The following is a 230,686-nucleotide window of genomic DNA, read 5'->3' as shown; positions in this document are numbered from 1 at the left end:
TCGCAGCAACTATGCGCTCCCCGGAAAAAGAAACAGAGCTTATCAACCATAACAATGTCTTTGTTACTCGTATGGACGTTCAACAGCCTGAAACAATCCAACGAGCAGTAAATGAAGCCATAGAGCGTTTTGGGCAAATCAATGTACTTATGAACAATGCCGGCTATGGAGCTGTGGGGGTATTTGAGGCTGCTACCGAACAACAGATTCATAACCAGTTTGACGTTAATGTTTTCGGGCTCATGCGCGTAACACAAGCGGTGCTGCCGCATTTCAGGGCATACCGGAACGGATTGATCATAAATATTTCCTCTCAAGGCGGAAGAATCACATTCCCTCTGACCTCTTTATACCATGCAACTAAATTTGCCGTGGAGGGATTCTCCGAATCGTTGTCCTATGAGCTGGCTTCCCAGAATATCCGGGTTAAATTGATCGAGCCCGGTATTGTGAATACTCCTTGGTACAGTTCAGCCGTACGTTTGGATCATGAGGCATTGTCAGACTATAATAGTTTCACGGATTTGTTTAACAAGCAATTTGAGAAATTCGTTCAAAATAATGCCCATCTTCAGGCCACACCGGAAATGGTTGCCGAAACGATATATAAAGCTGCGACGGATGAAAGCGATCAATTAAGATATCCTGCGGGTAAAGATGCCGAAGAAATATTGAAGAAGCGGGAACAATGGAGTGACGATGAATTTATGGCTTTCATGAAAAGCCAGGTTCTTGGCTAAAGGAGGAGGTTCTTATAAGTTATTCAATCGGCCAGGTAGCAGAAAAAACGGGATTGTCCATTCATACCTTGCGATATTATGAAAAAGAAGGGATTTTCCCCCCTATTAAACGAGATGAATTCGGTGCACGAGTCTTTGACGAGGAGGCCATAGAGTGGCTGAGATTCGCGTGCTGTTTGCGGGATACCGGGATGACCATTGAAGAAATGAAGGGATTTGCCCAATTAACCCTTCAAGGAGACCAAACAATCCCGGAACGTGTGGGGCTTTTGAACCGGCAGAAGGAACGGGTGGCGAATCAGATCAAGCAGCTAATGAACAATATGTCTATGATTGAACATAAGCTTGAAATGTACAAAGAGAAGCTTTGAAAGAACCTCTTGTGAAGTTTGCTTTTTTTCAGGTATGCGGCAGAAGAAGTGACCTTACAGTTGACAACCATAGAGGGTCTTTTATCGACCAATTGCTTGCGAGCCGTACACGCCTATTTCATATCAATCAGTCTCTTTATCCATTTCAACGTTAATTCGTCTTTCACCTCTGAATTCGTACCTGACACATTTTGATGAGGTACGTCATTGTCAGAAGGGGTATTTTGATATTCCGCAAGCAATTATCTCGAACCCTGCCTGCGATAAAGGCACAGGCTTGCCTGTATTTTATAGACTCAGAGGATTGAATTTCTTGTATGAGAAGGGGGTTACCCTTTCGATGCAGCAAAATCTCGGATCAATTTGTTGCGAAGATTAGCAAGCGACATGGTTGCGAGTATAGGAGAAGCGAACTTTTGAGTGTTCTGTTTGAAAAGATCAATAGTGACTCTTTTAACTCTTCAACGATTCGTTTCGCACCTCCGATTGGAAGAGTGGAGAGTTTAAGGGAACACGTAGGATTCAAATTGAATCAGGTATGTTTTTTCTTGTGCTGAAAGGGCGTTTCAAAAAGGCGTTTTCGTTCGGCGTAATTCGCTTGGCGCTGGATGAATTGCTGCAATGGGTGCTTGGCTATGGAGCGGGCGTAAAGTGTTGGAACCGAATCATTCCGAAATCGAATTCGTGAGGAAGCCCAAAGAATTCTAAAACGCTACTGACATAACGTTGTCAGTAGCGTTTTTTTATAATTGGACATGAAAATGTAAAGGAGATAGATGAGTAAAAAGTATGTTTTACAACGGCTGTGGGACACGGCAAAACCTATTATTAGGAAGGATGATATCTTGTGAATTTCGCTTCTGTACGCATCATTACTGACGACGTGGATCGTCTCGTCGAGTTCTATGAGAAAGTCATGGGGGTTTCGGCGGAGCGACCCGCGCCCGTATTTGCCGAACTCATTGTGCCATCATGCACCCTTGCCATCGGCCACTCCCAGACGACGCAGCTATTCGGCGCCGATTCCGTAGTAGGGGCCAATAATCGCACTGTCATTATTGAGTTCCGGGTCGACGATGTCGAAGCCGAATATGTACGCTTGAAGCCATTTGTCGATAATTGGGTAATGGAACCGACCACGATGCCGTGGGGGAACCGTTCTATGCTGTTCCGCGATCCCGATGGCAACCTTCTTAACCTCTTCGAGCCGGTGACCGAGGATGCGATTAAACGGTTTAGAGGTAGACATTGATGGAATACTGATATTCTTATAATTTGCTATTCAAGTAAAAAGTATAGGAGGACAGGGCACCCGCCCTGTCCCTTCTTTTTAGATGAGGATAAGCGCGTAAGTTTCGGTTTAATCAAGGTATTTACAGATCGACTTTCCAGTTGCCCATCATCTTGGCGACTTCCGGTTCGTGGTACGTATCGGGTATATACTTCAGACATCATTCATCATTTGAACGTGGTTAAATATTGTTTGGCAGTTGGCTTTTCGATTCGGGATATCCGATCCATGATCTCGAAGAACGGAATACCGAAGGATGAGCCATGTAAACCTGATACAAAAAAATTGCGGAGATTGAAGCCGCTCAACAAAAATTAGATGAATCCAAGCAAAAGCTGTATGACATTCTCGCGTCGGATATTATATGCGAAAAAAGGTTTGGAAAATATTAATGTAAGGATACGATAGTGGAGTGAACGATATGGTAAAATTGGCATGACTGATTTTCTGCTTGTACGAGTCTATTTTCAGGAGCTGAATGCCTATGGTACCAACAAGTGAATGGCTGTCCCAGTGGGAGCAGCAGCGTGACAAATTGAAATGCCCTGTAGATTTAAATGACTATTTTGCTTTGCCTGAAATTGCAGGTAAGCAGCTGGAAATTATAGATATCGGTCCTACCTCTATTCCTACCGGCCAAATTCTTGTCCGCGATCCGCTATGTTATTTGGGGCATATTGAGGAGCAGCCTTATTTTCAAACGGCGCCCGTTGGAACCTACTCAACCGAAGTCTGTGTGGTGAAGCCGGACGAGGATGGTGACTGTGCTCGCTATGCCGCCGTTCGTCTGCGATTTTCCGATGTTCCTGCCGTCCGGTTCGAGGAAGCGCTAATTGGACATGAAGATATTTCGGGGATGGAGGACGGAGAGTTTTTTGGCTTTAATGTAGATGCCGGTCTGGCATGTATTTGCGATAAGCAGGCGCATCAAGCTTTTTGCGACTTTACAAGTCGGTGGCATAAAGAACATCCTGATGGCAATCTTTACGATGATTATTTTGCTGCCCTGTTTGCCAAGAGTTTTCGTGAAAATCCGCAGTATCAGCGCGAGGGAGGCGATTGGGTGAACTGGCGGATTCCTGATACCGAGTACCATGTACCCTTGTTTCAGTCCGGTTTTGGTGATGGCGCTTATCCAGTTTATTGGGGCTACGACCAAGCGGGTGAAATTTGCCAAATCGTCGTTCAGTTTATTGACATTCAATTGGCATACACGTAAGTTCAACTTACCCATCCGCTCCATCACAGCCCTACACGTTTCACCAAGCCAATACAAAGGAGAACGTCCATCACAGGCGTTCTGCTTTGATAGGCGTCAGGCGGTGATGATCGTTCGGATTCGGGAAGGGCTGTATGTTCCATAGATCCGACTTTGGAATCAATTTCCTGGTGCGACTTGCGTGAACCGTGCGCCAATCTCTATAGTAGAAGGAACGACAGACGAACGGAGTGGTAGGGGAGAAATGGAGAGCAAACGCGTACTTCAGCAAAATTTAGACGAAAAAAGTGAGTTTCAGCGGTTGTTTCAAATGTATCTGCTGTTTGAGGAGAAAGCGGAACGGCCGAATGCGGAAGCCGTCCGAAACGCGTTAGAAACCCGTTGCGGGAAAACGGATATCGTGTCGGCAGCCGACGCATTGTCGGCGTTTGCCGTAGAGGCTTATAAAGTAGCCTACAAGGAAGGGGAGCTGCCGGCTCAGGTGATGATGGCGGACGTTACTCCTTTTCAACAGGAGACGATCACCGACTTGGAGCGCACCCAGTTTTGGACGATGCCGGATGGGGAGGACGTTCTGCAAAAATGCCGCTATAAGCTGCTGATCAGCGACTTCATGGCGGCGGGGCTGGACTATAAATCGCGCAGCGCCTTGCTGGCGGATTGGCTGGAGGCTGCCGTAAGCCTGTTCCCGACCTGCAAAGCGATCTGGATTCCATCGAGCGGGAAATTGCTGCATCCGGCCGAAATTGCGGATAATCCGTACGAAGGAGCCGCGAGGTTCTTGCAATTCGGCATGAATATCCGCTATTTTACCATTCATGGGACCGAAGACAGCTTGATCGATTCGCTTGGCCTCTTTGCGCTTGGCCTTCCGGATGTCCAGTACCACTTTCATACATTGGATCCGAACGACGTGTCACGGCATGCATTCAACGTCGCAGCCTACTTGTTTGAAGCGGATGTGTCGGTGAGTGACGGCGAGACGATCGCCGGCTTGCTGAACGGGGAGATGGCGCCGGACGTGCATTGGCCTTGCAGGTTTGAAATGGCGCTGATCCAGCCTTCCAGAGAAGTGATGGACGTCTGTCCAGGTGAATACGCGGCAGGAGAACGAGAATAAATCTGGCCAACGTATGACCGAGCGCCTCGCGCCTGGAGTCGCGAGAGGTGTCGCGATCCAGCTAACCGAGCCGTCATCTTTGTACTAAACATGCATGCAATATGATATGGCACGAAAATGAGCTGGCGGTACGTTTCCGCCAGCTCATTTTTAATGCCTTTATTTCCCCGGACACGGCCGCCGCCCTGGCATAAACGCCCCCGCTCCCGGCCGAAAAGGCCGTATCTTTTCATTGACGTGTAATTAATCGTTCCGCGGTCGTGCAGAAGACTCGAGCGCCTTGGGCCGGATGCCCTTTGGGGCTTCAGATGGAATTCTTACTGATAGATGATTTCACGTTCGTTCTGCTTTTCATACATATCCCAATACGCTTGGGCGATTCGATCAGGGGCGAATTTTGTGTTCACCGCAACTGTGCCGGCAATTGTGATGGTGCCCACATGAATGCCATGAGGCGCCAATTCTTCTCCTAAAGTATAGACTAAGCTGCGTAGAGCGGCCTTTCCGATAGACAAAGAAGCCAATTCATAAGAAGGAGTTAAGGCAAATCCGCCACCTGTGAACAAAATCGTTCCACTCCTCCGTTCAATGAAGTCGGGAATGACTTGTAGAGCACTGCTTAAAGCCCCAACCACATTGACATTCAGATCGTCCAATAGCTCGGCCTCCGTTAGACTCGATGCAGTCCCCAGTTTAATAACTGCTGCATTATAGACTAGCGCTTCCGGGATTCCATGATTTCTTTTGATCTGCTCGAACGCGGTTTGAAGAGCGGCTGGATCCGCAGCGTTCGCTGTTGCTCCATAGGCCTCAACGCCCTGGGCCTCCAGGTTTCTCACAAGCTCCGCCAACGCTTGTTCATTCCTGGCAACAAGGATAACCTTGAACCCTTTCGAACCGAATATTCTGGCTACGCTAGAACTCACGCCGGGACCTCCCCCAACAATTACAATTAATTTTTTGTCCATATGGACTCGCTCCTTTAATTTGGTTTCCAATGTACTCCACAAATTATATTTGATAGTATTAGAATGTTACATGAGGCAACTAAGGTGTTTATCATCATTCGCTAAGGAAATTAAAAAATATAGCTTCATATGCTTATAGAATAAAAGGGGTGGTCACTTGGATCAGGTTGATAAGAATATCCTGTTAGCTTTGCAGGACAATGCAAGGATCTCAATGACGGAACTAGGCAAGATGGTTGGGTTAACCCAGCCTGCTGTAACGGAGAGAGTTCGGCGGATGGAGGAAAGGGGAATTATCAAAGACTATCGGACGGTCGTCGCAAGAGAGAAGATCGGTAAACATACGATGGCGGTTATTTGGCTGCGGGCAACGAATTGCGAATCGTTCCATGCTTTCTGCCAATCCGCCCAGGAAGTGATTGAATGCCATAGAATAAGCGGGGGAGAGTATAATCACTTGTTGAAAGTAGTAACCGAGTCACTGCCGGATTTAGAGATGTTTGAGAATGAAATCGTAAAGTACGGGAAATTCGCAACGTCTATCGTACTTTCTTCCCCTATTGAAAATAAATCCCTGACTGCGATTGTTCCTGAGTCTAGTATTCGGTAAAAGTTAAGAACCATTTTGGATTATCGGCAATGATTTCAGATTAAGTCACTTTGCACGATTATCCCTTTGGTTCAGAAAGCCAAGGCACAATGATCAAACAGGATAATCGTGCAAAGCTTCCGCTTAGCGAGTCTCGCTCCAGGCCACGGTCTGTTGTCGGTTTGGCTGTCAAGCATTGATGATTAGGTTGAACCTATTTTCATTGTATAATTTACGTTCAATGCTGTAAATCACGTCATCATTCCTTAAAACACACAGATTAGACACGCACGCAAGTTAATGAATCAGAGTACTGATTTATCAGTCATATGTTATTGTAAAGAAGAATCTCAATCATCCGAGTTCACCCTAAATACCGACACGGTGAACCGTATCATAAATAAGCGAAAAGCGTTATTTTCAGGGGGTAAATCAGACATTTCACAAATGATATAGAGCTACCCCCTACATTGCTATTCTGGACAAGAGTTCTTTTACTGTATCCCTTTCATATACCCCTGAATTTTCGAGGAGAACGAAAAGAGCAGAATACTGAGGAGGATTGCCGCTCCTCCAATGACTCCAAAGTATACCATCTCGTTGGCAGGCGAATAAAATCTAACAATCTGCGCATTAATCGCTTGGGCAGCCGCATTGGATAAGAACCATAAGCTCATGGTCTGGGCCGAGAAGGCCGAGGGCGCTAATTTTGTCGTTGCCGATAGTCCTACAGGAGACAGGCATAATTCCCCCAGCACAACGATGAAATAGCTGAGAACGAGCCATAAAGGATTAACCAAGGAATGCTCACCGCCAAAGTAAGTCGGCAAGAGGATCACAAGAAAGGATAATCCGGCAAACAATAAGCCTAAGGCGAATTTCTTCGGTATCGTGGGCTGCCGTTTTCCAAGCTTTATCCATAACCAGGCAAACAGGGGAGCTAAAGCAATAATAAATAAAGGATTTAAAGACTGAAACCAGGCTGGCGATATATGAAGTCCGGCAAAATCCAATTGCGTACGTTTATCTGCATAATTGGCAAGGATGGTTGATCCTTGTTCTTGAATAGCCCAGAACATTATCGCTGCAATAAACATCGGAATATAAGCAATGAGTCTTGAGCGTTCAACGCTTGTCGTTCGTGGACTACGGAACATGACAATAAAATATAGGGTTGGAATCAAAATTCCCAGAATACCTACGATCGCGATAAAGGATTTAAACGTTAACAGACCTAACGGAATCGTAATAGCGACGATACCAGCGAGAAGCACTGCGCCGAGACCGACTATAGGGAACACTTTTTTCCGTTCCGCCTGTGATAACGGGCTTGCCACTAAAGTGCCTGCAAGGCCGAGGTTTTTCTTCTTGGTAAAGATAAAAATGATTAATCCCAGAAACATACCGACGGCTGCAATGCTAAAGCCCAGGTGGAAGTTGTAATTCATGCCGACGGTTCCTACAATAAGCGGAGCTATGAATCCTCCCAGGTTGATGCCCATATAGAATATACTGAATCCTGCATCCCGGCGTTGGTCACTTTCACTGTAAATTTCCCCCACAACACTGGATACATTAGGCTTCAGCAAGCCTGTACCCAGCACGATCAGAACCATGGAAACAAAAAATAATGAAATACTTCCCGGGATGGCCAAGGCGATATGCCCCAGCATGATTAATATGCCGCCATAGAATACAGCTTTTGACGCACCGAATATTCGATCCGCTAACCAGCCGCCAATAATCCCAGACATATAGACAAGTGAACCATAGATAGACATAATGGCAAGAGCTGTACTCTCATCCATGCCGAGTCCGCCTTGACTCAGTTCATAATACATGTAATAAACAAGGATAGCTTTCATCCCATAGTAGGAAAAGCGCTCCCAAAACTCTGTAAAGAACAGAGTAAATAACCCTTTGGGATGTCCAAAAAATCCCCGTTGCGGAACACTCTCAACAATTCTTTGTTTGTTTAAATCAGCCATGCTGGTACTTCCTCCCTTGGTGTAATAGAAATTTTTTCAAAAGCATCACAAAATAAGGTGGTTCTGATATTTATCTGGCTAAGAGGGCCATTAAGCTTTTTTCTTTTACTTGTATGTCAAAGTTAATTGTACAACTATTTCTTTGGGTATTCAGTGATGCATATTGCCCCCGAAAAAATGGTAGATTCGCGGGATTCCGGTAGTACATTTTCTGAGCACACCAATGCTCTACCGGTTGCCACAAGCGCTATTTGTTCCAATACCGTTGATTTCAAATTGTAACGGTTGCCATGGAGCTTATTTCGCTGAAAACCGGTAATTTTTGCTTGGATTCAGGCAAATAACCGCGCTGGCAACCGTTAGAATTTCGAAAAGGTCGCGGGTTACCTTTGAGCGAAATACGTGCGCTCTTGCAAATAATTCCTAGTCTTAATATTGTTGACTAGGCCACGTGAATATGGACCTGTTTACCAATTCAGAGTTGATCTTATGAATTTAGAGAAGTCAGAATATCAATCCTCTTTTTGTTATGCTCCATTCCTTGATTTGAAAGTTTCATAAAAATGACTCTCTCCTTTTCGAGTTACACATTTTATTATTTGTAACTTGCTAGTGAGCTAAGCATAGGATGTCGAGTTACAAAAGTCAATAGTTGTAACCGGCCTCGCCAATCTGTATAATAAGACCATGAAAACTTTAAGCAGAGAACTCATTTTGCAAACCGCACATCGAATGGTCGTCGAACACGGGATGGAGAAAGTTAATCTGTCCAAAGTCGGCTCTGAGCTGGGGACAACTCACGCTGCGATCTACAAGTATTTTTCGGGCAAAGAAGAGTTGTGGACCGAGCTTGCGTTGTCGTGGCTGGACCATGAACTGGCGGGGATTTTTCCATTTGATACGGACAAGTACTCGTCTACGAAGGACATCGTGCACGACTGGTTATGGATATTAAGTCAATCGAAATATGAAGCCTATGTGCGTGAGCCGGAAATGTTTAAGCTGTATACGGCCTATATTGATAGGAATCCGGCGGTACTCGCTCGGCACATCGGCGATTTGGTAGGCAGCTTGAAGGCAGCGAGCGGCATTGAGGACATAAAGCGTCTGCATGCCATTTTGCTGGCTTTTTCTTATTTTTCCGCGCCGGCTTATGCAGACAATTGGCTGCGGGTTGATTTCAAAGCAGAGTTCGAAGCGGTTTGGAAGCTGATCGAAGCGGGGATTGTGGGGTAGCTCCGTTAAGCTGAACGGCTACCATAAGCAGTGAATTTACTCTAACGTAAGGATGATCTGCCTATGAAAATTTTATTAGTCGAAGATGATAAGACGATCGCGTCGGGACTGGAATATTCGCTGCAGCAAGATGGTTATCGGGCCGTTCTCTGCCATGATGCCGCTTCGGCCAAAAAGGTGCTCGCCGAAGACATCGATCAGTTCGCTTTATGCTTGTTCGATTTACAGCTTCCGGACGGAAACGGCTATGAATTGTGCAAGATGGTGAAGGAGCGGCGAGACATTCCGGTCATCTTTTTAACGGTGATCGACGATGAGGTCAATGTCGTGATGGGACTCGACATGGGAGCCGATGATTACATTACCAAACCTTTTCGGGTTCGCGAGCTTCTCTCCCGGATCAAGTCCGTCTTGCGGAGATACCAGAAGCCGTCCCACGCCGGATCGATCATCGACATCGGCCATGTTCGAATCAATACGCTGGAAGGCAAAGTGCATAAAAACAGCGCCGAAATTCCGCTAACCGCCTTGGAATATCGCTTATTGCTGATCTTCGCCAACCACGTTGGGCAGGTTCTCACAAGGAGTCAGCTCCTAGAGCAAATCTGGGACGTGGCCGGCGAATTCGTGAACGACAATACGTTAACGGTGTATATCAAAAGGCTGAGGGAAAAGCTGGAGGATGATCCAGGGCATCCGGCTTTAATCAAAACGGTACGCGGCTTAGGCTATAAGGTCGGTGATTAGATGCTGCGCAATCGGGAAAATCAAATGTTATTGTTCGTCATGGGTTCGATCGGCATAACGGCGACCGTGGTTGCTGTTTTCTTTTCATCCGTGGCGGCGATATTCGTTTTTATTGTATCCCTGCTGCTTATTGGCACGAGTTTGTTGTTCACGAGCTGGAGATACCGCGAGTTAGCGAAGCTTTCCGTCTATTTGCGGGAAATAAGCAACGGCAATGATTCCCTTGGCGTTCGCGATAACCAGGAAGGCGAGCTAAGTATTTTAAAGAATGATATTTACAAAGTAACGCTCATGCTATCGGAGCACCGGTCGCTATTGCAGCGGGACAAAATTCAACTGACGGATGCCGTCTCCGATATTTCACATCAGCTCAAAACGCCGCTCACCTCCATGACGGTGATGGCTGATTTGTTAAGCGCCCCTAACCTGCCTCCGGCCAAAAGAGCGGAGTTCACCCATCATATTCGCGTCCAGCTTGAACGCATCGATTGGCTAGTTTCTTCCTTGCTTAAGCTATCGAAAATTGACGCGAAGACCATCCCATTCAAAAAAGATCGAATACTCATGAAAAACCTGATCCAAAAGGCATTAGAGCCGGTTATGATTCCGATGGATATTAAGGGGCAGACGGTTTCCATCGCGGGCGATGACAATGTCACTTTTGTCGGCGATTTCAATTGGACTGCCGAAGCGGTCATCAATATTTTGAAAAACGGCGTGGAGCATACGCCTGAAGGCGGAGCGATCGCCATCGCATTTTCCGAAAACGCGCTCTTTACGGAACTCGTCATTGCTGACAACGGAAAAGGCATTCCGAAAGAAGATTTGCCTTATATTTTCAAACGTTTTTACAAAGGAAAGAACGCTAGCGAAGGAAGCATCGGCATAGGGCTTGCGATGGCTCACAGCATCATTGCCAGCCAGAGCGGCGTGATCGATGTGACGAGCGACAGCGGGAAGGGTACGCAGTTTCGGATTAAATTTTATAAGCATGTGATTTAACGGCACTCCGTAAGTGACTGAATTGTCACCTCCATCGTCACGGGAAAGTCATTTTAGACAGTTAAAATGATATTCATCAGATGAACGATGGAGGTAAGACCATGCATTTGAAGCAACAGCGTAAGATTATTTTGGAATCACTATATTCTGTACCCTTTTGATTCTTTATAACCGAGAACACCTTTATTTTTTTGCCGGACACTTTTTTTAGGCTGCCAGGTCTATCCGATCTTCTGCATCCTGCGCTGATGGAATTTGTGGATTTCGGGAACATCAAATGGGCCCCTTTGTGGCAATAAACGAGTTGAAGGGTAGTGCCGGGAACACATTAACGGGAAGCAAACCGTCCAGTCTTAAGGTTGGCGGTCAAGACGTGGAACCCCAATATAATGTGTACAGCATCGCAGGTAAAAAGAAGGAAACGTACACGTATACGTTGGGCAATAAGGAGGAGTTGTATCTTTTCTTTAATTATGGAATTCCCGATCACAAGGATTTCCAGGGCAGCATCAAGCTTACCGTTGATGGACATGAGTTCCTCTCCGTATCTGCAAAAGATCAACGTCATGAGCCGGAAATGAACAAAATTTTCCTCCCCCAGGCAAATGAGCTTACGATAACCGTTGAGGGGAATGAAACTCTATGGGATTTTGGATTTAGAGAGATGGTATATATCTGGAATGAGCATCAAGGGGAGCCCATGCTTCCGAAGTGAGTTTTGTACGAAGTCGATTCAAGAAGCAACGCTCACAAAACTTTTTGGAGGTATGGCCATGGAAATTTTAAAAATTGAGCATCTGTCTAAAGTATACGGCACAGGCGAATCGGCGGTGAGGGCGCTTGACGATGTTTCCTTTTCGGTCGAAAAAGGCGAATTTGTCGCGATTATCGGCCCGTCCGGATCGGGGAAATCGACGCTCCTTCATATGCTGGGCGGGGTGGATCGGCCGACTGGCGGGAAAGTTTATGTTCAGGATACGGACATGTATGCCTTGAACGAAACGCAGCTGGCCATCTTCAGGCGCAGGCAAATTGGCATGATCTACCAGTTTTTCAACCTGATACCCGTCCTGACGGTGGAAGAGAATATTACGCTGCCGCTCTTGCTGGATCAACAAAAAGTAGATCAAAAGCAATTAGCTGGCCTTGTGAATACGTTGAATTTGCAGCATCGATTAAACCACCTGCCGAATCAGCTATCCGGCGGACAACAGCAGCGGGTCTCGATCGGCCGAGCGCTCATCGGCAATCCTGCGATCATGCTGGCCGACGAACCGACCGGAAATCTGGACAGCAAGAATAGCAGCGAGATCATCGACTTATTAAAAATGCTGAATAAGACCTATCATCAGACGCTGATCGTGATCACGCACGACGAACGGATCGCCTTGCAAGCCGACAGGATCATTTCGATTGAAGACGGGAGGATTGCCAAAGACGAGGTGATCAGGCGATGAATATTGTCAATACGTTAACCATCCGGCATCTGAAGCAGAACAAGAGACGAACGCTTGTAACCATCGTCGGCGTCATCATTTCGGTTGCCATGGTGACCGCTGTCGCTACGCTTGTTTGCTCATTTTCGGATTTAATGATTAGGCAGACCATTGCCGATACAGGGGAGTGGCATGTCCAATATCAAGATGTAACCAAAGAACAGCTGGCGGCGATACAGGGCGATGACAGAGCCAAAACCGTGGCGATCTCAAGAGACCTTGGCTATGCCCCATTAGAAGGAGGACAAAATCCCAATAAGCCGTATTTGTTCATCAAGGAATATGATGCGCAAGGGTTCGCACAATTCCAGGTTGAACTAAGCAAGGGGCGTCTTCCGCGTACGGACAAGGAAGTTGTGATCTCCGAGCCCGTTGCCATGAACGCCAAAGTGAAGTACGAAATCGGCGATCGTCTAACCCTTCGCGTCGGCGAACGATTCGAACAAGGGGGCGATCATCCCCTGGATCAGACCGAATCGCTGCGCAGGGAAGACGGCACATTGACCGAAACGTTGCAGCATATCAAGATAAGGGAATATACGGTAGTAGGCTTCATCAAGCGTCCCGCATGGGAACCGGCGTGGGCCCCGGGTTATACGATCATTAGCTATGTCGATGATCATATGATCGGGGAAAACGATCGGGTCGATGCGTCGGTGGTCTTACAGCGTGTTAATCCGTCCTTGTTCGCTCATGCGGAGGATTTGGCTAAGCAAAACCAAATTGAAACCGTCCAATATAATAACGATTTGCTTCATTATTACGGCTTGTCCAAAAGCAAAGCCTCGTACAGCATGATGTTCTCCTTATCGGCGATCCTTATGGCGGTGATTATGATCGGCTCGGTTTCGCTCATCTATAACGCTTTTGCGATCTCCGTCTCGGAACGTTCCCGCCATTTAGGGATGCTCGCGAGCGTGGGCGCTACGAAAAGGCAAAAGCGAAATTCAGTGCTGTTTGAAGGTGCCGTCATTGGCTTGATCAGCATTCCCATTGGCATCCTATGCGGTCTTGCGGGGATCGGGATCACCTTTTGGTTCATGAACGCGATGATTGAAGAGGCATTAGGGACCAGTGAAAAGCTGAGGCTCATCGTCACGCCGTTATCGCTCTTGATGGCTTGTCTTGTTTCGATGCTGACGATTTTCGTTTCGGCGTATCTCCCGGCGCTGAAAGCATCCAAGGTTTCTGCTATGGACGCGATTCGCCAAGCTGCCGACATAAAGCTTACAGCCAAAGCTGTGAAAACGTCGAAGTACATCCGCAAGCTCTTCGGGATCGAAGCGGAAATCGGGCTGAAAAACTTAAAAAGGAACAAACGGAGATACCATGCTATTCTTTTTTCGCTGGTCATCAGCATCGTTTTGTTTTTGACGGTATCGTTTTTTACGGCCGGCATGAGACAATCCCTGGAACTTTCGCGGGAAGGCGTCAATTACGATATTGAAGTATCGTACAGCGATGGCAAAAGAATAGATGACCGGTTGCTGCGATCGATTGTATCCCTGGATGGCGTCACGGAATACAACGTGATTCACGAGTTATATGGGAACGCTTGGGTCGATGCGGCGATCATCGCCGACGAATTGCAAGAGCGTATTAAGAAGGATAAGAGTTTGCTGCAAGACGGGAAATACCCCTACGATATTAAGATTCTTGCCTTAAACGATTCGAGTCTGCAAGCCTATGCCAAAGCGGTTGGAGCAGACTACGAACAGCTTACGGATCCGGATCATCCCGCCGCGATCGTGATGGATACGATTCATTACAAAGATATGGGCACGGGGAAATATGTGCAGACGAAGGCCGTGTATACGAAGGCCGGTCAAAGTATCGAGCTAACGAACTTTTATAAAGAGAATGGGGAAGAAACGAAGGCAAACAAAGTGATTGTTGCCGCATTGACGGATCAAGCCCCGATGGGGATGAATCCGCTAGGCTTAGGCGGGTTAAATATGATCGTGTCGGAACGCGTCATGAATCGGATGGCAGACGGCGAGAATCTAGCTAACGCTTCGACGTACCTCCATTTGCAAAGCACGGAACCGATGAGAACGCAGCAGGAAATTGAAGAGATGGAGAAGACCAATCTGAATGTCTACAATGTGTATCAATCCAGAAAAAGCGAAGAACGGCAGATTCTCTTGATGTCCGTCTTTTCTTACGGTTTTATCGTATTAATCTCTGCGATTTCCATTGCGAACATTTTTAATACGATCTCGACGGGGTGGTCGCTTCGCAAACGAGAATTTGCGATGCTGAAATCCGTAGGCATGACGCCAAAAGGCTTTGCGAAAATGCTGAACTATGAAAGTATTTTTTACGGGGTCAAGTCGCTATTGTTCGGGCTTCCCGTTAGTTTCGCCGCGATGTATCTGATCTATAGGGCATTTGCGAACAAATTCAGCTACGGGTTCACCCTCCCTTGGATGAGCATTTTGTCTGTCATTATCGCCGTATTTGTCATTGCCGGTTCAGCGATTGTTTATTCCGGCGCGAAAGTACGAAAGGAAAATATTATTGATGCATTAAAGCAAGAGAATATATGATAGCCATCGGCCCTGACTTGGTTGAAGTCGGGGCCTGCTTCGTTCTGGGGAGCCTAAACGGGCCACATTGTTGATATCTATGACAAAAAAGTATCCCAACATTATAATTGTTATATATATCCCACGCGGCACTGACCTGGAGGACGGCATGCAATTTAAACCAATCTATTATAATGGGAAGCTATTCCTGCCGGAGATCGAATTAAATATGACATCGAACCAAGCGGTTGGCATTATAACGGACTTGAAGCGAAAACAGCTTTTATTGAATCAATTAGCGGATTATTCCCAATATTATTTATTCCGAGCTGGGCAAAGCGAGTATATGCGTTTAACGGTGGAAGAGCTGATCACTTTTCTAATCAAAGTAACGGAGCGGAATGAGCGTGCCGCTTTGTTAATGGATTATTTTGCTTTACAAGAAGAACGAAAGGTAAAAATCAAGGATCTAAGCCCCTCAAAAAGGATGTATGTGACCTTGCTGCGTGCCTTTTTTGCGTATCAGCCTACCTTAGTATTGGAGGAACCCTATTTTTACTTGGAAGAAGAAGATCGTCGTCATTTTAAACGGATTTTGGATGACCTTTCGAAAGAGAAGCAGCTTCTAATTTTAACTTCGAATTTAGAGGATGCCATGATTTCCTGTGATGCCATTTATCGATTGAACGAATCCGGATTTCATCCACTGGATATTCGGGACTCGGAAGAGGATAAGCAGGAAGTGCCGGAACAAGATCGGGCCAATATCACCTTGCAGAAGATTTATACGAAAAGAAATGACAAAGTGATTTTATTTGATCCGCCTGAAATCGATTATATAGAAAGTTTGGATGGTTCGATCCTAGTTCATGTGGGTGGAGAAAATTATGTCTGTGCTTTGACGCTAACCGAGCTCGAGCAGAGATTGTTGAATTTCGGATTTTTTAGGTGTCATCGATCCTACATCGTTAACTTGCAAAAAGTAAGAGAGATTATTACATGGACGAAGAATAGCTACAGTTTGCGATTAAATACGGGTAAAGATGCCGTGGTTCCGTTATCTCGTTCAAAATTGCATGAATTAAAAGCACTTCTTAACATTTAAAATGTTTGCGAAGCAAACATACTTCGTAAGCGTATGCCATTTCCGGGGCAATATCAAACAGGTCAAGCATTCCAGGGTACCATTCAGGCGATAACAGCTACATTTCGGCGGGTTTTGATGGCTGGAAGCAGGCAATCTTTATATGCTTAAGGCATCAACGCTAAGGAAGTGGTGCTCATGGATGTGATCCAAGTAGAACATATTCGAAAAAGGTTTGGAAATAAGGATGCGTTATCAGACGTGTCCTTTTCCATTCCGAAAGGGGAAATTTTTGGTTTCCTGGGTCCGAGCGGTTCGGGAAAAACGACATTAATCAAGATTTTAACGGCGCAGTTAAATCCGACAAGCGGACAGGCCAGTGTATTTAACCAGCCGGCGGAGATGATGCATCAGTCTGCCCAGAAGATGCGCTTTGGCATTTTGACGGATAACAGCGGAATATATGAGAGATTAACGATTGAGGAAAATCTGGAGCTGTATCGTAAGTTATATGATCTTCCTAAATCTTCGATCGATAAGGTGCTGCAGTTTGTAAACTTAAGCGGAGAGCGCAAAAAGAAAGTCCATCGCTTATCGAAAGGGATGCGTCAGCGTGTCATGATGGCATGCGCGATTATCCATGAGCCGGAATTATTATTTTTGGATGAGCCTACTTCGGCTTTAGATCCAGTAAACTCAGCGCATATTTACAAGGGCTTACGCTATTTAAATGATAAAGGGACAACGATTTTTTTAACTACGCATGATATGGCTGAGGCGGAATTGCTATGTAACCGTGTAGCGATATTGTATCAAGGGCAAATCCAAGCTATCGGCTCCCCCAAGGAACTAAAAAAACAGCATCGGGAAAACGTAGTTTGTGTTGACTTAATCAATGGGGAAACCTACGAGCTCCCGATCGATGAGGGGACGGCCGATCAAATCGCCGATTGGATGAAACGAGGGTTCATTGAGCGATTAGAAACGAAAGAGCCAAGTCTGGGTGATATCTTTATTAAAATGACAGGAAGTGAGTTGCTATGAGTATCTCATTAAAACGTGCCGGGGCAATATTTGTGAAGGATTACAAAGAGTTTTCACGTAATTATGCGATCTCCATTATTCTGATTTTTCCCATTCTCTTCGCATTTCTTTTTCGAAGTGCAGGCCCGTCCTTGCCTGGAGCAATCGGTTTTCTCCTAAATATTTCGTTTGTGATTCTAACGAGTTTAGCACAAGCCTGCTTGATTGCGGAAGAGAAGGAGCGTAACACTTTACGATCATTAATGATGACCCCGGCTACGACTATGGATGTTTTAATCGGTAAAAGTGCTTTAGTCTTTGTAATGTCTGCTGTTGTTGTGGCAATTTCTACATATATATTGGGCTATGAGCCAGCAAGTATAGGGGCGTTTGTGGCAGCAATCATTTTTTCGATTATTCTATACACCGCAGTCGGGACGATATGTGGTTTATACTCCAAGACATTGCTTGACGCAACATTATCTATAATGCCTGTGGCGCTCGTATTCACTGGGGCACCATGGGGAGTGTTGCTAGCGGATGATTTTCCAATCTTCAAAGTACTGGAGTATGCACCAAGCGTTCAACTTGTGTATTTGCTAAATATACGAAATATAGGCTTTACGACGGGAGATTTATTAAAACCCCTCCTCATTATTTTGGCCTGGACGGTTGTATTGACGATTGTATCCGTCGTTTTGTATCAACGGCGGTTAAAGGATGAGTAGGGAAAAATTTTATTAACCGCATCATTTCAAACTCGCGTAAATTATAACTCAACATTCGCAGCAAAAAGTCGGTAGACAAGCCTTGATGTAGCCGGGTAAAGCAAGCAATCCATGAGGCATCACGATCCGGCGGGGGTGGTGTATCTACCTTTTGCACCGTGGCCGTTTCGAAAAGTGTCACATATCGACGCCAGGTGAGGGGCTGTCTAAAGGGGTTGCCTAAAGGGTTCGTGTCTGGGTGTTACTGCCTGCTGTTTGCTTTGCACGATTATTCCTTTCGTTCAGGGAGCAGGGGGTGGGGTTAGAGCAAGGATTCAAAAAAAGAGAGAAGAAAAAAACAAAAAAGATAAGGAAAAAGTGAGGCGGTTCAGGTGAGATTTTTGGCTTGATAGGAGAACGTATGTTTGGTATAATGAAATAAATGGAACTTATGTTCGTGTATTCTTGATTCGGGAGGTAAGCGGATATGGAAGCCAATGCGGGAACGGAACTTCAATCATTCAGCAGCCGTTTTAACAGTGAGCAGGACTGCATGGAGGCGCTGATCGCGATGAAGTGGCCAAGCGGCTTTGTCTGCCCGCGCTGCGCTTACACCCGGTGCAGCCGTCTGGCCTCCCGGCATATCCCCTTGTTCGAGTGCGGAAAGTGCAAGCATCAAACATCGCCTTTGGTCGGCACGATTTTTGAAGGAACGCATCTGCCCCTGGTGAAGTGGTTCCAGGCGCTGGAGTTGTTCCTGCTCCCTGACGGCATCTCGGCGATGCGGCTGCGCCAGGTGATCCGGGTCGCCTACAAGACCGCGTGGTCGATGCTGCAAAAAATACGTCATGCCGTGGGGGAGTTCGATGCCCGGGAGCTGCTCTCCGGAGACGTGAAGGTGAACAGCGATCAGTATGGGCGTAATCCGTCCCGGTGTCAGCTTACGCATCCGTACGCCTCGGCGGTCGTAGCCGGCTGCACGGTCACGGAGTCGGGCGAACCGGAGCACGTCAAAATCCGCCTGGTGCCGCATAAGCGGGGAGGCGAAAAAAGGGCAGACCGTCACGATCTAACCGAGTTTATTGGCGGGCATGTGGATATCCAGACATCGGCGGTACAGTTGTTCCCTCTGGCCTTTCGGCTGTATACGCCCTTGCGGAGAGTGGTGAGGGAGGCGTGGGAATCGCTGAAGAGTACGTATGGAGCCTTGGGGCTTAAGCATCTGCAGGCGTATCTGAACGAATACACTGGACGCCGTCGGCTGCGCCTGCCCGGAGGACTGCCCGGAGTGGAAGAAACGATGCGGCAGAAGTTGCTGCAAATGTGTGTGGCGATTCCGGCGCTCCCTTACCGTCGGCTAATCGCGCGCCAACCGAACCAGCCCCTTGCGGCCGCGGCTTGATCGTGACGCTTGAACGGTAGGGGTTACTTGTTGCAGATCAACTTAATGGGTGGGATTAGCATGAACAGTACGGGCGTTGCTGCAGATGGAAGGGTTCAGGCTACAGCAAAATCACGGGTCTTTCGTTTCGCGTCTTGTCCTTGATCTACTGTCTTGATCTCTTGTCGGTCTGTTTCGCCTCCCCTAAACCTGATCCCTTCTCCTAAGCCCGTCTAAATTATCTCGAACCTATTTGCTTGTCCACCAAATATTTTCTTCTCTCGAGTTTGTCTTTCTCTCTGCTACCTGATCAAACGGGATAATCGTGCAAAGACTCCGGACAGTGAGTGTTGATCTGCCGCCCCCCCACTTCCCTGTTCTCAAGCTTTCGGGCGCCCTTCCGCGTTTCTTGCCGCGATCGGTTTTCGACTTGACTGGCAAGCAAGGATTATAAGGTTGAGCCAGACCCCTGTTATAAAAGGGCACCCGGAAGGGTGCCCATCCGAGCATGATGGCTTTTGCTGCTCTTCATAGCCGATCATGTCCTAGACTGCTGCGGTTTCAAGGTACTCTTCTCTTAAGCGACCAAACTAATGAGATTGCCGTCGGGATCCTTGACGATCGCATAGCCCTCTCCCGCCCCAGACATCTTCCAGGTAGAACGGGTGTTTCCTAAACGCCGAGAGGGGGAACTTCAATAATGTTCGGGCTGCTTCCGAATACATCCGAATGCCGAATATCGAACGAGCCTGGGCGAAATGCAAAACTTCGGTTCGCGTCGCCAGCCCTTTGATCCGGGCAGCTTTTCAACTTTAGGACAGCAAAATCAAAGTGTTTTCCAAAATTGTTCTAACGGAGCAGGATAGCCGGATTATATCGCGAATCATGGTTAAGAATATCAACGTTTATGATTACAGGAGGCTGCGCTATGTTGAAACTTTTTGAGTATAACTGGCAAGTTCGTAAAGATTGGTTTGACTGGTGCGATACGGTGAGTGAAGAAGAGTTGCTGAAAAGACGTACCGGAGGCGTTGGGAGCATTCTTCACACGCTGTATCACATCGTGGCAGTCGAGTATGGTTGGATATGCGGAGGAATTCAAGAAAAAGCGATTAATATCCCTCCATTCGAGGAAGTGGGCAGCCTGCAGCATATAAAAGATTTCTCCAACCGGTTTCACCTGGAACTCGCTCCATTTGTCTATAATTGGGATGACAGCTTGGAAAATCGCATTATGATTGATATCACGGATGAAGGGGAACGGGAAGCCCATAAATACGGCGAAGTGATGCGGCACGTGATCGCCCACGAGATCCATCACATCGGTCAATTGGCTATATGGTCAAGAGAAATCGGAAAGAAGCCGGTTACTGCAAACTTGATTGGTAGAGGGTTATTCGATATTTAACATTTATGGTGTGCCCGTCAGGCGTTTTTCTTATTTCCTTTTCTCCAATTCCGCCTTTAATCTTGCATTCTCATCCAATAGCTGTTGAACGTCCGGAATATCCTTGCCGGATACCCAGCCGTACAAATCGTCTCTTGCTGCATACACCGGCAATTGGTCACGAAGTACCATTTTAATGTGCCGTACATCTTCAACATAATAAAAAGGGACTTGTTCCATGACCGATTGCTTAAACTCTTGAAACTCCTGATAGTATTCAATTGCTGTGAAGTCGTAGGGCTTATGTCTTAATGCTTCATCCGTGACAACAAAAGCAAATCTGGGTTTGCCCGCTTCTCCGGCATACTCGTATTCCCACTGCGTATAGCTCTTGGATTCATCATCAGGAAGCGTTAAACCATAGAATCCTCCGAGAAACAGGATATATACATCGGATTCGTCGATCCATCTCTTCCTAATTTTCATTGGACTTTCCTTGAAAGATTGCTCGATTCCAGCAGGGATATGACCGGCTTGAAGTATGGCTTCAACAGCGGTATGCCTTTCCTCAATAAGATCGTAGTAAGTAGACGATATGTAAATTTGTAATTTTTTTCTCATGGGCCCACCCAAATCAAAGAATTTTAGTATAAATAGAATCTACCACTCCCTCACTTTAATTGTCAAAATTTACTGTTCTACTGTACTAAACTTTCCAAATCCGGCTGCAATTTATTCCGCAGCGCATACAGCATGATGGCTCCAACAAGGAACGCTACTACATCGGCAATGACGAGCGACCAGACCACCCCGTGGAAGCCGTTCATTTGATTGGCAATAAACAACACAGGAATCAGAACAATTCCCTGAATAACGGACATCATGAACGCGGCGGTTCCTTGCGCTGTAGCTTGGAAGATCCCCGTAAACAACGTGGTCATTCCTGTAATGAACAAGGATAAGAACGTCACATGCAGAATGTAGCTGCCCATTTCAATTAATTGCGGGTCATTTGTAAATAAACCAATTAAGTGGCCGGAAATCAGATAGACGATGACGCCGAACAAGAAGGCTAATGTTGTAATCGTTTTGATCGTAAATCCAATGGTGTGCTTCATACGTAATTTATTTGCTGTAAAAGAGAAGGCAATGAGCGGTACGACTCCCTCGCATAAGCCCATTAGAATAAACTCGGGAAACTGCAATAAACGCGATGAAATTCCGTAAGCCGCTACAGCCTGATCTCCGTATTCGACAAGAAAATGGTTAAAGATCAGCGACATTGCGCCCAAAAAGATACTCATAATAAAGACGGGAACTCCGATTTTGAATACATTGCTTAGAATGTCCTTGGTAGCCTTGAACCATTTTATGGAGGCAGTTAAGAATTGGCTCTTATATCCCATATGGAAGGCGTAGAATGCACTTGCGACCAGGTTAGAAATGACCGTAGCGGACGCAACGCCGATAATGCCCCAATGGAAAACAAAGATGGCCAGCGCATCAAGAATAATATTCACAACAACACTCACCATCATACCGATCATCGACGTGACAGCCGCACCCTCCGAACGAACGATATTTTCCAGCGTGAAGAACAATACGACGAATGGTGAACCCATAAGCATAATTGTGACATAGTCCTTCGTGAAGCCAAAGGAGTCAGGCGTTGCCCCCAGGCCATGGACAATTGGGTCGATCAACGGGAGGCCAACGGCAATTAAGATAAGACCGAGGACTAAACTGCTGTAAAAGGCGAATGAAGACACATGCTTTACATCATCATATTTTTTCTCACCCAGCAAACGGGAGATGAAGGTACCGCTGCCCATGCCAATCAAGTTGCCCAGCGCCATGATGATCGCGAATAAAGGCAAGGTAAGTGCGAGTGCGGTTAATACGGCAGTATTGCCCAGCGTACCAAGGAAATAGGCATTCAAGATGGAATAGATGACACTCATTGACGTACCCAGCATCATAGGTACAGCGAAGTGAGCTACGGCTTTAGCGATTGGTGCTTTTTCAAAATAATGAAGGTTTTCTGCATCCATGCGAGTCACCACTTTCATTGATATATTTCGTTCTGGTCTAACAGTGTTAGTTTGAACCTTACAGTGTTAGATGATATCATGAACCTATAGACCTGTAAAGTATAAACTTACACTGTTAGATAAAAGGGCGGATAACGATGAAAAAGCAGCAGCCTCAGATTTCGGAGGATAAGATTTTGGAAGCTTCTTGGGAGCTTCTGGGGGAGGGGGGGATCGAGAAATTCAGCATGAGACGACTGGCCGACCGGCTGGGGATTCAGGCTCCCTCTCTGTACTGGTACTTCAAGAGCAAGCAGAATCTCTATCAGCGTCTGGCCAATCAGGTATCGAAAATCATTCTGGAGGAGTTTCACTCCGCGGGAGACTGGAAGGAGCAGTTGACAGAGCTTGCGGGAACGGTACGAAGCGTGCTCAGCCGGTATCCCTGCTCCACGCAGCTCATGATGATGACGCTCCCCCATGAACCGGACATTATCCGGTTTACCAACCGGATGATGCTCTGCGTAGAATCGACACCGCTTGAGCAAGAGCAGAAAATGCAAGTCATTACTACGTTTGTCAACTATGTCTACTTCTTCGTTCTGGAAGCTTATGAACATCAGCGCAATGTCTCGGCGATTATTAAGGAGCATGGAGCAGAAGCGCTTCCGGGCGAGGAGATGGTCCGCCTTCTGGACTCCATGAGCGAGACGGAAGCGGGACTGTTCCGGAGGATGTTCAAAAGCGGGCTGTTCAAGTTGATGGGGACCGATAGGGCGTTCGAGTTCGGCTTGAAGCTGATTCTGCTGGGGATTGAGCAGGTGATCAAGGAGCGGGAGAAGTAGAATGTAACCGCAAAATGAAAACCGCCCAAGTCCGAGCCGCCTAACGCGGTCAGGATTCGGGCGGTTTTTGCATTGCTCGGCACTTCTTCTACGAGTGGCCTTTCGAGGGCAAGGACCTTGATGTAGGAAGTTGCGGCAACAAAAAATGTTGTTTAGGATCATGAACTTACTTTAGCTATTCTTCCAACCGTTCGTCGGTCCCCGAGTTTTCAAGTGGCGTGAACACCCTCATTGCAAAAGCGCTGCTCTCAGAGATTGTAAACGTATGGTAACGGAAAGTCAGCAGACCTGCTTCGGGGAGACGGATGATTTGTTCCCCTTCCAAAGTACCGGAAACATCATGCCGTTCCCATAGCGTCCGGAACTCCTCACTCCTGTCACATAACTTGTCGACCAGTTCTTGATACCACGAATCGTTCATGTACAAGGCAAACCGGCTTCTGAAATGGGCCACCATCGCAGAGGCGACATGCTCCCAATTCACGATGCGAGACTTGCTTTCCTCCACCGCGAAGACGCGCCAAAGCATATTTTTTCCGAGCTCCGGTTCTCGACTGATGTCTTTGCACAACTTACCCGATATTTGGTTCCATGCGAGAACGTTCCAGCGTTTGTCGATAATGTAGGCCGGATAGGTTCCCATCCTGTCCAGAATCTGCTGCAGGGAAGAAGGAACGGAATCGTCCGCTTTTGGTTGAGGAAGCGAGGAATGATTGGCCAATACAAGAAGATGGTGGCGTTCGTCGCTGCTAAGCCGTAATGTTCGTACCAGGCTTTCCAAGACTTGCTCGGAGACATGAATGTCCCGGCCTTGCTCCAGCGCAGTATACCACGGCAAAGAAATACCTGATAAGCTTGCCACTTCCTCCCGTCTCAAGCCCGTTGTGCGACGGCGCGATGTTTCAACCGCCAAACCCGCCTCTCTCGGGGATAGACGCAAGCGGCGTGACCGGAGAAAGTCGGCCAATTGTTTACGTCTTCTTTCATCATTCATAAAGATGTTACCTCTCCATATGGTGAAAGAATTTATATTAGTATTCGTGCCAATAGTATCCGGAACAGTACTATAAATGCAGACCTGTTTGAAGGTTCTATGACTCATTATAATCTTATTATCATCCGTCGTGAAGGAGAGTCGGAGATTAAACAAGCTGTACCGAAACTCGCATGGATTAGCTGTTCGCGGCTGATGGAAACCGGATGGCAAGCCGTCGAATTGAGTCCGCTTCGCGTCAACGCCGTTTGCTTCGGCATAATGCGTACCGAGCTATGGGACGGCGTTCCTGAAGAACACCGGAACGCGATGTATGAAAATGCCGCGAGATCACTGCCGGTTGGGCGAATCGGCGAACCGGAGGATGGTGCCGAGGCGTTTCTCTACTTAATGCGCGAGAAATATTCCACCGGTCAGATCGTTGTCGTGGACGGCGGTTCTACTCTGGTTTAAGTTTCTTGTAGAATAAACGGTGCACGTAAGCCTCTTTCACCAAAACCTAAGCGGAAGAGGCTTTCCCTCAACAAGCATCTCCGCTTTAGGCATCCTACCCCAAATGACGCGAAATTTTGGTATTAACCGCTCACAGGGTACGGAAAGTTCGGATATTATTATAACGGTTAACCTCAGCCCTACCGGTTTCCTGAGAAAAGGCCATCCTGCAAGAGGATGGCCCTAAAACTTGCCGTTACAGGCAACGCGGTAAACTATATCGTAAGCAGGGGCGACATTAAGCAATCGGGTAATCCATGACTACGATCCCTTCGGCAAATGGGCCAATGGATTGCAAAAAATTTTGATGCAGGGGATGCTGAATATAATCGCGGCAAGCTTGCTGATTCTCAAAAGTGACTCTGATCCCCAGCGAAAAGCCCTGCATGTGCCCTGTTTCCTCCGTAACGTTAACCCCGGCGCTCAGATCGACAATACCCGGGATATTCCCCCTAAAGGCATGCACGCGCTTCACCGCATCCTCCTGCTGGTCAATGGAAACATTGGACTTGAGTTTCAATAGTACAATATGCTCGAACATCTTTTTTTCCTCCAAGGTTCCTGATTATATTTCGCTTTGCAGCTGCTTCAATCTGGATGGTATCTCCATCCATTTCACGAAATTTTCGCCTACAAGATCAAGGTGCTTTATGGCAGGTTCGTCCGTCAGCTCGCCCTGATCATTGATCTTTTCATGAACCAGGCCGATTCTTGCTATTCTCCCTAAGGAGAACATAGACTAGTGTATATGGACCTAACGAGGCTAGGAAGAGATCTGGTTATCGTAGGATCGCGAATCCTACGTTCATCAATGAATAGGAGGCATGGAGATCATGGCGGGCAGATTGGATCGTTACGAGGAGTTGTCCCGTTTTTTGCGCACGCGCCGGGAACGAATAACCCCTAATCAAGCAGGATTGCCGGAGTCCGGACGCAGACGCCGTACACCCGGGCTTCGCCGCAGCGAGGTCGCTCTGTTGGCGGATGTAGGATTGGATTGGTATACCTACCTGGAACAAGGGCGTCATATCAACGTATCCGCCGAGGTCCTCGATCGAATAGCGGGAGCGCTTCAGTTGGATGAGTCGGAACGCAGGCACTTGTTTCATCTAAAGAGTTCCCCTTGATCGAAACCGAGAAACCCTCTAAGGTAACACCTGCGCTTCAGCATTTTTTGGACAGCCAAAACCTGTCCCCGTCGAATGTCATGGATGCGCGAATGAACATTATTGCCTGGAATGCAGCCTATTGCGCGTTGAACGGGGATCTCACGGCGATGTCTGAAAGGGAGCGGAATTTTGTCTGGATGACGTTTACATCACCCCGCTTCCGCTACATCAAGGGGGACCAATGGGAACTGCATGCGCGGCGGATTGCCGCAAAATTCCATGCCGGGTATGCACGTCACGTTGACGACCCTTGGTGGTCTGAACAGTTCGAGGCGCTGTGCCAAGTTAGCAGCGAATTTCGGGAATTTTGGGACTCCCATGAGGTTCTCGATGCCATCGATGCACCCAAGGCGCTGCAGTGTCCGAATCTCGGGACCTTGAATTTTGATCTTGTTTCGTTTCAGTATTTGGACGATTCAAACCTGACGGTTTCCATCCATGTCCCCCATCAAGACGGCACGGTGGAAAAAATGCAGCGGCTGGTAAGCGATTATCAGAGCATTTTTCCCCTTTATGCTGTCACCCGAGATCAATTGTGAAGCCCGACTTGATTTTACATAAACAAGGAACGATTGTTGAACAAAGATAGTCATGAAATTATAAAATACACCATAGACGTATTGGCCTATCGGGCGCTACACTAGGGAAGGTTGCAAAGAATAGATACAGTAGGAGCTTGTAAAACGTGACATTAGCAGATCGTGTTCCATCATGGAAGAAACTTAGTCTTTTTGCCGTGACTTGGCCCATTTTCGTCGATTCCGTACTGCGGATGCTGCTGGGCACGGTGGACGTGTTTATGTTAAGCCGCATCTCCGATAAGGCGACCGGGGCAGTAGGTTTAGCCAACGAGATTATCTACTTCTGCATTCTGATGTTCGGCTTTGTCGGCATCGGCACCAGCGTTGCGGTCTCCCAGTATATCGGCGCCGGGCGGGAGAAAGAGGCAAGCCGCATCTCGGCGCTCGCCATTACGATGAACCTGGTTTTCGGGATTCTCGTCAGCTTGGTTCTCGTTTTTTATGGGGAGCCTCTTCTGCATCTGTTGAAATTAGATCCCGAACAAATCGGAATCGCAAGCCATTATTTAAAAATCATCGGCGGTTTTATGTGGATTGAGGCGCTCTCTTACGCGGTGTCGTCGGTCATCCGTTCGAGCGGACACACCAAAAGTGTTATGTTCGTAACTTTAGGCGTTAATATCATTCATGTGACAGGAAATTATTTGCTCATTTTCGGGAACCTGGGCTTTCCGGAGTGGGGTGTGACGGGGGCGGCTATATCAACGGTCGTTAGCCGTTTGCTCGGCATCGTCGTTCTTTTTATCATTTTGTATCGGCGGGTTCCTGCACCGATTCGCGGAAAGGACTATATTACCTGGAACGGTTCCTACTTGAAACAGATTTTGAGCGTCGGCTTGCCTGCCGCGGGTGAGCATCTTTCCTGGCAGTCGCAGTACCTGATGATTATCAGTTTTGTCAATATGATCGGCATTACGGCGCTAAACACCCATGTTTACGTCATGAACGTATCAAACTATTTTATGGCGCTAGCGATGGCGATCGGAGCGGGTACGGAAATCATTGTCGGTCAAATGGTCGGTGCGGGGGAAATGAATGCAGCCTACAAGCGGCTCATGAAAAGCGTGCGGATCAGCTTTGTATTAACTTTAGCTATCGTCAGTGCGGCAGCGATATTTCGGCATGGGCTGATCGGCATGTTCACGAAGGACCCCGAGATCATTGCCGCCGGAGCGAGTATTTTTTTGCTTTCCATCGTACTCGAACCCGGCCGGACCTTCAACATGGTCATCATCAATTCGCTGCGCGCCGCCGGGGATGCGCGGTTTCCCGTCTTGATGGGCGTGCTCTCGATGTGGGGCGTCTCAGTGCCGCTTGCTTATGCGTTGGGCGTTCACTTCGGGATGGGGCTGCTTGGCATCTGGATTGCTTTTGTGGTGGACGAATGGCTGCGCGGGGTCATCATGCTGCTTCGCTGGAGAAGCCGGGCCTGGGAGAAGAAAGCGCTCGTGAAGCCTGTCTCCGTTCCGGAAAACGGCATGGGGGCGTGAGATATTATGGAGAGTAAAAGATAATGAAATAAGTCACGGCAGCAGCTAATCAGAAATGATCAGCTGCTTTTTTTTACCTTATATTTATAAAATTTCGGAAACGGTAGAAGGAGAAGCGCAGGTAGAGAGGGGAGGAGAAGAGGAATGCATACCATAAGCGGTCACGCTCAGCGCGTCTTCCCTGACGAGGCGTACCATTCGTTCACCTCGTCGGTCATCTTGTCGCCGCCCAGCGCGTGCCATCTGGCGACGACGCGATCGAAGTAGGGCAGCGGCTCCTGGCCGTAGACGATCTTGAGCATGGCGTCGTGGAGCAACTCATCCAAGGCGTCGCCGTTTTTTTCCATCGTCGGCGTCGGCGCGCCGGTGAAGGCGTCCGTCTTGTAGATGTCGGGATTGCTCAGGGCGATTTTCCAACCCTTCAGTTCCTGCGGCGTTCGCAGCAGCTTGTTTTTGATGTCGTAAGGCGTCAGGTCGGACGCTCCGCTGTTGATGCGGGCGATCGATTCACTGAGCAGGTTCGGAACCGAGGGGAGCGACAGGCTCAGCAGATACTTCTGGGGGTCCGCCAGACCGCCCGGTACCTGGCTCTTCCGAAATGTCACCTTTCCCCCCGAATAGCCGTAGTCATAGCCCTCAGCGATGCCCCAGCGATACGGTGAGCCGGCAGGCGGATCGATGAAATTGTCGTAGACAAAGTTCATATAGGTGAAAAAAATCTCGGGATTCGCCATGTCCGCGTTGATGGCGATCGCGCCGTATTCCGGAGGCGTGCCGCGCGTACCGGACAGTCCGCCCGGCCCGACGGGGATCGGGTAAGCGTCGAACCTGGCATCCGGTACGCTCGCGGTTACGTCCCCGAGCGGCCAGCCGGCCGCCCACAGCGGTGCCACGATCATGCCGGTCTTGCCCTGCTTCCATAACTCCGTTGCCTGGACCTCGTCCAGGATTTCGGCATCCTTCGGCACGTAGCCCCGCTCCATCCAGCGCTTCAGCGTCATCAGTCCCTGCCGGATGTTTGGCTGTACCGAGCCGTATGACAGCTTCCCGTCCGGGCCTACCCTCCAGATGTCCGGCATCTCCCCGTAAGCCCCAAACACGAAGCCCGCGTCCGACATCCAGGTAAAAAATGAATTTTTCAGGCTGATGCTGAGCCCGTAGGTGTCGTCCATACCATTGCCGTCCGGATCCCGATGGACAAACGCATCCAAGACAGACTCCATCTCATCGAGGGTAGAGGGCGCCTTCAGGCCAAGCTTGTCGAGCCAATCCTGGCGGATGTACAATACCTCGTTCGAGTTCATCTTGCCGTCGAGGATCGGCAACGCCATCTTTTTGCCGTTGATCGTATAACGGTCCCACGCCTCGGGCGCCTGCGCCATGGCCGCCTTCCACTTGGGCGATGCGTACTGCTCGAACAGCGGTCCGACGTCGCGGAAGGCGCCGGAGCGCAGCAGCGGATACAGATTTTGTCCGCCTTTGAACGAGACGATGTCGGGGAGCGGCTGTCCGGTCGCAATCGAGGTGTTCAACTTGTTGATGTAGACATCCTCGTCCCCGGTCGTTGTCCACAGGTAATTCACCTTGATGCCGAGCTTGTCCTCGAACAGCCGGTTCAGTATGTTGTTCTGCAGATCCTCGCCGTTTTTGAACTCGATGTCCGGGTACAGATGCCCAACGGTCGTCAGGACGGCGGGAGGCTCGTATTTTCCCCCGACGAACAATGGGGGCTGTATGGACGGGGACCCCGCTTTTGGCAGGCCGGGGCGTCCCGTCTGATCCTCCCAATAGATAAAGGAAAATGTCATGACGACGACGAAAAAGACGACCGCGAGGCCGAACAGCCCCGTCTGCTTTAGCCATTTCCAGCCTTTCATGGCTCCGTTCCCCCCTGTTCGCGCACGATTTTCCACCGCATCGTCACCTTGAGTCCGCCCAGTTCTCCGTTCGCCAGATCCATATGGGCGCTTGGGCCGAAGAGCGCGCACATCCGCTCGTACACATTTTGCAGCGCCCACGCGGTATTTGCGTCCGCGCCATAGCGGATCGCGCCCTGGAGCGCGGCGAGCCGGCCGGGCTCGACGCCGCGGCCGTTGTCCGCCACGCTCAGCACGCAGTATTCTCCGTCGGCATGGCCGGCGATCCGAATGTCCCCGACCTTGCGCAGCGGCTCGATGCCGTGCAGGATGGCGTTTTCCGCGAGCGGCTGCAGCAGCAGCCGCGGCACCTGCAGATCGAGCAGCCGCTCCTCGACGTCGATGGCGAAGACGAAGCGGTCCATCTGCAGGCTCTGGATCGTCAGGTACAACCGGACAAGCTCGAGTTCCTCCCGCAGCGTCGTGAACGTATTCTCAAACTTGACGGACTGCCGGAAATAGCGGCTCAAGTTCATGGACATATCAATGACGGCCTGCTTTTCGTCGAGCTCGGCCATGCTCTTGATGAACGCGAGCGAGTTGTACAGGAAGTGCGGCTGGATCTGGGAGTGAAGCTGCCGCAGCTTCGCCTCCTTGGAGCGGATTTGCTCCATGTACACTTTTTCGATCAATTCCTTGATTTCTTGGGACATCTCATTGAAGCGCTCGAACAAATAGGCGAATTCGTCGTTGCTCTCCTGGCGCAGCGTGATCGTGTACTGGCCGGATGTGATCTTCCTGACGCCCCAGATCAGCTTGCGGATCGGGATCTGCACGTCCCGGTAAAGCAGCAGGGCGAGCAGGATGCTGAACAGCAGCAGGAAGACGCTGGAGAAATAGTAGAGGCGCTGGTTGGCGTAGATCGGACCCAGCACCTCGCCTATCGGCGTATAGTCCGCGACATACCAATCCTTAAAGTTGCCCAGCGCGGAGAAATTGACGAGGTACTGTTCACCGTTCATTTTGATAAGCCGGTTGCCGCTCGCCTCCTTTCCGGCTTGAAGCCGCCGGATCAGCTCGCGGATGAACGGGAGCTGATCCGTATCGCTGGCCAGCACGTCCCCGGCCGCCGAGAACAAGATAGGGCCGTTGTCGTTCGTCCCCTTGGCGCGGTCCAAGTAGTCGAGCACGTTTTTGGTGTCGATCCTGGCCCTGACGACATAGGACACCTCGTCCGGATCGAAGCGGAACGTATACGGATGCGCCAGATAATACGTCAAATACGCACCGCTGTCCGTCTGCTCATATTGCCAGAATGGGCGGAAGTGTGTCTCCAGGTACAGGCCGCTCAGCGTAGGCGGCGAGGACAGCGAGGAGAAAGCGGAGCTGTCCTCCGCGTAGATCACGGTGAATTCGGCGTTCCAGTTGTTCAGGGCGTGCAACAGGTTCAGTTTGTCCGACACCCGCAGCTTCAGTTTGTTCAGCTCGAAGTCCCCTTCCAGAAAGGAAGGAGTCGCGAGCAGCCGAACATCCTTGTCGAGCACGAGAAAATCGCTGAAGGACGATATTTTGGACAGATTGTTGTCGATGTCGCCGGCCAGGAAGGTGAGCTCGTTCAGCTTCACGCGTTGAATTTCCTGCTTGATGAGCCGCACGCTGGAGCGGTTGGTCAGATAGTATAGCAACAGGGTCGAGACGAGCAGCAGGAAGATGACGAGCACAATTTTCGTAAAAATCGTAAGCCTCATGTCAGCGTCTCCGTTCGGTCAGGTGGATTTATGGCGGAAGTCTTGCGGCGTCAGTCCGTAATGTTCCTTGAACAGCTTGATAAAGTATTGCGGCTTGTGGTAGCCGATCGCCTCCGCGATGTCGCCCACCTTGAGCACGGGTTGCTCGATAAGCATTTCTCGTGCTCGCTGCATGCGCACCCTGTATAAATATTCGCTGAAATTCTCGGTTGTTTTGCTCTTGAACAGGGCCGACAGGTATGCCGGATGCAGGCCAACGTGATCCGCCGCCGTCTGCAGCGTGGCATCCGCCAGCCGGTCTTGGATGTATTGCTGAACCTTGCGGATGAGCGCCGCCTGCTCGTTGTCCCATTCGCTTTTGGTCATATCCTGGAACCGCTTAAGCGTGTGGGCGATCCAGTCCTGCAGCTGGCGCATATGGCGAAAGCGGCTCGCGTCGCCGGCCTTGTCCGGCTCGGGCGGGATGATATCATGCAGGCTGAGCCCGTTTTTGTGGGCAAAAAAGCTGAAGGCGCCCATCGCGTGATAATAAAGCTCAAGCAGCGTCTCCCACGACTCCATCCGCTTGTCCGTCACCTCCTGGAAGATAACGTCCCACTTGGCGGAAATCGCCTCCCACTGGCTGATCTCGAACAGTTGGATGAGCGTGGGCGACTCGTACAGGCTGTAGACGCGGTAGGGCATCTCGGGCACGGCGGCGTCCTGCAGGCGGATGTACAGATCCGTTTCGCCGCCGAGATGACGGGCGAATACAGCCAGCGAGGCCTGGTACGTCCCGCGCAGGCCGTCCGTCATCATCTGCCAATGGCTCACGACGATCGAGATGCTGATTTTGAGAAAGTGCCTGACGCGGTGCTGCAGCCTGGACGCCAAATGCTCCAGCGACTGTTGTCGGGCCCGCTCCGGATGCGTCTCTCGCTTAAACCAGGACTCATCCCGGGCCTTGAGGATGAAGACTTCATGCTCGAACGGATCACGCCCGTGCCAGACGTGGAACAAATCCGAGAACGTCTCCTCTGCGATATTGACGACGGCCGAGGCGAGCAGCGATTGGTCCTGCCATTTCAGTTCTTCCGCGGACGATTCGATGCGGAGGAGGCACATCGCCGTCTCGTCGTTTGGGCGGAACGGTAGCTGATAATAAGCCAGCTTCTCCTCAAGCAGCTCGGGGAGGAGCCTCCGCCCTTGCAGCAGATCCATGAGCAGCTTCTCTCGGAACAACGGCATATGCTGGCGCAGCATGTTTACGGCCTTCTCCTGCTTGCCCCGCTCGTCCCATTCGAGGCGAAGGGCTTCCGTCAGCCGGCGCAGCATGCCGGCCAGCTCCCCATGGTCGACCGGCTTGAGCAGGTAGCCGTCCACCTGATGTCTGATCGCCTCCTGCGCGTAGTCCCATTCACCGTAGCCGGACAGCAGGATGCTTTTGAAGTGCTTGTCGTATTTTTTGATATGCCCGATCAGCTCGAGTCCGGAGATGCCGGGCATGCGAATGTCGGTAATGATAATATCGACGGGATAGCTTTTGCAAAATTCAAGTGCTTCCTCGCCGGAGAAAGCCTTGTGAACCTTGCCGATGCCGAGCGCTTCCCAAGGCATGTTGCGTTCGAGACTATCCACAAGGTGAGTATGATCATCGACGATTAGCAGCTCATACATGGTTGACTCCCCCGATCGGTTGACAATCTATTGAATTTTGCGATACCAGGGCAAACGCGAGAGGGGAGCCGCGACTTCCAGCTCGGCCGGGCCGCTGACGACGCTCCCGTCATCCCCCTGCCATCGGCCCTCGGGGAAGACGACGCGCCGCGACGTTTGTCCTTTTGCGACGACCGGTGCGACCAGCAAGTTCGAGCCGAGCAGAAACTGATCCTGTACAAGCGCGTAGCCGCGGCCGGGATATTCGAACTCCAGGCTGCGCAGCATCGGCAGACCGTCTTTCGCGGCCTGGCGGGCGAGCGCGAGCAGCTCGGAGCCAAGCTCGGATCTAAGCCGCACGGCGTTCAGGCACCAGGTTAGTTCGTCGCCGCGCAGTACGCGCCAGGGCGCCATGGAAAACTGCATGACGGGGAACAGCGCGGCGCACTGGGTGTACCGGACGAACAGCTCGCTGTCGAAGCGGAAGTCCGGGGAGTTGATGTCGCCGTCCATGCCGCCGCCGATCATGTCCGGGCAGTTGAAGGCATAGCCAAGCAGCCCCTGTGCGATCGCGTTCGGGATGAGGCCGCCGAGCCCGTCGTCGTCCCACGTATGTTTCTTGTCCCGCTGACGCTGGATCAGTCCCTGCCCGCCGAGCTTCCAGCACATGCGCAGTTCGATGAGCGGGTAGCCGACCCCGAGGGCGGCATAGGCTTCGCAATCCTCGAGCAGGCGCAGCGGGCGTGTCCAGGCGACAAGCTGCGTCGTATCCTTCCCCCCCGGCAGGATCGGCTCGCCGGCGTCGAGCTTGAAGCCGTCGACGCCGTAATCCGCGATCAGCCGGTCCATCTGCCGCCTGAACCAAGCCGCGCCCTCCTCCTTCGTATAGTCCACGACGGCGCTGTAGCCGTTCCACCAATGCCGGAGCACGGGCGCGCCGTCCGCGCCCTTCATGAGCAGATCGCCGCCGTGCAATTCCTTGAACAGCGTGCAGTCCGCGCTCACGTACGGGCACATCCAGAGCATCACCTTGAAGCCCATGCCGTGCAGCGTATCGATCATCGCCCGGGGATCGGGGAAGCGGTGCTTGTCAAAGTCCCACATACCATAGTCCTTCATCCAGTTGTCGTCGATGATGAGGATGCCGGGCGGCAGTCCGTTCGCTAGGATCGCCTCGGCGTAGCGGAGGATCTTGTCCTGTGCGGGCGCATAGAACATCTCGATCCAGGTGCAGTACTGCGGGGCCGTAAACGCGAGCGCGTCGGGGAGCAGCCCGGACGGCGGGAAGTGCCTGCGGGCGGCATGGCGATAGGCCCCCTGCAGTGAGTTATGCCCTTCTTCGACGACGACTTCGCCGGCGCTGTCAAAGACGGACAGCCCGTTCTCATCCACGCGGAAAGCGAACGGCTCCTCGCTCCAAATGTACCGGCCCTTGCTGGAGAGCAGCAACGGCGAGGCCTGGTTGTCGTCCGTCACACGCAAATCCCGCGTATGGGCCGTCCGTCCGAACGGCATGGCGCTGCCTTCGTTAATCGCGCCGCCCCACCAGTATTCGCCGGGCAGCCGGGCGATTGAGATATTGGTCATGGCAGAGTTCTCCTTTTCGATAGCGGGTCCAACCTTGCGGAGTGTACACCCAAAATCGTCTGATTTTGATTCTGATTTTATTATGCAGACAACGTTCTCGACTGGGAAGGGGATCTTAAGAATGGGGCTTGAATCTTAAAATCGGGGCATTCAAACTCGGATCTGGCGTGACTTATAATGAGAGCGTCAAAAAATAGCCGAGGGGGTATCACGATGAATATGAGAAAAAAATTGGCGGCCGCGGTCGCCGGTGCGCTGCTTGTCTCATCGCTGGCGCTGGCCGGCTGCGGCAATTCGAACGATGGAGACAAGGCTGCAGGCAGCGCGTCTGCCGGCGGCGGCGCCCAAAAGAACGTGACGATCTCCTACACGATCTGGGACAAAAACCAGCAGCCGGCGATGGAGGCGATCGCCAGGGCGTTCACCGAGCAGCACCCGAACATTGAGGTCAAGGTCGACGCCATTCCATGGGGCGAGTATTGGACGAAGATGTCCGCTGCCGCGCAGGCGGGCACGCTGCCCGATGTGTTCTGGATGCACGCCGGCCAGTTCAACAAGTACGCGGCCGGCCGGTTCCTCGAGCCGATCACGGACAAGGTGCAGGCCGGCGAGATCGATCTGAACAACTACGCGTCGGGACTAGGTTCGATCTATACGCTGGACGGGGAAAACTACGGCGTTCCGAAGGACTTTGACACGATCGGCCTCGCCTACAACAAGGAACTGTTCGACCAGGCGGGCATTCCGTATCCGGACGATACGTGGGACTACGCCAAGCTGGCGGAGGTCGCGGGGCAGCTCAGCCAGCCGGACAAGGGCATTTACGGCTTCGGCGCCAAGATGGACACTCAGGCCGGCTACTGGAACGACATGCTGGCGAACGGCGGCCGCATTTTAAATGAAGACATGACCAAGTCCGGCTACGATGAGCCGGCCTCGATCGAGGCGCTGAAGGCCCGCTACCGGATGATTCTCGACAAGGCTTCACCGACGCACCAGCAGATGACCGACACGGATTCGGTCGAGATGTTCAAATCGGGCAAGCTTGCGATGATTTTCGACGGTTCCTGGGATAACGGCAACCTGGCCAGCAGCGACATCATCAAGGACAAGTACGATTGGGCGCCGCTGCCGAAGGGCAAGGCGGGGCGCGGCAACATCATCAACGGACTCGGCAACGTGATGTCCGCGAAAGGCAAGCACAAAGAGGAGTCGTGGCAGTTCCTGAAGTTCCTCGGCTCGAAGGAGGCGGCCGAAATCACGGCCCGAATGGGCGCGGCGATCCCGGCGTTCAAGGACACGCAGGACGCCTGGGTGAAGAGCAAACCGGACCTGAACCTGCAGGTGTTCATCGACCAGGCGGCGGACGCGACGCCGTACCCGAGCGGCTCGAAGTCGTATCCGGTCTGGTTTGCAAAAGAGTCGGAGATCATGTCCCAGGCATGGGGCGGTGCGATCTCGATCGAGGAAGGCGCCAAGAAAGTGGCGGACATGATGAACCAGGCGATCGCGGACGCCAAGTAAGCGCCGCAGGCCGGGCAAAATCGCCAAAGGCGTTCCGGTATCCGGGACGCCTTTGGCAAATATGAGGTGAGGGCAATGAATTCGAAAAGCAGGTACGCATGGGCTTATACGATGATCGCTCCGACGTTGATCGGGACGTTGGTGTTCTGGTTCTGGCCGGCCGTCTACTCCATCTACCTGGGCTTCCTGAAGTCCGAAAACTTCGGCCTCGTAAACCATTGGGTCGGCTGGGCCAACTACGAGAGATTGTTTAATGACGGAGAGTTCTGGCAAAATCTCCGCAATACGATGGTTTATGCCGCGTTGTTCGTGCCTGCGACGATTGTGCTTTCCACGTTTTTCGCCGTGTTGCTGAACGCCAAGATTAAGGGCCGGTCCGCCTATCGGGTCATTTATTTTCTGCCGCAAGTCACGATGGCGGCCGCATCCGCCATGGTGTGGGTCATTATATTCGCGCAGGATTACGGACTGCTGAATTCCGTGCTCGGCACCCATATCGCGTGGATCTCGGACAAGCGGTTCGCCATGTATGCCCTTGTTATGGTCGGCGTATGGGGTTCGATCGGCTTCAACATGCTGCTGATCCTTGCCGGGCTTCAAGGGATTCCGCGTCCTCTGTACGAGGCGGCCGAGATCGACGGGGCCGTCGGCTTCCGCAAGTTCCGCTCCATCACGCTGCCGCTGCTTACTCCGACGCTGTTTTTCACGTCCATCGTGCTCGTGATCGGCGCCACGCAAATCTTCGACAGCATCTATCTGATCATCGGCAAGACGAACGTTGCGCTTCCCGCCGTGCGCTCACTCGTATACGCTTATTACCAGAATACGTTCATCTACTACGACCAGAACTATGGAGCGGCCATCGTCAACATCCTGCTGCTGATTAACCTGATTTTGACGGGTATTCAATTCCTGCTGCAAAAAAAATGGGTGATTTATGACTAGCCAATGCTTCCGAAGCAAGTTTTGTACATGTCATACCAAGGAAACCTTGCTCACAAAACTTTAAGGAGGTGCAAAAATGAGTAGAGATGTCTCTGCCAAGCGTAGAAGCAACCTTGTCATTCATCTGATTCTAATCGCGGGGTCCGTCGTCATGGTGCTCCCGTTCCTGTGGATGATCCTTACGTCGCTTAAAACGACGACGGAAGCAACTCAGATTCCGATCACCCTATTCCCTGCCGAACCGAGCCTGCGAGGCTATACGGACGCGCTTAGACAGTCGCCTTTCATGCATTACTATGCGAACACGCTGATCTCGGCGTTTATGAAGACGGTGTTCCCTGTCATCTTCAGCGCGATGGCGGCCTTCGCGTTTGCGCGCATTCGCTTTCCGGGCAGTGGGCTGTGTTTTTTTCTGATTATCTCGGTCATGATGATTCCGAACCCAGTGTTCTATACGCCGCAATACTTGATGATGAGCAAGCTCGGACTGGTGAATACGGTGACCGCGCTCTGGATCGCTTCACTCGTCAGCCCGTTCGCCACCTTTTTGCTGCGGCAATTTTTCCTGGGCATCCCCAAGGAGTTGGAGGAAGCGGCGGTGTTGGACGGGTGCAATCCGTTCCAGATCTTCAGCCGTATCATGCTGCCGCTCGTCAAGTCGGCGCTTGTCGCGGTCGTCATCATCCAACTGCTCTGGTCGTGGAATGAGTTGCAGTGGCCGCTCATCATCAACAGCTCGCCGGAGAAGCTGACGCTGTCGGCAGGCCTCGCCACGCTTGTCTCCATGTTCGGCACAGATTATCCGGTATTGATGGCCGGCGCGTTCATGGCCGTGATTCCGATGCTCGTCCTGTTTTTCATGTTCCAGCGGCGGTTCATCGAGGGCGTCGCCTTCAGCGCTAGCAAGGGCTGACCGAGACGCGCCGGAGAGGAGGTGAGGAGCAAGGGCGGCGAGCGGTCTCGCCGCTAGCTTCAACAGTCAATCCCATGTGGACAGGAGTGAACGATGTAATGTTGAATGCAAGACTCGCAAGGCTAGGAGTAATGATGCTCGTCTTTGTTCTGCTCGGCTCGATGCTGTTCATGAACTTCAAGCTCCCGCATGCCGCCGCCTCCGGCGAGTGGCAGGCCCAGACGTACGACCCGAACAAGCCGGGGCTGGAGCTGAACCCGCTGAAGGGCTTTTTGCCTTTCGCCAAGCAGCCCACGGACAGCACCGATCCGAACAACAGCTTTCCGCACAGCATGGAATGGTTCTACGTCTCGCTGCGCGACGTGATGACCGACTGGAATACGTACAACTGGGCGCCGCTGGACGCCTATCTGAACGATATCGCGAGCCGGGGCAACCAGGCAGCCTTCCGCGTCTATGTCGACTATCCGGGACGTACGACCGGCATACCGCAGTTTCTGCTCGACGGCGGGCTGCAGACCCGCGATTACGATCAGAACGGCAACCACGACACGGCGACGCACAGCCTGGCCCCCGACTGGAACGACGCAAATCTTAATCTGGCGTTACGCCAATTCGTTGCCGCGCTCGGAGCCCGTTACGACGGCGATCCTCGGATAGGCTTCGTAACGGCGGGACTGTACGGCTTTTGGGGAGAGTGGCATACATGGCCCTACAATACCGACCCGACGAACTGGGAAATGAACCAGAGCAACCGGGACGCGTTGCTGTCCGCGTTCAAGAACGCGTTCCACACGACCCATGTGCTGGCACGGTATCCTTATTCCGCGAGTACGGCTGAGTTAAAAAGCGCTTTCGGCTATCATGACGATTCCTTCTCGTACGAGACGCTGTTCCAGCATGACTGGGACTTCTGGAATCTCATCACCCAGAACGGCCTGCAGGACATTTGGCGGACGCATCCGATCGGGGGCGAGTTCTATCCGCCGCTCCAGCAGGATACGAGCTTCTGGCAATACTGGCCGAACCGGAATGGCCAAGACTTTCAGACCTCCGTCGAGACGACGCACGCCTCCTGGCTCATGTACGACCGGCTGTACAAATCTTCTCTCCCGGGCGAGACCGCCTCGGCTAACGCGCTGCGGGCGCACAAGATGTTGGGCTACACCTTATACAACTCCGCCGTGCAATTGGTTGATTCGCCGGCATCCTCGCTACAGGTGGGCGTCAAGCTGCAGAACAAGGGCGTGGCCCCGTTTTACTACAATTGGCCAGTCGAATTCGGCGTGCTTGACGCCGCCGGCGCCTGGATCAAGTCGCTCGGTACAGCCGACTGGAATCTGAGAAGCGTGCTGCCTGACGGCACGGACTACACCTTCTCGTTCAGCGCGAATCACAACCTGGACCCGGGCCAATACAAGCTGGTCATGCGGGTGGTCAATCCGCTAGCCGGCGGCAAGACGCTTCGCTTCGCGAACACGCGGCAGGATGCGGATCAGAGCGGCTGGCTGACGCTGTCGGGCTTCCGCGTGTCCGCGAGCGCCACCACTTCTACGGTACTGTCAGACCCGCCCGTGACGCCGGGCACGCCGCCGCAGTCCGGCTCCGGCGCAACTGCCTATGAGGCGGAGGCAACAGGCAACACGCTTGGGGGCTCCGCGGTCATTGCGAGCTGCGATGCCTGCTCCGGCGGGAGCAAGGTCGGCTACCTGGGCAACGGCAGCGGCACGCTGCAGTTCAACGGAATTACGGTCTCGTCCGCCGGTGACTATACGTTGACGATCCACTATTTGAACGGCGAGGCGAGCCGCCCGGCTGTGTTAAGCGTGAACGGCGGTACGGGCATGCCGCTCAGCTTCCCGAGCTCCGGCGGCTGGGACACGGTCTCCTTGCTGGAAACGACCGTGCATCTGCAGGCTGGTTCCAATACGCTGCTGCTTTCCCAGCCGACAGGCTACGCGCCGGATATCGACCGTATCCTCGTGAGCGCAAGTCCATTGCCCCGGTGATACATGGTTGACCACATGCCGCAGGATGTCGTAGAAATCTAGAATACGCCGTAAAATAAGATGCCGACTATCGCGTGCCGGCCCTTAAGGGAGGGCTTCTGCTTGCGGAAAGCAAAAGCCCTCCGCTCATTTTATTCCTCGACGGCGATGCCGGCCGCTTTCCAATGCCCGTAGGCGACGATTCTGCTAAACTGGGATGAAACTTCACCCGCAGGAAGAGGCTGCTCGTTTTTAAGCCACCAAATGACAATCCCCATGAAAGACGATACGAGGAATTCGAGCAGCAATTCCTTGGATATCGCTAAAGGCGAATTTCCCTGAGCGGGATTCCACCCCTCATTCAGTTTATCTTTAATAATTTTTTCCATTTTATCTCGAAACTGATAAATTCTATTTTCATCAACCAACATGGCATAGTAAAAAGAAGTGTTGCGCGAAATATGTTCCAATACGGCTTGCATGACTGTCTCGAGTTTGGAGGTGCTGAAAGGACTCGCGCTGATTGGACATTGAACGGCTACATCTTTTAATTCGCTCAGCAGTTCATTCATACATATATCCAATAAATCAGGTTTATTTTGATAGTGGAGATAAAAAGTGTTTCGATTGATCATAGCCCGATCGGCAATATCCTGGATCGTTATCGCTTCATACCCTTTTTCCTGAATAAGCTCATAAAACGCCTTTCGAATCGATTTGTTCGTACGCAGTATTCTTAGATCGGTTTTTTTGTTCACTTTTTCGTTCCCCCAGCATTAAATTTTAACCGTTAAGCGACAAAGGTCTTATGAATTGTCTGTTATCCTTCAAAATTAAAAATATTAAATATTGAGCGCTGTATTAACCTTCATTATAATGAGCAGCAGGTAAATAAACAACGTAGTGTTCATTATTTATCTAAATGACTATAGACTCAAGGAGGATATTCTAATGACATTCAACCATCAAAATGAGCTTGTCCGTAAGGCCATCGCTGTGCTGGAAAGTTTTGAGAGCGGCAATCCCGAGGCGATTACGGCTTACGTAAATCCCGATAAATATATTCAGCACAACCAGGCCTTGCCCGATGGCCGCGGGGCCATGCTTGGCGCGCTTGATCATTTGAAGGAAATAGGTACAAAGGTAAGCGTTAAACGCGCTTTAGTCGACGGAGATTATGTGGCTCTTCATTCTGTATATGATTTTCATGGCCCTAAAATCGCCTTTGATATTTTCCGTTTTGAGAATGGACTAATCGTTGAGCATTGGGACAACTTGCAAGAGATGGAGGACAAGACGCCAAGCCATCATACGATGATTGACGGGCCGGTTGAGATTAAGGATATCGACAAGACGGATGTCAACAAAGCATTTGTCAAAAGCTATGTTGAAAACATTTTGCTTGGGAAGAATCCCGGCCTGCTCGCCTCTTATTTTGATGGGGATAACTACATTCAGCATAGTCCGCATATTGCGGACGGCCTTTCCGGTCTTCATGCCGCTTTGCAGGCGCTGGAGGAGAAAAACATTGAATTTCAATATACTCATGTCCATCAAGTCATCGGACAAGGCGATTTTGTGCTCGCGGTGAGTGAAGGGCTCTTCAATGGTCAGCCTACCGCTTTCTACGATTTGTTCCGCGTGGAGGATGGGAAGATCGCCGAACATTGGGACGTTATCGAGTCCATATTGCCGGCGGAAAAACGAAAAAATTCGAACAGCAGATTTTAAGGCTGGTGCAGCTTAATCGCAAGGAAAGACAGAGGAAAACGTATGGGCTTATTTAAAAATAGATTAATTGCGGCCTTACCCCTTATCGTCATTGCTGTCATCTTCATCTTTAGCCTTGCCATGATTCCCAGCATTAATCCTGCTCCTCATAACCTGCCCATTGCCATTGTGAATAAGGATCAAGGCTTGACGGCCTCAAACGCCAATATGGGTGAGACGGTTGTGTCTGAGATTCAGTCGGCAACCTTCGCGAATTCGGATGGAGAGCCGGCGATGAAATGGAGCGAAGTTGATAGTGAACAGGAAGTAAAAGCAGGACTTGATAACCAAGAATACTATGCCGCATTGGTGATTCCCCGGGATTTTAGCGAGAAGCAGGCATCGCTGATGACGCCGGATCCGTCTGCACCCCGGGTGCGGATTTATGTCAACCAAGGCATGAATGCATCGGCATCGAGTATGGCTGGGGAAATGCTAAGTCAAGCGATTAGTGGGATAAATGAGGAAATGCGTACTGAGCTATTAACGGCTTTCGAACGGCAAGGCGCTGCGATTTCAACGAAACAAGCCGCCGCATTAGCTTCGCCAATCGTTAGCGAAGTCACCCGTGTGAATGCAGTCGGTACGCATAGTGCGAACGGGAATTCACCGGTTTTGATGTTCCAACCTTTGTGGATGGCCAGTCTGATCGGAAACGTGATTTTCTTGCTTGTAAGAAACAAAACAAATTACGCGAATCGCAATGAACGGTTTCGGGCGAATATAGTCCAAGTCTTATGGGGAGCGGTCATGGCTTTGGCGAGCGGATTTAGCCTCGCCTGGTTCGCCGAGCGTTGGGGGTTGCACATTCCTCATTTCACGGATACGGCTTTATTCTTGGCCATTGCTTATTTAGTATTTTTTCTCATGATAGCTGCTGTTTTCTCTTGGGTTGGATTTAAAGGCATGATTATTTTTGTATTGTTCTTATTTATCGGTGCGCCGCTCCTTAGTTTCGCTCCCGAGTTGTTATCTTCGTTTTACCGGGATTGGATATTATCATGGCTGCCGATGCGTTTCATGATTGATGGGCTGCGTGAGCTGTTCTTCTTTGGGCAAGGCCTGCGCATGAATCATTCCACATTCGCTTTAATTTGGATCGGCGCCTGTGGCCTTTTGGTCTTGCTTGCATCGGCCTTTAAACGTTCCCGTAAGCCAGAACAGAAAAAAGAGGTTGAAATTGCGCATAACCCCTAATAGAATCATCTCATTAGGCACCCTAACGGGTGCCTCTGCGTATCTGGCTAAAAGTGCTTTTCTGAAATGTGAATTTGTGCAGTACTCTGATCAGTTTCATTTTCACGGGGAAAAGAGGAGGGCTAGGGTGGCGAAATGGGATAACATGCTGTCCATGCTGTGGATGCTGCGCTCCGGAAGGAAGCTCACCGCCGCGCAGATCGCGGACAGTTTGGAGATCAGCGTCCGCACCGTGTACCGGTATATCGACGCATTATGCGCCAGCGGCGTGCCGGTCGTCGCGGAATCGGGCCATGACGGCGGCATTCGCATACTGGAAAGCTTCAAGGAGACGCCGTTGTTCTTCAACTCCATAGAGCTGAAGGCGCTTGTGGACGCGTATAAATTTGCGCAAGGCGCCGGCTATCCGTACACGGAGGAGCTGGAAAGCGCGCTTGCGAAGGTGGAGAACGGGTTGCACGAAGAGCAGCGCGACGATCTGTCCCGTCAGACGAGCGGCTTGGATGTGATCTCTCCGGCGCGCCCGCCTTCCGTCGTTGCGTTGCTCAGGGACCTGGAGCAGGCGGTGATGGACGGGCGAACGGTCCGCATCGCCTATCGCAAAGCGCAAGCGGAGCGGGCTGATGAACGTGAAGTCGATCCGTACGGGCTCGCTTACGACCGCAACGAATGGTACGCTGTCGCGTTCTGCCATCGGTCGCGGGCGGTGCGGACGTTCCGCGTGGACCGCATCGCGCGGCTCGAGCCGACCGAAGCGCGGTTCGAAAAGCCGGAGCACTTTTCCGCGTCCGCCTATTTCCGCGACCAGTCCGAGCAGGAGCGGGAGGCGGACGGACCGCTGACGGTCATCCGCATTGAGGGAGAACCCGATACGCTGAACGCGGTTTGCGGCCACTGGCATATGCGCCACTATTTGACGGAACGGACCGATCGGGAGGCGCGTTTTTTGCTCGATGTCCCGACGATGGACAAGTACCTTCCGAGGTATCTGATCACATTCGGCACGGCCATTCGCATTCGGGAGCCGCTGGAACTTAAGCGCCGGATCCGGGAAATGGCCTGCGAAATCGCCAAACATTACGAAGATGATCCCGGTTGAACTTCGCTGACAGCAGTTGTCAGCGAACCCGGTATACGATAGAGACAAGGCTGCGGCGGCCAAACGACGACGAATAAAGGAAAGGTGAATCCATCCATGTCCATGCGAGAGCACTCACATCAATTGTACGAATATCATGTTTGGGCGAACGAGCGGCTGTTCGCCCACCTGGAGCAGCTTCCGAAGGAAGTGTTCGATGCGGAAGTGACAAGCGTGTTCCCGTCCGTATCGCAAACGCTCGGACACATGTACTTGTTTGAACAGCTTTATATGTCCGTACTCGCGGAAGTTCCAAACGAGGAGATTTTTCCGAAGATCCCGGACTGGACGAAGGAAGCGCAGGGCAAAACCGTGGAAGAGATGCGGCGGCTGTTCGCCGAAGTCGCCGAACAGTTCCGCGATTTGCTGCGGCGTACGCCCGACCCGGACAAGGCGATGACGATCGAGCATCCAAAGTACGGCCGTCTTGATACGCATTTCTCCGACATCCTGCGGCATGTGGTCAACCACGGGACGTATCACCGGGGCAATGTGACCGCGATGCTGAGACAGCAAGGGTATGCCGGCGTCCCGACCGACTACATGTTTTATTTGCTGGAACGGCAGGCGGAAGAATAGAAGCCGCTCGCAGAGAAAGGGATTTTTAAACTTCTAACCGCTGCTAAAAATGGCACCCCAAATGGGTGCCATTTGATTTAGCTTCATGCTCATACGGTGAACCGTGTTGCAAGTAGCGGAATGGTGTAGTTATTCAATAAACTTTTTCGTAGCTTGATACAGTTTTTCTGTGTATACGTCTATTTCGTCTCGGGACATGCGCAAGCGGGCCACAGAAGAACCATACCCGATCTCCGTTTTACCCTCCGCCAAATCGTTGAAAATTCCATCCGCAAAGGCATCTAACGGTTCCCCTTGCGTATGCAGTCCTGCTCCTCCCAAATCCGTATTCACCGCTGGCGGGGCAATCTCAATAACTTCCACAGACGTATCGGAGAGCTGGTGTCTTAAGCTTATGGAGAAGGAATGAAGCGCCGCTTTGCTTGCTGAATAAATGGGGGCAATCGCGAACGGTGTAAAAGCCAGCCCGGATGTGACGTTAATGATCGCCGCCGTTTCTTTTGCCGCAAAAAAAGACGCGAACAGCATGGACAGATGGAAAGGAGCCTCGATATTCGTTGTGATTTCCTTCCTGAAATCATTCCAATGGTCTCTCGCATCCGCCTTTAGCACATTATAGCGCAACTGAATGCCGGCATTATTCACCAATACGTTCACTTCCGGATAGTTTGCGGTTACCCAATCAAACAACGCTAAACGTTCCGATTCCATATCCAAATCACATACACGGGTGATCAGACCGGGAACTTTTTCTTCCGCGTCTTGAAGTGCACTTTCACGCCGGCCGCAAACAATGACTGTATTCCCGGCTTTCATAAATCGCTCAGCAAATGCCAACCCTATTCCGGTGCTTCCGCCTGTAATCAGTATTGTATTTCCTGAAAGCTTCATGAACGTTCCTCCTCGATCTTTTTTATATAGCGTTCAATCTTTTCATCAATTCCCGGTAAGTACTGGGTCAGCAATGCAATCTCATCCAGCACTCTTTGCTTATGCTTCTTCATCATGTCAAGCCGGCGTTCGAGGGTAGTGTCTCCTTCTACGATCCATGCCATATACTCTCTAATGCTGTTTATTGGCATATGCGTGTTTTTTAAGCAAATGACGGCTTCAAGGAGCGCCATTTGATGTTCTGAAAATAAGCGCCGGCCCGCTTCATCACGCTCGATTAGCGGCAGCAGTCCCCTTTTTTCATAATACCGCAAGGTTGATTCCGGAATATTGAATTTGGTTGAAGCTTCGCCGATGGAATAATATTTCATTTGGAGGCCTCCGATTTCTTGCATTTCATTGTCGACATGAAAATGATACGACTTAAACCATAGTTTAAGTCAATAGTGGGTTTAAAGAAATGTTGCTCTCCAAAATCGATAAAATGCAAGAACCCTCCGCGTCTGGAGGGTTCATTTTTAAGATTATAGAATTTATAACTCAACTTTCGGTGCGACCAGGGCGAAAACCAACTTAAAAGCGGATAGAGTATGGCTTTGACAGGCTGGAATGCGGGGCTTGAAAAAAGGAAGGGGGAAATCCCATGAAATGCAAAAGTGCATGCGATATTCGTCGAAACGCCTCGAAACGGGGGGTTCAACTGCAAATATGCAGTTCATTTCCGATCATAAGCTACTTTTTTATCCAATCACCGCAAATGAGATGTATTTTTGCACTTCAACCGCTCAAACGCAGAAATTTACCGAAATTCAAATGTACTTTTGCATTTGATCCCATCAAACCGTCCTACTTCCCATAAAATAACGAACAACTGCTGAAACTGATTCATGAAGTCGCTCCCAAAGTCAGGAAGCTTTTCGCTCTGATTCAGCGTCTACTCTACCGGTAGATAGACGTTTTTCTTATGAGTACCGATCATCTTATCTGCTTCATGAACAACATCAAAAACGCGGTCAAGGCGCAGGGGTTTAACAAGACGCTGAAGGTCCCGATTTTGTACTTTGCGCCAGCTTAGCAATCAACTCAATGTCTTGATCGGTTAATCGATCAAGGAAATGTTTGCGTATTGACTTTGCGACTATAGGCCGGGCATCATCGAGCGCTGACTGTCCGGCGGAAGTGATGATGACTTGAACACCGCGATTCGTATCTAATGATTTCCTCATCACAAGTCCGCGTTTTTCCATCCGCGTCAGATGGTGTGACAATCGGCTCTTATCCCAGTTCATCGAGTCGGCCAATTCCTGTTGGCGAAGGCTGCCGTTCCCCAGAAGGGCTAACCGGTCCAATACCCCGTAATCACCCTCCGATAGTCCTGTGTGCTCGGACATCTCTTTGACAACGCGGCCGAAGATGCTCTGAAAGGTGCCTTTCCACATATGCCATATTCGCATTTCCTCTTCATTCAGCTCGTTTTTATCCATAAGAACATAATATCATGGTTGACACATCAACCACAACATGATACAGTAAGTCCGGGTTGACGTATCAACCAATATTAATAATGCAAAGCACGCTTGACCGCTTCCTCCATAAACGGTTTAGCCAATCTCCCGTAAAGAAAGGAACATTTATTATGGATATTAAAGTTAGTGCACCCGCTCCAGTCGTCTCGGTGAAACCGGTAGTGCTATCCGCTCCGGGCCGCGGTGAGAATTTGCAAGTGCAAGTGTCTGCGCCTGCGATTGGAAGCGAATTGCCTATTATTGTTTTCTCGCACGGTTATGGCTGGTCGTTGGACGGCTACAGCCCGTTGGCCGACTTCTGGGCTGCTCACGGCTTCGTGGTCGTTCAGCCCACCCATCTCGACTCGAGGACGCTGAACCTTCCTCCTGACGATCCGCGTACACCGCTGATCTGGCGGTTCCGGGTGGAGGACATGAAACGCATCCTCGACCAGTTTGATCTCATTGAAGCTTCCGTTCCCGGTCTCAGCGGGCGCCTTGACCGAAGCCGCATCGCTGTTGCCGGACACTCCTGGGGCGGCCAGACGGCGAGCATGTTGCTCGGCGCGCGAGTCCTCGACGCCCGCGGCGAACCGGGAGAGGACATGTCCGACTCACGGATCAAGGCAGGCGTATTGCTTGCCACAACCGGCAAGGGTGGAGCTGATTTGACTCCGTTCGCGGCCGAGCACTTTCCCTTCATGAGTCCGAGCTTCGCGAATATGAGCACGCCAGCCCTTGTGGTTGCAGGGGACCATGACCAGTCCCATCTGTCCACTCGGGGGCCGGATTGGTTCACTGACCCGTATTTCCTAAGCCCGGGCAGTAAGAGCTTGCTTACCCTCTTCGGGGCCGAACACTCGCTTGGCGGAATTCCCGGATACAACGTTACGGAAACAACGGATGAGAACCCCGAACGAGTCGCCCTAATCCAGCGGCTGACGCGGGCTTACCTCCTCACCGCGCTCGATCTCGACGATTCCAGCTGGCCGGCAGCCCGCGCGGCTCTGGAAGCGAGCGCCCACCCGCTGGGGCGCATCGAGTCCAAATAAGGGACTAGGGGAGTATCGAACTACAGTCGCGGGCAGGAATGGTATCAGATTATAATTGACATCATCGTTTTGCTGATATAACATTATCTCTAATATTTGAAATACGTTGAGAAGGAATAGTACGGTTTTCCGAGCGAACAGAGAGCTGTTGGGCGGTGTGAAACAGCCGCGGGGGAAATCGGAACTCGCCTTGGAGTTGCCCGCTGAACCCCAAAGACGGTTTTTGCACAACCTCTTTAAGTAGGCGGAGCCGGAGCCTGACCGTTATCATCAGGAGGATGCCAGGTTTGTCCGTTTTGGCAAACCCGTATCCGTAGAGGGCATGCCAAAGGGTGGCGTGAATTCGGAGTGGTACCGCGTAAGATGTCAAAGTCTTTCGTCTCTGTTAATGGAGATGGAAGGCTTTTTTTCGCATCCGATCTTTGTTAGATAAGTACGGAAAATTGATGAAGGGAAGGATCGCCATGAAAAATGTTGAAAAATACGCCAGAGGATATTTTATGCCGCCGGAGACGAGCTTGAATTGGACCAAGAAGGAATACATTACAGAGGCGCCGATTTGGTGCAGCGTCGATCTTCGCGACGGGAATCAGGCCTTAATCGTTCCGATGAATTTGGAGGAAAAGCTGGAGTACTTCAAAATGCTTGTGAAGATCGGGTTCAAGGAGATCGAGGTTGGATTTCCCGCAGCGTCCGAAACGGAGTTTACCTTCCTGCGCACATTGATCGAGCAGAATTTGATCCCGGACGACGTTACGATCCAAGTGTTGACCCAGTCGAGAGAGCACATCATCCGCAAAACGTTCGAATCGCTGAAAGGCGCGAAAAAAGCCGTAGTCCATTTGTACAACTCGACCTCCGTGGCGCAGCGGGAACAGGTATTCCGCAAATCCAAACAAGAAATTATCGACATCGCTTTAAGCGGCGCCAAGCTGCTCAAGCAGTGCGCGGAGGAAACGGAGGGGAATTTTCAGTTCCAGTATTCGCCGGAAAGCTTTACGGGTACAGAGATTGATTTTGCCCTGGACATCTGCAACAGCGTGCTGGGTGTATGGCGGCCGACTGCGGAGAACCCGGTCATCATCAACCTGCCGGCAACGGTGTCCATGTCGATGCCTCACGTTTACGCCAGCCAGATCGAGTATATGAGCAATCACCTGAACTTCCGGGAGCATGTGATTTTGTCGGTGCATCCTCATAACGACAGGGGAACGGGGGTAGCGGACGCGGAGCTGGGGATGCTGGCCGGCGCCCAGCGCGTCGAAGGCACTTTGTTCGGCAACGGGGAAAGAACGGGAAACGTAGACATTGTGACGCTGGCTCTCAACATGTATTCCCACGGGGTGGACCCGAGGCTGAATTTTGAGAACATCCCTGCCATCGCCTCCGTTTATGAACGGCTGACCAAAATGAAAGTCAGCGAAAGACATCCTTACGGAGGCGAGCTGGTATTCACCGCTTTCTCCGGCTCGCATCAGGATGCGATTGCCAAAGGCATGAAATGGCGCGAGGAACAAGAACCCCGGCATTGGTCGGTCCCTTATCTGCTGATTGATCCCAAGGACATCGGCAGGGAGTACGAAGGCGATATTATCCGCATCAACAGCCAGTCCGGCAAAGGCGGGATCGGATACGTGCTGCAGTTGAAGTACGGACTCGATCTTCCGGCAAAAATGCGCGAAAACTTCGGATATTTCGTTAAAAACGTATCGGATCAGCAGCAAAAAGAACTGCTGCCCGAGGAAATCTACGATATTTTCTTGAAGGAATATGTGAACATTAAAACGCCTGTCGAGTTTATCAAATACCGTATTACGGACAATGAAGATTTTCAAACCATCGTCACGATCCGGACCGGCGATGAAGTCAAGGAAATCGAAGGCACCGGAAACGGCAGACTCGATGCGATCAGCAATGCGCTGCAAGCCTATCTGGGGTTGGCATACAGCGATCTGGTCTATACGGAGCACGCTCTGGAAACCGGCTCTAAATCGCAAGCCGTCTCTTATATCGGCATCACGGCATCCGACGGCAGCGTATATTGGGGTTGCGGCGTTGACGTTGATATTATGACCTCCTCCGTGAAAGCCCTGTTTAGCGCCGTGAACCGGTTTAGCCGCAATACCGCAAACTGGGGGAATATATGATTCAATAACTAAGGAGCTGCTTGGCAGCTCCTTTTATGTTTTTGTCTTCTTATTTTAATGTCAGATTGGTTATAAAGGACCTGTTATCCCCTGTTGGCCCGGCATTTACGAACATGGATGGACGGAAAAGATCGAGAGGTGTTTCAGGAGGAAGTAGCGATGTTATTCTCATCGTAAAAAAATGAACTCTATCGGGGGGGTATTTCGTATAACATCTCGTATACCCATTGCTGTACAAGTCAATATTATTTACGTGCGGCATTGTCGGGTTGATACAACTTACTTTACAAAGGGAGATGGAGCAAATGTGGTTGGAGTATGCCTGGGCACTACTCATTCTTATCGGTTTGGAAGGATTGTTATCGGCCGACAATGCGCTCGTTCTTGCGGTTATCGCGAAACATTTGCCGGACGAACAGAAGAAACGAGCGATTAACTATGGAATCATGATGGCCTTTGTCTTTCGTTTTGCCGCGTTATTTGCGATTTCCTTTATTGCTAACGTCTGGCAGGTGCAGGCGATTGGTGCGGCGTATCTCCTATACTTGGGCTTGAAGCACATCATCCAAGCGCGGTTCGGCAAGAAGAATGAGGATGTGCACAAGGACACGAAACAAGAGTCGGCAGGGAAAAGTTTTTGGCCTACAGTAGGAAAAATTGCGCTGGCAGACCTTGCCTTTGCGATCGATTCCATCCTGGCTGCGGTGGCGCTTGCGCTAGGGCTGCCGGACTCGCCGCTTGGCGAATTCGGGGGGATGGACGCAGGCCAGTTTATGGTCGTATTGCTCGGCGGAATTGCGGGCCTGATCTTAATTAAATTTGCGGCGACTTGGTTTGTAAAACTTTTAGCCCAACGTCCGGCGCTTGAGACGACGGCTTATGCGATCGTTGCATGGGTTGGAGTAAAGCTCGCCGTCATCACCCTTGCCCATGAGGATATTGGGGTTTTGGATCCTCATTTTCCCCATAGCACGGTCTGGACGATTGTCTTCTACGCTGTCCTGGTGGCGATCGCCCTAATCGGGTGGTTTGCACCCAGCAACAAACCATCCAAGGCGGGTAATGCCTAACGGACATTCGCCGTAGGATTTTAAGTCCTACGGCTTTTCTCATGTCTTAAACCCTACCCACAAAGTTGAAATATACATCACATAAATACACGGGCTTATTTCGTCCAGCTCTCAATCACTTTCACGCTGTCGCCGTCCTCCGCGAAGTGCAGGAACTGCATCACGTCACCGGCAGTCTTTTCGCCGGTCGTTGCGTCCTGATTGGTGATTCTGTAATGAATGGCCGCCCAATCTCCGCTGATTAGCATATTATCGAAGCTAATACGCTTTACATCGGTCGATTCAGCAGCGTTCTTTACGGAAGCCTTGTATTCCTCAAGGGTCATGGTTTCATCATTCGTATGGTACTGCAGGTTGCTGTCATAAAAGGTATCTGCCCCTACCGACCAAGCATCAAAGCCCTGATTCCAATTTTCAAAATCGTTCAATATGGCATTTTGAATCTTCTTAGCCATATCGTTTTCGATCGGCGTGGGATAGGTAACAGGATACTTGGCTTCAAGATCCGTTGTATCAGGGATCTTCGCATTGACGATGGCATCCAATGCAGCCTGCTGTGCCGCTTTCGCCTGGTCGGTCTGGAAACTTGTCAAACCGTCAAAATCTGCGCCCTTTGTTCCGGCCCAGCCTTCCACAACCCGAGTGCCCAGTTCATCTCCATAGTCCTTGAAGTGGACAAACTCCATCACGCTTCCGTCCGAAGTTTTTTTGGTCTGTCTGTTGGTCGTTGAAATGTCGTATCGAATCGCAGCCCAGTCACCGGAGATGATCATATTATTGAAGTTGCCCATCTGAATATCGCTGGACTGCAGCGTCGCATTCATGGAATCCTGATATTCCTTCAAGGTGAGCTTCACACCGTGTACGTTATAAAGGGAATCCTCAGTATACAGAATATCGCCCCAGGTTTCCCAGGCATCATAGCCTCTGTTCCAGTTTTCAAACCCGTTCAGCAGTCTATTCTGAATGTTCTTCCCCATTTCCGTGTCGATGGGGGTGGGATTGATGATTGGGAAAACAGCCGCAAGTTCTTCCGTGTTATCGTAGGAATCAGAAATACTGACTACGGGTTCAACCGAGCTGGAATTTGCTGTATCTTCAGCATGGCCTGAATCCGTAGTGGCTCCACACCCCGCAGCAATCATCCCGATGGCCAAGGCTGTCATGCTCGCCATCAACATCTTTTTCATATTCTTTTTCATGTTCTCAATCTCCTTCTGTGTTATCGTTGTTAGGATTACTGTGTGTATGAGCATATCTTAATGGGCGAAGGTTGAGCGAAAGTAAAAAGAAGTCATAATTCATATGAAAGCAAAAAAGAAGCGCAAACCGCACCGGAGTCCGATTTGCGCTTTTTATTGTATTTCATACGTTAGACGGGTAACGTGATAATAAAGGTGCTACCTTCTTGAGGTTTACTTTCCACGCAAATTTCACCGCCACACAGGGAAATGATGCGGAAAACAATGGAAAGGCCGATGCCGTTGCCCCGTACAGCGGAGGTCGTGTCGTGCTGATAATATTTCTCAAAGATATGCGCGGCGGTTTCTTCGTCCATGCCCACACCGCTGTCGGAAAATTTAAGCGTAAGCTGATCTGAGGTGCATTTGGCGGAAATTTTGATTTCTCCGTGTTCAGGGGTGAATTTGATGGCGTTGCTAAGCAGATTGATCCATACCTGTTCCATCAGTTCCGCATTGCCCACATAAGATATATCGTCAACATCCAGCTCCAGCTCAATCTTCTTCTGTTCGATTTTCGGAAGCAGCAGGATTGCACACCGTTTTATTTGCTCGGATAAATCGTATGCTTCTTTTTCGGTGATGATTTCACAGGCTTCGACCTTGGAAAGCAGAAGCGTGTTCTGCGATAGTGTGGACAAACGAAGGGATTCATCGGCAATGACCCGAAGATACTGAATCCGTTCCGGGCTCTCAATGCCGTCTCCTGTGTCAATAAGGTATTGGGCAAACCCGGAGATTGAAGTAATCGGCGTTTTGAATTCATGGGAAAACTCGTTGACAAAGTTTTGCATCTCTGCCTTCGTGTTTTTCAGTTCTGCCGTCATGCGATTAAATCCATCATAGATGGGTGCATATTCTTCCGCCTTTCTGCTGTCTAACCGCACCTCCAGATTGCCGTCGGATACTTCTTTTATTCCAATCAACAGATCACCCATTTTCCGGCGGACGGATCGTAGCGTAAAAAGTGTTCCCAAACCGACAACAATAATCATAAGCGGAATGATAGCCAGCATGGAAAGAGCGTTCTCCCTGTTCATGCCCAGCCAGTATGTAGCGATAAGCCCATAGGCCATCACTGCGCCGATAACTACGATTGCGTCTGCAATGAAAACCCACCGGAATTGAACCAGCTTAAAGATCGCGTCTTGATTATATCGTTTCATGGCCGCCTCCCATCTTATGGATGACCGCTTTATATCCAAGTCCCCGAATGGATATCAGGTCGAATTCTTTGCACATCGAAAACTTGTTGCGCAGACGGCTGATGTAGGTTTTGATGGTATCGTACTCTGTCTCGGAGTCGTAACCCCAAATCTCGTCCATCAACTGCTGCTTGGTGAATACGACATTGGGATAGGAGAGAAACTTGTACAGCAGGTCAAATTCCTTGTTTGTCAGCGGAATTGTTTCTTCGTTATATTGGGCGGAAAAGGTGTTCTGCTCCATGGAGAAGCCGCCGATCACAATGCGCTTTTCGTTGGCAATCTGTGCTCGCCGCAGCAGTGCCTCAATACGCCAAATCAGTTCCTCATAGTCGATGGGCTTTGTCATGTAATCATCCACGCCCGAGGCAAATCCCTCCTTTTTGTGGGAAAAGGCGTTCATGGCCGTCAGCATGATGACAGGCGTCATATCGTCGCTATCCCGCAGGGTGCGCACCAGTTCATAACCGTTCATGTTCGGCATTTGAATATCCACCACGAGCAGATCCATATGTTCGCGATCGAGAACTTCCAACGCTTCTTGGCCATCAGCAGCTTCTTTGATTTTATATAGTGGGCTGAGTTTCGCTTTCGTCAAAAGACGCAACATCTGGTCATCTTCAACGATAAGAATGGTGACCATACATTCCCTCCTTTCAGAGTTATTTTAAAGTATATCTGCGAAGGGTTGAACGGAAGTAAATAGAGTAAATCATCAATGAGTGTGATGATTTGTGAGCTATGGTTTTAAACGTTTGAGGTATATTTGTCCGCATTTTATTATACCGTATTTTGCACTATCTAAACTGATAAGGCCCTCGTATGATTTGTGTTCGGGATAACCCTTCGCTCGGTTAAATGAATAAAGTTATCCGTTACGTTTACCGTTACAGACAGCCCGGGGAAACACTGCCGTAATCAAACCTGGGCGAATGGGAATTATCTCGTTGACAAAATTTTTCACTGCGAGTAATATTGAAAAATATTTAAATGGGTTGTTACAATAAAAATTAAATAGTTGGCAAGCTATGATTGCTATGGATCGTACTATAGCAGGAGCAGCTTCTGGAGAGACCGCGGGATTCCGCGGCGCCGAAGGGTTCACAATCTCAGGCAAAAGGACAGAAGAGTACTGAATATCTATTTGTTATTTCGAAAATAGTTAATAACAAGTCTATTTAGTTATTCTTATGACCGGGAGATTGGAGCGCATCCAGTCTCTTTTTTTATTGGATTTAATCCATTGTTCAACTTTTCACGTTAAGGAGGAGTTTGGTTTGGCACAACAAGAATTAAAGAGGGATTTAGAAAATCGGCATGTTCAACTGATTGCCATTGGCGGCACCATTGGTACCGGATTGTTTCTCGGATCGGGCAAAGCCATTCAACTGGCGGGTCCGTCCATTATCTTTGCTTATTTCATCGTGGGGATCGCCGTGTTTTTTGTGATGAGGGCGCTGGGAGAACTCCTGTTGTCCAAAGCCGGATATCAATCTTTTACGGACATTGCCGAAGACTATCTTGGACCGCGGGCCGCGTTTATAACCGGATGGACCTATTGGTTTTGCTGGATCATGACGGCTATGGCCGATGTGATCGCGGTTGGGGTGTATGTACAATATTGGTTTGATATCCCGCAATGGGTGCCTGAAATTATCTGCTTAGTTGTTTTATTAGGACTTAATCTGTTAACCGTAAAAAATTTTGGCGAATTGGAGTTTTGGTTTGCCTTAATTAAGGTAGTGACGATTCTCGCATTAATTGCCATTGGGGTCGTCTTGCTGGTGATTGGATTCAAAACGGATACGGGAATGGTTACGGTCAAAAATATTTGGGGACATGGCGGCATATTTCCAAACGGAGTTCCCGGGTTCTTGCTTTCCTTCCAAATGGTTGTGTTTGCCTTTGTTGGTGTGGAGTTGGTGGGGGTATCGGCCGCGGAAACATCCAACCCGGAAAAAAATATCCCCTCGGCGATTAATAAAATTCCGCTTAGAATTTTATTCTTCTACGTCGGCGCGATTATTGCCCTATTGTGCATCAATCCCTGGACGGAGCTAAGCCCGTCAGAAAGCCCTTTTGTTAAAACGTTTAGTTTGGTCGGGATTCCGATTGCCGCGGGAATTATTAACTTTGTCGTATTAACTTCAGCCGCTTCCGCTTGTAATAGCGGGATGTTTTCAACCAGCCGAATTTTATACAATTTGAGTAAGAATAACCAGGCTTCATCCCATTTTGCCAAGCTGAATAAAAACCATGTGCCCAGAAACGGGTTATTGATCTCCACGCTTGTCCTATCCGGGGGAGCTCTTTTGAGCAAGCTTATTCCGGAGCAAGCGTTTGGCGTCGTCACCACCATTAGCGCCATTTGTTTTATTTGGGTCTGGGGTGTGGTTCTTGTTTGTCACATCAAGTATAAAAAGACGCAGCCAGAGTTGCAGGCAAAATCGAAATTTAAAGCTCCGTTTACCCCCTTTGTTAATTATGCAGTTCTGACGTTGTTTGCTATAATTCTTATAATTATGCTGGTTGCCAAAGAAACACGCATGGCCTTATTATTGACGCCGCTGTGGTTTATTCTGCTGTTTGCTTTGTATTATTCGAATCGAAGAAAAGCGGGTAAATAATCTTAAACAGTGTCATTCCAGAATCATTAATCATTGGGGAGAACAACATGAAGACGATCACGGTGCAAAGTCTTGCGAATATGTTTCATATGGAAGTGCTTGCCGGGGCGGGCCGTATGGACCGTGTGATTACCCGTCCGCGGGCGCACAGACCCGGGCTGGAGTTTGTGGGGTATTTTGATTTTTTCCCCATGGAGCGGGTGCAAGTGCTTGGCCGTAAGGAAGTTAACTATCTACTGACATTATCTATTGAGGAACGCAAGCTGCATATCGGCAACATCGTCAAATATCATCCGCCCTGCTTTATTGTGACGTCAGGACAGCAGGAGATCCCGTATCTGACCTTGTTCTGCGATCAGGAGGGGATTCCGCTGCTAAGGACGGAGGAGACGACAACGGAGTTTATCGCCAAGCTGGACAGCTATTTGGTCAAAGCGCTTGCGCCGGAGATATCGATCCATGGGGTATGCGTGAATGTATCGGGCATTGGCGTCTTGCTCCGCGGCAAATCCGGGATCGGCAAAAGCGAAACCGCCCACACGCTCATCAGAAGGGGCCACCGGTTCGTTGCGGACGATATTGTGGTGCTGAAGAAGCTGGGGCCAACGACTTTGCTCGGAACGCATAACGAAACCACGCGCGAATTCCTTGCGCTGCGCAGCATCGGCCTGATTAATGTCGTACGCCAATACGGGCGTAGGGCTTTTCAGGACGAGACGCGGATTGTACTCGACATTGAATTGGCTTCATGGCGGGAGAATGCTCTGAACAATGAGCTGGAACGGGAACCTCAATTCACGGAATATCTCGGCGTCAAGATTCCGCATATCGAGGTCCAGCTCCAGCCGGGACGAGATGTGGCCGGTCTGATTGAGGCGGCGGCCAACAATTGGTATCTCAAGCAGCTCGGCTATAGTGCCGCCGAAGAGTTCATGCAGCGGATCGAAAACAAAATGCAGTAAGTGCGGTTGGATTACAAATAGATACTTCTTGTGCTCAGTATCGTCCCCATAAAATAGAGAAACTTTAGGGTCCTATTTTCCGAATTTGAGCCTATTCATCACGATAGGGGAACTATTGGGTCTTATTTTTCGATGAACACGTCGAAAGGCGGCCTTTCGCTACTAAATCGTGGGAATAGCGCCATAAAATTCCTTTATTATACGCAACATGGGGGATATCGGCTGAAATAACGCCTTTTTTTTTCCTTTATGTTGTCACCCGAGATCGGCCGTCTCTATTCATTACCATGATACCGCCCTTTGGGCACTACCAACGGAGAGCCCGAAATGGGATCTTGTATCACCGTGCAATCGAGCCCAAAAATGTCTTTTACCAATGTGGTTGTAATCACCTGAGACGGCTCGCCCTCCGCCACAAGCTTTCCTTGCTGAAGCGCAAAAATATGGTCCGCATAACGCGCGGATAAGTTGATATCGTGAAGAACCATGACAATCGTAGTTCCGTGTTTACGGTTAAGGTCCGTGAGCAGGTCAAGAATTTCGACTTGATAGGTGATATCCAAAAAGGTTGTCGGTTCATCGAGAAATAAAATGTCGGTTTGTTGCGCCAGAGCCATGGCAATCCAGACGCGCTGCCGTTGACCGCCGGAAAGCTCGTCAATATTGTGATTGGCAAACTCCGTTATATCCATAATTCGCATCGCTTCGGCAACGGCTTCATAATCTTTTTTAGTCCATCCGCCGAACAACGATTGGTGCGGAAACCTTCCCCGTCCAACCAAATCCGCTACCGAAATGCCTTCCGGAACAATAGGGGATTGCGGCAGCAGTCCAACCACGCGCGCCAGCTGTCTTGGCGGCATTTTGCCGATGGGCTTTCCGTCAATCGAGATTTTGCCGGATTTAGGCTTTATCAGCCTTGCCAGTGTTTTCAGCAGCGTGGACTTTCCGCAGCCGTTGGCTCCAATAATAACGCTTATTTTATGACTGGGGATAACAAGGTCTACACCTTGGATAATCGTTTTATGATCATAGCCGGCCACGAGCTGTTCGGCTTGAAATAGATGCGTTGGTTTCATTATAACTCGCCCTTTCGATTCATTCGGATGAGCAGGAAGATCAGATACGGCGCTCCGAGTATTCCGGTCATGATGCCCACAGGGAATCTGTACTCGAAAGCAAATTGTCCGATTAAATCTGCCGCCAACACTAAATTTACGCCAACAAGACCAGCCGGGATTATGTTCGAGAAGCCGGCTCCGGCCAGTCTTTTCGCGATCGGCCCCGAAAGGAAGGAGACAAAAGCGATTGGCCCGGTGGTAGCGGTAGCCAGAGCAATCATGCACACAGAACTCAAAATAAGCGCTATTCTTGTCTTGTCCGTGTTCACTCCAAGCGAAGTGGCCGATTGTTCTCCAAGTTCCAATAGACTTAGATGTTTTCCCAGCACGATAGCAATAGGCGTAAAGATCAATACCGTTAGGACAAGAGGCGGAAGTTCGTGCATTTGCGAGCCATTCAGACTGCCGCTGAGCCATCTGATCGCTGCGGGAATATCTTGTTGAGCGCCAACCAGCAGCAGGTAGGAAATCAGGGCGTCAAGCATGGCCTGTATGCCGATTCCGACGAGGATCAACCGCCCGACCGAAAATGTCTTCCCCCTGGACAGTACATAAATAATGATAACCGTAACAAGACCGGCAATCACCGAAGCAACGGAAACAACCGCCCGGTTTGAATGAAGTAGGGTGATGCAAAAAACAGCCGCCGCGCTTGAGCCGGAGGTAATCCCGATGACATTCGGGTTCGCAAGGGGGTTGCGCAGCATAGTCTGGAAGATGTATCCGGCAACACCAAAAGCAAATCCGGCGAAAAGACCTGCCAGCATTCTCGGTAGACGTATCGAATTCACCGCAAAAGACACGCCTTTGAGCTGCTCTCCCGAAAGCGCCCGGATGACATCTTGAACCGGATAAATGGTGTTTCCCAGTAACAGCATAGCGCAGCAAAGCAAGCATGCAAGTACTGCAAGGAAGCCGGTGATCAGTATCCACCGGCGGCGTCTTTGACGCCGGCCCGCCATGATAAATTCAACAGAATGATTTTTCATAATGAACGCACTTTCGATCTCATCGCTAATATGATTAGGATTGGAGCTCCTATAAACGCTGTAACCACACCGACTTCAAGTTCTCCCGGGCTGCCGATGAGCCTGCCGCACACATCCGCTATTGTCAAAATGATGGCTCCCGCAATAGCTGACATGGGGATTACCAAACGCAGATCGGGCCCAAGCATGAGACGGATGACGTGCGTGGCCAAAAGCCCGATAAAACCAATCGGGCCTGCGAGGGCCGTAGTCGCCCCGCATAGAACAACACCTGCAAAAGCCGCGACAAACCGCAGTAATCCTGTGCGAACGCCGAGTCCGGTCGCGGCATCATCCCCCAATGCCAGCGCATTTAGCGCCGGTGCAGTCATTACGGCGATCAGTATGCCAACGATCAGAAACGGGGTGAATGTGGCTATAGCGCTCCAGGTTGCCGAGCCGACGCTGCCCACTTGCCAGAACCGGAATTGATCCATGACATAGGAGCGTGGAATCATGATGGCGGTGACCAGAGAAGAAAGCGCGGCGCTTGTGGCGGCTCCGGCCAAAACAAGCTTAATGGGCGTGGCGCCGCCACGCCCCATAGAGCCGATTCCAAATACGAACACCGCAGTAATCGCGGCTCCGGCTAAAGCTAGCCATATATATTCATTTGCGGTGCTTATATTCAAAAATGCAATTCCGCAAACCACAAACAAGGACGCGCCTGTGTTCACTCCCAGTATACTCGGGTCCGCAATCGGGTTGCGCGTGACCGATTGCATAAGCGCTCCAGAGACTCCAAGCGCCGCACCGCAAAATAAACTGAACACGGTTCGGGCAATTCTTTTGCGAACCACGTTAGCCCCGAAGGATTGGACATCTTGATGAAATAAACCTTCTATCAGTTCAGGAAACCTTACCATCCGAGACCCTAAGACCAGAGATGCAATTACGCACACGCCGAGCAAGACTGCACAAATCACCAGAACTGTCGGAAAATGCTTCGGCATATGTAAGCTTGGTTGTTTGTCTTTTGACACCGAAGAACTATTCATTGATCTTGTCAATAGCTCCTCCTATTAATGCTAGATATTCATCAATGGTATAAGCTATCGAAAGCGGGTTAGGAGTTCCGGCAGCTACTAAAGGTGTATCGCTGTCGATAAAGGCGACAGAACCTCTTTGGATCGCAGGAATTTTACCAAGTAGTGAATCGGCTTGGAGCGTCTTCAGCAATTCGTCATTCCCATATCCGACGATGAGATCGGCATCGTAAAGGGCCTCGACATTCTCAGCGCTTAAATTCAAGGAGTAGCTGTTAGGGTCCGTAATCTGTTTCGTAACACTTTCAGGATAAACCATTCCCAGCTCATACAAGAAAGCAACGCGAGAGTCTACAGGCGTATAAATATGCAATTGCGACAAATCTTCAGCCGAGAAGTTAACCCAAACCACTTTTTTGCCTTTCATTTGCGGATATTGGCTTAGTTTTTCGTTTACCATGTCCTCGGTGTCCTTGATGAGTTGTTCCCCTTCCGCTTTCATGCCCATGCCTTCTGCATTCAGCAGGACTTGCTCTCGCCATGTGGTGGACCAAGGAGCGGTCGGATAGGCCACAACCGGAGCGATTTGGCTAAGAAGATCGTAGTCCTCCTGAGTTATCCCGGAGTAAGCGGCAAGAATGACATCCGGGTCCGCATCGGAAATCGCCTCAAAATCAAGGCCGTCCGTATCCTGAAAAACGTTAGGATCGCTTACGCCAAGTTCTTTGAGTTTTTCCGCTGTCCAAGGCAAAAGCCCGCTGCCATCCTGAACGCCGAAGTTCGCCGCCGAGAAGCCTACGGGAACAACTCCGAGAGCGAGAGCAACATCATGATTCGCCCATTGAACGGTAACTACCCGTTCAGGCTTGCTTTCAATGACAGTTTCACCGAAAGCGTGTTTGATCACGATCGGATATGCGGAATTCGTATCTGGCGAAGCGGGCGCTTCAGTTTTAGACGTTTCGGCCGAAGTTGGTGCGGATGTTGAACTTGATTGCTGGGCTGAGCAACCAACTAGCGAGAATAAAAGCACAATCGAAACAAGTAATGTTCCTAATGAGGCATTTCGTTTTGCATTCATTGGCAGACCCTTTCGTATCAAGAACTGTATTTTTAAATAGTGCTTTTAATTGATAATGATTATCAAAGTCAATATACAGTCCCCTTGCCGGGTTGTCAATGAAAAATTTGTAAGAGCGTTTTTCAAATTAAACCTGAGTTTATGTCCAGCAAAATTCTTCCGCGTCCATGTCTTGCCTCGCTTTTCTCCAGTGCTTTGTCAGCTTGGTTTAGCGGGAATATGGAATCGATCTCTGCTTTAATCGTACCATCGGCAATCGACGACCAGATCCACTTCTTTGACGACGTCTTCGAAAGCCGCCCGGGTATAATCGATGACTTGGTCAGCACCCAAAGACTTAACGAAGTCCAGGTTAGGGGTTGATGCCGTAGCGATCACGGTTGCTCCCTTCCACTTGGCCAGCTGAACGGCGAATTGTCCAACACCGCCTGCCGCCGCATGAATTAGCACGGTTTGGCCAGGCTGGAGTTCGCCTTCGGTGAACAGCGCTTTCCAGGCCGTTTCAACTCTGCCTTAATCGTTGCCGCATCTTCAAAGGTAAGATTACCTGGCATCTTGACTAATTCTTGGGCTTTCGCAATGCCATATTCTGCATAGGCCCCTTTGACACTACCAAAAATGCGATCACCTGGCTTGAACTCCGTTACACCTTGCCCCACCTCCTCGACAACTCCGGAAGCATAGAATCCCGGGATGTAGGGGAACATTACGGGAAAAACTTCTTGAACGAATTTTATAGTCAAGTGGAATGACTGCAGCATACACGATGCGAACGAGCACTTCATCCGTTTGCGGCTGAGGGCATTCAACTTTTTCTATTTTTATCTCTCTTTCTTTATTTATGTGGTCGTCAACATAAAATATAATAGGTCTTTTTCCCAAATAAATATTTTGGTTGAACCTTACGCAACGTTATCTTTTATACTTAAGCTACCGGTAAACAAGTTAGCGCTAACGAAGGGGTTCCTATGAAACGACATTGGAAGGTCGGGGATCTTGCCAAACTGGCGGGACTCACCGTGCGAACTTTGCGATATTACGATCAAATCGGCTTGTTCTCACCATCCGGCCAGACGGAGTCCGGTCACAGGCTGTACAATGAATCCGATCTGTCGCGCCTGCAGCAGATTTTATCACTTAAGGAATTGGGCTTGTCTCTGGAGGAGGTCAGGTCCGTCTTAAACGGCGGGCAGATCAGCCCGCTGGAAATCGTCAACCTGCAAATGGCGCGAATCAAGGAACAAATCAAACAGCAGCAAACGCTCCTTGACCAGCTTCAGCATGTATCCAAAGCGATGCAGGGGAAGGCGCCCTTAGCGGTTGAAGACTTCACGGAACTCTTGCGAGCGATGAAAAAGAGCCATGAGAAGCTGGTCGTCGAGCGCCGGGCAAGCTGGGAGCGCCGTCTGGATTTACTGGGCGATTTTCTTGCCGAAACAGAGGAACAATCGAAATCTAAGGAGGACTGACCGTGACCGAACGATTTGTCAAACACGCCACCTTCGTCGTGGAGCGGACTTATGCCGCACCGCCTGCGAGGGTCTACCGGGCCTGGGCCGATCCGGCCGCCAAAGCAAAGTGGTTTTCAAAAGCCGATATTTTCGAATTCCGCGTCGGAGGACGCGAATACAGCAGCGGAGGTCCGCCGGAGGGGCCCGTCTTTACCTTTGATGCTTGCTACCAGGAGATTGTACCGGAACAGCGCATCGTCTATAGCTACACTTTGGATTCGGGCGACGATCGAATCTCCGTTTCGCTCACCACGGTCGAGCTTATCCCGATCGAAGGCGGCACGAAGCTGGTCTTCACCGAGCAAGGAGCCTTTTTCGATGGACACGATACGCCGGAAGTACGTGAGCAGGGCACAAATGAGATGCTTGATACCCTTGGCAACACGCTCGAACAGGAGGTATAACCATGGCCGCTATCATTGGTGATAATGAAATTATCTCCTCGCGCGAATTCCATTTGCCGCGTGAGCGGGTTTTTGAAGCGTGGACGAACCCCGATCAATTGGCACGTTGGTGGGGACCGAACGGTTTCACCAATACGTTCCATGAATTCGATTTACGCCCGGGCGGAGCGTGGCGTTATGTCATGCACGGGCCGGATGGCGTGGACTATCCCAACATTTGCGTTTTTGAGGAAATCGTGGCTTTGGAACGAATCGTACTCAGACATTTGTCCGGCCATGAATTTCTGGTAACGGCTACTTTCGAGGAGCTTGACGGCGGAACAAAGGTCGTTTTTCGCCAGCTATTTATGAAAACGGAGGAGTTCGAAGAAGCCAAGAGCTACTGCGCCGAGGGCAATGAACAAAACTTGGACCGGCTGGAAGCTTTGTTGGAGCAAATCAAGGGGCGTCCTTCGGAATAAAGGCATTTGTTGTCTTCAAAATAGAGGCACTTTATGTGCTTATTATCCGAATCCAGGTCAGTTCATCCCCATTAGCGGCATTTTTTGTGCTTATATTCCTATGAAAGGCCCAGAACGTGGGCACTTCCTTGCGACGAGGGGGAATAGCGGCATAAATTGCCGCTATTTCTCTCAAATGGACGGAAACCGCCGGATTAACGACATATTTTGTCCTTATGTGTTGCGCTGGAGTTTCTTTCTGCCGCGGGGAAACCGGCAATTAAAGCAAGTTTTCGTCTGGGATGGGCATAATGGTGTCATTGCGTGCTAAGGGAAAGAAGAAAGGAGCCGCATGACACGGAAATGGATCATCCCTTTGTAATTCTGCCTGAAGAACAAGCGCCAGCAGGTATTCAGCATTGTGTATGCTGCGAACTGTCCAAGCAGCGGAATCGCGTTGTCTGGGGGGAAGGAAATCCGCAAGCCCCGCTGATGATGATCCTGGATAATCCGGGAGCCCGGGAGGACCGGGAAGGAAATCCGTTTTTGTGCGGTACCCGGGAGACCCTCCAACTCGGCATGAGGGAAGCGGGGATCGATATGAGTTCGGTTTATGTCACTTATTTGCTGAAATGCCGGCCGCTGCGCGCTTACAATAAGCCCGAGGCCAGAGCGGCATGTTTGCCTCATCTGCAGTTGCAGCTGCTTCAGAAGCAGCCGTTGGTATTGTTCGGTTTTGGCAATGCCGTGGCGGAAGCTCTATTCCCGCAAAAGGAGAACGCCAGTGTCAAGGAATTGCGGGGGAGCTGGCACGATTTTCAAGGCTTGCCTATCGGCTTTACCTATCACCCGCTTGCCGTAAGAAGAAGGCCCAATTTGCTAAAGTTCTTCATAGGGGACTTGAAAGCTTTGAAAGAGAAGTGGAAGGAAAGATCAACCTCATCATAGCAACAGGAAAAACGAGAGGGAAGTCATCTATCTTCCCTCTCGCCTTGTTTGAGGCAACATTCTATTTTTTCCAGTTCAACAGGTTACCCGGTTTACTCCGGAGTTCCTTGCGTTACCCCATGGACATAAGTTTGCCAAGGGGTATCCAGCGCTCCTTGCCCGGGGTTATAGGTAAAGAAGTACTCGACGGTATCCCCCTGTTTGAGATTATTGACCGCATAGGTATAGTTGCCGTTCCCCGCCCCGGTCATGGCCACGTTCAGCTGTACGCCGTTATTGACCTTGTAGTGCAAGTCGGCGAAGGTTGCGCCGTTTACATAGAACAATAAGTCATCGCCTGTTTTCTTCAGGCCCTTCACCTCATCGCCGATGACGATCGTGGAAGGGGGCGCCGGTTCTTCAGGATTCTGCTGGCCGCCGCCGTTGTCTTTGTAAACACGCACATAATCTACTTGCAACGTTGCAGGGATATCGCCGGGATTCGGAGTTACACCGCCGTCAAAGTTCCCGCCGATCGCCAGATTCATAATCAGGTAGAAAGGCTGGTCGAAAGGGGCGTTCGGATTGTTCGGCGCAGCTGTGGAATACCATTGATCCCTGTTAGCTTTAAAGAAGAACTTGCCATCCACATACCATTTAATGTTGTCTTCTTCCCAGACTACGGAATATACGTGAAAGTCATTGGCGATGGTTTGCCCTTCCGGGAAATGATATTCGCCGGAGACATGGGTATTCGCCGGCCATTGTCCGCCAAAGTGGATAGCGCCGCTGGACGTGCCGGGCAACCGTCCTCTCGCTTCCATCACATCAATTTCGCCGGATGCGGCCCACGAACCGTAGACATTATCTTGCGGAAGCATCCAGAAGGCCGGCCAGATGCCATTTCCTGTAGGCAGCTTGGCGCGAAAATCCACTCTGCCGTATTTGAGCGAAAAATGATCTTTGGTATTGATTTTCCCGGAGGAGTATTGTGCATACCGGCTTGGATCCTGCGGGAAGGATTTGGGCTCGTTTAAGGCCCGGATGTTTAACTTTCCGTCCTGGATAAATACATTTTGCGTACTGTTTGTATAGTGCTGCAGTTCCGCATTGCCCCAACCCCAGGTACCGGGATCGTCATTGAGATAGTAACCCAGTTCATAGTTCCATTTGCCCGTGTCCAGCCCGGTTCCGTTAAATTCATCCTGCCAGATCAGCTCCATGCCCTCAATGGCCGGGTTGCTTGGCGTTCCGACAGGAATATCCTCGCCATCGGTTACATCCGGACGGGGAGCGTTCGGGTTTCCGATAAAGGTGTAGTAGACGAAATTATCACCGACATTTCCGCCCGCCTGCCCGTTTAATGGATAGCCGATGCGGATCTGCAGATCTTCCTGGATGGGCTGGAACCATAGCCCGTAGATGTGGTCGACCCAATACCCCCACTGATTGGCGGCGGACATGTTATTGTAGCCGTTGGCGGAGTATGCAAATCCGCTCTGGCCGGAATCGCCCAAATTTACCCATTGCCCACCGATGTTGATCTGGTATACGAAATTTCCAAGCTCATCGGCTACTGGCGCGCTTCCGTCAATCTTAGGCAGCGGCAACCCTATCGCACCGCTCTCATTGGCCGTGAAGGTCGTTCCATCATAGGGAGCAATGACATATGAGTTTCTTACGGGTTCATTAAAGATGATGGTATAAACAACGTTAACCAAAGAGGTTTTCGATTCCAGTTTGACGTTGATCGACTCCGTGACGTTAAACCAGTAGCCGCCGCCTCCATCGGTGAAATGGCCGAAGTTTTTATCATAGATCCAGCCGCTGGCCGCATTATTGTCAATATCGATCCATTCGCTGCTGTTGACGGGTTTAACGTACACTTTCAAATCATCGGCCACAGCTGCAAAGGGGATCGCCGGATCATTGTTGAAAACCGGATAGGTAAAGCCGGCGCCGCCCGTAGTATCCGCCGTAATTTGCGGCCCTTGTGTAGGCGTCATCGCCGTAATGGTGGTTTTGTTGATGTTTTGAAACACAAGAGTGTAATCCAGCGTAACCCCATTCGCTTTGGAGTACAGTTGAATTTCGGTTGTCGCGGAAAGCGTGAACCAATAACCGTTAAAGCCGCTGTCGCTCCAGTGGCCCCAGTTTTGGTTGTAGACAAAGCTGCCGGCACTGTCAATATCGACCCAACTGCCGCCCACCTTCACATTGACGCCCAAGTCTTGGACCACATCATTCCAGGTGGCGGAGCCTCCATTGAATTTAGGCATCACAAATCCGTAACTGGCTTGTCCAACCCCTGATTTTGTGATGACAGGTCCGTCCGACGCTGAAAAATAATCCATAGAGGTGATAGTGGTCGTTCCCGCTCCTTCAGCGGCCCGAACCGGCGAAGTTGATAGCAGGCCGACGCTGGCCATCATAACTAGCGCCAGGAACAAACTGAAAACTTTTTGCTTCATAAATACCCTCCCTTAATTAATAGTGGATTCTCCTATCCCATGCACGGTTAGGAAAATACTAACATTATAGTACATTTTTATTCTATCGAATGTGATCACCGGATGAATAGGTGCTATTTTTTTGGTGGGGTCCTATTTTTTCGGGTGAGTTCGAGTGAGTTCGGGGGAAGAATGATAGTTCGACAAAATTCCAAATTTTCTCTTGATGGTATTCCATATATTTGATATGATAGATTCACAAAAGTTGATCACGATAACGGCAAACTTGTCGAAAGACAAGGACGCAAAGCTACAGGGCCTTCTTGACGGACGTCAATGGCAGCCAGCTACCGAACGAAGATGCTTTTTTGTTTTTTTGGAGAAGATGTATCAGTATCTGTGAAACTCTATTACGAAAATAGCAAACTTGTCGAAAGACAGGGACGCAAAGCCACAGGGCCTTCTTGACGAAACGTCAATGGCAGCCTGGCCGCCGAAGGGAGTTTGCAGTATGCGCAACATTGTGTTCGCTATTGTAGGGCTTTTTGCGTTATTGATGTGGGCTCCGGATGTACAAGCTGCCCCGTCCGAAGATTGGTTGGGTTTGGAGCAGTTGGACCGTGGCGCCGTCGTCATTCGTTATGATGCGGAAGCCGGGGCCAAAACGAAGCTCATGATCGCAAAAGGTAGTGACAAATATACCTATGTCCTTTCGCCGGACAAGCGGCAGGAAGTATTTCCGCTCCAGATGGGCAATGGTGAATATAAGGTTACCGTTCTGGAACAAGTCAGCGGTACCAAATACAAAATCGTTCAGGAAGCGGCCGTTACACTTCAACTGGCGGATGACAGCAAAGTGTTTTTGAACTCTGTGCAAAATGTCGATTGGAGCGAAAGGGATCAGGCAGCCCAGCTTGCGAAGAAGCTTGCCCAATCCGCTCCGTCCGACGAGAAGAAAGTGCACGCTATTTATGAATATATTGTCGGGACGATCCGGTACGATCATACTCTGGCAGCCAGCGAATTGACGGACTACCTTCCCGATAGCAACCGTACGTTGGCAGGGCGGAAAGGGATGTGTTACGACTATGCCTCCTTGTTCGCTTCCATGTTGCGGAGTATCGGAATTCCGGCCAAGCTTGTTATGGGAACTTCGGAATACGTTGATGTTTACCACGCTTGGAATGAAGTTTATTTGAATGGACAATGGGTAACCATTGATACAACTGTCGATGCGGGCTGGAAGAGCAGTGAGACCGGGGTCAACATGATTAAAGACGCCTCGCGTTATTCCCCGGCTAAATACTATTGATTTTTACGAAATAAACATAGGCTTTGGACGATATGTCCAAGGCTTATTTGGCGTTGTTGAGAAATTGTATAGTATTGGCATATATAATGGCGGAAGCCCATTTGGTTCTGAAGAAAATACAGGCACAATTAATCGTGCGCCAATAAAGATCAGCGGAGGTGATGGACTGAAAATTACCCTATCGACATGTTGTCCGATGGATGCATGGCCCGAATTGCGCACGGAAGGCGGATCGGAACCGAATATAATGAGGGTGATGTAGAGACAGAGGGAGAGATTATGAGGAAAAAGGTTTGTGGAATCGTTGTGGCATTGCTGTTGCTGATGCAGACGCTGTACGGCGCATCCGTTTGGACGGCGAACGCAGCGGCCGGCGTGCAGGAATCGACGGGCAGCGCGCAAGAATCCGTGACGGATAGCGTATATGACCGGCCGGCGCCAGTCGCCAGGCCAGTCGCCAGTGCGGAGAGTATTTTAACCAAAGTCGTGTTAACCGATTTAAACGGTACCGTGATTGATGCGGTGTATAATCCCGACAGCAGTTTGGACGTCGGCGCGGCCGTCAACCTCAGCTATGAGTGGGAGCTTCCAAACGGACACGGCTACAAGAATGGGGATACATTCAGCTTCGAGCTGCCGCGGCAGTTTGAAATTTTTACGGATATTGATGCCCCGCTTCTTGCCGATCAAGGGAAAGTTGGCCGGTTTACGGTCGATTTGAACGGGAAAGTTGTGATGACCTTCAATGATTACGTGGAGAGTCATTCCAACATCGCCGGCAAGCTGGAAATTCGTACGGAATTTAAGAAAGAAGTCCTTAAAGGCAGTACGGAAGTCGTTATTGCCATTCCAGTAAAAAGCGGAGTGCAGACCGCTATCGTGAATCTGAAGCCGAAGGGCGGAAAGCTGATCGAAAAGCAAGGGAAAGCGATTGGCAAAGATCGGATCGATTGGACGGTTCAAGTTAACAAGTCGCTGGAAAAAATCAAGCACGCGGTGCTCACCGACGCACTGCCTGAAGGTTTGGAGCTTATTGCCGACTCTGTGGAGGTTTACCGTTTGCAAGTTAACGGTGACGGATCGGCGGCCCTTGGCGACAAGGTAGATGCCGGCAAATATAAGGTCGAAACGAACGGCGGGGCGAAACTGGAGCTTGCGTTCCAGGATGAGACGATCAGCAAGGCTTATGAGATTCGCTTTTCGACGAAGCTTACCGGCGAGCAGTCGCGCTTTGAAAACACCGCTGTCCTGTCCGGCGACGGAACGGAAGATGCCAAATCGACCGCTACGGTAACGGTAAACCGCGGCCAATTTTTGGATAAATCGTTTAGCGTGGATAACAGCACCGGAATCATCACTTGGACTGTGAAGTACAATTTCAATGAAAAGAAGATTCCAAAAGAGAAAGCGGTCATCACGGACGAATTCAGTGAAATTCATACATGGATTGCCGATTCGCTGAAGGTGTACAACGGGGATTCGAAGGCTGATAAAGATCTGGTTGCAAAGGGCGAATACACCGCCGAACCGGCGGGAAAGAACGGATTCAGCCTTCAATTCAATAAGGATATCGATTCGCCTTATACGATCGTTTATCAGACGAAGCCGGTCGACCGGACGATCGCCGAGGGGAAGCAGGTGAAGAACGAAGTCGTGTCGGGTGATGCGTCCAAGGAAGTGACCACCCCGGCCCAAGGAAGCCGCGCTCTGGTGAAAGGCGTACAGAACATCGATTTTGCCGGGAAAACGGCGAAATGGCTGATTACGGTCAACGGCGATAAAAGGCCGGACGGCGGCAAGTACAGCATGCAGGATGTAGTCATTACGGATACGTTCCCGCAGGGCGGTCTTGAATTCGTTCCGGATTCCATGATCGTAAAAGCGGATGGGAAGCTCGTTCCTAAAAGCGATTATAAGGTCGAGTACGACAATGTACGCAGCGGCTTTGTCATCAAGTTCCTGAAGACCATTGACACCACGTATACGATCGAGTATGAAACGAAGTTTAACATCGGCTGGCTGAAGGAGCGAAAGTTCGATTTTAAGAACAGAGCTGTCATGACGTGGACCGAGGACGGCGAGAAGAAAGGGCCGATCCAACGGGAAGCCGCCTTCTCCTCCGACGATTATACGAAAAACAATGGCGGTAAAGACGGCAGCTACGATCCTGTCAACAAAGAGATCACGTGGAACATCAAGATGAACTACAATCTCGATCCGCTTGACAAAGCCATCGTAACGGATGTTCTGAAGCAGGAGCAGAAGTTTGTTCCGAATTCGGTAAAGGTGTATGCGATGGAGCTGACGGGGGGACGCAATGGCGTTAAGAAGGGCGCTGAAGTTCCGGCTGCTCAATACGAGGTAACGGAACCGTCCGAAGCAAACGGAAACAAACTGACCGTTCAATTTAAGAACAAGATCGTATCCGCCTACTGGATCGAGTTCAAAACATCGCTGCAGGGCACGTTGATTGTCAAGACGATGGATAATACCGCTGAGCTGTGGAACGGCAGCGATAAAGCGGCGATATGGAACGCCAGCGTGACGATTCCGCACGGCGGCGAGTACGTGACGAAGAAAGGCGCCCAAAATGGAAATAAAATCGATTGGACGATTCGCATCAATGAAGGCCAGTCACATATTTCCAACGCCAAAATTATTGACTATCCAAGCGCGAATCAGGTTTTGATCGAGGATTCGTTCCGCCTCTACAAAGCCAAGGTCAATGCAAACGGTGAAGCGGTCAAAGCGGAAGAATTGACCAAAGGGAAAGACTACACGTTAACCATCACAAGGCTTGACGGGGATCAAGAGACGTTTGAATTAAAGTTCACGGACGCCATCTCCACGGCTTATATTTTGGAATACCAGTCGTTCATTGCCGCTGGAGATAAAGAAGCTGTGCAAAATAAGGTGGCCCTCGAAGGAGATCAGCTGAAGACCGAGCTTAGGGAAACGACGGAAGAGGTCATTGTCCGCACTTCCTCCGGTTCAGGTTCGGGCGGCGGCGTGACGGGCAGCCTGGAAGTGACGAAGGTGGACCGCGACGACAACACGAAGCCGCTGGCGGGAGCGAAGTTCGCGCTTTACGATGCAGCGGGCAAACGGACGCCGATTGTAATAACTACGGATGCGGAAGGCAAAGCCCTGTTTACGAAACTGTTGTATGACGATTATATTTTGGAGGAGTTAGCCGCTCCGGAAGGATATAAGATCGATCAGGCAACTTGGAACGTAACGATCGACTCCAGTATTACGAGCCAAGGCAATGTGCTGAAAATGACCGTAACGAACAGCAAGGTACCCGTTAAACCTGGCGAGCCGTCGAATCCGTCCGATCCGTCCGATCCATCCGATCCATCCGATCCGTCCGATCCGGGGAATCCCGGGAACCCAACGAGACCGGACCGTCCATCGACTCCGGTAACGCCGGGCGATCCTTCGACTCCGTCAAATCCGGAGACGCCGCCGACCGGCGAAGTAGAAGTGCCGGATGAAGATATCCCGAGAGGCGAACCGGCAACACCTCAAACGCCTTCGACGGATGATTCGGAAACGCCTACCGTTGATATCGGAGAAGAGGATATTCCACGCGGCGAGCCGAAACCGGAGAAGCCGAAGCCGCAAACTCCGGCATCGGAGAAGCCGGTGTCCATGCTTCCGAAGACCGGTGAAGGAAGCCGTTATCCGTACTATTTGACGGGTCTCGGACTGATCGTTCTCGGTGTATGGTTAAGCCGCAGACGACTAACCAAGTAGCAATATTTCCGGGTGCTTCGGCTCCCCTTGTCCTGGTAGCAGGCAGGGGGAGCCGTTGTTTTTGCTGAAACCCAGGAAGAGGTTAAGATTTCTAAAATTGAAGTTGGCATCGAAAATTGGGGGGAGTTGGCTTTCGGGGGTTATGAGCCTGATTTATAGATTCACATGCCACCCAATGATAACGCATACTTCCTGTGTTACCGCCCCGCGTACATAGCGGACATTAAATTTCCGTAAATGTTGGTGAATTCTGTGCCATTCGTCAAATGAAATGGTGATTTGATCAAAATATCGGCGCTAACTTCTTTCGGTATGAACGTCATTTCATGATGCGCTTATCAGATAATCTGACTATTCTTAGTTTTATAGATATCGGTACAAACTATCCGCTGAATTTTTCATATTCTATACTAGATTAAGCAGAAGGGAGGCGCTGTATATTATGGCTAAATATTACATCCTTTCGCCTGCAAGCAAAGCTAAAGGAATTTCTAAAAACAGAAATAAGAACAAATCCAAAAACATTGCCGCTAACAAAGCGAAAATCATTCAACGTACAACAGTTAAAGTAAATGTGCCCGGCCATGAAAAAAACATTGAGAAACACAATTATTATTAGAACAAACAGAAGGGAGTAATGTTTTTATGCCTAGATCGAGATCAAGATATTACGTTCTTTCGCCCGCAAGCAAAGCTAAGGGAGTTTCTAAAAACAAAAATAAGAACAAATCAAGAAACATTGCCGCTAACAAAGTAAAGGCGATTCAACGCACAACCGTTAAAGTGGTTTTGCCTGAAAATGAAAGAAAGCATAGATGCTGGTATTAAAATTAGCTATTATCCCGCAGTTATTGCGGGATTTTTTTAATTATTATAATCAGGAAATAAGTGCCCATAATCATCTATGTTCCGAGGACTGAGAACGCCGATTCCGGAATATTATCCATTAAAAAAAGCCCTTTCCGCTGTTCATTCAGCAGAAGGGGCTTTACTTAAGGTGCTACTGATCCTCAGAAATATAGAAATTGTTTTTCCCGATTTGGATATTCTTGAGCGAATCTTTGCCGCCGGGAGCGTGATCGAAGAAAAGGCTGCGGACGACGGTCCCGTCCGCATAGGTAAGGACGAGCGTATTGCCCGAGATTTTATAGGTGCCTTTGCCGCTCTTCGATTCGCTCGAATCGGTCGTAGAGACCGTTGCGTCGAGTGAGGCCAAGATCAGGTCCGTGCTCTTGAACGTGCCGTCGCTTGATACTCCGCTGGTTTTATCCCACTTCACTTCCAGTCTCATCGCTTCAAAAAGCGGACGGACCTGCACAAGGGTCGTACCCTCGACCATAATCGGCTGTACCTGATTCCCCCTGATCTTATCTTGGATAAACTAAGCATAGACTACCCACTTTTCCTGTGTCCTCCAAGGTGCAAAAGTCGCCTTTTTGACACAATTATCCTGCGGAATTAGTAATATCGAACAGTTATTGATGATGAAATTCCTTGCCTTACAACAATATTACTGGTAAAGAAGTAGTATTCGCAGGTTCCAAGAAAAATGGCGATGCGAGGATAACCGATACTAACTTGCTGGCAGCTATTGCAACGACAATCCGGCGGCTGAACCTTCAAAATAGCGGCATTTTCTGTCCTTATGTTTTGCTGATCGTGCCATTGACTTTGACGTCGCGGCGTCCTATAGACTTCATGTTGAAGGGGAGGAGGGTTTTTATGGAACTTGCAACCATTAGCGAAGTATCGAGGTTTTTTTAAGTAACGACTCGAACGCTTCGGTACTATGAAGAGCTCGGGCTGATCGCCAGTACGAAAAAGGAAGGCTATGCATACCGGACATATGACAAAGCCTCTCTTAGGCGTCTCGAACAAATCATGATTTTAAGGAAATTAAGTATTCCCTTAAAACAGATCGCGATTATCCTTGAACATGAAGACGCGGCAGCGGCTGTGGACATTTTTAAAGAACGAGTGAAGGAGCTGACGAGCACTATAGAGTCGTTGGCCACGATCAAAGAAATCATAACGAGGCTGATCGAAGAGTTGGAAAGAAACCATGCGCTTGAAATAAACCGCGATCTTTTGTGTGATGAAAGCATGCTTCATGAAATTGACTCTTTATCCTATCTCATTTCGATCCAAGGGAGGAAAAGTAAATGAATGATCTAAACGCGGCAGCGGCGAAACTGCAAAAGCTTGAAAATGTGAGAATGATCCACGTCCCCCCCTGTACAGTCGCGGCGAGTCACTATGTGGGGGAGAACCCTGAGGAGAATGCCGGAGAGCAGCTCGCGGAATTCCTAAAGAAGAGCCGACTTTATAACGTGAAACCAGACGCTCGCGTATTTGGGTTTAATCATCCGAACCCTTCCGATGAGAAACCGTATTACGGGTACGAGTTTTGGGTGACGATCCCTGCCGAAATGGAAGTTCCGGCGCCGCTGGTGAAGAAGCGGTTTGCCGGCGGTATGTATGCGGCGCATACCATAACATTGGGGAACTTCCATGAATGGAAGTGGCTGTCCGATTGGGTTCATAATCATCCGAAATATGAAGCCAATATGTTGAATGACCATGGAGAGTTTATGGGCGGATTGTTGGAGGAACATTTGAATTACGTTTATCATTGCCATCTCAATTGGCCGGAGAGCGATGAGCATCAATTGGATTTGCTGTTCCCGGTCAAGTTGAAAAACTCCTAATAAAGTGACGACAGGTTGCCGGAACGAACCGGCAGCCAGCTTCCGCTGCCAGCATGTCTATTTATTGTTCAGATGCAGTTGTTAAACTGGTATATTAGGGTGCGCTGCTTTATTTAACAGTGAGAGGTGGACACAAATGATGAACAAACCGGCGGTAACGGACGAATTGGTCTTCAGAGCGATGGAGAAGAATTTGGCCATGATCCGTTTTGACATCGATCGTAAGGTGACCTATGTCAATGAGGTATTCGCTAAGACGATGGGATATCAAATTGAGGATATAATGAAAATGCAGCATCGGGACTTCTGCTTTGAATCATTTGCTAATTCACCGGTTTATGAGCAGTTCTGGACGGCGCTGTTGTCCGGGCAAAGCTTTCAGGATAAGATTGAACGGAAAAATGCCCGTGGTGAAACGGTGTGGCTGGAGGCCACTTATATGCCGATCTATGATGAACAGGAAGCCGAGGTTATCGGCGTCTCCAAAATTGCAACGGATATTACCCAACGCCAATTCAGCCTGTCCATGGTGGTTAAAGAATTGGAGGCGGCCTCTCAAGACTTAAATCAGCATGCGGAAGCGGGAATCGGAAGGAGCCGGGAGCTGCTGCTCAGCGTGGACCGGATTGCTGAGTTTTCGGAAGATAACACCCTTACCCTTGAGGGGCTGCAGGAGCAAGCCAAGTCAATCCAGGGGATTGTGCAGACGATCCGTGATATTGCCTCTCAGACCAACCTGCTCGCCCTAAATGCAGCCATCGAGGCGGCCCATGCGGGGCCGTACGGCAGAGGGTTTGATGTAGTGGCTTCGGAGGTGCGCAAGCTGTCGGGCGAGGTGTCGGAATCCATCGTCAAGGTGCAAAATGCCATTAGCGGCATTACAAAGGAGATCACCGAGATATCGGACGGTATCAACCGCGTCCAATCTTCCATCGAGGAGAGCCAGCAACAGATACGCGTAACCATGGAAGACTTCAACAATATCGCCGCCTCCGCCCAAAAATTGGACGAGCAGGCACGGAACGTTGCGGCAAATATTTAAAATACGGCCTAGACATTCGGTCATAAGAAGGCAGAACAATGACATCCTCCTTTGCGGCCTCTGCCCATACCCAGTGCTTTCCCTTAACCCCGTATTTCAACGAAGCATCTTCTTCCGGGTCGGGATTGGCGCTGACATAATCAAGAATCTGCAGGATCGTCTCCAGCTTGCCCGGCTCTTTGGCGGCGTCCCGCGCCGATCGCGGTGAAGCTCATCAGCATGTCATAGGCTTTGGAACCCCGTTTGCCGCCCGGTCCGCTAAAGGGCTGACCGAACACAATCCGGGCCTGCGGATTTTTGGCGGTTAATTCCTTCGCATTATAGGCGGCTTCTACCGGAGTCTCTTTGCCCTCGAATGGTCGTCGTAAGTCCATGCCGAGTAATCGCCGTCTTGAATCCAGTGATAGTAGTTGCCCATTGAGGTTATGCCGATTCTTCCATTAATAAAAGCATGGGACAGATGTTTGTAGCCCCCTTTATTCTCCCCGGTAATAAATTCCTGATCGATGATGCCGTCAAGGTACCATTTGCGAAGGTACTGCAAGGCCTCCTTCATTTCCGGCTCCAAAGCGCCCACCAGATTCCCGTCTTTCCTTCCGAAGTAGATCTGGTCCGCGAAAACGATCTGCCCGAAGGCGCCGAACACCTGAAGCAGAGCGGTACGGCCGAAAAGAGCGGAATTTACCGCCATGATCGTCCGTGCTTTCGGGCTGACCTCAAGTGCTGATGCGGCGGTATTCAAGGATACGGGCTCGCATTGGGCTGCCGGTTACATCGGCGCATTGGCGGAGAAGGGGATCGTGAACGGTTATGCGGACGGCAGCTTTAAGCCGAATGCAACCATTACCCATGCCGAGATGGTGACGATGATTTCGCGTGTTATGAATCTTAGCGTGCTTTCCACAGGCGTGCGGGCCAGCTATAGTGATGTAAGCAGCGGACACTGGGCGGCGGATGCGATTGAGCAGGCCTCGTACGCTGACGTGTCACCGGGAGAGCAAATTAATGGTTACCGATTAATTGCATACCGCAGTTGAACCACGCCGCCGCCGAGGGGCTTGCAGTCCAGCAATTCCACATGTTTGCAGCGGTAGTGGTCTTTGTCGATTAAAAGATTCAATCCTTTACCCTCCAACACAGGCGCCACATTGAAAATCACTTCGTCTATCAGTTCTTGGCCGAGAAACGAATTGTGGATATCCGCACCGCCGCTGATGAGCGCGGTTTGATGGCCTTTTTGCTGTAAGTAGTCCAAGGCTTCTTGCGGAGATCCTACAACCGTGACCCCCGGGATGCTAGGGATGCTGTTGGAAATGACAACGATATCGAGATCGGCAAAGGGACCTCCGCCACCACCGTTTTCGGCCATGCTTTCGAAAGTGCGGCGTCCAACGATGAAATTTCCCGCAGCTTTAGCTTGTGCCGCGAAGTCGGCCAGAGCTTCTGTTGTCGGCGGGTTATCGGGACCTGATTGCGCATAATTGCCGTTGGCGGCTAACGTTGCCCATAAAATAGTTTTCATAGTAATATTCCTCCTTAGGATTTGTTCCTGCCTTCGATTCACATCGTAATTCATCTATGGTACATTTGAAAAGTAGTTACATTTAAGTGCAATAGTTTCAAAAAATGAACTATGGAGTGATAATTCATGATGGATCAATCCTGTCCCGGCACTGTTGAACCTATCTTGGAGATTTTGGATAGCAAATGGATGCTTCTTCTTTTGTTTGAACTATTTAACGGGACCCGCCGGTTTGGGGAATTACGCCGCAAGCTGCAGCCGATTAGTCCGAAAACGTTGACAGATCGCTTGCGGCTGTTAGAGGAGAAGGGGATTGTTACGCGGACGATTTTCCCCGGTGTACCGCTGCATGTCGAATACGAACTCACCGCGGCCGGGCAAGGTCTGCAGCCGATTTTTGCAGCTATGTGGACGTGGACTCAAGAGTATGGCGGATATCTAAAGAAAGGGACGAACGAGATGAATGAAGAAGGAGAAAAGGTTAGCCGGTAAATCAAAAAAAGAGGGCAACTCCTAAGTCATCTTCAGTGACTTTGGGGCAGCCCCTCAAGTTAGCCATTTTTACGCTTGCTTCCCCCTGCGGCTGCTGTTCAGCCACTGATATACGGCAACGGCCAGTACCGAGCCGGCAAGCGGTGCGATAAGAAACACCCAAACTTGGGATAAAGCCGTTCCGCCAACCAGCAGCGCCGGCGCCAGGCTTCTTGCAGGATTGACGGACGTTCCCGTTAAGGCGATGCCTAAAATATGTACGAAAGCAAGCGTGAGTCCGATGACCAGGCCGGTTACGTTCCCGTTGCTTTCAGTGGAGGTCACGCCAAGAATGGTATAGATAAAAACGAAAGTTAACACGATTTCGACAATGACCGCCATCTGGGCTGAAATCCCGATCCCATAGCCGGGGCCGAAGCCATTTTGGCCAAGCCCTGTTGTTGGCATGCCCGCGGAGACGAGGATGGCGTACAGAATGGCAGATCCTGCAATAGCACCGGCGATTTGCGCCACAACGTATCCGATGAAATCGGTACCGGTTAGCTTACGTTTAAGAAGCATGGCGAGAGAAACCGCCGGATTAATATGACACCCCGAAATCGGACCGATAACGTAGGCCATCGCCACAATTGACAGCCCGAATGCCAAGGCGATTCCCAAATTTCCGAGCTCTCCTCCCGCCGTAGCGGCACTGCCGCAGCCGAACAGAACAAGCACTAATGTTCCAATGAATTCGGCCGCATACTTTTTGAATGAAGCGTTCATAACTACCTCCTAAAAATATAAGTGAATCCCATTGTAAATCAGGCAGATTGACAAAAACTGAACATACAGTGGGATTGGCGCTTCAGGAGGTTTACGGAGCGTGGTTACGAACTTGATCTTACCGTTAGCATGAACGTACGGCCTTTGAATCGTTGTCATAATATAGTCCTAGATGATAAGCTCGCATCAGGAGACTTTCGAAAATTTCCGGCCTTGAATCCAGGGTGTCATAAAGGATCTCAACCTTGCTGTTAGAAATTCCGCAGTATTCGGCAATTGCGGTGTTTAGAAGCTGGGAGAGCATTTTATCGTACTGTCTCTTCTCAAAGTCTTCTTGCGGAGCTCCTCCCAGGCCGAGCCATAGCACTCGTTTATGATGCAATTTATTGGAGCCGTACGCAAAACCATCGTTCCATACCCGGTCGATGTATCCTTTCAGCATAGCGGGCAGATTGTACCACCATATCGGGAAAATAAAGGCGAGCGCGTCGTGATTTTTCATTCGTTCCATCTCGGCTTCCACCTCTGGTGAATAGATCTTGCGATTCGATGACCAATCCGGTTCGTCCGCTTCCCACATGACAGGATTGAAGCCGCTGCGGTGCAGATCCAGCAATTCTGTCTCATGTCCCGCATCAGTAAGCCCCTGTATGAATCTGTCCGCGACGGCAAACGTTAGGGAATTCACTCTTGGGTGCGACACAACGGTCAAAATTTTCATAAATGTCACCTTCCAGATCTAAAATTTTTACCTCGAATAAGCTACGATAAAATTATCTAATAAGCAGTAAGAAATAGGAAGTACTTACTTTAATGTGATATAATCACTCGAAAGTGATATAGTCACTTATTAGTAACTGTTCACCCTGATTGGCGAGAGGATGGTTATCCCATGGAAAAGCAGACCACAAGGACGTATAACATCCCTGCGGAAGCGACGCTGGAGGTCATAGGCGGGAAGTGGAAATTATTGATTTTATGCCATTTGAACTGCGGACCCGGCCCCATGAGAACGAGCGAATTAAAAAAGGCTATTCCCGAAATTACGCAAAAAATGTTAGTTCAGCAGCTTCGGGAGCTGGAGGAAGACGGCATCATCACGAGAACGGTATATAATCAGGTGCCGCCGAAGGTCGTCTATGAAATCAGTGAACTTGGATTGTCGCTGAAATCGATATTGGACCAATTGGACGAGTGGGGCGAGCAATATATCCGTCAGCGGCAATGCAAATCCTCCTGCTCCGGATGACGGTAAAATACTGCTTGCTCCTTCAATTCGCATAAATCATCGCCTTCTATGGAATGCTATGGCATAAAATGCTGTTGCTTAATATAGGAGGTGGTTAAGTGAAATCGCTGAGAATGTTGGCTGTCTGTCTGCTTGTAGTGACGATGTGCCAAGGATGCGCGCAGAACCCGGGAAAAGGCAACAACCAACCCGAGGCCAAAACGCAAAAGATTTCACAGGCAGGCCCGATACAGCGGGATCGACTGCCCAACGGCACGCCTGAACTCCAAGGCGGCCCGGAGGGCCATGTCCGTAAGCCTCATCCGATGTCGCTTGCCGATTTGCACCATAAGTATCCAACCTATTACGTGCTGAACGGGCCTCAAAGCAAACGGCAGGTTGCGCTTACGTTCGACGATGCGCCGGATGCCGTATTCACGCCGCAAGTGCTCGATGCGTTAAAGCAGGCCGGGGTAAAGGCCACCTTTTTTGTGGTCGGCAACCGGGCCGAGGCACACCCCGACATCATGGCCAGGATCGTTAGAGAAGGGCACGTAGTCGGAAACCATTCCTACAGCCATTCGAACTTGCCGAAGCTTAGCGATCTTAAGTTCCGCAGCGAGGTGACCCGGACGGACGAGATCATCCGCAATTACACCGGTTACTTGCCTACCCTATTTCGGCCGCCCTACGGCAATACGGATGAGAATCAGATTCTCTGGCTTGCGAGCAGAGATAAAAGAATCGTCGGATGGAACGTTGATTCACTTGACTGGAAAGGGCTTAATGCGGATCAGGTGAGTACCAATGTGCTTGGCCATATTCTGCCGGGCGCGATTATTCTGCAGCATGCCGCCGGTGGACAAGGCGAGGATTTGAGCGGTACTGTCGCTGCGATCCCCCGGATCGTAAAATCTCTGAAAAGCGATGGCGTTGAGTTCGTTACGGTTGAAGACCTGCTGAACCTGAACAAGAATGCGAAAGAAAATATTCGGGCCGGGTCAAAACAGTGATCCGGTCTAGGGTACGAAAAAATACCCCTACAGGAGGATTGGTGTCCTGCAGGGGCATACAGGCGAAAATTAATTGGCGATGCTGACGCTGCCGGGGCGGGATTTACAAATTTTTTTATCCGGGCAGCCTCTTCGAATCAAAACGGGATTCGTTTTGAATGTATCACATACCCATGCTTGGCCCCCCAATTCACGAGTCCGCTCCAGAAGTTTTCACAAGCAGAAACGATTTTTGCGGGTTCCGCCAACGTCCCGGACATCACCATGCCCGCAACACGGTCGAATCCTTGCGGACGATCCGGCAGTTTCAGGGCTTCCGGCAAAACCATTGCTCCGGTCGAGTAAAGTTTCCGGTTGTGCAGCCCGGCCAACATAGCTCCGTATTGCGCGAACTGCACCGCCAAGTACGGCAAGTAGGTGCGTGGGCCGTTTAGACTGGCATTTCTGAGCTTGCCAACAAATTCGTCCATTTCCCCGACAAGCACCTCGTTGATTGCACGCGTGAAGTCCTCCTTTGTTGGCGACTCGGCCGCTTCCTTTAATCTAGGAAAAAATGCTTCAAGTGCAACGAATTCAATGAAACTTCTACTATATATAAGAATATATAAAATAAACATACAGGGATGATTGGTAGAAGGAGAATAACGAATGGAAGACCAAGGAATAGTCCGCCTATACTTACAGCGCTCACAGCAAGCTATTTTAGAGACAAAGAATAAATATTGGGAGTTGCAATAGTAACATGCTCTAATAAAAGTGAATTCGTTGAAATCATTAATGTTGAAGAGAGAAGGTCAAGCCCGGAGTTAGTGGAATCAGCAAGAGTCAAATATGGTGTACAAAAAAAATTAGATACATGGGTCCGCGTAGATCATGAGAATTATAGCTATGCAAATAACATAGTGTGGAAAGACAATGATACGTTAGAGTTTGAAGGTTCCTTTTCATACCAGGATAATGAGATTGTAGAGGATGTTGCTGTAGCGTATCAGTTTAGTAAAAAGGTAATAGAAGTCAAAGAAAACGGTTCCTCTAAGTGAGGAACCGAAGTGTGACGAAGAACTGTCCTATCTCATTATAGCGGTGAGGTAACGCCTAATCTAATTGTTTACCGCTTCGTCGGGCCTCTAAAGGCAAACGGCCTCCGCTTTGAATGGAGTCGCGGCTATCTTTGCCAATCGCGGGCCGCTGCTCTTTGACTTGCTTCAATGCGGCGACGATCAGAAAGCTGATGATGACGAGGAGAAGCCAGGAACTGATCTTGCCGACATGGACAAGATGCCAGGCGTCGGATTGATTCGGGTATTTCCACGCGCTAAAGAAGGTGGCGACATTCTCCGCAATCCAAATAAAGAAGCCGATCAGCACGAAGGCGAGGGCTAGCGGCATCCGGTAGCGATGGCGCCCAACCTCATAGGTCACCCAGGTTCGCCAAAATACGATCAGCACCAACGCGGACAACCACCAGCGAACGTCGATCCAATAATGGTGGGTGAAGAAATTCAAATAGATGGAAGCGGCGAGCGGGATGACCAGCCAGAGCGGCGGAAAGCGAACCAGTTCAACCTTCAGACGCCGCCAGGCCTGACACAAGTAGCTGGCCACGCTGGCATACATAAATCCGCTGTAGAGGGGGACCCCGTTCACCTTCGTCCAGCCTTCTTCCGGGTAAGACCAGGACCCCATGTGAACCTTGAACATTTCCAGAGCCAAACCGATCAGGTGGAAGACGGTGATCACCTTCAGTTCGTCGCGGGTTTCAAGTCCGGAACGCAGCATCCATACTTGCATGGTTAGGCAGATGATCAGCAGCCAATCGTAACGGTGCAGCCAGGGAAGAGGGATGAACCGGGTCAGAGCCAGCGAAGCAAAGATGGCCACGGGAAATACGCAGGACAAAGCTTGCTGCCAGCCGAAGCGAACCAACTGCTGCAGGGCATGCCATAAGCGGTTTTTCATAAGTGTCTCCCCCATCTATCCATTTGATCCCTGAGTCTCTTCATCGTTTCTGTATTCCAAAATATCTCCAGGCTGACAATCCAAAGCCTTGCAAATCGCCTCTAACGTGGAAAATCGAATCGCTTTGGCTTTCCCATTTTTCAATACGGAAAGATTCGCCATCGTGATGCCGACCTTCTCCGAAAGTTCCGTGACGCTCATTTTCCTTTTCGCCAGCATCACGTCAATATTGATGATCACGGCCACGTTATTCACCTCAGATCGTTAAGTCGTTCTCGGATTTTATGTCGATGGCATTTCTTAATAGCTTTTGAAGCACAGCCGCAAAGACGGCGATCACGATGGACGCAAAAGCAATGACCAATCCGAGCGCGGCGAGCCCCGGGGCGTCGTCTTTCTCCGCGATGATATAAAGAACCGGCAGAATTGCCGCATACAAGATGCTGATGGCGATTGCACAATTTTTAATATTTTTTAAAGCCGTCACCGACGATTCCGAGAAAGCGGTGTTCTTGTCGATATAACTTAAAAGCTTCAACGTCTGATGCAACGCAAAGAAAAACGGGATCGCCGCTCCATACATACCAATTAGAATAGGCAAGTAAATCATCGCGGGGTAATTTTCAATCAATTCATTGACGATCCCGGGCACCCCAAACAGACACAAAGCCAATACCACAATGCCCATCAGGAAAACAACACCCTTTAAGAACAGCGTTGAACCTTGTTCACGTTTCATCAAAAACACCTCACGTAGTTAATGTCGACTTAAACTTAACATGTAATTTATCGTTTTACAATAAATTTTTATCAATTTTTATGATATAAATATCGTTTTGCGCTGGCTGAATGACCGTGCTTTATATTGTCTTGGTGGCTATAGCTCTAAAGGGGATTGGATTAGTTGATTTTAATCTAAGTTTAATAACAATACGCGATCATAGGCAGCCCAAGGGTTTGCTCTCCTCTTGGCAAGTGTTGGGTTCAAAAATATATGTTATGGTTTTCGTGGGGCCCCAATCCCACTCATAAGGAGGACATTATGAACTTCCATAACGAACTCAAGACAAGTCGGATTGGCAAAAAATTGTTGGGTGCCGGTCTTTGCCTTTCGATCATTTTTTCCGGGAGCGTGGCGTTTACGAGCCAACCTGCCCAAGCCGCGGCGGCTTCGTCCAACACATCCATTGCGGATCATATTGCCGCCACCGGCGAACAATTTATGGGCGTTCCTTATCGCTTTGGTGCCAAATCGGGAAGAACCGATGCGTTTGATTGTTCCTCTTTTGTTCAATATGTGTACAAGCAAAACGGCATCAATCTTCCGCGTTCGTCGCGGCAACAGGCGACGGTAGGCACCCCGGTGTCCAAAGATCAATTGCAGCCGGGCGATTTGGTCTTCTCGGATACGAATCGGGACGGCGTTATTAATCACGTAAGTATTTACATCGGGAACGGCCAATTGCTGCACACGTATCGGGTTGGCATCGGCGTCACGATTTCCGACTTTGCGGGCAGCGCCTGGGATCGGACGTTTGTGACGGCTCGCCGTGTACTTTAAGGCAATGGATAAGAACACTAAAAACTAAACAAAGCAAAACAGAGCAGAGCCTCTTGGACTCTGCTTTGTTTTGCTTGACAGAATAAATCATTTTATGCAATGTTACTGATGTCGAATAGACTAAAAGAACGCGAAAAGCGAGAAAAGGTGAACCCTCTGAAAGCGAACCGGATGGAAGCGTTTAGCGATGGCGTGCTGGCGATTATCATTACAATTATGGTGCTGGAATTCAAAGTTCCTGAAGGCCATGATTGGTATGCGCTAATCGGTCTTGGCCCGAAACTTCTTAGTTATATCTTCAGCTTTGTCTATGTCGGCATCTATTGGAACAATCATCATCATCTGCTGCACATGGTGCGAACGATGAACGGCCGGTTGATGTGGCTTAATTTGCTGCTTCTCTTTTGGTTATCCCTTGTGCCGTTCACGACAGCTTGGATGGGAGAAAGCCATTTCGCGGCTACGCCAACGGCGTTGTACGGGATTATTCTGCTGTTAGCGGCGTTCTCGTACCGGCTGCTTCAGCGTGCGATTATTAGCCAGCATTCCGGTGATTCTTCCTTCGTCTTAGCGATGGGAAAAGACTGGAAGGTGAAGTTATCTCCTTTGCTCTACTTGGCCGCAGTTTTGACTGCATATGTGAGTACTTGGATATCCGGCTTCTTTTTCGTGCTCGTTGCCGTGATCTGGTTCTTGCCGGATAAGCGAATCGAACATGCCCTGAGAAGCCGCTAAGAAAAGCTCTTCGATTGTCGTGTGCAGGCAGGTTCGAAGAGCTTTTTTGGCTATAGGAAATTATAGGAAATCCTCTAAGATCGCTCTTAACCCGTCCGGGTCCTTTATCATGGGTAGATGTCCGGTTTCCAGGCTGCGAACCGATTGCGGGGAAAGGTTTGAGATCATTTGCTCCTGCAAGGACGGACTGAGTTCTTTATCCTGGGTTAGTTTTACATATAGTTTTGGTACATCCGGAACGGACACGTGGATTCGATCAGTATATACGCGTACGGCCTCGGGGGTAAATCCTCGGGCGATTTCCGCGGCTTGATCCGGCGTGAGATCGTTGCATAACCCCGTCCGGATGGCGGACTCCGGCGGTTTCGTACCTATGGTTCGCAGGATCGCGGGCATGATTATTTTTTGGGGAAATGGCATTACGGACAAAAATGAACCGCCATTTTTGGGAATTACCGCCCCAACAGCGATAAAGCCCGCCAAACGATCGTTCAGTTCGGAAGCAAGTTTGAGAGCAAGAACTCCCCCAAGTGAATGCGCCACGATCACGAATTTGCGAACCCCCCATTCATCCACTTGTTTTTTCATATACGTCACATAATCTTCCATCGAAAGCCGGCGCCTTGAATCAAACGAACTATCCCGGAAAGGGTACTCGACGAGTAAGTAAGGATGTTCCATCCCTTTCACAACTCTACTCCAAATTCGGCTGCCCAAGCCTGCTCCATGGACGAATACCACGCCGATCTTTTCCTGCGGATTGTTTTGCATTTTATTTATGCTCCCCTCGTAAGGTTGTCAGTTCGGATAACTTATGGGATGATAATATCATTTAAACAAGACAAGTCATGTCTTATTTACGGAATTGAGGGGGAGCCAATGCAAAAGTCACAGCGTCTCATTCAATTGATTATGCGGATCAACGCCAAACGATCCTTTACCGTCAGGGAGCTGGCCGATGAATTCGGGCTGTCCACGCGAACGATTACGCGGGATTTGCAAGAACTCAGCGAACTCGGCATTCCCATTTATTCCGTTCAAGGAAGGGGAGGAGGGTACAAGCTTCTTCAAGAAAGACTTTTGCCGCCCATCAGCTTTACCGAAGGTGAAGCGCTCGCCATGTTTTTTGCCGCTCAAACTTTGGATTATTTCGGTTCCGTTCCTTTTGGCGAGGGGGCCGATTCTGCGCTCCATAAGTTTTATCATTACTTGCCTGCCGATATTAGAGAACAGATCGACCGGCTCAAGAACCGGATCATGTTCTGGAGCCCTTATCGCCCGATGTCTGCGGAGATTCTTCAAACTCTGCTGCAAGCCATTATGATTCGTAGTGTAGTTACCGTAAAATATAAATCCAGCGGCGGAGTATCAGAGCGGAATATTCAGCCCATCGGCCTCTATGCCAGTTCCGGCTATTGGTATTGTCCCGCGTATTGTTTCCATAGAGAAGACATCAGGCAGTTCAGAGCCGACCGGATTCTCTCCGCTGCGCTGAACGAAACGATTCCTTGCCGAGAAGATATAAGCCCCATGATTTTATTGGATAAGCCCAATAAAGACCATCTGGAACAGACGACCCTTCAACTGGAGATGACGAAAAAAGGAGTGTGGCTGCTGGAATCCAATCCCCGGTTTGCTCCTTTTATACAGCAGAACGAAGACGGCAGCGGAATGGCAACCGTTAAAATTGCGGCGGAGGACTTGAATTTTTACGTGGACTTGATCTGGCAGCTGGGGGGAGAAGTCAAAATCGCAGCGCCTGCGGAGGGAATTGCCTACATGAACCAAAAAATCGAATCCATGCGATTACTTTATCAAACGGGCCCAGCAGAAAAATTACTGTCCGGCGCATTAGCAAAGTAATTACTCTTTGCGTATATACTTACAACTCAGAATTAACACTTTGTAAATCACTTGCATTGAGCGTTGTCGTATCCGACGGTTTTGATATCTCTAAGCTCATTGTCATTTTTATCCCATTAACATTGATAGTAATCATCAAAACCCTTGAGCCATCTGCTTTAACTACTACTTTAGAGTCAGTAGTTGACTCAGTTTTAGTTGCCTGCTGCTCACTGTCCTTATCTAATATCTGAAATATTCCTTGCCAAAATTGTTCTTTTTCCAATTCTTTAGAGTTTCCGTTCTTTAATATGTTTTTACAGGCATCCTCATTGACTTCTCTATTATCCACTCCGCTATTATCCATTCCGTATAATTTCTCTTCAGGTATGTATGTATCAAACTTCGGGGCATTTTTTATTACAGTATCTAAATTGTCTTTAAAATTAGACATTTCCCTCTTTTTATATTTTCCCCCAATTGCATTGCCTACTGTATTGCTAATACTATTGATATTCATAGTGTCTCCTCCTAAAGAAACAAAAATATTTACAAAAATAAAAAAGAGAATGGTGGAGATATACCCTATAAAAATTACTTAAAAATTTCAAATAATGATACAAAATTTCCTTATTTACCCTTTTTTCATTCAAAACTAGCACTTAATCATACTTCTTGCAAGCACATATTTAACAATTAGTTTAAAGCAAAAAAACCACGTCTCCGTTGTGATTCGTGCTTAACACAACGGAGACGCGGTTCATTTCAAGCCTCTAAAATTCTCTCTTATGCGGATTAATCCTCTTTCGAGTGCTTACTCCGCCAACTCCAGATTATAGAACTGCCCTTTGGTATTGTACTGACCTTTTATGGAAGGGGCGTTCTTTTTGCTAAAGACGGCAGTTCCCGGATTTTTCTCGTCTTTGGCTGCGGTATAGCCGGTCAGATCGATATTCAGGAAATGCTGGGCCGAAGATTTCGCATTTTCGCTCAATTGCTTAACGGTATAGTTTTTCAGTTGGCTGTAGCCCTGCGTATATTCGGTTACCGAATCTTCAAGGGGGGAGATATACGCTTTGGAGATCCGGCCGGTCGCTTCTTTGACATTTATGAATATAGGCGATTTAGGATCCTGGCTGGCAAACATCAATTCATATGTTTTTTCCCCTTTTCCATCGATGGCGGCCGACGCTTTCGTCAATTCGCCCTTTTGTACGTTTCCTAAACCTTCTTTGATCGCGTTCGCCGCTTGCATGACCGCTTCAGGGACATCCTCCGGATTGAGAGAGGTCATGATCCGCTCTATTTTTCCATCCAAAAGAGTCAGCAATTGATCATCGACTTGCGTAAACAATTCCAGCTTGCCTGCATTCATATATACGTCGGGATAACCGATCGTAAGGGTCACGGTCTCAGGAACCGAGGTTGAACCCGGAGCGGATTTTTGCAAGGCGTCCTTAATCTGCCGCTTGTATTCTTCCTTCAGATCGGACCATTTCTGATCCAGCATGATCCGGTCCACTTGACCGTTTACGCCGATGCTGACATAACTGTGGGCCGCTTCTTTGATTTGCAGATCCCACCCGGTGTTATTGTCCGCGCTCCATTTCTCCGCTTTATTGAAGGTGTAGGTTTTTCCCGTAACTTCCTGCAGTTTCTTTTGCGCCGCAGTAATGAGTTTGGCGTCTACTCCTTTTAAAGAAGCCTGCGTGCTCGTGCTGGCTTTCGTTGCAGCTGCGGCAGCATGACCCGCCAGAGGGGACGCTGTGCCTAACAGAACGCCGGCGACCGTCAATAGAGCGATTGCTTTTTGGTAGTTCTTCATCAAAATAACCTCCTAAAAAATGGGGATCGTCATTTCCAACTCTTTAATATACTCCTTGATCCAATGGCCCTGGCTGTCTATTTTCGGAATCCGGTTGGCGGGCGGGTCCTCGTATACATACAAAAAGGGTTTGATCGTCACCGTCTTGGCATCCGCAGGCAATGGCTCGAAGAAGTAATCGCGCTGACTGCTGCCATCCGGTAATCCTTGTATGTTTGAAACGAGCCGTCCTGCAGTATTCCCTTGGGCGTCCGCCACATCGAAAAGCAGTTCCCGCCCGTCCGCAGCCTTATATTCGGACAGCAAAGACATTCGGGTAGAAATGGGGGACAATTCCAGCTCCTGCAGTTTCCAGCTCAGATTCCCAAGCGACTTGCCGGCATCCGGGGAAAGCAGGAGATTCCGGGTGTTTTTGCGAATCGGGATATTAAACCTGAACGGTTCGCGAACGCCTGTCAAGGTGACTTCCAGAGATAAGTCGAACTGTTCGGGCAAAACGGCACGGCGGGTTTGATCATCGGAAACAGCGATAATGGTGATGATGGCGGACGACGTATCCACCCCTGGGCCGATGTCCCAGGTAACCATTGCTTCGGCCCCGTCAATACGCGCCTTTAAGAGTTTAAAGTAGCCCTGACTCTGTTGAAGCTGCTTGAGGGCGCGGCTATTTCCCCAAAGTACAGCCGGCTCCCCTGCTTTATCCAGCTGCAAGGCGATGTTCACACGCGTACCGTCATATACGACTTGCAGCGCTGTTAAAGTAAAGTCGTCATGTGAATCGCTGAAATGAACCTCATTCACCAAGTCCTGCTGCGCTGCGTTTTGTAACCCCATATCCCCGGCAAGTTTAAAGATGTTTTGAACCCATGGGATGCGTTTGAGCGCCTCGGCCATTGCGGGGGATACGAATCCGGAGGCAAGCACGCCGGCTGTCAGAACAACGGCTGCCGCGCAGGCCATGACGGCCTTCCGGGCGAAATTCCGCCGGTCGGGAACGGTCCGTGAACGTTTGGACGAAGTCCCTTCGATATAGCGTTTGTTGGATTTCCATACGCGCTCGTAAAGGTCGTCCGGACAGCTCATCTCCCCGGCGGCGCGCTGAATTCGCTCCCTAAGCTGATCTTCAATGGACAAAGCAATCACCGCCTTTATCTTCGCTGAGCAATAAGGAATATTTACGCAATTCTTTAAGCGCCAGATGGTGCCGGGATTTCACGGTCCCCTCCGGAAGGTTAAGCAGTTGGGCAATTTCAGCGATACTGTACTCATGATAGTACCTGAGCACAATCACGATTCGTAACTTGTAAGACAGTCGTTGAAGGATTTTCCTCATTTCCTCGCCGGTTTCGTTCATCAAGGCGTAGCGATCGGTCCCGGGAGCCTCCTCCTTGACTTCCAGCAAGGTGTGCCGTTCAAATAAACGGAACTTGCGCCACATTTTCCGCTTCCAATCCTGCACCTGCCGGACAACGATGCCGTGCAGCCAATATCTAAAAGGACGCTCGGGGTCGTAATTGGCTATGGAGGTCCACAATTGGATATACACTTCATTCATAATGTCTTCGATGTCCTGCCCGCGGGGGATCAGCAGCGCGACAATGCGGTACACATCCTGGACCGTGGCGTCGTACACATACCGGAACGCTTCCTCGTCACCCTCTCTTAATTTTTGCAGCCATGGTATAAGGTCTATGCCCTGCAAGTCCGTTCCTCCTTCAGTGTGACCTCACCCGTATATTCGCTCCGAGTTTAAAAAAGGTTCAGTAAAATATCTGCTTCTCCTGAATTTATCTTCTTCTCTGCTTCCTGATCGAATGGGATAATCGTGCAAAGCGTCCGACAACGGATGTTGATCCTGCCGACCAACCCACTGGCCTTGCCTGTCCTCAAGCTTTCAACTCCCTTGCGGCATTTCTTGCCACGATCGGTTGCCGGCTTGACGGTCAAGCACCGATTAATCCCTTGTACAGTTTTTGTTCAGAAATAAATGATACAATGCGCGGGGGGGGGGAGGGATCAGCAGAATGGGGGTCAACAGCTTGGAATGGAGAAACAGGCGTAGAACATTGCGGGCGGCGATCGTTATCCTTTTGGTTGCATCCATGGGGATCGGGGGATGCCGTTCCCTTGCTGCAGGAAAAGAATCGACGAAACGGTTTGTTCAAATGAATCTGACCAACCCAAACGGCACACTGGCCACCTATTTGCAGGGGGCGGAACCGGTCAGTCCTGAATTGGCGGCAGGGCGGGAGACTCTCTCCGAGTCACTTGGGTTTTGGATGCAGGCGGCGTTGGAAAGCCGTGATCTTGCCGCATTTGAAAAAAGTTATGAAACGTTAACCCGCTATTTCATAGCGGATCGAAATTATATTGCGTGGAAGTTAAACCCCGAAGGCGGTACGGAAGTCAGCACGAACGCGCTTGGCGACGATTTGCGGATTATCGGGGCTCTGTTGAAGGGGGCTCGAACTTGGAAAAGTCACCCCGAGTGGAAGACGACGGCCAAGACTTTAACGGAAACGTTATTAAGCGGGTCGCAAAAAAACGGGTTCCTGACGGATTTCTACGATTTCTCCAGGCAGGAAGCTCCCGATACTTTGTCTCTCGCCTATGTGGATCTGCCGGCACTGAAAGAGCTTGAGCAAGAAGGGATGCTGGACGAGGAAACGTACGGCCGGTATTATGGCCTGCTGCAGGATATGCCGGATGACGGCGTGTTTTACCCCAAGTCTTTTAACGTGGCAACCGGGGACTATACGTATGAGACAACCGTCAATTTAATCGACCAGCTGCTGGTGGCGATTCATGCCGGGGAAACGGAAAGGAATCAAGATCCGCTGCTTCAATTCCTGAAACGAAAATTCAAGCAAACGGGGAAACTGTCCGGACAGTACGTGCGCGCCGACCGAACGGCCGCGGTAAATTATGAGTCCCCTGCGGTTTACGGCCTTGCCATTAAGTTTGCTGTCAAACGTGGGGACAGGCCGTTCGCGAAGGCCTTGTACAAGCATATGCTGACCCTCAAAGGGCGCGATGCAAGGTATCCCGGCGGATACGTGTTTGCCGGCAATACTCATATTTTTGATAACCTGCTTCCATTGTTAGGGGAATATGCTTTAGAAAACAAATGAGAAACATCAATGAGGTAAACATGAGGAATAAAAGATTGGTCCAGCGCATGGTCTGGGGGTACGTGCTGCTGATCGGGTTGGCGATCTTGCAGGAACTGCTGGTGTATATTCATGTCTTTAGAGAACAATCGTTAGCCATCGTCGATCTGGGGTTCAGTATCGGCTGCCTGGCCGCGCTGCTGCTGGGCTTTCTGGCCCCGGCCGGGGCCTCGGCCGTTTTTATTTTTGTTTATATGGTTGCATATTTCGTATGGTTTTCGGCTTATGCCGAAGCGGGAGTGCTGTCGTTTTCCTGGTGGTGGCTGCTTCCGGCCAATGCGGCCGCAGCGTCGTTTATCAAGGCCGGGTTGATCCGCAATAAGCGGTTTATGGAGCGGCTTGAGGAACTGCAGCGCAGAAATCCGGAAGTGGATCCGGATACCTCTCTCGGCAATAAGGAGGCCTTTGCGGAAACGCTGGTGAAGCAGTCCAACCTGGCTCATCGTTATTCGGACGTATACAACTTTTGCCTGGCCATGTTTAAAATCGATTTTCTGCCGATGGTGCAGGAATCCCTCGGTTCGCCAGGGTATGCCCGGCTGCTCGCTTCTTTGTCGGAAGCCATCCAGCAACAAATCCGTTACGAGGATTACAAGTTTGCGTTAGACCGGGGAAGGTTTATCGTTCTGCTCCCGATGACCAACCAGGCGTATTTAAAGGCGCTGACGGAACGGATGAAAAATACGCTGACGGACATTCCGCTTGAGGACCGGAAAGGCCGCAAGCTGAATCTGGTAATCCGGGCCGGGGCGCTTGTTTTTAACAAGGAGCAGTTCAGCAAGTATGAAAATGCGGACGCGGTCATTGCCGCGCTCGAACGCAATACCGAAACGGATTTGATCGGGGAATACATTTGAACCCATCGCGAGTTCGTTTTGGATGATTGGCAGCAGGAGGAGAAGGAGATGTCTTATACCGCATGGTTCATCCCGTTATGCACTGCGGTCAGCCTGATTTTCGCCCTCGCGGTTCTGGGACTGTTTATCGCGACACTGGTCTTTCGGTCCCGCGTAACTCGAAAATACGACCGGAGGAAAGTCAGTGGCTGATCTATTATTGGTGTTTTCCATTATAAGCATTTGGGCGGCCGTCTTTGAGGCGATTTTGATTATGTGCGGGGCGGTCCGGTTTATTTTCAGGCAGAGCCGTCAGGAATGGACCGTTCCCGATCCGGAGGGAATGAAGCACTTTCCCAGGGTCACCGTCATGGTGCCCGCGCATAATGAAGAGTTGGTGATCGCCGCCACGGCAGAAAATATCTTGCGGTTGAATTATCCCCAGGACAAAGTCCAGCTTATCGTCATTGCCGATAACTGCAGCGACGATACCGCGGGCAAACTGCAGGCGCTCAAGCATAAGGAAGCGTTCCGGAACCGGGATTTTATGATCTTCGAACGGACGGGAACGGGCGGCAAATCGGGAGCGCTTAATGATGCGCTGCAGTATGTCAAAAACGAGTGGATCTGTATTTTTGACGCCGACGCGGCGCCTGAACGGAATGCGTTATACTTTTTGGTCGAAAAAGCGCTGGAAGACCCCGAGACCTACGGAGCGGTCTTCGGGCGGAATAAGGCGAGGAACCGCGGGCAAAATTTTTTGACCAAATGCATCAATCTCGAGTTGGTGACGGCCCAGCGGATTTATCATACCGGATTGTGGGAGCTGTTCAAGCTGGGGACGATCCCGGGGACGAATTTCATCATCAAAACGGAGCTGATCCGCGAAATCGGCGGCTGGGATACGGAGGCGATAACGGAGGATACAGCTATTTCGTTCGAGATTATGGCGAGGGGACAGCTTATTGCGCTGGCGCCCCAGGCGGAAGCCTATCAGCAGGAACCGGAGCAGCTCGGCGTGTATCTGAAGCAGCGGACACGGTGGGCGAAGGGGAATTTCTCCGTGGTGATGGAGAATGTCCATCATTTGTTTCACCGGTCAAGCTGGCGCATTAAGCTGCATGTGCTCTATTTTGCGGCAAGTTATTTCTGGTTTTTGCTTGCCTTGATCGTCGCCGATATCATCTTCCTTGTCAATCTGGCTTACGGGGCGATCGCTTTGTTCAACCCGGGGGTGGTTTCGCCGTTTCAATTTGCGGGGGATGTGTATGTGCACCTGGTGATTGCGTCCGGGTTGATGTACTACCTTTTTGTGCTGCAGATCAACCTGGCGCTGTCCACCGATATTGGACAAAGCACGAAAGAGAACTTTATTTTATCCTGCGTATCCTATTTCACTTATTCCCAGCTGTTTCTGGTGATTTCCCTGCGCGCTTGCTATTCCATGATCATCGACAAAATAACGGGCAGAAAAACCAAATGGTACAAAACGCAGCGGTTTGGGTGAGCGGGACGGCTTTAATATCCAACGAGGCAGCCAAACCAAAAGCGTACAGTAAAAAAGAGGGGAAGCCCCCTCTTTTTTGTGCCTTCTGTACCTCTGTTTTATTTAATTATCTTTCGAGTGCCGCTCGCCAACCTGGAATTCATCGGCATGTTCGAACATATATTTCACGGTCACTGGCGCTTGGCCCGTCAGTTTCCGGAAGTCGTCCGTGAATGCATCCATTTTTCCCAGGCGGATCGCTTGTCCGAAAGTAACCATGCCATCGGAGGAGTATGGCGCTTCGGAATCTTTTTTAAATTCGCCGTCCGTTGTTCTCGGAACGCCCATGGCATCAAAGACAGCGTAATTTTCTTCATCCGTGATCTGTTTGTAGGTGACGTGATTCCCCGTTACTTCATTTCCGATTTCGATAAAGTCGGAAATCGTCATTAACTCGGGACCGTTGATATTTAGAATCGCTTCATGATAATCGCCCGAGGCCAGTGCGTAAGCGACCGCTTTTGCGCAATCTTTGCGTGAGATATAGGCCATCTTGCCGTCGCCTTGGTTGTTTTTTAACACCCCGTCTCCCTTCACATAAGTGAAGTAATTGGTAATCATGGCCTCGGCATATTGCGAATTACGAAGGAAAATATAGTCCAACCCGACACTTTTAATATAGTTTTCGGTATAAACATGGTCCAGTTTCTCAACGCTTGGATTGGAATCATCGGCGGCATTGACCAGCGAAGTATAGATGATTTGTTGCACGCCGGCTGCTTTTGCGGCATCGACCACGTTTTTGTGGGCGTTTTGACGTTTCGCACCGACAAAAGGCATGGAGATCAAAGCAAGTTTGTCGGCGTGAGCAAAAGCTTCCGCAAGGCCGTCCGGTTGATTAAAATTGGTCATATGCGTTTCAATCCCTCGTTCCGCGTACTCTTGTAAAGATACCGGATCATAGGCGCAAAAAATAATTTGATCTTTATCCACCAGTTCCAATAAATATTTGGCCGCTTGTTTCCCCAGATTTCCGTCCACGCCGGTCAACAACAATTTACCCATGATCGTCGTCACTCCTTGCTGAAATGATTTTTACACTTATATAGTATGTGAAAAAAATAACAATATCTAACACAAAAAACTTATGGGCTATTGGGAAAACGAATGCCGGATCTGCTGCAGAAAGGCTTGTAATGCCGGGTTCGTATTGTTTTTCAGATAACCGGCTTCGATCTTAAAGGTATGGTGTGAATCTTCGAGCGGGATTAACCGGACTTCTTCCTTCAGGTAAGCGAGATGGTAGTTATCCGGGAAAAAGCCGATTAAATTCTCCGTGATAATATAAAACAGCTCTGTTTCGACATCGTCGGCGGTACGTTGGATGTTGGGATGATAGCCGTCTGCAATCGCATGCCGGATCATCAAATAATAGGAGTTTCCAATAGCCGTGGGACTCAGCATGACAAGCGGATATTCATATATCTTATCTTTCGAGATCGATTCATAATGGAAAAGGGGATGCTGTTTACTAACGGCCGCGCAATACCGGCCGCTGTACAGGGGATAGGTGCGAATATCCTTTTTTCCTTCAAACTCCGAGTCGAAGGCAACCGCCACGTCATATACTCCTTTTTGCAGAAGTTCGGCGATATCCTTAAGCAACACTTTATGGAGTTCAAGTTTGATATTCGGATGCTTTTCTTTGAACGAGGGAATCAACTTCAACAAACTTTGGACATCCGTAATCGCGGCGTATTCAATGCTCAACAACTGGATGTTGTATTTTTGAAAGTTTTCCATATTCATTTTCATACGGTTATATTGCTTCCAGAGCACAACGGCCTCGCCATAAAAAAGCCATCCCGCTTTCGTCGGCTCAATCGGAATTTGCTTTCTATCGATTAATTGGGTGTTGAACTCGTCTTCAAGCGCGGCAATTTGCTGGCTGACCGTCGTCTGCGACACAAAATTTTTCTTGGCCGTTTCCGTAAAATTTCGGCATTCCACGAGATCGATGAAATATTTGATCCTTTTGATATTCATTTTATCCTCCGGCAGTCGTTTCTTTTTAATTTAAATGATATTGAAAATTTTTAACAGGTAAATGACTCAGTTGATTTACTTTAACAAACCAATGTTGTGATCTTATGACGATCCTTTGCGATTGCTGTTGCTTCTAACTGGCTCCGGAAATTTCCGGGTATAATGACAGGGAGGGCATAGAGGAGGGAGTCTCGCGTCATGGCTGAAACGATCTTGCTGGTGGACGATGAAGAGAAAGTGCTTGAATTCATGAGTTCATTTTTGAAAATCGAAGGTTACCATATTGTCATGGCTCGTACGGGAACGGAGGCGCTGGCCAAAGCGGAGGAAGCGAATCCGGCGGTCGTCGTGCTGGACTGGATGATGCCGCAGATGAGCGGGCTCGATAATTGCCGTGAATTGCGCAAGACTCCGGCGCAGTGCCGCGTTTGGAAAAGAGGTGTTGAGGTCAGCATGACGCCTACTGAATTTCCCGGGTTGGGCCTGGCGATTAGGTGTCCAGAGGTCCGTTAGCCTTGCCTTCCTTACGGCAAGAGGAGGATGAGCAGGAACGCAGTGACCGGAATGGCGATTCCAACCAGTATGGCAACATACGGATAAGGAGTTTTTAGGTAATCTTTGAATTCGCGAGTCTCGGATTTCTTGATATAATGGAAATTCACTTTCTCAGCAAATTCATTAACCAATCTTTTGGCCTCACTTACTTCACAATGCAAAATATTGTTCCAAATTTGGTCGTACTTTAATTTGAGTTCATCCATGGCTTCACTTTCCTTCAACAGGGCCATGTTCTTCACCTCATGAAAAAAGATATTTGGGCAACTAGAAGATCCACCTCATTTTACCATATTCATGTTCTCATGTTCTATGGAATCTTCATTATATTTTCGATAATTGAAATAATTTGCTTGCCTTACGAACCGGGAAACATTTATATTTTAAGAAATATTGTTGTCGCAATAAGAAAGTTTGGAGAGTAACTGAGGATTGAAGCCAAAAACGGCGTTTGACGAATCGGTAAGGTGCAGCCCTTAAAGCGAGCTGTTATTCTAACGGTTGTCAGCCTCGTTATTTCGGCAAAATGTAGGGGAAAACTAATTTAACGATTGCGGTAGAGCTTATTTTGCTTTTTTCCTGCGGTATCCTTTTTCACCACAATAAGCGCGGCTGCATTCGTTGAACTCCGTCTTTTCGGTTAAATAAGCGTGTGTACAACCGTTAGCGAAAGATTGGGAACCCGGAAACTTCCGCGTTAACCAAACGAATGGTTTGGCTAACTGACCTTGAAGTCAGGCGCCGATTTCGAGATTGAGCTTAACAAAAATACATCCTTTATGAATGGAATCGAAAGGAGCAAGCGCATGAAACTGAGAGTATCCGCCATTCAGTATCATCTTCATACGATAAACTCGTTCGCGGAATTCGCCCGGCAGGTCGAGCATTATATCAAAACCGCCGAGGAGTTCGGCGCGGATTTTGTGTTGTTTCCGGAGTTTTTTACGACCCAGCTGATGTCCATCGGGAACAGTGAAGGCAGGGCGCTAACGATTCAGGAGCTGCCTGGCTTTACGGAGCAGTACCGGTCTTTGTTTTCCGGATTGGCCAAGCAGACCAAGATGCATATTATCGGCGGCACGCATGTAACCCGGGATGGAGACCGGCTGTATAACGTGGCCCACCTGTTTTATCCGGACGGAAAAATCGCCGAGCAGCCCAAGCTGCACATTACGCCGACCGAGGTGAACGAATGGAAAATGACCCCCGGCGACGGCCTTCAGGTGTTCGAAACCGAGAAGGGGACGGTCGCGATGCTGACCTGTTATGACATCGAATTTCCGGAGATTGTCCGGATGGCCAAGGCCAAAGGGGCGGATGTGATTTTCTGCCCTTCGTGCACGGATGACCGACACGGATTTCACCGGGTCCGTTATACCAGCCACGCCAGAGCGGTCGAAAACCAGGTTTACGTCGTCACGACCGGTACGGTCGGCTCGCTGCCGACGGTGGACTTCATGCGGGCCAATTTCGGGCAGGCGGCGGTGATTACGCCGAACGATATTCCGTTCCCGCCGCGCGGCATCCTGGCGGAAGGCGAGATCAACGACGACATGATCGTCACTGCGGATCTGGACTTGGAGCTGTTGTACCAGGTCCGGGAAAAAGGCTCTGTCACCACTTGGCGCGACCGGCGGACGGATCTTTACACCGACTGGAAATAAGCGGAGGACCACTTCAGCGTATGGAGGCGCAAGCGATGTATCGGAAAGAGCTGTTTGTGTTTGACGGGGACCGGCCGGTTCCGGCGGTTATCCGAAATTACGAGGAGAAGGATTTCCCGGGCTTGATCCGCATCCAGCAGGAAAGTTTTCCGCCGCCGTTTCCTGCGGAATTATGGTGGAACACCGAGCAGCTAAGCAAACATGTTGAGCTGTTTCCGGAGGGGGCTTTATGCGTCGAGGTGGACGGGGAAATCGCCGGGTCGATGACCGGCCTGCTGGTCGATTTCGATCCGGCCGCACCGTACCATTCCTGGGCGGAGATTACCGACAACGGCTACATCCGCAATCATAATCCCAAAGGGAACACGCTGTACGTCGTCGATATCAGCGTACGGCCGTCCTACCGCAAGCTGGGACTTGGCAAATGGCTGATGTTGTCCATGTATGACCTCGTCGTGCATAAAGGGCTGGAACGCTTGCTGGGCGGGGGAAGAGTGCCCGGCTACCATAAAAAAGCGGGGGAAATGACGGCGGAGCAGTATCTGGAGACGGTGCTCAAAGGCGAGTTAAAGGACCCCGTCATTACCTTCCTCCTTCGCTGCGGCCGGACTCCCGTCACCGTGGTGGCGGATTATTTGGAAGATGAGGAATCGTGCAACTACGCCGCGCTGATGGAATGGAAAAATCCTTTTTATCCCGCAACACCCGAATAGGAGGAGGCCTAAACTTATGGAATATATGCGAATTACGAACATTCAGGACCCTTTATTTAAGCAAATGCATCAGCTGATGCAAAACATATTTCCGCCGGAAGAAGTACTGGAATTCGATCTTTGGAAAGAACCGCTGGAAGACCCGGGCATCCGTGTGTTTGTCGCGGTGCATGAAGGTCAAGTGGTCGGCGCTACGGAATACCGGTATTACGAAGACTTCAACGTCGCGATGACGGATTTTACCATCATCGGCCAAGCGGGGCTGGGAATCGGGCGGTTTTTGGCGGACAAAAGATTAAAGGACTTGCACGCCTTGGCCGAAGCGAACGGGAAACAACTGCTCGGCATGTTTGCGGAAATTTACGATCCGTATCGGGTGGAGGACCATGGATTCGGCGGCGTTAAGCCGATGGACCCTTATGTGCGCCGCGAGGTTTTGTCGCATCTCGGATATAAGCGCCTCGATTTCCCTTATGTGCATCCGTCCTGGAATAACGACGGGGAGGCGGTTACCGGGCTTGACCTTTGTTTCCTGCCGATGGGGGAGAACGAGGAGAATCTGCAAACGGATCTGGTCGTGAAGTTTCTGCAGCGCTACTATACCGTATTGCCGAACAAACCGCAGTCCTGGTTCGACATGATTGAAAGCTTAAAAGCGAAAGAAACCGTAAAGCTGCTGCCGATCTAACGGAATATAAAGGCGTTTAAACTCGGGTAGTCCCTCGTCTGTTCATCAACAGGAGGGACTTTTCCCTGTTTTCGGGCACAGTTGCAAAAGGTCAGGACGGAATGTTCAGAGCGGTTTGGATGTTCTGCAGGTCCCGCCCGATTTGCTCGTCCATCGCGTAAGGCTTGTAAAATCCGCGTCTCATCATGTAGTCGACGATCATCTCATGCGTGTTGACCGCTTCCTCCAGCTGTTTGGTCAAAATGGCTTTGATTTCCGGAGTGGCGCATTCCGTCACGGCCATGGCATAGTTTCTGACCCCGGTCTTGGCGCTGAGGAGAAAATCCATGGCGACGATTTCGTCGGTTAACGCGTCCATCCCCATCATCCGTTCCAGGATCGGGATCATTGGCTCACCTCCCCTAAACCCGAATTGGTTAAAATTCCGCTGAGTTCCTGAAGCTGCTGCGTGGATACCAAAACGTCTTGCTGCAAAATTTGCTTTAGTTCCGGATCGGAGACCAGAATTTGCATCGTTTTGGATTTGGTCATGCAGAGCGTTTTGAACGCGGCCAGTTCATGGACCTCCAAGGTTTCGTGCAGGCCGTATGTCGTGTGCAGGCCGTATGCCGCCGGATTCATTTGGCTTTTTCCTCCTATGATTGATTTTTGGTCTAAGGCTTCAGGATGACTTTGATGCAATCGTCCGTTTTCGTATCGAACACTTCATATCCGTGTTTTGCTTCGCTGAGTGGAAGAACGTGCGTGACGATATCGCCGGGATTGACTTTGCCCGTGGTGATCAATTCGTACATATACGGCATATAATGAATCACCGGGGCTTGTCCCGAACGGAGATTGATATTGCGCTGCATAATGTCGCCGAGCGGAAAGCCGTTATAACGTCCGCCGTATACCCCGGTGACTTGGATCGTTCCGCCCTTGCGGACCGCCTGGACGGCCATGACCAAAGCGCTCATCGTTCCGCCTTGCAGCTTCAGCCCGCTGGCCAAAAACTCCAGATCGCTCATTTTCCCGTCCATGCCGACCGCATCGATGACGACGTCCGCGCCGCCTTTGGTCAGTTCTTTGAGATAGTTTCCAACGTTCTCATGCTGCTCAAAATTGACGATTTCCACGTTGTTCGTGCGTTTGGCATGCTGCAGACGGTAGTCGACGTAATCGACGGCGATCACCCGCCCGGCCCCTTTCAACCAGGCGAACTTCTGCGCCAGCAGCCCAATCGGACCGCAGCCGAATACGACCACGGTATCTCCGTCTTTAACTCCGGCATTATCGACGCTCCAGAACGCTGTCGGCATTGCGTCGGCGATCAGACACAGCTTTTCATCCGGTTCTTCGCAGTTTTCCGGGATTTTGAAATGGGTAAAATTCGCGAAGGGAACGCGCAAATATTCGGCTTGTCCGCCGGGGTAGCCGCCCGTGTTTTCGGAGTAGCCGAAGTAACCTCCCATATCCCCGTGTTCATTGGCATTGTCGCATTGGCTTTCCAGATGGTTTTTGCAATAGAAACATTCTCCGCAGGCGATCGTAAAGGGGATGATGACCCGGTCGCCTTTCCTCAGCTTCGTCACCGCGGGTCCGGCCTCTTCCACAATCCCCATCGGTTCGTGTCCGATGATATAATTCTCCCGAAGATTGGGGATCATCCCGTGAAGCAGGTGGAGGTCGGAGCCGCAGATGGCCGAACTGCTGATTTTGATGATCATATCGTCGGGTTTCTCGATTTTGGGGGCGGGCACCTCTTTGACGGCAATATTTTTGATTCCTTGATAGGTGACGGCTTTCATGCTTGATGCCCTCCCAGGTGTTCGTCCGGCGTCCGATCGAACATGCCCTTGCGGCGCGTATCCGCAGGGAATAAATTCATCTGCCCGATCATGACCGTGTTTTTGGCCGAAAGCTGATCCAACTGATATTGTTCTTGCAGCTCGTAAGGGTGAAACCATTTTTTCCGCATCATCAGTTCGGAGATTTCCTGGTGCAGCGCGATTCCTTGCCGGAGTTGATGGCGGAGCAGGACGCGGGCTTCCGGGGACGCCGTTTCCGTGAGCGCGATCGCCGTATTTCTTACCCCTTCCTTCGCCCGCATCAGAAAGTCCATAGCCAAGGTCATGTCCGCCATTTCCGGCATATTCAGCGCGTTGATCGGATCCAAATAATCGTTGTTCATCGCTGGTTCCCCTCTAGTGTAAGATCGGCTCGGGGCGGCTTTCGGGGACAGGCGCCCGGAAAGGAGCTCTGGCGTAGATGGCCTGCAGATCTTGGATCGCTTGCATGGACTGGACGACGTCTTTTTGCATCAAGTCCTTGAGCTCCTGATCAAACACGAGACCTTGCATCAGTTTGGATTTGGCCAGACAGAGCGTCTTGAAGTTAAGCATTTCATGAAGGTCCATGGATTCATGGGGCGCCAAAGTTTGCGTATTCATGGGACAGCATACCTCCCGATTTTTTAGGGTTAGCATTCCCTTGGGCTTGAGAGTTATGCTTTGGGCTATCCGCTATTAAACGAGGCGAAGGGGTTTGAAATGAAGGCTGGGCGAATGACTTAGGTGGAAAGAGCGATATGACCTGGTATGGCGATTGGAGGGGCAGCGGGATGTAATCTTGAAGATTCCCGCTGCCGCGCTCCGCAAGAATGGCTACGGAGTTCTACACAACGCTTGACTTCGACGTATTGGAATCGAGCAGATCGGCGTCCATAATGTTCGTAAAGGTCAGATAAAACGGGGATAAGTCGCCCATAGACTCCACGCCTTGGCTTCGCTTCGTTGACACGAGCACATCCTCCATCAGAGTGGATCCAAGGCTAAGGGACGATGCTCTGTCTAGCGTGTTCACCTTAAAAGCGAATACATTCACAAACATCGGGCTAAAATTTCTATTCATGCCATTTCCTCCTTAGCTGCAGCAATTTAATTCCTTACCCTTATTGAAGAAGGACGGGGCATCGATCAAATCCCGATCGTCGATAGCCGATCGCAAGCCGAAGAAACCGCTGTCGTCACCGTAATTATTGCCGAAGCCATGGGTATGTTTGGACGAATTGTTCCAATCGATCAAATAATTCTCGCCTATATTCACGGCAGACGTGTTTTCAATGGAATTAATTTTAAGGATGTAGATATTGTTGGTGATGATGGAAGGCCTCCCGTACATTCCCGATCCCTCCTTTTCGACATGTATATGAGGATATTTTCTGAATATGTATTTTAGTAAGGGGGGAGCATCAATGGACATGGATAGGCTCAAAAAATGGTTCGAAATCGCCCAGCAGTTTCATGGCAAGGAATTTTGGGATGATGTCTTCCGCGAACAAATGCAGCCCTTTAAAACTTCCTCCGAAGCCTATACTTCAAATTTAAATGAGAACTTTTCCGGTATGGAGCAGCAGCCCGATTCTCACCAAACGGAATATCCTCCGATCGATGTTCTGAAAAGCGATCATGAGATGCTGATCGTTGTTGATGTGCCCGGTTATAACAAGGAGCAAATCGAGGTGTATATCGAGGGCAGGCAATTAAGGATACAAGGAGAACCGGACATGAATTACAACGGATATACATTCATTAAATCAGAAAGGCACAACGGTGCTTTCCAGCGAGTTATCGGCTTGCCCGGCCGCGTCGACACGAAGGAGGTTACTTCCTTCATGGATAAGGGACTGCTGCTTATCCGGTTTCCGATTAAACCCGTACAAGGGAGGAAGGTCATCATTGATTAGCTTTCGTCTGACATGCGGGTCGGACTATCGAATAGATCCCGGTCATCGATATTCATGACGGAATGGAAGGCCGCCGATCGGTCCGCCTGTTGGCGAATCAACTGACTGATCTTCATGGCGTTATGGAAGCTTTGCTTTTGATTGACGCCGCCTATGGAGAGCTGGGAAACATAATCGATGGAATTGACTTTGATTAAGCCCAAATTGATTTTCCTTACTTTCTTCATGGCAATCCCTCTTTCATCGCTGGATTTACTAAAAAAGTATGCAACCGGATCTAGCCACATACATAACCGGATAAGAAAAAGGTGATCGCACAAATGGCGGGGCAATTTTGGAGAAAGTGGTTTGGCGCAAACGATCAAGTAAATGACCAAGTAAACGGTCAAGTAAATGTTCAAGTAAATGCTCAAGTAGATGATCGGGCAAATAACCAAGTAAATGATCGAGTAAACGAAGTGGACGATCGGCTGAGGAAGCTGGAATTAGAGCTGGAAAAGCTGAAAGTTCAGGATATCGGCCGCAGCATTATCGAAGAGCTCCAAAAGCTTCGCCGCACGATGGATAAACTGGCGGAGGCGGAGGAGCAAAGGCAAAAACAGCCCCCCATTCACATCGAAACGCTGGATATCGAGAAGGTGTTGATCGACCGGGTGGTGACCAACAACAATATCGGGGCCTTGGGCGTTAAAGAGCTGGCCGGAAGACTGAACATCGGCGCCAATTATGGACAAGGAGCGGAAACGGCGGCAATGCCGAATAAAGAAAAGGTTGCCGCCCTTTTGCAGAGCTATGGGGAGAAGCCCCTGACAAACGGCAAATCAAACGAACCGCCCGCCGTTAATATAAAGGGGCGGTCAAAGAGGGCCTGAAATTTTCCCTGTCAACGAAATGCAATGAACTCCGGCCTAAGTGGATGAACTAAAACGAACTGACGCCAATATGCGACGTCAGTTCAATCTGAAGTGATTTCCTAATCAACAGATAAAGGAAGGGAGGTGTACTCGTTACTTAAATCCAGGATACACTAATAATTACCAAGAGAATAAACAGTACCAGGATTACTCCTGTACTAGTCCCGAGTCCGCCAAATCCTGCGCAGCTAAGTCCTGCGCCCGCTCCTAATCCGAATCCCATATTTTTTCACTCCATTCGTCATTTTTTCAACCCGCATTTTTCCGTCATAAAGGCAAGCTAAATCCCCTAAGAGCTATTTTTCTTTATCTCCCCTCGCTTCAATCTAGTCTAGTGTATGGTCTTTCCGGATTAACGGTTTGGACTAGTGCCTTATTTTAAATAAGGAATTTTCCGGGCGGGTTCACCAGGTTCAAATTCTTCAATATAATATCCATGGCCAAGGCGGTTTCCTTTTTTGCCTTAATCAGACATAATGGAGGAAAAGTGGCTTGGCAAGGCTGCCCATCATGAACAGTTGGAGGGGAACGATGAGAAAGCGGAGGTTTTGGACCGGGGGGGTTATACTCCTGTCATTGCTGGCCGGATGCGGCAGCACGGACGTTGAGAGCTTGGCCAAGCCGTCATCGGCGGTTGAAAAAAATACGATGGTGGAGTTTGCTCGTCTCGAAAGTGTGTTTGGGTTTGCGGATGAGTCGGGGGAGAAGCTGATCACCCTTCCGGACGACAGCGGTGCCGGCTTGGAAAATCCTGAACAATTTAACGCCGCCATAGGAAATAACGGGGACTGGGTTGAGATTGAATTTGTCCGCCGGCAGGAGGCCAACGAACAGGATAACAACAGGCAAACGATGTATAATTTCAACAATATGGCCGGGTACGTATATAAGGCGAAGAACGGGAAGTTCATCCAAAACAAATCCTATTTGCTGACGAGAGACGGCGCTATCGGCAAAGACTCGTTAATGGCTTTGAACAGCACCGTGGACGGCCAGTCGCCATCGGGAGACTATCTGCCGGCGGATGCCGAAACGATTGCGCAAATCGAAGCGATCAAAAAAAGAAAAGTTACGGCAAGCAGCTTGCTGTCCGCATCGGCGGAAAATGAGAAAATAGCCCTGTTTGTGTTTGAGCGCAAAGGGGACGATATGCTGGCCAGCATCGCGTACATCAAAGGGGACGAAGTGCTGTTCAAAGATTATCCCGCAACATATAATGAGTACGGCACCTGGAGGGTCGAGGACGGAGGAGATCACCCCGGACGGTTTGAGGTGCTGTTTCTGGCCCGTTCGGATGAAGGCCTGCTGCTGGGACTTTCATGGGGAGCGCCTGAAGGCGAAAACCTGGTTGTTTTAAAAGAAACGAACGGCGCCCTTCAGGAAACCGGTTTGCATGGCGGAAGATACTGGGCCCCTATATAATAAAATTAACCAAAAACGCCAGTGCCCGAGGGTTGCCCCTGAGCTCCTGGCGTTTTTGCATCCTTATGAACGGGGATTTCAAATTTATTGCGGGTTGGTTGTCCAGATACCGGCGGATTTGATGAACACGCGCTGCGGCAGCTTCAGGGTGGCGGTAATCAATTCGGCCACGTCTTCCGGCTGCATCATCCGGTCTTCGTCGCCGATTTTCAGGCCGGCTTTGACAGCCAATTCCGTATTGACGGTGCTCGGAGTCAAGGCGGTGACGCGGATGTTGAATTTCCGCACTTCCTGCAGCAGGGACTCCGTCAATCCAAGCACCCCGAATTTGGAAGCGCAGTAGGCGGAGCCGGTGGCAAAGCCTTTTTCCCCTGCGGTGGAGGCCACATTGATAATGGTTCCCTGGTTTTGCTTCATCATCGCCGGAAGTACGGCGCGGGAAACATAATACGTCCCCATAAGATTTACTTGAATGATCCGTTCCCACTCGGCGGGGTCCATCTCGAGCAAGGTGCCGAACTGGGCGATCCCCGCGTTATTGATGAGAATATCGGCCGAACCCAGCTGTTCAATCAACTGACCAACCGCCGAGTTAACTTCCTCTTGATTGGAGACGTCGGCCACGGCGTAGTAAGAGTCCACGCCATATGTGCGCTTTAACTCGCCTTGCAGGGCTTCGAGATCGGCGCCGGTTCTGGCGAGCAGGCCGAGCTTAACCCCTTCCTTCGCCAAGTCCAACGCGGCCGCTTTTCCGATTCCTTTGCCCGCTCCGGTAATAATTGCCGTTTTGTTTTGTAAATCCATCGTCTATCATCCTCCTTAAAATGGCTATCATCCATTATATTACAGCGTCGATCTTCATTTCAAAGCATTATGCAACACTGCCTCCATAAAAATCGCTTGACCTTTGGTTCCTCTTCTGCTATTTTTGATATTAACAAAATGTTATTATCAAAAATATACTAACAATTGCGAAAGCCGAGGGGATGCAACGTGAAAAAAGGGTTGGGCGGTTGGAGCTTATTCGAATTAACCTGGTTGGTATTATTCACCGGAATCGCGATCGCGCTCACGGTGCTGATGAAGGACTCTTTGTTTGGTTTTACGGTGTTTATTACAGGAGTACTGTGCGTGGTTTTTGCGGCCAAAGGCAACCTGACGACCTACGCGTTCGGGATGTACAACACGTTCGGCTACGCTTATCTGGCGTATGTGAATGGTTTGTTTGGCGAAGTAATGCTGAATTTGCTGTTTTTTGTGCCGATGAACGTCATCGGTTTCCTGATGTGGAAGAATCACCGCGATGGGGGTAAATTATCGATGCGGCAGATGGATGCCAGAGGCCTGCTGCTCGTAGCCGTCGTCTGCGTCCTGGGCAGCGTACTGCTCGGGTTCGGTTTATCGTTCATTCCGGGACAGAACTCCCCGTATATCGATGCCGTTACGACCGTGCTGTCGGTTGTGGCGACGATGTTAATGGTCAAGCGGTTCAAAGAGCAATGGCTCGTTTATATTGTGCTGAACATGTTTACGGTACTGCTGTGGGCGATCAGAACGCTGGAGGGGAGCCCGGACGGCGTACTGATGATCGTGATGTGGAGCGCCTATCTGATCAACGCGGTATACGGCTACTATAATTGGAACAAAGGGGCAAAGGAGAGTCTGGCATGAAGACGCTGGGATTAACGTTGGGGAAATTTGCGCCCCTGCACAAAGGGCATCAGTTTATGATCGAAACGGCGCTGCAAGAGGTGGATGAACTGATCGTCGTCATTTATGAGACGGATGTGACGCCGATTCCGCTGCATATTCGGGCCGGCTGGATCCGCAAGCTCTATCCGGCGGTCAGGGTGATTGAAGCCTGGGACGGCCCGGACGGCTATTCGAACGACCGCGAACATGAAATCCGCGAAGAGCAATATATTCTAGGCTTGCTAGATGGGGAGCAGGTGACGCATTTTTATTCCAGCGAGTTTTACGGGGAGCATATGAGCGTGGCGTTGGGCGCGGTGGACAGAAGGGTGGATGAAGCGCGCAGGGAAGTCCCGATTTCGGCGACGATGATCCGTTCCGATCCTTATAAATACCGGGAGTTTATCAGCGACGTCGTATACCGGGATTTAATCACGAAGGTGGTGTTCGTAGGAGCGATGTCGACCGGCAAATCGACGATCACCGAGGCGCTCGCGGCGCGGCATGGGACGACGTTCGCCAGCGAGTACGGGCGCGACTACTGGACCGAGCACCAGGTAAACCGCCGGATCGGCCTGGAGGCGTTCGACGAGATCGCCCTCGGGCATATCGAGCGGGAGGAGCAGGCTTTGCTTCGGGCGAACCGGTATCTTTTTGTCGATACCAATGCGATTACCACGTATATGTTCGCCTTGGACTATCATGGACGGGCGCCGGAGCTGCTGACTCGGATTGCCCTGGAAAACGCGCAGAGATACGACCTGTTTTTCCTGTGCGATGACGATATCCCGTACGACGATACGTGGGACCGCAGCGGCGACCAGAAGCGGCATGTTTTTCATAAACAGATTATTGCCGACTTGAAGGAACGCCGGATTCCCTTCATTATACTGCGGGGAAGCCTGGAGCAGCGGATGCGCAAAGTAGACGAAGTGCTGGCCGGCTTTAAGCCCTACAGCAATTATTTTGGCGAGCTCTTATAGAAGTTGAACTAAAGAAAAGAGCGGAGAGAGGCAAAAGCGGGAAATGATTCTGAAGAAACGGCCGCAAAATTATTAGTTCAACTTATATTAGAACAAAAAAAGGCGGGGGGAGTTAGTGGATATGTTGGATCGCAACGGACTGACGGAAAGCGAATTTTTGCGGCGGTATTCGCCGGGGGATTACGAACGGCCCTCGGTGGCCGCGGACACGGTAATTTTCACCGTGACGGACGCGGATGCGGACAGTTACCGCAAGCTTCCGGAGAAGGAACTTAGAGTACTGCTCATTCGGCGGGGCGGACATCCCTTTCTGGGCCAATGGGCGCTGCCGGGCGGTTTTGTCCGGCCGGATGAAACGACGGAGCAAGCCGCGGCGCGGGAGCTGCGGGAGGAGACCGGCGTAGAGGACGTTTACCTGGAGCAGCTGTACACGTTCAGCGACGTGGGGCGCGATCCCCGCACCTGGGTGATGAGCTGCAGTTATATGGCGTTGGTGGACAGCGGCCAATTGCAGCTGCAGGCGGGGGACGACGCTGACGCTGCCGCCTGGTTCAAGGTATCCTACCGGCTGCTGCGGGAGCGGAAGGAACTGATCGACGGCGGTTTCATCAAGGCGCTGCAGTATGAGCTTCGGCTCAGCTCCGGCGAGATTGAACTGGCCGCGGTTGTGGAACGGACGGTGACCGCGAAGCCGGCTTCGACGGCTACATCATATTCCATCGTGTCCAGCGACGGACTGGCTTTTGATCATGCGAAGATTATCGCCTATGCTATTGAACGCTTGCGGGGAAAGGTGAATTACACCGATATCGCGCTTCATTTGATGCCGAAGCTGTTTACTCTAACGGAGCTGCAGCAGGTGTACGAGGTAATTTTGGATAAAGAGCTGCTGAAGGCGGCCTTCCGGCGCAAAGTGGCCGACCTTGTCGCGGAAACCGATCATTACACGGAAAATGCGGGCCACCGGCCATCGCGTTTATATCGAAGAAACATGGAGGATTACCGATGATTTACGTAGAATCCGACGAAATGGCGGGGCAAAAACCTGCTGGGGTTCGCACTGACCGAAGCGCGGGACGAAATGCTGAGAGAAGAAGGGGATAAACTATGAATCGAAAAGAAATTGCCACGGATACCTTGCGGATTCAACGGCAAGGCTTCTATGAATTTGAAGGGCGCCGGGTTGATTTTGCCGCGGCGCAGAAGCGCTCGGAAGAAGGAAGCGAGTTGATTACTCCCGACCAGGGGGCGGAACTAGTAAAAACTTATCGTATGCAGCCACGATCACAGCAAGCTGCGAAGTACTCCGTCGCGAACGAGGCCACCGTAAAAGCGGTCCTCGATTTTGCGGCAGCGGGCCAAGACCGGGTCGGCGTGCTGAACTTCGCCAGCGCGAAAAATCCGGGCGGCGGATTTTTGAACGGCGCGATGGCCCAGGAGGAAAGTTTGGCGGCCTCCAGCGGACTGTACGAAACGCAGCTGCGCAACGAAGGCTACTATGCCGCGAATCGCGCTTGCCGTTCCATGATGTACACCGACCATGCCATATACTCGCCGAATGTAGTCTTTTTCCGCGACGAACGGTTTAGCTTGTTGGAACGGCCGGTTACGGCTTCGGTCTTGACGCTGCCCGCCGTCAACTACGGGCAGGTTCTGCTTAAGGGAGAGGATACGGTAGAAGCAAAGCGAGTGATGAAAGACCGCATGCGGCTATCCTTGGCGCTGTTCGCCAACAAGGGTGACACGCATCTCATCCTGGGCGCGTACGGTTGCGGCGTGTTCCGGAATGATCCGGTGCAGGTGGCCCGCTGGTGGCTGGAGCTGCTGGATGATGAGGGCTGGGGATCGTTGTTCACGGAAATCCGGTTCGCGGTATTGGACAGCTCGAAAGACGGCAAATGCATCCGCGCTTTCGAGCATGCGTTTCATGACTACATCGGGTAACGGTTGCAATCGGCTCGTCCCGATTAGATTACGCTGAGCCGTTCGCCGGTGCAGGCGGATTGCCGAATTGTTTCCAGCAGACGGTGCAGGCGGGCGGCCTCATGAAAGCCGGGGGCCTGAAACGTCCCCTGGCGGATATCCTCTGCCAGCAACCGGTGAGCCTTCAGAACCTGATTCACGGTCACTGAACCATCTTCGGTCTCATCGTACACCCTTTGGAGAGTCTCGTGATCTCCGTAACTCCCAAGGTGTCCTGACGGATACAGAGCCTGCTCGACCACCAATCCCCCGAACTGAACATGACCTTGGGACTGGGGCTGGGAAATGCGAATGACCCCTTTCTCCCCTTGAATCTCCAATTCAAATTTGGGATAGGTGCCGCCCTGAATATGGACCGATACTGATGCCCCGCTTTCGAGCATGCCGTGAACCATGATTTGATCGGCCGTATCTTTCGGCACGGTTTCTCCGGTTCCCAGCACCTTAGCCTCCGAATAATTGCTGTTCATGGTTGCATAAACTTCTTTCAAATCTCCCAGCATAAAGCTAAGCGCGTCCAGCGAGTGTCCCCCGTTAATCGCTAGCAGGGTAGCCCCATACTTTTCCTGGAGCAGATAGATGGCGTTCTGTTCCGTAAACCCTCCCTTGCCCGGGGTGGATACCGCCATGGAGGCGGATAACACCCGGCCGATGTCTCCGCGCGAAATGCGGTTCTTCGCATCCAGCAGCGCAGGCGACTGTCTAGCTTGCAAGCCGACCGCATGATGAATCCCTTTTTGGGAAGCCAGCTCCGCCAGTTCCTCCGCCTCTTCCGATGTGACGGTAAGCGGCCATTCGCTGTACACATGTTTTCCTGCGGCGATGGCCTCCTTGATCATTTCGTAATGATGGGGAACCTTGACGCTGACGACCACCAAATCGACATTTCCGGACCGCACCAGTTCCCGATAGTCGTCGAAAGCCTGGGAGATACCCAGTGCAGCGGCACTCTCTTTGGCGGATGCTATATTCGAGGTGGCAATGGCGGTAATTTCATGGCACGTGCTTTGGATAAGGGCCGGAATATGAGTCAGGCTGGCCCATTGATTGTTTAACGAACCTCCGATGATCCCTGTGCGTATTTTTGCTGAATCTGCTGAACCCATCGTTTTCATGTCTAACTTATATCTCCTTCCGTCTTTATGATCCTTTGCCGTTTCAGTATACTGGGATTAATCCATCACGAATAATGCATGTTTTTTATGGAGTCATCATCTTTTTTGATATCTTGGAGGTCCGTATGGATATTGACAATATGAAAGCTTACGTTACCGTCGCCGAATTAAAAAGCCTGTCTGCCGCAGCCATCAAAATGAACCATCTGCAGTCCAACATGACGGCCAAGATCAAAAAAATCGAAGCCCATTACGGGCAGCAACTGTTTATTCGGAGTGCCAAAGGCATGGAGCTGACATCGGAGGGAAGGAAGCTGTACCGCCAATACAAAAAAATGCTCGTTTTATGGGAGGAAACCGAGCTGGATATGAGCCGGAGGGAGATGAAGCTTAGGCTGGGCACTATGCAATCCGTCTTCGGCAAAGATCTCACGGACGCCCTGACCCGCTTATATGAGAGCCACACCGATCTGTCGGTAACGTTAAAGACCGGGACCACGCTGTCGATGGAGCACGAATTGATCCAAGGCAACATCGATTTGGCCTTCACCATTGGCAAGGCCGATTCGCCGCAGCTGAGTTACAAAAAGCTGGGGACGGAGGAGATGGTGCTCATCGGCAAAAGGTTCGCCAGCGGGCTGAGCCTGGAGAGCTGTCTGCACGGGGAGAACTGGATCATTTTGACCCGGGACTGCTTGTACGCAGCGATTCTGGAACGGCTGTATGCCGAGCTTGAACTTGAAAAAGGGGAAGTCACGGAAGTTGGGATCCTGGATACCCTGCTTCAGCTGACCTCCCTTGGTATGGGCATCTCCTTGATGTCCAAGAATATCGTGATGCAGCACGGATTTTCGGCATATACCCAGCTTCCCGAACCGTTCCGCTATGTGGACAAGTATTTGGTTACCCGCGCGGGGTATGAGCTGTCTCCCCTGGAAAAAAGCTTCGTGGAAACGAGCCACTTCCTATAAAAGCAAGGATTGATTTTCTGGACGATGGGATTTCCCGCCGCCTATCCCCGGTTTTTCCGCAGCTGCAGCTGTTTGTGAATGCGCTGGGCTTCCAGGAAACCCGAGGTGGCCGCACCCTGGAAACCCCCGCCGGGCTGGGTCCAGGCCCCGACCAGAGACAGGCCGGCAAAAGGGGTTTTCCGCGGGGTGCGCTTGATGCCGGATTGGTTGATGGTTTGCGCAAAACCGTAAACGGCGCCGCGCGGATTTTTCGTGTAACGCTCCATGGTGCGCGGCGTGCCGAGTTCCAGCAAGGCGATGCGTTCCTTTATGCCGGGATAGCAGCTTTCCAGACGCTGCAGGAGAATATCGGTGACCTCTTGCTTTTTCCGCGTGTAGGCTTCGCCCCGCTCCGGCCAGTTGCCGATGTCATCGATCAAGGTAACGGCCAGCACGCCGCGGTCGCTGCGGTTTAAGGCGGGATCCATTTTGTTGTAGTTGGTTAATCCCAAATTGGCGGCGGCATATTTTCCTTGGATCGCGTTATCGTAATCGGCCTGATGATCCGTTTCCTCCGCCAAAAGAAGGTCTTCTTCCACGATGCCGAGTTCTTCCGGAGGGCAGGAAAGCCCGATATAAAGCTGCGTCAGCGATGGGCCGATTTCGTGCTCTACAAGGCGCTTTCTATATTTCTCGGCCCGTGGATGGTGATGGATCAACGGCCCCAGCGTATGCTCGGGGCTGGCGTTGGAAACGACCCAGTCCGCCGTGAATTCCAGCCCTTTTTGGGTGCGGATTCCGCGGGCTTTTTTTTCGTGAATCAGGATTTCGGTCACTTCCTGCCGCAGATGCACCTTGCCTCCGTTTTGTTCGATCACATAGACGAGCGCATCGGATAATGCCTGGGCGCCGCCTTGAATGTAGTAAGTGCCTTCGAGATGGTACCCCAGCCAGGGAATGAAAAAATAAAGCGCGGAAAGCCGCTGCGGCGGCAGCCCGTAATAAGGCCAGAGGACGGTAAAAAAGCTCATGAACTCCTCGGATTTCACATGCCGCTTGATCACTTGCGCGGCGGTTAACTTGGACCATTGGACCAGCGTCGGACATTTGGCCAAAAAGCCCAAGGCTTTTTTCCAGCCGGCAATGCCGGGATCGTTCAGGAACTTCATTTCTGCGGAAAGCCGGCGGATCGCATCAAACAAGCGGGCAATCCCCTCCCTCTCCTCCGGAAAACGCCGCTGAAGCAGCGCCAGATACGCGCCGGCGTCTTGGGGGATGTCGAATTTTTCGCCTTTCCAACGGATCGAATAAGGATGTTCTTTGGGCAGAGGTTGAATGTATCGCATCACCCCGCTCGCCTGCAAAATTTGATAAAAACCCTGCCCCTGGCCCAGCGCGCCGACCCCGTGCAAAGCGGCGTCAAAGGTGTATCCCTTGCGCTGGAAATTGGTGGCATATCCTCCGGGCAAATAATGCTGATCGAACACGCCGACTTTATAACCCAGGGCGGACAATCTCGCCCCGCAGGTTAATCCCCCGATCCCCGCGCCTACGATAACCACGTCGTAATTATTCATGGTTCCATCCCCTTTGATATGATTGATCACTCCAGTTAGATTATTTAAAAACAAACCATCGGTTTGTTTTTAAGGTAACTTATTTCTTCGATAAGTGTCAAGTGAAAATATGTATAATCGCGAAACGCCAAAACCAAACTAATTAGTAAAGGAAAGCAGCGGCACTGCACTCGTGGGGAGGCGTAAGAAGTGGTAGACGTATTTACGGAAATCATCATCCAATCTCCTCGTGACAAAGTTTCATACTATGCCGCTAATCCCAACCATGCACCGGAATGGTATGAAAATATCGAGTCGGCCGAATGGAGAACCGAACCTCCGTTAAGGGTCGGCTCTCAAGTGGCCTTTAAAGCCTGGTTTCTGGGACGAGAACTCGCGTATGTTTATCAAGTCACGGAATTTATCCCGGGTGAAAAGCTTGTCATGAAAACGGCGGAGGGACCTTTTCCGATGGAGACCATCTATACTTGGGAATCCATCGGCGGTCATTCCACCCGAATGACGCTTCGCAACCGGGGGAATCCGCACGGATTTTCAAAGGTGTTCGCTCCGTTTATGTCAGCTATGATGAAAAAAGCAAATCGTAAAGATTTGCAAAAAATAAAGAGCATATTAGAGGATGCTTGAGGCGAGGTTTTTTAAGATTATAGAAGGCTGCCTGAGAAACTCCAGCGTAAAAAATAAAGGAAAAAAATGTCGTTATTTCCGCAATGTCAGTCCATTTAAGAGAAATAGAGGGAATTTATGCCGCTATTCTCTCCGATCGTAAGGAAATGCCCGCGTTCTGAACCATTCATAGGAAAATAAGTACATAAAATGCCGCTAATGGAGATGAACATGCAAGGGTCCAGGAAATAAGTACATAAAGTGCCGCTATTTTGAGGGCCGGCGCAACCCGGAGCTGCCCGACGCAACCCGATGCAACCCGATGCAACCCCACGCAACCCCACGCAACCCGATGCAACCCGGAGCTGCCCGGCCGTTCCCGTTCCGTTCGGGTAACCGGCTGTCATACATCGATTTCCAGGTTGAACCCCAAAAAATCCCCTCCAATAAATTTGAAGGGGATCATCGCTTCTTTATGCCAATCTCATCTTAAAATCCTCATACCCGAACTCATGCAGAATCTCGCAATCGCCGTCCTTATGCTGGACCACGAGGGCGGGAAGCGGCATGCCGTTGAACGTGGTGTTCTTCACCATCGAATAAATCGCCATGTCGCCGAACACCAGCCGGTCGCCGCTCTTCAAAGGCTGATCGAACGAATAGTCGCCGATCGTATCGCCGGACAGGCAGGTCGGCCCGCCAAGCCGGTACGTGTACGGCTTCTCTCCCGGTTCCCCGGAACCAAGCAGCGGCGGACGATACGGCATTTCGAGCACATCGGGCATATGGCACGAGGCCGACGTGTCGAGGATGGCGATATCCATGCCGTTTTGCATGGTGTCGAGCACGGTCGTAATCAGGTAACCGGCATTCAAGGCCACGGCTTCTCCGGGCTCCAGGTACACCTGCAAGCCGTATTTGTCCTGCATCCGTTTGATGCATTGTTCCAGCAGGGGGATATCATAATCCTCCCGGGTAATATGGTGGCCGCCGCCGAAGTTGATCCACTCCAGCTGCGACAGCCACGGTCCGAACTTCTCTTCGATCGCATCGAGCGTGGTGGCCAAATCATCCGAATTCTGCTGGCAAAGCGTGTGAAAATGCAGACCGGAAATCCCGCCCAGTTGCTCGGGCCGGAAATGCTCGATCGTCACGCCGAACCGGGAACCTACCGCACACGGATTGTAGATATCGTGCCCGACCTGAGTGGAGCATTCGGGATTGATGCGGAGGCCGATTTTTTTGCCGGCGGCGAGCACTTTATCGCGATATTTTTCCACTTGGGAAAACGAATTGAAAATAATATGATCGCACAGCTCGATAATTTCATCGATCTGATCTTCGCGGTAGGCCGGGGAGAAGACATGGTTCTCTTTCCCCATCTCCTCGTGCCCCAGCCGCGCTTCATACAATCCGCTGGCCGCCGTACCGCTCAAATACTCTCCGATCAGCGGATACAGGGCGTACATCGAGAACGCTTTTTGCGCCAAAATGATCTTGGCTCCAGTGCGTTCCATCACCCCGCTGAGGATGCGGAGGTTTTTTTCAAAAAGGGCTTCATCCACTACGTAGCAAGGGGTAGGCAGTTCCTCAAAACGCATCGGATTAAACGAGCTCCGTTTCCAGCACTTTTTTCGTGTCTTCTTCCGAAGGATACTCGTCTACAGGAACCGGATTAAAGTTTTCTTGCCACGGGAGACCCCATTTGTTCAGCGCGTCCATGAACGGATCCGGATCGAACTCTTCAATGTTGTACACGCCCGGTTTGTTCCAGTGTCCTTGAAGGATCATCATGGCCCCGATCATGGCCGGAACGCCGGTAGTGTAAGAAACGGCCTGGGAGCCCACTTCCTTATAGCACGCTTCATGGTCGCAAACGTTGTATACGTAGTAAGTTTTATCTTTGCCGTCTTTTTTGCCTTTAAAGATACAGCCGATGTTCGTTTTGCCTTTCGTGCGCGGTCCCAGGGAAGCCGGGTCCGGCAGCACGGCTTTCAGGAACTGCAGCGGAATGATCTGCTTGCCTTCGAATTCGATCGGCTCGATCGAGGTCATGCCGACATTTTCGAGCGCCTTCAGGTGCGTCAGATAGCTTTGACCGAAGGTCATGAAGAAGCGGATCCGTTTCAGCCCGGGGATGTTAACCGCAAGGGATTCCAATTCCTCGTGGTACAGCAGGTACATATCTTTTTCGCCGACCTCAGGGAAGTTGTAGACTCGTTTGATCTCCATCGGTTTGGTTTCGACCCACTCGCCTTTTTCCCAGTATCTTCCGTTGGCCGAGACTTCGCGGATGTTGATTTCCGGGTTGAAGTTGGTAGCGAAAGGATAGCCGTGATCGCCGGCGTTGCAGTCGAGAATGTCGATATATTCGATTTCGTCAAAATGATGCTTCAAGGCATAGGCGGAAAATACGCCGGTCACGCCAGGGTCGAAGCCGCTGCCCAGCAGAGCGGTAATGCCGGCTTTCTCAAAGCGCTCACGGTATTCCCACTGCCATTTGTATTCGAATTTCGCCGTGTCTTCCGGTTCATAGTTCGCTGTATCCATGTAGTGCGTTTTCGTCGCCAGGCAGGCGTCCATGATCGTCAAATCTTGATAAGGCAGCGCCAGGTTCATGACGATGTCCGGTTTCACCTCGTTGATCAGGGCGATCAGTTCTTCAACATTGTTGGCGTCTACTTGAGCCGTCGTAATTTTTGTTTTGCCGCCGTCCAGCTTGGCTTTGAGCTCGTCGCATTTGGATTTCGTGCGGCTGGCGATGCAGATTTCCTCAAACACTTCGCTGTTTTGAACACATTTGTGAATGGCCACGGAAGCAACTCCGCCGGCTCCGATAATAAGCGCTTTTCCCATTGTTCCATTTCTCCTAACCCAGTGAATTTTTGTGCTGCTTTGTTGGTTCCGCGAAATTTGCAAATAAAAAAACAAGTAATGAACGCATAGGTGCGCACCACTTGTCTTCGATATAGTCAAATATTAAGATAACTCCGGTCATGACGGGACGAACGACATAAGCGTCCGTAAAACGCTCGCCAACCAGCCATAAAACGCGCGCTTTTTATGGAAAAGTTCTTAATATTCAAATATATCATGTTAGGATCAGAGTCTATTTAGCAAATAATCGCCTTTACCACTCTTATTGACCGTTTCACAAGTTGATGTGCGATATGCACCGGTTGTAAAGTAACCAACTTATAAAATTTGAGCTTTTAACTCAATCAATAAGGCAACAAAAGTTGCCAATCGGCATTTGACCCGGCTGTCCGTATGGCCTTAACTCTCCGAGGAAAGTGGTCAAAAATTATCTGCTTGGAAAGACCCGAAAATATACTTGAATATTAGCTTTCCAAATTAACGCTGTCCTTATATTAGCAGGACATATGGGAAAGGGCAAGAGAAAAATAAAAAATTGTTATGAATAATTTTGGATATTTAATATATGGGTTTGCTGGTAAAATTTGATTGACAAATCCTGTACAAGCCTTATAGGATAAATATAGAAATGGAAGCGTTTTATGTGATGGTTGGCCGGATGACGGTTTACGGTAGCCGAGGCGGGGGCCCGTCTTGTCTATAACGATGAAACCGGAGGGAAGGTGATGTTTCATTAGCAGGACTCTTTTTGTTTCCTGTTCATGCTGAACGAGGCTGGAAATCGATTTTTTCTGTGAATGGAGGAGAATGACGATGAGAAAACGGTTGTTGCGCAAAGTGTTTAGCTTGTTTTGGATTTTAAGTTTAGTCGGGGCGTACTTCTCTGCACAGCCGGACGCCCAGGCGGCGAACACCGTTCTGGTGCAAAGCGATTTTGAGGACGGTACGGCCCAGGGGTGGACCGGACGCAGTTCGGAGGAGACGCTGACGGCGGCGGCCGAAGCGGCGCGCAGCGGTGCTTACGGATTGAAGGTGGCGGACCGCAGCAAGGGGTGGCACGGGGCGACGCTGGACGTGACGGCGCAGATGGAATTAGGGAAAACGTACGTGTTTTCGGGCTGGATCAAGCTGCCGGCCGGTTCTCCGGACAGCCGGGTGTACATGACGATGCAGCGAACGGCGGGGAGCGATGCGCACTACGAGCAAATCGCGAACGGCACCGCTTCGGCCAGCCGCTGGTTAGAGCTGCGGGCGGAGTACAAATACCGCGAACCGGGGGATCAACTGTCCATATACTTTGAAATCCCGGATCAGCCGACGCTGTCGTTTTATCTGGACGATTTTGCGCTGGAGCGGCTGCCGGACTCCGACCCGATCGTCATCGAAGACGGGATTCCTTCGCTGAAGGACGTATTCGCCGGCGATTTCTTGTTCGGGGCCGCTTTTGAAAATTCCGAGCTTTACCAGGAGCCGGACAGACAGCTTTTGGCCAAGCATTTTAATAGCGTAACGCCGGGCAATGTGCTGAAGTGGGACAGCACCGAGCCGGAGGAAGGCCAGTTCCGCTTCGCTGGGTCGGACGCGGCCGTTCAGTTCGCGTTGGACAACGGCCAGCAGGTGCGGGGCCATGCGCTCGTGTGGCACAATCAGACCCCGGATTGGGTTTTCCGGGACGAGAACGGTAATCTGGTCAGCAAGGATGTGCTGTTCCAGCGGATGGAGAACCACATCAAGACAGTCATGGGGCGGTATAAGGATGCTATCTACGCCTGGGACGTTGTCAATGAGGTGATTGATCCGAGCCAGCCGGACGGACTGCGCCGCAGCCTGTGGTACCAGATCGCCGGCGAAGAATACATCGAGAAGGCCTTCATTTATGCACATGAAGCCGATCCCGACGCCGTGCTGTTCATCAACGACTACAACACGCACGAGCCGGCCAAGAGCCAGGCTTTGTACAACCTGGTCAAGCGGCTGCAGGAGAAAGGCATTCCCGTTCACGGGGTAGGGCATCAAACGCATATCAACATCGACTGGCCGCAGATGAGCGAGATCGAAAATTCAATTCTTAAATTTGCCGAGCTCGGGCTTAAGACGGAAATCACCGAATTGGACATCGATGTGTACACGAACACCAATCAGCGTTACGACACATTGCCGGACAGCATCGCGCAAAAGCAAGTGACCCGTTATCAACAGCTGTTCGACATTTTCAGAAAACATAGCGACCTGATCGACAACGTGACGGTCTGGGGCAAAGACGACGGAAACTCCTGGCTCCGCAAATACCCGGTGAACCGCAACAATTGGCCGCTGCTGTTCGATGAGCGGCTGCAGTCCAAACCGGCGTATTGGGCGATTGTCGATGCTGCGCAGCCGCAGGTTCCGGCGGTGCCGGCAAACGTCAAGGCGGCGGCCGGCGATCAGCGGGTGACGCTGAGCTGGGATGCGGCCAACGGGGCGTCCGGGTACCATGTGAAGCGGGCGGAGCAAAGCGGCGGGCCGTATGTGACGGTGGCCCAAGGGGTCACGGCCGCCGTGTATAGCGATGCCGGCTTGGTCAACGGCAAGACGTATTATTACGTGATCAGCGCCGTCAACAATGTGGGCGAAAGCCGGAATTCGGCGGAAGTTAACGCGACGCCGCGGGAGACGCCGGCGCCGGAGCCCGGCGAGCTGGCGGTGCAGTACCGTTCCGCCGATTCCAATGCGGGCGACAACCATCTGAAGCCGCATTTCCGCATCGTCAACCGGGGCGATGAAGCGGTGCCGCTGAGCGAGCTGACGCTCCGGTACTGGTACACGATCGACGGGGACAAGCCGCAGCAGTTCCACTGCGATTATGCGCAGGTCGGCGGCTCGAACATTAGCGGCAGGCTGGTGAAGCTGGACGAGGCCCGTTCGGGAGCCGACTATTATCTGGAGCTGTCGTTCTCACCGGCGGCCGGCAGCATCGCGGCGGGCGGCAACAGCGGCGAGATCCAGACGCGGATCAACAAAACCGACTGGACCAACTATAACGAGCGCGATGATTACTCTTATGATGGGTCAAAGACGTCGTTCACCGATTGGGATCGCGTGACCCTGTACCGGAACGGCACGCTCGTTTGGGGGACGGAGCCGGGGATGTGATGTAGCGCGTATGGGGCGGAAGCTTCCGGTGCGCTTAGGCAGTCTAAGGGAATTAGTAAGCGTGGGTAAAAGAGTGTTAAAGAGCGTTAAAGAGCAGGATCGTAAAAGATCGTAAAAGAGCATAAAAGAGCATAAAAGAGCATAAAAGAGCGTAAAAGAGTGTTAAAGAGTGTTAAAGTGGATTAAAGCGGTAAAGTGCATTAATTCGCTAAAGTGCATTGAAGCACGTTGAAGGGTTAAAGCACAAGCACAAAAAAATCTAGCGGTTGTAACAGCGGCTATTTTGCGAAAAAAGGCCTTTTCAAAATTCTAACGGTTGTCAGCGTTCTTATTTGCCTGAATCTAAGCGAAATTAGCCGGTTTTAAGTGAAATAAGCGCTATGGCAACCGTTAGAATTTGAAATCAACGTTTTTGGAACAAATAGCGATTGTGGCAACCGTTAGCTTCAAGTTAAAGGCAGAGCACCAAAGCCGTCATGCGTTAATTGGCGGCTTTGGTGCTTTGTGTTTTGGTTCAGGGGAGCTGCCCGTTTCCCGGGCAGGCCTTTACCGGGGGCAAAATATGGGCGGGAATCGGACAGACGTATCCCTCCAGGCCGCCCCGGCTGCGCAGCTCCCGTTTCGCCTCTTCGAGGCTGCCCGGGTCTTTCAGCAGCTCCGCCGCGGTCGCCGCGAGCACTTTGGCGGCATGCAGCATGCCTTTATGGGCGGCCGCCGCCTTCCCTTGCGCGACCATCTGCCACGAGTGAAACGGCGTATCGGCGGCGAAGCAGACCGTTTCGAGCTGGGCCGTCGGGACGACCCAACTGACATCGGCGACATCGGTGGAACCGAGCATCCGGCCGGTCACGGGGCGGTACGGATCGAGCGTCTCCGGCAGGGCGGCTTGATCCGGAGCGCACTTTGGCCCCGGTTCCACGATCGACCCGGTCTCCGGGCCCGTTGCCGGTCCGACCTCCGGCCCCTCCTGCGGCAAATCCGTTCTTGGTCCGGCCTCCGGCCTTGGGTCACCTATCTGAGCGGTCTCCTGCGGCAAATCCGTTCTTGGTCCGGCCTCCGGCCTTAGGTCACCTTTCGGCGAGGCCTCCCGCCCCGAATCCACCTGCAGTCCGCCGTCCGTGCCCGGCTTCGCCTCCGGCCGCAGCGTCTCCAGTATGGCGCGGGCATAACGCCGCTCCTCCTCCGTAAACGCCGGCACGCCGAGCGCCTCAAAGCATCGCTGCATGATTCGCTCCACGGTCACGTTCGGGATCAGATTGGAGCAGGCTTTTTCGAAGCCGATCTGCACCTTCGTTCCGGTCATCAGCGCCGCTCCCTTGGCGATATCGTTGATCCGCGCGTAAATTTCCTCCACTTGGCGAACCTCGGGCGCGCGGATCAAATACACCACTTCCGCGGCCGCCTGCACGACGTTCGGAGAGAATCCGCCCGTATCCGTGACCGCGTAATGGAACTGGGCCTCCCGCGGGACATGCTCCCGCAAATAGTTGGCCCCGACGTTCATCAGCTCTACCGCATCCAGGGCGCTCCTTCCCGTATGGGGACTGGCGGCCGCGTGCGAGCTGCGTCCTTGAAACCGGTAGCGCACCTGGTAATTGGCTGAGGACGTCTGGGAAACGACCGCGTTGCCGTAGCCGGGATGCCAGGTCAGCGCTGCGTCAACGTCGGCAAATGCGCCTTCCCGCACCAGGAACGTTTTGCCGGAACCGCCTTCCTCGGCCGGGCAGCCGTAATAGCGGATCGTGCCAGGCAGCCCTGCTTCAGCCATATATTCCTTCAGGGCCACCGCTGCGGCGAGCGAACCCGTGCCCAGCAAATGATGGCCGCAGCCGTGCCCGCTGCCTCCGGGCTTAAGCGGTTCCCGGAAAGCGGCGCCCGCGGTCTGACTCATCCCCGGCAGCGCATCGTATTCGCCCAGGATGGCGATAACCGGCCAGCCGCTGCCGTACGAAGCCGTAAATGCCGTCGGCAGCCCGCCGGTGCCAAACGCTACCGTGAACCCTTGCTGCTTCAGCCGCTCCGCAAGCAGCCCGGCCGATTCGAACTCTTCGAATTTCGTTTCGGCCAGCTCCCATAACCGGTCGCTCAGCTCCGTCATCGCTTCCCGCCGCTGCTCGACCAGCTCGGCAATCCGCCTCCAAGCGGCCGTTTTTGCGCCTCTTTCCTGTACCATGGCCGATTAGCGGGTGAGCGCCAGCACATCTTCTGTCGTGATGTTGGCCCCGGTTTGCAAATATTCCATGTTGAGCAGGGCCATATCATGGGCTTGCCGGGTCGTTCCGACGACGGCGTCGGACACGACATGGAAATGGTAGTCGTGCTGATGGGCGTCCACGGCCGTAAAGCGGACGCAGATGTCGGTCATGCCGCCGATCAGGTACAGGCGCTTAATGCCAAGGCAGCGCAGCAGCAGATCAAGGTCGGTCGCGAAAAAAGCGCTGTAGCGGCGCTTGGTAATGATGTATTCGCCTTCGATCGGGGCGGTGGATGGGTGAAACTCCTCGGCCGGCGTCCCCTCGAGGCAGTGGACCTTCTCCACGCCGTCGAGCTCGCGGCCGAAGTCGCTGTGGTCGGCGCGGTGCAGCTCGCGAATCTGGATGACCGGCACCTGCAGCTTGCGGAAATGCTGGATGACCTTCGGCGCGTTCAGCAGGCAGGTGCCGCCCTCCATCACGGGAATGGCGTCGCTTTCCGTGTCGTTTTGAATGTCGATGACGAGCAATGCGCTATGTTCGGGGATTTTTGCCATAATCGGCTCTCCTCCTCATTATTGGATTTTAGTTGAACAAGTCTTCCACGGAAATGACCGAGCCCGTTTGAAAATATTCGATATTGTCGAGCGCCGCCTGGGCAACCTCGTCGCTGCTCGGCGTCCCGCAGGCTTCCTTGAACACGTGGACGTGATAGTTGTATTGATGGGCGTCCACGGCCGTATAGTGAACACAGATGTCGGTCATGCCGCCAACGAGGAACAGATGCTCAGCCTTAAGCCCGCGCAGCAGAATTTCCAAATCGGTTCCGAAAAAGGCGCTATACCGGCGTTTGTCCACCGTATATTCACCCTCGATCGGCGCGGTCGGCTCGTAATACGTCGCTTCGGGCGTGCCCTCTACGCAGTGAATGTTCTCCGCGCCGTCGAGCTCGCGGCCGAAATCGACCAGATCCTTGCGGTGGATTTCGCGGATGTGCACGATCGGCACGCCGCCGCGCTGACGGAAATATTCGGTGACCCGCTCGACGTTTTTCAAATACGCCAGCCTTTTTTCCGGAATGCCGCGCGGATGCTTGGCAGGGTCGGAATTTTGCACGTCAACCAAAATAAGCACGCTGTGTTCGGGAATCGCAATCATGTGATCGCCTCCTAATTAAAATGGGGTGGCGGGGCGCTGACGCCCCGGCCAAGTTTTTCGGATTACCAGAGGAAATCGGTGGATACCAGTTGCTTCACATCAAAATTATTCTTGATGACGCCAATGGAATGATAGAAATAAACGACATCCTTCATCGTGTTGTACAACCAGCCGCCTTCGTCCATCCCTTCATGGTTGTCGGCCAACGTGTACAGGTGGACGGTCGGGAACATTTCCTTGACTTCCGCGGCGCTGACCTGCAGATCATCAGCTGTCACTTCGGCGGCGTCGTCCAGATCGCTGTTGACGTATTGCGTGGCGTCTTCCACGGCTTTCAGCGTGTTTTGCAGCCATTCCGGTTTTTCTGCGGCGTTTTTGGCGGAGACGACGATCACGTCCAGGATCGTGTTCTCCAAGTCGGCGGTGGAGATGATCACATTGCCGCCCCGGGAGCTTACGCCTTGAGACAGGTATGGCTCAAACGTCGTGGCAGCGTCGACGCTGCCGGCGACGAAGGCGGCCCCGCCTTTGCCCGGCCCCATGTCGACGAGCTTGACGTCATCCACGGTCAGTCCGGCCGTGGCTAATGCTTTTGCCAGCATGTAGTGGGTGACTTCGCCGTATTGGGCCGTGACCGACTTCCCCTTCAGATCAGAGACCGTTTTGATGCTTTTATCGGCCACGATGCCGTCCGCTCCCTTTGATGCGTTGTGCAGGTACACGATTTTCGGCAGATCGGCAATGTCGGTGCCCTCTTCAATGAGGGCGTTTATCGAAATGAGATAGGATTGCAGCGTCGTAAAAGCGATATCGACGTCCCCGGTCATTACGCTCATGAGCGGGGAAGTGGCACCGAAAGCGCCAATTTGCACATCCACGCCGTGGGCCAGGTCAAACTCCTTGTCATCAAGCGCGTAGACCCCGATACCTCCGATAAACGGCGCATACGCCGTTTTGACGGTCACAGGTGCTCCGTTCTGTGCGGAGGAGCCTGCTGCACCGTTCGAGCCTTGCGCCGAACCGGCGGCGTTGGCCGGGCTTTTGCCTCCGCCGCCGGTCGTCCCGCCGGCGGAATTGCCGTTTCCGCATGCGATCACACCGAACATCATGGCCGTTAGCAGCAGCAGCGTTGCCCCCGTTTTCATCAAGCCGCGTTTCTTTTGTCTCGTCATGATTTCTCGCCTCCAACTATTTTTTTATTTGATTACATCCGGTGAATCAGCCGTTAGCCCGCTAACCCACCAGATTGTGAATCCATTTGTTGCTCCGGATGCGAAGCCGGACAAGCACGTATTTGCAAACATCGTCAATGATGACGAAGAGATAAACGGCTTCAATGCCGAGATTCAGCGTGTAGCCGGCGAGAAACGTCAGCGGAAGCGAGACGCACCACAGGGCGGCATTGTCGATGATGAAACACATCTTTGTGTCCCCGCCGGCGCGCAGCGTCCCCATGATGTGCACGAAATTCATTCCTTTGACCGGCATGATGACGGCGAGGTAAACGACGATCAGCATGACGTTGTCCCGCACCGTATCCGAGATGCCTTGGTAAAACTGGAGCATCAGCGGCGTTCCCAAAACCATAACCGCTCCGGTCAAAATGCCGAACAACGCGGTATAAGCTTCCATACGCTTGACGAAATAGGGTGCTTTTTCCGGTCGGCCTTCGCCGATCGTCTGTCCCAGCATGATCGCGGCCGCCTGTCCGGTGCCGATGAAGAAAGCGATGAGCAGCTGTTCCAGCACCTTGGCGATCCCGACGGCCGCGCCAACGGTGTAGCTCATATGGTAAAAGACGACGCTGTACAGGGCGTAGCCGATGCTCCAAACCGTTTCATTGATGATGACGGGAAAAGAGGTTTTGAAAAAAACAGCCAGGAAATCCCGCTTGGCCGCGAACAAATCGCCGGCCGCCGGCGCGAAGTCGCGGAATTTGCCGTACAGCACCGCCGTCATAATGAGCATTTCGACGCATCTCGCGGCGACGATTGCGTAAGCGGCCCCTTGGATGCCCAGTGCCGGCATCCCGAATTTCCCAAAGATCAGCCCATAGCTCAGCACGATGTCGATCAGGATGGTCAGGACGGTGATGCGCAGCGGGAAGCCGGGCCGGCCGATATTCCGGAAAATCATCGTGCAGGCAAGCGATAGTCCTGTCGGCAAATAGCTGAGACAGACCGCTTGCAGATAACGTCCCGCCGCCGCGACCACTTCGCTTTCGTTGGAGAACACCCGCAGCGCCTGCTCCGGCCAGAACAGCCCGATCGCCGTAAACAATCCGCTGACACCCAGGATGAGGACGAAGGCGAGCGCCGAGGCGATTTTTAGCTGCCGCCGATCTCCTTTGCCGTAAAATTGCGACAGGAAGATGGTGGCTCCGCTGACGATGCCGACGATGACCAGATTGAGAATGAAAAAGACTTGGCCGGCCAGGCTGGTGGCGGACACCTGCAGGTCGCCAAGCTGGCCCACCATCACTGAGCTGAGCGTGTTCGTAATGCTCGTAACCATGCTTTGCAGGCCGATCGGCAGCGACAGAAGCAGGAAGCTTTTCAGAAACGGAACATCCTCGCGAAAGGTCGAAAAGAGACTAGGTTGCCGCATGCAGGTCATTCCTGAAATCACCGGAGTGCAGCAGGCCGTGAATTTTTTTGCGTATTTGGATGAATTCGGGCGTGTCCTTCAGCTCCAGATCGCGCCGGGCCGGCAGGTCGATCGGGATATCGGCGATAATCCGCCCCGGACGGGCGCTCATGACGTATACGCGCTGGGAGAGAAACACCGCTTCCTCAATATCGTGGGTGATGAAAATGACGGTGTGCTTCTCTTGTTCCCACAGCTCGCGCAGCTGCAGCTGCATATTGCCTTTCGTGTCCGGATCCAGCGCCCCAAACGGCTCGTCCATCAGCAGCACCTCGGGGCTGTTCGCCAGCGCCCGGGCGATGGCCACGCGCTGCTTCATCCCGCCGGACAGCTCTTTCGGCAGCCGGCCCCGGAAATCCGTCAATCCGACCAGGCTCAAATATTTCTCCGTGATCCGGTCGGCTTCGTCCTTCGGCATTTTTTTCAGCTTGAGACCGAAACGGATGTTTTGCTCGACCGACAGCCAGGGAAACAGCGTGTAGGCCTGGAACACCATGCCGCGGTCGGCGCCAGGCCCCGTCATGACGCGGTCCCCCAGCATCACATCGCCGGAGGTGGCCTCGTCGAGTCCGGCAAAGATGCGGAGCAGGGTTGATTTGCCGCAGCCGGACGGGCCGACGACGCAAATGAATTCATTGTCCTCAATGTCCATGTTGATGTCTTTCAGTGCGTACGTTTCCGATCTTTTAGAGCGGTAGATTTTGTTGAGATTTTTACAGGAGATTTTTGGGCTGGACGCGGGTTGCAACATGATTATTTCCCCCTTTCATGGATCGCAGTAAAGGTTTAGAGGTCTTCGGCCCAGTGAAACAGCAGCTTGTTGATGTAAGCGAAAATGCGGTCGAACAGCAGGCCCAACAGGCCGATGACGAAGATGCCGCCGAAAATGATGTAGGTTTTCATGAAGCGTTCCGCGATCATGATGCTGTAGCCCAGGCCGGAGCTGGAGGCGAGCATTTCCGCCATAATCAAATAGGTCCAGGCCCAGCCCATAACCATCCGCATCGTGTCCATCACGCTTGGCATCATCGCGGGAATGATCACGCTGCGAATAACCTGCCCTTGTGTGGCACCGAGCGTATAGGCCGTATTGATGAGGTCGATTTGGATGTTTTTTACGATGTCGGCGATCATGGCTGTCATGGAAAAAACGGCTCCGACGACGATAATCGTGATTTTGGCGGTTTCGCCGACGCCGGTCCAGACCATAATAAGCGGGATCAGGGCGGAAACCGGGAGGTAGCGGAAAAACTCGATCAGCGGTTTCATCACTGCATTTACGACTTTGTAGGCGCCCGAGAGCAAGCCCAGCGGAACGCCGATCAGCACGGAGATCAGGAAGCCCATCAACACCCGGTAGCAGCTGACGCCGATGTCTCCCCAGAGGCTTCCGTCTTGAAGAACGGAGAACAAGTAAGCGAAGGTCGCCTCCGGCGTCGGCAAAAAAATCGGATTGATGCCGGAAAAATGGCTCCCGGCATACCACAGCGCAATCAGCAGCAGAAACGTGACCGCCATGATCGTATTGAACAGGCGCGGAGGGATGTCCCGGCGAATTCGAAACAGGGTGCGCGGCTGGCTTCGGTGGTTCATTTTAAATTCCCCCTTTGTGGTTTGAATGCTCTACTCTCCCATTTCATAAATTTTCAAGCCCAGCTGCAGTTGAAGCCGCGCTTCCGGATCGTCGAACGAGATGCCCAGCAAGGACTTGATTTTATCGAGGCGGTACACAACGGTATTGTAGTGCGTGTACATATTTTGAGCGGTAAGCTTGATGTTGCCGCCCATTTGAAAATAGACCTTCAGCGTTTGGATCAGACTGGAGTGATGCGCTTCATCGTATACAACCAGCGGCTTTACGTAACGGCCCAAATATTTGTCCACATTGACGTGTTTGGGCAAAAGGCTGAGGACGGCGTAGATGCCGAGCCGTTCCCACGTAATCAGCCTGGCGTTCTCTTTGCTGATGCAGGAGGCGGTGTATAGATTTTCCGCGTCGATATAGCTGTCTTTCACCGCGAGCGGCTCGCTTGCTTCGCCGACGCACAGGGAGAAGGCGTCCGTTCCGCATACGTCCGCGATGTGGCGAAATAACGGTTCGGTATCCTCCGGCGTGAGTCCGGCCCCGTTATTGGCCGTTTGCGGCAGGAGCCCGATGATTTTGCCGCCGATGCTCGTAAACAGGCAATCGTTTGGCGCGGAGCGGGCAAGCTCGGCGATCAAGCCGCTATCCAAAGCGGGCGGCGAGCCGGCATGAAATTTGACGATCGCTGCCCGGTAGGTTTTGGAGGAGAGACCCTCGTATCCGTAGAGCCGGCCTTTAATATCGAGATGCTCCGCGCTAGGAACGACCCCGGTCAGCCAGTCCTTGATAAAATCGTCGAAGTATTTGGCTTTTACCAGGTTGTACGTGTTTTCGCCGCTCAGCCTGATGTTGATCAGCGGCAAAATCCTGGATACGGTGGACAGGTCCAGTTCGCTGCAGGCGCCGTTTTTCTCGGCCAGCAGCACGAGAATCGGGTCCTTTTCCGCCTCCCAAAGATTGAATACATGCAGGCGGACGTCGCTGCCCTTGGGCGGCTTGCCCGGGACCGTGATGACGCTGCGGCTTTGGGGGTAGCTGGAATTCAGGGCCGTCAGACGCTCGCGGAACGGGGAGAAGTAGGCGGCGTGCCGCGGCGAGGCGATCATCCGGCCTTCGGCGCCTAAGATGCAGAGCGGATTGCCGACCATCGCTTCAACCGCCTCCACGATCCGCGGCATTTCGCGGCCGTGCAGCATCAGCTCGGCCACTTGCTCCAGCCGCTGCTGCAGCAGCAGGACGTTTTTCGTTTCCAGCGAGATCACCTTCTCCATCACCTCGCGTACGACGTTGGAGAAGATCGTCGACTCCGGCAGCTCGAAGAGCGGCAGTTCATACGCCTCGGCGCAGTCGATAATCTGCCGGGGGATGTCCGTAATGAACCGCTTGGGCTTGATGCCGAGCGCGGCCACGCCGCGCTCGACCAGCCGCGGAATGATCTCCAGGAAGGCGTCCATATTATGGTGGTGCGAGTACCCGGTGGTCACCAAAAACTCGTTGGCCTGGGCCCAATTCTGAATATCGGGCACCTCCATAATGTTGACCCGGCTGATGGCGTTGTCCAGCCGGCATTCGCCCGCCAACAGCTTCAGGTTGGGGAGAGAGTTCATATGAAACAGATCTGCGCAGCGGAATTCGCGGGCCGGAGGCTCCGTTAAACGACGGGTCATGTTCATAATTGTTCACTCCCTTCTCTCATACTTGCTTTTATCCCGTTGCCGGCTCACCGCTTTGGCTCCTGCTCCGCTCCGCGGCCGCCCAGCCGCCGTAACGGGTGATGTCTTCTCCGCCCGGCTCGGCGTAAGGCTCGCAAAGGAAGCCGGTGACTTCGCTTCCGTTGTGCAGCTCGATCTTGCCCAGTCCGAGCGGCGCGGGCACCTTGCGGATGAACTCGCCAAGCCGGTGCAGTGGAATCCGCCATACCTCCAGCTCGATCGAGCTGCCTGGCGCGGAGCGGATCAGGCCCGGCTTCGGAGGGTTCGATTGCAGCCGGATCAGGCGGTAGCAGGGGGCCGTCCGGTCCGGCCGCAGGAAGGAGGCGCCGCATTCCAGCAGCTGTTTTTCAAGCGGGAACCCCCGCATATGCAAGCCGCAGACGGCCAGTTCGATCGAATCGGTCTGCATAAACTCGGCGGCGGCACCCTTCAGGATGTGGTCCTGGCCGCGCAAGGCAAACATCGTGATGCCGAAAGGCAGCCGCTCGCCGGCGTAATCGGACGGCAGCGCAATGGCCGTCAGATCGAGCAGGTTGCAGTGGTTGGTGTAGTAGCCCATGTCGCTGTTGGCGGCAACCGGCGAAGCGGCGACCTGCTCCCGCGTATACGTTCCGCCGCAGGTCGGCATGACGAGAATAGCGTCCTGCATCAGCGCGCCGGTCTGCTCTTTATAGCCGCGAAGCTGGTGCAGCGCCGTAAACACGGAGGCGGCGTCGTACCCCCGATCGTGCGAGGAGCGAAGGACTTGTTCCGTCACCGGGAAGATGCCGCCGGGATGCGATTCGACGAATTCCCCCAAATCGGACCAGCGCTCCGCGATCCACGGGCCGTCGTACAGGATGCTGGACACCTGGCGGAAAATGCCGGAATCGATGTATTCGATGGGGATTCCGCATTGCTCCAGCCGTTTTACCGCTTTGTCCCAAGCGGAGCGGTAAGCGTCTTTGAAGTCGCCGTAAAAGAACAGCGGCTCCTTCGGCAGCAGCAGCTTCCGCGGCTTGCCCGAAGCGATGGGCGGATTGAAGCGGAATCCTCCGCCGTTGTGGGCATCCTGGTCCCGTTTCCCCCGGGCGACGGCATCGACGAGATAAGCGTCCTCCAGCGCGGCCGTGAACACCGTGACACAATCGAGACTGGCGCAGGCCGGAACGACGCCTTTGATTGGCCAGTCGCCAATCGCGGCTTTGTAGCCGATCAGATCGTTCAGCGCGGCGGGCACGCGTCCCGACCCGGCCGTGTCGGTGCCAAGCGCGAAGACGGCCTGCCCGCGGGCGACGGCCACCGCCGACCCGGCGCTGGAGCCGCCGCTGATCAGTTCGGGCAGCAGGGCGTTGTGCGTTTCCCCATAAGGGCTGCGGGTGCCGACAAGCCCGGTCGCGAACTGGTCGAGATTGGTTTTGCCGAGCGGGATGGCCCCGGCTTCGATGAGTCTTTCCACCACCTCAGCGCTTTGCTCGGGCGTATAAGCGTAGGCCGGGCAAGCCGCCGTGGTTGGGACGCCCGCCAAGTCGATATTATCTTTAATGGCGAAGGGGACGCCCCACAGCGGATATTGCTCCGGGCTTTTGTCCTTCAAGCCATCCAAATAAGGCTGGATAAACGACAGGGACGGAGGAACGATCCAGATGTTTAGGGACTTGTCGCGTTCGGCCTTTTCAATAATCGCTTTGATCAGTGCCTGCGGCGTCGTCTTCTGGCTCCTGTACATGGCCTTCAACGTGGCGATGGTCAGCTTTTCCAAGGTGTGAACCCCTCTCTCTCAAAATTTGCAAACATAATGGAAAATTTTTAAAATAATTTCGTGTAATATAATATTACTTAAAATGTTAATAAATTGCCTTTAAACTCTTTGATTTGCAAATTTGTGTAATGTAATTTGACATAACGTTATGGCTTATATTATTGTCGCTGTTGTCGAAGACTGTCAAGATACCACGAATCGGACTCGATATTTTCATGATTCGTCCACAGAAATGGTGCTTTCCTCCCTAATAAATTTGTGTACGATCCACAAGAAAATGCCCGTAGAATTATGGGCGGATTCAATGAGGGGCGGGGAAACCTGCTGGTAGCGCGGGTTCTGAAGATGTCCTCGGTTAGGTGAGCGGGTGCTTTTTTTCAGAAATATTTACATTTATTTGATTTGACAAGGTGATGATTCTGTTGTTATGTTATCTAACATAAAAATAAAATAGTTTAACAGTTTACTAGGGTTCCGTCTGGAAACAGAGTCTGGTCCGAGAGTAAACGGTCCCGTGCATGGGGGACTACACGGAAGGATAAAAACCTGGGAGATATCGTAAGGACGAGCGTCTGGCTGCGTTTAAAGATGTCTTCCTTTTGTTTTACCTTCCGAAAGTTCGGCGCGAACCGCCAGGAAAAAGGAGTGGATGGCCATGAACGTGATTTGGAGCGAAACGATGCACCCGGGAGGCAAATGGTCCGGAGTGATCGGCAGGGGCAAACTGATTCGTCTGACGGCACTGGAAGAAGGGGCGAATGTGGCAATGCTGATGTACCACGCCCGCGATTTGACGGAACGGTACAATATGCCGGACACGCTTAAAGCCCAACACACCGCGCATTTAACGAAGGGAAACGTGCTCATGAGCGACAACGGCCGGGTGCTGGCAAGCATCGTTCAAGACGATTTGGGTTGGCATGACCCGTTAGGGGGCTATACGACGCGGGAATCCACCGACGCGAAATACGGCCTAAGCCGGTATCAGGAGAAGCGCAACGAATGGCTGCGCAGCGGCCAGGAAAATTTGGCGGTAGAGCTTACCCGCAGCGGGCTCGGCAACCGGGATTTGTCGCCGGTGGTCAACTGGTTCTCCAAGGTGTTCTGCGACGAGGAAGGCAATATGAATTTCGTCCAAACCCACTGCGCCGCGGGACAGACAGTCACACTGCGTACGGAAATGGATGTCCTCGTCATCTTTTCGAATACGCCCCATCCGTTGGACCCGCGAGAGCCGTACCCGTCGGTGCCGGTCAAGATCGAAGTGCTGCCCGGGCTGCCGGCCGATTCGCAGGACCCCTGCGTCAACTACCGTCCGGAGAACCGCCGGGCTTTTGATAACACGTGGAATTATTATGCGCTGCAAAGCTGACTGACTTAAAAGAAAAGGGAGGTTTAAAAATAATGAAGGCATTTTATCGGGTGGAAAGTCCACGGATGGCCGAGACGGCGATTTATGACGAGGTGATCCCGGCGGGCCAGGGCTGGATGCATGAGCTTGGGCCGGGGCAGGTGCTGCGCATCGTGGATCTGGAGGGAAACCAGGCGGCGGACACGCTGTTTTACGATGCCGACAATCCGGAAGACCATTACAGTGCCGTGCGGACGATTCATGCGCAGAATAACATTTACCTGACAACGGGCTCCGCCCTGCTTGCCGAATCGGGCAAGGAACTGGCCCGGATCGTCGCCGATACGTGCGGACGTCACGATACGCTGGGCGGGGCGTGCTCGTCCCAGAGCAACACGGTCCGCTACGCCCATGAGAAAGGCTACATGCACAACTGCCGCGATACGTTTATGCTGGAGCTGTCGAAGCATCCGGAAGGCCACTTATACGGAAAACGCGATTTGTCGCCGAACATCAACTTTTTTATGAACGTACCGGTTACGCCGGAAGGCGGGCTGACCTTCGAAGACGGCGTATCGGGGCCTGGCTGTTATGTGGAAGTTCAGTCGAGCTGCCGCTCCATGGTGCTGATCAGCAATTGCCCGCAGCTCAACAATCCGTGCAACGCCTATAATCCGACGCCGATCCGCGTGCTGATCTGGAACGAATAATAGCCGGGTATTCAAAAGAATCGGGAGAACTTTGCGACATGCAGTCGAGCAAATGCCTGCCTCTATCAACTATGGGGGCGGGCATTTTTTGTCAAAACGGGGCGGGGGAACGTATCAATTGTAAAATGAATGTAAAATAATGGGGTAAAACCAGTATATAAGATTCGATGGAAAATAGAGTAATTTTCTTAATTGACAAATTATTCCTCTTATGTATACGATAGAAATAGTTTGCAAGCGTTTAAATGACGCCCAAAAACTACTAATCTAACAATGGGAGGGGATGTTTAAAAGTTGGAGCTCGGATGGCTGAACGATGCGGAAAACGCGGGAGGCGAGTCGGCCAAGGGAGAGAAGGGATTCAGGCTGCAGGGCGGCCGTAATTCTCTTTTTCTATCGTTTCCCGTCCAAAATGCTAGAGAGAGGGAGTGAATGATGACGCGGTAAGGACTGTTCACTGCTGCTGCTTTGTATGAGGAAATTGTCGAAACAACGAAGGGAGTAAACGAGATGAAGAAAAAGCTTTTGGGCAAAATGAAGACCCTCTTCATGGCCTGTATGATTTCAACATTAACCGTTCCGTTGGCTTTGCCGGCTTCGGCGGCGGACTCCGCTCATGTGGACAACCCGTTTGTCGGCGCTACGGCGTATATTAACCCGGATTATGCGAACTTTGTCGACACGTCGATCGCGCAGGTGACCGACGATGTATTGGCCGCCAAGATGGAGACGGTCAAGTCGTACCCGACGGCCGTCTGGCTCGATCGGATTTCGGCGATTCAAGGCGGTGACGGACGCCTCAGCCTGGAAGAACACCTGGACAACGCGCTGGCGCAAAAAGAAGGCGACACGCCGATCACGGCCAGCTTCGTTATCTACGATATGCCGGGACGCGACTGTCACGCTTTGGCTTCCAACGGCGAACTGCCGCTCACGCAAGATGCGCTGGAAAGATACAAGAAGGAATATATCGATGTAATCGCGGATATTTTCTCCAATCCGAAGTATAAAGATATCCGCATCGTCACCGTGATCGAACCTGACTCGCTGCCTAACCTGGTGACGAACTTGAGCACCCCGGCTTGTGCGGCAGCAAATTCCAGCAATATTTACCGGGATGGGATCACTTATGCGCTGGACCAATTGCATGACATCCCGAACGTCTACAAATATCTGGACATCGGGCACTCCGGCTGGCTCGGATGGGATTCCAACCTGCAGCCTGCAGTCAATCTGTATACTTCCGTAGTTCAAGGTACCAAAGGCGGTTTCTCCAGCGTTGACGGTTTCGTCACCAATACGGCCAACACCACGCCTTTGGAAGAACCGAACTTGCCGAACGCGAATTTGCAGATTAACGGGCAGCCGATTCGCGCGGCGAAATACTATGAATGGAATCCGTACTTCGATGAGGCCGACTTTACGGCGGCGCTGTACTCCGGCTTTGTGGCCAAGGGCTGGCCGTCCGACATCGGTTTCCTGATCGATACCTCGCGTAACGGATGGGGCGGACCTAACCGTCCGACCGGGGCATCCGGCTCGGATATCAATACTTATGTAGATTCCGGACGTATCGATAAGCGCCTGCATCGCGGCAACTGGTGTAATGCGGCGGGCGCGGGGATGGGCATGCCGCCGCAAGCCGCTCCGCAAGCTTATCCGCATGTCGATGCGTTGGTATGGGTGAAGCCGCCGGGAGATTCGGACGGTTCGAGTACCCTAATTCCGAATGATGAAGGCAAGGGTTTTGACCGGATGTGCGATCCGACTTACACGACAGCCGACGGTACATTGACCGGAGCTCTGCCGAACGCTCCGCTGTCGGGTCACTGGTTCCATGAACAGTTTGTAGAGCTTATACAAAACGCTTATCCGGCGATTCCGCTGTCCGACAACGGCGGTAATCAAGATACGCCTCCTGTAGCTCCGGATACGCTGACGGCCGCAGTAACGCTGAACTGGTCGAAGGCGGAAGGCGCGAAAAGTTACAACGTTAAACGCGCGACCAGCGCGGAAGGTCCGTTCACCGTCATCGCCTCCAATGTGAAAGGCTTGACCTACACGGACGCAAGCGTGAAGAGCGACACTACTTACTACTATGTCGTCAGCGCCGTCAACAAAGCCGGGGAAAGCGTGGATTCCGCCGTGCAGGTCATCGTAACGACGAGCTACGGCAATTCCGTTCCTACCGTGCCGGCCGCTCCTGCAAAGGTGACCGCTAAAGCGGGGGACATGCAGGTGAAGCTCAACTGGAATGCCGTGGGCGGAGCCGAGGGCTACACCGTGAAGCGCGCGGTTGACGCGGCAGGGCCGTTTGAGCCTATCGCCGAAACCGTGACGGGGACCGTGTATACGGATACGAATGTGATTAACGGCACTACTTATTACTATGTAATCAGCGCTGTAAACGGCGCCGGGGTGAGCCCTGAATCTACCGTGGTCAGCGCGACTCCTGCCGCGGAACCGGCCCCGGATGCGCCCGCGGGACTGAAAGCGACGGCCGGCAACGCCGAGGTCAAGCTGAGCTGGAACGCGGTAAAAGGCGCGGAGAGCTATAATGTGAAGCGTGCGGATAGCGCGCAAGGTCCGTTTGAGACGATCGCGGATTCCGTAACGAGAACTTCCTTTACGGATACTGATGTGAAGAATGGCAGCACGTACTACTATGTGGTGAGCGCCAACAATAAATCGGGCGAGAGCTCTGATTCCAATACGGTCAGCGCAGCTCCCCGGGAATTGCCTAAAGGCGACTTGGTCGCGCAATACCGCAACGGCGATTCCAGCGCGACCGACAACCAAATCCGTCCTCAGTTCAACATCAAGAACAACGGTTCGACAGCCGTTAAGCTGAGCGATGTGAAGCTTCGCTACTACTTCACCAAAGAGGGCAGCGATGCGATGCAAGCCTGGGTTGACTGGGCGCAAGTCGGCTCTTCTAACGTAGTGGTAACCTTCACGGACAGTTATATGGAGGTTGGTTTCACCAGCGGTGCGGGCTCGCTTGCTCCGGGAGGACAAACCGGAGATATCCAGATTCGCGCGGCCAAATCAAGCTGGACCAACTTTGACGAAACCGATGATTACTCTTACAATGCAACCCAAACATCGTTCACCGACTGGGAAAAAGTGACGCTGTACCAAAACGGAGAACTGGTGTGGGGGATCGAACCGGGGGTATGATGGCAAACGGCAAGCACTAAACAGCCGGAGCGAGTTGAAAACTTTCCAAAGAGCTCTGTGATCAAAGTTTTGGTGCTTTACGCAGCATTGTACCCGCGGCAAAGGATTTGAGGCAGCATTGCTTGTTGCTTTGGAATAAAACGGCCCGGGCCTTAAAGGCCCGGGTCTTTCCGTTGATTCATACGATTCATAATTAACCTAATTTTTGCAGGAATACGCCCGGAAATGGCGAATGAACTGGAAGAAATGAGTTTTTAATCCTGAGTTGGTGAGTAAAAAGGAGGAGAAACGAGTGTCTGTCGGAATTTTAGCGCATTTGCTGGGAAAGCGGCCTTTTAGGGAGTTGGCGTCGAAGGTGGCCGAATTTCATTTTCCTTACGTGCAGTTGGCGTTGTCCAAGGCGATTTCGGACGTTGATTTTTCGCTGGGAAAAATAAGTCCGGGGTTGGCCAACGAAGTAGGAGGGGCGTTCGAGGACAACCGCGTACGGATCGCCGTGCTCGGCTGCTACGCCAGCTTGATCGAGCTTGACGACGAGAGCTTCCGCCACAATGTGGAGCGGTTTAAGGAACATCTGCGGAATGCGCGGCATTTTGGGGCGCCGATCGTTGCGACCGAGGTAGGCGTGCCTGCGGACCGGAGCCATTTGTCCAAGCATTGGGAACGGCTTAACCAGGCGCTGGAGGAACTGGTGGAAGAAGCGGAACGCTGGGGCGTTACGATCGGATTGGAAGCCGCGCAGGGCCACCTCATCGATTCCCCCGAAACGATGGCCGAGACCATCGAGCGGTTCCCGTCCTCGTGTGTGGGCGTGCTGATTGATCCGTGCAATATGTTAAACGCTTCCAACTTTGACCGGCACGATGAAATTATCCGTACGGCCTTCGATCTGTTCGGCTCGCGGATCGTCAGCGCCCATGCCAAGGATGCCAAGCGTGAAGCGGACGGCGGCGGGTTAACGGTCACGGCCGCCGGCCTGGGCGAGCTTGACTATCCCCTCTTCTGGCGGCTGCTCGAGCAGCACAAGCCGCACGGGTTTGTCACGCTGGAGCAGGTGACGGAGGAGGAATGCTCCGCTGCCGCGCGGTTTGTGCGGGAAGGGCGGGCGAAGGCGAGAGTGTGATGTAGGCGGACAGTCGGATTCTCTATTTCGGACTCTCTATTTCGTGCTCTCTATTTCGTCTCCCTATCTGGTGCTCTCTATTATAGAAGGCCTCATTGGTCGGCCAACTGCAAAAGTGCATCTCATTTCGGCGATTTTCCCCTTCCGAGGCGATTGGCCTGCAAAAGTGCAGTTGGTTAGGGAGTTTTTGGAAAAATATGGGCGAATGGCTGAATCTGAACTGCACTTTTACATTTGAGCTGCCTGTTATAGAGGGTTTCGACAAAAATCGCCTGCACTTTTGCATTTCGTGGAATGTTACTGACTCTCCTGTTATCGGAGAGAGATGATCGGAAAGAGATGACAGGAGAGAGATGGCACGAAAGAGATGATCAGTAAGAGGTGCCGCGCTGGTGAACGCTCCTCTCGGAATGGTATAATTTGAAAAAGGCATTCGCGTAGGAGGAATTCGTGTTGAGAGAAGATCTTTTGGCGCAATTGGAGACGTGGCATGAGGAAGATGAGTTTGAGAATATCGTAAATGTGATTACGGAGATTCCCGCCGAGGACAGGGGTTATGAGCTGGTCAGCCATTTGGGGCGGGCGTTAAACAATCTGGAGCGGTATGAAGAAGCGGTTGAACAGTTTATGACGGTTGCGGACGAGGGGCGGGAGGACCCGCTTTGGCATTACCGGGTGGGACTTGCCTATTACTATCTGGAGCAGTATGACGAAGCTTTGAAAGCGTTCGAAGCCGCCGACCGGTTGGACCCCGGGGATGAAGACACGATGGAATTCCTGGGCTGGATCCGTGAAAAACTTGCGGAGGAGCCTGGCCAGTCGGGAGACGGCGATCGGAGTGAAGCTGAGGCTTCAACTGGGGCGGATGCCGATGCGGACGGTGACAATAAAGGCGGAAGCCGTGTCGATGGCGACATAGATGGCGACGTTGATGGCGACGCTAATATTCGTGATGGCCGTACTGAAGGCGGTCCCGGTGGTACCCGCGTTTACGCCCATGCCGGCGCGAACGGGGAGTTGGATTTGGCGGGTTTTTGGGACGACAGCGCCCCGGACGCGGAGAAGTACGTATCCGGACCGCCCAGCGACGAACTGATTGCTTCCGTGGAAGAAGAACTGGTTTTCAAGCTGCCTGCTTTTTATGTTCAGATGATGAAAATACATAACGGCGGTATTCCGCGAAGCCGGTTTTTTCCTATAGGGGAAACTGGTGATCGGACTAAAGGCCCTATCGAGATTACGGGCATTTTGGGCATCGGCAGAGAGAAAAAACATTCCCTATGCGGGGCAGCGGGCAGCCGATTCCGCATCGACAACGAGGGTTATCCCGAATTTGGCGTTATCATCGGCGACTGTCCGGCGGAGTCCGGGGCGATCATGCTGGACTACCGCGAGTCCGGAAACGACGGCGAACCCGAGGTTGTACATGTCGATAAGGCGAACAACTTCAAAGTAACCAAACTCGCTCCCCGTTTTGAGGCCTTTATTCGCGGGCTGGTTAGTGAGGTTTAAGCGTAAACCATTTCTTACCCCGGGAAAAGGAATGAACGCCAGAGCCGCCTTTTATAGGCTGCCTTGTGCTTTATGGGGCGGAAGGCCTTTCCCCGTGAACTGCCCGCTCATTTGAATAACACCGCCGCTCGCAGGAGCGGCTTTTTTTTTGCGCCTTGTCACGAATCGCCTGTCCTTATTTGTTATATAAGTGAACAGATTAAGGATCAGGGAGGATAACACCAATGAACAAAATTCACAAAATAATCGGCTCCGTTGCACTGGCCGCCATGCTGGTGAGCGGTTTGCCGGACACTTCTGCCCATGCCGCCTCGGCTGTGACTATCCAGAACGTGGATCAAGCTTTAATCGAAGCTGCGCAGAACAAGCTGAAAGAAATCACGGGGAATACCTACTCGTTCTCGAAAGCCGAAGCATTCGGAAATGATGTGTCACTTGAGATCGAGGGAAATTCATACAGTCAAGTGATCGTAGATGCTGAGGGAACCGTTAAAATCATCTCGGTCCAATTTGAATACAAGGACCTGCAAAACGCAAAGTTTAAGAACGAACTGAAAGCTGCATGGAAAAAGGCCTTCCCGAAAAACAACGAAGAGCTTGACATAGTTATCGTTAATTACACGGATACAGAGGGGCTGAAGGTGAATACAGGAAACGATGCCGGGACTGTTTATCTTACAAACGGAAAGCTGGAGTACAGCACTGTAGACGTTAAAGAGAAGGATGTCCCTCAGCCGGTCAAGGCGGCGGCGGACGCGGCCCTTACCAAAATCGGCGGACTAAAAAAGAAAGCCCGCAGCGTGAGCGGAATGACGATAAAACCGAATCAAAAGCCGGTTTATAATTTGGCCTACACGACAGACAAGGGGAACGTATGGATTGACGTCGAGCAAGGAACCAACCGAATCATGACCGTCAATGCGATGGCTCTGTCCGATCAACTTCATAAAAAAGACACCAAAGATAGGGAGGCTATCGAAAACAAGATCAAAAGCTATACTGTGGATCAACTGCTGAAAACAGCCGCCAAGCAGGCCAAATCGATCATGAATCTGGATCTTTCGGGATATGCCGCCGAAAAGGTCAAAGGCAATGAAGATACCGTGATGTTCACCAAAAAGGGCGCTCCAAAGGTACAAGGCAAGTTTAATTCCAAAGGTCAATTTTATTATTTTGAAGTGATGTAAAAAACCATAAACAAGCCTTCTCTGTCGGCCAAGAGGACCGCCGGGGAAGGCTTGTTTTATCGGAAAAGCGAGTCAGTGACAAGCAGGCGCTCGCTCTACTTCATGTTGCTGAAAGGTTCGACTTCAATTTGATCGGCAACAAATTCGTCTTTGGCAGGGTCGAACTTATAGGTGATGTGGACATCACATACGTACACCGCCACTCCGATGCTTGCACTCAAGTTGGAGGTGAGCCTTTGATTCTTCACGTTATAATAAACTACGCCGCCGAACCCAAGCTGATCTTGATCTAAATCCGGATAAGGGGACTCGTAACGGAATTCGTGTTCTTTTCCCATAGCTTTCACTTTAATGTCTAGAATATCATCATGGTTCGTAATATGCGTTTCGATATGGTTGGCAACGGTTTCCTCGTAACTCGGTACTTTGATTTCCGAAAAATCGCCGCTGTCCAGCACATGGATTTCATCAAGGCTTAAACCTGTACCTTTTCCTATACTATAGATGATAACCGCTTCTTGCTTGCCATCTCCCGTCACATCCGCATAAAAAACCTGAGGCTCATAGAGCGTAGGAAAGCTCCAGTCGAACTCTTTTTTCACGCCATTGATTTCCACAGTCAGGCCCTCATAGGAAGTATCGGTGACCTTCACAGGCTTAAGCTTCACTTCTTTGTTTTCCGAAGACCAGGCTGGACCTTCTTCAGCCTCTTGTGTCGGCTCCGCTGCCGCTGTACCTTGCTCGGGATTGGTTGTACCCTGGTTCGTCTCTTGTCCCGGCTGCGTGAATGCTTGATTGCCGGTAGGCTCGTTTGGTGCCTGTGAAGCTGCTTCCGGCATATCCGAACTACATCCCGCAAGCAAAATGGCCCCCAACAACAGCCATGCGCCAAGTTCTTTTTTCAACGTTATGTACTCCTTTCAGCTTGTCTAGCAGAAATGATACCAGAGAAAACAAGCAGATTATTTACATAAAAACAACAAAACTTTACAAAATAGTTAAGTTCATGTGAACCAGCCTCTTGGGTCTGTTTATTTTCCGGCTTTCCTGTTTAACCTAACGGGGAAGCAACATTCAGTCCAAAACCCTAATGGAGGGAACCAAAATGACGAATGATCAGGCGGCGCATCAAGCGGCCGTTGAGACGGTCCGGGAATTGATCAAAGGGATCGAGATAGCGATGCTTACCACCGTAACGAAGGAAGGATTAGTGTCACGTCCGATGAAAACGCAGGAAGTCGAGTTTGACGGGGATCTCTGGTTCCTGACCAAAGAGGATACGGACAAGTATCGCCAGCTCCGGGACAATCCGAATGTGAATGTAGCCTATGCGGGGAAATCGTATGTGTCCATTCGCGGAAAAGGCGAACTTGTTGAAGACCGGGCGAAAATCAAGGAGCTCTGGAACCCGGCCTATGCGAAGCTGTTGAATACGACCAGCGACGATCCGCAGCTTGCTTTGATCAAGGTGAGGGCCGAAGCGGCCGAATATTGGGAGACCGGCAACTGGACCAAAATGATGAAGCGGATGTTCTCGCAGTTCACCGGGGCCGCTTCCGAAGCGGAAGTGAACAAGACGGTGACTTTGGTCTAAACCGGGTAAAGTTTGGGAAGTACTAAGTCATCCTGACAAAATAAAACACAAGGCGCAGCCATGATGGCCGCGCCTTTGGTTGTTCTATCGAAACAGGTTACTTCGCCGGAATCACAATTTTCTGCCCGATATGGATCAGATGCGGATTCGCCAGCTTGTTGTACTTGGCCAAAGCTTGCCAGGTCGTGCCGTGTTCGATGGCGATGCGGTACAGGTTGTCGCCTTTTTCCACCGTATAGACGGTATCTTTGGCGGCTGCCGGTTGGGAAATTGTCTGCTTAGACGGCGTCTTAACAGGTTTGGCTTCCGCCTGCGGCTCTTCTGCCGGAGCGGGCTGCTCCGGCGTCGTTGCCGGCGTTTCCGCCGGATTGGCTTGCGGCGCCGATGGCGATGCCGGCTGCGCAACCGGTTCGGAAGCAGGGCTGGCGGAGGCCTTTTCGGCATTCACGCTCAGCTTGAACTTGGCATAGCCGTCTTCCGTATTTTTCAGGTACGTCAGAACGTTTTGCTTCGCGGCCAATGCGGCGCTGGCGGCCAGGGCGTCTTTGGCGGCCGGCGAAGTGGCGAACGTTACGTTGGCGCTGCCGAACGGAGCGAGCGACCAGTTGCCGTCCGCGCTTGGATTGATCGTTTCGTTTTTGCGGATGTAATCGATGACGACCTGCCGGTTTTCGTCCGGCGAAGCCAGGATAATCCGCTTTCCGTCCGGGTTGGCGAACTTGTTCGACGAGGCGCGGTAGTTGTTGCTGGCCACGACGAATTTTTGCTGCGGATCGATCGGTTTGCCTTGGTAGCTGAGATTGACGATACGGCTGGATTTTTCGTTCAGAAGTCCGCCTTTGGCGTCGTATTTGGTCGGCTGCGTGACGTCGATTTGGTAAGTCACTCCGTCAATCACGTCGAAGTTATACGTCGGGAAATCGTAGTTGACCAGTTCTTGCTCCTCCGTTTTGGACGGATCGATCTGGTTGAATTGTCCCGCCGACCATTCCAGCCATTCCTTCAGCTCGGCGCCCGTCACCAGCACGGCGTTAACCGTGTTCGAATACAGGTACAGATCGGCGACGTTTTTGATGGCGATGCTGCCGGCCGGAATGTCCGTGTAGTAGTTGGCGCCCTGGCGTCCGCCCGCTTTGAAAGGAGCCGCCGCCGAAATGATCGGAAGACCTTCGTATTCCGTTCCTTGCAGATGCTGTTCCACGTACCATTTTTGCGCGTTGTTCACGATTTGAATGGACGGATCGTCCTGAATCAGCGCGAACCAGCTGTTGATCGGCGCCGTCGTCGTGCCGACCGGACCGCGCACGTAGTTCAGCGTGTTCTCATGATCCTTGGCGACCGCGTCCCAGATTTTCTGGTCGGCTTCGACGAGAGGCTTCTTGTTGGCGGTGTCGTAAATCGGCTTCACGGAAGCGGTGGAATCCTTGACCGTCCATTTGCCGTCCGTTTGCTCCAGCGTCAGGTCGATGATTCCCAAATGGTTGCCCCAGTAGCCCGGCTCGACGGCGGGAACGCCGTTGATCGTGCCTTTTTTCAGGTCAACGCCGGTTTTGCCTTCGAAGGAAGCGTCCGGGAACACTTTATGCGCATGGCCGAACAGGATCGCGTCGATCCCTTTGACCTTGCTGAGGTACAGCACGGAGTTTTCCATCAGCGGCGTTTGCGGAATGTCCTCGAAGCCGGAGTGCGGTACCGCGATGATGATGTCGGCGCCTTCCGCTTTCATTTGCGGCACGAACTTCTCGGCCGTTTCCACGATATCTTTGGTGATGACTTTGCCTTCCAGATTGGCTTTGTCCCAGGACATAATTTGCGGAGGCACGAAACCGATCACCCCAACCTTTAGCGTGTGCTTCGCTCCGTTGTTGTCGATTACTTCCTTGTCCAAAATGATGTATGGCTTAAACGCATTTTTGTCGTTTGCGGGATCCCCGTCTTTGTCGTCTATGTAAATATTCGCGTTCACATAGGGGAAGTTGGAGCCTTTCAGCGCAGTTTTGAGGAAATCCAGCCCATAGTTGAACTCGTGGTTGCCCAGGTTGCCGGCATCGTAATTCAGCAGATTCATCGCTTTATAGACCGGATGCGTTTGGCCTTCCTGCAGCTTCTCCACCGTGGCCACGTAATCGCCCAGCGGGTTCCCTTGGATCAGGTCGCCGTTGTCGATGAGCACGCTGTTTTTGGCTTCTTCACGGGCTTGCTTGATGAGCGTCGCCGTTTTCGCCAGACCGTACTCGTCGGTTGGTTTGTCCGCAAAATAATCGTAGTTGACGATGTTGACGTGCAAATCGGTGGTCTCCAGGATGCGGAGCTCCACGGTAGTCCCGGCGCTGTCGGCCGCAAAGGCCGAGAAAGGCATGGCCGCGAGACTGGCGGTCAGGATCGCTGACATCAGGATAAGCTTTGGACTTCGGTGCTTGATCAATTTTATTCCTCCCTCTTTTTTTGGTACTGCCGAGCAAACGTAAAAACTAAGTAAACTTATGAAATTGATTTTATTTTAAGGGATGGACTAGGAAATGTCATGGGTTTTTTGGACCGATGGCAGGGGGATGTCAACTATATTCTCCTTGTCCCGCCGATTCATGCAAACCGTATATTACTCAGCATGACCAGGAAAAATAAAGCGGATAAACTGGCCAGCTAAGGGGGCAAACATCATGAACAATAAATCGATTTGGAAAAATCCCGTGTTCTCCGTATCCGCCGCGATCATTTTTGCTTTGGTCCTGCTGGGGGCGACCATGCCGGGGAGATTTGGCGCGGTTTCGAGCCGCTTGTTTGAATTCACCACAAGGGATTTCGGATGGTTGTACCTGCTGGGAGTATTTGCGATCATCCTGTTTCTGATTTGGCTGGCGATCAGCAAATATGGGGCGATCCGGTTGGGCGGGGAAAAGGAGAAGCCGGAGTTTCCTTTTTTCACCTGGATCGGCATGCTGTTTTCGGCAGGTTTTGGCGTCGGATTGGTGTTTTGGGGAGTCGCCGAGCCGATGAGCCACTTCTTTGCGCCGCCGTTTGCAGGAGTACAGGGCGAATCGGTCGAGGCGGCCAGAATTGCCATGGGGTATGCCTTTTTTCACTGGGGCGTCAGCCAATGGTCGGTGTTGGCGCTCGCGGGGCTGTTGATCGGATTTCTGCAGTTCCGCAAACAAAAAAACGGTCTGATGTCCACAGCGCTTGAACCCGTACTTGGGAGTAAAACCGCCGTAAAAAATACGGTGGATACGCTCGCGGTGATAGCCACAGTGATGGGCGTGGCCACATCCCTCGGTTTAGGGGCTCTGCAGATGAACGGCGGACTTAAAGCGGTGTTTGGCCTGGATCAATCCATCGCGATTCAATTGGGGGTGATCGCCATTATTTTCGTGGGTTATATGCTGTCGTCGACCACCGGCCTCGACAAAGGGATCCGCTATTTGAGCAACTTAAACCTGGGGTTGGCCCTGGCCCTGTTGTTATTCGTGTTTGCTACCGGGCCCACGGTGTTCATTTTGGACACTTTTACGCTGGCGTTGGGGGATTATTTTTCGAACTTTATCGGGTACAGCTTGCGGATGCAACCCTATCGGGGCGGCACCTGGGTGCGCGACTGGACGATTTTTTATTGGGCCTGGGCGATTGCCTGGTCGCCCTTTGTCGGCGCTTTTATCGCGCGCGTCTCGAAAGGGCGTACGATTCGCGAATACATCGTGGGGGTTATGGTTATTCCTCCGGCGATCGCCTGCCTCTGGATTGCGGTATTCGGCGGTACGGCGTTATGGAGCGACCTGCATAATCGCACCGGAATTGCTTCGGCCGTGAATGAGGACGTTACCGTTGCTTTATTCCAAACGTTGGGCCAACTTCCTTTTTCCACGGTTATGTCGGTGTTGTCGATTCTGCTGATCTTCGTGTTTCTGGTGACCTCCGCGGATTCTGCGACTTATATTTTATCCAGCATGACCACGTTTGGCAGCCTGAATCCGCCGCAATTTGCGAAGTTTGTCTGGGGAGGGCTGATGGCGGTAATCGCCGGCGTCCTTCTCTATGCGGGCGGGCTTGAAGCCCTGCAAACCGCTTCCCTTATCGCGGCCTTGCCGTTTACGATCCTGCTGCTGCTGTTGATGGTGGCGGTCGTCCGGCTGGTTAGACAAGAACCGCTGCCGATCCGGAAAGCGGATCTGAAACGTTTCAGCCGCCTGGAAAAAGCGGCCAACGAGGAAAAAAGAAATAAGAACAAGGTGAAATGAAGGGATATTAGGAAGGAGGATAGGAGATAATGATTCTAGTTAATTTCTCATTTTAAGATTTTCGCAGGGATACGGGAGGAACGGAAATGAAGTTGGCGGAGTTAATCATTGAAAACTTCCGGGGGATCGGTCCGCAGGGCGTAAAGGTGAAAATCGATAATATTATCGTACTGATAGGTAAAAATAACGTCGGCAAAACCACTGTCCTATCCGCCTATGAGGCTTTTGCGTCGACGGGTGCGCCCTTGAAACTGAAAGATTTTTATAATGAAAATATCAATAATAAACCCGTCATTACCGGGATTTTTGTGGATGTTGAAGAAGGGGAACTGGCCCAAAAGTGGATCCATGACGACAAGGAATCCGGGTACAAAAATTGCATCAAAGCGCAATACCGCTGGTCCTCGCCTGATGCGGGCGGTGAGAAGTTCTCTTTTAATCCCGCGACTGGGGAGTTCGAAAAAGGGGGTATGGGCGGTTTTGACAGTATTCTGACGAGCAAGATCCCAACTCCTTTAAAAATATCCCCGCTCGATGATCCCACAGAATTGGAGAAAAAAATCCTCGAAATCCTCATCGATGCCATCAAACAAAACACCAAAAGGGATAATACGAAGGTTCAGCAGCTTTTGGCCGACATTAAGAAGTTAGCCGAAGACGTCCAAACGGAAATTTCGGAAGAGTTGAATCGTTCATGCACTATGGTTTCCGCAGAAATCACGAAGGTATTTCCGGAAGCAAGCATCATCCAGATTGATCCCCAGGCCGGCAAAATCGAACCGGACAAGCTAATCGGCAGCGGCAGCTTTATCCGGCTGGGAAGCAGTGAACAGCATTTAGCACCGCTTTCCAATCATGGTACGGGTCTGCAGAGAACTTTTCTGTGGTCGGCCTTAAAGATGCTTGCGGAAACCGGCAGACACCAAGTCAAAAAAAAGCCGGTCGGCGTAGGCACGAAAAAAATTCTACTATTGGAAGAACCGGAGGCTTTTCTGCATCCGTCAGCGATTCGAAGCGCCATGGAATCACTCTACACGATTGCTGAGCATTCCGATTGGCAAGTGATGATCTCCACGCATTCACCTATTTTTATCGATCTAACGAAAGACCATACAACCATTATTAGAATTGAAAAAGATCCTGGCGCTAACCATACGGTGAATAATTTTTCTACAGGTGATGCCAAGTTTACACCCGATGATAAAGAAAACTTAAAAATGCTGAATTTCTGCAACCCGTATTTCAACGAATTTTTCTTTGCAAATCATAATTTACTGGTCGAAGGAGAAACCGAAGTCACGGTTGTAAAATCACTCATGCAAACCGGGAAAATTGTACAGGACTCGGTTCACGTCATCAATTGTTTGGGCAAGGCGAATATCGTGACCGTGTCAAAAATACTCAATCATTTTAAAGTAAACTACAGTATTCTTCATGATGCGGATAGCCCGAAAATCAAAAGAAACGGCAAATACATCATAAATTCCATGTGGACGATGAACCAAAAAATGATGAGAGAAGTTGAGGCAGGGCGGGCGAAGGGCCTTAACATCAAATCCTTTGTATCCATACCGAATTTTGAAGCCGAGTACCTAGAGGGAAAGGCCGACGGTTTAAAACCGTATAATGCATGGAAAGTTTTCGCTGAGGAAGAAAATGAGGCTGCCCAAAAATTTATTACCATCATAAACAGAATCATTGGAAAAGAGCACAATTGCAGTTTAGAATACGCAAGTCTATATGAATTAACGAAGAAAGTGAGCGGATTTATTGCACAGAAAGGGTTAATTCATGATCCGCTTTGGAAAATTAGGGATGAGGATATTACGGTGGTGAATGAGTAAGTTATCGTTCAATATCCTCTTTGCATATTTACAAACCGACGGTCTGTATTTATAATAAACATATAAAATTTAAATGGTTACATGGAGGGGCGGCTTTGAAACAGGAGGAACGCAGACAACAGACAACAAGACGGCTGATTGACGCAACCAAGGCATTGATTGAGGAAAAGGGCTGCTATTCGATTACGATGCAGGACATCATGGACAGATCCGGCCTGTCCAAAGGGGCGATTTTCCATTATGTCAAAAGCAAAGACGAAATCTTTGTTTTGCTTTTGCAAGAAGTTCTCGAAGAAACCAATAGACGTTTCATGAATGAGGTTGAGCATGGCCGCCGGAATTTCGACGACCCGATGCAGAAAATCAAGGAGAGTATTATCGAGTATGAAAGCCCATATAGCATTACCAACAAAGTGCTGCTGTATTTACTCGGCAAGGAAGAAGACCCCTTAGTCGCGGAAGCGTTGAAGGAGTATTACGATCGGTCTGTATATTTATCCAAGGTATGGATTGAAACGGGCCAGAAGCACGGAGTCATTCCAGAGACGGTGGATGCGGAAAAAACAGCGGAAATGTTCACCCTGATGACGCTCGGTTTCCGCATCCGCTCAAGCATTCCGAATGTACGGGCGATTCTTAAAGCGCAGGACTTAACGGCGTTGATGACGGATATTCTAAATCCCCGCAGAGAACAGGAATAGAAAGGGGAGGGGAAAATGGGACTTTGGTTAACCTTGCATCTGATCGGCGTCTTATTGATGGTTGGAAATATCGTGACGGCGGCATTTTGGAAAATTCGGGCCGACCTGACCGGGAACCCGCAAGTCATTCACCATGCTGTCAAAAATGTCATGTTTGCGGACTATGTTTTTACCATTCCCGGGTTCGTCCTGATCGTCCTCTCAGGCGGTACTATGGCCGGATTATCGGGATTCTCGTTGTCGGGTCTAAACTGGCTTACCCTTTCCCTAGGCTTGTTTGCCGTTACCGGACTCGTTTGGCTGGCCGTTCTGATTCCAATGCAGCGCAAAATGATCCGGTATAGCGCCGAATGCATAGAGAGCGGCACAATCTCTGCGGAATACCGCCGCGCTTCCCGGATATGGGCCATATGCGGCACAGCCGCTACACTGCTGCCGCTCGTTATTCTTTACCTGATGGTGATGAAAGGATTCTGAACTGCGGGTACTCTCGAAACCGAAAATAACGGAGGTCATACGATGGAACCCCTTATTGTTCTTGTTGTCGTCACGCTTGTCATTCTCGCTCTGGGAGCCGCGGGAGTAAAACGTCTGCGCTCATGGCCTGTTGCGCTTCGGGGCGGAGTCGCCGCCATGTTTGTGTTGACCGGCACGGTTCATTTTGTATGGATGCGGGAAGAACTTATTAGCATGGTACCGCCCATCTTGCCCTATCCCGATCTAATTCCATCATGATATTCTACCTCCATACGGCGAACATAAAAGAAGACTCGGGAGGCTATAGTTTACGCCCGTAAAAATATTTTTCCCCGGCCTCCCAATTTTCTCTGAAGGATTCTCTGACATAATCGATGAAATCCTTGTAATTGTGTTCGGTGACAACGGTGCGGAACTCCCCGGGCACCTTCCGTTCGGACCCAATCGACAATAGTATTCCCAGTAATAACGCCCGATCTCTTCAACCGAAGCGCCCGAGTCCAACGGCTCTTCATAATCAATAATCGCATTGATGGCCTCTCTTAGGATCGTGGAGGTCTCGTGCACTTCTTCCCAATCCTCCAGCAAGGCCAAAAGATAAGGAACAACCTCCAGCAAAAGCGAAGTAACCTCTGCAGACGCGAAGGTATGAACAATATCCGCCGGGACACTTGCCAGAAACCGTAGATGATCGGGATTCCTTAAATCTTCATGAGTGGCGATGGAGCAGAACAACCGAATGCAAAGGTTTAATAGAGCCCGATCTTCGGTGTGATTCATTAAATGAATCAGCAGAGGTTTTTGCGAATAATCAGGTCAGCGTGCAAAAATACGCTGATAAAAAGAAAAGGGAATCGGACGCGTCCGATTCCCTTAGGTGTAGTCCGAAGACATCCACCGCTATTCTCTATATATATTATACAATTAGGGCATAAGTGATGCAATAATTTTAAGTGCTAATAAATGATTTTAATAAATTTAGCTTATTTCTGGTATCAGTGTGAAAAATTTGATTGTAAATGCTTATTGGAACCAGTGTTCGAAAGTTGTTAATCAAGATCTCAAATTTATTTACAACTTTGTTTAATTCTGTTTTGGTAACATGAAAGTTCTTAAGGAGATAAATAACAAGTATAAGATAATCAATAATAGTATGGAAATTTATGTTGGTAATTTGAGTGTCCAGTCTTAGACAAGCTAACAAAGACCCATTTGGATTGCTACTCTTGAATCTTGTATCAAATACAACATCATTATGTGCAATTGAATTTCTTAAGTCCTTTATAATATAGATAATGCTTTCAGTTAGTTTTCCATTGGCATCACAAGACTGGTTCAAATTTAGTGATGTCGAGATATTCTTCTTAATATTAATATTCGAGCAAGAAACAAAATTCCCAAATTCCCCGAGACTAATAACCTCGAATATAGCCCAAATAGGAACTGATTCGTCTTTATGATAGAAATGTTGAACAACCTGTCTGTTGTTTGTGTAATCACGTGTTAAAGTATTATAAATTTTTTCTCGCAACCCTAGCCTTTTTTTCAATGCCTTCTTATATTCATCAGATCCAGTTGCGAAAGTTTTATAATAAGTTAAACATTTATCGAATATTTCATTAAAGTTTTCAGTATTTGAGTGCTGTAAGGTTACTTCAAGAACATAATTTTTTAGTGCCGTTTCAATGAACATTATGTGAGGGTAAAAAATTGACTTCAAGTCTAGGTCAAAAGAATTAATCGCTAAAACCTGGTTGAAATCTGTATATGCAATTTTACGTGAGGGTGTATTGATAAAGCGATAACCTTTGTAACCATGATAGTAGCCGATATTTCTTAGTCTTCTTTTTTGGTGACCACCAGAAATTGCAATGTTATGTCTGTCTCTAAGGTATTTCATTAGTGAATCTATATTTTTAATTTTCGACATAATTCAACTCCCCCTCACATCCAGATTATACCACAAAGTTCCAGTGAAAATGAGGGGGCGAGTTTCGTTTGCTTAGTATTATATGTGCTTGAGTCGTACCACAAGTGAAGCAACTTCACGTACAGAAGTTTCCAAAAGTATCGACAATTGAAAATTACATAATTCCTCCATTTCTCGCCTCAGTATAGACCTTAGGTGAGTAAAAGAGAAGCTTAGTTTTTCATCTCCATCCCCCAAATTACATCCCTAGTAATCTTCGTAATCAACGCGATCTCTTCCGCCTTTCTACCACTTACCAACTTCAAATGTTCATCAAGCAAACGCTGCTTGTCCAATGCTTCTTCCGACTGAACTAGCTCCCCTGCCGGTACGTCTAAAGCCAAAGCGATTTTTTCCAATGTTTCCAAAGAAATATTGCGATCTCCACGCTCCACGCTGCCTATGTAACTGTTATGAAGCGAAGCAGCTTCTGCTAGTTGCTCCTGGGTCCAATTCTTCTTTCTTCTACATTCGCGTATTCGTTTTCCAACAATTTTTGGTAAACTCATGGATTTCCACCTCTTCTTTTAGTTTTGGCAAGGCACATATATAATTATAATAGAAATATAAGCGATTTAATAGCACTTATAAGTACAAAAAATATGAACGATAAACCGAGTGCTTGCTGTTCATTATACTTAGCTTCTGCCAGCCCCTGTGGGGTATCTGGAGAGCAAGACGGTTTTGAGCAAACGTTTGAATGTAAATTTAATTAATAAACCAATTAATTTTCATTTATTTCAGAAAATTTAAGAAATATCTGTTTATTATTGGTATATTTTGTGATATTTTAATAGTATAAGTTATACCAAATAATAGGAGATGGTAGAGAGTGTTAAGAAAAGCTAAGAAGATACTGTCGGGTTTGGCGTTGATAGTCGTTTTTGTGCTAACGTTTGCGCAATCTGCATTTGCAAGCGACCAGCCGGTTCAACTGATTTCGGCCAATCTCTATATTTACAAGTATGGCTACGTGGGCTTCAGCGGTAACGTCGAAGTAAGCAACCTCAGCCCTGAAAAAAACGTAACCATTCACTATACTCCCGGAGATGGACGATGGTACGATACGGACGCTTCCTATGAAGGACCAACGGATTCCACGCACGAACAGTGGAAGTTCCTGGTGTCGACCAACAGCATGAACAATACTCATCCGGAACTTATTAATGCCCAGACGATTCAATTCGCAATCAAATATGAAGTTAACGGACAAACCTACTGGGACAACAACAATGGACAAAACTACTCGGTCAGCCGTTACACTGATAGCTCAACCATCCTTGGTAAACCAAACGTGCTTCGAGCATACGACTCCTTATATTTGAACAATTTCGAGGGGAGCGTATACGTCAAAAACTTAAACTACAGCAAAGAGGTCAAAATCGTCTATACAACCGACAACTGGAATACAACCCGGGAAGGACACGCCAGTTACTCCATACCCGCAAACTCTGACGACAGCGTAGAAAACTGGCATTACAGCTTTAACAATATCGACTCCAGCGTTTCACAAATTAAGTACGCTATTGCCTACACCGTCAATGGACAAATTTACTGGGATAATAATTACGGGAAAAACTACACCGTAAACCGCTAGGGAAAACCGACCCTAAAAATCGCCCTTCGTCTTGCCTTCTTGGCATGGGGAGGGCGGTTTTCACTTGAAAAAGCTACATAATCGAACCACACTATACACGGACGATCGGCAGACGGTCAACGAGGAAGGGAAATAAAGTTGAAGATCAGCTTCCGCCTCTTATGAATTGAATAACCCCTACTATTGTCAACAATAGAAAAATACCCAAAATAATCGCAACGAAAGTGAGTACGATCTTCATTATTTTACGTGAGGCATTCCGAGATTGGCTTAGTTGCTGTTCAACATCGTATAAACGCTTTTTAAGCTCATGGATATCTTCCTTAATATCGTCAGGCTTGATTTCGTTGGGTAGGTTTGAATTCATCGCAACCTCCTGAGGGGATATTTGGTATCAATACCTTATTTTAATCATAAAAATTTCTTGCTGGAAGTGCAATGAAGAATACTGTTACGAAATTTGACATTACACAGTAATGCCTGCCCCCTTAAAGTTGTTTTTTTCAAGAACTTGGCTAGGATGGAGGAGCAATGTTACTTCGGTTTGAACGTTTTATGAGGGGGAAAAGGCATTCGAATATGGATTTTAAGTCATAACTCGTAGAATCCTAAAGCACGGCAATCTTGAATTTTTTTATCGAACACCCAAACCATTAGCCTTCTGTTAATAAGAGGTTGATGGTTTTCTTTATTATTCGGGCCGAACTTTAAGAATCCGTGGATAGCTCCATAAGTCGGAAGATTGATTTGCTGCACAAACAAATTAATATGAGTCCGTTCCAAGGTTTGATTCACTAACTGCTGCATGGCTTCACTCACCTTAAGAAACTCACTTTCGGGGCAGCCATAAGGAGTTATATTAAGCAAGTTATAATCCATGGGCAGGGCTTCTCCGTAAAAATAAACCGTATTTGAATCATCCAAAGGCTCTACAGAAACGTTTAGATACTTCATTGATTTTCCCTTCTTCATACTTGGAAGTTCAAGGGATTCGTGAAAGAATCTAGCGACAATTTCATTTTAGTGTATATAAGCACTATTTACAATAATAAGATGCATATCATGTTCTGTTTATGGGCACAATGCTTCTCTAATCTGATAGAGAGGTGGTAAATGTGCTGCTGAAAATCATAGGTAGACGGATTAAGCAATTGAGGAAAGAACAAGGACTTACCCAAGAACAGCTTGCTGAAAAAGCTGGGGTTAATGCATCATACATAGGAACAGTTGAGCGTGGAGTGCGTAATATTTCCATCGAAACGCTGGAGAAAATCATTCAGGGATTGGACGTGCCTTTAGCGGTTATGTTTCAGTTCCATGAAATGACGAACGTGAATTCATGGAAGGATAAGTCTGAGGTAATAGAGGTAATAAATTCGCTGCTTTATGGCCGTTCCTTGGAAGAGAACAAGCTTATTTTTCGCGTGATCAAGGATGTTTTGGATACCATGGATGTGAAGGAGAAATAGACTGGGGCGAGTGAACTGATAATGATACGGAGTTAGATACATGGACTAATAAAACCACTCCACCTGTTTAGCGGAGTGGTTTTACCGTACTAAAAAATTATTGAATCCAGGACAGCAACTTGGAATTTGCAGATTGTTTTCATTCATGTCGTGTACGCTAGTAATTGTCTCTTACCTTCCGTTAATTAGTTCCCCCTCATCTCCATCCCCCAAATTACATCTCTAGTGATCTTCGTGATCAACGCGATCTCTTCCGCCTTTCTACCACTTACCAACTTCAAATGTTCATCAAGCAAACGCTGCTTGTCCAATGCTTCTTCCGACTGAACTAGCTCCCCTGCCGGTACGTCTAAAGCCAAAGCGATTTTTTTCAATGTTTCCAAAGAAATATTGCGATCTCCACGCTCTACGCTGCCTATGTAACTGTTATGAAGCGAAGCAGCCTCGGCTAGTTGCTCCTGGGTCCAATTCTTCTTTCTTCTGCATTCGCGTATTCGTTTTCCAACAATTTTTGGTAAACTCATGGATTTCCACCTCTTCTTTTAGTTTTGGCAAGGTCACATATATAATTATAGTAGGAATTTAATCGTTTGAATAGTGCTTATAAGTATAAAAATAAATGAGAATATTTTTCTTCGGCCTCCCAAGTTCCCTCTGTTGATACCTCTCGGAAACTTGACTACACTTCTACATAGAGAGGTGAATCTCGTGAAAGACAAAAAGGTATTAAAGCTCGTAGGAGCTAGAGTTCGTGTGCTGCGAAAAGAAAAGGGGTTGTCCCAGGAAGCTTTAGGAGAGAAGGGCGGCTTCCATTTTTCATATATCGGGCAAGTTGAACGTGGAGAGAAAAACGTATCACTTGTGAATTTGGCCAAAATTGCAGAGGCTTTGGAAGTTAATTTGATCCAGTTGTTTGCTTACGTTGAAGAGGAAATGCAAATAACTCCTATGGATCATTCTATACAAGAGGTTGTGGACATGCTTCGAGAAGCCAATGATGAGAAAATGAGGTTGGCTAAGAATGTTTTAAAGGAGATTTTAAAGACGGATACCTCATCCTAAAACAGGTTAAAGAATAAGTCCGATCAATTTGACGAATCTCCCATTCCGTAATAAGTTGGAGGTAGGAAAATTCAACCATGGGCCAAAGCATGGCCACACCAAGAACGACAAGAGGCGGGCCCTATACCAAGGGGGTGGACCGTCTCTTTTTTGCATGGGGACGGGTACGGCTCAAACTCTATTACAGAATGATAGGAGCACAAACATGAATGAAGAGCTGATCAAGATGCTGCTCGCTTTTCGGGAGGAGCGGAACTGGGGGCAATTCCACAATCCGAAGGATTTGGCGATCTCGCTAAGCTTGGAGGCTTCCGAGCTGTTGGAGAATTTTCAATGGAGATCGTCCGAAGACGCGGTGTCGTATAAAAAACAAGAAATCGTCGACGAACTGGCCGACGTGCTGATCTACGCCGTGTATTTGGCTGATGCGCTGGACCTTAAGATCGAGGACGTGATCCGGGACAAAATGCGGAGAAACGCCGCCAAATATCCGGTGGACAAGGCCTTTGGCAAAATGACCAAATATACCGAGCTATAGGAGTGCAGGCAGCATGATTATTTATAGCAGCAACGCGTTGAAATTTCGGGAGTCGGTGGACCGCAACCAAATCACCGTGGAGATCGAGCGAGCATTTCTCAACAAGATGGGGATGAAACCGAGCCCGGGCGAAAAAAGAGCCTGGAACAACTCCATGCAGTTCATGGAACGAGTCATCCGTAATTCCAACATTGCCGACGATTGTGGTGTCATGATCGAATACAATATCCCGGCGACCAGCAAGCGCATCGATTTCATCGTGGCGGGGCAGGACACGGAAGGCCGGGATAACTTCGTGATCGTGGAACTGAAGCAGTGGGATGCGGCCTTGGCGACCGACCGGGAGGATGTGGTCGTGGCTTACATCAACGGCCGACAGCGCGAGATTCCTCATCCGTCCTACCAAGCATGGTCTTACCTCCAGTTTCTGGACGATATGAATGAAGCGATTCACAGTAGTGAGCTTAAGGGTTATTCCTGTGCTTATTTGCATAACTACCGCGTGCAGGAGCCTGATCCGCTAAAGAGCGAACGCTACCAAAACATCATCCGGGAAGCCCCGTTATTTACGGCGGACGATACGGCGAAGCTTCAGGAGTTTTTACATCAATACGTCGGCAAAGGAAACGGCATTAATCTGCTTTACTTCATTGAGAACGGGAAAATCCGCCCCTCCAAAAAGCTGATTGACCATGTGGACGGGCTGTTCAAAGGGAACGCCGAGTTTATTTTGCTGGACGAACAGAAGGTCGCTTATGAGACGATCATCAGTTTGGCCAAAGACATGAGCCGGAAAAAAACGATCGTTATCAAAGGCGGGCCGGGTACCGGTAAATCCGTCATTTCCATGAACGCGCTGGGCGGCTTGCTGAAGCAAAAGCTGAACGCCAAGTTTGTCGCCCCCAACGCCTCCTTTAGAACGGTCATGGTGGAGACGCTGGCGAAGCAGCAGCCGAAGAACAAAGCGCGGGTTCGCAATTTGTTTGCGGGATCAGGTCAATTTGTCGATACCCCGGAAAATTTCTTTGACGTCCTCGTCGTCGATGAGGCCCACCGCCTGAAAGGAAAAGGGGCCTACCAGTACCGCGGCGTCAATCAGATTGAGGATATTATCAAGGCCTCGAAGGTCAACGTCTTTTTCATCGATGAGTTCCAGCGGATTCGGCCGGACGACATCGGCACTGTGTCCGAAATCGAACGAATCGCTAGTACTTATGGCTCCGAAATTCACGAATACACGCTGTCGGCCCAGTTCCGCTGTTCGGGAGCTGAGGGTTTCATTAACTGGATCGACCACGTGCTGCAAATCCGTCCGACGGCCAACTTTAACGGCTGGGACCGGGAAACTTTTGAGTTCAAACTGCTTGACACGCCTAATGCCGTATATGAAGAGATCAAAGCGAAGGTAGACGCTGGGTATAAAGCACGGATGCTTGCCGGATTCGCCTGGGATTGGACCAAAGACACCGAAGGCAACCGCAACGGCGAAGTCGCGGACGTGACCATCCCGGAGCACGGCTTCCAAATGCCTTGGAACGGCCGTTCCATCTCCAGCACCTGGGCCATCCACGAGGCCGGCGTCGAGCAAATCGGCTGCGTCCATACCTCGCAAGGCCTGGAATTCGACTACGTCGGCGTCATCATCGGCAACGATCTGAAATACGATCCGGCGACGATGGAGCTCTACGCCGATTACAACGAATACAAAGACACCATGGGCAAAAGAGGCCTGAAAAACAACAACGCCCAGCTCACCAAGCTGATTAAAAACATCTATAAAGTGCTGATTTCCCGAGGGATGAAGGGGTGTTATTTGTACTGTCGGAACCCGGAGTTGAGGGAGTATTTGGAGGGGCAGTTGGGGATTACAACATAGAAAATGAAGTATTACAGGTAGTGAGGATTATTCGATGTGAACCGTACAACGAGTTGACCAACACATTAGTTTTAAGTCATCCTACAAAGTGGCTTAAAACTAATGTGTTAACGTATGTGCCCATTATACGGTGAGGAATCAAATTTCCCCGGAAAAGACTATTTAAACGCCTTCACAACCTCCTGATTTACCCGCCGCAAAATCTCAATCTGCTCCTCCGATAATCCTTCGGTACTTGCAATAAAGTGATCAATGGCTTCCCAACGTGCTGTTTCGACTTTACCTTGTTCGACGCTTAAGTAAGCAACTTCATGGAGCGAAACGTTTAAGGCAACAAGCACCTTTTCCAAATTATCTATAGAGAAATTTCGTTCTCCACGTTCGATTGCTCCGATATATCTATAGTCCAAGCCGGATATATCCGCCAAATTTTGCTGGGTGAGGCCTTTTGCATTTCGGATTGCTCTGATTCGATTCCCTAGAAAATTGCGCAATTCTGCCATTTCGTCACCTCAGTATAAGCTTAGGTGACTGGGAAGATATTATGCAGGGCAGTAAATTTAGTTTTTTATATGCAATATACTACTTATATATAGTATAATTGAATCAAAAGTGGGCATATGTGGGTGAGTACGTAGTTTCTGCAATGATTCTTACCGTAGGTTTCTGCCATTAAAGGAGGTTTACCTATGAAACTGAAAGGTTGCGGCACTACTGTATGACTGCGTCGCCGAGTGCGAAAGGTATCAGCACTCCGAACGTTTGGCGCTTAGCCGCTATCGGCTGTTTACGATCAGCCTCGGCGACGATCAAGAGGAAAATATGCGTGCGGCCGTACAATTTGAGCCTTATGTTGAGCGGTTGGAAGAAGTGGCTCAGTTGGAGGCGCTAAAGGATTTGGCGGATGTGTACGCCTCTTTGCATCAGTGGGATCGTGTTAACGGCTTGGCGGTAAAGTTGGGGGAGAAAGCGGCACTAGCTCTTCGTACTAAGCGTTTTCGCAAGATAAAACCCCAAGGCAGGGAAGGCAAGAACACGTCTACGTCCAGGCCGCCGCTTTTTTACTTCCTTTATGCTTATTTGTTAAAGGCGAATGTTTGCGACGCTCGCCAAGAGTATGATCAGGCTTTGGAATATGTTAGACGGTATGTTAATTATGAGGCGCGTAATGGCGAGGGATTGAGCGAGCAAGAGCGGCAGATTGCCGAACAGTTTCGGGATTGGGGAAAAGCGAATACTTACTTATACCGTTTGATGTCCGGTGAGGTTGAGGTGCTGGCGCATTACGCGGAATGCGTTGCTGCCAAGGAGCACGAGATGATTCCGGCGATGTACCGGATTTTGCAGGCGGCTAACCGATACCAGTTGAATGTGGATGATCTTCTGGAGCGTTTCAGACCGCATTTTGCGCTAAAAGAACGGCTCTACCGTTTTGGCAAATACAATGCGCAGATTGTGGCCGATCATTATGTCCGTTTCTTAACGGAGCTCGCTTGTTACGATTTGCATAGGCAGCGGCATGATTTGGGGATCCGGAATTTATTAGATAGTTTGGAGCTTGCCATAAGACTTAACCATGAATCCATGCTTTTTCGTTGCGTACAGTTATTCGAGCAATTCAGACACGTGGCTTCCCAGGAAAGACAGAATCAATATAAAAATCTAATTTTGTGAGGTGAAAAGAAATGAGAAGAAGCGTGTTGCCGTTCCTTATGCTTAGCTTTCTTCTTGGCACTGTGGGGAGTTTGGACAGCGGGATGGTGCAGATTCTGATTCACGGGTTGGGGGGCTAGTTAGGAGGGAGATATGAAGAGTCCCATTTTTGGGGCTCTTCTTCTTCAATAAATAAAAAAACCGATGTAGTCCGCATCAGAGCAAGTAAATGTGACGAAGCGACAAAGGTTTCCGTGTCTTACTTAACGTCCCCACGGCGTGGAATCGAGGGTCGCCTCCCCGATGATCTAAAGGTCCCTGTTATTTCTATTCCCAGTGTACGTTTGAATATTCGTAAGTGCAAATATCAAACTAATAGGAGCACTTAAGAAAAGCTCATGAATTGAATAACCCCTACTATAATCAACAGTAGAAATATACCCAAAATAATCGCAACGAATATCAGGACTGCCTTCTGTATTTTACGTGAGGCATTCCGGGATTGACTTAGTTGCTGTTCAACATCATGTAATCGCTGTTTAAGCTCATGGATGTCTTCCTTTACATCCTCATGCTTGCTTTCGTCGGGTAGGTTTGAATTCATCACAACCTCCTGTGGGAATATTTAGTATTAGTTCCTTATTTGTATCATAAGAATTTCTCGCTGGAAGTGCAATGGTAAATAAACAACTCATATTGGTCCAAAAACTATTCTAGTACCCATATACTAAATTCCTTGACACAAGCCCTAATCCTATTAGACTGGTAATTAGTGGAAACTAACCTAAGTTTATGGGGGGCTCTTTGTTGAAAAGATTATCTATTATATCTATTGTATGTGTGTTGTTATTTAGTCTAAGTGCTGTATCCGCTTCAGCGGCCGCCAATGGATCAAATGTTTTTGTCGATGGGCAGCCACTTTCCACGAAATCCATTAACCGGAACGGGGAATCATTCGTACCTTTCCGGGAAGTATTTGAGAAGCTGAATATAAACATCGGGTACGATAAGAAATCCGGTCAAACCACAGGAACCGCAGATCAATTAAAAGTAACATTTAAAGTCGGCAGCAAAACCGCATATGTTAATGGAAAAAAGAAATCTCTGAAGGCAGCGCCCTTTACTCGGAACGGCACGACTTATATTCCGCTTCAATTTGTTGGGGCAATGACGGGGTACACCGTCAATTACTCGTCGAAAGTGAATGGTATTTTAATCACAAGCCCTTCTTTTGGAGGGGCCTCATACAGCGTTGAGGGGATTGATGTATTTTTCACTTCTTATGGAACCGTCGAGATTGGTCTCAAAGCCGAAGAGGAATTAAATATGATGAGAGAACTGGCCGAGATCAAGTTGGAAAACAATGTGGCTAAGAACTCTCCGAAATACCGTATTATCGGCGAACCTCCAACCGCTGAAGAATCGAAGGATCCTGGTTATAACGGGTACCCCGATTATTTTGATGCCAATTATGTTGCTGCGGTAGATAACAATGAGAAACTGCCGCCGCTGATGAGCGAAGGTTGGATCTCACTGGCTATGCTCTCGGAAATCGAAAAAATTATTAATTTGGGCAGCAGCGATAAAAGTAAGCTTTCGATCGGTAAATATGTGGGTACTGAGGTTGTCAGATACGATATCCCCTTAACCGACGAATACAAGAACGCCAAAGAAGGCGATTTTGTATTAGGAGATTTGCGCGTCAAAAAATATAAAAATATCATGTACTTGAATCTTGAAGATTTAAAAAAGGTAGGGCTTATTGGTTCGGAAATAGAGCAGGAAGAACGCTTTGAGTTGTCCTGATTTTCTGAATCAACGGTTCGTTCGATTACAGGCGCTCGCTTGGGCGCCCTGGTTTTTTAACAGTGCTATTTCAAATTTGGCTGTCTACTCATTATCGTACTGTGAAACAATCAGTTTTCAGAGCATCTTTTTTCTGTCCTCTTCCTGTCCTCCCACTTGTCCGCTCATTGTCCTTCCCTTGTCCGCTTTAGGGCCGATGATGGCCGCCAATCCGAGATAAAATGATAGTGTCGAAAGATAAAAACTTAATACCGAACGGGGCTGTGAATGAGACTTTCACGGCCCTATTTTTTTCTCGCCGGTTTCAGAGGCAGCAGCAGGCATCCCTTCTGGGCGGGCCCTCATTGCAGCGGGTGATGATACCAGGTAGGCGCTATAGAGGAAGGGCGTTCGAACAATTGTGCAATAGAAGGGACGCCGGATGGGGCCAGCCGTTAAGTGTTCTAGAAGCGTCGGCCGTTCGATGCCGGTTGATGCGGTCCGGAATGCTGAGCCTCTGAAAATCGGCGGGAAAAACAAGCCTAAGCGAAGGCAGGTGAGCATTTGTCACAGTCGATCATGAACGACGTGGTGCAGCGCGTGGCTGCGGCGGTAGCGGCCCGGTTTCCGGATCTGCCGGTTTATACCGAGCCGAGTCCGGAAGGATTCACGGGGCCGTGCTTTTTCGTGCGGCTGCTGAAATCGGAGCAGAATCAGGAGCTGGGGCGGCGCTTTAAGCGGACCTATTCGCTTGATGTCGGGTTTTTCCCCGCGGCGGAACGCAGCCGAGAGTCCGCCTACGACATGGCGGAGCAGCTCTGCGAGCTGTTTGCGGATTTTCCGGCGGATGACGGGCTGTCGCATGGGGCGGGCATAAACGCCGAAATCAAGGACGACGGGACGCTGCATCTGTACCTGACATTCCGCCAATGGGTCTGGTCGCCGGCCAGCGAAGAGATCAAGATGAGAAAACTTCGGCAGGAGGGGAAGGTCAAAGATGGTGTTTAAGAAGAAAGCGGACAAGCCTGTGGCACCGGCGGAACGGACTTTTTCCAAGGCCCAGCTGCTGGCGGCCAAACGCTTTAGCGGCGTGGAAAAGGACATTTTGCACGTGACGCTGGAGGACGGGGCGGCCTATACGGAAGCCCAGGCCGAGCAGGCGCTACAATCATTTATCCAAAGAGGAGTGAAGGAACATGGCTAACGGCACATGGACAACGCAAAATAAAGTATCTCCGGGGGTTTACATTAATTTTAAATCGGCGGCTCGCCCGCTAGGCACGGTCGGCGAGCGCGGGGTAGCGGCTTTTCCGGCATCGCTGCCTTGGGGGCCAAGCGGATTGATCAAGCTGGAGGCGGCGACTTTTCTGCAGAACGCCTTGAAGCTGCTGGGCTTTAATGCGGCTGACGCAAGAATCCGCCACATTGCAGCGGCGATGGCGCACGCCAGCCAGGTGCTGATCTATCGGCTGGGGGCCAAAAACGCCGTAAAGGCTACGGCCGCTATCGGCAATTTGACGGCTACCGCCAAATACGGCGGCTCGCGCGGCAATGACCTGCAAATCGTCGTGCAGGCCAGCGTGGATCAACCGGACGCTTACGAAGTCCGCACGTTGCTGGAAGGCGAGGAAGTCGACGCCCAGATCGTCGGTTCGGCCGAGGCGCTCGTAAGCAATGATTTCGTTACGTTCGCGGGCAGCGGTGAGTTGACCGAAACGGCGGGAACGGCGCTGGCGGGCGGCAAGGAAGGTACAGGCGGAAACGGCGACTGGACCGATGCTTTGACGGCTTTGGAAGCGGAGGAGTTCGACGTGCTTGGTTTGCCGACCGACGATTCCGCGCTGAAGCAATTGGCCGTGGCTTATACAAAACGTCTGCGGGACGATGAAGGCAAGAAGTTCGTCACCGTCCTCTACAATTACCCGCAAGCGGACTACGAAGGGGTCATCAGCTTGAAGAACAGCGTGATCACCGCCGAAGGATTGACGGTGGAGCCCCTTTCCCTGCTGTGGGAAATCGCCGCGATGGAAGCGGGAGCTGCCGTCAATGAATCGCTCACCTATGCGGAGATTCCGAATGCGGTTGACGTAACGCCGAAACTGACGTACAGCGAGACAATCAAGGCGCTGCAAAACGGCGAGCTGGTGCTGACGGCGGCGAATGGCAAGGTGCAGATCCAGCAGGATATCAACACCTTCAAGACATTTACGCCCGAAAAAGCCAAGCATTTCAGCAAAAACCGCGTCGTGCGGGTATTGGACACGATCGCGCGGGACATTCAGCGTACTTTTGGCGCAAGTTACATCGGGAAAGTCGGAAACAACGCGGACGGCCGCAATTTGTTGAAAGGCGAGGTGCTCAGCTATCTGGGAACCCTGCAGGGTATTGGAGCGATTCAGAATTTCAACGCGGAGACCGATCTGGAAGTGCTGCCGGGCATCGACGGGGACGCCGTTGTCATCAATCTGAGCGTGCAGCCGGTGGATAGTATCGAAAAAATCTACATGACCGTCACGGTCAACTAAGGAGGACGAAAACATGGCAGGTTCTTTTTTTAATGTGAAAGATGCGATAAGCGGCAAACAGGCCAAAGCCTTCGTAAAAATCGGCGACCGGACGGAGGAGCTGTTCTACGCTAAAACGTTGGAGTCGACGATCGAAAAATCGAAAGTGGACGTCCCGACGCTGGGCAGAACGGGTACGCCGCAGCGGTCGGCCGGCTGGAAAGGCACAGGCACGCTGACCATTTATTACGTATCCTCCTTTTTCCGCAAGCTGATGGAGGACTACGTGAAGAACGGGAACGACTTCTGGTTCGATCTGATGATTACGAACGAGCAGCCGGGAAGCAGCGCGGGCAAACAAACCGTGTTCCTGCGGAACTGCAACCTCGACAGCATCATTGCGGCCAAATTCGACGCGTCCAGCGAGGATATGCTTGAGGAAGAGATTCCGTTTACCTTCGAGGATTATGACGTGATGGAATCCTTTAACGCGATTCAGCCGACCAACTAACGATTCTTTAACGGAAAAATAAAACCATTCAGGAGGAGATTCACGAATGAGCTCTTTATCTGCTTTTTTTGCGCAAAATGCCGCCGCCGGACTGGTGGAGGAAGTTGTCGTGTCCGAACGTTTCAAGGATGAGCAGGGCCAGCCGGTCCCGTGGCGCCTGCGCAGCATGACCGAGGAAGAGAACGAGACGATCCGCAAATCCTGCCAGCGCAAGGTGAAGGACAAAGGGATGGTCAGCTACGAGACGAACACCGATGAATACCTGGCCAAGCTGGCGGTCGCCAGCGTCGTATTCCCGGATTTGAAGAATGCCGAGCTTCAGCAATCCTATCAGGTGATGGGCGCGGATCAATGCCTGCGGAAGATGCTGCTCCCGGGCGAATACGCCACACTTGTGCAGAAGGTCCAGGAGATCAACGGCTTCGACAAGAGCATCAACGAACTGGCGGATGAAGTAAAAAACTGATCGATGAGGGCGACGGCGAAACGGTCTGCGCCCTCTTCGCCCTGAACCGCTACCACTTGATGCCCTGGGAGTTCGCCGCGTTGGGCGCAAAGCAAAAGGCAGCGCTCATCGCGATGATCCAGGAGACCATCAAATCCGAGAAAAAAGCGGCGAAGAAAAAGTGAACATCCTGCCTGGAAAGAAGGTGAAGCCATGGCAAGTGCAGATTACATGTTAGAAATGTACAACAGAATGAGGAGCATTCTTCCTCAGATCATTCAGCCGGCCGAGCAGTCGATTACCGTCTGGGAAGCCTCCGAGCAAGCGATGAACCGTAACGTGGCAACGATGGCGGTATTCCTGGGGGCCCTCAAGCAAATTATATCCACGGAATTGCAGGCGCATCGTGAAGCGATGCAGGCCACGCAAGCGCAAGAGGAATTTAACCAGGAGCTGGACGAGTCCGCCAAGAAGGGGAACAAGCTTGTCGAAGCTTTTAAAAAGATGGACCTGAGTAAGATCGCGGAGACGGGCAAACAGTTCCTTGGCAAGATCTTAAGCGATGGTGCCCAGCAGCAAACCGCGATCGATCAACTTTCCTTCCGTGCCGGCAGCCCGGGGGCGGGGCAGCAGATTTTTGACCAGACAGCCTCGCAGGCGCTGCGGTACGGACAAGATGTGGACACCGCAATGGCCGGTACGCAGAAGTTTATGTCGATTACGACCGATCCCGCGCAACTCGCCGAGCTGAATATGCTGGCAATGCGGCTTGAGCAGCTTAACCCCGGGCAAGGGTTAGAAGGGGCTGCCGATGCGCTTTCGCAAGTACTGTCCGGAAGTACGGAAGGCTTAGGATCTTTCGATATTTCGGCCGGGGCGATCGATAACAGCGGAGTTCAAACGGCGGGGCAGCAGGGTAACGTGAACGGCGTCATCGCGGCGATGGATGAGCTGCTGAACAAACAGCGGATGACGCAGGCAACTTTTGAAACGATGATGGACTCCCCGGCGGTGAAATGGAAGCGGGTGGTAGACACCTTTAACTTCCAGCTCGGATCGATAGGCCGTCAGGGGCTAAACGCGCTTGGGCCAATGTTTGACTCCTTCCTGGAAGTGTTGAACAGCGATGCGTTCAAGAGCTTTATCGACGGCTTGGGGGCAGGCTTAAGCATCGTAGGGTCTTTTTTGGGCGAGGTGGCCGATGGGCTGGCGGCGTTCTTTGGAGCATTCACGTCCAACGGTTCTTCCTCTTATTTTATCGTTCTCGGAATTATAGCGGCCTTGGGGCTGATGACGATCATGCTCTGGGCGATGGTTGCGCCGCTTGTGACCCAAGCGATACTTTGGCTCGCCGCCTATTGGCCGATACTGCTCATCGCCGCCGGAATTGCCCTGCTTATCGGTGTGCTGATGAATTTCGGGGTTTCCGCCGAGCAAATCATCGGCTTTGTCGTCGGGCTATTTTACGGGTTGTATGCCTTTATATATAACGTATTCGCATTAGTTTACAATTTGATTGTCAGCTTTGCCGAATTTTGGATCAACGTATTCAGCAATCCAATCTATGCGATTCAAAAGCTGATTTACGACTTGGCGATGACGTTTGGCGGTTATCTGTATGATATGTTGCGTTCCGCCGAAGATTTTGCCGGCGGGTTTATGAGTGTTATTCTTCAGGCGATTAACGGTGCACTGAAAGGTATTAACAGGTTAATTGAAGGGTTTAACAAGCTGTTTGGCACCGACTACAAGACTATAGAAATGCTTGATGAGAAAAATATTCATGCGCTCAGCGATAAATTTAAGAATAAGTTGGATAGCCTGGTTCCCCCGGAGAAGGCGGATAATGCCGCTGAATTTGGAAGAATGCAATATAAAAATATCGCCGATTCTTCTAAACAAGGATATTCGGTTGGAGCACAGGGCTTTAACGATCTTGCCAATGGTGCAAACTCTCTCACATCCGGCTTTGGGAAGGAACCGGGGGCGGGCTTTACGGGTGCCGCGGGGCAGGGAGCAAACATCACCAACATCGGCAGCGTCGGGAACGTCGGCAGCGTGGACCGTGTTAATGAAACCGTGGATATTTCCTCGGAGGATTTAAAAATGATGCGTGAGCTGGCCGAACTGAAAAATATCCAGAATTACGTTACCTTGCAGCCGTCGATCAGTTTCGGGGATACCCATGTCCGTCAGCAGAGCGACATCAATACGATCATTGCGCATATCACAGAAAAATTAGAACAGGATATCGTCACCTCGGCGGATGCTGTCTATGGTTAGTAGGAGGGATGGATGGTGCGAGTATATGGCGTTGAGTTAAGTTTTAACAACAGGGCCGAGGTACTGAAGCTGCCGATCAACCCTTCCGAAATCAAAGTCAGTGAGTCCGGTCAAGGCAGCTCGTATGATGTGGCCGGGCTGGGCCAGATCAATGTGATTAAGGATCGGGGGTTGACGGAATACAGCTTTAGCGGCTTGTTCCCGGCCCAATGGTATAAGTTTGTGGCGACGGATGACCTGTTGCACCCGGTTGAATATATCAAGATGATCGAAAAATGGATGACCGCCAAGCGGCCGATCCGGTTTATTTTCACCAGTGACACTTACGACATCAATACACCGGCCAGCATCGAGTCTTTTACTTGGAAAGAGGTGGCTGGCAGCGGCGGAGACATTGAATACGACATCCAGCTTAAAAAATACGTTTTTTACGCCGCCCAGAAAATTACCCGGGAGACCACCAACGGGGGCGGCCAGGTACAAAAGAAAACGGCCAAAACCCGGCCCAATGATAAGCAGCAACCGAAGAACTATACGATGGTTGCCGGCGACAGTCTGTGGAAGGTGGCTCAGACGAAGCTCGGCAATGGGGCCCGTTGGAAGGAAATCCAGAAGCTAAACGGAATTAAGGACTCCGACCTGAAACGGCTGCCTGTAGGAAAGGTGCTGAAGCTGCCATGACCATGGCTGTGAAAATCATCAATCGGCAGGGGACCGGCAACGACGCCGAATGGGATGTTAGCGAAATCGTGAAAGGCCTGTCCTGGAAGACATCCCGGATCGGCAAGGCGGGGACTGTTTCTTTTACGCTGATTAAAGGTTCTCCTTTTCAAACCACTAATTTTACGTACAACAATGGGGATATCGTGTGGGTCCGGGTGAATGACACGAATGTGTTCCACGGCTATATTTTCAGCATTGACGAGGGCCGGGACGAAGCCGTCAAGATCACCGCGTACGATCAGATCAGGTATCTAATGAACACCGACACCTACGTATTTACGGGCGTCACGGCGACGGAGGTTGTGCAGCGGATCGCCAAGGATTTTAATCTGAAGCTCGGGACGGTGGCTGATACGAAGCACCGAATCCCGACGATGACCGAGGATGGTAAAAAGCTGCTGGATATCATCGACAAGGCGATCACCTTGACCCTTCACCATACAGGCCGCGACTACTGCCTCTACGACGATTTCGGTTCGCTCTGCCTGCGCGAGGTGAATGATGCCGGGTTGGATCTGATTATCGGCGACGGCAGTCTGATGTACGACTATGAGGTTAAACGCTCGATCGACAGTGATACGTACAACCAGATTAAGTTATATAAGGACAACAAGGAGACCGGTAAACGTGAAATTTACATGGCCAAGGACAGCGTCAATATTAAGCGCTGGGGCTTGCTGCAGCACTACCAGTCGGTAGATGAAGACTACAACACGGCGCAGATCAGCGAGCTTCTGGATAAACTGGCCAAGCTTAAGAACCGTGAGACCAAGTCGCTTAAGGTAAACGCCCTGGGGGATATCCGCGTCCGCGCCGGCATGCGCGTCCGGATTATCATATCGGAATACGGCGTCGATCAGGCGCTGCTGGTGGATGAGTGTTCTCACGACTTCGACGGGGCGGTGCATACAATGACACTGGATTTGAGGGTGGTGTGAATGGCGGATTTACTAGGTACATTGAAAAAAGCTGCAACAGACGCCGTCCATGCCGGCAACCCTGTCGCAGTGCTGTTCGGCGAAATAAGCAAGGTGAATCCGCTGGAGGTAATCGTTGATCAACGGTTTACACTCACTGCGGATTTTTTGTATGTGACAGAACGCTTAACCCGATATGAAATCGATCTAAAACACAACCATACGTTTGACGGAGGAGTTACCCGCGATGCGTTGCCGGAAAAGATCGATCTGCAGCATAACCACACATTTGATGGCGGAATGACCGGCGACGCGCTGCTGGACAAACTCGATTTAAAACACAACCACGCGTACAACGGTGGAATGACGGGGGACGCTTTGCCGGAAAAAATTGTGATCCGCGAAGGTCTGCAAGCCGGTGATGCGGTTCTGTTGCTGAGAGTACAAGGCGGTCAAAAATATGTCGTATGGGATAGGGTGGTGAGCGGATCATGATACCGGAAACAGACGAGAATCTGTTAAACGAGCCGTTAGTGGACCAGCCCATGCCGTCCCTGACTTGGCAAATTGATTTGGGCAAGGGACGCATCGCCGGGAAGACGGACGGCTTGGACGCCATCAAACAGGCGGTATTCAAGGTTTTCCAGACGGATCGCTTTTGGTATGACATCTATTCATTCGATTATGGCCACGAGCTAACGCTGCTGCTCGGCAGCAGCCCGGTATTTGCCCGGTCCGAGGCGAACCGGATGATTCGGGAGGCATTATTGCCTGATGACCGGATCGACTCGGTGGAAAATGTGGAGGTTGAAGTAGATGGCGATCGACTCATCATCCGTTTTACCGTGGTGACAGCGTACGGCAGTTTTGAGCAGGAGGTGAGACGTAGTGTATGAACACATGACTTTTGATTTTATACTGCAGCGGATGCTCTCCCGGGTACCGGATACGATCGACAAAAGGGAGGGCAGCGTTATTTATGACGCATGCGCACCGGCCGCGGCCGAGCTGGCCCAAATGTACATTGAATTGGACGTTAACTACACTCTTTCATTCGTGGACACGGCCAGCGGCGAATATCTGAGCCGGAAAACGGCTGAATTTGGGGTGAACCGCATACCGGCGACGCCGGCGGAGCGAAAAGGGATGTTTTACAACTCGGCCAATGACCTCATGGACGTACCTCTGGGTACACGGTTTGCGATTGCCGATTTGACCTTTACGATCAAAGAGAAGATCAGCACAGGCATATATAAAATGTCCTGTGAGACACCTGGCACGATCGGTAATACGCAGTTCGGTCCGCTTCTGCCGATCGACTATGTGGCCAACCTGACCCGGGCCGTGTTGGCTGAAGTGCTGGTGCCGGGGGAAGACGAGGAGCCGGACGATGTACTCCGGAAACGGTTTTATGAGACCGTCAATGAACCGGCTTTTGGCGGCAATGTCGCCGATTACAAGCAGCGGATCAATCGTATCCCGGGTGTCGGTGCGACCAAGGTTTATCCGGTCTGGCAGGGCGGAGGGACCGTTAAGTGCACCATCATTGCCGCGGACTGGACGCCTCCGTCGCCAGCGCTGGTCGATGAGGTGCAAACGATCATCGACCCCACGGTCAATAGCGGTCAAGGATTTGGTCAGGCGCCGATCGACCATAAAGTGACCATTGCCGGAGTGACGGGCCTCCCGATCAATGTCGAGACGACGCTGACTCTAGCGACAGGAGTGACGCCCGGTCAGGTGCAGGCAGATGTTGAAGCTGTGATTGCGTCTTACCTGCTGGAGCTCCGGAAAGATTGGACCAATCAGCAGCAGATCATCGTCCGGACCGCGCAGATCGATGCGCGAATCCTGACCGTGAACGGCGTCGATGATGTGACTGGGACGACCGTTAATGGATCGGCAGCCAACTTAACGCTGGAGGCCGACGTGGTGCCGCAGCCGGGGACGGTGACCCTCCGTGTCTGATGATCGCATTTTGATCCATCTGCCGGCCTTTTACGGCGACATTGAAGATTTTATCCGGCTGGCCGAAACGGAGACCATCGAGCTTGATTTGGCTCAGGGAGCCATCGGCCAGCTTTTTGATGACCAGTTTGTTGAAACGTCCACACTGCAGGCGATCAAACGGCGCGAGCAGATGCTTGGCATCCAGGCGGACCCCACGAGAGAGACGATGGAGTTCCGCCGGCGCCGCATTCTTAACCGCTACCAGACCAAACCTCCGTTTACCGTCAGATATTTGCAGCGGCAGCTCGACGCACTGGTCGGCAAAGGGATGACGATCGCGTCGGTGGACTATGCCAATCGGGTTTTAACCGTAACGGCCAATGTCGACAACGCGAGTGTGTTCAAAGAGGTTTTGTATACGATTGAAACAACCAAGCCAGCCAATATGGTCTACCAGCAAAATACGGCTCTTCAAGATGTGATCGGGCTTGAGGAACATATCGGCATGAGAGAAATGACATGGAATTATAGGTTGGACGGATTATGGAAACTCGGAGAAAAACCGTTTGTATCTTTCGGACCGGAGGTGCCGATTAAATGATAGCTTCAAATTTGCTACACGATATTGCCGATTATGTAAATGGCCGGGTAGCCAAAGTGGTCATCAACAATTCCTATACCATCACCGATTTTGAGGTTAAGACGGTGAACGAAAATGTCTTAATCCTCAATTATATTGTTCCGGTCTCTGAGGTATCCCTGATTACATTAGTGGAACTTAAGGATGCAGCGGATAATGTTATGAGTAGCAATGCTGTCAACGTGCCGATTACGGCGGACCATTTAATGCTGCAAACTATTGAGATTAAGGAGGGGAATTAAGCAATGGCCAAAACAGACTGGAAGAATTCGGATATTGTTAAGCCGGATGATATGAACCAAATCGGACAAGAAATCAATCATCTGCACACTGAATTTAACGATCGCCTTGATATAATCAAAACCTCCGGCATGACGCTGCAGCCCGGCTTGCAGGTGGTCAATGCGGCGAAGGATGCCCGGTTCCGTCTCGGCGAGGTACGGGGGAAAACGCTTGTATCGCCGTCACCCGACCTTTTAGGTGGGAAAGGGAATTTTGAGACGAATGACGACCTCGCTCCATTCTTCAACACTCCGAAGGTAAGAAGGGTGGAAACAGGGGGGGTTGACAACTCGAAATGCCTTGAAATCGAGCTGGAGGGGACGGCGGGATCAGGTGGTTTGAGCCGAGCTATACAGGTCGCATCGGGAAAGTATTATGTTGCTGTTGCCATGATCAGGAACGTCACGACAGCGCAATGCGCTATAGGAATCCAGGGGGTACAGGGGGCATTCGTCACAAGCAAGGAATACACACCGGCGTTTTTAAGGTTTACAAAGACTCAAGTAGTAACTGGAGAGAGTACGCGCGTCGGCCTGATGGCGCAAGGAGCCGCAGGAAACACGGCACGGATGGACAACCTGAGGGTATACGAGATTTCAAAGGCTGAGTACGATGCACTCGCTACGATGACAACGGAACAGGTTTCCGAGAAATATCCATTTGGCCTAATTGGTATTCGTGGTGTTGACGGTCCGTATGTGATCGGCACAGCGGATAATTTGCTGCCGCCGTTTTATGCGTGGGGTAATGAAGATTATGGCGGCGGTAAGTCCATAGTACACGGCCCTTATATGGTAGAACAGCGGTATAAGGACCCCTCTAACCGGGCGCGGATGTCAACGAAGATCCCCGTTATACCTGGGCAAACTTACACACTAAGTTACGAAATAGCTAAAGATCCACCGAATGTGCCGGACTCTCTATTTTTCTATTGGATGGATGCCGACCAAGTACGGTTGCCCGGGCAAGACGTGGGCGATCGCAACTATCAAGGAGAGCATACCGCACCTGCAAATGCTTTTTACATGGAAATGCTCATTATTGACGATGATTACGGCACTGGTTCGTTGTGGAAAACCCAGAAGGTAGCCAATCCAATGCTTACCGCCGGCCCCGAATCCCAATCGTTCAAGCCACAGCGAAAATCCATGCTTGCGTTCCAAACGGAGTTGCACGCAAACCCATCGGATAGCAGCGATCCAGACTTATTGTTTGAGCAAAACGGGCAGAATTTCAAGCTGGCGAAGTGGAAAAAGGTTGTGCTGGATGGATATTTGCCGTGGGTGTATAGCTCTAGCTTTAACGGATTTAAAGAAGTCAGGTTGCCAATAACAAATTTCGTAAGTGGCAGTGGCTACTGTACAAAATATAACGGTGAGGACCTATTAAATAGGAGCGGGGGAGTAGCTGACCCTACAGGGCCAGACCAATTCAACTTATACAGCAACGGCAATCTGTATTTAAGCATATCGAACATGGACAGCGGTTGGGGGCCAGACTATACGCCGACTCAAGACGAGATTAAGGCGTATTTTTTTGGCTGGGTTATGTACGACGGAACAACTAATAATGCAACGCCTGATAATCCTGCAAATAACTTTTACAATGGAACAGGCACAAAAGCTTGGACTCGTAGAACAGACGGAGTGACTAGATTGTGGTCGGATTGGACGGGCACACTTCCGACTAATCAAGCACCTAACTGGACGCCATACCAACTCTTATACCGCCTAGCAAAAGAAACCGTCGAACCCGTCGTATCCGAAGGAGAGCTGACGCTGGCCGAAGGTGACAACATAGTAGAAGTCGGTACGGGAATTGTGATGCGTGAGCGTGCTAATCCATTTCGTGGAACAAACGGAAACGTAGTTATAAATTCTACGTATACCGGAACCAATGAATCCGGTATAAGGGAGGATAGCTCCAAACTTAAATTCAAAGTTGATAGAATTTTGCACGCGTATAAAAATAGTCAATCCGATGATTTTTCATGGACTGTTCAAGAGTACGAATATTCGTACGGAAATCAGCGACTCTTTGATACGGAAGGTAAGCGTTATGATCCCTCCGCAGCCTACAGTGTAACCTACCTCAAGTTGGACAAATCACCGATCCAGCCGATTACCGGCACGCTGGCCGCGAACGAAAAGGCACAGATCAGCGACCTGACAGCAGGCGTGGCCGAGGCGTTGCAGCGGATTTCCGCGGTCGAAATGAAGAAGGCCGAAAAGGACGCGTCGGGGTGGATTATGCCGACATTGCTTAATGGGTGGGTTAATTATGACGGCCTTAGATATTCTGATGCCGGATTTATGAAGGATTCTATTGGATACGTTCATTTGCGTGGAATGATTTCTGGAGGGGCCATGAATCCGGGCGTTGTTATTTTCAAGCTACCAGAAGGGTACAGACCTAAAAAACACGTGATGATCGGAGCAGTCTGTTCTGACGGGGAAATTCCTTATCCGGCATTAGTTAATGTGTCCCCTAACGGCGACGTATCCCTGACTCGTATCGGGTATAATAGGTTCCTCTCGCTTTACCTGCCGCCATTTTCAGCCGAACAATAAAAGGAGGGATCAACTTGAAAGCTGCACCTAAAATTGGCCTTGACGGCCTCTATATCGATGACGCCATCGTGGACGATGCCTTTTCCGGCGTCGTCCCTTTTTATGCCGATCCACCCGGGGCGGATCAGTCGCTCTAAACCGATGCCGCGGCGGCGGAGCGGCCGGAAAAGCCAGAGTCTCAGCCTGCCGGGTTTATCGTCGGCGTGCCGGTTCCGGCCGGGCTCTATCTGCCGCGCTGCATCCGTCGGCGGAGCCGACCAAGATGGAGCGCCTGCAGGCTGAAAATTTGAGCTGAAACAGGTGATCGCTGAGTTGGCTGAAGCAAACGAAGCTGATAAAACGAAAATGCAGCTTATACTTGCGGAGCTGGCCGAAATGCTTGTTGTTGGATCGGGAAGTGAGGGAACAAATGGTTAAAATTTATTTTGATCTGATTAAGAAAAATCTAAAAATCGATTGACAATGTACCTCCGTGCTAGAAAGAGCAGGTGCAAGGAGTTGTTTGACGCTGACGTTGAATAGGTGTTTTTTATTTTGCCCTCGGAAACGATCCGAGGGCTATGTTTTGAAGGGACTTGATTATAACACCATATGCCTCTATTGACTATGTCACTCTTTTCTCAATCCTAACAACCATTTCTGTATATTATCGGCCTTTAACTTTATTGGTTCATCTTCTGTTCCAACAAAAATATATTGAGCAGATATTTCATCAATTCCTTTCGCATCTTTAAAGCTTGCTCCATAGAGAAGGGCCCCATCAAATATAGCACCTGTCAGGTCTACATTGTAAAAATTAGTGTAACTTAAACTCGCTCTTCGAAAAGAAGCCCGGCGCATATCTGATCCGGATAAGTCAGCAAAGCTAAGATTTGCGTCGTCAAAAGACGCCTTTATTCCAATACAATTCTTCAAAATTGAATTTTTCAAAGACGCATACAGTTTTACTCAACATACATTCCGACAAATTCGTTTCATCAAACGAAGAACCTAAAAAGTAGCAATCGCTCATATCATTATTTGTCAGGAATGAGTTGCTTACAATTGAATCAACAATTTCAGAACAACTTAGATTCAACTCCGTTAGATTTAGTTTACGTATCTCTTTTTTTACTATTTCTAACTTTTTTCCACTTTCCCCATCCGACTGTGCCCAGAGGTGATGGCTCAAAAACATATCCTTAATATCCATGCAATACTCCTTTTCGAGTATATCTCTGGACAACAATTTAAAATATACTTAGGATTTTGTTTTAAAAAACTACAGCATATTTTCCCGTCTTAAACTTTTCAAAAGTTTTTGGTCAATATATGAGTCTGTTATCACTGAAAAATCGTCTGAATTGTTGTGGAGGCCATGCGACAGTATAAATTTTTCTCCGTTATCCATAACTATCTCCACACCAACCTCATTTGGTAATTCGGCGAGCAAGGCATTTTGTGGGTCGCGCTTAATAATATTCACCATACTTATTTTCTGCCCTACTATTCGGCCCCAATAAGAATTACTGTATTGTTTATCCAGGGCACTAATAGCGTAGAGTTCTGGATCGTTTTCGAGGGGCTCATTAGTGGTGTAGCCTGTATCATCTTTTTCAACCCATATAATAACCGAATTTTGCGCTGGGTCGCTGTCAGCTCCAATGACTAACCCCGATTGAAAACACATTAACACCGGTCCTGCGGTTAGTGAAAATACTTCTTCTTCTGGAATTTCACATTGCTCTACGGCATTACTACTTTCCCACCAATCCATTGAGTTCCCCCATTTCAATGCGATTCTCTTTTAGCAGCTTCAATTAAGTAGATCTATCATTCTCAAGTTATTCTAAGTCTGCTTTGAGTCTCGGCCTGTATTAATGCTCTCAGAGGATGTTTCTGTTCAATAAGAATTTTTATTCTAGAGCTTGAAAAAAAGGCCAACTTCGGCACACTCTGACCAAAAGTCGACCTGTGAACATCTTTTATTTTGTTATATTATTTATCTGCTCATAAAATCCTACTGATTAAAACAACAGTAACATTAAATCAAACTGTTAGATAAGGCATAGTCTATCATATGATAAAACCCCTGAAACTCTTGTACTAGTGAGCCAGACGGTTTATCTAATTCGACATAAATATCTCTTTCTCTATCATAACAATACCAACTTATATTCCCGTCCCCAAAAAACATGTAGGCCTTTTGGTGCTCGTTTTCGTACCAAATTTCATTGGTCTCGATGTATCCAGTTACTTCCTGGTTAGTATTTTCATCATTAGTTATCGTATCATCAACGCCATACAAGACTAAACCGTTATATTCAATTCCATTAATATAGGACAAAAACTCAATGTATTCTTTGGGCAGTTTGTAGTTAAAAAGTTTAGTGACTTCTTCTTGAAAACGTTCCAAATGTGTCACTGAACAACCTGAATTTAGAAATCTATTTCTTTTTGCTCTTCGTGCTTTAATTTCTTCAATCTTATCTGTCCACATAATCTTTGTTATACCTTTCTATTCCCCCGCGGAAATTGAGTTAAGGATAATAGCTTCCCATATTTCATCAGGCTTTGTTATATTTTTTATCTGCTCTAATAATTCTACAGTTCCTTTAATATAAACTTTCGTGCTATTTTCAAAGTAGCAAATTTCATCATGAACTGAGCTTGTTAATAGCGCATGAGTATTTATACTCTTCATCAGGTTGAATATAATTTGAAGCGCATTACTATAGGTGAAGCGTAAATCTGATTCTTTATTAAAGTCGAACAAAATAACCTGATTGTACTCAAAGTCTCTCTCTAACAAGGTCATTTCATAAATATTATAAGGTGGTTTTTTATTCTTAATTAAGGCTATGGTAAAACCTAACAAATCATAGGTTGTATCAAATTCAATTATATTCTCATCAATAAGGCTAAATTCAACCTCGCTTGCCAACTTATTTATTTCATTTTTTATTATCAGTTCATTGACCTCGTATCCGCTTAACTTTAATGAAAACTGAATTGACATACTTATTCATAACTCCTTTAATCATTAAGGATAAATAGAAATAACCTTCTCTTCTTTTGTTATTACAATAACTTCTTTCAGGCCCTCTATAGGATAATTACGTAATTGTTCTACTATAGAGTCTGTATTTCCTTTCCAATCACTTAAGTTTAGTATAACTCTGTCAGCCTGCTTTTTCGTAATAACTTTTTCCTCTATAGTGCTTCCAATACTTCTTGCAGATGTTTTTTCAGCAGGTGAATAGCAATCAAACAATTCTCCTTCTAATCTATAATCTGGATTACGGGTTATTCCTTCTATTTTTGGGTTTTGTTCGATGTCATAACCGTGTTTAGCCAGAATTTCGGCTGCTTGATTTTCTCTGGCCAATGAACGCTTTGTAGCTTCATCGTCTTTAGGGCTAATTTTAGTTTTTGGCCCTTTTGGAGTTGCATGGGGATCAGGTTGTTTGCTAGGTTTTATTTTAGTTATACCTTTGCCAATCTCCCCATCTAGTCTCCGATTTTTTTCCTCATAAAATTGAATAAAATTCTTCTGCCGCTCATTTTTAGGGAGGGGCGGGATATCGTTAGGACCGGGCCCGGTGATAGGAAATGTACTCCCTTCGGGAGTGAAGGCCACAGGGGTTTGAGTAGGTTTAATCCTCGGCAACAACTCAGCCAGCTTCTTCGACGTCTTCGCCGAAAGCTTGGCCCCGGATTTGACTGCGCCGTTCACCAGCGTTAACGCCATGACGGCTTTGGTCAAGGCACGGCCATAGGTTACGCTATCGTCGTAGGTAGCCTGGCCGCTGAAGATTTTGTCGGACAGCTCATTGATTTGTTCAAAAGGAACGACGAATTCTTGGGCTAACCCTTCGCCGACTGTATTTTTAACGTCATCGTAGGTGATCTCGCCGCCGGCGATCGCTTTACCCAGATCGTAATATCCCGGGATGGTTTCTGTCCAGAACTGCAGGCTGGTTGGCTGAACGCTTATTGCGTACTCAATCAAATCTTTGGCATCTTCACCAATTTGCTTGACGATGCCCTCCCCAACGCCCACCGTCGTGAAGGCAGCGCTCATTCCGCGGGTGTCCAGGTCCGGATTATTGCGGATGCCTAGCCCTCTCTCGGCATAACCCAAATCCAACAGTTCTTTCGTAATTTTGCCGTCCACTTCAAATTGGTAGCCTTCAAGGCCGAACATGTCCCGGCGCACCGCGGCCACCGAGCTAACGGTATTCGCAATGTGCTGATATCCCGCGACCGCGATCAGAAATTCCTCATTGTACTGTCCGGTGACTTCGCCGTGATAGATGTTCATGTCTTTTAAATATTGCTGCATCTTGCGAATGTCTTCCTCGGGAACCTCCCGGTTATACGTATCGAGTTGTTCCTGGAGATTTCGTCTTTGCTCGGCGGCCTTAAGGACAGCGGCTTCGATTTGATCGTAGTGGCTACGCGCCCATTCCCGGTACACGGCGTTCAGCATTCCGGCTGCGATGACAAGCCGCAGTTCGCTTTCCTTCGGCATTGGGGATCTGTCCTGTTTGAGCGGATTGTATGCGCAGGCGTCCAAAGGCGAGCCTTTTTGGAACTCCGCCAAGCTGACTTCTTCCTTGAACCACTCCTGCGATACGCCCAAATCGGCCAACACCTTGCGACACTTCTCGGCCTCTTGATGGGCCTGCTCCATGTACATCCGGTTTCCATAGGCCATGTAAATACGGTAGGCCGCCTGGCTGCGGGCGATTTCTTCAAAACTTTTCGCGATAATCTCAAGTTCTCTTCTTGCGTTCAACTGCTCCTCTGCATTTCCGATGTCCAAGCTAGCCAAAAGAGCTGCGATCCGCGCATCATCTTTGACCGGGGCGAGCCGGCTTTCGAGCGACCATTCCTGAATCTTCATCAAAGATTCTTTGATCAACTGCAGGATGGAGGGATACGCTGTCGTAGCCGTTTGTGGGCCCGCTCTATCCCCTGCCGCAATGCCTGCAAACCGGTTCAACCCGCTCTGGAGCAGCCCCTTTAAAGTAAACACCGGCGGTTTCTTGGCCCGGGTTAACGCCAGCATCTCTTTTTCGGTTTGCCGATATTGGCCGGCGGCCATCGTCAGAGCTTTCGCCTTGCTCCTCATATGATCGTCCAATTGCATCGACAGCGACATGATCTTTTGCAGCCGATCCCTTGCCGCCCGCGCCGCCGAGCGCACGTTATTTTCATGATAAGCCGATTCTACACTGCCGATCAGCCGGTTCAGTTCCCGGTACATCCCGGTGTTCGTCTCTTCAAAAGTCTGCCTTAACCGGTCCAGTTGGCGAGACAACTGCTCGATTTGATCGGGATTTACCTTTTGCAACATGCTTGATCTCCGCCTTTAGGTGGACGTATGAACTCGGTAAAATTTACCACCACCCAGTATATTCACGGGTATTCTACCAATATGAACCAGGCTGAACAATAGATACATCGTACAAATTTCGTTATACGAAAGTCCCATTATTGCGGCTTAACACGGTGCGTTCCAATCACAGGCTATCCAGCCGACTAACAACGGACTAATAACCGACTAGCAACCGACAACCGCTCGCTAACAGATGACAGGCCCGCGAACATGACGTTCACGGGCCTGTCTTTTGCTCACCCGAATCTGCCTATCAGCGCTTTCCACCCAACAATTTTTCCGTAAGCCAAGGTTTGATCACGGGTAACACCACATCAGGCTGCATTGCCTTCGTATGATCCATGCCGCTCCCCGGTAAAATTTCAATATCCCAGCCGTTTTCGCTCAACAGACTCTGGTTCCTTTTCAAGCGCCCAACGATGTCGACAGAAACATTGCCGAAGTTTTCGCCGTAAACGATTGTGTCCTGCCCCCCGGCAAAAGCGAGCTTGGGAATCGGCAGCTTGTCCAGAACGCTTCTGTCGTCAAAGTCTATCAAGCTTCGGTACAACGTCATAAACTGCTTGGTTACGGACGGATCGATCGTGACGTTGATGTTATCCCAATCGAAATCCGCCGGATTTTCGGGGGCCGCTTGCTGGGGAACCGCATTTTGCTTTTGCTGCAGCGCTTGCTGATAGGTTTTTTCGGTGACGGCCAGCATTTCACGGTACGGCCCTTCGCAAGGCGGGAAGCCGCCCATGATCAAACTTTCCAAACGATCCGTCCTGACCGCCAGCTGCAATCCAGCAAGCGCCAGCCAGGAATATCCGTAGTAGCTAAACTGCCGGATGTTCATTTCATCCGCGATGTGCAGGAAATCGTTCACGATATGCTCCGGTGTGAGGTCGTCCGGAACGGGGTTTTGAAACAAGTGCCCTTCATAATCGAAAAATAAAACCTGAAACCGGTCGGCGAGCCCTTCCACAAAGCGCTTTCCTGACTCCGGGTCAACGCCCCACTGCTTTAAACTTTCGGCCTCTTGACCGTATACCGGTTTTTTGGCGACGGGCAGCATGATCGTTTTGGGGTTCGATTGTCCGGCAAGCAGCCCCACTTCGATGACTGAGTTATCGGGCAGAGTTATCGTTTTTTTCAACACAAATCACTCCTTAGGGCGGTTATATTATCATGGTATAACATTCATGCAATCTTTCGCTTTGCCGCTCATCATGGCTTGGTATTCGTGTTATATTAATGGTCAATATTAACGCAGCACTTTAGGGTTTAAATTTAACCTTCGAACTGGGGTGCAGGAATGAACGAAGTATATACACCGAAACAAATAGCAAAAATGTTAAACATCAGCACCACGACTTTGCGGAGATACGAGGAACAGGGGCTGATTCCGGATGTCCATAGAACGGCCAGCAACCGCAGATGCTACCTGCCTGTTCACTTACAGGCTTTTACCGTGATCCGAACGTTGCTTCAAGGATATGACATCCCGGTGGTTTATGAGGTGATGCGAAATATTAAAAAGGGGAACACGGTGGAGGCTTTCTGGCTAATCAACCGGCAGCTGCACGCCCTGCAGGAAGAAAAGCAGAGAGTGGCAGAAATTTTAACGATGATCAGAAATACGGATTTCTCCAAATACCGCAACATCAAGGTCGCGGAAGCAATGAAAATCGGGGAAGTCGCCGCGTTGGCCGGCGTTAATCCTTCGGCGATCCGGCACTGGGAGAAGGAAGGACTGATCAAATCGGAGAGAGATCGGGAGAACGGGTACAGAATGTACACCGTATCCGAACTGAAGAAGATCATTGTGATCAGCAGTCTGCGAAAAACGATCTATTACATCGAAAATATGAAACAGTTGCTAAATGAACTGGAAACACAGCATTACACGAAAGTGGAGCGGTCTTTTCAACTGGCTCTGCAAAAATTAAATCATCAACTTGCGACCCGATTCCAAGGCATTGCCGAATTGATGAAATATGTGACTCTTTATCGCGAACAAACTTCGTTCCGGCAAACTTGACCTCTCCCGTAATGACGTTTTCCCAAGCCCTTCCGGTTAGCTCAAGCCCGGCAACAAATCTCTCATCAGCCGCTAAAAAGAAGGAGGTACAAGTGTATGCTTGTTTTCTTTACCCTCATTTGCCTCGTGGTGCTCCTCGCCGTCGGCTTCGATTTGTTTATGAAGCTGTACCCGCCCTTTGGCGGCAAGCCGTCGCCCGCAGAGGTGGAGCGTTACCGGCAATCCCCCAACTACAACGGAAAAAAGTTCGAGTACCCCCTGCACACGCAGTTGATGGCGCCGTTGCCCGGCAGTTTAGTTACGGCGCTGAGCGAATACCTGCAACGCAAACCGCATCTGAGGCCGGACCGGCCCCTCCCGCAGGTCAAGCTGGATCGGCAGGCGATCGAAGGGATCAAGGAGGACACGGTGATCTGGTTTGGCCATTCGGCCCTGCTGATGCAAATTGGGGGGACGCGGATGCTGCTGGACCCGATGTTTGGTCCCTCTTCATTTCCGATCAAGGGAATGGGCGGAAAAAGATACAACCAAGAGCTGCCGTTCGGAGACCTGGACGAGCTTCCGGCGATCGATGCCATCGTTTTGTCACACGATCATTACGATCATCTCGACTACGGCACGATCAAGCGGCTGAAGGACCGGGTGAGCCGGTTTATCGTGCCGCTTGGCGTCCGCTGCCATCTGGAGCGGTGGGGCGTCGAGCCCGAGCGGATCAGCGAATACGACTGGTGGGACGAGCTGGAGTTTCGAGGCGTCCAGTTGGCCTGCACACCGGCCCGTCATTTTTCCGGCAGGGGGTTGTTTAGCCGCGACGGCGGATTATGGTGTTCATGGGTCATCACGACGCCGGAGACGAGGGTGTTCTACTGCGGGGACAGCGGGTACGGGCCCCATTTCAAGGAAATCGGCGAAAAATACGGCCCGTTTGATCTCACCTTGATGGAGTGCGGCCAGTATGATGACCGGTGGATTGACGTCCACCTGCTTCCTGAGCAGACAGTGCGGGCCCATCTGGACGTCAAGGGGAACGTGCTGCTTCCGGTCCATTGGGCCGCGTTTACGCTGGCGATGCACAGCTGGTACGATCCGGTCCGCCGCCTGACCGAAGAGGCGGGGCGGCGGGGCGTCCCGATCACAACGCCGAAAATCGGGGAGCCCGTCAAGCTGGGCGCGTCCGAATACCCGGCCGAGGCGTGGTGGAAGTAGAGGAGGGCGGACCAAGAGTACGGACGCAAAGGGGAGGGGGGCTTTTCCGGAAGGATGCGAACGGTTAAGATCGAGACCCACGATCCCTTGCGGAAAAGCTTTTTTTGTGCGGACAGAGTGCTCTAGCCCATTGCCGCCCAGCGCCTCCCGTTGCCGCCTAGTGCTGACCAGCGCCACCTAGCGCTGCCTAGTAGCCGCTTAGTGCTGCTCAGCGCCGCTCAGCACCGCTCAGCGCCGCTCAGCACCGCTCAGCACCGCTCAGCACCGCTTAGTGCCGACCAGTGCCGCCTAGTGCTGCTCAGTACCGCTTAGTGCCGCCGAGCGAAAATAACGCCCTTTTTCGTCGCTATTTTCGTCATTGAGCGAAAACCGGATCCAACAGAGGACTTTTGGGTCGTTATTTCAGTGGGAGGGCGGTCAAAAGCCGGTTTTTTCGTGGGCCCGAGGGAAATAGGTACATAAATGTCCGCTATTTGGAGAACAAGGGGAAAGTCCGGCTCAATAGCGGCGTAAATTACCTTTATTTCCAGGATAGCGGTATCGATGGCGTTACGGAGGGGCGCAAAATGCCGCAAAATGCCATGAACGGCCGCGCCTTAGTTATCCCAAGCCGCCGCGGCTTTCTCTCCAGCCCAAAAGGAACGGGCTGGCCAGCCTAAAGGGCCCGATTTATAAAACCAAAAGGACTGGAGCTATATTCGGCTCCGGTCCTTTTTACACGGCGGCGTACCGGTCTAGCTCACAGCTTAACCCAGGCCACCAGCCCGTCGGGCTGATCCGGGTTGATGCCGTGGCGTTCGGCGTTGGCCAGAGCGGCGATTTGCGGGATAAAAATAAACGGAATGCCCCGCACCGCAGCGTCCAGCGGCCGGTCCGTCGTGATCGCGAGGTCGACGATCTCATGAGGCACCGCCGCCGCTCGATCGGCAAACGCGATCACGGTGGCGCCGCGGTCTTTGATATCGCGCATCAGGTTGCGCTGATGGTCGATGCCGGTATCCGACAGGGCCGCGATCACTAGCGTATCCGGTCCAACCGTCACCATCGGGCCGTGGCGGACGTCGAGGAGATGGTAGGCGTGCGCTTGCGTCTTGGCGATTTCGGTCAAGGCGATCGCGCCCTCGGCGGCCAGTCCCTGCAGCTCGCCATCCGCCAGTACAACGGCGTTTGTCCAGGCGAAATCGCACGCCCGGCGGATGCCGTCCTCCACGCGCGCCATGTAGGCTTCGCCCTGGTGAATAGCCGCCTGCATATCGGCAATCAGCGCCTCGTCTCCGGCCAGGAAGGCGGCTAGTAGGAGGTTGGCCGCATACAAGTTGACGACTGTGCGGGTCTGGCAGACACTATGGTCAAAGGCCCACGGCAGTTCGAGAGAAAAATCGGCCGTTAAGGAAAGTGGAGAATCTTCCACGCAGGAAATTGCCAACACAGGAATGCGCTTTTCATCGGATTGGATCAACCGCAGCGCTTCAACCACCTCGCTGGTGCTGCCGGACCGTGACGGCGCGATCGCCAGGGTGCCTGCCAACATAGGGCGGTAGCGGTCGGTATGGAGCATCAGGTCGCCGGCGGCCAGGGAAACCGCAGGCAGGCCGGCGCGCAACCGGAAGGAGAAGGAGGCCGCTTCGCTCAAGCAGTAGCTGGAACCGGAGCCAACGAAGGTCACAGAGTTCCCCCCTTGCGCTCGAACAAATGCCGTAAACTCAGCACGCTTGGCCAGCATATAATCGTAAGTCTGCTGCAAGGCCGTATATTGGCCTTTTATTTCACTGTACGTCAAACTCATAAAAGGTACCTCCCGTAAATGAATTAAAATGACGCTTTATGTCAATTCTATAATCATTTCGATCAAAAATGCAATAAAAAAGATTGTTTTAATCAATAAAACAGAATGAAATTTGCGAAATGAGTAATAAATTTTTACAAAATGATTGATTTAATCAAAATAAACGATTATTATGATCACAAGCACAAGATTCATCCAAGCATCAATCATCCGATTTATCAACCCGCAGTTGCAATCATTTGTCTAGTGGACCGATTCAAAAATAACGTGAACGTTGGTGAAGTGACGGCAAATCGCACCGCATACCGCATGCTGTATACCGCACTACCACATACCGCGTGAAGGCTAACGGACATGAACGACCTTATTTGCCCGAAAAGACGCCGATTTTTATTCTAACGGACAGGAGAGCCGCTATTTGCCCAAAAAATTTCGGATACGTGCTCATCCATGCCAATAAGGTCTGTGGTGTCCGTTACGGCATCGAAAATGGTTGTCTCACCGAAATAACGGCGCTGGTGTCCGTTAGGATTTTGGATTGCGGTACCGTTGCGGTTACGATCACAGTTGCAGATACGGTTACGGTTGCAAGCTACAATCTACGGTTACGATCACAGTCACAGTCGCAATCACAATCAAAGCCGCGGTCGCACCAGCCGCACCTACACACGTTATTCCCGAATCGCTCCACTAATGAGGGGAGGGGGTTAAACTCGTTCAAACCGCCGCCAGCCGAGCCCAAATAGGGGTGCCAATGCCTTCTCATAAAGAGGGTTGCCAGGCCCGCGTATAAAAGGGCCACATGGCCTTCGTGTAAACGGGCTCTCAACGTCTCTTTCCAATAACGAGGCCCTGGTGCCCCCTTCACACCCGCTGCGCGGCGAAACCTTTTAAGGGGGAAAGGATATGCCACTTATCTCGTCTACTGAAATGCTGCAAGCGGCCCGCAGGGATAAATACGCTGTCGCCGCCTTTAATGTGCACACTCTGGAGATGCTTCAGGCGGTCGTGGAAGCGGCGGTGGAAATGGACTCCCCGCTGATTATTCAATCGACGGTGGGCACCGTCAAACATCTGGGTGCGGATTACCTCGCCCATGCGGCCAAAACCGCGGCGGACCGGACGGGTCTGCCCATGGCGCTGCATCTGGACCACTGCACGGACTTTCCGACGATTATCCAATGCATCCGCGCCGGTTACACCTCGGTTATGATCGACGCCTCCATGTTTCCATTTGAGGAAAACGTGGAGCGGACCAGCAAAGTGATGGAGATCGCCAAGGCCTCCGGCGTAAACGTGGAGGCGGAGCTCGGCAAGGTCGGCGGCGTCGAGGATGACATTGTCGTCGATGAGCGGCAAGCGTCGTTGGCCGATCCCGAAGAATGCGCGCTGTTCATCGAACGCACCGGCGTGCCTACGCTGGCGCCCGCGATCGGCACCGCCCACGGCATTTACAAAGGCCGTCCGAATATTGATTTTGCGCGGATTGCGCGGATCGCGGACCGCGTGTCCGTTCCTTTGGTGCTGCACGGCGGGTCGGGCATTCCGGCCGAGCAGATTCATCAGGCGGCCCTACTGGGGATGTCCAAGGTGAACATTGCCACCGAACTGCGCATCGCCTTCTCCGACGCGATCAAAGGCGTGTTTGCGGCCCATCCCGAAGAAAACGACCCGCGCAAATACATGGTTCCGGCGAAGGAAGCGGTCAAACGGCTGGCCATGGAAAAAATGCGGCTCTGCGGCTCCGTGGGAAAAGCGGGGAAAACCGGCACGACCGCAACAGCAGGAAAAACAACCGGAACAAGCGGCACGACCATAGCAGCCGGAATTGTTGAAACAACCGGAACAACCGACACGACCGCAACATCCGGGATTGTTGAAGCAACCGGAACAACCGGCAAGACCGGCGCAGCCCGATGATAACCACGGTCACACTTCATGCGGCCATCGACCGCACGTATTACGTCGATGAGTTCAGCCTGGGCCAGGTGCACCGGGTTGCCCGGCAAGTCGATGAGCCCGGCGGCAAAGGCAACAATGTCGCCAAGGTGATCCGACAGCTCGGCGGCCAGGTCACCGCCACCGGCATCATCGCCGGCGCGAGCGGCGCGTTCATTGAACGCGGCCTGGCCGAACGGGGCATAGAGACCGCTTTTGTCCACGCCCCGGGAGAGTCGCGGGTCTGCCTCAACATTCTGGATGAGTCCAGCGGAAGCTCCACCGAGCTGCTCGGGCAGGGACCGGCCATCACGGAACCCCAGATTGCCGCGATCAAGGAAACGCTGCACAGTCTGGCCCAAAAATCCAGCATAGTCGTGCTCTCCGGCAGCTTGCCCGCGGGCGCGCCGGAAAATATGTACGCGGAACTGATCAACATCGTCCGGTCCGCCGGCGCCAAGGCCTTTCTGGACACCGGCGGAGCGGCCTTCAGTGCCGGGCTGACCGCGTCGCCCCGCTTCGTGAAGCCCAACGAGCAGGAACTGGCCGGATGGCTGGGACGCGAACCGCGGGAGCTAAGCGAATGGGTCCGGGCTGCCCAACTGCTGGCCGATCAGGGAATCGCCGAGGTGTGCGTCACGCTGGGCAGCCGCGGAGCCGTGGCGGTTCTGGATGGAGCGGGGTATGTGGTGACGCCGCCGGCCATTCGTCCCGTGAATGCCGTGGGCTGCGGCGACGCTTTTGTGGCCGGCATGGCGTATGCGGAGGAACGCGGCGATTCGGCCGCAGACAGACTGCGTACCGCCGCTGCGGCGGCCGCGGCGAATGCGATGTCCGCCAAAGCGGGGGATATCGATTACCGTCTTTTCCGGGAGTACGAGAGTCAGGTACAAATCATAGCTTTGTGAAGGGGCCGGCAAAAGCGTGCGGAAGCACGTTTTTCTAACGGATTTTGTAGCAGGATGCGGGTTCATTTCGGCGTATTGCAATCTATCCTTTCATCCTCCACAATAGAGCTAACACGGGCTGTACGGCCCAGATATATCAAAGAGGATGTTCAAAAAGTCATCTTTTGATCACGAAGTAGAATCAAGGAGCTTACTCGACATCGAATCTTGAATCAGCCGGGTGGGGCGGATGCTTCCGAAGGAAAACCTGACTTTTTGAACTCGCATTTAAAGGAGAGAACTATGCAATATTCAAAGGGTGAGCTGCGCAGAGCGAAAACGCTGGAACTGATTAAGGCGCACGGAAAAATATCGCTGCAGGAAATTATTGAAGCCGTCGGCTGCTCGGAAGCGACCGCAAGACGCGATCTGGACGTGCTGGAGAAAGCGGGCGGAATCATCCGTACGACCGGCGGAGCCATTTACGAAGGGGCGTTAACGCCGTCGGCGGCGGAGCTGCCTTTTGCCGCCAAACGCGATTTCAAACGGCAGGATAAGGAGCGGATTGCCGAAGCCGCGGCCGCCCTCGTTCAGGAGGGAGACATTATCTGCCTGACCGGGGGAACGACGACGTTTTTTATTGCCAAAGCGTTGAAAAAACACCGCAATATTACGATTGTCACCAATGCGGTGAACATCGCTTTCGACCTGGCCGACGCCGAAAGCATTCAGGTTGTGGTAATCGGCGGCGTGATGCGGGCCAAAAGCTACGAGCTTAGCGGTCCGCTGGCGGAGAATGTGATCGATAAAATCAACATTACCAAAATGTTCCTCGGGGTGGACGGAGTATCGCTGAATCACGGCTTTACGATGCATTCCGAGCTTGAAGCCCGGATTGCCCAGTTAATGATGGAACGTTCCAGCGAAGTGTATGCTGTATTCGATCAAAGCAAGCTGGAGAAGAGCGCTTTGTTTACCATTACTCCCTTGAATCAAGTGACGGGGGTAATCACGAATAAGCAGCCGGAGGGATGGTTTGAGCAAGCGTGCCGGGAGCAGCAGATTGCCGTATATACACCCTTAGACCACACTGCTCCTATTTAAAGAGGTTGTTCAAAAAGTCATCTTTTGATCACGAAGCAGCAGGTCAGGAAGTGGTCTCGACGTCGAATCTTGAATTCAGCCGGGACTAAGCGGATGCTTCCGAAGCATGTTTCCTGCGGAAACATTTCAGGTGCTCACGTACCCAAAACGTACGCTCCTCTGTCCCTAGCTTCATCCGACCTAAAGCGTTTTGAAAAAACGCACATCGTAAGGCATAAGCTTCGGTGCTGAAAAGCCGACTTTTTGAACTCGCACTTAAAGGCGCCCCAATCCTCAAGCAACCTCCCCTTCAAATGCTGGCTAATTTGCAGGAGATAAGGGGGATATGCGAATGCGGTTTTCGAAGTTTATGCTGATCATTGCGGCGGTTTGCGTTGTATTCGCCGCAGCGGGCTGTGCAGGCCCCTCCGCTTCCGGCGGCGATACATCCTCAGGCACGGAAGGCAAGGTGAAACTGGTCTTTTGGAGCCATCAGGAAGACGCAATTGTAAATGCATACAAAAAACAGATCTCGAAGTATCAAGCCTTGCACCCCGATGTGACGATCGAATATCAGACTTTTCCTTATGACGTGTACAACCAAAAGCTGAAAGCTTCATTTTCCGCGAACACCCCGCCCGATATCGCCGAGCTGTTCGGCACTTGGGTTCCCGGATATTCCAAGAACGGTCTGCTCGTTGAAATCCCCGATAGCGAAACTGTAAAAAAAGCGTACTATGACGCTCCCCTCGGCGGGTATTTGCGCGATGGCAAGCTGTATGGTCTGCCGCTTGAATACAACATTGAAAACGGCGGCATGCTGATCCACCCGCAAATGCTGAAGGAACAGGGCTTCGACCAGCCGCCTTCCACCTGGGCGGAACTGGTCGATTACGCCAAAAAGCTGACCGTCCGCGAAGGCAATGTCATTAAAGTGAAGGGCTTCGACTTTGTATCGTCGGACAATATCACGTTTACTTTTCTGTCGCTGATTCTGCAGCAGGGCGCCGGTTTCTGGGGAGAGGACGGGCATGTGAACTTCCACACTCCTGAGGCGCAAAAGGCGATGTCCGCTTTGGTCTCGCTCGTAGCCGACGACAAGGTCGCCGATTTGACCACGTTTGGCGGGGAGCTGGACACCTCCGATTATTTTTTTCGCGGGAACTCGGCCATGACCTATCGCGGCCCTTGGACGATATCCGCCGGATTGAACAACTATAAGGTCAGCGATTTTGAATATGTGCCCGTACCGTCTTTTACGGAGAACCCGCCCGCCTTTGCCGCCGAATCCGGTTGGGGCCTTGCGGTGGCGAAGGAAAGCAAGCAGCCGGAGGCCGCGCTTGAGTTTATCCGCTTCATCACGGAGAAGGACAACCTTGAGGAGTGGAATACGGACACCTTCACCGTTCCGGCCAAAAAAGAAATCGCCGAAGACCCTGAATTCCTGAAAAAAAATCCGTATATGAAAACCTCGCTGGAAATCTTGCCGCTTGGCCAATGGATCGGCCCCGTGGCCGACCGCGATTACTTCTTCAAGCAGGTCAACGACCATTTTCAGCTGATGGCCAGCGGAAGCCTGAGTGTGGCGGACGGATTGGCGAAAATCGAAAAGGCCATCAACGATAACCAAGATCAACATAAGTGATAGGGGTGTTCGGGCATGAGTGCTGTTGTACCGACCAACAAGACGGATAGGATAAAAGTGACGGGAAAGGCGGCGGGGTACAGAGCCAAGCGGAGGTTCATCCTCATTTCATTGGTGCCGATCCTGCTCCTGTTCGGGGTGTTTGCGTTCCTTCCCATCGCCTGGAGCCTGGGCTTGTCCGTTTTTAAGTATGACCCGCTTAGCTCCAAGGCGCTGTTCGTGGGGGCGGACAACTATATCCGCATGGCCCGGGACGCCGTTTTTCTGAAGTCGCTATGGGTCACGTTCAAATTCGTAACGATCACCGTGCTGATCAATATCGTCATCACGCTGTTGATCGCCTCAGCCATTCAACGGGTCAGCATCCCCTGGCTGAAAAGTTTGTTCCGTACCGTGTTTTTTCTTCCGACGATCGCCCCGCTGGCGGGAACGGCCATCGTATGGAGCACGATGTTCAATTACAACAACGGCTTGTTCAACATCCTGCTGGCCAAGCTGCATATGGCCCCGATCCAGTGGCTCAGCGATCCGCATTATGCGCTTTATTCCGTCATTATGATGACCTTGTGGGCCGATATTGGCTATAATATCGTTCTTTTCATCGCCGGGCTGGATTCCATTCCCGACATGTATTATGAAGCGGCGATTCTGGAGGGCGCGGGCCGGTGGCATATCTTTTTCCACATCACGCTGCCGCTGCTGCGCAGAACGCTGCTGTTCGTCTCCGTGACCACGGTCGTTTCCTATTTCCAGGCCTTCCCCCAGTTCCAGATCATGACGAAAGGGGAGCCGTTCAACGAGACGCGGGTGCTGGCGCTGCACATTTACGATCAGGCGTTTGCCAATTCGAATATGGGATACGCCTCGGCGATGGCGACCGTGTTTCTTATGATCATTTTGCTCGTGACCTTGCTGCAGTTGAGATGGGGACGCACCCAGTGGGAGCATTGAGAGGGGGAGAAAAAGCCTATGCCGTATAAACGCAAGTATTGGGACGGGGTGCTTATCGCTGTCCTGGCCATTGCAGCCTGTATCATGCTGCTGCCTTACGCCTGGATGGTGCTGTCTTCGCTAAAAAGCAATATGGAAATCGTCTCGGGCTCCGGCGGGTTGTTCCCCCGGCAGCCCAGCCTGGAGGGATACCGGACGGTGTTCCGGGACGCGCCGTTTGTCACTTGGCTGTTCAACAGCTTGGCGACCTCCGTCATCATTACGGTCATGACCTTGTTCACCAGTTCCCTGGCCGGATATATTTTTGCCAAACATCGATTTAAGGGAAAAAGACTGTTGTTCATCCTGATCCTGGCGACGATGATGATTCCGTTCCAGGTGATTATGATCCCGACTTATCTCATTACGGCCGAGCTGGGGCTCATCAACCATCTGATGGCGATCGTTCTGCCTAATCTGGTTAGCTCCTACGGGGTGTTCCTGGCCAAGCAATTCATCGAGGAGATTCCGCAGGAGCTGCTGGAAGCGGCCAGAATGGACGGCGCCGGCGAGTTCAGGCTGATGCTCCGCATCGTTTCGCCGCTGATCCTGCCGATGCTGTCGGCTTTGGGCATATTCACGTTCATGAACTCCTGGAACAACTACCTGTGGCCGCTGATTGTATTAAATGATGAGAGCAAGATGACCGTTCCGCTTGCGTTGGTTTATTTTAACGGAACGCATATGGTCAATTACAACGTCGTCATGTCCGCGGCGGTTCTGATTACGTTGCCGGTTATTATTGTGTTCCTGATCTTCCAGAAGCAATTCATAAAAGGCCTGACCATGACAGGCATGAAATAAGGAGCGAGGAGAAGAGCTATGACGAAAATTTCAATTATCGGTGCAGGCAGCGCGTTTACCCGGGACATCGCCATGGATATCCTGTTGATCGAAGGTTTGGAGGGCGGCACGATCGCCCTGGTCGATATCGACGAGCGCCGGCTGGAGCTGGCACGCAGGCTGGTGCGCAAAATCGTGGAAATGACGGGGAAACGGTGGGAGGTGATCGCCTCCACGGACCGCAGGGAGGTCATCGGCGGCTCGCAGTTTGTGATCAACCAGATTGAGGTCGGCGGGCTGGAGACGGTTCGCTACGAATATGAAATTCCCTTGAAATACGGGGTTAATCAATGCATTGGCGATACGTTGGGACCAGGGGGGCTGTTTAAAACGCTGCGTACGCTTCCCAGCTGGATCGAGATTGTCCGGGACGTCGAAGAGCTGTGTCCGGACGGCATGATTTTGAACTATACCAATCCGATGTCCGCAGTTACGCTGCTGACTTCACGCATCACGGATTTGCCGGTGGTCGGCCTCTGCCACTCCATCCAGAACACGTCCGCACAGCTGGCGGAATATGCCGGGGTCCCATATGAGGAGATGTACTGGAGAGCCGGGGGCATCAACCACATGTCCTGGTTCGTGGAGCTGACCCACGGCGGGAAGGACCTGTACCCCGTGCTGCTGGAAAAAATCAAGGCCCCCGAGCTGCTGCGGCAGGACCCGGTGCGTTTTGACGCGATGAAATATTTGGGCGCCTTCGTCTCGGAATCGAGCGGCCATTTCTCGGAGTATATACCGTACTATCGGAAACGCCAGTCGCTTATCGATTTGCACTGCAATGCCGGCTATAACGGGGCCACGGGTTTCTATGCCGACAATTGGCCGATTTGGCGCAAAGAGAACGATGAAGAGATCGTTCGGCAGCTCGAAGGCACGCTGCCGCTCGAAATGCGGTCGAGCAATGAATACGCGGCGGTGATTATCGAAGCCGTATTAAAAAACGAGCCAAAGGTCATTTACGGCAACGTTCCGAACCGGGAGCTGATCGAAAATCTGCCGGCGGACGGCGTGGTCGAGGTGGCCTGCCTGGTCGACCGCAGAGGCGTGCAGCCTACCCGTTTCGGGAGACTGCCGGAGCATTTGGCCGCATTGTGCCGCTCGAACATGGCCTTTTTTGACCTGGCGGTGGAAGCCGTGCTCCGGAACGACAAGGACATGGCCCGCCACGCGCTGATGGTGGACCCGCTGACCGCGGCCGTTTGCTCCCTGGACGAAATCGGCAGCATGTTCGAAGAGTTGTATGAGGCGGAACAAGGTTTTGTTCCGGTGTTGAAATGATGCGATCGCAAGGGACTCAGGAGACAAGGCCCGTTGTGGTTGTCGCCGGCGAACTGAACGTGGACATCATTGTGTCCGGCGGGGATGTCATGCCGGAATGGAACCGGGAGAAGATGGTCGACGGCTTCGAGGTTGTGCTTGGTTCCTCCTCGGCGATCACGGCCTGCGCGCTGGCCAGCCTGGGGGCGGACGTGAGGTTCGTCAGCGTGGTGGGGGACGACGACTTCGGCGCCTTCTGTACGGGCGAGCTGCGGCGGATGGGCGTTAACACCGAGCATGTAACCCGGCTGCCGGGCGTCAAGACGGGGGTGACCTTGTCCTTCTCCACGCCCGCCGATCGCGGGCTGCTAACCTACGCCGGCAGCATCCCGCTGCTGTCCCCGGAGTATATCCCGGACACGCTGCTGCGGCAGGCCCGCCATCTGCATTTCGGCTCCTATTATTTGCAGGACGGCATGAGACCGCATTGGCTGGAGCTTTTTGGACGGCTGCGCGCGGACGGGACCAGCACGTCCTTTGATACGGGGTGGGATGTGGCCAACCGGTGGGATCGCGACGGCATCGGCGCGCTGCTGGCGGAAACGGATCTGTTCATTCCGAGTGAGGATGAACTGCTGCATATCTTCCCGGCCGACAGGGTCGCCAGTGTGCTTGAATCCATGCTTCCTCCCGTGGCGGGGCTGGTGGCGGTCAAGCAAGGCCCCAGAGGCGCGTCGTTGCGCCAGCCTGACGGAAGCGTGATCTCGGCCGGGCCGTACGCGGTGACCCCGGTGGATACGACGGGAGCGGGCGATTGCTTTAATGCGGGGATCATTTACGGCTATCTGCTCGGCCGCTGCGGTGAGGAGCTGCTGCGATTCGCCAATGCCTGCGGGGCGCTGTCGACGCTAGGCCTTGGCGGCACCGGAAGCCTGCCGACCGTGGAGGACGTCCTACGTATGCAGGCAGGACAGGCGTAGTGAATTTGTGGTATAATGACTATACCAAACAAAGGGAGATGAGGAATGATAATGAAATTCCGGAAAATATTACTGGCGAGTTTGAGTCTGGGGTTGGCTTTAGGACTTGGTTTGGCGGCCGGAAATGCGCAGTCCCCTTCCGCCTCCGCGGCCGGCACGGAATTCTATGTGGCGACGAGCGGCAGTGACTCCAACGCGGGAACGAGCGACGCGCCGTGGAAGACGCTGCAGCATGCGGCCGATGTGGTCCCTGCGGGCAGCACGGTCTACGTCCGGGGCGGTGTGTACAATCAGAAGCTGAAGATCACCCGTTCCGGCTCCGCTTCCCAGGGTCCCATTGTGTTCACCAACTATGGCAACGAGACCCCCATCATTGACGGCGCTGGACTTTCGGTCAACGGAAGCGAAGGGCTGATCGAGCTGGAGGATGTCAATTACGTTACCGTTCAGGGTTTTGAAGTCCGCGGGTTTACTACGGCTTCCAAAAATGCGGTGCCTGTAGGCATTTATGTCCATGGCGCTGGCGGTTTCATTAATCTGTCCAACAACAAAGTCCATGACATCAAAAACACGGCTACCCCGAGCGGCAGCGACCGGCTGGGCCGGGACGCCCACGGCATCGCGGTTTATGGTACAAAAGCTCCCGATTCGATCCACGACCTGACGATCAGCGGCAATGAGCTGTACAATCTTGTGCTGGGCTCCAGTGAAGCGCTCGTTTTAAACGGCAATGTGGACGGCTTTGAGGTGACCGGCAACCTCGTCCACGATAATGACAACATCGGGATCGATCTGATCGGCTTTGAGGGAACCGCCCCGAAGACCGCTTACGATCAGGCGCGGAACGGGCTCGTGAAAGGCAACCGGGTGTACAACAATTCCGTTAAAAATAACCCGTCTTACGGGAAAGACGACAACTCGGCCGGCGGCATTTATGTGGATGGCGGCAAGGACAGCATTATCGAGCAGAACTACAGCTACAGCAACGACATCGGCCTCGAAATCGCCTCCGAACACGCCGGCAAATCCACCAGCAATATTACGGTGCGCAGCAACGTGATTTATAACAACCGGCTGACCGGCATCGCCATGGGCGGTTACGACGATGAGCGCGGCTCTACCGTAAACTGCAAGATCGTCAACAACACAGTGTACAAAAACGATACTTTGAACGATTATAACGGCCAACTGCTCGTACAGTACGATACACAAAACAACGTGATCAAAAACAATATTTTCGTGGCCAACTCCACGGATGTTTTGATCTACAATGAATACACCAAAAACACCGGCAACGTTGTGGATTACAATTTGTATTTTGCTCCGGGCGGCACCTCGGAAGCGACTTGGACCTGGAAAAATAAAGAATATACGGGATTCTCCTCGTATCAAAAGGGAACCGGCAATGATGCGCATTCGCTGTTTGCCGATCCCAAATTCGTGAACGCCGCGAACGGCGACTTCCATCTGCAGTCATCGTCTCCGGCAATCGATGCCGGGAACACGGACACCGCCATCATCGGAACCGAGGATATTGACGGGGAGCCCCGCGTAAAAGGCAGCGCCGTGAATATCGGCGCCAACGAATAAAGTTTATTTTAGCACAACTACTTTGGTTACCTCAAAAGCCCTCTGACTCAAGAGGGCTTTTGTTTATTTAGTTTAAAGAATTTATTACTCAACATTCGCCGAACCAAAATCGGCTTAACCGCTGACTAATTATTTCCCCTGGTCGGATGGCGGGCAAAAGTGTGCTTGACCGGCTTGGCTCCCACCATTAATGCAAATCATACAACTAACTTTATATCCATTTATCTAATCATTCGTTTAATTGCATTTCATACAACTACATCCTCGTCTTTTTGCCTTTTCTTCGAAAGATAGTGGAGTAATTGCAGGGTTTACACTTAATCAATTGCTGTGGCAGGATCTCCGGATATGTAACTGTACATTTTGCAACTATTTAACGCGGTCTGGCTTCTTAGGGAGTACGTCGATAGACGTTTTTCTTATGTTAATCCATGTACCTCATTCAAAAAAAGTTATCTGCTGCTATGTGACAAATGTCCCGCTATAAACTTTAAGTTGCTACTCCAAAGGGATTATTTCTTGAGACTTCCATTGTTTGGGATATGCATTGTGAGTATAATATCAAGAGCCATAGAGGTAAATATTACCTTTTTATTTTGAAATAAAACCTAGTTTTCGGAAAGGAAAGCAAACGATGAGCATGAAGGTGGATACCGGGAAATTAGAAGAGCTCTCCGCGAAGCTGAAAACACTAGGCAATCAAGTAGAGAACAGCGAGCGCAGGGTTTATCAAGATTTATCCAGGTTAGTGCAAGATGTACGAAGCGAATACGATGAACGGTCTGTTCAACGAGCACTGGATGAAGTGAACAACAGACTGCGGAATATTACGAAATTGGCGAAATTAGTAACCGATGAACTTTACGAAAAAGCTGGCGGACTAAAACAAGCGGCACAGGCCTACCTGGATAGTGAGGAAGCAGCCAACAGAGCTACACAACAGAAATTTATCCCGCCTTCTTCTTACTACTCGAAGGATGGAGTTATCGCCGGTGAAGGCTCATCAGCCTACTTGAAGGATCCCTTGTTCGAAGACCCGGTGGTGCAAAAGCTGCACGCACAAACCCTCAACGGTACGGAAGAGGGGCAGGAAGAAGCCAAGCGGCAACTGGACAAGATTTTTAAAGCCAGATACGACATTGCCCGGGCGCAAGTAGCCTATTCCGTTTATCAAGCATTTAATAACAAGCCATTGATGGATGGGGCGCATAAAGAGGCGGAAAGGCTTAGAAAAGTGTTGAAGGACCTGGGAATTAGTGAAGGCTTTTACGAGGAAAACGTAAACTTAAGCGGACTTTATAAAGAATCGCCTATCTCGGCTTGCTCTTACGATCCTTCGTTTCGGATCACGAAAGACGATAAGTTTGTACCGGTTCTGATTCCGCAGGATAACCAGTATACATATTTGTTAGGCTTGGCCATGAAGGAGGGGCCCGAAGGTGCCTGGGCCAAGGCTCAGCTGAACGAAATACATAAACTGCTCACCGAAATCGGCCGGGCCCAAGCAGCTTGGCATGAATATAAAGCGAAAAACATGCAAAACGAAATGAACGGCGCGCATGCGTACGTGGAGAAACTTAGATTAACATTGAAGGAAAAGCATTCCATGTCTTCGGAAATGGTGGATGATGCCGATTATAAGATACTGTGGACGGGGACGGGGGTTGCGGGGAAGGCCTTAAAGGATGAATCCAGAGAGACAGAAGTTTTAGAAAAATTGGATCTGACCGCACTAAGTAAAATGAACCTAAATATTAAAAAAATAAAGAATAAAAAAGAAAAAGTTCAGGCGTTATACGAGCGTAATAAGTGGCTATTGCCTTATATAACAAAGGATCTTTCAAATAAGGATGTTATGAATTCCTTGAAGAAATTTCAGCAGCATTATTCAAAATACAAACAGAGATATGTGTCTGTTTCCCAAAAAACCGGCGTGCCCCCTGAATTAATAGCGGCCATCCACTGGCGGGAGGGCTCCGGTGACTTTAGTAAGTATCTACATAATGGAGATCCGCTCGGGAAAAAAACAGTAAACGTTCCAAAGGGAATATTTTTTACGGAATGGGAGGATGCGGCAATTCATGCTCTGAATTTAAAAAAATACGTCCGAGATACTGTCGGGATTGACGGTTCTTCTAAGGATATTGCTAAAATGATGACTTTTGCGGAGTATTACAATGGCCTAGGATATATCAATCACAAGGTAAATAGTGTATATGTGTTTAGCGGTACAAATATACCGTTAGAAGGGAAGTATTATAAAGATAGAGTTTTTACCTACGGTCCTGTAGTCGATAAAAATCCTGGTGTAGCAATCATGTTATTGTCCATTTTGGAAGTACCAAGCCAAACGGGTGCTCCATCCAGTCAGCCTCTGCCTTCGGAAACAAGTAAATCACTTCAAGCTGCCGTTAAAGGGATTGAAGCTGCAAGGGAGCAGGTACTGGAATTAGCCAAACAGTTCGAGGGAAAGGTTCCATACTATATGGACGGAAACAGACCCAAATATATGGATCCAAAGTCACCGCCAAAAGCAATGGATTGCTCGGACTTTACTTCGGCTATTTACCGGACGGTTCTGCGCGACCTGAAAGTTGGATCGAATATCGACATTGGGGCCAATACCGGCACTCAAATTAAATCCGGATTAGAAGTATGGACGAAAGGAAAAGAGGGTGCGGGAGCATTCGATGTCTCTGATTTGAAACAGGGTGACCTGGTTTTATTTAATTCGCCCAATTCGTCCCAGGTTGGTCATGTAGGGTTCTATCTGGGAGACGGGAAATTTATTCACGAGAGCGGAACAAACAAAAAGGGTGGAAATGTGAAGGTCTCTGAACTTAAAGGATATTGGCTGACGACCCAAAAGCCTATAGCCGTCCGTAGAATTATAGGCGATGATGGGATTGTTTATAGTCAAAACGGTAAAAAGGTGGGGAGCATCAAATGAAATTTAAATCAATGATATTAGTACTGATTACCCTGTGTTTATTTACCCTGACGGCTTGTGAGCCAAAGACTTCTCAATCCGGAGGGGAAAAGGCAGGTAGCAATACCAACATTCCTACTGACACGGAAACGTTCGGTAATACCGATTCCTCTTATGATCTTAACAATCCGGTTTTTTTAAAGAAATTCATAGCATATTTTGATATGGACAAAGACATGCTGATTGAAAAGTTAGCACAAGATTATGAGGAACTTCCTATAGAAGAAACGGATTCGGATACAGGCCTAACTTCACTCAAGCTTGAAAAGGCCGGTATGATATTTCATTTGACAGGTGATGATGGGGTGCCGGTAAGCCATGTTGATATTAACGGCGCCAGTCCTATTCATTACACTGAAGCTAGAAGTAATATGTCATTTTCGGATATTATGAAACGAGCCGGTGAAACCATGATCTTGGCCGAGCCATCTACAGAAAATGAAGATCGGAAACAGTTTAGCATCATTTATCCTTTACAAGGAGTAAGTGTTGTTTTTATTGCGGATAACGTATATGATAACTCCTCAAAAATGAAAGTTAGCTCCTGGGGGTACTATGATGTTGAGCCTACATTGCTTAGTCCGAGAGAGATCCATACGCTTTATGGTTTATTTACAATCCCCGAAACATGGGTAGGGAGAATATCCCTTGAGGATTTAGTAAATAAGCAAGTGATTTCATTTTTAAATGAGCGGGGATCGTTTCCATTAATTCAAATCGAATCATTAAATTTAACGGAATGGAATGATCTCAAACCAAATCAACGAGACAGCTATCAGATCGTTTCAAAAGGTGATGACTGGGTCGTCGTTGCCAAGATTTTATCTCAGGAACCAAGTAATAAAGAAGATGCTCAAGTTTACCAGTCCATGCAGAAAGAAGTTAAAGGAATGTTGGCTACTTTTAAACCGGATAATCAGGAAGATGAATCGAATGGTTCTAATAATATTGCTTCTTACTCATGCAACAATGAAAACATGGCCGAATTGACTCAAGTGGGGCAAGTTTCACAAATATTTGAACAGTTCTCTCTGGAAAAATGGGAAGATCAATCCGAAGCGGGTATGGATGAAGCCTATTCGGAGTTTGGAAAGTGCTTTACAACAAAAGTAAATGAAATGGTAGCAGATGATGGCACCCTGAATAACTTGGTGAACAAATTGAGAGCAAACATCTCAGATCTTAATTCGGATTGGTATGAATATCAATATTATTTGAATGGCGGAGGAACGATGTGGTCGCATATGTCAACAAGACAAGGAAGCATGATTGATGCGGCTATTTATGGGCACCTGGTACAACTGCAGTCAAATGAAGGCCAGAGGGCTAATAAAGAAAAATATAGCGAATTACTGCAACAACTGTCCGAATATCGGGAGCACTACAATCAAACTTCCGCCCAGGCCATGAACGACGAAGATCAAACGAGTTTGGAAGAGGTTTCAGAGAGATTGGTAAGCTCGTACGATAGACTTGCAACCGTTTTGAAAGGTATTGCTCCGAATCAAGCCGGCGTGGATTTGTTGCAGTTTTTGGTAGGGTATGATGAGGGAGAATAAGTCTGAACCTCGAAGGTGTTATTGTGAAAAAGTTGATTATACCTTTAGCAGTCGTCGTGTTTATCCTGCTATCGGGCTGCTTGGAGAATAATGGAGGTCTTGCTAGTGTGGCCACGGCATGTTTTAGAGCACTGGATGCAGAAGTCGCTAACGACCCTGTCCCGTATTTTCCCTACATCTCCCTAGAGGGAAGCAATCTGGATACTTGGGGAAATACCGTGGTTGCTCCGTACGAGTTTACAATGTATCGTTACTGGACCAATGAGCGGTTAAATTCCGCAGGGTTTAAGGGAACGGTGGCTTTTAGAACGAATCCGGTTTGGACTTCGGACACCTTGGATCTGGCCGCCATTATCCCTGTTTTTTCGGATGAAAGCAGAAGGCTTTTTTACAAAGATTCGGGATACATTGACGATCCCGTAGATTTAACCATCTTGGATGAAGGCAACTATTATTCCAACCGGGAATCTTTTTTTACGAAATTAGCCCCTGAACCGGAAGATGGAGGAGGCGGCCCGGCCGCGTCGAAAGAGCTGAGCAGCTCATGTCAACCGTTGCAGGACATGGATTCAGAGCGCCTGTATCCCGTTGCGATCAAGAGCGGGGATGAGGCGGATACGGAGTGGACTGAGGATACGTATCCATTCCGAAATGTGATGAGCCTTTTTAGCGGTTACCATGATGAATACTTGAAATTGTATGACACTTATGTACTAGCTTATGACACGGACCATTCCGGTTTGATGAATATTGCCGTGCACCTTTACAGTAAGAACCTTCAGGTTGTTCGAGTGTGGATGAAAACCAATGAACAAGAAATTGAACTGAAAAAATCAACATATCTAAATACCGAGGAAATGAATACCGAAAACTGGACTTTATATGATGCCGAGGTTTCCGCTGGCTGGTTTGGCCAGAATACTGCCGCTGCCCAAGTCTTTGTGGAACTGAAAGGCGGAGAGATTAAAGAGTTGCATAATATGTAAGAGTCATATCCAAAGCACAGGGAGCCCTCTTGAACGATGTTTCGAGGAAAGGCTCCTTGTGCTTTTCGGGTTTTGAAAGACAAAATAGCGGAACTTTATGTGCTTATTATCCGGAGCCAGGCAGGTTCATCACCATTAGCGGCATTTTTTGTCCTTATTTTTCGACTATTGGTCCAGAATGAAGAATGTGCCGTTATCGCCCTGTCTTCGGTTTGCTTTGTACAAATTTTTTGTAATTTTTCACGTTCGGGATCTTTTTATGATGGGCGAGCAGCTCTTTATCGCTGATAATCCACGTATGGTTGGAGGAATTTTTACGGCGGATCGCAACAAAATTCGTTTTTTCTCCGGAATAAACTTTGTATCCTTTCCGTTTGCAGCGCAGGCAAAAAAGATCGTCTTCCCCCACGCTTTGATTGGGGAACTGAACCCGGCTTAATACCTGCCGCTTAAAAACAAGGGTAGCGCCGGGAATTTCGCTGACGGGCCGGTTTTCATCCTGCGGAAAACGAAGGATCAGCGTCTTCGATCCGCGTAAATACATATAATGCGCCCGCTTTCCGATGACGTGGGCGCCGGTTCTTCGAAAGACCCGCAAACTGGCGGTCAAATAATAAGGAGCATAGTAGTCGTCATCGTCGAACTTGGCAATGTAGCGGTACTTTGCTTTCTTGACGGCATGGTTTAAACAAGCGCCGAGCGAGAAACGCCCCGGCAAGCGGTAGACGTAAACGTTTCGATATCGCCTTGCCATGTTTAAATAAGGTTCAAGCGGAATTTTATCGTTATTTACGACGATGATCAGCTCTTTTTTGGGATGGTGCTGCCTGGCAAAGTTGTTGAACAGGTTATTAATATAGCTTCGTCGGTTCGTGCAGGTGATAATGGAAACTCCCTGCGGGTAGATCGATTTTTTATGGCCGGCTCCCATTTCATCACTCCCCTTATCCGTAATTTCATTCACCAAGTCCATATCTCACTCTTACAATATGTACGAGGCATATAACGGTAACGGCATATCCACATCGCGGAGGACAACGGTCCGAATGCCCCTGGGGACGGATGAATGGCGTGCGCCCCAAATTGTGTATAATAGATCAAACCATCGTTTAGAGCAGGGAGATACTTATGATGACGAAAATAACCGTTCCTACCACAGGATGGAACCTCGATAACAGCTATGCCGAATTGCCGGACGTCTTTTATTCGCGGGTTGGCCTGAATCCTGTCCGTTCGCCGAAGCTGGCCGTTTTAAACGAGCCGCTGGCCGGGGAATTAGGGCTAAACGCTGAGGCGTTGCAAAGCGAGGAAAACGTGGCGGTGTTTGCCGGAAACCGGGTGCCCGAAGGGACCTTCCCCCTGGCGCAGGCGTATGCCGGACATCAATTTGGGCACTTCACGATGCTTGGGGATGGCCGGGCTTTACTGGTCGGCGAGCAGATCGCGCCTTCCGGGGGGCGCTGGGACGTCCAGCTGAAAGGCTCAGGCCGAACGCCTTATTCCCGGGGCGGGGATGGCCGGGCCGCGCTGGGCCCGATGCTGCGCGAATACATTATCAGCGAAGCGATGCACGCCTTGGGAATTCCGACTACCCGCTGCCTGGCGGTGGTGACGACCGGGGAGCCCGTGTACCGCGAAACGGAGCTGCCGGGCGCGGTGATGACCCGGATCGCCGCCAGCCATATTCGGGTCGGTACGTTCCAGTACGCCGCAAACTTCGGCAACGAAGAAGAGATCCGCGCTTTGGCGGACTATGCGATAAAACGCCATTATCCCCAAGCGCTCGAGGCGGAGAAACCCTATTTGGCGCTGCTTCAAGCGGTAATCGGAGCCCAGGCGTCCCTGATCGCCCGCTGGCAGCTGATCGGCTTTATTCACGGTGTCATGAATACCGATAACATGGCCGTCAGCGGGGAAACGATCGATTACGGCCCCTGCGCGTTCATGGATGTGTACGACCCGGCGACGGTGTTCAGCTCCATCGATACGGGCGGCCGGTACGCTTACGGCAATCAGCCTTACATCGGGCTCTGGAATTTGACGAGGTTTGCGGAAAGCCTGCTGCCGCTCCTCCATGAAAATGAGGATGAGGCGGTGAAGCTGGCGGAGGGAGCGTTGTCCGAGTATACGGATTTGTTCCAATCCCGTTGGCTTGCGGGAATGCGCGCCAAGCTGGGGCTGTTCGGCGAAGAAGCGCAGGACGAAGTCCTGATCAAGGATTTGCTCGGACTGATGCATGAGCACAGGGCGGACTACACCAATACTTTTCTGGCGCTTACCTTTGAACGGCCGGACGATTCCGCTTTGTTCGGCGCGCCGGAATTTGCGCGGTGGCGGGAGCGGTGGCAGGAAAGGCTCGGCAGGCAGCAGGAGACCAGGGAGGCCTCCCATGAGCTGATGCGGCGCAGCAACCCCGCGCTCATTCCCCGCAACCACCGGGTGGAGGAAGCGCTGGAGGCCGCGGTGGAACGCGGAGACTACAGCGTGATGGAACGGTTTCTGGGAGCGCTCGCCAACCCGTTTGCGCACGCTCCGGAACAGGCCGGATACGCCGCGCCGCCCGCCCCCACGGCCTGCCCGTACCGGACTTTCTGCGGGACATAATGAAATTCGGACGAAAAAAGGGATCGGTTGGGCTCCGGTCCCTTTTTCGCGCAAACTGAAGTTATTTTTCCCCCATAAAAACGCAAAACGAAAGATGCCCGTGAAATTCCAGCAAAAAAGCGTGATTTTGCGCAAAGAAACCTAGCGCGTCCGGGTCCTGCAGCGTTTCCAAATCAAAAAGCTGGTACGGGTCGTAAAGGAATTCCCCGTCCGAATCCGCAGGAATCAGGGACGCCGCATCGGGTTTCCACGGCCGAACGTTGCGGAATCCGGCCGAACGCATCAGCCCGATCCATGCGTCCAGCTCCGGAAGCTGCGGATTGCCGTACAGCTTGAACATTTCCGGATACAGCTCCGGGTGAGGTGCCGCTTCATAGAGCTCCCGGTCCCATAACCGTCCCCCGGTTCGAAGCACGCGGCAGTACTCCCGAAATGCTGCCGTAGGATCCGTAAAAATTGTAACCGACTCCGCAAACACGACATCGAAGGTGTCCGCTTCAAACGGAATGGAGCAAACATCCCCTTGAACCACATCAATGTCAATCCCCTGCATCTCGGCCCGTTTTTTGGCCTTGCCCACCATGGTGGAGCTCCGGTCCATAGCCGTAACTTTAGCCCCTTTTTGGGCCAGCAAACAGGCCGTTCTGCCGGTGCCGCACCCAACCTCCAATACGCGCAGCCCCGGGGGAATGTCGACCTCGTCAAGAAAAGCGAGTGTCCCTTTATATCCTCCCGGATGAGCCGCTCCTTCACCCATCGCCGCGATCATCTCGTGATAATTCATGTCATCAGCCCTTTCTAGGGTAGCATATGCCCCAGGCAATCAAAATGATAGGCGGAAGCTGATTAGTTGGCTGTATATGGACGAATGACCCAATCCACCCGCGTAGGCAAAGCATAGGATGAACCGAAAGCACCGAGAAGGGAGGCAGAGATGCATGCAGCAGATCTACCCTATTACCGAAGCTGGTTGCAGACCCTATATTGGAAGACCGGTCTGTGCGGTCCTTCGTGACGGAAACTGTTATGTTGGAACGATAAGCGCCGTTGGCCCGGAAGGCATTCAATTTGACGGGGTTGTACCCGGAGGCGCTTCGGTTCTTTCCAAGCAGTCCCCAAAAGTCAGAAAACAAGTTTCCAATTTAAAATCCAAGGCAAAAACGAAGGCTTTCGGGTTCGGCCCCTTTGGCCCCTTTGGCGGCTTTGGAGGCTTCGGCGGTTTTTGGCTTCCCTGGGCGCTCCTGGCGCTGTTGTTCCTGTGGCCGTTCTTCTGGATCTAAGGCCTTAGGAGTATCTCTGAAAAGGAGGTGAAAAAAACATGGGTTTCCCTAATGCTGCATTCGGCGGATCCAGTGCAGGCTTCGGATTGTGGACTTCTACGGGTGTGATTCTCGTGCTGTTTATCCTCCTGGTAATCGTTCTCCGCACTTGGATCTAATGCCGATCCATAAGGAGCAAAGAGCCGATTTCGACATAACGAAATGCGGCTCTTTTTCTTTTTGCTCTTGGATGCGTTTTTTCGCGAGCGTCCGGTCAGACGGCATTACGGCGATGCTTCGGGTAGATTCGCGCCGCCGCGTCCTCGCCGAACACGCTTCCCAGCAGTTCGGCGCTGCCTGCGTTATCCAGCAGCGATTCGATGTCCTTTAATTCATTATGATCTCCGGAGACGGAAAGTCCCTGGTTTTGTTTCTTGTGGCTTGTAAATCCGCTCGGCAGGTTGTTGCCGATATTGATGCAGGAGGAGCCTTCGACGGTCCCCACCCGAATGTGGCCAATGACGAAATTGGGCGCAAGCACCAGCTCCATGCTCACACCTTCTTCCCGGGAACATGCTGGCTGGCCAGCACCGAGCGAAGCCCCTGAATCCGGTTCCCCTGGCCTTGCGCGGCGGCCGCGGCCTGATTGTCCACCGCCGCTGAACTCCATCCCGACTGCCGGTTGTCTCCGGCAAAGACGCCCGAAGAACGTTGAATCCGGTCCACTTGAATCTCTCCGACAATATGCAGCTTCATCATAAACCTCCTTATTTCCTGAATGAAAAACCTTTGGGCGTCTGCTTGAACCCGGAACCGGGACTTTGCGGCGGGATGGCCCCCTTCTCATCCGTTTCCTGCGGCCGGCCCTGACTCGGGAACTCGCCGGGCTGCTTCGCGTCCGGCTTCTTGGGCTGATGCCCCCCGGTCCCAAAGTTGTTCCCGAGATTCAGGGAACCGCTAAGTTCGTCGATATCCAGGCTATCCAATTTAAACGTAAGCTGATCCAGCGCCGGATGATGGATATGGACCTGGTCGATCCGGATATGGTACTCAGTTTTGGCCTGGGGCAGCTCCTTCAATTGGGCCTCCATCTTCTCCAGGCGCGCCAGCAGGTCCTGCGGGGGAGGCGGCTTGCCGGCGGCCTTGCGTCGGAAGAGGAAGCCCATTTACGTTCGTTCCTCCTTCTTGGGCAAAATCGGAACGTCCTGTTCGGGAATGTCCGGCTTGCAGCGAAATGTGGCGGTCAGCAGACCGCTTTCGAACACGGCCTCCGCACTGTCCGGCTCGACCTCGACCGGCAGGGAGACCGTCCGGTTGAAGCTGCCGAGGGAACGTTCCGATCGCAATAACCGGTCTTCATGAACGGGGTAATCGTACGGAATGACCCCGGTGATTTTCAAGGTTTTTCCGTTCGTCGATATTTTGATCCGGTCGGGTGAAGCGGCGCCGGGAAGCTCGATGACGGCGACAAATCGACCGTCTTGACGATACATATCCATCCGGGGGAACAGCGGCGGGATCAAGCCGGACATATCCTCCCAGAAACTCTCTCCAACCGTCTCGTGCATATGCGAACGCAATTTGCGGAGCATTCGCTTCGAAGGGTCAACCTCCATGGCCAATCCCCCTTTTTTGGCAAAGACTTTCAGGTGATGACGCTTATTTAAAGCTTATTATTCCCGGGGCGACTTTATGAGTTGGGGCCCGCGCTTAAGTTGGCCCGGCGTTGGGACGAAGGCCCATGGCTCATCCCGGGAATCGGGACAGTTCATGGCTGCATAGGATGAATAAAGGAGTGATTTAGAGTGGCCGTTTCCATTGTCTTCAACGCGATCAACGTAGCGGGGCAGAAAACCAACAGCACCATATCCATCGGGGAAGTCCTGCAGAATACATGGTCGGCTCACGCCAAGCTGAATATCGGACAGGGGATTCAGTTCGGCATAAACAACACGATTATGTTCGTCAGCACGATCGTGGATCCCGAAGTCGTGGATGCGCCGATTGTCGACAATGATATCGTGGGACCCACCGGCCAAAATCAAACCCTATGAGTGGTTGTTCAAAAAGTTGGCTCCTCGGAACCTGGCTTCATCCGACCTAAAGCGTTTTGAAAAAACGCATATCGGAAGCATCAGCTAGCTTCGGCGCTGAAAGAACCGGCCTTTTTGAACATGCAATTTAAGCTGAAGGAACGGAGGGATTTCTCTGAAAATAACACCGCTGGGAACCGTGATTTCACTGGATAAATTGTCGGTGAACTCCATAGAATCCAATTCCGGCGTATTTATAGGCACGGTGATTCATGCGGACGGCTGGAGCTCCCATAGCAAGTCGAATGCCGGATTCGGCAGCTTGTCCGGTGTGGAGCTTTCCCACTGCGTGGGCATCGTCATCGACAATGACGTGATCGATACGCTGATCGACGATGCCGATCAGTTTTTGATTCATCATGGGGGCCGCCCGGCCGAAGGGGTTCATGCCGGGACGGGCATCTCCCTGGCCGATATTAACGTCAACGGAATGGCGGCGAATGCCGCCGTGGCGGTGGGGGAAGTCGAGCAGACCGGTTGGAGCTCGCACAGCAAACGCAATGCCGGAGTAGGCGGATCCAAAGGAATCAACATCACGCGGGACGGCAAATCGTATGTATTTGACGGCGATATTATCGACGCCCCCATCAAGAACATGTAACGGAGGTTCATATGGCCAAGGAAGAAGAAACTCGAACGTGCGTGCGCTGTTTCTATGAAGCTAACGGCAAGGACAAATATTGCAAAATATGCGGCGCGCCTTTGATCAACCGCTGCTCGGACGAGGGGGGGCGGATCGATAAAGGCTGCTCCTATGTGAACGATTTGGACGCGGCCTTTTGCGCGAAGTGCGGCTGCCAGACCACGTTCCGAAAGCAAGGATTAATTTAACGGAAAGGAGATGAGCGGCGTGCACAAGCCTTTTTTTGATGACAAATTCCCGTTTCTAAATCAACAGAGCTTTGCGAGCTTTATCAACGATCTCATTCAAAAATCCCTATCCGGCCAAAATGCCTTGAACGGCTCCAACATGGCGCCCCCCGATCCGCAGTCCATATCCCAGTATGTCAGCGACATTTTAAAAAAGACGCTGCCGGACTCGATGAATTCGTTCGCAGGCATGACTCCGCAGGCTTCGGTATCGGGATGGGCGGCGGGAAAAGTCCAGTTTGAAAATTTCGAAACCCACCACTCGGTGATTACCCGTTTTCGGGCGCCGGCGAACGTGGACCCGCAGGATATCGCGGTTTGGGTCGGCGCGGGCGAAGTGAAGGTTCGGCTGCCGGACGGCGCGGAGGAGCGGAATCCGCTGCCGAGGCGCGTCAGGGTGGAAGACAGCAAGGGCGTATATAAGGAGGGCATTTTTGAGATCAGAATGCCTAAGGAAACGGGGGATGAATTTTACCGGGAAATTTCCGTCAAATTCAGTTAAAGCCCATTTTTGCAAGCCTATGTTGTATAATAAACCTGCAGTTATTTTTGGAAAATCATAGGCGTTTGAATGGGGAGAGAATCCAGGATGTTAAAAGCGACCGAGGATCAGGAGTATTACGAGTTGGCCAGTCCCACATTGCTTCCGAAGGCATCGGGATTTTTGTGGAATGAGAGCATGATGATTCATGTGAATTGCCGCGGCTACACGGTGGCCCAGTTTATGCAGCCGGAGCCCGCGAAATATTCGCATGCGCCCAATCTGGAAGCAAAAACGTTCATGCAGCCGGAGCAGCCTTATTACGCGCATCATCCCGGCCGTTTCGTGTACGTGAAGGACGAGGAGACCGGGGAAATCTTCTCCGCGCCTTATGAGCCGGTCCGCGTGCCGGCCGATCAATACACCTTTGCGGTCGGCAAAAGCCGCATCGTTTGGAAAGTGGAATTTGCAGGCATCGCTCTTGAAATGAGCCTGACCCTTCCGAAAGAAGAACCGCTGGAGCTTTGGCGCATCCGGGTGAAAAACCTCTCGCCGGCCAAGCGCAAGCTGAGCATCTATCCCTATTTTACGGTCGGCTATATGTCGTGGATGAACCAGTCGGGGGAGTTTAACGAGGCGCTGCAGTCGATCGTATGCTCTTCCGTCACCCCTTACCAGAAATATCAGGACTACGATAAAATCAAGCATTTTCGCGATAAAACGTTTCTGATTCCCGACCGTCCGGCCGATTCCTGGGAGGTGAACCAGGAAGTCTTCGAAGGCGAAGGCGGCATCATGCGGCCGTCCGCGCTGGACCGCGAGGAACTCGCGCGGGGAGACGCTTTGTACGAAACGCCGGTGGCCGTGCTGCAGTACCGGATCGCGCTGGAGCCGGGGCAGGAGGAAGCCTACCGGTTTATATTCGGCCCGGCCCGGGACGAGGAGCAAATCGCCGGAATCAAAGCCGAGTATTTCGGAAGCAAAAATGCCTGCGGCGATGACGGGTTCGTCCTGGCGGAACGGGAGTATGACAGCTACATCCGGGAAGGCGGAGGCTGCCTGGAGATCGCCACCCCGGACCCGCATCTGGACAACTTCGTGAATCACTGGCTCCCGCGGCAGATGTACTATCATGGACAGACCAACCGCCTGACAACAGATCCCCAAACGCGCAATTATTTGCAGGACCATATGGGGATGAGTTATATCAAACCGCAAACCGCCAGAGAAGCTTTCCTGACGGCCTTAAGCCAGCAGAAGGCCAGCGGCGCGATGCCGGACGGCATCATCCTGCACCCTGCGGCCGAGCTGAAGTATATCAACCAGGTTCCGCACACGGATCACTGCGTTTGGCTGCCGATCTGTCTAAGCACATACCTGGATGAAACGAACGACTACTCCTTGCTGGAAGAACAGGTTCCTTATGCGGGCGGGGAGGAAAGCGGTTCCGTATTCGAGCATGTGCACCGGGCGATGCAGTGGCTGATCCGGGATCGCGATGAACGCGGGTTAAACTATATTAACCAGGGCGACTGGTGCGATCCGATGAACATGGTCGGCTATCAAGGAAAAGGCGTATCCGGCTGGCTGACCATCGCGACCGCGTACGCGTTTAACGTTTGGGCCGGGATATGCGCGCGGGGCGGACGGGAAGGCATGGCCGAGGAATACCGCTTGGCGGCCCGGGCGACGAACGAGACCGTCAACGAATATTTATGGGACGGCGAGTGGTATGCGCGCGGCATCACGGATGCGGGCGTCGTGTTCGGCGTGAGCGCGGACCGGGAAGGACGCATCTTCATCAATCCGCAGGGCTGGTCGCTGTTAAGCGGGGCGGCCGACCGGGACAAGCGGGAGAAGCTGATACGGGCCGTCCGGGGACAGCTGGAAACGCCTTATGGTGTGGAAAAGCTGGCCCCTTCCTACACCGCGATGCGCGAGGATGTCGGCCGGGTCACCCAGAAGCACCCGGGATCGGCCGAAAACGGCGCGGTGTACAACCATGCGGCCGCCTTCTATATCTACGGGCTGTATTCCGTAGGGGAGAAGGAAGATGCCTACCGGCTGCTGCGCAAAATGATCCCCGGCCCGGACTTGGACGATATCGTGCAGCGAGGCCAGCTCCCGGTGTTCGTTCCGAACTACTATCGCGGCGCCTACCGGCAGTTCCCGCGCACGGCGGGGCGTTCCAGCCACCTGTTCAACACCGGAACGGCGCCTTGGGTTTACCGCTGCCTGATCGACGGGCTGTTCGGGCTGCAGGGATGCCCCGAAGGCCTCCGCATCCGGCCGCAGCTTCCGTCCCATTGGAGCGGGGCCAAGGTAACCCGGAATTTCCGCGGGGCCAAGATCCGCGTCGATATGGCGCGCGATGCCGGCGTCCGCGAGACCGAGGTTTATGCCGACGGCGCGCCTGTGGCGGACGGCATCCTGCGGGATGTGCGGCCGGGCGCCGAATATCGCGTGCTGGTTAAGCTTCCGGCCGTCAACTAAAGCGGCGGGCTTACATAAAATCGAAGAAATAACGGATGACGTGAAGGAACACCGGCGAGGTGTAGGTCAGGCTGTCGACGAGGCTCAAGTAGCTTTTTTTAAGCGCTTGGGCCTTGTCGTCATCGCCGATGAGCAGGTCCCGCTTCAGTACGGAAATCGTCAAGCTTCCGAAGAAGCCGCTAAGGCCGATCAGCATGCCGGAGAAGAGCCCGAACCCCGCGCCGAGCGGCGTCAGGTAAGGGGAGATCAGGCATGCCACCCCGGTGGTGGCCAGCAGCCCGCACGCAAAGCCCTCCCACGTCAGATACGGATTGGCGGTGGGGCCGACCTTGCGCCGGCCGAAATAAAACGAGGCCGCGTATTGCACGATGTCGTTCAGCTGCGTCAGCAAGACGAGAAACAGCACCAGTCCGGCCCCGTATTCCGGCGAGGCGGCCTGGAAATAGGCGAGGTGGCTGAGACCGAACACCATCAGCATCAGCCCCCACTGCACCCGGCTGACGCTGCGCAGAAACCCGACCGTGCCTTTGTTGATCAAGCGCGGAACCGGCAGGAACAGGAAAACGTAGACCGGAATAAAGACGATAAACATGCCGTACCAGCCGATGTAGATCCAGTAGAACTGTACGGGAATCGCGAGGTAGGCCCACAGGAACAGGCGGCGTTCGGCTTTGTTCGAGCGGATCATGGAGAAATATTCTTTCAGCGCGAAGAAGCATAGGATCATCAGGGCCAGCAGAGAAGCGGCCCGGTTAAACAAGGTGGCAAGGCATAAAATCAGCCACATGCCCCACCAGGTCCGCAGGCGCAGCCCCAACGCGGCGTAGTCCCGTTCCGGGCGGACGCGTCCGGTAACGAGGTACGCGGCGTGGATCCCGAGTAAGGCAAAAAAGAGAATCATCAGCGTGAATTGCAAACTGTTCATTTTTTATCACCAACTTGCAGCGTGGTAGAATCCCTGAATCCTGGAGAGGGATACTATGTTATTATGAAGGAATAGTTCACACTTGATAAGGGGAATTTTCGGACATGGACGGGGAAAGATCGGTTTATATCCTGCTTACGAATACGGGGACGCTGTTTACGAGGGTGATCAAAGGGTACACGGGAGCGCCTTACAACCATGCTTCGATTTCTTTCGACCGCGAGCTTTCCGAGCTGTACAGCTTCGGCCGGAAGAACCCGAACAACCCGCTGAACGGCGGGTTCGTGAAGGAGGACATCAAGACGGGCACGTTCAGCAAATATCCGAATACGACATGCGTTCTTTACGAGCTTCGGGTGACCGGGCGCGAGGTGGAAAAAATGGAGCGGGTGCTGCGGCTGTTTATCCGCAAGCGGAACAAATATTTGTACAATCTGCTGGGGGTGATCGGCATCGTCCTCAAGGAGCCGGTGGAGTTCAGCAACTCTTATTTCTGCTCGCAGTTCGTCGCGGAGATCCTTGAACGTTCCGGCATCAAGCTGTGGAACAAGCTGCCCGCGCTCGTGACGCCGGACGATTTCCGGCAGTGCGATCGGCTTAAACTGATTTACGAAGGAAAATTGAGCGAATACGAGCCTTAAAGCCTGCCCATATTGTGAATGATCCGCTTTCCAACTGGAATAATATACACATCATGAGTTAGGGAGCGGAAAGATGGATATTCTTAAGCTGCTTAAATTCTATAAAAAAGCGGATCCGATAGGGAACGCCGGCGAATCGGCTGGCCACGATCAAACGGATGCACTCGCTGCCGCCGTCTCCGACAATGAACAGATGTTCAAACAAATTTTTGCCGATTGTTCGGATATTGTGTTCCGTTCGATTATGATCCATGGACAAACCCGTTTGCTTCTGATTTATGTCGATGGGCTGGTAAACGCGAAAGCGCTGGAGCAGGTCGTGTTAAAACTGATGACGCTCGAAGGCGTGCCGGGGGGATTGGAGAACGCTGATCCGCTGGGGGACATTATAGAAGAACAGCTTGTCTCTATATCCCGGATAAAAGTGGTTCATCGGATTAGCGAGGTCGTTGATGGTATTCTGAAGGCCAATATAGCCGTTCTAATGGATGGAGAGAACAAGGCTATGCTCGCCGGTCTGGAAGGATCCGAAAAGCGGGCTATTGAAGAACCGACCGCCGAACTGTCCGTTCGCGGACCGCGGGATGGATTTACGGAAACGTTGCGGACCAACACCAGTCTGATACGCAAGCGAATCCGCAGCGATAAACTCAAAATGGAATCGCTCAACATCGGTGAATTTACCCGGACCGATATTGTCATTGCTTATATAGAAGGCGTCGCCTCGAATTCGGTGCTGGAGGAAGTCCGCCGCCGAATCCGGCGTATCGAAATTGACGGGGTACTGGAATCGGGGTACATCGAAGAATTCATTGAAGACACGCCTTGGTCCCCGTTTCCGCAAATTCAAAACACGGAGCGGCCCGATGTCGTATGTTCCAGCCTGCTTGAAGGCAAAGTTGCCATTCTCGTCGACAACACTCCGTTTGCGCTGATCGTGCCGATGACATTCTGGTCCGGTTTGCAAGCGGTGGAGGACTATTACGAGCGATCCATTTATACGACCTTCATTCGCTTCATCCGCTACTCCTTATTGAATATTTCCCTGTTGCTTCCGTCTTTGTTCGTTTCGCTTTCCACATTTCATCAGCAGCTTATTCCTACGAATTTACTCATCAGCATTGCTGCCGCAAGGGAAGGCGTCCCGTTTCCCACGGTGATCGAGACCCTATTGATGGAAGTTATGTTCGAAGGTCTGCGCGAAGCGGGCATTCGTCTGCCGAAGCCGATCGGTTCGGCGGTGAGTATTGTGGGGGCGCTTGTCATTGGACAAGCCGCCGTACAGGCCGGCATCGTGTCGGCCACGGTCGTGATTATCGTGGCCACGACGGGCATCTCTTCGTTTGCCATCCCGCGATATAATCTCGGGACGGCGTACCGGATGCTCCGTTTTCCCATTTTGATTTTGGCGGGAGTTCTGGGTTTGTACGGCGTCATAGCGGGCATTTTTATCATAGCCATCCATCTCCTCGGCCTTCGTTCGTTTGGAGTACCCTATATGAGTCCGATTGCCCCGCAAATTCCCGGAAACCTGACGGATGTCTTCATACGCGCGCCCAGATGGAGCGTGTCTCGCCGTCCCCTGCTCAGCTCCGGGGCAAACAAAAAGCGAGTGCCGGAAGGCCAGCAGCCGAGTCCGAGACGAGGGAGAGAAGACAGATGAACTGGAGTCTAAGAGGACGGTTGATTTTGGCGGCTATTCTGCCTTTGTTTTTAACGACGGGGTGTTGGGATAGTTCGGAGGTCAATGATCTTGCCCTTGAGCTCGCATGGGGAATCGACGAAGCGAAGGACAAGGGGATTCTGATTAGCGCGCAGGTGATCATCCCGTCCCAGATCAGCAGTGTGCAGGGACAAGGAGGCGGAAGCGGAGGGGGGCCGGGAAAGCCCTATTTTGTCGTATCCGGCGCCGGAAGAGATACGCTGGATGCGGTGCAGCAAATGCAAACGAAGCTTTCCCGGCTGGTATTCCGCGGACACCGGCGGATCATCGTGATCGGAGAACCGCTGGCTAGAAAAGGCCTTAAAGATGTATTGGATACGTATACCCGGGACCCGAACCTCAAGCTGCGGACCGATGTATTTATCGTCAAGGGAGGCAGCGCCAAGGATTTTCTGAAAGTATCCTACCCGCTGGAGAAAATTCCCGGCCTCGGTGCTTTAAAAGAATATGATCAGATCGGATCGCTGCAGGAAATGGGATTTATCAACCTGATGATCTCCGCGGCCAGTGAAGAAAGCTGCCCGGCTTTGCCGTCGGTTGCCGTCGGTTTCGATCCGGCCGATCAAGAAGGCGAAGGGCAGCAAGATCATTCCAATGCGAAAGGGTTTCGTATCGCGGGAACCGGAATTTTTGACAAAGATCTGAAATTGCTCGGGTTCTTGAATGGGAATGAGGCCAGAGCGCTGCGGTGGATTAACGGGCAGCTAAGGAAGCTGGTGGTAACGGCAACCGTGCCGCAAGTTAACGGCTACGCCAGTTTGGAGATGAACAAGATAGGCAGCAAGATTCAGCCCATGTTTCAAGGAGACAAGCTAAAATTCCAGGTCACATTAATCGGGGAAGGCATGATTCGCGAAAACAATACAAATTTGGATCTCACGAAACTCCATAATATAGCCCGCGTAAAAGACGCGTTGGAAAAACACGTTGAAGAGAGAACGCTTCAAACCATTACCAAGGTCCAAAAAGAATATGGGGTGGATGTTTTCGGGTTTGGCGAAACCATACACAGAAGACATTTATCCCGTTGGAGATCTTTAAAAAACGACTGGAACAAGGAGTTTCGGGAAGTCGAGGTTTCCGTCAAAGCGAATCTGACGATCCGGCGAATAGGCGTAACGGGACCGTCGTTGCATTTGCAAGAAGACAACATTCAAAAATGAATAGATCATTATTTTCGCAGCTTTTGCCGGGTCCACGTCACGATCAGCAGGATTGCCGGCAAGACCAAAAACATGGGCACCCAGAAATAAGGCACCAGTATTTTATAATGCTGGAAATAAATATGTTCGGCGATGTTTTTTGACATGGTCATTCCCAGGAACAAGGCGATCGCGGCTGCCGGGATGACAAGCACGCGATAATCCTTCATCTTCGTCAGCTGCTGGATGCCTCTCAGCGCCACTAGCAGATTGACTACGTTTTTTATTAACGCCGTCATGAAAAAATACATGACCCCGAACATCTGCAAGTTTTCGATGAATTTTCCGATGCTGATCATGCTCAATAAAGTGTAAAGCGGATAGAGAAAACGCGAGAACAGATCGCCATAAACCAAAATGGCCAAAAAATCAAAACCGGTGATCATAAATCCGGCAAGTAAGGTGGCGAGAAAGGTAATTTTCGTGATCTTTTCACGGTTTTTTACGTCCGGCCAGAACATGGCGAGCGCGATGGTTTCCCCAAACGGTTGGGTGATCCCGTTTGGATAAACCACCTTCCAGACGGGTTCCCATCCCCTTTCCAAAATCGGCTGGACATAATCGAAATGCAGGACGTTCGAGCCAAAGAGCAGAACCGTCTCTATAATGAACATAACGACGACGATGGGGAAGATCAATTCTCCCAGCCGCGCAATGATCTCAATGCCGCCATAGACGCAGTAAGCGATAATAATGGCAAATAACCCCGCAAATACAATTGGCGGCGTTCCAGGCAAGATGGTGGTCGAAACCATGTCTCTTATGTCCGCAATAATTCGTCCTGTAAGATACAAGAACATGAGCGGGTATAAAAACGCGATGGGCGTCCCGATCCAGCGCCCCAATTGGGCCGGAAACCATTCAACCAGGGATAAGCCCGGGTTCATGCGCATTAAGGCGGTATATACCCAAATCACGCAGAGGCCCAGCCCCAGTGACGTCAGATCGCCAATCCACGCATCCCGGCCGGCCAAGCCGCCAAACCCAAAGATGATGGTCGTGCCTAATTGAAAAATGAAGGTAATCGTGAATAATTGGTACGCGGAAATTTTGTATGTCATCTCCTCTCATCACCCCCATTAAGAATCCAAAACAAAGAAAGCATACGGTATTTATTGTATCCATAGGGTGTTTGCAGCAAACGCTGAGCAACGGACCGCAGGTGATTCTTGATGCTCAATTATAATAGTCCATAAGGTTCATAGGCGGTATGAACTATTGGAACCCGGCGTATATTTGGATAAAATACCCTTAAAATTCTTAACACTTTCTGATGGAGGGGAAAACACGGAGCATGATGATGAGAATGGAGAAGAGGGGAAGCGTATTTTTGCGCAAAAGCTGGCTGTTGGCCTTAAGTTTGCTGCTGGTGTCGCTGGCTTTCCTGCCGGCGGGTTCCGCCCAGGCTGCCGACAGCAAATGGATAAGTCAGGTTTGGAGCAAATATGAAACGTATAACAAGAAGACGGTTGCAAGCTATGATGCTTACATGAAAAAGACAACCGATACATATAATGCGTATTTCAAGGAGCAAAACGACCGGCTGGCGGAGCTGGAGCGTATTGTCCTTGAAGACCAAAAACAGTGGAACGAACGGCTGGAAGCGGACTTGGCGGAACTGGAGGAACGTTACGGGGACGACCGCGAGCTGAAGCAAGAACTCAAAGAGTATGAACGCGATATCAATCCGAATCTGCTCAGCAGTCCTATGGGGCTTTATACCCGGGCGGCCAACCGAAATTTGCTCAGCAGCACGCTGGGCGTCTACGCCCGCGCGCTTAATGAGAACCTGCTGAGCAGCTACATGGCGGAATATAAAAAGGCGGTCAATCCCAATAACTTGTCCAGCCCGGCCAACTCGCTGAAAAAGACGGTGTCCGACAGCTATCTGAGCAGCCCGATGAACACGTTGATGAAAAGCTCCAGCACCAACTATATCTCAAGTCCAATTTATAAGTATTCGCGCGGGAAAATCAGCAAAACAAAGGCGCAGCAGGAATACAACAAGCTGTACAAGAAATATACCGAACAGATTTCCAAGGATACCGCGGCTCATAAGAAAGAAATCGCCGAAACCGCCGCGTCCGCGGACCGGAAGATTCAGCAGCTGTATCTCGAAACGGTCAGCGCGCTCGAAAAGCAGCGGAACGAAACGCTGCAAAGCATCTCCGACCAGCGGAAAAAAATAACCGGAGAAGGCCTCACCTGGGAGCCGCTGCTGGCAACCCCGGCCGAGGAAACGCGGGACGTAATCGAATAAGGAGCTCTAAAAGCAACTCTTAAACTAAGGGCCGGGCAACCGGTCTCTTTTTTTATGGACGCGTGCTAAACCAATTGCAAAAGTGCAGTTGGAATCTGCCCCAACTTGGGCATTTAGAGCGCTGAGATGCAAATGTGCATTTGAAACTGAGGATTGGAGGCGTTTTTGAGCGAAATGGTGAAAATGGCCTGCACTTTTGCATTTGGAGCGCATAAACGGCCCGGTTTCGGGGGAAATGAGATGCACTTTTGCATTTCGCGGCCCATTCGGCACCGCCAACAAACGTGAACATCGTGCGAAATAAATCCGAAACAGAATAATATTGGAAATTTTTATTCATAATACTCACGTTAATCCAAAAGATGGAGGAGTTATTCATGGATAACGTGATGCTGGCCCGGGCCTTGTTCGGATCGTCGATGGCCTTTCATATCATATTTGCCACCTTGGGAGTGGGGCTGCCTTTCATGATCGTTGTTGCGGAAATCGCTTATCAGGTCAAAAAAGACCGGGATTACGCTTTGATGGCTAAACGGTGGACAAAATGCCAGGCGATCCTCCTGGGGGTGGGGATTCCGTCGGGGACGATGGTCGGCGTTATGTTGTCGCTGCTCTGGCCCGGTTTCATGGAAATTGTGGGCCAGGTGATCGCGCTGCCTTTCCAAATCGAAATCTGGGCGTTTTTGCTGGAAGCCTTGTTCATGTCGATTTACGTCTACGCGTCTGAACGTTTGCCCGCGGCTTTGCGGATCGCCAGCGTCACTTTCGTGGCCTTGGGAGCAAGCGCTTCGGCCGCGCTGATCACCGACGCCCATGCCTGGATGAACACCCCGCAGGGCTTCCGGCTGGAGAACGGGCAAGTCGTCGATGCCGACCCGTGGGCGGCGGTATTCAACCCCAGCTGGCCTACGACCGCGACGCATGTGCTGTTTTCCGCCTATCTGCTTGGGGCTTTCGCCATTGTTTCCGTGGCCGCCGTCAAACTGCTCGCCCGCAAACGGCCGGAGCGGGAGCGGCAGTATCACCGCAAGGGCCTGATCCTATCGCTCGCCATCGGCGGCGTGATGTCGCTGCTGACCGCGCTCAATGGGCATGAAACCGCGCAGATGCTGCACCGCCATCAACCCGAGAAGCTGGCCGCCGCGGAGGGCCTGTTTGAAACGCAGGCTTACGCCCCGCTGGCGATCGGCGGCTTTACCGATAAGGAAACCCGGACGATCCGGGGGGCGATCGAAGTTCCGTGGGCGCTCAGCTTTTTGGCCGGCAACCGCTTTGACACCGTGGTCAGGGGGTTGAACGATTTTCCCGAGGAGGAGTGGCCTCCCCTGTTTGTGCATACGCTGTTTAACCTGATGGTGGGGATCGGTTCCCTGCTGATTGTGGTCTCGGCCGGCACTATTTTTTATCGGCTGGTCAAGAAGCGAGAGTACCCGCGCTGGCTGCTTAGGGGGCTGGTGCTGACCGGCCCGCTCGCCCTGATCGGCATCGAGACCGGGTGGATCTTCAGCTGTACGGGACGCCAGCCCTGGACGATTTACCATGTTCAGACGACCGCGTCCGCGGCTACCCAATCGGAAAATCTCGGCACCCTGTTCGTCACTTTTATCGGGCTGTACGTGTTTATGCTGGTCGTAACGTCTTTGGTGCTGCGTTATTATTTCAAGCGTCATCCGGTGACGCCGGACATGCTGGAAGCAGGGTAAGAAGAAGGGGGTGCAGAGGATATGAGCGATTCCACGATAGCGATTTCTATTCTTTGGGGGTTCCTGTTCATCTACTCGATCATGGGCTCCATCGATTTCGGCGCCGGGTTCTGGGCGCTTGTTTTCAGCAGAAAAAATCCGCAGGCCGCCAGCCTCGCCAACCGTTTTTTGTCTCCGTCCTGGGAGGTAACCAACGTTTTTCTGGTGCTGCTGGTCGTCGCTTTGGTCGGTTTTTTCCCGCGCGCCGCTTATCTGCTCGGTACGCTGCTGCTGCTGCCCGTTAGCTTCGTGCTGGTGCTCCTGCTGTTCCGCAGCGCCTTTATGGTGTACGCCTATTCCGCGCAGCGGAACGTCCGCAGCCTGCGTTTTGTGTCCGGAGTTACCGGGCTGCTCATTCCGGGGCTGCTTGTCAGCGTGCTGCCTATTACGCTCGGCGGATTTATCCAAGGGGAGAGCGGCTACCCTCAGTTGAACTACGGAGCTTTGCTGGCGAGCCCTTCGCTCTACGCCTATTTGGGGTTCGGGATCGCCACCGAGCTGTTCCTGTCCTCCTTGTTCCTCTCCGACTTCTCCCGGCAGGCCGGGGATGAAACCTCCTACCGGCATTACCGGACGCTGGCGGTTGTCTTCGGGCCGTTGGCGATGCTGCTCGCCGTCATCACCACCTTTACCATGGAAGGGGAAGCGATGTGGATGGTGGCCCGGATGAAGCAGCAGGGGCTCTGGTTTATGCTGTCCACCGCGGCTTTTGTCGTCGGTTACGGTTCTCTGTGGATCAAACGGAAAGGCCGGCTCGGCTGGCCCCGGCTCGCGTTTGTTTTCGTGGTGATCCAGTTCGCCTTGGCGAGTTATGCTTACGGGAAAGCGCATATGCCCTACATCGTCTATCCGTTCTTAACGGTGGAAGAGGGGATTACGAATCACTCGATGTTTGTGTCCCTGCTGTGGGGCTACGGGGTAGGGACCGTGATTTTGCTGCCGGTGTTCGTGTTGTTCTGGTGGCTGTTCTTAAGGGATAAACGGTATTTGCGGGCTGAATAGTCCGCCTGTTGTGTGTACGAAGCACCGGTACTGCCCACGGCCTTGATAGGCCTTGATATTACCCGATGCCGGCATTGCCAACCCCTCGCTCTTGAAAATATAATAGGTTTGGAGCGAAAAAACACGGCTCGGTTGGTAGTCCGGGCGCACGCGGCTTGGAACGCTTGAACCCGGCGGCGTGTCAGTAACCTTCCCCCCTCGGGATGTCCATCGCTTCCGATTGACAAGAGGGGGATGTTTGCGTTGAAACTTACGATTTACCACGATGGGCAGTATTGGGTCGGCGTGTTTGAAGAGCACAGCCAAGGGAAGCTGCGGGCAGGAAGGCATATTTTCGGGGCGGAGCCCAAGGATGAGGAGGTTCTTGCGTTTATCCGAAGCGATTTGAGCCGGCTGCTTGACGGCATTTCACAGGGCGTCGCCATTCAACTGCCGGATGCCGGAAGGGTGAATCCGAAGCGGTTGGCCAGACAGGCTGCCGCGGAGTTAAAACGCCGGGGAGCTTCTACCTTGGCGTATGAAGCGATGCGGCTGGAGTATGAGCAGCGTAAGCGGGCCAAACGGTCGACCGCGAAGGAGCAGCGGGAGGCCGAGAGGGAACGCAAGCGGGATATTAAAATCCGCAAGGCCAAGGCAAAGCATCGCGGGCATTAACGGACAAGGCCCCTTTCCGGACTTACGGAAAGGGGCGTTTGCCATGTTTCGGGAGACTACCGGGCGGTCCAACCGAATTCGCAATCGGCGGGGCAGCCAAGGTCCGCGAATACCTTGCGCGCGGAAGCGTCGACCGGCAAAAAAACCTCAATTTGCGGGTACAGGCGGCCGCCGACGGAAACGGAAACTTGCCTGTAACGGATCGGAACCAGCTCGCCCGAGCTTTCCGAGCCGGCCAGGATGATTTGTGTACAATCCCGCTCTCCCTCTTCCTCTACATCCGGCTTATGGTCATATTTTTCGATCGCGTTATATTTTTGAGCCAGGCGGACCACGTTTTGATACCACACGTCGTAACGTGACAGCGCATGATTTCTTTTGAACGCCTGAATCCCGTGAATGGCATGGGATTCCCACTGTTCGAACGACGTTTTGTCGAAGGTGGAGCGGGGGCGTACGGGCAAATCGGCATTGAAGTGCAGATCAATCCGGTTCAACTCGTTGTTATAACAGGGATCGGGCGGGATATCGAACAAGCGGCGAAACGGCTCGTTATATCCCTTGATGTCCTGGGTATGGGTGACGATCATGGCGGGAAAAGGGAGCGTCTTCATCGTTTGCTGCGCCCATTCGAGCGCCCGTTCCAGCGCCCGCCCTGCCAATTCGGTTTGAATCGGCAAGTAACCGGCGGCCAGAAGCAGGTCGTTGCGCTCGCCGGAAGTGCATTCGAGATATTCCGCGATGCCAATGATCGTCTGGCGATCCGGTATTCTGCGCGAACGTCCGATCAGCAGATTTTTATACGTAGGACAAGCCTCGTCGTTCAGCTCCTGCTGCGTAAATCTTTTCCAGGGCGAATGAGCGCGGTCGGCCAGCTCCCGCTGCCGCTTCATCCGCAGCGTTTCGATTTCTCCCAGTACGTTTTTTAGCCTCGTGTTTTCCGTATGCATCCCCCCCGTTTCTCCTCCCTTCGATTTCAAGAGTAATTCTGCACTTGGTCCGCAAAAGTGATTAAAGTATACTCCTGTATGAAATCGGAGGTCAATTCAGGTTGACCGCAATATTCCAAGTTTATGGAGGGGACCCAATATGATTCGTGCCATTGTAACCGATCCGCATGCCGCGGAATATTTCGCGATCAAAGAGGTGGACGCCCCGCAGGCCCAGCCTTGGGAAGCGATCGTGCAGGTGCAAGCCGTCTCGCTCAATCGCGGGGAAGTGAGAGACGCCATAGATCAAGGAGCTTCATCCCGGCCCGGCTGGGATTTCGCCGGGGTGGTCATCGAGCCGGCCCAAATCGGCACTGGCCCGCAAAAAGGAGCGCGGGTTGTCGGTCTGCTCCCGCTGGGCGCCTGGAGCGAGCAAGTTGCTGCCCCCGTATCAACGCTGGCGGAAATTCCGGACCAGGTCAGCTTTGCGGAAGCGGCGACTCTGCCCGTAGCCGGCCTGACGGCGCTGAATGCGCTGCGAAAAGGAGGTTTGCTGCTCGGCAAGCGCATCCTGATTACGGGTTCGACCGGCGGCGTTGGCCTGTTTGCCCATCAGCTTGCGGCTCAATCGGGCGCATTCACCGTAGGCACGGCCAGCACGGCGGAGAAGGCGAAGCTGGTCCGGGAGGCCGGAGCCGACGAAGTGGCCGTTGGCGCTTCCGGCATGGAAAAGGCCCGCAGCTGCGGGCCTTATGATCTGATCATCGATTCGGTCGGCGGCGATACGCTGGCCGCTTTGCTGCCGCAGCTTGCGCCGCAGGGCATTTGCGTTGCGGTGGGATTCTCGTCAGCGCCTAAGGCGACGATCGATATGATGAATTTGGTGACCAGCGGAGGGAGAACCCTGTACGGCTTCTTTCTCGGCGAGGAACTCACCCGCCGTTCGGCCGCGGACGATTTGCAGTTGCTGGCCCGGCTGGCCGCAAACGGCCGGTTAAGGCCCCGGATCGAAGTGGAGGCGCCCTGGACCGAAATTGGAGCCGTCACCCGCAGTCTCATGGACCGCAAATTTTCCGGAAAAGCCGTGCTGCGGATTGATTGACGGATAAATTGGCATTACCGCTGGACAAATCGGCATTACCGCTGTTCGGAAATATGCAATCTAAGACAAGTGACCCGGCCCCGCATCCCGGATTTCCAGACGACTATCGCTAACGGTTGTAATCGCGCTTAATTGGCCCAAAATGCCGGGATTCAATTTCTAGCTATGATGAACGTAAACAAAAGACAGCCCTCCATATTGCTACATCTCGTAGGTTAAAATGGATAGTGAAAACCAAACCATTTCAGAGCTACATAGCAAAGGAGAGCTGATACTATGCAGTCTACCACAAAATTCGTCGGTTTAGATGTATCCAAAGAAAAAATTTCGGTTGCTATTGCAGATGCAAGCGGTGAAACTCCTCGCTATTACGGGAGCATTCCTCACACTCCGGCGGCGCTGCGCAAGCTGATCAAAGAACTGGGACCGGCCGAAACGCTATCGTTTTGTTATGAGGCAGGTCCGACAGGTTACGAAACCTATCGCTGGATCACCTCCATGGGAGCCCATTGCGTTGTCATTGCTCCGTCGCTTATTCCCAAACGCCCTGGTGATCACGTGAAGACGGATCGACGGGACGCCGAGCAGCTTGCCCGTCTGTTTCGTGCAGGAGAATTGACTCCTGTCTACGTCCCGGAGCGGGAAGACGAGGCTTTGCGGGAGTTGGTTCGCGCCCGGGAGGCCGCCAAAGAGGACGCGCATCGGGCACGCCAGCGGATATTGAAGTTCCTGCTCCGCCATCAAATCGAACCGCCGGCTACGATAAAGCGTCGTTGGACCCGGAAGTACCGTTCCTGGCTGGAGCAACTGACATTCCCTTATGAGCCCATGCAAGTAGCCTTCGACGAGATGCTCCATACCTTAAATGAGATCGAGCAGCGGATGGGGCGTTTGGAAAAAGCCTTGGTTCAGCAAGCCACGGTCGGCTCCAAGGCAACTCTGATTCGGGTGCTTCAGTCCCTGCGTGGGATTGGACTACTGACGGCCGTCACTCTAGCTGCTGAGATCGGTTCATTTACTCGCTTCCGCTCCCCGGCCCAACTCATGGCGTATTTAGGGTTGGTTCCTCGTGAGAGTTCAACCGGCCTGAGTACTCGGCGCGGAAGTATGACCAAAGCCGGTAACGGGCGCTTGCGCCGATCCTTGGTGGAATCCGCCTGGAGCTACCGTCATCGGCCTGCGGTGAAAGGAGATCTCGCCAAGCGTTTGGATGGCATGCCGGCCGATATACAACTGTTGTCGTGGAAAGCGCAAGAAAGATTGCATTACAAATACCGTCATCTCATTTTTGGAAAGAACAAACACAAAAATGTGGCCGTAGGCGCGGTGGCCAGGGAGCTAACCGGGTTCATATGGGCTGTTGCTCGAACGGTGGAACAACCGGTGGCTAACTAACGCCCCTTCCGTCCCCTTTGGGGAGACGCAGGGAGCGTTGCCCCCTGCACCCCCACACTCGCCGTGAGGCGTTCCTCATTTCCAATGAGGAATAGGAAAAGTGTTGATTTGAACCTAACCGCTTGTCAAGAAAAGCGCTTGACAAGCTCACGCCTGAGCACGAGGCCCGGGAGCAAACGAAGGTTCCGGGAGAGAATTTGCGTCAACCGTTTGCACTAGGTGAGTAACTGAACGTGCGCTTCTAGCTTGCAAGAGCTCTCCTTGACGAAGGCATAACATGTGGTACCAACCCACGGATAGCAGCGTGCCGACCGTCGCTCGCATTTTTGCTCTCGCGCCACGTGCTCAGGCACCTCTCACACGGAGGGCTTGACAAAAACGTTCATAGCAACGGTTGCGAGCGCCGTTATTTGCCTGAATCCAAGCAAAAATTGCCGGTTTTCAGTGAAATAAGCTCCATGGCAACCGTTACAATTTGAAAATCAACCGTATTGGAACAAATAGCGCTTGTGGCAACCGTTAGAGTATTAATGTGCCCAGAAAAGGTATATTGTCAGATTTAAATGCAACGCTGGTGTCGTTAAATTTGGTTTTCCCTTTATTTCCTCGAAATAGCGGCACCCGCAACCGTTAAAATGACGGCCCTGATCCGGAAAAAATGCACAGGTTCATGTCACTTTCCGCAAACGGCTAACGACGCTGAAGAAATCGCCGGACTGGTGCGGAATCATCACACCGGAATACATCAGCTCGTCGCCGCCGACCGGCTCGTCAAAGCCGTCGACCCGGTAAAGCGTGTCCGGGTCGAGTCCCTTGAGGCGAAGCGCGCGCAGGGGCGCGTTCGGCAGCGCCAGCACGCGGTAATAAGCGAACATCGCTTCGCCGCGGTCCGCGGAGACGAATATCCACGCCGCTTCGTTGCCCTCGAAAGGGCTGAGCAGCCGGTAGAAATCGCCGAACTGGACAAGCGGGCGGATTTCCTTGTAGAACTCGACCTGTTGCTTGACCGTTTCCTGTTCGTCTTCCGGCATAGCGGTCAGATCGAGCTCATAACCGAAATTGCCGGACATGGCGACATCCCCCCGCATTTTGAGCGAGGTCACCCGCTCCACCTGATGGTTCGGAACGGCCGAGACGTGGGCGCCCATCGCTCCGATCGGGTATACGAGGCTAGTCCCGTACTGGATTTTTAGCCGGCATACCGCGTCGGTGTTGTCGCTCGTCCAGACCTGCGGCATGTAATACAGCATGCCGGGATCGAAGCGCCCGCCGCCGCCGGAGCAGCTTTCGAACAACACTTGCGGAAACCGCGTGACCAGCGCTTCCATCATTTCGTACAGCCCCAGCATATAGCGGTGGGCAGTCTCGCGTTGACGCTGCGGCGGGAGCGCGGCGGAGCCGATCTCGGTCATATGGCGGTTCATATCCCATTTGACATAGGAAATCGGCGCGGAGGACAGCACGCCGGCTACCATTTCCACCACCGCGTCGCGCACGTCCTTGCGCGACAGATCGAGCACGAACTGGTCCCGTCCCGAAGAACGCAGCCGGCCCGGCACATGCAGGCACCAATCGGGATGCTGGCGGTACAGCTGGCTATCCTCGGAGATCATTTCGGGTTCGAACCAGATGCCGAATTGCATCCCGGTTTCGGTGACTCTCGCGACGAGATCTTCGAGCCCCCCGGGCAGCTTGCGCTTGTCGACGAACCAGTCGCCAAGCGATGTCTTGTCATCGTCGCGCTTGCCGAACCAGCCGTCGTCCAGCACGAACAACTCCATGCCGAGCTCCCGGCCTTTGCGGGCGATGCTCTCGATTTTCTCCGCATTAAAATCGAAGTAGGTCGCTTCCCAATTGTTGATCAATATCGGCCGTTGCGCATCCCGGTGCGCGCCCCGAACGAGACGGGTCCGGTACAGCTTGTGAAAAGTTCCCGACATGCCGGTAAGCCCCGTGTCCGAGTAGACCATCACGACTTCCGGCGTTTGGAACGACTCGCCCGGCTCCAGCAGCCAGGTGAAATCGAAAGGATTGATGCCCATGGATACGCGGGCCGTGTTGAACTGATCGGTTTCGACCTGAGCCGTAAAATTCCCGCTGTAAACCAGATTGAAGCCGTACGCTTCGCCGTGGTCCTCGTTCGCGCCTGGCCGGAGCAGGGCCAGAAACGGATTGTGCTGATGGCTGCTCGCACCGCGCTTGCTTTCGATCGAATGCGTGCCCTGCACAAGCTTCCGGCGGACGATGTTCCGCTCGTTCGCCCACGAACCGGACAGATGCAGCAGCTCGAAGTCCGCATCGCGGAAATCCACACTGGCGCTAAGGGCGCGCAGCAGTTTAACCGGTTGGGAACCCTCGTTGATGATTTGAGCCGAACGCGTAATCACGTTATGCTCTTCAAATACGGTATACAACAGCTCGACGCGAAGCTTCGTGAGCTCGTCGACAAGCTGGAGCGCCAGCGTTTCGGCTTCGTCTTCCCGCTCCACATAGGTCGCGGGAAGCCCTGCGAGCTTCGGCTTGCCTCTATAGATTTCATGCGACACGTAACGGAAATCGCTGACGGTCGACCCGTTTTCGAGTTGAATCTGGATCGCCGGCTCGCGAAAATCGCTATTGCCGTATGAAGGATATTCCAAAGGAATGGTGTCCAAGGAAAAATCGCGGTTTCCCGGGATGGGATTCGGCGCGAATCCCCGGTCCAGATAGCGGATCGGGTTTGCCCCGTGCCAGCCGGCGATTTGCTTGCCCCAGTAAAGGTGGGCGACATATTGATATGGCGTAATCTGCAGCAAATAGCTGCTGTCTTTCGCCTGCAAATGAAAAGTTTTATTGTCTCTATTGAATTGTATTCCCACGTATGGTCCTCCTTTAAGCGCTAGCCGCGCGGGCTTTCTACCCTTTGACGGCCCCGGACGACAGTCCGGACACGAAATATCTTTGCAAGAACAAATAAAGCACGATCAGCGGAAGCGCGGCTAGAAGCGAGCCGGCCGCTACCCAACCTACATTGCTGCTGTACTGCGTAAAAAACGAAGACAAAGCTACGGTTACGGTATGCATATTCAATTTTTGCAGGAAGAACAAAGAAAATTGATAGTCGTTCCATACCCCAACGCCCGTCATAATGATGACCGTGGCCGTAATTGGCTTTAACAGCGGCAGGATGATTTTAAAGAACAGACGAAAACGGCTCATGCCGTCAATCATCGCCGCCTCATCCAATTCCTTCGGGATCGAGCCGATGAAGCCCGTATACAAGAAAATCGTAATCGGCATGTTGAATGTGACCAGCAGCAGGACGATGCCCCAATACGTATTCATCGCGCCGATATCGACATAAAGCTGATAAAGCGGAACCAGCGTGGTTAGCGGGGGTACGATCATGGCGGAAATAAACACGGCATAGATCGTCTTGTTCAGCTTCGTTTGGAACCGCGACAGCGGATAGGAGGCGATCGCTCCGATGACAATGATTAACAACAGGGAACACGCCGTTATGATGATGTTATTGATGAAAGCTTGCCCCAGGTTGGCGTTTTTCCAGGCGTTTGTGAAGTTGCCGAAATAAAATCGGCCGGGAAAAAGCCATTTCGAGCTGAAATCATTCGCAGGCTTGAACGATGTCGTCAGCAGCAGATAAAAGGGCAGGATGTGAACGATGCTGATCAGCACGGTCAGAAGAATATATCCCGTCTTTTTCATCCTAATTAATCTCCTTTCTGCGCAAATACTGTAAAGCGAAAATACTAAAGAACGAGATCATTAGGAACATCAGGATGCCGATCGCGGACGCGTACCCGGCATCTTGGCTGGAGAAGTACGTCTTGTACATCATCGTGGACATCGATTGGGAAGCGTACCCCGGTCCGCCGCCCGTAAGCGCCATAATGGCGTCGAACAGCTTCAGGCCGCCGATGAGATTTAATACGACATTGATGGTGATGGAGGGCATCAACAGCGGCAGCGTCACATTTTTGAATTTCACCCATGCGTTCGCCCCGTCGATATCCGCCGCCTCGAAATAATCTTTCGAGATCGACTGCAAGCCCGCCAAATAAATAATCATGGCCGTGCCCATAAACTGAAAGCTGTTGACCAGCATTATGATCCATACGTTAAGGTTCGGATCGCCCAGCATGTTTATCGGGGCCATGCCAAACAGCTTAAGAACGTCGTTAAAAGCACCGCCTCTAAACTGAAAGAAAAAGTAAAAAATATAACCCATAATCAGACCGCTGACGATAACCGGCAAATAAACGATCGTGCGCGCCAGGCCGTGGATTTTGATGCTCTTGTTCAAGAGCAGGGCGTAGAGCAGGCCGAAAATATTTTGCAATAGCGTACTTCCGACACCGTAAATCAGCGTATTGCGGATGACGATGCCGATATTGGGGTCGGAGAACATCCGCTTGTAATTATCGAGTCCGATCCATTTGTACGTTTGAGAGAACCCGTTCCAGTTCGTGAAAGAGATTTGAACGCCTTTCAGAAACGGATAGACAATGAACAGCAAAAACAGCAACAGCGCCGGCAAAT

General features: G+C 51.1%; 230 protein-coding genes, 4 pseudogenes, 4 riboswitches and 1 other annotated feature (2 of these 239 only partly in view). Of the genes and pseudogenes, 138 read left to right on the top strand and 96 right to left on the bottom strand.

The window, feature by feature from the left end; genetic code table 11:
• The 7 genes from NYE69_RS02370 to NYE69_RS02345 all read left to right on the top strand — a co-directional run.
• On the top strand, window positions 1-740 hold the 3' portion of the coding sequence (locus NYE69_RS02370) for an SDR family oxidoreductase (protein WP_340923476.1). It extends 85 nt beyond the left edge of the window; 740 of the gene's 825 nt are visible here — the last part of the coding sequence; its start codon lies beyond the left edge, outside the window; its stop codon occupies window positions 738-740.
• Complete coding sequence (locus tag NYE69_RS02365; RefSeq protein WP_340930247.1) at window positions 704-1,111, top strand: MerR family transcriptional regulator; 408 nt, start codon at window positions 704-706, stop codon at window positions 1,109-1,111. The genes NYE69_RS02370 and NYE69_RS02365 overlap by 37 nt, the downstream gene beginning before the upstream one ends.
• A 91-nt stretch (window positions 1,112-1,202) precedes the next feature.
• Entirely contained in the window at window positions 1,203-1,490 is a 288-nt protein-coding gene (locus tag NYE69_RS33600) for a DUF4274 domain-containing protein (protein ID WP_445744810.1), read from the top strand.
• A 468-nt stretch (window positions 1,491-1,958) separates the two neighbouring features.
• On the top strand, window positions 1,959-2,363 hold the full coding sequence (locus NYE69_RS02360) for a VOC family protein (RefSeq protein ID WP_328270424.1): 405 nt from the start codon (window positions 1,959-1,961) through the stop codon (window positions 2,361-2,363).
• Between the two features lie 216 nt (window positions 2,364-2,579).
• The gene (locus tag NYE69_RS02355; protein ID WP_328270442.1) at window positions 2,580-2,720 is read left to right on the top strand and encodes a hypothetical protein; all 141 of its coding nucleotides are present in this window, start codon (window positions 2,580-2,582) and stop codon (window positions 2,718-2,720) included.
• Between the two features lie 166 nt (window positions 2,721-2,886).
• On the top strand, window positions 2,887-3,621 hold the full coding sequence (locus NYE69_RS02350) for a DUF4241 domain-containing protein (RefSeq protein WP_328270426.1): 735 nt from the start codon (window positions 2,887-2,889) through the stop codon (window positions 3,619-3,621).
• Between the two features lie 244 nt (window positions 3,622-3,865).
• The gene (locus tag NYE69_RS02345) at window positions 3,866-4,741 is read left to right on the top strand and encodes a DUF4261 domain-containing protein (RefSeq protein ID WP_340923471.1); all 876 of its coding nucleotides are present in this window, start codon (window positions 3,866-3,868) and stop codon (window positions 4,739-4,741) included.
• Window positions 4,742-5,058: 317 nt separating this feature from the next.
• Here the strand turns inward: NYE69_RS02345 and NYE69_RS02340 are convergent, their stop codons facing one another.
• The gene (locus NYE69_RS02340; RefSeq protein ID WP_328270428.1) at window positions 5,059-5,709 is read right to left on the bottom strand and encodes an SDR family NAD(P)-dependent oxidoreductase; all 651 of its coding nucleotides are present in this window, start codon (window positions 5,707-5,709) and stop codon (window positions 5,059-5,061) included.
• 157 nt (window positions 5,710-5,866) lie between these two features.
• Between NYE69_RS02340 and NYE69_RS02335 the strand changes: the two genes are divergently transcribed.
• Entirely contained in the window at window positions 5,867-6,319 is a 453-nt protein-coding gene (locus NYE69_RS02335) for an Lrp/AsnC family transcriptional regulator (protein WP_036618369.1), read from the top strand.
• 473 nt (window positions 6,320-6,792) lie between these two features.
• Here the strand turns inward: NYE69_RS02335 and NYE69_RS02330 are convergent, their stop codons facing one another.
• Window positions 6,793-8,286, bottom strand: coding sequence for a peptide MFS transporter (locus NYE69_RS02330; RefSeq protein ID WP_328270429.1), 1,494 nt, complete (start codon window positions 8,284-8,286; stop codon window positions 6,793-6,795).
• Between the two features lie 714 nt (window positions 8,287-9,000).
• On the opposite strand from NYE69_RS02330, the gene NYE69_RS02325 reads away from it, so the two are divergent.
• The 11 genes from NYE69_RS02325 to NYE69_RS02275 all read left to right on the top strand — a co-directional run bounded on the left by NYE69_RS02325 (window position 9,001) and on the right by NYE69_RS02275 (window position 20,898).
• Window positions 9,001-9,522 (top strand): TetR/AcrR family transcriptional regulator, encoded by a 522-nt coding sequence (locus NYE69_RS02325; protein ID WP_328270430.1) that lies wholly within the window; start codon window positions 9,001-9,003, stop codon window positions 9,520-9,522.
• 63 nt (window positions 9,523-9,585) lie between these two features.
• On the top strand, window positions 9,586-10,269 hold the full coding sequence (locus NYE69_RS02320; RefSeq protein ID WP_328270431.1) for a response regulator transcription factor: 684 nt from the start codon (window positions 9,586-9,588) through the stop codon (window positions 10,267-10,269).
• Window positions 10,270-11,271 (top strand): sensor histidine kinase, encoded by a 1,002-nt coding sequence (locus NYE69_RS02315; RefSeq protein WP_328270432.1) that lies wholly within the window; start codon window positions 10,270-10,272, stop codon window positions 11,269-11,271. It begins immediately after the preceding gene.
• A gap of 289 nt (window positions 11,272-11,560) precedes the next feature.
• Window positions 11,561-11,986 (top strand): hypothetical protein, encoded by a 426-nt coding sequence (locus tag NYE69_RS02310; RefSeq protein ID WP_328270433.1) that lies wholly within the window; start codon window positions 11,561-11,563, stop codon window positions 11,984-11,986.
• Window positions 11,987-12,044: 58 nt separating this feature from the next.
• Window positions 12,045-12,728, top strand: coding sequence for an ABC transporter ATP-binding protein (locus NYE69_RS02305; protein WP_328270434.1), 684 nt, complete (start codon window positions 12,045-12,047; stop codon window positions 12,726-12,728).
• Window positions 12,725-15,316, top strand: coding sequence for an ABC transporter permease (locus NYE69_RS02300; RefSeq protein WP_328270435.1), 2,592 nt, complete (start codon window positions 12,725-12,727; stop codon window positions 15,314-15,316). Before NYE69_RS02305 ends, NYE69_RS02300 begins: the two co-directional genes overlap by 4 nt.
• A 148-nt stretch (window positions 15,317-15,464) precedes the next feature.
• Window positions 15,465-16,400, top strand: coding sequence for a LytTR family transcriptional regulator DNA-binding domain-containing protein (locus tag NYE69_RS02295; protein WP_328270436.1), 936 nt, complete (start codon window positions 15,465-15,467; stop codon window positions 16,398-16,400).
• Between the two features lie 177 nt (window positions 16,401-16,577).
• Window positions 16,578-17,423, top strand: a complete 846-nt coding sequence (locus NYE69_RS02290; RefSeq protein WP_328270437.1) for an ABC transporter ATP-binding protein — start codon at window positions 16,578-16,580, stop codon at window positions 17,421-17,423.
• Entirely contained in the window at window positions 17,420-18,130 is a 711-nt protein-coding gene (locus NYE69_RS02285) for an ABC transporter permease (RefSeq protein ID WP_328270438.1), read from the top strand. The genes NYE69_RS02290 and NYE69_RS02285 overlap by 4 nt, the downstream gene beginning before the upstream one ends.
• 466 nt (window positions 18,131-18,596) lie before the next feature.
• Complete coding sequence (locus tag NYE69_RS02280; RefSeq protein ID WP_340923452.1) at window positions 18,597-19,511, top strand: IS1595 family transposase; 915 nt, start codon at window positions 18,597-18,599, stop codon at window positions 19,509-19,511.
• Between the two features lie 907 nt (window positions 19,512-20,418).
• Window positions 20,419-20,898, top strand: a complete 480-nt coding sequence (locus NYE69_RS02275) for a DinB family protein (protein WP_328271425.1) — start codon at window positions 20,419-20,421, stop codon at window positions 20,896-20,898.
• A gap of 30 nt (window positions 20,899-20,928) precedes the next feature.
• On the opposite strand, the gene NYE69_RS02270 is transcribed toward NYE69_RS02275, so the two are convergent.
• The gene (locus NYE69_RS02270; RefSeq protein ID WP_328271426.1) at window positions 20,929-21,498 is read right to left on the bottom strand and encodes a DUF4062 domain-containing protein; all 570 of its coding nucleotides are present in this window, start codon (window positions 21,496-21,498) and stop codon (window positions 20,929-20,931) included.
• 77 nt (window positions 21,499-21,575) lie between these two features.
• A complete protein-coding gene (locus NYE69_RS02265) occupies window positions 21,576-22,928 on the bottom strand; it encodes an MATE family efflux transporter (RefSeq protein ID WP_328271429.1) in 1,353 nt (450 codons plus the stop codon).
• Between the two features lie 137 nt (window positions 22,929-23,065).
• On the opposite strand from NYE69_RS02265, the gene NYE69_RS02260 reads away from it, so the two are divergent.
• Complete coding sequence (locus NYE69_RS02260; RefSeq protein ID WP_328271427.1) at window positions 23,066-23,752, top strand: TetR/AcrR family transcriptional regulator; 687 nt, start codon at window positions 23,066-23,068, stop codon at window positions 23,750-23,752.
• Window positions 23,753-23,927: 175 nt separating this feature from the next.
• On the opposite strand, the gene NYE69_RS02255 is transcribed toward NYE69_RS02260, so the two are convergent.
• Window positions 23,928-24,746, bottom strand: a complete 819-nt coding sequence (locus NYE69_RS02255; protein ID WP_036618395.1) for a helix-turn-helix transcriptional regulator — start codon at window positions 24,744-24,746, stop codon at window positions 23,928-23,930.
• A gap of 195 nt (window positions 24,747-24,941) precedes the next feature.
• On the opposite strand from NYE69_RS02255, the gene NYE69_RS02250 reads away from it, so the two are divergent.
• On the top strand, window positions 24,942-25,199 hold the full coding sequence (locus NYE69_RS02250; RefSeq protein ID WP_240534071.1) for an SDR family oxidoreductase: 258 nt from the start codon (window positions 24,942-24,944) through the stop codon (window positions 25,197-25,199).
• Between the two features lie 277 nt (window positions 25,200-25,476).
• Here the strand turns inward: NYE69_RS02250 and NYE69_RS02245 are convergent, their stop codons facing one another.
• Window positions 25,477-25,779: a Dabb family protein gene (locus tag NYE69_RS02245; protein ID WP_036618400.1), complete on the bottom strand. Its 303-nt coding sequence runs from the start codon at window positions 25,777-25,779 to the stop codon at window positions 25,477-25,479.
• A 292-nt stretch (window positions 25,780-26,071) separates the two neighbouring features.
• On the opposite strand from NYE69_RS02245, the gene NYE69_RS02240 reads away from it, so the two are divergent.
• The 3 genes from NYE69_RS02240 to NYE69_RS02230 all read left to right on the top strand — a co-directional run bounded on the left by NYE69_RS02240 (window position 26,072) and on the right by NYE69_RS02230 (window position 28,478).
• Complete coding sequence (locus NYE69_RS02240; protein WP_340923442.1) at window positions 26,072-26,365, top strand: helix-turn-helix domain-containing protein; 294 nt, start codon at window positions 26,072-26,074, stop codon at window positions 26,363-26,365.
• Window positions 26,362-26,946, top strand: coding sequence for an MmyB family transcriptional regulator (locus NYE69_RS02235; RefSeq protein ID WP_340923439.1), 585 nt, complete (start codon window positions 26,362-26,364; stop codon window positions 26,944-26,946). The genes NYE69_RS02240 and NYE69_RS02235 overlap by 4 nt, the downstream gene beginning before the upstream one ends.
• 146 nt (window positions 26,947-27,092) lie before the next feature.
• A complete protein-coding gene (locus tag NYE69_RS02230) occupies window positions 27,093-28,478 on the top strand; it encodes an MATE family efflux transporter (protein ID WP_036618402.1) in 1,386 nt (461 codons plus the stop codon).
• A 167-nt stretch (window positions 28,479-28,645) separates the two neighbouring features.
• On the opposite strand, the gene NYE69_RS02225 is transcribed toward NYE69_RS02230, so the two are convergent.
• Genes NYE69_RS02225 through NYE69_RS02210 form a run of 4 tightly spaced genes read right to left on the bottom strand, consistent with a single transcriptional unit; the run spans window position 28,646 to window position 35,304 of the window.
• Window positions 28,646-30,355, bottom strand: coding sequence for an extracellular solute-binding protein (locus NYE69_RS02225; RefSeq protein ID WP_340923435.1), 1,710 nt, complete (start codon window positions 30,353-30,355; stop codon window positions 28,646-28,648).
• Entirely contained in the window at window positions 30,352-32,082 is a 1,731-nt protein-coding gene (locus NYE69_RS02220; RefSeq protein ID WP_340923431.1) for a sensor histidine kinase, read from the bottom strand. Before NYE69_RS02220 ends, NYE69_RS02225 begins: the two co-directional genes overlap by 4 nt.
• 18 nt (window positions 32,083-32,100) lie before the next feature.
• Window positions 32,101-33,738, bottom strand: a complete 1,638-nt coding sequence (locus tag NYE69_RS02215; RefSeq protein WP_328272326.1) for a response regulator — start codon at window positions 33,736-33,738, stop codon at window positions 32,101-32,103.
• Window positions 33,739-33,765: 27 nt separating this feature from the next.
• Complete coding sequence (locus tag NYE69_RS02210; protein ID WP_036618407.1) at window positions 33,766-35,304, bottom strand: glycoside hydrolase family 31 protein; 1,539 nt, start codon at window positions 35,302-35,304, stop codon at window positions 33,766-33,768.
• A gap of 213 nt (window positions 35,305-35,517) precedes the next feature.
• Here NYE69_RS02210 and NYE69_RS02205 point away from each other — a divergent pair, with 213 nt between their 5' ends.
• The 4 genes from NYE69_RS02205 (at window position 35,518) to NYE69_RS02190 (ending at window position 40,695) form a co-directional block, all read left to right on the top strand.
• Entirely contained in the window at window positions 35,518-36,828 is a 1,311-nt protein-coding gene (locus tag NYE69_RS02205; protein WP_164815216.1) for an ABC transporter substrate-binding protein, read from the top strand.
• A 75-nt stretch (window positions 36,829-36,903) separates the two neighbouring features.
• On the top strand, window positions 36,904-37,773 hold the full coding sequence (locus tag NYE69_RS02200) for a carbohydrate ABC transporter permease (protein ID WP_051985166.1): 870 nt from the start codon (window positions 36,904-36,906) through the stop codon (window positions 37,771-37,773).
• A gap of 76 nt (window positions 37,774-37,849) precedes the next feature.
• Entirely contained in the window at window positions 37,850-38,686 is an 837-nt protein-coding gene (locus NYE69_RS02195) for a carbohydrate ABC transporter permease (RefSeq protein ID WP_328273594.1), read from the top strand.
• Between the two features lie 98 nt (window positions 38,687-38,784).
• Entirely contained in the window at window positions 38,785-40,695 is a 1,911-nt protein-coding gene (locus NYE69_RS02190) for a DUF4832 domain-containing protein (RefSeq protein ID WP_164815217.1), read from the top strand.
• A 131-nt stretch (window positions 40,696-40,826) separates the two neighbouring features.
• Here NYE69_RS02190 and NYE69_RS02185 read toward each other — a convergent pair whose 3' ends face one another.
• The gene (locus NYE69_RS02185; protein ID WP_036618413.1) at window positions 40,827-41,432 is read right to left on the bottom strand and encodes a TetR/AcrR family transcriptional regulator; all 606 of its coding nucleotides are present in this window, start codon (window positions 41,430-41,432) and stop codon (window positions 40,827-40,829) included.
• 193 nt (window positions 41,433-41,625) lie between these two features.
• Here NYE69_RS02185 and NYE69_RS02180 point away from each other — a divergent pair, with 193 nt between their 5' ends.
• From NYE69_RS02180 to NYE69_RS02165, 4 genes are all read left to right on the top strand, one after another.
• On the top strand, window positions 41,626-42,405 hold the full coding sequence (locus NYE69_RS02180) for a nuclear transport factor 2 family protein (protein WP_036618414.1): 780 nt from the start codon (window positions 41,626-41,628) through the stop codon (window positions 42,403-42,405).
• 42 nt (window positions 42,406-42,447) lie between these two features.
• Window positions 42,448-43,641 carry a YhgE/Pip domain-containing protein gene (locus NYE69_RS02175; protein WP_036618416.1) on the top strand — a complete coding sequence of 398 codons (1,194 nt, stop codon included), beginning with the start codon at window positions 42,448-42,450 and terminating at the stop codon, window positions 43,639-43,641.
• A 127-nt stretch (window positions 43,642-43,768) separates the two neighbouring features.
• Window positions 43,769-44,740 (top strand): helix-turn-helix transcriptional regulator, encoded by a 972-nt coding sequence (locus NYE69_RS02170; protein WP_036618417.1) that lies wholly within the window; start codon window positions 43,769-43,771, stop codon window positions 44,738-44,740.
• Window positions 44,741-44,836: 96 nt separating this feature from the next.
• Window positions 44,837-45,358, top strand: a complete 522-nt coding sequence (locus tag NYE69_RS02165) for a DinB family protein (RefSeq protein ID WP_240534073.1) — start codon at window positions 44,837-44,839, stop codon at window positions 45,356-45,358.
• Window positions 45,359-45,487: 129 nt separating this feature from the next.
• On the opposite strand, the gene NYE69_RS02160 is transcribed toward NYE69_RS02165, so the two are convergent.
• The 3 genes from NYE69_RS02160 to NYE69_RS02150 all read right to left on the bottom strand — a co-directional run bounded on the left by NYE69_RS02160 (window position 45,488) and on the right by NYE69_RS02150 (window position 47,733).
• Window positions 45,488-46,249, bottom strand: a complete 762-nt coding sequence (locus NYE69_RS02160) for an SDR family oxidoreductase (protein WP_036618419.1) — start codon at window positions 46,247-46,249, stop codon at window positions 45,488-45,490.
• Window positions 46,246-46,620: a MerR family transcriptional regulator gene (locus NYE69_RS02155; RefSeq protein ID WP_036618420.1), complete on the bottom strand. Its 375-nt coding sequence runs from the start codon at window positions 46,618-46,620 to the stop codon at window positions 46,246-46,248. The genes NYE69_RS02160 and NYE69_RS02155 overlap by 4 nt, the downstream gene beginning before the upstream one ends.
• A 657-nt stretch (window positions 46,621-47,277) precedes the next feature.
• Window positions 47,278-47,733, bottom strand: coding sequence for a MarR family winged helix-turn-helix transcriptional regulator (locus NYE69_RS02150; protein WP_340923411.1), 456 nt, complete (start codon window positions 47,731-47,733; stop codon window positions 47,278-47,280).
• 152 nt (window positions 47,734-47,885) lie between these two features.
• Between NYE69_RS02150 and NYE69_RS02145 the strand changes: the two genes are divergently transcribed.
• The 3 genes from NYE69_RS02145 (at window position 47,886) to NYE69_RS02135 (ending at window position 52,023) form a co-directional block, all read left to right on the top strand.
• On the top strand, window positions 47,886-48,806 hold the full coding sequence (locus NYE69_RS02145) for an alpha/beta hydrolase family protein (protein WP_036618424.1): 921 nt from the start codon (window positions 47,886-47,888) through the stop codon (window positions 48,804-48,806).
• A 97-nt stretch (window positions 48,807-48,903) separates the two neighbouring features.
• Window positions 48,904-49,193, top strand: a binding site (T-box leader).
• Window positions 49,194-49,270: 77 nt separating this feature from the next.
• Window positions 49,271-50,953: a 2-isopropylmalate synthase gene (gene leuA / locus NYE69_RS02140; RefSeq protein WP_328269956.1), complete on the top strand. Its 1,683-nt coding sequence runs from the start codon at window positions 49,271-49,273 to the stop codon at window positions 50,951-50,953.
• Between the two features lie 296 nt (window positions 50,954-51,249).
• A complete protein-coding gene (locus NYE69_RS02135) occupies window positions 51,250-52,023 on the top strand; it encodes a TerC family protein (RefSeq protein ID WP_340923404.1) in 774 nt (257 codons plus the stop codon).
• Window positions 52,024-52,118: 95 nt separating this feature from the next.
• Here the strand turns inward: NYE69_RS02135 and NYE69_RS02130 are convergent, their stop codons facing one another.
• The 3 genes from NYE69_RS02130 to NYE69_RS02120 all read right to left on the bottom strand — a co-directional run bounded on the left by NYE69_RS02130 (window position 52,119) and on the right by NYE69_RS02120 (window position 55,112).
• On the bottom strand, window positions 52,119-53,225 hold the full coding sequence (locus NYE69_RS02130; protein ID WP_340923401.1) for a nuclear transport factor 2 family protein: 1,107 nt from the start codon (window positions 53,223-53,225) through the stop codon (window positions 52,119-52,121).
• Window positions 53,226-53,395: 170 nt separating this feature from the next.
• A complete protein-coding gene (locus tag NYE69_RS02125; protein WP_340923399.1) occupies window positions 53,396-54,430 on the bottom strand; it encodes a HAMP domain-containing sensor histidine kinase in 1,035 nt (344 codons plus the stop codon).
• The gene (locus NYE69_RS02120; protein ID WP_340923395.1) at window positions 54,417-55,112 is read right to left on the bottom strand and encodes a response regulator transcription factor; all 696 of its coding nucleotides are present in this window, start codon (window positions 55,110-55,112) and stop codon (window positions 54,417-54,419) included. Before NYE69_RS02120 ends, NYE69_RS02125 begins: the two co-directional genes overlap by 14 nt.
• A gap of 412 nt (window positions 55,113-55,524) precedes the next feature.
• Window positions 55,525-55,604: riboswitch (glycine riboswitch) on the top strand.
• A gap of 142 nt (window positions 55,605-55,746) precedes the next feature.
• Between NYE69_RS02120 and NYE69_RS02115 the strand changes: the two genes are divergently transcribed.
• Complete coding sequence (locus tag NYE69_RS02115) at window positions 55,747-57,096, top strand: amino acid permease (RefSeq protein ID WP_340923392.1); 1,350 nt, start codon at window positions 55,747-55,749, stop codon at window positions 57,094-57,096.
• Window positions 57,097-57,143: 47 nt separating this feature from the next.
• On the top strand, window positions 57,144-58,058 hold the full coding sequence (gene hprK, locus NYE69_RS02110; protein ID WP_328269953.1) for an HPr(Ser) kinase/phosphatase: 915 nt from the start codon (window positions 57,144-57,146) through the stop codon (window positions 58,056-58,058).
• Between the two features lie 275 nt (window positions 58,059-58,333).
• Here the strand turns inward: hprK and NYE69_RS02105 are convergent, their stop codons facing one another.
• The 7 genes from NYE69_RS02105 to NYE69_RS02080 form a co-directional block, all read right to left on the bottom strand.
• A complete protein-coding gene (locus tag NYE69_RS02105) occupies window positions 58,334-59,137 on the bottom strand; it encodes an ABC transporter ATP-binding protein (RefSeq protein WP_340923386.1) in 804 nt (267 codons plus the stop codon).
• Window positions 59,137-60,168 carry a FecCD family ABC transporter permease gene (locus NYE69_RS02100; protein WP_340923383.1) on the bottom strand — a complete coding sequence of 344 codons (1,032 nt, stop codon included), beginning with the start codon at window positions 60,166-60,168 and terminating at the stop codon, window positions 59,137-59,139. Before NYE69_RS02100 ends, NYE69_RS02105 begins: the two co-directional genes overlap by 1 nt.
• Entirely contained in the window at window positions 60,165-61,205 is a 1,041-nt protein-coding gene (locus tag NYE69_RS02095) for a FecCD family ABC transporter permease (RefSeq protein ID WP_340930246.1), read from the bottom strand. The genes NYE69_RS02100 and NYE69_RS02095 overlap by 4 nt, the downstream gene beginning before the upstream one ends.
• Complete coding sequence (locus tag NYE69_RS02090) at window positions 61,198-62,274, bottom strand: iron-siderophore ABC transporter substrate-binding protein (protein WP_340923379.1); 1,077 nt, start codon at window positions 62,272-62,274, stop codon at window positions 61,198-61,200. The genes NYE69_RS02095 and NYE69_RS02090 overlap by 8 nt, the downstream gene beginning before the upstream one ends.
• A 122-nt stretch (window positions 62,275-62,396) precedes the next feature.
• A complete protein-coding gene (locus NYE69_RS33595; RefSeq protein ID WP_445744743.1) occupies window positions 62,397-62,603 on the bottom strand; it encodes a zinc-binding dehydrogenase in 207 nt (68 codons plus the stop codon).
• Window positions 62,512-62,724, bottom strand: a complete 213-nt coding sequence (locus tag NYE69_RS02085; protein ID WP_340923376.1) for a zinc-binding dehydrogenase — start codon at window positions 62,722-62,724, stop codon at window positions 62,512-62,514. The genes NYE69_RS33595 and NYE69_RS02085 overlap by 92 nt, the downstream gene beginning before the upstream one ends.
• The gene (locus NYE69_RS02080; RefSeq protein ID WP_340923373.1) at window positions 62,718-62,981 is read right to left on the bottom strand and encodes an alcohol dehydrogenase catalytic domain-containing protein; all 264 of its coding nucleotides are present in this window, start codon (window positions 62,979-62,981) and stop codon (window positions 62,718-62,720) included. The genes NYE69_RS02085 and NYE69_RS02080 overlap by 7 nt, the downstream gene beginning before the upstream one ends.
• A gap of 261 nt (window positions 62,982-63,242) precedes the next feature.
• On the opposite strand from NYE69_RS02080, the gene NYE69_RS02075 reads away from it, so the two are divergent.
• The 4 genes from NYE69_RS02075 to NYE69_RS02060 all read left to right on the top strand — a co-directional run bounded on the left by NYE69_RS02075 (window position 63,243) and on the right by NYE69_RS02060 (window position 65,577).
• On the top strand, window positions 63,243-63,743 hold the full coding sequence (locus NYE69_RS02075; RefSeq protein ID WP_036618451.1) for a MerR family transcriptional regulator: 501 nt from the start codon (window positions 63,243-63,245) through the stop codon (window positions 63,741-63,743).
• 2 nt (window positions 63,744-63,745) lie between these two features.
• Entirely contained in the window at window positions 63,746-64,189 is a 444-nt protein-coding gene (locus tag NYE69_RS02070; RefSeq protein ID WP_340923370.1) for an SRPBCC family protein, read from the top strand.
• A 2-nt stretch (window positions 64,190-64,191) separates the two neighbouring features.
• Window positions 64,192-64,650: an SRPBCC family protein gene (locus tag NYE69_RS02065; protein WP_340923367.1), complete on the top strand. Its 459-nt coding sequence runs from the start codon at window positions 64,192-64,194 to the stop codon at window positions 64,648-64,650.
• A 342-nt stretch (window positions 64,651-64,992) separates the two neighbouring features.
• Window positions 64,993-65,577: a uracil-DNA glycosylase gene (locus NYE69_RS02060; protein ID WP_340923365.1), complete on the top strand. Its 585-nt coding sequence runs from the start codon at window positions 64,993-64,995 to the stop codon at window positions 65,575-65,577.
• A 92-nt stretch (window positions 65,578-65,669) separates the two neighbouring features.
• Here NYE69_RS02060 and NYE69_RS02055 read toward each other — a convergent pair whose 3' ends face one another.
• Window positions 65,670-68,027, bottom strand: a complete 2,358-nt coding sequence (locus tag NYE69_RS02055; RefSeq protein ID WP_340923362.1) for a glycoside hydrolase family 16 protein — start codon at window positions 68,025-68,027, stop codon at window positions 65,670-65,672.
• Between the two features lie 248 nt (window positions 68,028-68,275).
• Window positions 68,276-68,361, top strand: a riboswitch (cyclic di-GMP riboswitch).
• 55 nt (window positions 68,362-68,416) lie between these two features.
• Window positions 68,417-68,504: riboswitch (cyclic di-GMP riboswitch) on the top strand.
• Between the two features lie 13 nt (window positions 68,505-68,517).
• On the opposite strand from NYE69_RS02055, the gene NYE69_RS02050 reads away from it, so the two are divergent.
• From NYE69_RS02050 to NYE69_RS02040, 3 genes are all read left to right on the top strand, one after another.
• Window positions 68,518-69,318 (top strand): transglutaminase-like domain-containing protein, encoded by an 801-nt coding sequence (locus NYE69_RS02050; protein ID WP_340923359.1) that lies wholly within the window; start codon window positions 68,518-68,520, stop codon window positions 69,316-69,318.
• A gap of 279 nt (window positions 69,319-69,597) precedes the next feature.
• On the top strand, window positions 69,598-73,077 hold the full coding sequence (locus NYE69_RS02045) for a collagen binding domain-containing protein (RefSeq protein ID WP_340923356.1): 3,480 nt from the start codon (window positions 69,598-69,600) through the stop codon (window positions 73,075-73,077).
• Window positions 73,078-73,519: 442 nt separating this feature from the next.
• Window positions 73,520-73,696 (top strand): hypothetical protein, encoded by a 177-nt coding sequence (locus tag NYE69_RS02040; protein ID WP_240752237.1) that lies wholly within the window; start codon window positions 73,520-73,522, stop codon window positions 73,694-73,696.
• Window positions 73,697-74,077: 381 nt separating this feature from the next.
• Here the strand turns inward: NYE69_RS02040 and NYE69_RS02035 are convergent, their stop codons facing one another.
• Complete coding sequence (locus NYE69_RS02035) at window positions 74,078-74,419, bottom strand: hypothetical protein (RefSeq protein ID WP_445744809.1); 342 nt, start codon at window positions 74,417-74,419, stop codon at window positions 74,078-74,080.
• 152 nt (window positions 74,420-74,571) lie between these two features.
• Between NYE69_RS02035 and NYE69_RS02030 the strand changes: the two genes are divergently transcribed.
• From NYE69_RS02030 to NYE69_RS02015, 4 genes and pseudogenes are all read left to right on the top strand, one after another.
• Complete coding sequence (locus NYE69_RS02030; RefSeq protein ID WP_340923350.1) at window positions 74,572-74,841, top strand: hypothetical protein; 270 nt, start codon at window positions 74,572-74,574, stop codon at window positions 74,839-74,841.
• A 12-nt stretch (window positions 74,842-74,853) separates the two neighbouring features.
• Window positions 74,854-75,243, top strand: a pseudogene (locus NYE69_RS02025) (MerR family transcriptional regulator); the annotation flags it as partial.
• On the top strand, window positions 75,240-75,785 hold the full coding sequence (locus NYE69_RS02020) for a GyrI-like domain-containing protein (RefSeq protein ID WP_340923347.1): 546 nt from the start codon (window positions 75,240-75,242) through the stop codon (window positions 75,783-75,785). The pseudogene NYE69_RS02025 and the gene NYE69_RS02020, both read left to right, overlap by 4 nt.
• A 136-nt stretch (window positions 75,786-75,921) precedes the next feature.
• Window positions 75,922-76,827: a methyl-accepting chemotaxis protein gene (locus NYE69_RS02015; RefSeq protein WP_340923343.1), complete on the top strand. Its 906-nt coding sequence runs from the start codon at window positions 75,922-75,924 to the stop codon at window positions 76,825-76,827.
• 140 nt (window positions 76,828-76,967) lie between these two features.
• Here NYE69_RS02015 and NYE69_RS02010 read toward each other — a convergent pair whose 3' ends face one another.
• Window positions 76,968-77,201 carry a hypothetical protein gene (locus NYE69_RS02010; RefSeq protein WP_340923339.1) on the bottom strand — a complete coding sequence of 78 codons (234 nt, stop codon included), beginning with the start codon at window positions 77,199-77,201 and terminating at the stop codon, window positions 76,968-76,970.
• Window positions 77,159-77,518, bottom strand: coding sequence for a hypothetical protein (locus NYE69_RS02005; protein ID WP_340923337.1), 360 nt, complete (start codon window positions 77,516-77,518; stop codon window positions 77,159-77,161). Before NYE69_RS02005 ends, NYE69_RS02010 begins: the two co-directional genes overlap by 43 nt.
• Between NYE69_RS02005 and NYE69_RS02000 the strand changes: the two genes are divergently transcribed.
• Complete coding sequence (locus tag NYE69_RS02000) at window positions 77,517-77,864, top strand: S-layer homology domain-containing protein (RefSeq protein WP_340923334.1); 348 nt, start codon at window positions 77,517-77,519, stop codon at window positions 77,862-77,864. The two genes, NYE69_RS02005 and NYE69_RS02000, sit on opposite strands and share 2 nt — an antisense overlap.
• Here NYE69_RS02000 and NYE69_RS01995 read toward each other — a convergent pair.
• Window positions 77,837-78,349 carry a dihydrofolate reductase family protein gene (locus tag NYE69_RS01995; protein ID WP_340923331.1) on the bottom strand — a complete coding sequence of 171 codons (513 nt, stop codon included), beginning with the start codon at window positions 78,347-78,349 and terminating at the stop codon, window positions 77,837-77,839. The genes NYE69_RS02000 and NYE69_RS01995 overlap by 28 nt on opposite strands.
• Before the next feature lie 126 nt (window positions 78,350-78,475).
• Here NYE69_RS01995 and NYE69_RS01990 point away from each other — a divergent pair, with 126 nt between their 5' ends.
• Window positions 78,476-78,841, top strand: coding sequence for a winged helix-turn-helix transcriptional regulator (locus NYE69_RS01990; RefSeq protein ID WP_328269935.1), 366 nt, complete (start codon window positions 78,476-78,478; stop codon window positions 78,839-78,841).
• A gap of 69 nt (window positions 78,842-78,910) precedes the next feature.
• On the opposite strand, the gene NYE69_RS01985 is transcribed toward NYE69_RS01990, so the two are convergent.
• Complete coding sequence (locus NYE69_RS01985) at window positions 78,911-79,606, bottom strand: MIP/aquaporin family protein (RefSeq protein ID WP_340923326.1); 696 nt, start codon at window positions 79,604-79,606, stop codon at window positions 78,911-78,913.
• 124 nt (window positions 79,607-79,730) lie between these two features.
• On the bottom strand, window positions 79,731-80,327 hold the full coding sequence (locus NYE69_RS01980; protein ID WP_340923323.1) for an NAD(P)H oxidoreductase: 597 nt from the start codon (window positions 80,325-80,327) through the stop codon (window positions 79,731-79,733).
• 171 nt (window positions 80,328-80,498) lie between these two features.
• Here NYE69_RS01980 and NYE69_RS01975 point away from each other — a divergent pair, with 171 nt between their 5' ends.
• Window positions 80,499-80,855, top strand: coding sequence for a winged helix-turn-helix transcriptional regulator (locus NYE69_RS01975; protein WP_340923320.1), 357 nt, complete (start codon window positions 80,499-80,501; stop codon window positions 80,853-80,855).
• A gap of 98 nt (window positions 80,856-80,953) precedes the next feature.
• Window positions 80,954-81,847, top strand: coding sequence for a polysaccharide deacetylase family protein (locus tag NYE69_RS01970; RefSeq protein WP_445744742.1), 894 nt, complete (start codon window positions 80,954-80,956; stop codon window positions 81,845-81,847).
• Window positions 81,848-81,984: 137 nt separating this feature from the next.
• Here NYE69_RS01970 and NYE69_RS01965 read toward each other — a convergent pair.
• The 4 genes and pseudogenes from NYE69_RS01965 to NYE69_RS01950 form a co-directional block, all read right to left on the bottom strand.
• Window positions 81,985-82,407: pseudogene (locus NYE69_RS01965) on the bottom strand (kanamycin nucleotidyltransferase C-terminal domain-containing protein); the annotation flags it as partial.
• 535 nt (window positions 82,408-82,942) lie between these two features.
• Window positions 82,943-83,806, bottom strand: a complete 864-nt coding sequence (locus NYE69_RS01960; protein ID WP_340923315.1) for a DUF817 domain-containing protein — start codon at window positions 83,804-83,806, stop codon at window positions 82,943-82,945.
• Window positions 83,807-83,821: 15 nt separating this feature from the next.
• Window positions 83,822-84,052, bottom strand: a complete 231-nt coding sequence (locus NYE69_RS01955) for a helix-turn-helix domain-containing protein (protein ID WP_036627271.1) — start codon at window positions 84,050-84,052, stop codon at window positions 83,822-83,824.
• Window positions 84,053-84,062: 10 nt separating this feature from the next.
• Window positions 84,063-84,545, bottom strand: a complete 483-nt coding sequence (locus NYE69_RS01950; RefSeq protein ID WP_340923310.1) for a DUF2975 domain-containing protein — start codon at window positions 84,543-84,545, stop codon at window positions 84,063-84,065.
• 303 nt (window positions 84,546-84,848) lie between these two features.
• Here NYE69_RS01950 and NYE69_RS01945 point away from each other — a divergent pair, with 303 nt between their 5' ends.
• Window positions 84,849-85,367 (top strand): C40 family peptidase, encoded by a 519-nt coding sequence (locus NYE69_RS01945; RefSeq protein WP_328269924.1) that lies wholly within the window; start codon window positions 84,849-84,851, stop codon window positions 85,365-85,367.
• 156 nt (window positions 85,368-85,523) lie between these two features.
• Window positions 85,524-86,102: a TMEM175 family protein gene (locus NYE69_RS01940; protein ID WP_340930244.1), complete on the top strand. Its 579-nt coding sequence runs from the start codon at window positions 85,524-85,526 to the stop codon at window positions 86,100-86,102.
• A gap of 60 nt (window positions 86,103-86,162) precedes the next feature.
• On the opposite strand, the gene NYE69_RS01935 is transcribed toward NYE69_RS01940, so the two are convergent.
• Entirely contained in the window at window positions 86,163-86,783 is a 621-nt protein-coding gene (locus NYE69_RS01935; RefSeq protein ID WP_340930243.1) for an alpha/beta fold hydrolase, read from the bottom strand.
• On the opposite strand from NYE69_RS01935, the gene NYE69_RS01930 reads away from it, so the two are divergent.
• A complete protein-coding gene (locus tag NYE69_RS01930) occupies window positions 86,775-87,965 on the top strand; it encodes a helix-turn-helix transcriptional regulator (protein ID WP_340923307.1) in 1,191 nt (396 codons plus the stop codon). The genes NYE69_RS01935 and NYE69_RS01930 overlap by 9 nt on opposite strands.
• Before the next feature lie 19 nt (window positions 87,966-87,984).
• On the opposite strand, the gene NYE69_RS01925 is transcribed toward NYE69_RS01930, so the two are convergent.
• From NYE69_RS01925 to NYE69_RS01905, 5 genes are all read right to left on the bottom strand, one after another.
• The gene (locus NYE69_RS01925) at window positions 87,985-88,464 is read right to left on the bottom strand and encodes a hypothetical protein (RefSeq protein ID WP_340923305.1); all 480 of its coding nucleotides are present in this window, start codon (window positions 88,462-88,464) and stop codon (window positions 87,985-87,987) included.
• Between the two features lie 294 nt (window positions 88,465-88,758).
• On the bottom strand, window positions 88,759-89,769 hold the full coding sequence (locus NYE69_RS01920; protein WP_340923302.1) for a hypothetical protein: 1,011 nt from the start codon (window positions 89,767-89,769) through the stop codon (window positions 88,759-88,761).
• Between the two features lie 12 nt (window positions 89,770-89,781).
• Window positions 89,782-90,903: a DUF4179 domain-containing protein gene (locus tag NYE69_RS01915; RefSeq protein WP_340923299.1), complete on the bottom strand. Its 1,122-nt coding sequence runs from the start codon at window positions 90,901-90,903 to the stop codon at window positions 89,782-89,784.
• Entirely contained in the window at window positions 90,893-91,471 is a 579-nt protein-coding gene (locus NYE69_RS01910; protein WP_328269917.1) for a sigma-70 family RNA polymerase sigma factor, read from the bottom strand. The genes NYE69_RS01915 and NYE69_RS01910 overlap by 11 nt, the downstream gene beginning before the upstream one ends.
• A 47-nt stretch (window positions 91,472-91,518) precedes the next feature.
• Window positions 91,519-91,716, bottom strand: a complete 198-nt coding sequence (locus tag NYE69_RS01905) for a hypothetical protein (RefSeq protein ID WP_340923295.1) — start codon at window positions 91,714-91,716, stop codon at window positions 91,519-91,521.
• Window positions 91,717-91,793: 77 nt separating this feature from the next.
• Here NYE69_RS01905 and NYE69_RS01900 point away from each other — a divergent pair, with 77 nt between their 5' ends.
• The 4 genes from NYE69_RS01900 to NYE69_RS01885 are packed head-to-tail and all read left to right on the top strand — an operon-like array spanning window position 91,794 to window position 95,282.
• Window positions 91,794-92,900, top strand: coding sequence for a glycosyl hydrolase (locus NYE69_RS01900; RefSeq protein ID WP_340923291.1), 1,107 nt, complete (start codon window positions 91,794-91,796; stop codon window positions 92,898-92,900).
• Window positions 92,901-92,920: 20 nt separating this feature from the next.
• Window positions 92,921-93,796, top strand: a complete 876-nt coding sequence (locus NYE69_RS01895) for a GGDEF domain-containing protein (protein ID WP_340923288.1) — start codon at window positions 92,921-92,923, stop codon at window positions 93,794-93,796.
• Between the two features lie 48 nt (window positions 93,797-93,844).
• Window positions 93,845-93,988, top strand: a complete 144-nt coding sequence (locus NYE69_RS01890) for a hypothetical protein (RefSeq protein ID WP_340923285.1) — start codon at window positions 93,845-93,847, stop codon at window positions 93,986-93,988.
• Window positions 93,981-95,282: a glycosyltransferase family 2 protein gene (locus NYE69_RS01885; RefSeq protein WP_340923281.1), complete on the top strand. Its 1,302-nt coding sequence runs from the start codon at window positions 93,981-93,983 to the stop codon at window positions 95,280-95,282. Before NYE69_RS01890 ends, NYE69_RS01885 begins: the two co-directional genes overlap by 8 nt.
• Before the next feature lie 102 nt (window positions 95,283-95,384).
• Here the strand turns inward: NYE69_RS01885 and NYE69_RS01880 are convergent, their stop codons facing one another.
• Both NYE69_RS01880 and NYE69_RS01875 read right to left on the bottom strand, forming a co-directional pair.
• The gene (locus NYE69_RS01880; RefSeq protein ID WP_213510130.1) at window positions 95,385-96,326 is read right to left on the bottom strand and encodes an NAD(P)H-binding protein; all 942 of its coding nucleotides are present in this window, start codon (window positions 96,324-96,326) and stop codon (window positions 95,385-95,387) included.
• 87 nt (window positions 96,327-96,413) lie between these two features.
• Complete coding sequence (locus NYE69_RS01875; RefSeq protein WP_124332317.1) at window positions 96,414-97,307, bottom strand: LysR family transcriptional regulator; 894 nt, start codon at window positions 97,305-97,307, stop codon at window positions 96,414-96,416.
• A gap of 198 nt (window positions 97,308-97,505) precedes the next feature.
• Between NYE69_RS01875 and NYE69_RS01870 the strand changes: the two genes are divergently transcribed.
• Complete coding sequence (locus NYE69_RS01870) at window positions 97,506-97,820, top strand: response regulator (RefSeq protein WP_213510128.1); 315 nt, start codon at window positions 97,506-97,508, stop codon at window positions 97,818-97,820.
• An 11-nt stretch (window positions 97,821-97,831) separates the two neighbouring features.
• On the opposite strand, the gene NYE69_RS01865 is transcribed toward NYE69_RS01870, so the two are convergent.
• Window positions 97,832-98,095 carry a hypothetical protein gene (locus NYE69_RS01865; protein WP_340923272.1) on the bottom strand — a complete coding sequence of 88 codons (264 nt, stop codon included), beginning with the start codon at window positions 98,093-98,095 and terminating at the stop codon, window positions 97,832-97,834.
• A 573-nt stretch (window positions 98,096-98,668) separates the two neighbouring features.
• On the opposite strand from NYE69_RS01865, the gene NYE69_RS01860 reads away from it, so the two are divergent.
• Genes NYE69_RS01860 through NYE69_RS01850 form a run of 3 tightly spaced genes read left to right on the top strand, consistent with a single transcriptional unit; the run spans window position 98,669 to window position 100,927 of the window.
• Window positions 98,669-99,526, top strand: coding sequence for a carbon-nitrogen hydrolase family protein (locus tag NYE69_RS01860; protein ID WP_340923269.1), 858 nt, complete (start codon window positions 98,669-98,671; stop codon window positions 99,524-99,526).
• A gap of 35 nt (window positions 99,527-99,561) precedes the next feature.
• Window positions 99,562-100,239 (top strand): GNAT family N-acetyltransferase, encoded by a 678-nt coding sequence (locus tag NYE69_RS01855; RefSeq protein ID WP_340923266.1) that lies wholly within the window; start codon window positions 99,562-99,564, stop codon window positions 100,237-100,239.
• A gap of 16 nt (window positions 100,240-100,255) precedes the next feature.
• Window positions 100,256-100,927 (top strand): GNAT family N-acetyltransferase, encoded by a 672-nt coding sequence (locus NYE69_RS01850; protein WP_340923263.1) that lies wholly within the window; start codon window positions 100,256-100,258, stop codon window positions 100,925-100,927.
• 91 nt (window positions 100,928-101,018) lie between these two features.
• On the opposite strand, the gene NYE69_RS01845 is transcribed toward NYE69_RS01850, so the two are convergent.
• The 7 genes from NYE69_RS01845 to NYE69_RS01815 form a co-directional block, all read right to left on the bottom strand.
• Complete coding sequence (locus NYE69_RS01845) at window positions 101,019-101,315, bottom strand: spore coat protein (protein WP_340923260.1); 297 nt, start codon at window positions 101,313-101,315, stop codon at window positions 101,019-101,021.
• Window positions 101,312-101,548, bottom strand: coding sequence for a hypothetical protein (locus NYE69_RS01840; protein ID WP_328269906.1), 237 nt, complete (start codon window positions 101,546-101,548; stop codon window positions 101,312-101,314). Before NYE69_RS01840 ends, NYE69_RS01845 begins: the two co-directional genes overlap by 4 nt.
• 32 nt (window positions 101,549-101,580) lie before the next feature.
• Entirely contained in the window at window positions 101,581-102,717 is a 1,137-nt protein-coding gene (locus NYE69_RS01835) for a zinc-dependent alcohol dehydrogenase (RefSeq protein ID WP_340923257.1), read from the bottom strand.
• Window positions 102,714-103,100, bottom strand: coding sequence for a spore coat protein (locus NYE69_RS01830; RefSeq protein WP_124332319.1), 387 nt, complete (start codon window positions 103,098-103,100; stop codon window positions 102,714-102,716). Before NYE69_RS01830 ends, NYE69_RS01835 begins: the two co-directional genes overlap by 4 nt.
• A 13-nt stretch (window positions 103,101-103,113) precedes the next feature.
• Window positions 103,114-103,359 (bottom strand): spore gernimation protein GerQ, encoded by a 246-nt coding sequence (locus NYE69_RS01825; protein WP_124332320.1) that lies wholly within the window; start codon window positions 103,357-103,359, stop codon window positions 103,114-103,116.
• A gap of 223 nt (window positions 103,360-103,582) precedes the next feature.
• A complete protein-coding gene (locus NYE69_RS01820) occupies window positions 103,583-103,819 on the bottom strand; it encodes a hypothetical protein (protein ID WP_124332321.1) in 237 nt (78 codons plus the stop codon).
• Between the two features lie 12 nt (window positions 103,820-103,831).
• On the bottom strand, window positions 103,832-104,089 hold the full coding sequence (locus NYE69_RS01815) for a spore germination protein (RefSeq protein WP_124332322.1): 258 nt from the start codon (window positions 104,087-104,089) through the stop codon (window positions 103,832-103,834).
• Between the two features lie 73 nt (window positions 104,090-104,162).
• Between NYE69_RS01815 and NYE69_RS01810 the strand changes: the two genes are divergently transcribed.
• The gene (locus NYE69_RS01810; protein ID WP_340923249.1) at window positions 104,163-104,654 is read left to right on the top strand and encodes an Hsp20/alpha crystallin family protein; all 492 of its coding nucleotides are present in this window, start codon (window positions 104,163-104,165) and stop codon (window positions 104,652-104,654) included.
• Here the strand turns inward: NYE69_RS01810 and NYE69_RS01805 are convergent.
• On the bottom strand, window positions 104,651-104,881 hold the full coding sequence (locus NYE69_RS01805) for a hypothetical protein (RefSeq protein WP_124332324.1): 231 nt from the start codon (window positions 104,879-104,881) through the stop codon (window positions 104,651-104,653). The two genes, NYE69_RS01810 and NYE69_RS01805, sit on opposite strands and share 4 nt — an antisense overlap.
• Window positions 104,882-104,974: 93 nt before the next feature.
• On the opposite strand from NYE69_RS01805, the gene NYE69_RS01800 reads away from it, so the two are divergent.
• Window positions 104,975-105,526, top strand: coding sequence for a hypothetical protein (locus tag NYE69_RS01800; RefSeq protein WP_340923243.1), 552 nt, complete (start codon window positions 104,975-104,977; stop codon window positions 105,524-105,526).
• 139 nt (window positions 105,527-105,665) lie between these two features.
• Here the strand turns inward: NYE69_RS01800 and NYE69_RS01795 are convergent, their stop codons facing one another.
• On the bottom strand, window positions 105,666-105,791 hold the full coding sequence (locus NYE69_RS01795) for a sporulation protein YjcZ (RefSeq protein WP_328269898.1): 126 nt from the start codon (window positions 105,789-105,791) through the stop codon (window positions 105,666-105,668).
• Between the two features lie 308 nt (window positions 105,792-106,099).
• Between NYE69_RS01795 and NYE69_RS01790 the strand changes: the two genes are divergently transcribed.
• The gene (locus tag NYE69_RS01790; RefSeq protein ID WP_340923239.1) at window positions 106,100-106,990 is read left to right on the top strand and encodes a hypothetical protein; all 891 of its coding nucleotides are present in this window, start codon (window positions 106,100-106,102) and stop codon (window positions 106,988-106,990) included.
• A gap of 84 nt (window positions 106,991-107,074) precedes the next feature.
• Here NYE69_RS01790 and NYE69_RS01785 read toward each other — a convergent pair whose 3' ends face one another.
• Window positions 107,075-107,794 (bottom strand): 3-ketoacyl-ACP reductase, encoded by a 720-nt coding sequence (locus tag NYE69_RS01785; protein WP_340923236.1) that lies wholly within the window; start codon window positions 107,792-107,794, stop codon window positions 107,075-107,077.
• 189 nt (window positions 107,795-107,983) lie between these two features.
• Here NYE69_RS01785 and pnuC point away from each other — a divergent pair, with 189 nt between their 5' ends.
• The 4 genes from pnuC (at window position 107,984) to NYE69_RS01765 (ending at window position 111,609) form a co-directional block, all read left to right on the top strand.
• On the top strand, window positions 107,984-108,661 hold the full coding sequence (gene pnuC, locus NYE69_RS01780) for a nicotinamide riboside transporter PnuC (protein WP_340923233.1): 678 nt from the start codon (window positions 107,984-107,986) through the stop codon (window positions 108,659-108,661).
• Window positions 108,658-109,665, top strand: coding sequence for an AAA family ATPase (locus NYE69_RS01775; protein ID WP_340923231.1), 1,008 nt, complete (start codon window positions 108,658-108,660; stop codon window positions 109,663-109,665). The genes pnuC and NYE69_RS01775 overlap by 4 nt, the downstream gene beginning before the upstream one ends.
• 115 nt (window positions 109,666-109,780) lie before the next feature.
• Window positions 109,781-110,674, top strand: coding sequence for an NUDIX hydrolase (locus NYE69_RS01770; RefSeq protein WP_340923228.1), 894 nt, complete (start codon window positions 109,781-109,783; stop codon window positions 110,672-110,674).
• 98 nt (window positions 110,675-110,772) lie between these two features.
• Window positions 110,773-111,609: a TIGR02452 family protein gene (locus NYE69_RS01765; protein WP_340923225.1), complete on the top strand. Its 837-nt coding sequence runs from the start codon at window positions 110,773-110,775 to the stop codon at window positions 111,607-111,609.
• A gap of 23 nt (window positions 111,610-111,632) precedes the next feature.
• On the opposite strand, the gene NYE69_RS01760 is transcribed toward NYE69_RS01765, so the two are convergent.
• On the bottom strand, window positions 111,633-112,763 hold the full coding sequence (locus NYE69_RS01760; protein ID WP_340923222.1) for a Gfo/Idh/MocA family protein: 1,131 nt from the start codon (window positions 112,761-112,763) through the stop codon (window positions 111,633-111,635).
• A gap of 125 nt (window positions 112,764-112,888) precedes the next feature.
• On the opposite strand from NYE69_RS01760, the gene NYE69_RS01755 reads away from it, so the two are divergent.
• Window positions 112,889-113,734 carry a LysR family transcriptional regulator gene (locus NYE69_RS01755; RefSeq protein ID WP_340923219.1) on the top strand — a complete coding sequence of 282 codons (846 nt, stop codon included), beginning with the start codon at window positions 112,889-112,891 and terminating at the stop codon, window positions 113,732-113,734.
• A gap of 41 nt (window positions 113,735-113,775) precedes the next feature.
• Here NYE69_RS01755 and NYE69_RS01750 read toward each other — a convergent pair whose 3' ends face one another.
• Window positions 113,776-115,290 (bottom strand): phytoene desaturase family protein, encoded by a 1,515-nt coding sequence (locus NYE69_RS01750; protein ID WP_340923217.1) that lies wholly within the window; start codon window positions 115,288-115,290, stop codon window positions 113,776-113,778.
• Between the two features lie 189 nt (window positions 115,291-115,479).
• On the opposite strand from NYE69_RS01750, the gene NYE69_RS01745 reads away from it, so the two are divergent.
• Window positions 115,480-115,917: an SRPBCC family protein gene (locus NYE69_RS01745; RefSeq protein ID WP_340923214.1), complete on the top strand. Its 438-nt coding sequence runs from the start codon at window positions 115,480-115,482 to the stop codon at window positions 115,915-115,917.
• A gap of 452 nt (window positions 115,918-116,369) precedes the next feature.
• Here the strand turns inward: NYE69_RS01745 and nspC are convergent, their stop codons facing one another.
• Window positions 116,370-117,497, bottom strand: a complete 1,128-nt coding sequence (gene nspC, locus NYE69_RS01740; RefSeq protein ID WP_340923210.1) for a carboxynorspermidine decarboxylase — start codon at window positions 117,495-117,497, stop codon at window positions 116,370-116,372.
• 4 nt (window positions 117,498-117,501) lie between these two features.
• The gene (locus tag NYE69_RS01735; RefSeq protein WP_316561409.1) at window positions 117,502-118,752 is read right to left on the bottom strand and encodes a saccharopine dehydrogenase family protein; all 1,251 of its coding nucleotides are present in this window, start codon (window positions 118,750-118,752) and stop codon (window positions 117,502-117,504) included.
• 834 nt (window positions 118,753-119,586) lie between these two features.
• Here NYE69_RS01735 and NYE69_RS01730 point away from each other — a divergent pair.
• Window positions 119,587-121,905, top strand: a complete 2,319-nt coding sequence (locus NYE69_RS01730; protein ID WP_340923201.1) for an endo-1,4-beta-xylanase — start codon at window positions 119,587-119,589, stop codon at window positions 121,903-121,905.
• A 514-nt stretch (window positions 121,906-122,419) separates the two neighbouring features.
• Here the strand turns inward: NYE69_RS01730 and NYE69_RS01725 are convergent.
• From NYE69_RS01725 to atzF, 9 genes are all read right to left on the bottom strand, one after another.
• Window positions 122,420-124,078 carry an amidohydrolase gene (locus tag NYE69_RS01725; RefSeq protein WP_340923198.1) on the bottom strand — a complete coding sequence of 553 codons (1,659 nt, stop codon included), beginning with the start codon at window positions 124,076-124,078 and terminating at the stop codon, window positions 122,420-122,422.
• A 6-nt stretch (window positions 124,079-124,084) separates the two neighbouring features.
• The gene (locus NYE69_RS01720) at window positions 124,085-124,654 is read right to left on the bottom strand and encodes a cysteine hydrolase family protein (protein WP_128630633.1); all 570 of its coding nucleotides are present in this window, start codon (window positions 124,652-124,654) and stop codon (window positions 124,085-124,087) included.
• Window positions 124,655-124,682: 28 nt separating this feature from the next.
• Complete coding sequence (locus tag NYE69_RS01715; protein WP_328272696.1) at window positions 124,683-125,255, bottom strand: cysteine hydrolase family protein; 573 nt, start codon at window positions 125,253-125,255, stop codon at window positions 124,683-124,685.
• 62 nt (window positions 125,256-125,317) lie between these two features.
• Window positions 125,318-126,427, bottom strand: coding sequence for an ABC transporter substrate-binding protein (locus NYE69_RS01710; protein ID WP_328272694.1), 1,110 nt, complete (start codon window positions 126,425-126,427; stop codon window positions 125,318-125,320).
• Between the two features lie 61 nt (window positions 126,428-126,488).
• Window positions 126,489-127,862, bottom strand: coding sequence for an MATE family efflux transporter (locus NYE69_RS01705; protein WP_328272692.1), 1,374 nt, complete (start codon window positions 127,860-127,862; stop codon window positions 126,489-126,491).
• Window positions 127,849-128,652 (bottom strand): ABC transporter ATP-binding protein, encoded by an 804-nt coding sequence (locus NYE69_RS01700; RefSeq protein ID WP_316560367.1) that lies wholly within the window; start codon window positions 128,650-128,652, stop codon window positions 127,849-127,851. Before NYE69_RS01700 ends, NYE69_RS01705 begins: the two co-directional genes overlap by 14 nt.
• A 35-nt stretch (window positions 128,653-128,687) precedes the next feature.
• Complete coding sequence (locus NYE69_RS01695) at window positions 128,688-129,494, bottom strand: ABC transporter permease (RefSeq protein WP_316560366.1); 807 nt, start codon at window positions 129,492-129,494, stop codon at window positions 128,688-128,690.
• 30 nt (window positions 129,495-129,524) lie between these two features.
• Window positions 129,525-131,159, bottom strand: coding sequence for a PucR family transcriptional regulator (locus NYE69_RS01690; RefSeq protein WP_340923186.1), 1,635 nt, complete (start codon window positions 131,157-131,159; stop codon window positions 129,525-129,527).
• A 31-nt stretch (window positions 131,160-131,190) separates the two neighbouring features.
• On the bottom strand, window positions 131,191-132,939 hold the full coding sequence (gene atzF / locus NYE69_RS01685; RefSeq protein ID WP_340923182.1) for an allophanate hydrolase: 1,749 nt from the start codon (window positions 132,937-132,939) through the stop codon (window positions 131,191-131,193).
• Window positions 132,940-133,394: 455 nt separating this feature from the next.
• A riboswitch (guanidine-I (ykkC/yxkD leader) is annotated at window positions 133,395-133,494 on the top strand.
• Between the two features lie 100 nt (window positions 133,495-133,594).
• Between atzF and NYE69_RS01680 the strand changes: the two genes are divergently transcribed.
• The 6 genes from NYE69_RS01680 to NYE69_RS01650 all read left to right on the top strand — a co-directional run bounded on the left by NYE69_RS01680 (window position 133,595) and on the right by NYE69_RS01650 (window position 142,002).
• Window positions 133,595-134,311 (top strand): urea amidolyase associated protein UAAP1, encoded by a 717-nt coding sequence (locus tag NYE69_RS01680; protein ID WP_340923179.1) that lies wholly within the window; start codon window positions 133,595-133,597, stop codon window positions 134,309-134,311.
• A gap of 32 nt (window positions 134,312-134,343) precedes the next feature.
• On the top strand, window positions 134,344-135,000 hold the full coding sequence (locus tag NYE69_RS01675; RefSeq protein ID WP_036627281.1) for an urea amidolyase associated protein UAAP2: 657 nt from the start codon (window positions 134,344-134,346) through the stop codon (window positions 134,998-135,000).
• 510 nt (window positions 135,001-135,510) lie between these two features.
• On the top strand, window positions 135,511-138,180 hold the full coding sequence (locus NYE69_RS33590; protein ID WP_445744741.1) for a glycoside hydrolase family 6 protein: 2,670 nt from the start codon (window positions 135,511-135,513) through the stop codon (window positions 138,178-138,180).
• A gap of 292 nt (window positions 138,181-138,472) precedes the next feature.
• Window positions 138,473-139,303: a sugar phosphate isomerase/epimerase family protein gene (locus NYE69_RS01660; protein ID WP_340923174.1), complete on the top strand. Its 831-nt coding sequence runs from the start codon at window positions 138,473-138,475 to the stop codon at window positions 139,301-139,303.
• A 453-nt stretch (window positions 139,304-139,756) separates the two neighbouring features.
• Window positions 139,757-140,815 (top strand): SMI1/KNR4 family protein, encoded by a 1,059-nt coding sequence (locus tag NYE69_RS01655; protein WP_340923170.1) that lies wholly within the window; start codon window positions 139,757-139,759, stop codon window positions 140,813-140,815.
• A gap of 224 nt (window positions 140,816-141,039) precedes the next feature.
• Window positions 141,040-142,002, top strand: a complete 963-nt coding sequence (locus NYE69_RS01650; protein ID WP_340923167.1) for a hypothetical protein — start codon at window positions 141,040-141,042, stop codon at window positions 142,000-142,002.
• Between the two features lie 95 nt (window positions 142,003-142,097).
• On the opposite strand, the gene NYE69_RS01645 is transcribed toward NYE69_RS01650, so the two are convergent.
• Window positions 142,098-142,907, bottom strand: coding sequence for a hypothetical protein (locus NYE69_RS01645; RefSeq protein ID WP_340923164.1), 810 nt, complete (start codon window positions 142,905-142,907; stop codon window positions 142,098-142,100).
• A gap of 200 nt (window positions 142,908-143,107) precedes the next feature.
• On the opposite strand from NYE69_RS01645, the gene NYE69_RS01640 reads away from it, so the two are divergent.
• Window positions 143,108-143,596 carry a pyridoxamine 5'-phosphate oxidase family protein gene (locus tag NYE69_RS01640; protein WP_036618654.1) on the top strand — a complete coding sequence of 163 codons (489 nt, stop codon included), beginning with the start codon at window positions 143,108-143,110 and terminating at the stop codon, window positions 143,594-143,596.
• A gap of 97 nt (window positions 143,597-143,693) precedes the next feature.
• On the opposite strand, the gene NYE69_RS01635 is transcribed toward NYE69_RS01640, so the two are convergent.
• Window positions 143,694-145,988, bottom strand: coding sequence for a bifunctional 2',3'-cyclic-nucleotide 2'-phosphodiesterase/3'-nucleotidase (locus NYE69_RS01635; protein ID WP_445744808.1), 2,295 nt, complete (start codon window positions 145,986-145,988; stop codon window positions 143,694-143,696).
• 268 nt (window positions 145,989-146,256) lie between these two features.
• Here NYE69_RS01635 and NYE69_RS01630 point away from each other — a divergent pair, with 268 nt between their 5' ends.
• The 5 genes from NYE69_RS01630 (at window position 146,257) to NYE69_RS01610 (ending at window position 151,108) form a co-directional block, all read left to right on the top strand.
• Window positions 146,257-147,828, top strand: a complete 1,572-nt coding sequence (locus NYE69_RS01630; RefSeq protein ID WP_340923157.1) for a BCCT family transporter — start codon at window positions 146,257-146,259, stop codon at window positions 147,826-147,828.
• An 86-nt stretch (window positions 147,829-147,914) separates the two neighbouring features.
• Complete coding sequence (locus tag NYE69_RS01625) at window positions 147,915-149,672, top strand: ATP-dependent nuclease (protein ID WP_340923155.1); 1,758 nt, start codon at window positions 147,915-147,917, stop codon at window positions 149,670-149,672.
• Between the two features lie 95 nt (window positions 149,673-149,767).
• Window positions 149,768-150,373: a TetR/AcrR family transcriptional regulator gene (locus tag NYE69_RS01620; RefSeq protein WP_328269670.1), complete on the top strand. Its 606-nt coding sequence runs from the start codon at window positions 149,768-149,770 to the stop codon at window positions 150,371-150,373.
• Between the two features lie 15 nt (window positions 150,374-150,388).
• Window positions 150,389-150,850, top strand: coding sequence for a DUF2269 family protein (locus NYE69_RS01615; RefSeq protein WP_124332334.1), 462 nt, complete (start codon window positions 150,389-150,391; stop codon window positions 150,848-150,850).
• 42 nt (window positions 150,851-150,892) lie between these two features.
• On the top strand, window positions 150,893-151,108 hold the full coding sequence (locus NYE69_RS01610) for a hypothetical protein (protein ID WP_340923149.1): 216 nt from the start codon (window positions 150,893-150,895) through the stop codon (window positions 151,106-151,108).
• A gap of 43 nt (window positions 151,109-151,151) precedes the next feature.
• Here the strand turns inward: NYE69_RS01610 and imm47 are convergent.
• The 3 genes and pseudogenes from imm47 to NYE69_RS01600 form a co-directional block, all read right to left on the bottom strand.
• Window positions 151,152-151,651: pseudogene (gene imm47 / locus NYE69_RS33585) on the bottom strand (Imm47 family immunity protein); the annotation flags it as partial.
• A 148-nt stretch (window positions 151,652-151,799) separates the two neighbouring features.
• Entirely contained in the window at window positions 151,800-152,780 is a 981-nt protein-coding gene (locus tag NYE69_RS01605) for an Abi family protein (protein ID WP_340923145.1), read from the bottom strand.
• Between the two features lie 212 nt (window positions 152,781-152,992).
• The gene (locus NYE69_RS01600) at window positions 152,993-153,328 is read right to left on the bottom strand and encodes a helix-turn-helix domain-containing protein (protein WP_340923142.1); all 336 of its coding nucleotides are present in this window, start codon (window positions 153,326-153,328) and stop codon (window positions 152,993-152,995) included.
• Window positions 153,329-153,651: 323 nt separating this feature from the next.
• On the opposite strand from NYE69_RS01600, the gene NYE69_RS01595 reads away from it, so the two are divergent.
• Entirely contained in the window at window positions 153,652-154,416 is a 765-nt protein-coding gene (locus tag NYE69_RS01595; RefSeq protein WP_340923139.1) for a hypothetical protein, read from the top strand.
• A 145-nt stretch (window positions 154,417-154,561) separates the two neighbouring features.
• Here NYE69_RS01595 and NYE69_RS01590 read toward each other — a convergent pair whose 3' ends face one another.
• Window positions 154,562-154,783 (bottom strand): hypothetical protein, encoded by a 222-nt coding sequence (locus NYE69_RS01590; protein WP_124332336.1) that lies wholly within the window; start codon window positions 154,781-154,783, stop codon window positions 154,562-154,564.
• A gap of 224 nt (window positions 154,784-155,007) precedes the next feature.
• Window positions 155,008-155,370: a hypothetical protein gene (locus tag NYE69_RS01585; protein WP_340923136.1), complete on the bottom strand. Its 363-nt coding sequence runs from the start codon at window positions 155,368-155,370 to the stop codon at window positions 155,008-155,010.
• 161 nt (window positions 155,371-155,531) lie between these two features.
• On the opposite strand from NYE69_RS01585, the gene NYE69_RS01580 reads away from it, so the two are divergent.
• On the top strand, window positions 155,532-155,885 hold the full coding sequence (locus NYE69_RS01580; RefSeq protein WP_340923133.1) for a helix-turn-helix domain-containing protein: 354 nt from the start codon (window positions 155,532-155,534) through the stop codon (window positions 155,883-155,885).
• 185 nt (window positions 155,886-156,070) lie between these two features.
• Here NYE69_RS01580 and NYE69_RS01575 read toward each other — a convergent pair whose 3' ends face one another.
• The gene (locus tag NYE69_RS01575; RefSeq protein ID WP_340923130.1) at window positions 156,071-156,409 is read right to left on the bottom strand and encodes a helix-turn-helix domain-containing protein; all 339 of its coding nucleotides are present in this window, start codon (window positions 156,407-156,409) and stop codon (window positions 156,071-156,073) included.
• A gap of 184 nt (window positions 156,410-156,593) precedes the next feature.
• Between NYE69_RS01575 and NYE69_RS01570 the strand changes: the two genes are divergently transcribed.
• The 3 genes from NYE69_RS01570 to NYE69_RS01560 all read left to right on the top strand — a co-directional run bounded on the left by NYE69_RS01570 (window position 156,594) and on the right by NYE69_RS01560 (window position 159,361).
• On the top strand, window positions 156,594-156,947 hold the full coding sequence (locus NYE69_RS01570; protein WP_340923127.1) for a helix-turn-helix domain-containing protein: 354 nt from the start codon (window positions 156,594-156,596) through the stop codon (window positions 156,945-156,947).
• A gap of 205 nt (window positions 156,948-157,152) precedes the next feature.
• Window positions 157,153-157,485, top strand: coding sequence for a nucleotide pyrophosphohydrolase (locus tag NYE69_RS01565; RefSeq protein WP_340923124.1), 333 nt, complete (start codon window positions 157,153-157,155; stop codon window positions 157,483-157,485).
• 13 nt (window positions 157,486-157,498) lie between these two features.
• Entirely contained in the window at window positions 157,499-159,361 is a 1,863-nt protein-coding gene (locus tag NYE69_RS01560; protein WP_340923122.1) for a DUF2075 domain-containing protein, read from the top strand.
• 158 nt (window positions 159,362-159,519) lie between these two features.
• Here NYE69_RS01560 and NYE69_RS01555 read toward each other — a convergent pair whose 3' ends face one another.
• Window positions 159,520-159,864, bottom strand: coding sequence for a helix-turn-helix domain-containing protein (locus NYE69_RS01555; protein WP_340923119.1), 345 nt, complete (start codon window positions 159,862-159,864; stop codon window positions 159,520-159,522).
• Between the two features lie 394 nt (window positions 159,865-160,258).
• Here NYE69_RS01555 and NYE69_RS01550 point away from each other — a divergent pair, with 394 nt between their 5' ends.
• The 17 genes from NYE69_RS01550 (at window position 160,259) to NYE69_RS01470 (ending at window position 175,761) form a co-directional block, all read left to right on the top strand.
• The gene (locus NYE69_RS01550; RefSeq protein ID WP_340923116.1) at window positions 160,259-161,035 is read left to right on the top strand and encodes a hypothetical protein; all 777 of its coding nucleotides are present in this window, start codon (window positions 160,259-160,261) and stop codon (window positions 161,033-161,035) included.
• Between the two features lie 786 nt (window positions 161,036-161,821).
• Window positions 161,822-162,820: a copper amine oxidase N-terminal domain-containing protein gene (locus tag NYE69_RS01545; RefSeq protein WP_340923113.1), complete on the top strand. Its 999-nt coding sequence runs from the start codon at window positions 161,822-161,824 to the stop codon at window positions 162,818-162,820.
• Window positions 162,821-163,363: 543 nt separating this feature from the next.
• Window positions 163,364-163,807: a phage tail terminator family protein gene (locus NYE69_RS01540; protein WP_328269663.1), complete on the top strand. Its 444-nt coding sequence runs from the start codon at window positions 163,364-163,366 to the stop codon at window positions 163,805-163,807.
• Entirely contained in the window at window positions 163,797-164,003 is a 207-nt protein-coding gene (locus tag NYE69_RS01535) for a hypothetical protein (RefSeq protein ID WP_036618704.1), read from the top strand. Before NYE69_RS01540 ends, NYE69_RS01535 begins: the two co-directional genes overlap by 11 nt.
• A complete protein-coding gene (locus tag NYE69_RS01530) occupies window positions 163,996-165,324 on the top strand; it encodes a phage tail sheath family protein (RefSeq protein ID WP_328269662.1) in 1,329 nt (442 codons plus the stop codon). Before NYE69_RS01535 ends, NYE69_RS01530 begins: the two co-directional genes overlap by 8 nt.
• Window positions 165,325-165,337: 13 nt before the next feature.
• Window positions 165,338-165,814 (top strand): phage tail tube protein, encoded by a 477-nt coding sequence (locus NYE69_RS01525; protein ID WP_036618709.1) that lies wholly within the window; start codon window positions 165,338-165,340, stop codon window positions 165,812-165,814.
• Window positions 165,815-165,860: 46 nt separating this feature from the next.
• On the top strand, window positions 165,861-166,280 hold the full coding sequence (locus NYE69_RS01520) for a phage tail assembly chaperone (RefSeq protein WP_036618711.1): 420 nt from the start codon (window positions 165,861-165,863) through the stop codon (window positions 166,278-166,280).
• Between the two features lie 192 nt (window positions 166,281-166,472).
• Window positions 166,473-168,542 (top strand): hypothetical protein, encoded by a 2,070-nt coding sequence (locus NYE69_RS01515; protein ID WP_328269661.1) that lies wholly within the window; start codon window positions 166,473-166,475, stop codon window positions 168,540-168,542.
• Window positions 168,543-168,554: 12 nt separating this feature from the next.
• Entirely contained in the window at window positions 168,555-169,223 is a 669-nt protein-coding gene (locus NYE69_RS01510; protein ID WP_328269660.1) for a LysM peptidoglycan-binding domain-containing protein, read from the top strand.
• The gene (locus NYE69_RS01505; protein WP_328269659.1) at window positions 169,220-170,203 is read left to right on the top strand and encodes an XkdQ/YqbQ family protein; all 984 of its coding nucleotides are present in this window, start codon (window positions 169,220-169,222) and stop codon (window positions 170,201-170,203) included. Before NYE69_RS01510 ends, NYE69_RS01505 begins: the two co-directional genes overlap by 4 nt.
• The gene (locus tag NYE69_RS01500) at window positions 170,204-170,677 is read left to right on the top strand and encodes a DUF2577 domain-containing protein (RefSeq protein WP_328269658.1); all 474 of its coding nucleotides are present in this window, start codon (window positions 170,204-170,206) and stop codon (window positions 170,675-170,677) included.
• Window positions 170,674-171,078, top strand: coding sequence for a DUF2634 domain-containing protein (locus NYE69_RS01495; protein WP_328269657.1), 405 nt, complete (start codon window positions 170,674-170,676; stop codon window positions 171,076-171,078). Before NYE69_RS01500 ends, NYE69_RS01495 begins: the two co-directional genes overlap by 4 nt.
• The gene (locus NYE69_RS01490) at window positions 171,071-172,150 is read left to right on the top strand and encodes a baseplate J/gp47 family protein (protein ID WP_340923100.1); all 1,080 of its coding nucleotides are present in this window, start codon (window positions 171,071-171,073) and stop codon (window positions 172,148-172,150) included. Before NYE69_RS01495 ends, NYE69_RS01490 begins: the two co-directional genes overlap by 8 nt.
• A complete protein-coding gene (locus NYE69_RS01485; RefSeq protein ID WP_328269655.1) occupies window positions 172,143-172,733 on the top strand; it encodes a putative phage tail protein in 591 nt (196 codons plus the stop codon). Before NYE69_RS01490 ends, NYE69_RS01485 begins: the two co-directional genes overlap by 8 nt.
• Window positions 172,730-173,014, top strand: coding sequence for a ketopantoate hydroxymethyltransferase (locus NYE69_RS01480; RefSeq protein WP_328269654.1), 285 nt, complete (start codon window positions 172,730-172,732; stop codon window positions 173,012-173,014). Before NYE69_RS01485 ends, NYE69_RS01480 begins: the two co-directional genes overlap by 4 nt.
• 3 nt (window positions 173,015-173,017) lie before the next feature.
• Entirely contained in the window at window positions 173,018-175,624 is a 2,607-nt protein-coding gene (locus tag NYE69_RS01475) for a hypothetical protein (protein ID WP_328269653.1), read from the top strand.
• A 14-nt stretch (window positions 175,625-175,638) separates the two neighbouring features.
• Window positions 175,639-175,761 (top strand): hypothetical protein, encoded by a 123-nt coding sequence (locus NYE69_RS01470; RefSeq protein ID WP_328269652.1) that lies wholly within the window; start codon window positions 175,639-175,641, stop codon window positions 175,759-175,761.
• 472 nt (window positions 175,762-176,233) lie between these two features.
• Here the strand turns inward: NYE69_RS01470 and NYE69_RS33580 are convergent, their stop codons facing one another.
• The 7 genes from NYE69_RS33580 to NYE69_RS01440 all read right to left on the bottom strand — a co-directional run bounded on the left by NYE69_RS33580 (window position 176,234) and on the right by NYE69_RS01440 (window position 182,145).
• Complete coding sequence (locus NYE69_RS33580) at window positions 176,234-176,539, bottom strand: pentapeptide repeat-containing protein (protein WP_445744807.1); 306 nt, start codon at window positions 176,537-176,539, stop codon at window positions 176,234-176,236.
• A complete protein-coding gene (locus NYE69_RS01465; RefSeq protein WP_328269650.1) occupies window positions 176,505-176,816 on the bottom strand; it encodes a hypothetical protein in 312 nt (103 codons plus the stop codon). Before NYE69_RS01465 ends, NYE69_RS33580 begins: the two co-directional genes overlap by 35 nt.
• A 69-nt stretch (window positions 176,817-176,885) precedes the next feature.
• A complete protein-coding gene (locus NYE69_RS01460) occupies window positions 176,886-177,380 on the bottom strand; it encodes a hypothetical protein (RefSeq protein WP_328269649.1) in 495 nt (164 codons plus the stop codon).
• 267 nt (window positions 177,381-177,647) lie between these two features.
• A complete protein-coding gene (locus tag NYE69_RS01455; RefSeq protein WP_328269648.1) occupies window positions 177,648-178,103 on the bottom strand; it encodes a YrhA family protein in 456 nt (151 codons plus the stop codon).
• 18 nt (window positions 178,104-178,121) lie between these two features.
• Window positions 178,122-178,622, bottom strand: coding sequence for a hypothetical protein (locus tag NYE69_RS01450; RefSeq protein WP_328269647.1), 501 nt, complete (start codon window positions 178,620-178,622; stop codon window positions 178,122-178,124).
• 24 nt (window positions 178,623-178,646) lie between these two features.
• On the bottom strand, window positions 178,647-180,965 hold the full coding sequence (locus NYE69_RS01445) for a CdiA C-terminal domain-containing protein (RefSeq protein WP_328269646.1): 2,319 nt from the start codon (window positions 180,963-180,965) through the stop codon (window positions 178,647-178,649).
• A 295-nt stretch (window positions 180,966-181,260) separates the two neighbouring features.
• Window positions 181,261-182,145, bottom strand: a complete 885-nt coding sequence (locus NYE69_RS01440; RefSeq protein WP_328269645.1) for an alpha/beta fold hydrolase — start codon at window positions 182,143-182,145, stop codon at window positions 181,261-181,263.
• A gap of 159 nt (window positions 182,146-182,304) precedes the next feature.
• Between NYE69_RS01440 and NYE69_RS01435 the strand changes: the two genes are divergently transcribed.
• On the top strand, window positions 182,305-183,030 hold the full coding sequence (locus NYE69_RS01435) for a MerR family DNA-binding transcriptional regulator (RefSeq protein WP_328269644.1): 726 nt from the start codon (window positions 182,305-182,307) through the stop codon (window positions 183,028-183,030).
• 96 nt (window positions 183,031-183,126) lie between these two features.
• Window positions 183,127-184,236: an MBL fold metallo-hydrolase gene (locus NYE69_RS01430; RefSeq protein ID WP_316560358.1), complete on the top strand. Its 1,110-nt coding sequence runs from the start codon at window positions 183,127-183,129 to the stop codon at window positions 184,234-184,236.
• A gap of 739 nt (window positions 184,237-184,975) precedes the next feature.
• Here the strand turns inward: NYE69_RS01430 and NYE69_RS01425 are convergent.
• Window positions 184,976-186,022, bottom strand: coding sequence for an SIS domain-containing protein (locus NYE69_RS01425; RefSeq protein ID WP_270619873.1), 1,047 nt, complete (start codon window positions 186,020-186,022; stop codon window positions 184,976-184,978).
• A 906-nt stretch (window positions 186,023-186,928) separates the two neighbouring features.
• On the opposite strand from NYE69_RS01425, the pseudogene fba reads away from it, so the two are divergent.
• The 12 genes and pseudogenes from fba to NYE69_RS01365 all read left to right on the top strand — a co-directional run.
• Window positions 186,929-187,780: pseudogene (fba, locus tag NYE69_RS01420) on the top strand (class II fructose-1,6-bisphosphate aldolase); the annotation flags it as partial.
• A gap of 158 nt (window positions 187,781-187,938) precedes the next feature.
• Complete coding sequence (locus NYE69_RS01415) at window positions 187,939-188,868, top strand: 1-phosphofructokinase family hexose kinase (RefSeq protein WP_270619872.1); 930 nt, start codon at window positions 187,939-187,941, stop codon at window positions 188,866-188,868.
• 282 nt (window positions 188,869-189,150) lie between these two features.
• Window positions 189,151-189,951, top strand: a complete 801-nt coding sequence (locus tag NYE69_RS01410) for a DeoR/GlpR family DNA-binding transcription regulator (protein WP_326047533.1) — start codon at window positions 189,151-189,153, stop codon at window positions 189,949-189,951.
• Between the two features lie 331 nt (window positions 189,952-190,282).
• A complete protein-coding gene (locus NYE69_RS01405; RefSeq protein WP_326047532.1) occupies window positions 190,283-191,575 on the top strand; it encodes an ABC transporter substrate-binding protein in 1,293 nt (430 codons plus the stop codon).
• Between the two features lie 15 nt (window positions 191,576-191,590).
• Complete coding sequence (locus tag NYE69_RS01400; RefSeq protein ID WP_326047530.1) at window positions 191,591-192,526, top strand: carbohydrate ABC transporter permease; 936 nt, start codon at window positions 191,591-191,593, stop codon at window positions 192,524-192,526.
• An 18-nt stretch (window positions 192,527-192,544) separates the two neighbouring features.
• Window positions 192,545-193,369: a carbohydrate ABC transporter permease gene (locus NYE69_RS01395; RefSeq protein WP_328272577.1), complete on the top strand. Its 825-nt coding sequence runs from the start codon at window positions 192,545-192,547 to the stop codon at window positions 193,367-193,369.
• An 18-nt stretch (window positions 193,370-193,387) separates the two neighbouring features.
• Window positions 193,388-194,689, top strand: a complete 1,302-nt coding sequence (gene melA / locus NYE69_RS01390; protein WP_326047528.1) for an alpha-galactosidase — start codon at window positions 193,388-193,390, stop codon at window positions 194,687-194,689.
• A gap of 35 nt (window positions 194,690-194,724) precedes the next feature.
• Entirely contained in the window at window positions 194,725-195,648 is a 924-nt protein-coding gene (locus NYE69_RS01385) for a carbohydrate kinase family protein (RefSeq protein ID WP_326047527.1), read from the top strand.
• Between the two features lie 51 nt (window positions 195,649-195,699).
• Window positions 195,700-197,238, top strand: a complete 1,539-nt coding sequence (locus tag NYE69_RS01380; protein ID WP_326047526.1) for a right-handed parallel beta-helix repeat-containing protein — start codon at window positions 195,700-195,702, stop codon at window positions 197,236-197,238.
• A gap of 634 nt (window positions 197,239-197,872) precedes the next feature.
• The gene (locus tag NYE69_RS01375; protein WP_340923082.1) at window positions 197,873-200,188 is read left to right on the top strand and encodes a C40 family peptidase; all 2,316 of its coding nucleotides are present in this window, start codon (window positions 197,873-197,875) and stop codon (window positions 200,186-200,188) included.
• Window positions 200,185-201,786 (top strand): hypothetical protein, encoded by a 1,602-nt coding sequence (locus NYE69_RS01370; RefSeq protein WP_328269820.1) that lies wholly within the window; start codon window positions 200,185-200,187, stop codon window positions 201,784-201,786. Before NYE69_RS01375 ends, NYE69_RS01370 begins: the two co-directional genes overlap by 4 nt.
• Before the next feature lie 23 nt (window positions 201,787-201,809).
• Window positions 201,810-202,772: a hypothetical protein gene (locus NYE69_RS01365; RefSeq protein ID WP_328269819.1), complete on the top strand. Its 963-nt coding sequence runs from the start codon at window positions 201,810-201,812 to the stop codon at window positions 202,770-202,772.
• A gap of 193 nt (window positions 202,773-202,965) precedes the next feature.
• Here the strand turns inward: NYE69_RS01365 and NYE69_RS01360 are convergent, their stop codons facing one another.
• A complete protein-coding gene (locus NYE69_RS01360) occupies window positions 202,966-203,703 on the bottom strand; it encodes a glycosyltransferase (RefSeq protein ID WP_328269823.1) in 738 nt (245 codons plus the stop codon).
• Window positions 203,704-203,900: 197 nt separating this feature from the next.
• Between NYE69_RS01360 and NYE69_RS01355 the strand changes: the two genes are divergently transcribed.
• Window positions 203,901-205,376 carry a protein adenylyltransferase SelO gene (locus NYE69_RS01355; RefSeq protein ID WP_412761661.1) on the top strand — a complete coding sequence of 492 codons (1,476 nt, stop codon included), beginning with the start codon at window positions 203,901-203,903 and terminating at the stop codon, window positions 205,374-205,376.
• Between the two features lie 61 nt (window positions 205,377-205,437).
• Here the strand turns inward: NYE69_RS01355 and NYE69_RS01350 are convergent, their stop codons facing one another.
• Window positions 205,438-206,160, bottom strand: a complete 723-nt coding sequence (locus NYE69_RS01350) for a class I SAM-dependent methyltransferase (RefSeq protein ID WP_328269804.1) — start codon at window positions 206,158-206,160, stop codon at window positions 205,438-205,440.
• A gap of 154 nt (window positions 206,161-206,314) precedes the next feature.
• Between NYE69_RS01350 and NYE69_RS01345 the strand changes: the two genes are divergently transcribed.
• A complete protein-coding gene (locus NYE69_RS01345) occupies window positions 206,315-206,656 on the top strand; it encodes a hypothetical protein (protein WP_328269803.1) in 342 nt (113 codons plus the stop codon).
• A gap of 38 nt (window positions 206,657-206,694) precedes the next feature.
• Entirely contained in the window at window positions 206,695-206,814 is a 120-nt protein-coding gene (locus tag NYE69_RS01340; protein WP_328269802.1) for a sporulation protein YjcZ, read from the top strand.
• Window positions 206,815-206,909: 95 nt separating this feature from the next.
• On the opposite strand, the gene NYE69_RS01335 is transcribed toward NYE69_RS01340, so the two are convergent.
• From NYE69_RS01335 to NYE69_RS01320, 4 genes are read right to left on the bottom strand one after another with little or no spacing between them, the layout of a single operon-like run.
• Window positions 206,910-207,185: a hypothetical protein gene (locus NYE69_RS01335; protein ID WP_328269801.1), complete on the bottom strand. Its 276-nt coding sequence runs from the start codon at window positions 207,183-207,185 to the stop codon at window positions 206,910-206,912.
• Between the two features lie 2 nt (window positions 207,186-207,187).
• Window positions 207,188-207,391, bottom strand: a complete 204-nt coding sequence (locus NYE69_RS01330; RefSeq protein ID WP_328269800.1) for a hypothetical protein — start codon at window positions 207,389-207,391, stop codon at window positions 207,188-207,190.
• An 11-nt stretch (window positions 207,392-207,402) separates the two neighbouring features.
• Window positions 207,403-207,801: a hypothetical protein gene (locus tag NYE69_RS01325; RefSeq protein WP_328269799.1), complete on the bottom strand. Its 399-nt coding sequence runs from the start codon at window positions 207,799-207,801 to the stop codon at window positions 207,403-207,405.
• Complete coding sequence (locus NYE69_RS01320; RefSeq protein ID WP_328269798.1) at window positions 207,802-208,251, bottom strand: Hsp20/alpha crystallin family protein; 450 nt, start codon at window positions 208,249-208,251, stop codon at window positions 207,802-207,804.
• Between the two features lie 189 nt (window positions 208,252-208,440).
• Between NYE69_RS01320 and NYE69_RS01315 the strand changes: the two genes are divergently transcribed.
• The 5 genes from NYE69_RS01315 (at window position 208,441) to NYE69_RS01295 (ending at window position 212,572) form a co-directional block, all read left to right on the top strand.
• A complete protein-coding gene (locus tag NYE69_RS01315; protein WP_051985189.1) occupies window positions 208,441-208,689 on the top strand; it encodes a hypothetical protein in 249 nt (82 codons plus the stop codon).
• A 202-nt stretch (window positions 208,690-208,891) separates the two neighbouring features.
• On the top strand, window positions 208,892-209,329 hold the full coding sequence (locus NYE69_RS01310) for a hypothetical protein (protein WP_340923071.1): 438 nt from the start codon (window positions 208,892-208,894) through the stop codon (window positions 209,327-209,329).
• 11 nt (window positions 209,330-209,340) lie between these two features.
• Window positions 209,341-209,559, top strand: coding sequence for a double zinc ribbon domain-containing protein (locus tag NYE69_RS01305; protein ID WP_036618785.1), 219 nt, complete (start codon window positions 209,341-209,343; stop codon window positions 209,557-209,559).
• 19 nt (window positions 209,560-209,578) lie between these two features.
• Entirely contained in the window at window positions 209,579-210,100 is a 522-nt protein-coding gene (locus NYE69_RS01300) for an Hsp20/alpha crystallin family protein (RefSeq protein WP_340923066.1), read from the top strand.
• An 87-nt stretch (window positions 210,101-210,187) separates the two neighbouring features.
• On the top strand, window positions 210,188-212,572 hold the full coding sequence (locus tag NYE69_RS01295; RefSeq protein WP_326044274.1) for a GH36-type glycosyl hydrolase domain-containing protein: 2,385 nt from the start codon (window positions 210,188-210,190) through the stop codon (window positions 212,570-212,572).
• A gap of 10 nt (window positions 212,573-212,582) precedes the next feature.
• Here NYE69_RS01295 and NYE69_RS01290 read toward each other — a convergent pair whose 3' ends face one another.
• Window positions 212,583-213,497 carry a phosphatidate cytidylyltransferase gene (locus NYE69_RS01290; RefSeq protein ID WP_326044273.1) on the bottom strand — a complete coding sequence of 305 codons (915 nt, stop codon included), beginning with the start codon at window positions 213,495-213,497 and terminating at the stop codon, window positions 212,583-212,585.
• Window positions 213,498-213,601: 104 nt separating this feature from the next.
• Between NYE69_RS01290 and NYE69_RS01285 the strand changes: the two genes are divergently transcribed.
• The 3 genes from NYE69_RS01285 (at window position 213,602) to NYE69_RS01275 (ending at window position 217,024) form a co-directional block, all read left to right on the top strand.
• The gene (locus NYE69_RS01285; RefSeq protein ID WP_036618794.1) at window positions 213,602-214,138 is read left to right on the top strand and encodes a hypothetical protein; all 537 of its coding nucleotides are present in this window, start codon (window positions 213,602-213,604) and stop codon (window positions 214,136-214,138) included.
• Between the two features lie 73 nt (window positions 214,139-214,211).
• Window positions 214,212-215,801 (top strand): spore germination protein, encoded by a 1,590-nt coding sequence (locus NYE69_RS01280; protein ID WP_340923057.1) that lies wholly within the window; start codon window positions 214,212-214,214, stop codon window positions 215,799-215,801.
• A complete protein-coding gene (locus NYE69_RS01275) occupies window positions 215,798-217,024 on the top strand; it encodes a Ger(x)C family spore germination protein (protein WP_340923055.1) in 1,227 nt (408 codons plus the stop codon). The genes NYE69_RS01280 and NYE69_RS01275 overlap by 4 nt, the downstream gene beginning before the upstream one ends.
• Before the next feature lie 8 nt (window positions 217,025-217,032).
• On the opposite strand, the gene NYE69_RS01270 is transcribed toward NYE69_RS01275, so the two are convergent.
• Window positions 217,033-218,124 carry a GerAB/ArcD/ProY family transporter gene (locus NYE69_RS01270; RefSeq protein ID WP_328272891.1) on the bottom strand — a complete coding sequence of 364 codons (1,092 nt, stop codon included), beginning with the start codon at window positions 218,122-218,124 and terminating at the stop codon, window positions 217,033-217,035.
• Window positions 218,125-218,357: 233 nt separating this feature from the next.
• On the opposite strand from NYE69_RS01270, the gene NYE69_RS01265 reads away from it, so the two are divergent.
• The 4 genes from NYE69_RS01265 (at window position 218,358) to NYE69_RS01250 (ending at window position 222,721) form a co-directional block, all read left to right on the top strand.
• Window positions 218,358-219,323, top strand: coding sequence for a hypothetical protein (locus tag NYE69_RS01265; RefSeq protein ID WP_340923051.1), 966 nt, complete (start codon window positions 218,358-218,360; stop codon window positions 219,321-219,323).
• Between the two features lie 377 nt (window positions 219,324-219,700).
• Window positions 219,701-221,026, top strand: coding sequence for a cytochrome ubiquinol oxidase subunit I (locus tag NYE69_RS01260; protein WP_036618802.1), 1,326 nt, complete (start codon window positions 219,701-219,703; stop codon window positions 221,024-221,026).
• Window positions 221,027-221,047: 21 nt separating this feature from the next.
• Window positions 221,048-222,067, top strand: coding sequence for a cytochrome d ubiquinol oxidase subunit II (locus tag NYE69_RS01255; RefSeq protein WP_124332354.1), 1,020 nt, complete (start codon window positions 221,048-221,050; stop codon window positions 222,065-222,067).
• Between the two features lie 243 nt (window positions 222,068-222,310).
• Window positions 222,311-222,721: a YjdF family protein gene (locus NYE69_RS01250; protein WP_124332355.1), complete on the top strand. Its 411-nt coding sequence runs from the start codon at window positions 222,311-222,313 to the stop codon at window positions 222,719-222,721.
• 56 nt (window positions 222,722-222,777) lie between these two features.
• On the opposite strand, the gene NYE69_RS01245 is transcribed toward NYE69_RS01250, so the two are convergent.
• On the bottom strand, window positions 222,778-223,671 hold the full coding sequence (locus tag NYE69_RS01245; RefSeq protein ID WP_340923044.1) for a hypothetical protein: 894 nt from the start codon (window positions 223,669-223,671) through the stop codon (window positions 222,778-222,780).
• Window positions 223,672-223,810: 139 nt separating this feature from the next.
• Between NYE69_RS01245 and NYE69_RS01240 the strand changes: the two genes are divergently transcribed.
• On the top strand, window positions 223,811-224,752 hold the full coding sequence (locus tag NYE69_RS01240; protein ID WP_340923041.1) for a zinc-binding dehydrogenase: 942 nt from the start codon (window positions 223,811-223,813) through the stop codon (window positions 224,750-224,752).
• Between the two features lie 276 nt (window positions 224,753-225,028).
• Window positions 225,029-226,147, top strand: a complete 1,119-nt coding sequence (locus NYE69_RS01235) for an IS110 family transposase (protein ID WP_036623922.1) — start codon at window positions 225,029-225,031, stop codon at window positions 226,145-226,147.
• A 668-nt stretch (window positions 226,148-226,815) separates the two neighbouring features.
• On the opposite strand, the gene NYE69_RS01230 is transcribed toward NYE69_RS01235, so the two are convergent.
• The 3 genes in view from NYE69_RS01230 to NYE69_RS01220 are tightly spaced (at most 37 nt apart) and all read right to left on the bottom strand, a layout consistent with a single transcriptional unit that may run on beyond the window.
• Window positions 226,816-229,005: an alpha-galactosidase gene (locus NYE69_RS01230; RefSeq protein ID WP_340923021.1), complete on the bottom strand. Its 2,190-nt coding sequence runs from the start codon at window positions 229,003-229,005 to the stop codon at window positions 226,816-226,818.
• A gap of 37 nt (window positions 229,006-229,042) precedes the next feature.
• Window positions 229,043-229,852 carry a carbohydrate ABC transporter permease gene (locus NYE69_RS01225; RefSeq protein WP_316560349.1) on the bottom strand — a complete coding sequence of 270 codons (810 nt, stop codon included), beginning with the start codon at window positions 229,850-229,852 and terminating at the stop codon, window positions 229,043-229,045.
• Window position 229,853: 1 nt separating this feature from the next.
• A protein-coding gene (locus NYE69_RS01220) for a carbohydrate ABC transporter permease (protein WP_340923015.1) crosses the window boundary here: on the bottom strand, window positions 229,854-230,686 show its 3' portion. The gene runs 61 nt beyond the window's last position; 833 of the gene's 894 nt are visible here — the last part of the coding sequence; the start codon falls outside the window, past its right edge; its stop codon occupies window positions 229,854-229,856.

Origin of the sequence: Paenibacillus sp. FSL R5-0527 (genome assembly GCF_038008055.1) — a bacterium.
GTDB classification, from domain to species: Bacteria; Bacillota; Bacilli; order Paenibacillales; family Paenibacillaceae; genus Fontibacillus; species Fontibacillus macerans.
The sequence above is the reverse complement of the archived record's forward strand: the minus strand, read 5'-3'. Positions and strand labels throughout refer to the sequence as shown.

Coding starts and splice junctions, on each gene's coding strand:
- NYE69_RS01815 (WP_124332322.1), bottom strand. CDS start 104,089: ATGTACGGGAGGCCTTCCATCATCACCAACAATATCTACATCCTTAAA.
- NYE69_RS02175 (WP_036618416.1), top strand. CDS start 42,448: ATGGGCTTATTTAAAAATAGATTAATTGCGGCCTTACCCCTTATCGTC.
- NYE69_RS01605 (WP_340923145.1), bottom strand. CDS start 152,780: ATGTCGAAAATTAAAAATATAGATTCACTAATGAAATACCTTAGAGAC.
- NYE69_RS01855 (WP_340923266.1), top strand. CDS start 99,562: ATGTATCGGAAAGAGCTGTTTGTGTTTGACGGGGACCGGCCGGTTCCG.
- NYE69_RS01755 (WP_340923219.1), top strand. CDS start 112,889: ATGGATATTGACAATATGAAAGCTTACGTTACCGTCGCCGAATTAAAA.
- NYE69_RS02125 (WP_340923399.1), bottom strand. CDS start 54,430: ATGAAACGATATAATCAAGACGCGATCTTTAAGCTGGTTCAATTCCGG.
- NYE69_RS01245 (WP_340923044.1), bottom strand. CDS start 223,671: ATGCATACGGAAAACACGAGGCTAAAAAACGTACTGGGAGAAATCGAA.
- NYE69_RS01795 (WP_328269898.1), bottom strand. CDS start 105,791: ATGGGATTCGGATTAGGAGCGGGCGCAGGACTTAGCTGCGCAGGATTT.
- NYE69_RS01325 (WP_328269799.1), bottom strand. CDS start 207,801: ATGGGCTTCCTCTTCCGACGCAAGGCCGCCGGCAAGCCGCCTCCCCCG.
- NYE69_RS02005 (WP_340923337.1), bottom strand. CDS start 77,518: ATGGCGGTAAATTCCGCTCTTTTCGGCCGTACCGCTCTGCTTCAGGTG.
- NYE69_RS01710 (WP_328272694.1), bottom strand. CDS start 126,427: ATGACGAGACAAAAGAAACGCGGCTTGATGAAAACGGGGGCAACGCTG.
- NYE69_RS01320 (WP_328269798.1), bottom strand. CDS start 208,251: ATGGAGGTTGACCCTTCGAAGCGAATGCTCCGCAAATTGCGTTCGCAT.
- NYE69_RS01650 (WP_340923167.1), top strand. CDS start 141,040: ATGAACAAAATTCACAAAATAATCGGCTCCGTTGCACTGGCCGCCATG.
- NYE69_RS01750 (WP_340923217.1), bottom strand. CDS start 115,290: ATGAATAATTACGACGTGGTTATCGTAGGCGCGGGGATCGGGGGATTA.
- NYE69_RS02260 (WP_328271427.1), top strand. CDS start 23,066: ATGAAAAAGCAGCAGCCTCAGATTTCGGAGGATAAGATTTTGGAAGCT.
- NYE69_RS01990 (WP_328269935.1), top strand. CDS start 78,476: ATGATGGATCAATCCTGTCCCGGCACTGTTGAACCTATCTTGGAGATT.
- NYE69_RS02055 (WP_340923362.1), bottom strand. CDS start 68,027: ATGAAGCAAAAAGTTTTCAGTTTGTTCCTGGCGCTAGTTATGATGGCC.
- NYE69_RS01785 (WP_340923236.1), bottom strand. CDS start 107,794: ATGGATTTACAAAACAAAACGGCAATTATTACCGGAGCGGGCAAAGGA.
- NYE69_RS02095 (WP_340930246.1), bottom strand. CDS start 61,205: ATGAATAGTTCTTCGGTGTCAAAAGACAAACAACCAAGCTTACATATG.
- NYE69_RS01895 (WP_340923288.1), top strand. CDS start 92,921: ATGAGGAATAAAAGATTGGTCCAGCGCATGGTCTGGGGGTACGTGCTG.
- NYE69_RS01730 (WP_340923201.1), top strand. CDS start 119,587: ATGAGAAAACGGTTGTTGCGCAAAGTGTTTAGCTTGTTTTGGATTTTA.
- nspC (WP_340923210.1), bottom strand. CDS start 117,497: ATGCGTTTTGAGGAACTGCCTACCCCTTGCTACGTAGTGGATGAAGCC.
- NYE69_RS01810 (WP_340923249.1), top strand. CDS start 104,163: ATGGACATGGATAGGCTCAAAAAATGGTTCGAAATCGCCCAGCAGTTT.
- NYE69_RS02090 (WP_340923379.1), bottom strand. CDS start 62,274: ATGAATGCAAAACGAAATGCCTCATTAGGAACATTACTTGTTTCGATT.
- NYE69_RS01875 (WP_124332317.1), bottom strand. CDS start 97,307: ATGAATATCAAAAGGATCAAATATTTCATCGATCTCGTGGAATGCCGA.
- NYE69_RS02295 (WP_328270436.1), top strand. CDS start 15,465: ATGCAATTTAAACCAATCTATTATAATGGGAAGCTATTCCTGCCGGAG.
- NYE69_RS01760 (WP_340923222.1), bottom strand. CDS start 112,763: ATGAAAACGATGGGTTCAGCAGATTCAGCAAAAATACGCACAGGGATC.
- NYE69_RS01820 (WP_124332321.1), bottom strand. CDS start 103,819: ATGAATAGAAATTTTAGCCCGATGTTTGTGAATGTATTCGCTTTTAAG.
- NYE69_RS02130 (WP_340923401.1), bottom strand. CDS start 53,225: ATGAAAAAGAATATGAAAAAGATGTTGATGGCGAGCATGACAGCCTTG.
- NYE69_RS01430 (WP_316560358.1), top strand. CDS start 183,127: ATGCTTGTTTTCTTTACCCTCATTTGCCTCGTGGTGCTCCTCGCCGTC.
- NYE69_RS01395 (WP_328272577.1), top strand. CDS start 192,545: ATGCCGTATAAACGCAAGTATTGGGACGGGGTGCTTATCGCTGTCCTG.
- NYE69_RS02305 (WP_328270434.1), top strand. CDS start 12,045: ATGGAAATTTTAAAAATTGAGCATCTGTCTAAAGTATACGGCACAGGC.
- NYE69_RS01870 (WP_213510128.1), top strand. CDS start 97,506: ATGGCTGAAACGATCTTGCTGGTGGACGATGAAGAGAAAGTGCTTGAA.
- NYE69_RS01375 (WP_340923082.1), top strand. CDS start 197,873: ATGAGCATGAAGGTGGATACCGGGAAATTAGAAGAGCTCTCCGCGAAG.
- NYE69_RS01985 (WP_340923326.1), bottom strand. CDS start 79,606: ATGAACGCTTCATTCAAAAAGTATGCGGCCGAATTCATTGGAACATTA.
- NYE69_RS02225 (WP_340923435.1), bottom strand. CDS start 30,355: ATGAAAGGCTGGAAATGGCTAAAGCAGACGGGGCTGTTCGGCCTCGCG.
- NYE69_RS01495 (WP_328269657.1), top strand. CDS start 170,674: ATGATACCGGAAACAGACGAGAATCTGTTAAACGAGCCGTTAGTGGAC.
- NYE69_RS01615 (WP_124332334.1), top strand. CDS start 150,389: ATGGGACTTTGGTTAACCTTGCATCTGATCGGCGTCTTATTGATGGTT.
- NYE69_RS02155 (WP_036618420.1), bottom strand. CDS start 46,620: ATGAAATATTATTCCATCGGCGAAGCTTCAACCAAATTCAATATTCCG.
- NYE69_RS01860 (WP_340923269.1), top strand. CDS start 98,669: ATGAAACTGAGAGTATCCGCCATTCAGTATCATCTTCATACGATAAAC.
- NYE69_RS02015 (WP_340923343.1), top strand. CDS start 75,922: ATGATGAACAAACCGGCGGTAACGGACGAATTGGTCTTCAGAGCGATG.
- NYE69_RS02010 (WP_340923339.1), bottom strand. CDS start 77,201: ATGGACTTACGACGACCATTCGAGGGCAAAGAGACTCCGGTAGAAGCC.
- NYE69_RS02245 (WP_036618400.1), bottom strand. CDS start 25,779: ATGTTCGAGCATATTGTACTATTGAAACTCAAGTCCAATGTTTCCATT.
- NYE69_RS01600 (WP_340923142.1), bottom strand. CDS start 153,328: ATGAGTTTACCAAAAATTGTTGGAAAACGAATACGCGAATGTAGAAGA.
- NYE69_RS01960 (WP_340923315.1), bottom strand. CDS start 83,806: ATGAAAAACCGCTTATGGCATGCCCTGCAGCAGTTGGTTCGCTTCGGC.
- NYE69_RS02145 (WP_036618424.1), top strand. CDS start 47,886: ATGGATATTAAAGTTAGTGCACCCGCTCCAGTCGTCTCGGTGAAACCG.
- NYE69_RS02060 (WP_340923365.1), top strand. CDS start 64,993: ATGGATCATCCCTTTGTAATTCTGCCTGAAGAACAAGCGCCAGCAGGT.
- NYE69_RS02275 (WP_328271425.1), top strand. CDS start 20,419: ATGTTGAAACTTTTTGAGTATAACTGGCAAGTTCGTAAAGATTGGTTT.
- NYE69_RS01360 (WP_328269823.1), bottom strand. CDS start 203,703: ATGGGAGCCGGCCATAAAAAATCGATCTACCCGCAGGGAGTTTCCATT.
- NYE69_RS01280 (WP_340923057.1), top strand. CDS start 214,212: ATGGATATTCTTAAGCTGCTTAAATTCTATAAAAAAGCGGATCCGATA.
- NYE69_RS01415 (WP_270619872.1), top strand. CDS start 187,939: ATGATAACCACGGTCACACTTCATGCGGCCATCGACCGCACGTATTAC.
- NYE69_RS02330 (WP_328270429.1), bottom strand. CDS start 8,286: ATGGCTGATTTAAACAAACAAAGAATTGTTGAGAGTGTTCCGCAACGG.
- NYE69_RS02165 (WP_240534073.1), top strand. CDS start 44,837: ATGTCCATGCGAGAGCACTCACATCAATTGTACGAATATCATGTTTGG.
- NYE69_RS01880 (WP_213510130.1), bottom strand. CDS start 96,326: ATGGGTAAATTGTTGTTGACCGGCGTGGACGGAAATCTGGGGAAACAA.
- NYE69_RS01535 (WP_036618704.1), top strand. CDS start 163,797: ATGGTGTTTAAGAAGAAAGCGGACAAGCCTGTGGCACCGGCGGAACGG.
- NYE69_RS01235 (WP_036623922.1), top strand. CDS start 225,029: ATGCAGTCTACCACAAAATTCGTCGGTTTAGATGTATCCAAAGAAAAA.
- NYE69_RS01565 (WP_340923124.1), top strand. CDS start 157,153: ATGAATGAAGAGCTGATCAAGATGCTGCTCGCTTTTCGGGAGGAGCGG.
- NYE69_RS02080 (WP_340923373.1), bottom strand. CDS start 62,981: ATGTTCCCCTACATCCCGGGATTCTATGCTTCCGGAGTTGTCGAGGAG.
- NYE69_RS01240 (WP_340923041.1), top strand. CDS start 223,811: ATGATTCGTGCCATTGTAACCGATCCGCATGCCGCGGAATATTTCGCG.
- NYE69_RS02040 (WP_240752237.1), top strand. CDS start 73,520: ATGGCTAAATATTACATCCTTTCGCCTGCAAGCAAAGCTAAAGGAATT.
- NYE69_RS01640 (WP_036618654.1), top strand. CDS start 143,108: ATGACGAATGATCAGGCGGCGCATCAAGCGGCCGTTGAGACGGTCCGG.
- NYE69_RS01950 (WP_340923310.1), bottom strand. CDS start 84,545: ATGAAACGTGAACAAGGTTCAACGCTGTTCTTAAAGGGTGTTGTTTTC.
- NYE69_RS02320 (WP_328270431.1), top strand. CDS start 9,586: ATGAAAATTTTATTAGTCGAAGATGATAAGACGATCGCGTCGGGACTG.
- NYE69_RS01455 (WP_328269648.1), bottom strand. CDS start 178,103: ATGTGGACAGATAAGATTGAAGAAATTAAAGCACGAAGAGCAAAAAGA.
- NYE69_RS02285 (WP_328270438.1), top strand. CDS start 17,420: ATGAGTATCTCATTAAAACGTGCCGGGGCAATATTTGTGAAGGATTAC.
- NYE69_RS01725 (WP_340923198.1), bottom strand. CDS start 124,078: ATGGTACAGGAAAGAGGCGCAAAAACGGCCGCTTGGAGGCGGATTGCC.
- NYE69_RS01520 (WP_036618711.1), top strand. CDS start 165,861: ATGAGCTCTTTATCTGCTTTTTTTGCGCAAAATGCCGCCGCCGGACTG.
- NYE69_RS02290 (WP_328270437.1), top strand. CDS start 16,578: ATGGATGTGATCCAAGTAGAACATATTCGAAAAAGGTTTGGAAATAAG.
- NYE69_RS01775 (WP_340923231.1), top strand. CDS start 108,658: ATGAAGACGCTGGGATTAACGTTGGGGAAATTTGCGCCCCTGCACAAA.
- NYE69_RS01350 (WP_328269804.1), bottom strand. CDS start 206,160: ATGAATTATCACGAGATGATCGCGGCGATGGGTGAAGGAGCGGCTCAT.
- NYE69_RS01370 (WP_328269820.1), top strand. CDS start 200,185: ATGAAATTTAAATCAATGATATTAGTACTGATTACCCTGTGTTTATTT.
- NYE69_RS02315 (WP_328270432.1), top strand. CDS start 10,270: ATGCTGCGCAATCGGGAAAATCAAATGTTATTGTTCGTCATGGGTTCG.
- NYE69_RS01265 (WP_340923051.1), top strand. CDS start 218,358: ATGATGATGAGAATGGAGAAGAGGGGAAGCGTATTTTTGCGCAAAAGC.
- NYE69_RS01765 (WP_340923225.1), top strand. CDS start 110,773: ATGAATCGAAAAGAAATTGCCACGGATACCTTGCGGATTCAACGGCAA.
- NYE69_RS01405 (WP_326047532.1), top strand. CDS start 190,283: ATGCGGTTTTCGAAGTTTATGCTGATCATTGCGGCGGTTTGCGTTGTA.
- NYE69_RS02270 (WP_328271426.1), bottom strand. CDS start 21,498: ATGAGAAAAAAATTACAAATTTACATATCGTCTACTTACTACGATCTT.
- NYE69_RS02050 (WP_340923359.1), top strand. CDS start 68,518: ATGCGCAACATTGTGTTCGCTATTGTAGGGCTTTTTGCGTTATTGATG.
- NYE69_RS01260 (WP_036618802.1), top strand. CDS start 219,701: ATGGATAACGTGATGCTGGCCCGGGCCTTGTTCGGATCGTCGATGGCC.
- NYE69_RS01425 (WP_270619873.1), bottom strand. CDS start 186,022: ATGAGTTTGACGTACAGTGAAATAAAAGGCCAATATACGGCCTTGCAG.
- NYE69_RS02180 (WP_036618414.1), top strand. CDS start 41,626: ATGACATTCAACCATCAAAATGAGCTTGTCCGTAAGGCCATCGCTGTG.
- NYE69_RS01925 (WP_340923305.1), bottom strand. CDS start 88,464: ATGAATATCAATAGTATTAGCAATACAGTAGGCAATGCAATTGGGGGA.
- NYE69_RS01930 (WP_340923307.1), top strand. CDS start 86,775: ATGTTCCATCCCTTTCACAACTCTACTCCAAATTCGGCTGCCCAAGCC.
- NYE69_RS02210 (WP_036618407.1), bottom strand. CDS start 35,304: ATGACCAATATCTCAATCGCCCGGCTGCCCGGCGAATACTGGTGGGGC.
- NYE69_RS01290 (WP_326044273.1), bottom strand. CDS start 213,497: ATGAACAGTTTGCAATTCACGCTGATGATTCTCTTTTTTGCCTTACTC.
- NYE69_RS01830 (WP_124332319.1), bottom strand. CDS start 103,100: ATGAACAACGATTATTTGGATCCGATCAACGCGCTGAATATGCCGGAA.
- NYE69_RS01840 (WP_328269906.1), bottom strand. CDS start 101,548: ATGAATCCGGCGGCATACGGCCTGCACACGACATACGGCCTGCACGAA.
- NYE69_RS01465 (WP_328269650.1), bottom strand. CDS start 176,816: ATGGATATTAAGGATATGTTTTTGAGCCATCACCTCTGGGCACAGTCG.
- NYE69_RS02160 (WP_036618419.1), bottom strand. CDS start 46,249: ATGAAGCTTTCAGGAAATACAATACTGATTACAGGCGGAAGCACCGGA.
- NYE69_RS02045 (WP_340923356.1), top strand. CDS start 69,598: ATGAGGAAAAAGGTTTGTGGAATCGTTGTGGCATTGCTGTTGCTGATG.
- NYE69_RS01845 (WP_340923260.1), bottom strand. CDS start 101,315: ATGATCCCGATCCTGGAACGGATGATGGGGATGGACGCGTTAACCGAC.
- NYE69_RS01400 (WP_326047530.1), top strand. CDS start 191,591: ATGAGTGCTGTTGTACCGACCAACAAGACGGATAGGATAAAAGTGACG.
- NYE69_RS01410 (WP_326047533.1), top strand. CDS start 189,151: ATGCAATATTCAAAGGGTGAGCTGCGCAGAGCGAAAACGCTGGAACTG.
- NYE69_RS33590 (WP_445744741.1), top strand. CDS start 135,511: ATGAAGAAAAAGCTTTTGGGCAAAATGAAGACCCTCTTCATGGCCTGT.
- NYE69_RS02350 (WP_328270426.1), top strand. CDS start 2,887: ATGGTACCAACAAGTGAATGGCTGTCCCAGTGGGAGCAGCAGCGTGAC.
- NYE69_RS01935 (WP_340930243.1), bottom strand. CDS start 86,783: ATGGAACATCCTTACTTACTCGTCGAGTACCCTTTCCGGGATAGTTCG.
- NYE69_RS01330 (WP_328269800.1), bottom strand. CDS start 207,391: ATGAAGCTGCATATTGTCGGAGAGATTCAAGTGGACCGGATTCAACGT.
- NYE69_RS02150 (WP_340923411.1), bottom strand. CDS start 47,733: ATGGATAAAAACGAGCTGAATGAAGAGGAAATGCGAATATGGCATATG.
- NYE69_RS01865 (WP_340923272.1), bottom strand. CDS start 98,095: ATGGCCCTGTTGAAGGAAAGTGAAGCCATGGATGAACTCAAATTAAAG.
- NYE69_RS01585 (WP_340923136.1), bottom strand. CDS start 155,370: ATGAAGTATCTAAACGTTTCTGTAGAGCCTTTGGATGATTCAAATACG.
- NYE69_RS02340 (WP_328270428.1), bottom strand. CDS start 5,709: ATGGACAAAAAATTAATTGTAATTGTTGGGGGAGGTCCCGGCGTGAGT.
- NYE69_RS01630 (WP_340923157.1), top strand. CDS start 146,257: ATGAACAATAAATCGATTTGGAAAAATCCCGTGTTCTCCGTATCCGCC.
- NYE69_RS01445 (WP_328269646.1), bottom strand. CDS start 180,965: ATGTTGCAAAAGGTAAATCCCGATCAAATCGAGCAGTTGTCTCGCCAA.
- NYE69_RS01295 (WP_326044274.1), top strand. CDS start 210,188: ATGTTAAAAGCGACCGAGGATCAGGAGTATTACGAGTTGGCCAGTCCC.
- NYE69_RS01305 (WP_036618785.1), top strand. CDS start 209,341: ATGGCCAAGGAAGAAGAAACTCGAACGTGCGTGCGCTGTTTCTATGAA.
- NYE69_RS02000 (WP_340923334.1), top strand. CDS start 77,517: ATGATCGTCCGTGCTTTCGGGCTGACCTCAAGTGCTGATGCGGCGGTA.
- NYE69_RS01900 (WP_340923291.1), top strand. CDS start 91,794: ATGGGGGTCAACAGCTTGGAATGGAGAAACAGGCGTAGAACATTGCGG.
- NYE69_RS02250 (WP_240534071.1), top strand. CDS start 24,942: ATGGAAACCGGATGGCAAGCCGTCGAATTGAGTCCGCTTCGCGTCAAC.
- NYE69_RS01450 (WP_328269647.1), bottom strand. CDS start 178,622: ATGTCAATTCAGTTTTCATTAAAGTTAAGCGGATACGAGGTCAATGAA.
- NYE69_RS01255 (WP_124332354.1), top strand. CDS start 221,048: ATGAGCGATTCCACGATAGCGATTTCTATTCTTTGGGGGTTCCTGTTC.
- NYE69_RS01805 (WP_124332324.1), bottom strand. CDS start 104,881: ATGAAGAAAGTAAGGAAAATCAATTTGGGCTTAATCAAAGTCAATTCC.
- NYE69_RS01270 (WP_328272891.1), bottom strand. CDS start 218,124: ATGACATACAAAATTTCCGCGTACCAATTATTCACGATTACCTTCATT.
- NYE69_RS02265 (WP_328271429.1), bottom strand. CDS start 22,928: ATGGATGCAGAAAACCTTCATTATTTTGAAAAAGCACCAATCGCTAAA.
- NYE69_RS01675 (WP_036627281.1), top strand. CDS start 134,344: ATGAAGGCATTTTATCGGGTGGAAAGTCCACGGATGGCCGAGACGGCG.
- NYE69_RS02200 (WP_051985166.1), top strand. CDS start 36,904: ATGAATTCGAAAAGCAGGTACGCATGGGCTTATACGATGATCGCTCCG.
- NYE69_RS01700 (WP_316560367.1), bottom strand. CDS start 128,652: ATGTTGCAACCCGCGTCCAGCCCAAAAATCTCCTGTAAAAATCTCAAC.
- NYE69_RS01850 (WP_340923263.1), top strand. CDS start 100,256: ATGGAATATATGCGAATTACGAACATTCAGGACCCTTTATTTAAGCAA.
- NYE69_RS02065 (WP_340923367.1), top strand. CDS start 64,192: ATGGCCGCTATCATTGGTGATAATGAAATTATCTCCTCGCGCGAATTC.
- NYE69_RS01460 (WP_328269649.1), bottom strand. CDS start 177,380: ATGGATTGGTGGGAAAGTAGTAATGCCGTAGAGCAATGTGAAATTCCA.
- NYE69_RS01800 (WP_340923243.1), top strand. CDS start 104,975: ATGGCGGGGCAATTTTGGAGAAAGTGGTTTGGCGCAAACGATCAAGTA.
- NYE69_RS01825 (WP_124332320.1), bottom strand. CDS start 103,359: ATGAATACGCAAACTTTGGCGCCCCATGAATCCATGGACCTTCATGAA.
- NYE69_RS01500 (WP_328269658.1), top strand. CDS start 170,204: ATGGCGGATTTACTAGGTACATTGAAAAAAGCTGCAACAGACGCCGTC.
- NYE69_RS02240 (WP_340923442.1), top strand. CDS start 26,072: ATGGCGGGCAGATTGGATCGTTACGAGGAGTTGTCCCGTTTTTTGCGC.
- NYE69_RS01705 (WP_328272692.1), bottom strand. CDS start 127,862: ATGCGGCAACCTAGTCTCTTTTCGACCTTTCGCGAGGATGTTCCGTTT.
- NYE69_RS01610 (WP_340923149.1), top strand. CDS start 150,893: ATGGAACCCCTTATTGTTCTTGTTGTCGTCACGCTTGTCATTCTCGCT.
- NYE69_RS01345 (WP_328269803.1), top strand. CDS start 206,315: ATGCAGCAGATCTACCCTATTACCGAAGCTGGTTGCAGACCCTATATT.
- NYE69_RS01945 (WP_328269924.1), top strand. CDS start 84,849: ATGAACTTCCATAACGAACTCAAGACAAGTCGGATTGGCAAAAAATTG.
- NYE69_RS01340 (WP_328269802.1), top strand. CDS start 206,695: ATGGGTTTCCCTAATGCTGCATTCGGCGGATCCAGTGCAGGCTTCGGA.
- NYE69_RS02215 (WP_328272326.1), bottom strand. CDS start 33,738: ATGTATGAGCTGCTAATCGTCGATGATCATACTCACCTTGTGGATAGT.
- NYE69_RS02220 (WP_340923431.1), bottom strand. CDS start 32,082: ATGAGGCTTACGATTTTTACGAAAATTGTGCTCGTCATCTTCCTGCTG.
- NYE69_RS01575 (WP_340923130.1), bottom strand. CDS start 156,409: ATGAGTTTACCAAAAATTGTTGGAAAACGAATACGCGAATGCAGAAGA.
- NYE69_RS01560 (WP_340923122.1), top strand. CDS start 157,499: ATGATTATTTATAGCAGCAACGCGTTGAAATTTCGGGAGTCGGTGGAC.
- NYE69_RS02190 (WP_164815217.1), top strand. CDS start 38,785: ATGTTGAATGCAAGACTCGCAAGGCTAGGAGTAATGATGCTCGTCTTT.
- NYE69_RS02205 (WP_164815216.1), top strand. CDS start 35,518: ATGAATATGAGAAAAAAATTGGCGGCCGCGGTCGCCGGTGCGCTGCTT.
- melA (WP_326047528.1), top strand. CDS start 193,388: ATGACGAAAATTTCAATTATCGGTGCAGGCAGCGCGTTTACCCGGGAC.
- NYE69_RS01735 (WP_316561409.1), bottom strand. CDS start 118,752: ATGGGAAAAGCGCTTATTATCGGAGCCGGCGGAGTTGCTTCCGTGGCC.
- NYE69_RS02105 (WP_340923386.1), bottom strand. CDS start 59,137: ATGAAACCAACGCATCTATTTCAAGCCGAACAGCTCGTGGCCGGCTAT.
- NYE69_RS01920 (WP_340923302.1), bottom strand. CDS start 89,769: ATGAAGAACTACCAAAAAGCAATCGCTCTATTGACGGTCGCCGGCGTT.
- NYE69_RS01480 (WP_328269654.1), top strand. CDS start 172,730: ATGATAGCTTCAAATTTGCTACACGATATTGCCGATTATGTAAATGGC.
- NYE69_RS01625 (WP_340923155.1), top strand. CDS start 147,915: ATGAAGTTGGCGGAGTTAATCATTGAAAACTTCCGGGGGATCGGTCCG.
- NYE69_RS02135 (WP_340923404.1), top strand. CDS start 51,250: ATGGAGCAAATGTGGTTGGAGTATGCCTGGGCACTACTCATTCTTATC.
- NYE69_RS02255 (WP_036618395.1), bottom strand. CDS start 24,746: ATGAATGATGAAAGAAGACGTAAACAATTGGCCGACTTTCTCCGGTCA.
- NYE69_RS01835 (WP_340923257.1), bottom strand. CDS start 102,717: ATGAAAGCCGTCACCTATCAAGGAATCAAAAATATTGCCGTCAAAGAG.
- NYE69_RS01590 (WP_124332336.1), bottom strand. CDS start 154,783: ATGAATTCAAACCTACCCAACGAAATCAAGCCTGACGATATTAAGGAA.
- NYE69_RS02100 (WP_340923383.1), bottom strand. CDS start 60,168: ATGAAAAATCATTCTGTTGAATTTATCATGGCGGGCCGGCGTCAAAGA.
- NYE69_RS01635 (WP_445744808.1), bottom strand. CDS start 145,988: ATGTCAGCGATCCTGACCGCCAGTCTCGCGGCCATGCCTTTCTCGGCC.
- NYE69_RS02345 (WP_340923471.1), top strand. CDS start 3,866: ATGGAGAGCAAACGCGTACTTCAGCAAAATTTAGACGAAAAAAGTGAG.
- NYE69_RS01285 (WP_036618794.1), top strand. CDS start 213,602: ATGGACGGGGAAAGATCGGTTTATATCCTGCTTACGAATACGGGGACG.
- NYE69_RS01690 (WP_340923186.1), bottom strand. CDS start 131,159: ATGAACATGACCCGTCGTTTAACGGAGCCTCCGGCCCGCGAATTCCGC.
- NYE69_RS01715 (WP_328272696.1), bottom strand. CDS start 125,255: ATGATTGCGATTCCCGAACACAGCGTGCTTATTTTGGTTGACGTGCAA.
- leuA (WP_328269956.1), top strand. CDS start 49,271: ATGAAAAATGTTGAAAAATACGCCAGAGGATATTTTATGCCGCCGGAG.
- NYE69_RS01890 (WP_340923285.1), top strand. CDS start 93,845: ATGTCTTATACCGCATGGTTCATCCCGTTATGCACTGCGGTCAGCCTG.
- NYE69_RS02280 (WP_340923452.1), top strand. CDS start 18,597: ATGGAAGCCAATGCGGGAACGGAACTTCAATCATTCAGCAGCCGTTTT.
- NYE69_RS01790 (WP_340923239.1), top strand. CDS start 106,100: ATGAGAAAGCGGAGGTTTTGGACCGGGGGGGTTATACTCCTGTCATTG.
- NYE69_RS01510 (WP_328269660.1), top strand. CDS start 168,555: ATGGTGCGAGTATATGGCGTTGAGTTAAGTTTTAACAACAGGGCCGAG.
- NYE69_RS02120 (WP_340923395.1), bottom strand. CDS start 55,112: ATGGTCACCATTCTTATCGTTGAAGATGACCAGATGTTGCGTCTTTTG.
- NYE69_RS01980 (WP_340923323.1), bottom strand. CDS start 80,327: ATGAAAATTTTGACCGTTGTGTCGCACCCAAGAGTGAATTCCCTAACG.
- NYE69_RS01720 (WP_128630633.1), bottom strand. CDS start 124,654: ATGGCAAAAATCCCCGAACATAGCGCATTGCTCGTCATCGACATTCAA.
- NYE69_RS01530 (WP_328269662.1), top strand. CDS start 163,996: ATGGCTAACGGCACATGGACAACGCAAAATAAAGTATCTCCGGGGGTT.
- NYE69_RS01695 (WP_316560366.1), bottom strand. CDS start 129,494: ATGAACCACCGAAGCCAGCCGCGCACCCTGTTTCGAATTCGCCGGGAC.
- NYE69_RS01505 (WP_328269659.1), top strand. CDS start 169,220: ATGACCATGGCTGTGAAAATCATCAATCGGCAGGGGACCGGCAACGAC.
- NYE69_RS01355 (WP_412761661.1), top strand. CDS start 203,901: ATGATGACGAAAATAACCGTTCCTACCACAGGATGGAACCTCGATAAC.
- NYE69_RS02075 (WP_036618451.1), top strand. CDS start 63,243: ATGAAACGACATTGGAAGGTCGGGGATCTTGCCAAACTGGCGGGACTC.
- NYE69_RS01225 (WP_316560349.1), bottom strand. CDS start 229,852: ATGAAAAAGACGGGATATATTCTTCTGACCGTGCTGATCAGCATCGTT.
- NYE69_RS01275 (WP_340923055.1), top strand. CDS start 215,798: ATGAACTGGAGTCTAAGAGGACGGTTGATTTTGGCGGCTATTCTGCCT.
- NYE69_RS01680 (WP_340923179.1), top strand. CDS start 133,595: ATGAACGTGATTTGGAGCGAAACGATGCACCCGGGAGGCAAATGGTCC.
- NYE69_RS01525 (WP_036618709.1), top strand. CDS start 165,338: ATGGCAGGTTCTTTTTTTAATGTGAAAGATGCGATAAGCGGCAAACAG.
- hprK (WP_328269953.1), top strand. CDS start 57,144: ATGAAGACGATCACGGTGCAAAGTCTTGCGAATATGTTTCATATGGAA.
- NYE69_RS01515 (WP_328269661.1), top strand. CDS start 166,473: ATGGCAAGTGCAGATTACATGTTAGAAATGTACAACAGAATGAGGAGC.
- NYE69_RS01975 (WP_340923320.1), top strand. CDS start 80,499: ATGGAAAAGCAGACCACAAGGACGTATAACATCCCTGCGGAAGCGACG.
- NYE69_RS02195 (WP_328273594.1), top strand. CDS start 37,850: ATGAGTAGAGATGTCTCTGCCAAGCGTAGAAGCAACCTTGTCATTCAT.
- NYE69_RS02300 (WP_328270435.1), top strand. CDS start 12,725: ATGAATATTGTCAATACGTTAACCATCCGGCATCTGAAGCAGAACAAG.
- NYE69_RS01380 (WP_326047526.1), top strand. CDS start 195,700: ATGAAATTCCGGAAAATATTACTGGCGAGTTTGAGTCTGGGGTTGGCT.
- NYE69_RS02020 (WP_340923347.1), top strand. CDS start 75,240: ATGAATGATCTAAACGCGGCAGCGGCGAAACTGCAAAAGCTTGAAAAT.
- NYE69_RS01555 (WP_340923119.1), bottom strand. CDS start 159,864: ATGGCAGAATTGCGCAATTTTCTAGGGAATCGAATCAGAGCAATCCGA.
- NYE69_RS01335 (WP_328269801.1), bottom strand. CDS start 207,185: ATGGAGCTGGTGCTTGCGCCCAATTTCGTCATTGGCCACATTCGGGTG.
- NYE69_RS01475 (WP_328269653.1), top strand. CDS start 173,018: ATGGCCAAAACAGACTGGAAGAATTCGGATATTGTTAAGCCGGATGAT.
- NYE69_RS01435 (WP_328269644.1), top strand. CDS start 182,305: ATGAACGAAGTATATACACCGAAACAAATAGCAAAAATGTTAAACATC.
- NYE69_RS01995 (WP_340923331.1), bottom strand. CDS start 78,349: ATGAAAACTATTTTATGGGCAACGTTAGCCGCCAACGGCAATTATGCG.